Annotated in this window: 192 protein-coding genes and 4 tRNA genes (1 of these 196 cut by a window edge); 112 read left to right on the top strand and 84 right to left on the bottom strand. The window is 73.8% G+C overall.

Translation table 11 applies throughout. The annotated features are described in order from the left end of the window. From ACWHYA_RS00980 to ACWHYA_RS00965, 4 genes are all read left to right on the top strand, one after another. Positions 1-420 carry the 3' portion of an amino acid ABC transporter substrate-binding protein gene (locus tag ACWHYA_RS00980; protein ID WP_425940035.1) on the top strand. The gene continues 375 nt to the left of window position 1, outside the view, so only the last 420 of its 795 coding nucleotides appear in the window; its start codon lies beyond the left edge, outside the window; it ends in the stop codon at positions 418-420. Positions 421-427: 7 nt separating this feature from the next. Beyond that, complete coding sequence (locus tag ACWHYA_RS00975) at positions 428-1,093, top strand: amino acid ABC transporter permease (protein ID WP_425939709.1); 666 nt, start codon at positions 428-430, stop codon at positions 1,091-1,093. Further along, positions 1,080-1,901 carry an amino acid ABC transporter ATP-binding protein gene (locus ACWHYA_RS00970; protein WP_425939711.1) on the top strand — a complete coding sequence of 274 codons (822 nt, stop codon included), beginning with the start codon at positions 1,080-1,082 and terminating at the stop codon, positions 1,899-1,901. The genes ACWHYA_RS00975 and ACWHYA_RS00970 overlap by 14 nt, the downstream gene beginning before the upstream one ends. A 999-nt stretch (positions 1,902-2,900) precedes the next feature. Next, complete coding sequence (locus ACWHYA_RS00965; protein WP_425939713.1) at positions 2,901-3,647, top strand: C40 family peptidase; 747 nt, start codon at positions 2,901-2,903, stop codon at positions 3,645-3,647. A gap of 704 nt (positions 3,648-4,351) precedes the next feature. Here ACWHYA_RS00965 and ACWHYA_RS00960 read toward each other — a convergent pair. The 3 genes from ACWHYA_RS00960 to orn all read right to left on the bottom strand — a co-directional run bounded on the left by ACWHYA_RS00960 (position 4,352) and on the right by orn (position 6,287). Then, positions 4,352-5,233: a tyrosine-type recombinase/integrase gene (locus ACWHYA_RS00960; protein WP_425939715.1), complete on the bottom strand. Its 882-nt coding sequence runs from the start codon at positions 5,231-5,233 to the stop codon at positions 4,352-4,354. 293 nt (positions 5,234-5,526) lie between these two features. After that, positions 5,527-5,599, bottom strand: a tRNA-His gene (locus tag ACWHYA_RS00955). Positions 5,600-5,684: 85 nt separating this feature from the next. Next, positions 5,685-6,287 (bottom strand): oligoribonuclease, encoded by a 603-nt coding sequence (gene orn / locus ACWHYA_RS00950; RefSeq protein WP_425939717.1) that lies wholly within the window; start codon positions 6,285-6,287, stop codon positions 5,685-5,687. A 45-nt stretch (positions 6,288-6,332) separates the two neighbouring features. On the opposite strand from orn, the gene ACWHYA_RS00945 reads away from it, so the two are divergent. Next, positions 6,333-7,532 (top strand): PrsW family intramembrane metalloprotease, encoded by a 1,200-nt coding sequence (locus ACWHYA_RS00945; RefSeq protein WP_425939719.1) that lies wholly within the window; start codon positions 6,333-6,335, stop codon positions 7,530-7,532. Between the two features lie 9 nt (positions 7,533-7,541). Here the strand turns inward: ACWHYA_RS00945 and ACWHYA_RS00940 are convergent. Next, positions 7,542-7,614, bottom strand: a tRNA-Arg gene (locus tag ACWHYA_RS00940). A 51-nt stretch (positions 7,615-7,665) separates the two neighbouring features. Between ACWHYA_RS00940 and tyrA the strand changes: the two genes are divergently transcribed. The 3 genes from tyrA to ACWHYA_RS00925 all read left to right on the top strand — a co-directional run bounded on the left by tyrA (position 7,666) and on the right by ACWHYA_RS00925 (position 12,239). Continuing rightward, positions 7,666-8,802: a bifunctional chorismate mutase/prephenate dehydrogenase gene (tyrA, locus tag ACWHYA_RS00935; RefSeq protein ID WP_425939720.1), complete on the top strand. Its 1,137-nt coding sequence runs from the start codon at positions 7,666-7,668 to the stop codon at positions 8,800-8,802. Positions 8,803-8,901: 99 nt separating this feature from the next. Next, the gene (locus tag ACWHYA_RS00930) at positions 8,902-10,593 is read left to right on the top strand and encodes a dynamin family protein (RefSeq protein ID WP_448095485.1); all 1,692 of its coding nucleotides are present in this window, start codon (positions 8,902-8,904) and stop codon (positions 10,591-10,593) included. Further along, a complete protein-coding gene (locus tag ACWHYA_RS00925) occupies positions 10,590-12,239 on the top strand; it encodes a YfjP family GTPase (RefSeq protein ID WP_425939723.1) in 1,650 nt (549 codons plus the stop codon). Before ACWHYA_RS00930 ends, ACWHYA_RS00925 begins: the two co-directional genes overlap by 4 nt. A 10-nt stretch (positions 12,240-12,249) precedes the next feature. Here ACWHYA_RS00925 and ACWHYA_RS00920 read toward each other — a convergent pair whose 3' ends face one another. Then, positions 12,250-12,639, bottom strand: coding sequence for a DUF2237 family protein (locus tag ACWHYA_RS00920; protein WP_425939725.1), 390 nt, complete (start codon positions 12,637-12,639; stop codon positions 12,250-12,252). A 198-nt stretch (positions 12,640-12,837) separates the two neighbouring features. Here ACWHYA_RS00920 and ACWHYA_RS00915 point away from each other — a divergent pair, with 198 nt between their 5' ends. The 3 genes from ACWHYA_RS00915 to ACWHYA_RS00905 all read left to right on the top strand — a co-directional run bounded on the left by ACWHYA_RS00915 (position 12,838) and on the right by ACWHYA_RS00905 (position 16,229). After that, positions 12,838-13,380, top strand: a complete 543-nt coding sequence (locus ACWHYA_RS00915; protein WP_448095484.1) for a single-stranded DNA-binding protein — start codon at positions 12,838-12,840, stop codon at positions 13,378-13,380. A 66-nt stretch (positions 13,381-13,446) separates the two neighbouring features. Continuing rightward, positions 13,447-15,129 carry an energy-dependent translational throttle protein EttA gene (gene ettA, locus ACWHYA_RS00910; protein WP_425939729.1) on the top strand — a complete coding sequence of 561 codons (1,683 nt, stop codon included), beginning with the start codon at positions 13,447-13,449 and terminating at the stop codon, positions 15,127-15,129. A 131-nt stretch (positions 15,130-15,260) separates the two neighbouring features. Continuing rightward, positions 15,261-16,229: a pseudouridine synthase gene (locus ACWHYA_RS00905; protein ID WP_425940037.1), complete on the top strand. Its 969-nt coding sequence runs from the start codon at positions 15,261-15,263 to the stop codon at positions 16,227-16,229. 4 nt (positions 16,230-16,233) lie between these two features. On the opposite strand, the gene ACWHYA_RS00900 is transcribed toward ACWHYA_RS00905, so the two are convergent. Next, positions 16,234-16,443, bottom strand: a complete 210-nt coding sequence (locus tag ACWHYA_RS00900; RefSeq protein WP_425939730.1) for a hypothetical protein — start codon at positions 16,441-16,443, stop codon at positions 16,234-16,236. Between the two features lie 58 nt (positions 16,444-16,501). Here ACWHYA_RS00900 and ACWHYA_RS00895 point away from each other — a divergent pair, with 58 nt between their 5' ends. Continuing rightward, positions 16,502-17,332: a hydrolase gene (locus ACWHYA_RS00895; RefSeq protein WP_425939732.1), complete on the top strand. Its 831-nt coding sequence runs from the start codon at positions 16,502-16,504 to the stop codon at positions 17,330-17,332. Positions 17,333-17,393: 61 nt separating this feature from the next. Here ACWHYA_RS00895 and ACWHYA_RS00890 read toward each other — a convergent pair whose 3' ends face one another. The 4 genes from ACWHYA_RS00890 to ACWHYA_RS00875 all read right to left on the bottom strand — a co-directional run bounded on the left by ACWHYA_RS00890 (position 17,394) and on the right by ACWHYA_RS00875 (position 21,370). Then, on the bottom strand, positions 17,394-18,347 hold the full coding sequence (locus ACWHYA_RS00890; RefSeq protein WP_425939734.1) for an acyl-CoA thioesterase: 954 nt from the start codon (positions 18,345-18,347) through the stop codon (positions 17,394-17,396). 61 nt (positions 18,348-18,408) lie between these two features. Beyond that, a complete protein-coding gene (locus ACWHYA_RS00885) occupies positions 18,409-19,044 on the bottom strand; it encodes a LutC/YkgG family protein (RefSeq protein ID WP_425939736.1) in 636 nt (211 codons plus the stop codon). Next, entirely contained in the window at positions 19,041-20,501 is a 1,461-nt protein-coding gene (locus ACWHYA_RS00880; RefSeq protein ID WP_425940039.1) for a LutB/LldF family L-lactate oxidation iron-sulfur protein, read from the bottom strand. The genes ACWHYA_RS00885 and ACWHYA_RS00880 overlap by 4 nt, the downstream gene beginning before the upstream one ends. 113 nt (positions 20,502-20,614) lie before the next feature. Further along, positions 20,615-21,370, bottom strand: coding sequence for a (Fe-S)-binding protein (locus tag ACWHYA_RS00875; RefSeq protein ID WP_425939738.1), 756 nt, complete (start codon positions 21,368-21,370; stop codon positions 20,615-20,617). Between the two features lie 92 nt (positions 21,371-21,462). Here ACWHYA_RS00875 and ACWHYA_RS00870 point away from each other — a divergent pair, with 92 nt between their 5' ends. Genes ACWHYA_RS00870 through ACWHYA_RS00860 form a run of 3 tightly spaced genes read left to right on the top strand, consistent with a single transcriptional unit; the run spans position 21,463 to position 23,371 of the window. Next, positions 21,463-22,212, top strand: a complete 750-nt coding sequence (locus ACWHYA_RS00870) for a FadR/GntR family transcriptional regulator (protein WP_425939740.1) — start codon at positions 21,463-21,465, stop codon at positions 22,210-22,212. Next, entirely contained in the window at positions 22,209-22,715 is a 507-nt protein-coding gene (locus tag ACWHYA_RS00865) for an acyl-CoA thioesterase (protein WP_425939742.1), read from the top strand. Before ACWHYA_RS00870 ends, ACWHYA_RS00865 begins: the two co-directional genes overlap by 4 nt. After that, entirely contained in the window at positions 22,712-23,371 is a 660-nt protein-coding gene (locus ACWHYA_RS00860; protein ID WP_425939744.1) for a hypothetical protein, read from the top strand. Before ACWHYA_RS00865 ends, ACWHYA_RS00860 begins: the two co-directional genes overlap by 4 nt. A 31-nt stretch (positions 23,372-23,402) precedes the next feature. Here ACWHYA_RS00860 and ACWHYA_RS00855 read toward each other — a convergent pair whose 3' ends face one another. Then, positions 23,403-24,068 carry a helix-turn-helix domain-containing protein gene (locus ACWHYA_RS00855; protein WP_425939746.1) on the bottom strand — a complete coding sequence of 222 codons (666 nt, stop codon included), beginning with the start codon at positions 24,066-24,068 and terminating at the stop codon, positions 23,403-23,405. Between the two features lie 57 nt (positions 24,069-24,125). Between ACWHYA_RS00855 and ACWHYA_RS00850 the strand changes: the two genes are divergently transcribed. Then, complete coding sequence (locus tag ACWHYA_RS00850; RefSeq protein ID WP_425939748.1) at positions 24,126-25,415, top strand: MFS transporter; 1,290 nt, start codon at positions 24,126-24,128, stop codon at positions 25,413-25,415. 21 nt (positions 25,416-25,436) lie between these two features. Then, positions 25,437-26,780: a hemolysin family protein gene (locus ACWHYA_RS00845; protein WP_425939750.1), complete on the top strand. Its 1,344-nt coding sequence runs from the start codon at positions 25,437-25,439 to the stop codon at positions 26,778-26,780. A 22-nt stretch (positions 26,781-26,802) separates the two neighbouring features. On the opposite strand, the gene ACWHYA_RS00840 is transcribed toward ACWHYA_RS00845, so the two are convergent. The 4 genes from ACWHYA_RS00840 to ACWHYA_RS00825 form a co-directional block, all read right to left on the bottom strand. Next, entirely contained in the window at positions 26,803-28,506 is a 1,704-nt protein-coding gene (locus tag ACWHYA_RS00840) for a glycoside hydrolase family 13 protein (protein ID WP_425940041.1), read from the bottom strand. A gap of 151 nt (positions 28,507-28,657) precedes the next feature. Further along, the gene (locus ACWHYA_RS00835; RefSeq protein WP_425939751.1) at positions 28,658-29,119 is read right to left on the bottom strand and encodes a globin; all 462 of its coding nucleotides are present in this window, start codon (positions 29,117-29,119) and stop codon (positions 28,658-28,660) included. Between the two features lie 34 nt (positions 29,120-29,153). Then, positions 29,154-31,559 carry a hypothetical protein gene (locus ACWHYA_RS00830; protein WP_425939752.1) on the bottom strand — a complete coding sequence of 802 codons (2,406 nt, stop codon included), beginning with the start codon at positions 31,557-31,559 and terminating at the stop codon, positions 29,154-29,156. Between the two features lie 66 nt (positions 31,560-31,625). Continuing rightward, on the bottom strand, positions 31,626-32,519 hold the full coding sequence (locus ACWHYA_RS00825; RefSeq protein ID WP_425939754.1) for a mechanosensitive ion channel family protein: 894 nt from the start codon (positions 32,517-32,519) through the stop codon (positions 31,626-31,628). Positions 32,520-32,841: 322 nt separating this feature from the next. Here ACWHYA_RS00825 and malQ point away from each other — a divergent pair, with 322 nt between their 5' ends. Continuing rightward, positions 32,842-34,971: a 4-alpha-glucanotransferase gene (malQ, locus tag ACWHYA_RS00820; protein WP_425939756.1), complete on the top strand. Its 2,130-nt coding sequence runs from the start codon at positions 32,842-32,844 to the stop codon at positions 34,969-34,971. A gap of 104 nt (positions 34,972-35,075) precedes the next feature. Here the strand turns inward: malQ and pepN are convergent, their stop codons facing one another. After that, positions 35,076-37,646 carry an aminopeptidase N gene (gene pepN, locus ACWHYA_RS00815; RefSeq protein WP_425939758.1) on the bottom strand — a complete coding sequence of 857 codons (2,571 nt, stop codon included), beginning with the start codon at positions 37,644-37,646 and terminating at the stop codon, positions 35,076-35,078. Positions 37,647-37,765: 119 nt separating this feature from the next. Between pepN and ACWHYA_RS00810 the strand changes: the two genes are divergently transcribed. After that, the gene (locus ACWHYA_RS00810; protein WP_425939760.1) at positions 37,766-38,407 is read left to right on the top strand and encodes a mycothiol-dependent nitroreductase Rv2466c family protein; all 642 of its coding nucleotides are present in this window, start codon (positions 37,766-37,768) and stop codon (positions 38,405-38,407) included. Positions 38,408-38,473: 66 nt separating this feature from the next. Continuing rightward, a complete protein-coding gene (locus ACWHYA_RS00805; RefSeq protein ID WP_425939762.1) occupies positions 38,474-38,941 on the top strand; it encodes a ribose-5-phosphate isomerase in 468 nt (155 codons plus the stop codon). A gap of 176 nt (positions 38,942-39,117) precedes the next feature. Here ACWHYA_RS00805 and ACWHYA_RS00800 read toward each other — a convergent pair whose 3' ends face one another. The 3 genes from ACWHYA_RS00800 to ACWHYA_RS00790 all read right to left on the bottom strand — a co-directional run bounded on the left by ACWHYA_RS00800 (position 39,118) and on the right by ACWHYA_RS00790 (position 40,323). Further along, the gene (locus tag ACWHYA_RS00800) at positions 39,118-39,369 is read right to left on the bottom strand and encodes an antitoxin (RefSeq protein WP_425939764.1); all 252 of its coding nucleotides are present in this window, start codon (positions 39,367-39,369) and stop codon (positions 39,118-39,120) included. Between the two features lie 101 nt (positions 39,370-39,470). Next, a complete protein-coding gene (locus ACWHYA_RS00795; RefSeq protein ID WP_425939766.1) occupies positions 39,471-40,082 on the bottom strand; it encodes an SIMPL domain-containing protein in 612 nt (203 codons plus the stop codon). Between the two features lie 170 nt (positions 40,083-40,252). Further along, positions 40,253-40,323 (bottom strand) — tRNA-Gly (locus tag ACWHYA_RS00790). 93 nt (positions 40,324-40,416) lie between these two features. Between ACWHYA_RS00790 and ACWHYA_RS00785 the strand changes: the two genes are divergently transcribed. After that, positions 40,417-40,493, top strand: a tRNA-Pro gene (locus tag ACWHYA_RS00785). A 69-nt stretch (positions 40,494-40,562) separates the two neighbouring features. Beyond that, complete coding sequence (tig, locus tag ACWHYA_RS00780; RefSeq protein WP_425939768.1) at positions 40,563-41,984, top strand: trigger factor; 1,422 nt, start codon at positions 40,563-40,565, stop codon at positions 41,982-41,984. Positions 41,985-42,078: 94 nt separating this feature from the next. Here the strand turns inward: tig and ACWHYA_RS00775 are convergent, their stop codons facing one another. After that, on the bottom strand, positions 42,079-43,029 hold the full coding sequence (locus ACWHYA_RS00775) for a DMT family transporter (protein WP_425939770.1): 951 nt from the start codon (positions 43,027-43,029) through the stop codon (positions 42,079-42,081). Positions 43,030-43,176: 147 nt separating this feature from the next. On the opposite strand from ACWHYA_RS00775, the gene ACWHYA_RS00770 reads away from it, so the two are divergent. The 3 genes from ACWHYA_RS00770 (at position 43,177) to clpX (ending at position 45,935) form a co-directional block, all read left to right on the top strand. Then, on the top strand, positions 43,177-43,785 hold the full coding sequence (locus ACWHYA_RS00770) for an ATP-dependent Clp protease proteolytic subunit (RefSeq protein WP_425939772.1): 609 nt from the start codon (positions 43,177-43,179) through the stop codon (positions 43,783-43,785). Positions 43,786-43,815: 30 nt separating this feature from the next. Next, a complete protein-coding gene (locus tag ACWHYA_RS00765) occupies positions 43,816-44,508 on the top strand; it encodes an ATP-dependent Clp protease proteolytic subunit (RefSeq protein WP_425939774.1) in 693 nt (230 codons plus the stop codon). Between the two features lie 155 nt (positions 44,509-44,663). After that, positions 44,664-45,935, top strand: coding sequence for an ATP-dependent Clp protease ATP-binding subunit ClpX (gene clpX, locus ACWHYA_RS00760; protein ID WP_425939776.1), 1,272 nt, complete (start codon positions 44,664-44,666; stop codon positions 45,933-45,935). A gap of 2 nt (positions 45,936-45,937) precedes the next feature. Here clpX and ACWHYA_RS00755 read toward each other — a convergent pair whose 3' ends face one another. The 6 genes from ACWHYA_RS00755 to valS all read right to left on the bottom strand — a co-directional run bounded on the left by ACWHYA_RS00755 (position 45,938) and on the right by valS (position 53,223). After that, complete coding sequence (locus ACWHYA_RS00755) at positions 45,938-46,477, bottom strand: hypothetical protein (protein WP_425939778.1); 540 nt, start codon at positions 46,475-46,477, stop codon at positions 45,938-45,940. 1 nt (position 46,478) lies between these two features. Continuing rightward, positions 46,479-47,867, bottom strand: a complete 1,389-nt coding sequence (locus ACWHYA_RS00750; RefSeq protein ID WP_425939780.1) for a DUF58 domain-containing protein — start codon at positions 47,865-47,867, stop codon at positions 46,479-46,481. A 5-nt stretch (positions 47,868-47,872) separates the two neighbouring features. After that, entirely contained in the window at positions 47,873-48,850 is a 978-nt protein-coding gene (locus ACWHYA_RS00745) for an AAA family ATPase (protein WP_425940042.1), read from the bottom strand. Between the two features lie 62 nt (positions 48,851-48,912). Beyond that, entirely contained in the window at positions 48,913-49,425 is a 513-nt protein-coding gene (locus tag ACWHYA_RS00740) for a hypothetical protein (protein WP_425939782.1), read from the bottom strand. Continuing rightward, positions 49,422-50,312, bottom strand: a complete 891-nt coding sequence (locus ACWHYA_RS00735; RefSeq protein ID WP_425939784.1) for a DUF4129 domain-containing protein — start codon at positions 50,310-50,312, stop codon at positions 49,422-49,424. The genes ACWHYA_RS00740 and ACWHYA_RS00735 overlap by 4 nt, the downstream gene beginning before the upstream one ends. A 187-nt stretch (positions 50,313-50,499) precedes the next feature. Beyond that, complete coding sequence (gene valS, locus ACWHYA_RS00730) at positions 50,500-53,223, bottom strand: valine--tRNA ligase (RefSeq protein ID WP_425939785.1); 2,724 nt, start codon at positions 53,221-53,223, stop codon at positions 50,500-50,502. Positions 53,224-53,377: 154 nt separating this feature from the next. On the opposite strand from valS, the gene ACWHYA_RS00725 reads away from it, so the two are divergent. Further along, positions 53,378-55,339, top strand: a complete 1,962-nt coding sequence (locus tag ACWHYA_RS00725) for an alanine/glycine:cation symporter family protein (RefSeq protein ID WP_425939787.1) — start codon at positions 53,378-53,380, stop codon at positions 55,337-55,339. Between the two features lie 269 nt (positions 55,340-55,608). Here ACWHYA_RS00725 and ACWHYA_RS00720 read toward each other — a convergent pair whose 3' ends face one another. Together ACWHYA_RS00720 and ACWHYA_RS00715 are read right to left on the bottom strand one after the other, a co-directional pair. Then, positions 55,609-56,667 (bottom strand): hypothetical protein, encoded by a 1,059-nt coding sequence (locus ACWHYA_RS00720; protein WP_425939789.1) that lies wholly within the window; start codon positions 56,665-56,667, stop codon positions 55,609-55,611. Positions 56,668-56,924: 257 nt separating this feature from the next. After that, positions 56,925-58,295, bottom strand: coding sequence for an FAD-binding oxidoreductase (locus ACWHYA_RS00715; protein ID WP_425939791.1), 1,371 nt, complete (start codon positions 58,293-58,295; stop codon positions 56,925-56,927). A 304-nt stretch (positions 58,296-58,599) separates the two neighbouring features. Between ACWHYA_RS00715 and ileS the strand changes: the two genes are divergently transcribed. Together ileS and ACWHYA_RS00705 are read left to right on the top strand one after the other, a co-directional pair. After that, a complete protein-coding gene (gene ileS, locus ACWHYA_RS00710) occupies positions 58,600-62,067 on the top strand; it encodes an isoleucine--tRNA ligase (RefSeq protein ID WP_425939792.1) in 3,468 nt (1,155 codons plus the stop codon). Next, on the top strand, positions 62,064-63,521 hold the full coding sequence (locus ACWHYA_RS00705; RefSeq protein WP_425939794.1) for a bifunctional folylpolyglutamate synthase/dihydrofolate synthase: 1,458 nt from the start codon (positions 62,064-62,066) through the stop codon (positions 63,519-63,521). Before ileS ends, ACWHYA_RS00705 begins: the two co-directional genes overlap by 4 nt. Positions 63,522-63,608: 87 nt before the next feature. Here ACWHYA_RS00705 and ACWHYA_RS00700 read toward each other — a convergent pair whose 3' ends face one another. Together ACWHYA_RS00700 and ACWHYA_RS00695 are read right to left on the bottom strand one after the other, a co-directional pair. Beyond that, positions 63,609-64,445: a DUF305 domain-containing protein gene (locus ACWHYA_RS00700; protein WP_425939796.1), complete on the bottom strand. Its 837-nt coding sequence runs from the start codon at positions 64,443-64,445 to the stop codon at positions 63,609-63,611. Further along, positions 64,442-65,053 carry a DUF3105 domain-containing protein gene (locus ACWHYA_RS00695; RefSeq protein ID WP_425939798.1) on the bottom strand — a complete coding sequence of 204 codons (612 nt, stop codon included), beginning with the start codon at positions 65,051-65,053 and terminating at the stop codon, positions 64,442-64,444. The genes ACWHYA_RS00700 and ACWHYA_RS00695 overlap by 4 nt, the downstream gene beginning before the upstream one ends. Positions 65,054-65,212: 159 nt before the next feature. On the opposite strand from ACWHYA_RS00695, the gene ACWHYA_RS00690 reads away from it, so the two are divergent. The 14 genes from ACWHYA_RS00690 to ACWHYA_RS00625 all read left to right on the top strand — a co-directional run bounded on the left by ACWHYA_RS00690 (position 65,213) and on the right by ACWHYA_RS00625 (position 80,436). Beyond that, a complete protein-coding gene (locus ACWHYA_RS00690) occupies positions 65,213-65,632 on the top strand; it encodes a DUF4233 domain-containing protein (RefSeq protein ID WP_425939799.1) in 420 nt (139 codons plus the stop codon). A 148-nt stretch (positions 65,633-65,780) separates the two neighbouring features. Further along, complete coding sequence (locus tag ACWHYA_RS00685) at positions 65,781-66,611, top strand: undecaprenyl-diphosphate phosphatase (RefSeq protein ID WP_425939801.1); 831 nt, start codon at positions 65,781-65,783, stop codon at positions 66,609-66,611. A gap of 41 nt (positions 66,612-66,652) precedes the next feature. Next, positions 66,653-67,090 carry a nucleoside-diphosphate kinase gene (gene ndk / locus ACWHYA_RS00680; RefSeq protein ID WP_425939803.1) on the top strand — a complete coding sequence of 146 codons (438 nt, stop codon included), beginning with the start codon at positions 66,653-66,655 and terminating at the stop codon, positions 67,088-67,090. A 5-nt stretch (positions 67,091-67,095) separates the two neighbouring features. Continuing rightward, the gene (locus ACWHYA_RS00675; RefSeq protein WP_425939805.1) at positions 67,096-68,217 is read left to right on the top strand and encodes a sucrase ferredoxin; all 1,122 of its coding nucleotides are present in this window, start codon (positions 67,096-67,098) and stop codon (positions 68,215-68,217) included. Between the two features lie 34 nt (positions 68,218-68,251). Then, a complete protein-coding gene (gene mreB / locus ACWHYA_RS00670) occupies positions 68,252-69,307 on the top strand; it encodes a rod shape-determining protein (RefSeq protein ID WP_425939807.1) in 1,056 nt (351 codons plus the stop codon). An 8-nt stretch (positions 69,308-69,315) separates the two neighbouring features. Then, a complete protein-coding gene (gene mreC / locus ACWHYA_RS00665; RefSeq protein WP_425939809.1) occupies positions 69,316-70,131 on the top strand; it encodes a rod shape-determining protein MreC in 816 nt (271 codons plus the stop codon). Then, the gene (locus ACWHYA_RS00660) at positions 70,128-70,670 is read left to right on the top strand and encodes a rod shape-determining protein MreD (protein ID WP_425939810.1); all 543 of its coding nucleotides are present in this window, start codon (positions 70,128-70,130) and stop codon (positions 70,668-70,670) included. The genes mreC and ACWHYA_RS00660 overlap by 4 nt, the downstream gene beginning before the upstream one ends. Beyond that, complete coding sequence (mrdA, locus tag ACWHYA_RS00655) at positions 70,667-72,772, top strand: penicillin-binding protein 2 (RefSeq protein ID WP_425939812.1); 2,106 nt, start codon at positions 70,667-70,669, stop codon at positions 72,770-72,772. Before ACWHYA_RS00660 ends, mrdA begins: the two co-directional genes overlap by 4 nt. A gap of 84 nt (positions 72,773-72,856) precedes the next feature. Continuing rightward, on the top strand, positions 72,857-74,263 hold the full coding sequence (locus ACWHYA_RS00650; RefSeq protein WP_425939814.1) for an MBL fold metallo-hydrolase: 1,407 nt from the start codon (positions 72,857-72,859) through the stop codon (positions 74,261-74,263). A gap of 154 nt (positions 74,264-74,417) precedes the next feature. Then, on the top strand, positions 74,418-75,011 hold the full coding sequence (locus tag ACWHYA_RS00645; RefSeq protein ID WP_425939816.1) for a rhodanese-like domain-containing protein: 594 nt from the start codon (positions 74,418-74,420) through the stop codon (positions 75,009-75,011). Positions 75,012-75,042: 31 nt separating this feature from the next. Then, positions 75,043-75,930, top strand: coding sequence for a sulfite exporter TauE/SafE family protein (locus tag ACWHYA_RS00640; protein ID WP_425939818.1), 888 nt, complete (start codon positions 75,043-75,045; stop codon positions 75,928-75,930). A 24-nt stretch (positions 75,931-75,954) separates the two neighbouring features. Next, the gene (gene ppc / locus ACWHYA_RS00635; RefSeq protein WP_425939820.1) at positions 75,955-78,738 is read left to right on the top strand and encodes a phosphoenolpyruvate carboxylase; all 2,784 of its coding nucleotides are present in this window, start codon (positions 75,955-75,957) and stop codon (positions 78,736-78,738) included. A gap of 159 nt (positions 78,739-78,897) precedes the next feature. Continuing rightward, entirely contained in the window at positions 78,898-79,560 is a 663-nt protein-coding gene (locus ACWHYA_RS00630; protein WP_425939822.1) for a PepSY domain-containing protein, read from the top strand. Between the two features lie 36 nt (positions 79,561-79,596). After that, on the top strand, positions 79,597-80,436 hold the full coding sequence (locus ACWHYA_RS00625) for an Fpg/Nei family DNA glycosylase (RefSeq protein WP_425939824.1): 840 nt from the start codon (positions 79,597-79,599) through the stop codon (positions 80,434-80,436). 230 nt (positions 80,437-80,666) lie between these two features. On the opposite strand, the gene ACWHYA_RS00620 is transcribed toward ACWHYA_RS00625, so the two are convergent. Then, complete coding sequence (locus ACWHYA_RS00620) at positions 80,667-81,458, bottom strand: PIG-L deacetylase family protein (protein WP_425939826.1); 792 nt, start codon at positions 81,456-81,458, stop codon at positions 80,667-80,669. A 137-nt stretch (positions 81,459-81,595) separates the two neighbouring features. Here ACWHYA_RS00620 and rpsO point away from each other — a divergent pair, with 137 nt between their 5' ends. Continuing rightward, positions 81,596-81,865 (top strand): 30S ribosomal protein S15, encoded by a 270-nt coding sequence (gene rpsO / locus ACWHYA_RS00615; RefSeq protein ID WP_425939827.1) that lies wholly within the window; start codon positions 81,596-81,598, stop codon positions 81,863-81,865. 167 nt (positions 81,866-82,032) lie between these two features. Then, entirely contained in the window at positions 82,033-84,609 is a 2,577-nt protein-coding gene (locus ACWHYA_RS00610) for a polyribonucleotide nucleotidyltransferase (protein ID WP_425939829.1), read from the top strand. Positions 84,610-84,702: 93 nt separating this feature from the next. Here ACWHYA_RS00610 and ACWHYA_RS00605 read toward each other — a convergent pair whose 3' ends face one another. From ACWHYA_RS00605 to ACWHYA_RS00580, 6 genes are all read right to left on the bottom strand, one after another. Continuing rightward, positions 84,703-84,855 (bottom strand): hypothetical protein, encoded by a 153-nt coding sequence (locus ACWHYA_RS00605; RefSeq protein ID WP_425939831.1) that lies wholly within the window; start codon positions 84,853-84,855, stop codon positions 84,703-84,705. A 174-nt stretch (positions 84,856-85,029) separates the two neighbouring features. Next, on the bottom strand, positions 85,030-85,383 hold the full coding sequence (locus ACWHYA_RS00600) for a GntR family transcriptional regulator (protein WP_425939833.1): 354 nt from the start codon (positions 85,381-85,383) through the stop codon (positions 85,030-85,032). Between the two features lie 25 nt (positions 85,384-85,408). Beyond that, positions 85,409-86,575: a heparan-alpha-glucosaminide N-acetyltransferase domain-containing protein gene (locus tag ACWHYA_RS00595; RefSeq protein ID WP_425939835.1), complete on the bottom strand. Its 1,167-nt coding sequence runs from the start codon at positions 86,573-86,575 to the stop codon at positions 85,409-85,411. After that, positions 86,566-86,871 carry an AzlD domain-containing protein gene (locus ACWHYA_RS00590; protein WP_425939837.1) on the bottom strand — a complete coding sequence of 102 codons (306 nt, stop codon included), beginning with the start codon at positions 86,869-86,871 and terminating at the stop codon, positions 86,566-86,568. Before ACWHYA_RS00590 ends, ACWHYA_RS00595 begins: the two co-directional genes overlap by 10 nt. Beyond that, complete coding sequence (locus ACWHYA_RS00585) at positions 86,868-87,674, bottom strand: AzlC family ABC transporter permease (protein ID WP_425939839.1); 807 nt, start codon at positions 87,672-87,674, stop codon at positions 86,868-86,870. Before ACWHYA_RS00585 ends, ACWHYA_RS00590 begins: the two co-directional genes overlap by 4 nt. After that, on the bottom strand, positions 87,671-88,345 hold the full coding sequence (locus ACWHYA_RS00580) for a GNAT family N-acetyltransferase (RefSeq protein ID WP_425939841.1): 675 nt from the start codon (positions 88,343-88,345) through the stop codon (positions 87,671-87,673). Before ACWHYA_RS00580 ends, ACWHYA_RS00585 begins: the two co-directional genes overlap by 4 nt. 119 nt (positions 88,346-88,464) lie before the next feature. Between ACWHYA_RS00580 and paaA the strand changes: the two genes are divergently transcribed. From paaA to paaE, 5 genes are all read left to right on the top strand, one after another. After that, on the top strand, positions 88,465-89,502 hold the full coding sequence (paaA, locus tag ACWHYA_RS00575) for a 1,2-phenylacetyl-CoA epoxidase subunit PaaA (RefSeq protein WP_425939843.1): 1,038 nt from the start codon (positions 88,465-88,467) through the stop codon (positions 89,500-89,502). Beyond that, positions 89,499-89,783 carry a 1,2-phenylacetyl-CoA epoxidase subunit PaaB gene (gene paaB, locus ACWHYA_RS00570; protein WP_425939845.1) on the top strand — a complete coding sequence of 95 codons (285 nt, stop codon included), beginning with the start codon at positions 89,499-89,501 and terminating at the stop codon, positions 89,781-89,783. Before paaA ends, paaB begins: the two co-directional genes overlap by 4 nt. Continuing rightward, a complete protein-coding gene (gene paaC, locus ACWHYA_RS00565; RefSeq protein ID WP_425939847.1) occupies positions 89,780-90,541 on the top strand; it encodes a 1,2-phenylacetyl-CoA epoxidase subunit PaaC in 762 nt (253 codons plus the stop codon). Before paaB ends, paaC begins: the two co-directional genes overlap by 4 nt. Positions 90,542-90,558: 17 nt before the next feature. Beyond that, positions 90,559-91,086 carry a 1,2-phenylacetyl-CoA epoxidase subunit PaaD gene (gene paaD, locus ACWHYA_RS00560; RefSeq protein WP_425939849.1) on the top strand — a complete coding sequence of 176 codons (528 nt, stop codon included), beginning with the start codon at positions 90,559-90,561 and terminating at the stop codon, positions 91,084-91,086. 82 nt (positions 91,087-91,168) lie between these two features. After that, complete coding sequence (gene paaE, locus ACWHYA_RS00555; protein ID WP_425939851.1) at positions 91,169-92,290, top strand: 1,2-phenylacetyl-CoA epoxidase subunit PaaE; 1,122 nt, start codon at positions 91,169-91,171, stop codon at positions 92,288-92,290. A gap of 36 nt (positions 92,291-92,326) precedes the next feature. On the opposite strand, the gene ACWHYA_RS00550 is transcribed toward paaE, so the two are convergent. The 3 genes from ACWHYA_RS00550 to ACWHYA_RS00540 form a co-directional block, all read right to left on the bottom strand. Then, on the bottom strand, positions 92,327-93,745 hold the full coding sequence (locus tag ACWHYA_RS00550; RefSeq protein WP_425939852.1) for an NAD(P)/FAD-dependent oxidoreductase: 1,419 nt from the start codon (positions 93,743-93,745) through the stop codon (positions 92,327-92,329). 113 nt (positions 93,746-93,858) lie between these two features. Then, on the bottom strand, positions 93,859-94,491 hold the full coding sequence (locus ACWHYA_RS00545) for a Maf family protein (protein ID WP_425939854.1): 633 nt from the start codon (positions 94,489-94,491) through the stop codon (positions 93,859-93,861). Continuing rightward, on the bottom strand, positions 94,488-96,176 hold the full coding sequence (locus ACWHYA_RS00540; protein WP_425939856.1) for a DUF885 domain-containing protein: 1,689 nt from the start codon (positions 96,174-96,176) through the stop codon (positions 94,488-94,490). The genes ACWHYA_RS00545 and ACWHYA_RS00540 overlap by 4 nt, the downstream gene beginning before the upstream one ends. A 90-nt stretch (positions 96,177-96,266) precedes the next feature. Here ACWHYA_RS00540 and ACWHYA_RS00535 point away from each other — a divergent pair, with 90 nt between their 5' ends. Further along, positions 96,267-96,926: an MOSC domain-containing protein gene (locus tag ACWHYA_RS00535; protein WP_425939858.1), complete on the top strand. Its 660-nt coding sequence runs from the start codon at positions 96,267-96,269 to the stop codon at positions 96,924-96,926. 93 nt (positions 96,927-97,019) lie between these two features. Here the strand turns inward: ACWHYA_RS00535 and ACWHYA_RS00530 are convergent, their stop codons facing one another. Together ACWHYA_RS00530 and ACWHYA_RS00525 are read right to left on the bottom strand one after the other, a co-directional pair. Next, positions 97,020-97,304, bottom strand: a complete 285-nt coding sequence (locus ACWHYA_RS00530; RefSeq protein WP_425939860.1) for an acyl-CoA carboxylase epsilon subunit — start codon at positions 97,302-97,304, stop codon at positions 97,020-97,022. Further along, positions 97,301-98,929, bottom strand: a complete 1,629-nt coding sequence (locus ACWHYA_RS00525; RefSeq protein WP_425939862.1) for an acyl-CoA carboxylase subunit beta — start codon at positions 98,927-98,929, stop codon at positions 97,301-97,303. The genes ACWHYA_RS00530 and ACWHYA_RS00525 overlap by 4 nt, the downstream gene beginning before the upstream one ends. A gap of 24 nt (positions 98,930-98,953) precedes the next feature. Between ACWHYA_RS00525 and ACWHYA_RS00520 the strand changes: the two genes are divergently transcribed. The 4 genes from ACWHYA_RS00520 (at position 98,954) to ACWHYA_RS00505 (ending at position 102,455) form a co-directional block, all read left to right on the top strand. Continuing rightward, positions 98,954-99,781: a biotin--[acetyl-CoA-carboxylase] ligase gene (locus tag ACWHYA_RS00520; protein ID WP_425939864.1), complete on the top strand. Its 828-nt coding sequence runs from the start codon at positions 98,954-98,956 to the stop codon at positions 99,779-99,781. Between the two features lie 51 nt (positions 99,782-99,832). Then, the gene (locus ACWHYA_RS00515) at positions 99,833-100,627 is read left to right on the top strand and encodes an enoyl-CoA hydratase/isomerase family protein (RefSeq protein WP_425939866.1); all 795 of its coding nucleotides are present in this window, start codon (positions 99,833-99,835) and stop codon (positions 100,625-100,627) included. A 70-nt stretch (positions 100,628-100,697) separates the two neighbouring features. After that, positions 100,698-101,384 (top strand): response regulator transcription factor, encoded by a 687-nt coding sequence (locus ACWHYA_RS00510; RefSeq protein ID WP_425939868.1) that lies wholly within the window; start codon positions 100,698-100,700, stop codon positions 101,382-101,384. Positions 101,385-101,393: 9 nt separating this feature from the next. Continuing rightward, positions 101,394-102,455 (top strand): sensor histidine kinase, encoded by a 1,062-nt coding sequence (locus tag ACWHYA_RS00505; protein WP_425939870.1) that lies wholly within the window; start codon positions 101,394-101,396, stop codon positions 102,453-102,455. On the opposite strand, the gene ACWHYA_RS00500 is transcribed toward ACWHYA_RS00505, so the two are convergent. Next, on the bottom strand, positions 102,428-102,964 hold the full coding sequence (locus ACWHYA_RS00500; RefSeq protein ID WP_425939872.1) for a GtrA family protein: 537 nt from the start codon (positions 102,962-102,964) through the stop codon (positions 102,428-102,430). The genes ACWHYA_RS00505 and ACWHYA_RS00500 overlap by 28 nt on opposite strands. A 41-nt stretch (positions 102,965-103,005) precedes the next feature. Here ACWHYA_RS00500 and ACWHYA_RS00495 point away from each other — a divergent pair, with 41 nt between their 5' ends. The 4 genes from ACWHYA_RS00495 to ACWHYA_RS00480 all read left to right on the top strand — a co-directional run bounded on the left by ACWHYA_RS00495 (position 103,006) and on the right by ACWHYA_RS00480 (position 107,228). Further along, on the top strand, positions 103,006-104,238 hold the full coding sequence (locus tag ACWHYA_RS00495; protein WP_425939873.1) for a 5-(carboxyamino)imidazole ribonucleotide synthase: 1,233 nt from the start codon (positions 103,006-103,008) through the stop codon (positions 104,236-104,238). Between the two features lie 77 nt (positions 104,239-104,315). Further along, positions 104,316-104,798, top strand: coding sequence for a 5-(carboxyamino)imidazole ribonucleotide mutase (gene purE, locus ACWHYA_RS00490; RefSeq protein WP_425940044.1), 483 nt, complete (start codon positions 104,316-104,318; stop codon positions 104,796-104,798). Between the two features lie 142 nt (positions 104,799-104,940). Beyond that, positions 104,941-106,104 (top strand): acyl-CoA dehydrogenase family protein, encoded by a 1,164-nt coding sequence (locus ACWHYA_RS00485; protein WP_425939875.1) that lies wholly within the window; start codon positions 104,941-104,943, stop codon positions 106,102-106,104. A 62-nt stretch (positions 106,105-106,166) separates the two neighbouring features. Next, a complete protein-coding gene (locus ACWHYA_RS00480; RefSeq protein WP_425939877.1) occupies positions 106,167-107,228 on the top strand; it encodes a serine hydrolase domain-containing protein in 1,062 nt (353 codons plus the stop codon). Between the two features lie 22 nt (positions 107,229-107,250). On the opposite strand, the gene ACWHYA_RS00475 is transcribed toward ACWHYA_RS00480, so the two are convergent. Together ACWHYA_RS00475 and ACWHYA_RS00470 are read right to left on the bottom strand one after the other, a co-directional pair. Then, positions 107,251-109,176: a protein kinase domain-containing protein gene (locus ACWHYA_RS00475; protein ID WP_425939879.1), complete on the bottom strand. Its 1,926-nt coding sequence runs from the start codon at positions 109,174-109,176 to the stop codon at positions 107,251-107,253. Positions 109,177-109,220: 44 nt separating this feature from the next. Next, positions 109,221-110,609 (bottom strand): LCP family protein, encoded by a 1,389-nt coding sequence (locus ACWHYA_RS00470; protein WP_425939881.1) that lies wholly within the window; start codon positions 110,607-110,609, stop codon positions 109,221-109,223. A 92-nt stretch (positions 110,610-110,701) separates the two neighbouring features. Here ACWHYA_RS00470 and ACWHYA_RS00465 point away from each other — a divergent pair, with 92 nt between their 5' ends. Further along, the gene (locus ACWHYA_RS00465; protein WP_425939883.1) at positions 110,702-111,694 is read left to right on the top strand and encodes a glycosyltransferase family 2 protein; all 993 of its coding nucleotides are present in this window, start codon (positions 110,702-110,704) and stop codon (positions 111,692-111,694) included. A 3-nt stretch (positions 111,695-111,697) separates the two neighbouring features. Here the strand turns inward: ACWHYA_RS00465 and ACWHYA_RS00460 are convergent, their stop codons facing one another. Genes ACWHYA_RS00460 through ACWHYA_RS00450 form a run of 3 tightly spaced genes read right to left on the bottom strand, consistent with a single transcriptional unit; the run spans position 111,698 to position 113,930 of the window. Continuing rightward, positions 111,698-112,372, bottom strand: coding sequence for a 3-oxoacid CoA-transferase subunit B (locus ACWHYA_RS00460; protein WP_425939885.1), 675 nt, complete (start codon positions 112,370-112,372; stop codon positions 111,698-111,700). A gap of 3 nt (positions 112,373-112,375) precedes the next feature. Then, complete coding sequence (locus ACWHYA_RS00455; RefSeq protein ID WP_425939887.1) at positions 112,376-113,179, bottom strand: CoA transferase subunit A; 804 nt, start codon at positions 113,177-113,179, stop codon at positions 112,376-112,378. A gap of 22 nt (positions 113,180-113,201) precedes the next feature. After that, a complete protein-coding gene (locus ACWHYA_RS00450) occupies positions 113,202-113,930 on the bottom strand; it encodes a TIGR03089 family protein (protein ID WP_425939888.1) in 729 nt (242 codons plus the stop codon). Between the two features lie 64 nt (positions 113,931-113,994). Here ACWHYA_RS00450 and ACWHYA_RS00445 point away from each other — a divergent pair, with 64 nt between their 5' ends. Then, on the top strand, positions 113,995-114,975 hold the full coding sequence (locus ACWHYA_RS00445) for a DNA-3-methyladenine glycosylase family protein (RefSeq protein WP_425939890.1): 981 nt from the start codon (positions 113,995-113,997) through the stop codon (positions 114,973-114,975). A 70-nt stretch (positions 114,976-115,045) separates the two neighbouring features. Here ACWHYA_RS00445 and ACWHYA_RS00440 read toward each other — a convergent pair whose 3' ends face one another. Then, on the bottom strand, positions 115,046-116,185 hold the full coding sequence (locus ACWHYA_RS00440; protein ID WP_425939892.1) for a coenzyme F420-0:L-glutamate ligase: 1,140 nt from the start codon (positions 116,183-116,185) through the stop codon (positions 115,046-115,048). Next, positions 116,182-117,303 (bottom strand): 2-phospho-L-lactate transferase CofD family protein, encoded by a 1,122-nt coding sequence (locus ACWHYA_RS00435; RefSeq protein WP_425939894.1) that lies wholly within the window; start codon positions 117,301-117,303, stop codon positions 116,182-116,184. Before ACWHYA_RS00435 ends, ACWHYA_RS00440 begins: the two co-directional genes overlap by 4 nt. A 267-nt stretch (positions 117,304-117,570) precedes the next feature. Between ACWHYA_RS00435 and ACWHYA_RS00430 the strand changes: the two genes are divergently transcribed. From ACWHYA_RS00430 to ACWHYA_RS00420, 3 genes are read left to right on the top strand one after another with little or no spacing between them, the layout of a single operon-like run. Continuing rightward, a complete protein-coding gene (locus ACWHYA_RS00430) occupies positions 117,571-117,840 on the top strand; it encodes a WhiB family transcriptional regulator (protein ID WP_075958776.1) in 270 nt (89 codons plus the stop codon). Further along, a complete protein-coding gene (locus ACWHYA_RS00425) occupies positions 117,837-121,325 on the top strand; it encodes a glycosyltransferase (protein WP_448095483.1) in 3,489 nt (1,162 codons plus the stop codon). The genes ACWHYA_RS00430 and ACWHYA_RS00425 overlap by 4 nt, the downstream gene beginning before the upstream one ends. Then, complete coding sequence (locus ACWHYA_RS00420) at positions 121,322-123,316, top strand: DUF5719 family protein (RefSeq protein WP_425939898.1); 1,995 nt, start codon at positions 121,322-121,324, stop codon at positions 123,314-123,316. The genes ACWHYA_RS00425 and ACWHYA_RS00420 overlap by 4 nt, the downstream gene beginning before the upstream one ends. Before the next feature lie 157 nt (positions 123,317-123,473). Here ACWHYA_RS00420 and ACWHYA_RS00415 read toward each other — a convergent pair whose 3' ends face one another. Continuing rightward, positions 123,474-123,860 carry a metallopeptidase family protein gene (locus tag ACWHYA_RS00415; protein ID WP_425939900.1) on the bottom strand — a complete coding sequence of 129 codons (387 nt, stop codon included), beginning with the start codon at positions 123,858-123,860 and terminating at the stop codon, positions 123,474-123,476. An 81-nt stretch (positions 123,861-123,941) separates the two neighbouring features. Between ACWHYA_RS00415 and ACWHYA_RS00410 the strand changes: the two genes are divergently transcribed. The 4 genes from ACWHYA_RS00410 to ACWHYA_RS00395 are packed head-to-tail and all read left to right on the top strand — an operon-like array spanning position 123,942 to position 127,297. After that, positions 123,942-124,316 carry a DUF3499 domain-containing protein gene (locus tag ACWHYA_RS00410; RefSeq protein ID WP_425939902.1) on the top strand — a complete coding sequence of 125 codons (375 nt, stop codon included), beginning with the start codon at positions 123,942-123,944 and terminating at the stop codon, positions 124,314-124,316. Between the two features lie 43 nt (positions 124,317-124,359). Continuing rightward, entirely contained in the window at positions 124,360-125,793 is a 1,434-nt protein-coding gene (locus ACWHYA_RS00405; RefSeq protein WP_425939904.1) for a phosphomannomutase/phosphoglucomutase, read from the top strand. After that, the gene (locus ACWHYA_RS00400) at positions 125,786-126,007 is read left to right on the top strand and encodes a Trm112 family protein (protein ID WP_425939905.1); all 222 of its coding nucleotides are present in this window, start codon (positions 125,786-125,788) and stop codon (positions 126,005-126,007) included. The genes ACWHYA_RS00405 and ACWHYA_RS00400 overlap by 8 nt, the downstream gene beginning before the upstream one ends. 3 nt (positions 126,008-126,010) lie before the next feature. Continuing rightward, positions 126,011-127,297 carry an SIS domain-containing protein gene (locus ACWHYA_RS00395; RefSeq protein WP_425939907.1) on the top strand — a complete coding sequence of 429 codons (1,287 nt, stop codon included), beginning with the start codon at positions 126,011-126,013 and terminating at the stop codon, positions 127,295-127,297. A gap of 176 nt (positions 127,298-127,473) precedes the next feature. Here the strand turns inward: ACWHYA_RS00395 and ACWHYA_RS00390 are convergent, their stop codons facing one another. Continuing rightward, the gene (locus ACWHYA_RS00390) at positions 127,474-129,144 is read right to left on the bottom strand and encodes an HNH endonuclease (RefSeq protein WP_425939909.1); all 1,671 of its coding nucleotides are present in this window, start codon (positions 129,142-129,144) and stop codon (positions 127,474-127,476) included. A gap of 119 nt (positions 129,145-129,263) precedes the next feature. Here ACWHYA_RS00390 and kynA point away from each other — a divergent pair, with 119 nt between their 5' ends. The 12 genes from kynA to secA all read left to right on the top strand — a co-directional run bounded on the left by kynA (position 129,264) and on the right by secA (position 147,442). Continuing rightward, on the top strand, positions 129,264-130,196 hold the full coding sequence (kynA, locus tag ACWHYA_RS00385) for a tryptophan 2,3-dioxygenase (protein WP_425939910.1): 933 nt from the start codon (positions 129,264-129,266) through the stop codon (positions 130,194-130,196). Beyond that, positions 130,189-131,445, top strand: a complete 1,257-nt coding sequence (locus ACWHYA_RS00380) for a kynureninase (protein ID WP_425939912.1) — start codon at positions 130,189-130,191, stop codon at positions 131,443-131,445. Before kynA ends, ACWHYA_RS00380 begins: the two co-directional genes overlap by 8 nt. After that, positions 131,442-132,935: a mycothione reductase gene (locus tag ACWHYA_RS00375; RefSeq protein ID WP_425939914.1), complete on the top strand. Its 1,494-nt coding sequence runs from the start codon at positions 131,442-131,444 to the stop codon at positions 132,933-132,935. The genes ACWHYA_RS00380 and ACWHYA_RS00375 overlap by 4 nt, the downstream gene beginning before the upstream one ends. A gap of 50 nt (positions 132,936-132,985) precedes the next feature. After that, the gene (ahcY, locus tag ACWHYA_RS00370; RefSeq protein WP_425939916.1) at positions 132,986-134,464 is read left to right on the top strand and encodes an adenosylhomocysteinase; all 1,479 of its coding nucleotides are present in this window, start codon (positions 132,986-132,988) and stop codon (positions 134,462-134,464) included. A gap of 13 nt (positions 134,465-134,477) precedes the next feature. Beyond that, positions 134,478-135,155, top strand: coding sequence for an MtrAB system response regulator MtrA (gene mtrA / locus ACWHYA_RS00365; RefSeq protein ID WP_075958789.1), 678 nt, complete (start codon positions 134,478-134,480; stop codon positions 135,153-135,155). 211 nt (positions 135,156-135,366) lie between these two features. Then, positions 135,367-137,028, top strand: a complete 1,662-nt coding sequence (gene mtrB, locus ACWHYA_RS00360; protein ID WP_425939918.1) for an MtrAB system histidine kinase MtrB — start codon at positions 135,367-135,369, stop codon at positions 137,026-137,028. Further along, positions 137,025-138,788 carry an LpqB family beta-propeller domain-containing protein gene (locus ACWHYA_RS00355; protein ID WP_425939920.1) on the top strand — a complete coding sequence of 588 codons (1,764 nt, stop codon included), beginning with the start codon at positions 137,025-137,027 and terminating at the stop codon, positions 138,786-138,788. Before mtrB ends, ACWHYA_RS00355 begins: the two co-directional genes overlap by 4 nt. A gap of 68 nt (positions 138,789-138,856) precedes the next feature. Beyond that, positions 138,857-139,627 (top strand): ComF family protein, encoded by a 771-nt coding sequence (locus tag ACWHYA_RS00350; protein ID WP_425939921.1) that lies wholly within the window; start codon positions 138,857-138,859, stop codon positions 139,625-139,627. Positions 139,628-139,741: 114 nt separating this feature from the next. Next, positions 139,742-140,443, top strand: a complete 702-nt coding sequence (gene hpf, locus ACWHYA_RS00345) for a ribosome hibernation-promoting factor, HPF/YfiA family (RefSeq protein ID WP_425939923.1) — start codon at positions 139,742-139,744, stop codon at positions 140,441-140,443. 153 nt (positions 140,444-140,596) lie between these two features. Further along, positions 140,597-141,799, top strand: a complete 1,203-nt coding sequence (locus ACWHYA_RS00340) for a winged helix-turn-helix domain-containing protein (RefSeq protein WP_425939924.1) — start codon at positions 140,597-140,599, stop codon at positions 141,797-141,799. 120 nt (positions 141,800-141,919) lie between these two features. Then, a complete protein-coding gene (locus ACWHYA_RS00335; RefSeq protein ID WP_425939926.1) occupies positions 141,920-144,622 on the top strand; it encodes an ExeM/NucH family extracellular endonuclease in 2,703 nt (900 codons plus the stop codon). Between the two features lie 93 nt (positions 144,623-144,715). Beyond that, positions 144,716-147,442 (top strand): preprotein translocase subunit SecA, encoded by a 2,727-nt coding sequence (gene secA, locus ACWHYA_RS00330; RefSeq protein ID WP_425939928.1) that lies wholly within the window; start codon positions 144,716-144,718, stop codon positions 147,440-147,442. 27 nt (positions 147,443-147,469) lie between these two features. On the opposite strand, the gene ACWHYA_RS00325 is transcribed toward secA, so the two are convergent. Both ACWHYA_RS00325 and ACWHYA_RS00320 read right to left on the bottom strand, forming a co-directional pair. Further along, a complete protein-coding gene (locus ACWHYA_RS00325; RefSeq protein ID WP_425939929.1) occupies positions 147,470-148,021 on the bottom strand; it encodes an Rv3235 family protein in 552 nt (183 codons plus the stop codon). After that, positions 148,018-148,968, bottom strand: a complete 951-nt coding sequence (locus tag ACWHYA_RS00320) for a LysM peptidoglycan-binding domain-containing protein (RefSeq protein ID WP_425939931.1) — start codon at positions 148,966-148,968, stop codon at positions 148,018-148,020. The genes ACWHYA_RS00325 and ACWHYA_RS00320 overlap by 4 nt, the downstream gene beginning before the upstream one ends. Before the next feature lie 184 nt (positions 148,969-149,152). On the opposite strand from ACWHYA_RS00320, the gene ACWHYA_RS00315 reads away from it, so the two are divergent. Then, positions 149,153-149,713 (top strand): hypothetical protein, encoded by a 561-nt coding sequence (locus tag ACWHYA_RS00315; protein WP_425939933.1) that lies wholly within the window; start codon positions 149,153-149,155, stop codon positions 149,711-149,713. A gap of 13 nt (positions 149,714-149,726) precedes the next feature. On the opposite strand, the gene ACWHYA_RS00310 is transcribed toward ACWHYA_RS00315, so the two are convergent. After that, on the bottom strand, positions 149,727-149,945 hold the full coding sequence (locus tag ACWHYA_RS00310) for a helix-turn-helix domain-containing protein (RefSeq protein WP_425939935.1): 219 nt from the start codon (positions 149,943-149,945) through the stop codon (positions 149,727-149,729). Between the two features lie 145 nt (positions 149,946-150,090). On the opposite strand from ACWHYA_RS00310, the gene ACWHYA_RS00305 reads away from it, so the two are divergent. From ACWHYA_RS00305 to pruA, 4 genes are all read left to right on the top strand, one after another. Further along, positions 150,091-150,777: a hypothetical protein gene (locus ACWHYA_RS00305; RefSeq protein ID WP_425939936.1), complete on the top strand. Its 687-nt coding sequence runs from the start codon at positions 150,091-150,093 to the stop codon at positions 150,775-150,777. Then, a complete protein-coding gene (locus ACWHYA_RS00300) occupies positions 150,774-152,453 on the top strand; it encodes an AAA family ATPase (RefSeq protein WP_425939938.1) in 1,680 nt (559 codons plus the stop codon). The genes ACWHYA_RS00305 and ACWHYA_RS00300 overlap by 4 nt, the downstream gene beginning before the upstream one ends. 76 nt (positions 152,454-152,529) lie before the next feature. Then, positions 152,530-152,997, top strand: coding sequence for a DUF6912 family protein (locus tag ACWHYA_RS00295; RefSeq protein WP_425939940.1), 468 nt, complete (start codon positions 152,530-152,532; stop codon positions 152,995-152,997). A gap of 77 nt (positions 152,998-153,074) precedes the next feature. Then, positions 153,075-154,703: an L-glutamate gamma-semialdehyde dehydrogenase gene (pruA, locus tag ACWHYA_RS00290; RefSeq protein WP_425939942.1), complete on the top strand. Its 1,629-nt coding sequence runs from the start codon at positions 153,075-153,077 to the stop codon at positions 154,701-154,703. A gap of 132 nt (positions 154,704-154,835) precedes the next feature. Here pruA and ACWHYA_RS00285 read toward each other — a convergent pair whose 3' ends face one another. Then, positions 154,836-155,342 carry a DUF2505 domain-containing protein gene (locus ACWHYA_RS00285; protein WP_425939944.1) on the bottom strand — a complete coding sequence of 169 codons (507 nt, stop codon included), beginning with the start codon at positions 155,340-155,342 and terminating at the stop codon, positions 154,836-154,838. A gap of 5 nt (positions 155,343-155,347) precedes the next feature. Next, positions 155,348-155,845 carry a hypothetical protein gene (locus ACWHYA_RS00280; RefSeq protein WP_425939946.1) on the bottom strand — a complete coding sequence of 166 codons (498 nt, stop codon included), beginning with the start codon at positions 155,843-155,845 and terminating at the stop codon, positions 155,348-155,350. A 137-nt stretch (positions 155,846-155,982) separates the two neighbouring features. Between ACWHYA_RS00280 and ACWHYA_RS00275 the strand changes: the two genes are divergently transcribed. Both ACWHYA_RS00275 and ACWHYA_RS00270 read left to right on the top strand, forming a co-directional pair. Further along, positions 155,983-160,773 carry an NAD-glutamate dehydrogenase gene (locus tag ACWHYA_RS00275; RefSeq protein WP_425939948.1) on the top strand — a complete coding sequence of 1,597 codons (4,791 nt, stop codon included), beginning with the start codon at positions 155,983-155,985 and terminating at the stop codon, positions 160,771-160,773. A 132-nt stretch (positions 160,774-160,905) separates the two neighbouring features. Beyond that, on the top strand, positions 160,906-162,438 hold the full coding sequence (locus ACWHYA_RS00270; RefSeq protein WP_425939950.1) for a sensor histidine kinase: 1,533 nt from the start codon (positions 160,906-160,908) through the stop codon (positions 162,436-162,438). 178 nt (positions 162,439-162,616) lie between these two features. On the opposite strand, the gene ACWHYA_RS00265 is transcribed toward ACWHYA_RS00270, so the two are convergent. Further along, a complete protein-coding gene (locus ACWHYA_RS00265) occupies positions 162,617-162,865 on the bottom strand; it encodes a WhiB family transcriptional regulator (RefSeq protein WP_075958809.1) in 249 nt (82 codons plus the stop codon). A 308-nt stretch (positions 162,866-163,173) separates the two neighbouring features. Between ACWHYA_RS00265 and ACWHYA_RS00260 the strand changes: the two genes are divergently transcribed. After that, entirely contained in the window at positions 163,174-164,382 is a 1,209-nt protein-coding gene (locus tag ACWHYA_RS00260) for an amidohydrolase (RefSeq protein WP_425939952.1), read from the top strand. A 180-nt stretch (positions 164,383-164,562) separates the two neighbouring features. Here the strand turns inward: ACWHYA_RS00260 and ACWHYA_RS00255 are convergent, their stop codons facing one another. The 4 genes from ACWHYA_RS00255 to ACWHYA_RS00240 all read right to left on the bottom strand — a co-directional run bounded on the left by ACWHYA_RS00255 (position 164,563) and on the right by ACWHYA_RS00240 (position 169,383). Then, positions 164,563-165,381, bottom strand: a complete 819-nt coding sequence (locus tag ACWHYA_RS00255) for a (2Fe-2S)-binding protein (protein ID WP_425939953.1) — start codon at positions 165,379-165,381, stop codon at positions 164,563-164,565. Continuing rightward, positions 165,378-168,038, bottom strand: a complete 2,661-nt coding sequence (ppdK, locus tag ACWHYA_RS00250; RefSeq protein ID WP_425939955.1) for a pyruvate, phosphate dikinase — start codon at positions 168,036-168,038, stop codon at positions 165,378-165,380. Before ppdK ends, ACWHYA_RS00255 begins: the two co-directional genes overlap by 4 nt. A 77-nt stretch (positions 168,039-168,115) precedes the next feature. After that, positions 168,116-168,955 (bottom strand): pyruvate, water dikinase regulatory protein, encoded by an 840-nt coding sequence (locus ACWHYA_RS00245; protein WP_425939957.1) that lies wholly within the window; start codon positions 168,953-168,955, stop codon positions 168,116-168,118. A 122-nt stretch (positions 168,956-169,077) separates the two neighbouring features. Next, entirely contained in the window at positions 169,078-169,383 is a 306-nt protein-coding gene (locus tag ACWHYA_RS00240) for a hypothetical protein (RefSeq protein WP_425939958.1), read from the bottom strand. 60 nt (positions 169,384-169,443) lie between these two features. Here ACWHYA_RS00240 and miaA point away from each other — a divergent pair, with 60 nt between their 5' ends. Next, entirely contained in the window at positions 169,444-170,361 is a 918-nt protein-coding gene (miaA, locus tag ACWHYA_RS00235; protein ID WP_425939960.1) for a tRNA (adenosine(37)-N6)-dimethylallyltransferase MiaA, read from the top strand. 74 nt (positions 170,362-170,435) lie between these two features. Here the strand turns inward: miaA and ACWHYA_RS00230 are convergent, their stop codons facing one another. Continuing rightward, complete coding sequence (locus ACWHYA_RS00230) at positions 170,436-171,062, bottom strand: class I SAM-dependent methyltransferase (RefSeq protein WP_425939961.1); 627 nt, start codon at positions 171,060-171,062, stop codon at positions 170,436-170,438. Between the two features lie 232 nt (positions 171,063-171,294). Here ACWHYA_RS00230 and hflX point away from each other — a divergent pair, with 232 nt between their 5' ends. From hflX to ACWHYA_RS00210, 4 genes are all read left to right on the top strand, one after another. Further along, entirely contained in the window at positions 171,295-172,863 is a 1,569-nt protein-coding gene (gene hflX / locus ACWHYA_RS00225; RefSeq protein ID WP_425939963.1) for a GTPase HflX, read from the top strand. Positions 172,864-172,879: 16 nt separating this feature from the next. Then, positions 172,880-175,531 carry an MGH1-like glycoside hydrolase domain-containing protein gene (locus tag ACWHYA_RS00220; RefSeq protein WP_425939965.1) on the top strand — a complete coding sequence of 884 codons (2,652 nt, stop codon included), beginning with the start codon at positions 172,880-172,882 and terminating at the stop codon, positions 175,529-175,531. A gap of 140 nt (positions 175,532-175,671) precedes the next feature. Beyond that, positions 175,672-176,433: a response regulator gene (locus ACWHYA_RS00215; protein WP_425939967.1), complete on the top strand. Its 762-nt coding sequence runs from the start codon at positions 175,672-175,674 to the stop codon at positions 176,431-176,433. Continuing rightward, positions 176,430-177,635 carry a sensor histidine kinase gene (locus ACWHYA_RS00210; RefSeq protein ID WP_425939969.1) on the top strand — a complete coding sequence of 402 codons (1,206 nt, stop codon included), beginning with the start codon at positions 176,430-176,432 and terminating at the stop codon, positions 177,633-177,635. The genes ACWHYA_RS00215 and ACWHYA_RS00210 overlap by 4 nt, the downstream gene beginning before the upstream one ends. A 339-nt stretch (positions 177,636-177,974) precedes the next feature. Here ACWHYA_RS00210 and ACWHYA_RS00205 read toward each other — a convergent pair whose 3' ends face one another. Then, a complete protein-coding gene (locus tag ACWHYA_RS00205) occupies positions 177,975-178,796 on the bottom strand; it encodes a DUF2202 domain-containing protein (protein ID WP_431473608.1) in 822 nt (273 codons plus the stop codon). Between the two features lie 134 nt (positions 178,797-178,930). Between ACWHYA_RS00205 and fdhD the strand changes: the two genes are divergently transcribed. From fdhD to ACWHYA_RS00190, 3 genes are all read left to right on the top strand, one after another. Next, positions 178,931-179,767, top strand: coding sequence for a formate dehydrogenase accessory sulfurtransferase FdhD (gene fdhD, locus ACWHYA_RS00200; protein ID WP_425939972.1), 837 nt, complete (start codon positions 178,931-178,933; stop codon positions 179,765-179,767). Between the two features lie 201 nt (positions 179,768-179,968). Then, positions 179,969-181,636, top strand: a complete 1,668-nt coding sequence (locus tag ACWHYA_RS00195; RefSeq protein ID WP_425939974.1) for a molybdopterin-dependent oxidoreductase — start codon at positions 179,969-179,971, stop codon at positions 181,634-181,636. A 162-nt stretch (positions 181,637-181,798) separates the two neighbouring features. Then, positions 181,799-184,006 (top strand): ATP-dependent DNA helicase, encoded by a 2,208-nt coding sequence (locus ACWHYA_RS00190; protein WP_425939976.1) that lies wholly within the window; start codon positions 181,799-181,801, stop codon positions 184,004-184,006. A 77-nt stretch (positions 184,007-184,083) separates the two neighbouring features. On the opposite strand, the gene ACWHYA_RS00185 is transcribed toward ACWHYA_RS00190, so the two are convergent. Next, the gene (locus ACWHYA_RS00185; protein ID WP_425939978.1) at positions 184,084-184,470 is read right to left on the bottom strand and encodes a hypothetical protein; all 387 of its coding nucleotides are present in this window, start codon (positions 184,468-184,470) and stop codon (positions 184,084-184,086) included. 138 nt (positions 184,471-184,608) lie between these two features. Here ACWHYA_RS00185 and holA point away from each other — a divergent pair, with 138 nt between their 5' ends. Then, positions 184,609-185,589: a DNA polymerase III subunit delta gene (gene holA, locus ACWHYA_RS00180; RefSeq protein WP_425939980.1), complete on the top strand. Its 981-nt coding sequence runs from the start codon at positions 184,609-184,611 to the stop codon at positions 185,587-185,589. Next, on the top strand, positions 185,586-185,984 hold the full coding sequence (locus ACWHYA_RS00175; protein WP_425939982.1) for a DUF952 domain-containing protein: 399 nt from the start codon (positions 185,586-185,588) through the stop codon (positions 185,982-185,984). The genes holA and ACWHYA_RS00175 overlap by 4 nt, the downstream gene beginning before the upstream one ends. Positions 185,985-186,069: 85 nt before the next feature. On the opposite strand, the gene ACWHYA_RS00170 is transcribed toward ACWHYA_RS00175, so the two are convergent. Next, positions 186,070-186,615 (bottom strand): glycine cleavage system protein R, encoded by a 546-nt coding sequence (locus ACWHYA_RS00170; protein WP_425939983.1) that lies wholly within the window; start codon positions 186,613-186,615, stop codon positions 186,070-186,072. A 214-nt stretch (positions 186,616-186,829) separates the two neighbouring features. On the opposite strand from ACWHYA_RS00170, the gene rpsT reads away from it, so the two are divergent. The 5 genes from rpsT (at position 186,830) to ACWHYA_RS00145 (ending at position 194,773) form a co-directional block, all read left to right on the top strand. Beyond that, positions 186,830-187,096 (top strand): 30S ribosomal protein S20, encoded by a 267-nt coding sequence (gene rpsT / locus ACWHYA_RS00165; RefSeq protein ID WP_425939985.1) that lies wholly within the window; start codon positions 186,830-186,832, stop codon positions 187,094-187,096. A gap of 298 nt (positions 187,097-187,394) precedes the next feature. Next, complete coding sequence (leuS, locus tag ACWHYA_RS00160; RefSeq protein ID WP_425939987.1) at positions 187,395-190,310, top strand: leucine--tRNA ligase; 2,916 nt, start codon at positions 187,395-187,397, stop codon at positions 190,308-190,310. 8 nt (positions 190,311-190,318) lie between these two features. Continuing rightward, positions 190,319-191,197 (top strand): DegV family protein, encoded by an 879-nt coding sequence (locus ACWHYA_RS00155; protein ID WP_425939989.1) that lies wholly within the window; start codon positions 190,319-190,321, stop codon positions 191,195-191,197. A gap of 91 nt (positions 191,198-191,288) precedes the next feature. Continuing rightward, on the top strand, positions 191,289-192,230 hold the full coding sequence (locus ACWHYA_RS00150; protein ID WP_425939990.1) for a helix-hairpin-helix domain-containing protein: 942 nt from the start codon (positions 191,289-191,291) through the stop codon (positions 192,228-192,230). Beyond that, positions 192,227-194,773 carry a ComEC/Rec2 family competence protein gene (locus ACWHYA_RS00145; RefSeq protein WP_425939992.1) on the top strand — a complete coding sequence of 849 codons (2,547 nt, stop codon included), beginning with the start codon at positions 192,227-192,229 and terminating at the stop codon, positions 194,771-194,773. Before ACWHYA_RS00150 ends, ACWHYA_RS00145 begins: the two co-directional genes overlap by 4 nt. 20 nt (positions 194,774-194,793) lie before the next feature. Here the strand turns inward: ACWHYA_RS00145 and ACWHYA_RS00140 are convergent, their stop codons facing one another. Then, positions 194,794-195,723 (bottom strand): LysR family transcriptional regulator, encoded by a 930-nt coding sequence (locus ACWHYA_RS00140; protein WP_425939993.1) that lies wholly within the window; start codon positions 195,721-195,723, stop codon positions 194,794-194,796. Positions 195,724-196,014: 291 nt separating this feature from the next. On the opposite strand from ACWHYA_RS00140, the gene ACWHYA_RS00135 reads away from it, so the two are divergent. The 5 genes from ACWHYA_RS00135 (at position 196,015) to ACWHYA_RS00115 (ending at position 199,546) form a co-directional block, all read left to right on the top strand. Beyond that, positions 196,015-196,560 carry a hypothetical protein gene (locus tag ACWHYA_RS00135; protein ID WP_431473613.1) on the top strand — a complete coding sequence of 182 codons (546 nt, stop codon included), beginning with the start codon at positions 196,015-196,017 and terminating at the stop codon, positions 196,558-196,560. 16 nt (positions 196,561-196,576) lie between these two features. After that, positions 196,577-197,266: a universal stress protein gene (locus ACWHYA_RS00130; protein WP_425939997.1), complete on the top strand. Its 690-nt coding sequence runs from the start codon at positions 196,577-196,579 to the stop codon at positions 197,264-197,266. 187 nt (positions 197,267-197,453) lie between these two features. Further along, positions 197,454-198,449 (top strand): Sir2 family NAD-dependent protein deacetylase, encoded by a 996-nt coding sequence (locus tag ACWHYA_RS00125; RefSeq protein WP_425940050.1) that lies wholly within the window; start codon positions 197,454-197,456, stop codon positions 198,447-198,449. A gap of 47 nt (positions 198,450-198,496) precedes the next feature. Continuing rightward, on the top strand, positions 198,497-199,099 hold the full coding sequence (locus ACWHYA_RS00120; protein ID WP_425940052.1) for a PRC-barrel domain-containing protein: 603 nt from the start codon (positions 198,497-198,499) through the stop codon (positions 199,097-199,099). Between the two features lie 111 nt (positions 199,100-199,210). Then, complete coding sequence (locus ACWHYA_RS00115; protein ID WP_425940053.1) at positions 199,211-199,546, top strand: PRC-barrel domain-containing protein; 336 nt, start codon at positions 199,211-199,213, stop codon at positions 199,544-199,546. Positions 199,547-199,678: 132 nt separating this feature from the next. Here the strand turns inward: ACWHYA_RS00115 and lexA are convergent, their stop codons facing one another. Then, positions 199,679-200,434 carry a transcriptional repressor LexA gene (lexA, locus tag ACWHYA_RS00110; RefSeq protein ID WP_425940055.1) on the bottom strand — a complete coding sequence of 252 codons (756 nt, stop codon included), beginning with the start codon at positions 200,432-200,434 and terminating at the stop codon, positions 199,679-199,681. A gap of 235 nt (positions 200,435-200,669) precedes the next feature. Here lexA and ACWHYA_RS00105 point away from each other — a divergent pair, with 235 nt between their 5' ends. Next, positions 200,670-201,062 (top strand): LysM peptidoglycan-binding domain-containing protein, encoded by a 393-nt coding sequence (locus ACWHYA_RS00105; protein WP_425940057.1) that lies wholly within the window; start codon positions 200,670-200,672, stop codon positions 201,060-201,062. Positions 201,063-201,146: 84 nt separating this feature from the next. Here the strand turns inward: ACWHYA_RS00105 and ACWHYA_RS00100 are convergent, their stop codons facing one another. From ACWHYA_RS00100 to ACWHYA_RS00090, 3 genes are all read right to left on the bottom strand, one after another. After that, on the bottom strand, positions 201,147-201,722 hold the full coding sequence (locus ACWHYA_RS00100; RefSeq protein ID WP_425940059.1) for a hypothetical protein: 576 nt from the start codon (positions 201,720-201,722) through the stop codon (positions 201,147-201,149). A gap of 128 nt (positions 201,723-201,850) precedes the next feature. Further along, positions 201,851-204,403, bottom strand: coding sequence for a glycoside hydrolase family 65 protein (locus tag ACWHYA_RS00095; RefSeq protein WP_425941004.1), 2,553 nt, complete (start codon positions 204,401-204,403; stop codon positions 201,851-201,853). A 146-nt stretch (positions 204,404-204,549) separates the two neighbouring features. Next, on the bottom strand, positions 204,550-205,263 hold the full coding sequence (locus ACWHYA_RS00090) for an HAD family hydrolase (protein ID WP_425940060.1): 714 nt from the start codon (positions 205,261-205,263) through the stop codon (positions 204,550-204,552). 147 nt (positions 205,264-205,410) lie between these two features. On the opposite strand from ACWHYA_RS00090, the gene ACWHYA_RS00085 reads away from it, so the two are divergent. Both ACWHYA_RS00085 and ACWHYA_RS00080 read left to right on the top strand, forming a co-directional pair. After that, positions 205,411-207,624, top strand: a complete 2,214-nt coding sequence (locus ACWHYA_RS00085; RefSeq protein ID WP_425940062.1) for a RecQ family ATP-dependent DNA helicase — start codon at positions 205,411-205,413, stop codon at positions 207,622-207,624. Positions 207,625-207,678: 54 nt separating this feature from the next. After that, positions 207,679-209,037 carry a glycosyltransferase gene (locus tag ACWHYA_RS00080; protein WP_425940063.1) on the top strand — a complete coding sequence of 453 codons (1,359 nt, stop codon included), beginning with the start codon at positions 207,679-207,681 and terminating at the stop codon, positions 209,035-209,037. Here ACWHYA_RS00080 and ACWHYA_RS00075 read toward each other — a convergent pair. Together ACWHYA_RS00075 and ACWHYA_RS00070 are read right to left on the bottom strand one after the other, a co-directional pair. Further along, a complete protein-coding gene (locus ACWHYA_RS00075; RefSeq protein ID WP_425940064.1) occupies positions 209,021-210,511 on the bottom strand; it encodes a glycosyltransferase in 1,491 nt (496 codons plus the stop codon). The two genes, ACWHYA_RS00080 and ACWHYA_RS00075, sit on opposite strands and share 17 nt — an antisense overlap. A 104-nt stretch (positions 210,512-210,615) precedes the next feature. Then, complete coding sequence (locus tag ACWHYA_RS00070; protein ID WP_425940066.1) at positions 210,616-212,472, bottom strand: glycosyltransferase; 1,857 nt, start codon at positions 212,470-212,472, stop codon at positions 210,616-210,618. Positions 212,473-212,578: 106 nt separating this feature from the next. Here ACWHYA_RS00070 and ACWHYA_RS00065 point away from each other — a divergent pair, with 106 nt between their 5' ends. Next, positions 212,579-213,958 (top strand): glycosyl transferase, encoded by a 1,380-nt coding sequence (locus ACWHYA_RS00065; protein WP_425940067.1) that lies wholly within the window; start codon positions 212,579-212,581, stop codon positions 213,956-213,958. Then, complete coding sequence (locus ACWHYA_RS00060) at positions 213,955-214,911, top strand: hypothetical protein (protein WP_425940069.1); 957 nt, start codon at positions 213,955-213,957, stop codon at positions 214,909-214,911. The genes ACWHYA_RS00065 and ACWHYA_RS00060 overlap by 4 nt, the downstream gene beginning before the upstream one ends. A 12-nt stretch (positions 214,912-214,923) precedes the next feature. Here the strand turns inward: ACWHYA_RS00060 and ACWHYA_RS00055 are convergent, their stop codons facing one another. From ACWHYA_RS00055 to ACWHYA_RS00005, 11 genes are all read right to left on the bottom strand, one after another. Then, positions 214,924-217,530: a glycosyltransferase family 4 protein gene (locus ACWHYA_RS00055; RefSeq protein WP_425940071.1), complete on the bottom strand. Its 2,607-nt coding sequence runs from the start codon at positions 217,528-217,530 to the stop codon at positions 214,924-214,926. Positions 217,531-217,579: 49 nt separating this feature from the next. Further along, positions 217,580-218,812 (bottom strand): hypothetical protein, encoded by a 1,233-nt coding sequence (locus ACWHYA_RS00050; protein ID WP_425940073.1) that lies wholly within the window; start codon positions 218,810-218,812, stop codon positions 217,580-217,582. Positions 218,813-218,822: 10 nt separating this feature from the next. After that, complete coding sequence (locus ACWHYA_RS00045; protein ID WP_425940075.1) at positions 218,823-219,926, bottom strand: glycosyltransferase; 1,104 nt, start codon at positions 219,924-219,926, stop codon at positions 218,823-218,825. Positions 219,927-219,943: 17 nt separating this feature from the next. Further along, entirely contained in the window at positions 219,944-221,770 is a 1,827-nt protein-coding gene (locus ACWHYA_RS00040) for an ATP-binding cassette domain-containing protein (protein ID WP_448095480.1), read from the bottom strand. After that, positions 221,767-222,987 (bottom strand): glycosyltransferase family 4 protein, encoded by a 1,221-nt coding sequence (locus tag ACWHYA_RS00035; protein WP_425941006.1) that lies wholly within the window; start codon positions 222,985-222,987, stop codon positions 221,767-221,769. Before ACWHYA_RS00035 ends, ACWHYA_RS00040 begins: the two co-directional genes overlap by 4 nt. Positions 222,988-223,086: 99 nt before the next feature. Further along, positions 223,087-223,422: a hypothetical protein gene (locus ACWHYA_RS00030; RefSeq protein WP_425940080.1), complete on the bottom strand. Its 336-nt coding sequence runs from the start codon at positions 223,420-223,422 to the stop codon at positions 223,087-223,089. 46 nt (positions 223,423-223,468) lie between these two features. Next, positions 223,469-226,435 carry a cation-translocating P-type ATPase gene (locus ACWHYA_RS00025; protein ID WP_425940081.1) on the bottom strand — a complete coding sequence of 989 codons (2,967 nt, stop codon included), beginning with the start codon at positions 226,433-226,435 and terminating at the stop codon, positions 223,469-223,471. A 34-nt stretch (positions 226,436-226,469) separates the two neighbouring features. Further along, positions 226,470-227,204, bottom strand: coding sequence for a potassium channel family protein (locus ACWHYA_RS00020; RefSeq protein WP_425940084.1), 735 nt, complete (start codon positions 227,202-227,204; stop codon positions 226,470-226,472). Continuing rightward, entirely contained in the window at positions 227,194-228,525 is a 1,332-nt protein-coding gene (locus tag ACWHYA_RS00015) for a TrkH family potassium uptake protein (protein ID WP_425940086.1), read from the bottom strand. Before ACWHYA_RS00015 ends, ACWHYA_RS00020 begins: the two co-directional genes overlap by 11 nt. Positions 228,526-228,621: 96 nt before the next feature. Then, positions 228,622-229,506 carry a CPBP family intramembrane glutamic endopeptidase gene (locus tag ACWHYA_RS00010; RefSeq protein ID WP_425940088.1) on the bottom strand — a complete coding sequence of 295 codons (885 nt, stop codon included), beginning with the start codon at positions 229,504-229,506 and terminating at the stop codon, positions 228,622-228,624. Positions 229,507-229,619: 113 nt separating this feature from the next. Continuing rightward, the coding region (locus ACWHYA_RS00005; RefSeq protein WP_448095478.1) for a VOC family protein at positions 229,620-230,686 on the bottom strand (1,067 nt) is incomplete at its 5' end.

Genomic DNA, 230,686 nt, shown 5'->3' with positions numbered 1-230,686 from the left:
GTCTCCCCTGGCGTGGTCGTGACCAGCGAGGACACCGACGACATCACCAGCCTGGCCGACCTGGAAGGCATGATCGCCGCGCAGTCGCTGACCAGCAACTGGTACGAGGTCGCGGAGAGCAACGGCGCCCAGGTCGAGGCCGTGGAAGGCTGGGCCCAGGCCGTCGCTCTCCTCGAGCAGGGCCGGGTCGATGCGACCGTCAACGACAAGCTCACCTTCCTGGACTACACCAACGAGCGGCCGGACAGCCCGATCAAGATCGCGGTGGAGACCGAGGACGCCTCCCTGAACGCGTTCGCCTTCGCCCAGGGCAAGGAGGAGCTGGTCTCCGCCGTCGACGAGGCGTTGGCCGAGCTGGAGGCCGACGGCACCCTGGCCGAGCTGGGTGAGAAGTACTTCGGGCAAGACGTCTCGGGCTGAGGCGGCCATGAGCCAGGAGTGGACGCTCTTCGTCGACTCGCTGTGGCCGATCGTGCGCGGGGGTCTGCTCGGAACGATCCCGCTGGCCGTGGTGTCCTTCGTCGTCGGCCTGGTGCTCGCGCTGGGCGTGGCGCTGATGAGGATGTCCCGCAGCCGGGTGCTCTCGGGCCTGGCGCGGGCCTACATCTCGGTCATCCGTGGCACCCCGTTGCTCGTGCAGCTGTTCGTCATCTTCTACGGTCTGCCGTCTCTGGGGCTGCTCATCGACCCGTGGCCCAGCGCGGTCATCGCCTTCTCGCTCAACGTGGGCGGGTATGCCGCCGAGGTGATCAGGGCCGCCATCCTGTCTGTCCCCCGCGGGCAGTGGGAGGCGGCGTACATGGCCGGCATGTCGCACCGGCTCACCCTGCGTCGGGTCATCCTGCCGCAGGCGGCCAGGGTGTCCGTGCCGCCGCTGTCCAACACGTTCATCTCGCTGGTGAAGGACACGTCGTTGGCCTCGTTGATCCTGGTGACCGAGCTGTTCCGCGAGGCGCAGAAGGTGGCCGCCTTCAGCCAGGAGTTCATGCTGCTCTACATGCAGGCCGCGCTGGTCTACTGGGTCTTCTGCCTCGTCCTGTCGACGGGCCAGAATGCGCTGGAGAAGAGGTTGGACCGCTATGTCGCCCACTGAGACCCCTCCCCCCGGTCCCCCGCCCGGTGGTGGTGATGACGTGCTGTTGCGCGTACAAGGCCTGAGCAAGAGCTTCGGGGAGCTCTCCGTGCTGCGCTCCATCGACCTCACCGTGACCAAGGGCGAGGTCGTGGTCCTGATCGGCCCCAGCGGGTCGGGCAAGACCACGGTGCTGCGATCCCTCAACGGGCTGGAGACACCCGACGGTGGCACGCTGACCTTCGCCGGCGGTCCGACGCTGGACTTCACCCGCCCGGTGCCGAAGAAGGACCGGATGGCCCTGCGCGACCGTTCCGCCATGGTCTTCCAGCAGCACAACCTCTTTCCCCACCGCACCGTGCTGGAGAACGTCATCGAGGGACCGGTGCACGTCCAGGGCATCCCCAGGTCCGAGGCCGTCGCTGCGGCCGAGCAGCTGCTGGACCGTGTCGGGCTGCGCGACAAGCGCGACGTCTACCCCTTCCAGCTCTCCGGGGGGCAGCAGCAGCGGGTCGGCATCGTCCGCGCCCTGGCGCTGCGCCCCAGCCTGCTCCTCTTCGACGAGCCCACCTCGGCCCTTGACCCCGAGCTCGTGGGAGAGGTGCTGGCGGTGATCAAGGAGCTCGCCGACGAGGGCTGGACGATGGTCGTCGTCACCCACGAGGTCAGTTTCGCCCGTGCCGCCGCCGACGAGGTGCTCTTCATGGACGAAGGAGTCATCGTCGAACGGGCCACCCCCGAGGAGATGTTCACCCGACCGCAGCACGAACGCACCCGACGCTTCCTCGACCGCATCCTCAACCCCCTGCAGGAACCCCCCTCGCAATGACCCGCTTCCGGGATGGGCTCCGCTCACCGCGGCGAGCGTCTGGAGGCGAGCCGCACTCAGCGCCCGCACCCCCGTCTTGCTCACCCGTCATGGACAGGCAGCGTGTCCGGTGGGCCGCCCGCCCGGTGTGATCGTCGACCGCTTGACGGAGCTCGGTGGTCGCCATGAACCGCTGTCGACTGGGCTCGGGGGCTTTCGGAGGTCGACTGTGTGCGTGCGGCGCGCCCCCGTGCCGCACGAGAGGGTCTGTCGTGCCTGGCCGGGTCCTCGATCCTGGAGTTGGTGGGCGGTACCCGATGGCCCGCGGCCGCGAGTTGCGCTGCTCCTGCCGTCGGATGCACTCGACCTTCGTGACGCCACCGGGGACTTCCACAGAAGCCGGCCCGCGTGAGGGAAGCCGGCCCGCGTGAGAACCCCCGGTGCAACGGGCAGGTGGCAGGGCATGGGGGGCTTCCGGTACGGTCCTCGACCTGGCCGTGACGGGGCAGCTCGGGTGGGCAGGTGGTGATGTTTGAGCCTGGGAATCGCGTGACGTGGGTCACGCCCGATCCCGTGAGTGCCCCATCCAGGTGCTGTCGTCGCAGGTGGGGGGCCTGTAAGCAGCGCACGGGCCGGGATGACGTCCACGGGTCCGTTATCGGAACGTGACCTTAGATGCCCGGTGTGTGTACGGTGGCGACCTCTCCTCTCCCCTGGAGGAGGTACCCGGCGCGTCATGTCTAGTCCTGCCTGCGCGCGGGGACCCGAACGAGGTACCGCGCGACTGGAGCGGGGGACCCACGTGATTGGGGCCCCATGGCTCCTTGGGACTAGCCGTCCGCCCAACCCGGATGAGGGATATCCCGTCCCAGCCCGGCAGTTGAACCCGCATGCACCCTGGAGGAACATCTCGTGACGCACCGCCACTCCGCCCGGCACCGTAGGCCGGGTCCTCTCGGCTCGGCTAGTAGCGCCCTGACTCGGGCCGCTGCTGTCGCGGCCACCTCAACCGGTCTGATCGTGGGCGCGTCCGTCGCCGTCCCCGCCGACCCGTTGCGCAACGACGAGGCTGATGGACCGGCCCGCGCGCTGCAGGCGCTGCTTGACGTCAAGGAGACCGTCGCCGCCGAGCGTCCTGCAGCCGCGGCGAAGGCGCCCACCGACGCCTCAGTCGAGTTCGGCACCGCGGGGTTCACCGCGGCCACTGAGGTTGCGCGAGCGCCCGAGGCGCCCGAGACGGCTGCGGACGCGCTCGGGGAGCGGGAGTCGACCACTGCCAGCCGCTCCACTGAACGCGCCGCTGCCCCGGTCCAGCAGGACGAGGCCCCCGTGCAGGAGTCGGGTACGCCGGCCCAGCTGGACGAGGCCCCCGTGCGCCAGTCGGTCACGCCGGTCCAGCAGGCCTCTCCGGTCCAGCAGGCCGCCCCAGCCCCCGTCGGCGGAGGCGTGGTCGCCATCGCCCGCCAGTACGTCGGATACCCCTACGTCCTGGGCGGCACGCCGCCCTACAGCTTCGACTGCTCCAGCTTCACCTGGTGGGTCTTCCAGCAGGCTGGGATCGACATCCCCCGCACCGTTTCCGGTCAAAAGGCCGCGGTCACCCCGGTGTCCGACCCCCAGCCCGGTGACTTGGTGTTCACCGAGGACTTCTACCACGTGGGCATCTATGCCGGAAATGGCCTGGTTGTCGAGGCCCTCAACCCGAGTACCGACGTTACCTATGGGGCTCCCGTTTACGGCGGCATCTGGTACGGCCGGATCGGCTGACCGCGTCGGGTTTGGGTCCTGGCCCCTTGGGGTGGACACGCCGAATTCAGCAGGAGGTGGAGGAAGCGAGATGATCGCCCTCACGTCAACGAAGCGCTGCGTGGGAGTTCTGCGGTGAGGTGGTGGCCTATGCGAGGCACACGCCCGGGCCACGTCGCGCGCGATCGCGGCCGATCTGGGGATCTCCCGGGGGACCCTGGCAGTGTGGCGGCGCAACGGTCTGCCGACGAGGGTGTGGACTGCTGCCCCAGGCGAAAGACCCTCGGGTGGAGGACCCTGCAGAGGCTCTGAGCGACCACCTACGACCGGATCCACAAGCGGGTGTTGCACCCACCGCTTGCGTCTGGTCGTCGGAACCCGGTCACTCTTCAGCCGCCGTGACATGGGTTTCTCTTGCAGCACCAGGCTTAGGCGGTCGAGACGCGGATCCTCAGTCGATCGACAGTCCTCCGGCATCCACGCGGAGAATCCGAGGGGCTCTTCGGGATGCGGGCAGGCCTGCGCGATCCTGCGGCCCAGCGCGCGCATACTCAGCCCGGTGCGTCTGAGGGGATTCGAACTGGCGCCGACGGGCTGCGGACGGGTCTGTGAGGTGACGCTTTCTCAGGGTCCCAAGAGCGAGGGCCGACCCGGCAGGGTCTCCATCTGGCGGACTCACGGATAGCTTGTCTGGCCGCGGGTCGGGGTCCGCAAGCCAGCAGCCTCTATATTGCGTCCCGTGGACCATGCGGGACTGGACGCACCCGGCTCGTACGCGCATGTGCCGCTCCGCATACGACGGGGTCTGCGGCCTGGGGACCCGTGAAGGTGTCGAGGTGGCGGGCCAGGTCCGGTAGCAGCGCAGCAGGAATGGCGATGCTTCGTGCGCTGTCTGCCTTGGGTGGGGTCAGGGCCCCCGCCTGGCTGTTCCATTGTCGGCGGACGTGCAGGGTGGCCCGGTCGGGGTCCTCGAGGTGCTCGAGGTCGCGGCGTTGGAGGCCAAGCACCTCACCCATCCGTAGCGCGCACCACGCGGCCAGTGGAACCGCGATGCGCAGATGCTCCGACATGGCCTCAGTCAGCGCGCGCACCTCGTCAGGGGTCGCCACGTCGCCCTGCGCATCTTCGGGCCGGACGCGACGATGCTTGGGTACTTCCGGGAAAGAGAACGTCTGGAGGCCGCCGGCGCGTGCCTTCACGGCAGCGTTGATGCAGGACCGGAGCACGATCGCGCTGTTGGGGGCGATGCCGTTCCTGCGGGCACCCGCGTGCCGCTTGCTCGGCAGGCGGGCCAGCGCGGCCAGGTGTTCGGCCACGAGATCGGTGGTCAGGTCGATGAGCCGCACGTCTCCGAGCTGGGGGAGGACGTGGTTCTTGAGCACGGAGCGGTACGCGACGATCGTCCCCTTCGATCTGTCGGGGTTGGCCTCCAGCGTGGCTAACCACTTCTCGGACCACTCCCGCAGCGTCATGCCCTCGGCGACGGCTCGTTCGGCCTCAGCCTCGCGGGCGGCCCGGTGCTGAGCGGGCGGGACGAAGATCCCGCGTGCGGCGTCAGCCCTGGCTATGCTGAGCGCTGCCCTGGCGTCCATAAGGGTGTCGAACATGCCGAGGGGAACTGTTCGCCCCTCGTGATTCATGCGAACCCGGTAGCGGCCTCGGTAGAGCGAGATGCCCCGAGGCAGCTTCGAGGGCGCGGACATGAGTTCCTCCAGGCATGAGGGGGTTCCGTGTGGTGCTCCGGCTCGAAGCTGTGACAGCAGTGTGACAGAAATTCTGCTGTCACGCGCCTACACACACCTGCTCACACCTGCTCAACGCGAAAGACCCCGGATTCCGCGCCGTGACGCGGAATCCGGGGCCTCACCTGCGGTGATGCACATCACATCAACGCACTACGGGTGAGTGACGGGACTTGAACCCGCGGCCACCTGGACCACAACCAGGTGCTCTACCTGCTGAGCTACACCCACCAAGGGCTGTCCGGGACGCAGGGTCCGTGGACAACGCGGACCATCCTACAGCCTCGCCCGGTCTGCTCCGAACCGCGCCGCGGACTCAGGTCTGGCGCGTGTGCCGGGCCGCGATCTGCTTCAGGGTGGCGGTGTCCAGGCCGGGCGCGGGGGTGAAGACGGCCTCCCGGTAGTAGCGCAGCTCGGCGATGCTGTCCAGGATGTCTCCCAGCGCGCGGTGGCCACCGGTCTTCGGCGGGGCGGCGAAGTAGGCGCGGGGGAACCACCGGCGCGCCAGCTCCTTGATGGAGGAGACGTCCACGATCCGGTAGTGCAGGTGCGCCTCCAGCTCCGGCATGTCCCGGGCCAGGAACGCCCGGTCGGTGCTGACGGTGTTGCCGCCCAGCGGCGCCTTGCGCCCCTCGGGGACGTGCTCGCGGACGTAGGCCATCACCTGGGCCTGGGCGTCCTGCAGGGTGGTCCCGTCGGCCAGCAGGGGCAGCAGCCCCGACCGCGTGTGCATGTCCCGGACGAAGTCACCCATCTGGTCCAGGGCCTCCTGCGGCGGGCGGACCACCAGGTCCACCCCCTCGCCGAGGACGTTCAGCTCGGCGTCGGTGACCAGGCAGGCCACCTCCACGAGGGCGTCGGCCGTCATGTCCAGCCCGGTCATCTCGCAGTCGATCCACACGATCCGGTCACCAGTCACGGACCAGAGCCTAACCACCCCGTCCCCGCCGGTAGATTCGCGCCCATGCCGCACCCGCTCCCTACCCCTCCCCAGACCCCGCCCCAGGTCTCCGGCGACTGGCACGGGGTGATGACCGGTTTCCACCCGCACGGCGAGGTGCCGGGCAACGCGACCCACCGCCCGGTCCTGCGGCGCGTCCTGCTGACCGGCGTCGTCGTCACCATCTTCGGTCTGGCCGCGCTCGTCATGGGGGCGATCGTCGTGGACAGCCTGGGGCTGACCACCGCCGCGCTGGCCATGCTCACCGCGTCGCTGGCCATCGGCATCGTCGTGCCCACCTTCCTGTGGGTGGACCGGCTGGAGGGGGAGCCGGCGCGGCTGCTGTGGTTCGCCTTCCTGTGGGGCGCGCTGATCTCCACGCTGGGAGCTCTGCTGCTCAGCGCGACCGGGATGCAGTTCGTCGCCGGGCTGCACGAGGACCCCCTCGTCGTCGGGGCGGTCGTCGTGGCGCCGGTCACCGAGGAGCTGCTCAAGGGCCTGGGGGTGGGGCTGATCTTCTGGCGTGCGCGCCGCGAGTTCGACGGGGTGGTGGACGGGATCGTCTACGCCGGGCTGGTCGCCGCCGGCTTCGCCTTCGTCGAGAACATCCTCTACCTGGGGACCGCCTACGCCGAGGCCGGACCGGCCGGGCTGGTCGGGCTGTTCATCGTGCGCGGCCTGGTGAGCCCGTTCGCACACCCCATGTTCACCGTCTGCGTCGGGCTGGCCTTCGGGCTGATCGCCCACCGACGCCGGTGGTCCTCCGCCTGGGCCGTCCTCGTCGGCCTCGCGGCCGCGGTGTTCCTGCACGCCCTGTTCAACTACAGCGCGGTCGCCGCCGCCGACGCCTACCTGCTGCTCTTCGGGCTGGTGCAGGTGCCGCTGTTCGTGGCCTTCCTGCTGCTGCTGCGGTGGGCTCGTCGTCGTGAGGCCCGGCTGGTGCGGGACCACCTGACCGGCTACGGCGTCAACGGCTGGTTCACGCCCGCCGAGGTCGCGATGCTGGCCGACGGCGGCGAACGCCGACGGGCGCGCCGGTGGGCCCGGCAGGTGGGCGGGCGCCGGGCCGAACGGGCCATGACGGCCTTCCAGGACGAGAGCGGCGAGCTGGCGATGGTGCGCAAGCACCTCAACGCGGTCGGGCCGGACCCCGAGCGGCTGCGCCGTGAGCGGGTCCTGCTGGCCACGGTCGCCGAGCACCGCCGCGTGTTCGTCGGGTCCTGAGGCCCCACGCGCCCCCGGCAGGATTCGAACCTGCAACCTACGGATTAGAAGGCCGGTGCTCTGTCCATTGAGCTACGGGGGCAAGCCGCACCAGTGTAGGTGGCCCCCCGCGCCCGCCCACTAGGATCCGGGCATGAGCCAGGACCCGGTCACCGAGCCGCTCGCCGGCCTGCGCGCACAGATCGACGAGGTCGACGCCCAGCTGATCGACCTGCTGGCGCGCCGGTTGGAGCTGGTGGGTCAGGTGGGCGAGGTCAAGGGGCGCCACGGGCTGCCCATCTACGCACCGGACCGCGAACGCGCGATGATCGAGGCCAAACGGGCGATGGCGCAGGAGCGCGGCGTGCCGGCCGACCTCGTGGAGGACGTCCTGCGCCGCTGCATGCGCGCCGCCTACACCCACGAGAAGAGCATGGGCTTCACCCGTCAGCAGCCCGACCTCGGACCGGTGGTCGTGGTCGGTGGCGGAGGGCGGATGGGGGCGCTCTTCTCGCGGATGCTCACCCTGTCGGGGTACGAGGTGCGCGTGGTCGAGCGCGAGGACGCCCCTCAGCAGGTGGCCGAGACGCTGGCCGGGGCGGGCATGGTCCTCGTCTCGGTGCCGATCCACGACACCGTCGACGTCGTGCGCTCGCTGCCGCAGCTGCCCCCGGACTGCCTGCTCGTCGACCTGACCTCGACCAAGACCGAGGTGATGGCGGCCATGCTCGCCGCCCACCCGGGCCCGGTGCTGGGGCTGCACCCCATGTTCGGCCCCGACGTGGACAGCCTGGCCAAGCAGGTCGTCGCGGCCGTTCCCGGGCGGGACCCGCAGGCCTCCGCCTGGCTGCTGGACCAGATCCGCCTGTGGGGCGCACGGGTGCACGAGATCGGCGCCGAGGACCACGACGCGCTCATGGGCCTGATCCAGGCGCAGCGGCACTTCTCGACGTTCGCCTACGGCTGGCACCTGGCCCACGAGGACCACGACCTGACCGAGCTGCTGGCCCTGTCCTCCCCGATCTACCGTCTCGAGCTGGTGATGGTCGGCCGGCTCTTCGCCCAGGACGCCGACCTTTACTACGACATCATCACCGCCTCCCCGCGGTCGGTGGCGCTGCTCGAGCGTTACCACGACCGGTTCGACGAGTGCCTGGACCTGCTGCGCCGGGGGGAGCGCGAGGAGTTCGTGGCCCGCTTCGCCGAGATCGGCGCGTGGTTCGGCGGGCACGCGGAGCGCTTCCTCACCGAGTCCAGGACCCTGCTGGCGCACGCGGACTCCACCCGCTGAGGGGCTGGGGAGGAGGCGTTCCGGCAGGTTCCGGCGGTTCGCTTTGGTCGCACGCCCCGGGCGGGGGAAACTGGGCGGGTGACCGACAAGGACCCTTCCGTGCTGCTTGCTGCCGTCGAACGGCTCCGCGGCAGCGCGGACGCCCTGACCCTCCCGCTGGAGCTGGACGACGTCGGTGGTGCCCGCACGGCCCGGACCGAGCTGGTCGACCAGCTCGACGACTACGTGCTTCCGCGCCTGCGCTCCCTGGACGCGCCGCTGCTCGCGGTGGTCGGCGGCTCCACCGGGGCCGGCAAGTCCACGCTGGTCAACTCGGTCGTCGGCGAGCACGTGACGGCCACGGGGGTCATCCGCCCCACGACCCGGGCCTCGGTGCTCGTCCACCACGAGCAGGACACCCGCTGGTTCACCGACAAGCGGGTGCTGCCCGGGCTGTCCCGGGTCGCGGGGGACGGGGACGGGTCCGCCGGCACCGACGACCCCACGTCCGTGCGGCTGGTCACCTCCGGCGCCCTGCCCGCCGGTCTCGCCCTGCTCGACGCCCCGGACATCGACTCGGTGGTCAAGGCCAACCGGGAGCTGTCCAAGCAGCTGCTCTCGGCCGCCGACCTGTGGCTGTTCGTCACGACGGCCGCCCGCTACGCCGACGCGGTCCCCTGGGACCTGCTGCGCGAGGCGGCCGAGCGGGGGACCTCGGTCGCGATCGTCCTCAACCGGGTGCCCCCGGAGGCCCTGCAGACCGTGCGCCTGCACCTGGCCTCCATGCTGCGCGACCAGGGCCTGGGGCAGTCGCCGATCTTCCCGGTCGTCGAGGTCGACCTCGAGGACGGGATGATCCCCGGGAAGGACGTCGAACGTCTTCGTGGCTGGCTGCACTCGCTGGCCGGTGACGCCCGCGCCCGGTCGATGGTGATCCGCCGCACGCTCAGCGGCACCGTCGGCTCCCTCGCCGGCCGCGCCGGCACCCTCGCCGAGGCGGGGCACGCGCAGATGGCCGCCCGGGACCGGCTCGCCCAGGCGCCGCGCGCGGCCTACGCGGACGCCCTCGCCGGTGTCGAGGAGGGGGTGCAGGACGGCTCGCTGCTGCGCGGCGAGGTCCTGGCCCGGTGGCAGGAGCTGGTCGGGACCGGAGAGTTCCTGCGCTCCGTCGAGGAGGGCATCGGCCGGTTCCGCGACCGGGTGTCCTCGTGGTTCTCCGGAAAGCCGGTCTCGGCCGAGCCGCTGGGTGATGCCCTGCAGTCCGGTGCCGCCGCGCTCATCACCTCCCACGGGCAGGTGGCCGCCAGCACGGCGGCCCGGGCCTGGAAGAACGCCCCCGGGGGCGTGGAGCTGGTCGACCGCAACCCGGGGTTGTCCAAGGCCTCGCCGGACTTCCCCGAGCGGGTCGAACGGCTCATCCGCGACTGGCAGGGCGAGATCCTGGAGATGGTCCGCGAGGAGGCCGGGTCGCGCCGGTCCACCGCCCGGTTCCTGGCCTTCGGCGTCAACGGCCTGGGGGTGCTGCTGATGATCGTCGTGTTCGCCTCGACCGCGGCGATCCCCACCGGGGCAGAGGTCGCCGTCGCCGGCGGTTCGGCGGTGCTGGCCCAGCGCCTCCTCGAGGCCGTCTTCGGCGACCAGGCCGTGCGGTCGATGTCCATCAAGGCCCGCAAGGCGCTCGTCGCGCGGGTCGAGCAGCTCTTCGAGCAGGAGCGGGGCCGCTACGACGCGGTCCTGCAGGAGGTACCCGTGACCGAGGAGAGCGTGCAGGAGCTGCGGTCCGCCGCGTCCGACGTGGAGGCGGCCCGATGATCGGGCGTCGGCGCTCGAAGGAGCAGACGGAGCTGGCTCTCACCGACCGGGCCGACCTGCTCGGCTCCGCCGTCGACGTGGGCGGACACCAGCTCGACCCCACGGCGTCCGAGCAGGCCCGGGGGGTGGTCCAGCGCGTGCAGGAGCGCTGGGCGCTCAAGGGCGGGCGGACCGTCGTGGCGCTCGCGGGCGCCACCGGGTCGGGAAAGTCGAGCCTGTTCAACGCACTGGTCGGGGAGGACGTCTCGGTCATCAGCCCGCGCCGTCCGACCACCGCCGAGGCGGGAGCCGCGGTGTGGGGCGACGAGCCGGCCGGGGAGCTGCTGGACTGGCTCGGCATCCACAACCGCCACCAGGTGACGACCACCGCGGACAACGTCGGGCTCGACGGCCTCGTGCTGGTGGACCTGCCCGACTTCGACTCCCGCGAGCTGCGCCACCGCGTGGAGGCGGACCGGATCCTGGAGCGTGCCGACGTCTTCGTCTGGGTCGCCGACCCGCAGAAGTATGCCGACGCGCGGCTCCATGACGACTACCTGCGACCGTTGCGCCACCACGACACGGTGATGCTCGTGGTCCTCAACCAGGTCGACCGACTGCGGTCGGAGGAGGACGTCGAGCGGGTCCGGGAGGACCTGCGCCGGCTGGTCCGCGACGACGGGGCGGGCGACCACGACGTCTGGGGGACCTCGGCCCGGACGGGTCAGGGCGTGGAGGAGCTGCGCGCCCGTCTCGGCGAGGTCGTGGCGGCCCGCAACGCGGCCGAGGCCCGCCTGGTCGCCGACGTGCGCACGAGCGCCGAGGACGTCGGCGGAGGGGTGGCCGAGCAGACCCCGAGCTTCACCGAGGAGACCGACGCCAGGTTGCACCGGGCCCTGCGGGACGCCTCGGGCGTCCCGGTCGTGCTCGACGCGGTCGAGCGGGACTACCGGCGGCAGGCGCGGGCGCGGACCGGGTGGCCGTTCACCCGGTGGGTCTCATCGCTGCGTCCCGACCCGCTCAAGCGGCTGCGCCTGGGTGATGACACGGCCGGTCCCACCGGGATCGCCCCCTCCGACGTGCGGGCCGTCCTGGGCCGGTCCTCGCTGCCCTCACCCACGCCCGCCGCGCGGGCCAACGTCCAGCTGGCCACGCGCCAGGTCGGCGAGGACGCCGGCGCCGGGTTGCCGGTGCGGTGGGCCGACGCGGTCGTGGAGGCGGCCGGCCCCCAGCAGGACACCCTCGCGGACGCGCTGGACCAGGCCGTCGTCGGGACGCCCCTGCGGTCGCGCAACCCGGCATGGTGGAGCGTCGTCGGCGCCCTGCAGCTGGTGGCCGCCCTCGTCGCCGTGGTGGGACTGGGCTGGCTGGTGCTGCTGGCCGTCCTGGGCTTCCTGCAGATGCCGGTGGACCCGCTCGCCTTCTCCTGGGGTCCGGTGCCGATCCCCTTGGCGCTCCTCCTGGGAGGGGTGCTGGTCGGCTGGCTCCTGGCTCTGCTCGCGCGGCTGGCCGCCGGGGTCGGCGCCCGGCGTCGGCGGGCCCAGGTGGAGGAGCGGCTCGACGAGGCGATCGACGAGGTGGCCTTCCAGCACGTCAGGCGACCGGTCATGGCGGTGCTGGACCGGCACGAGAAGACCCGTCAGCTGCTGGAGCGGGCCGCCGCCTGAGGGCCGGCCCTCAGAGCAGGGCCGAGGGGTCGTCGGGCACGTCCACGGCGTGCTGGTGCAGCAGCTCCGAGGGGACCACCTGCAGCACCGACTCGTGGGTGCTGGCCAGGACGACCGGGGCGGCACGGCCCTCGCGGGCGGACTGCAGCCACCGGACGGCCACCACGCACCAGCGGTCCCCGGGGACCAGGCCGGGAAACCGCCACTCGGGCCGCGCCGTGACCAGGTCGTTGCCCAGCTCCTGCTGGTGGGCCAGGAAGTCGGCGGTCATCACCGCGCACACCCCGTGCAGGCCCACGTCCGGCGGCGTCACCTCGCAACGCCCCGACCGGGTGAACCCCGTCACCGGGTCCAGCCCGCACTCCTGCAGCGGTCCGCCGAGCACGTTGCGCAGCTCCATGGCGCGATCCTCCCACGCCGGACGGCGGCACCGGGGGGGTGTCCGGCCCGCGTCGAGGGGTGCTCGCCCCACATCCCCTGACCGCCGACCGGCCCCGTCCACAGGGAAGGCGCGTGGCCTACCCGCCCCGCCGGCACCCCCCGACGATGGAACCTCAGCCCGCCGGTCGGCGGGCCCGACACGGAGGGGAGTCGCACCATGGTGGTGGACAGCAGGATGACGCTCAGCGGGAACCTGACCCGCGACCCGCAGCGCAGGATCGGCAGCCGGACCGGTGAACCGTTCGCGGTCTCGGCGATCGCGGTCAACAGCCGACGCTTCGACCGGGAGAACAATCAGTGGGTGGTGACCGGCACGACCTACTTCGACCTGCTCTGCTGGGGGCGCACGGGCGCCAACGTGCTGGCGAGCCTGCACAAGGGGGACCCGGTCGTCGTGCACGGTCGCTTCCGGCTCAACGAGTGGACCAGCGAGAACGGCAGCGGGGTCAACGCGACCATCGACGTCGACTCGATCGGTCCGGACCTGACCTTCGGCACGGCCCCGTTCACGAGGGGCAGTGCGAGCTACGGGCTGGAGCGCGTCGAGGAGTACAACCCGGGCGAGCCGGAGGACGCCCGACCGGTGGAAGGGCGTCCGGACGCACCCGGGCACGAGGACGACGACCTCGGGGACCTGGCCGACCCGGACGGGGTCCTCGACGACGAGGCCGCCGAGGAGGTGCTGGCCCGGTCGGCGTGAGCGCGCCGGTCCCGGCGGCCCCGGAGGATTCGGAGGCCGTCGGGGCCGACGGATACCCTGAGCGGCATGGCCGAATTTATCTACACCATGACGCGTGCCCGCAAGGCGGTCGGCGACAAGCTGATCCTGGACGACGTCACGATGTCCTTCTACCCCGGCGCCAAGATCGGCGTCGTGGGCCCCAACGGCGCCGGCAAGTCGACCATCCTCAAGATCATGGCCGGGATGGACCAGCCCTCCAACGGCGAGGCCCGTCTCAGCCCCGGCTACTCGGTGGGCATCCTCCTGCAGGAGCCGCCGCTGAACGAGGAGAAGACCGTCCTCGGCAACGTCGAGGAGGGCGTGGGCGAGGTCAAGGCCAAGCTGGACCGGTACAACGCGATCTCCGAGCAGATGGCCGACCCGGACGCGGACTTCGAGGCCCTGATGGCCGAGATGGGGCAGCTCCAGGAGGAGATCGACCACGCGGACGCCTGGGACCTGGACGCCCAGCTGGAGCAGGCCATGGACGCGCTCCGCTGCCCTCCGCCGGACGCCGACGTCACCGTCCTCTCCGGCGGTGAGCGCCGTCGGGTGGCGCTGTGCAAGCTGCTCCTGAGCAAGCCCGACCTGCTGCTCCTCGACGAGCCCACCAACCACCTGGACGCCGAGTCGGTCCAGTGGCTCGAGCAGCACCTGGCCGCCTACCCCGGCGCCGTCCTGGCCGTGACGCACGACCGGTACTTCCTCGACAACGTCGCCCAGTGGATCGCCGAGGTCGACCGCGGCCGGCTCTACCCCTACGAGGGCAACTACTCCACCTACCTGGAGAAGAAGCGCGAGCGGCTGGCGATCGCGGGCAAGAAGGACGCCAAGCTGGCCAAGCGGCTGGAGAAGGAGCTGGAGTGGGTCCGCTCCAACCCCAAGGCCAAGCAGACCAAGAGCAAGGCCCGCCTGGCCCGCTACGAGGAGATGGCCTCCGAGGCCGAGAAGACCCGCAAGATGGACTTCGAGGAGATCCAGATCCCGCCGGGGCCCCGTCTCGGCAGCCAGGTCATCGAGGTCAAGGACCTGCGCAAGGGGTTCGGCGAGCGGGTCCTCATCGACGGTCTGTCGTTCACGCTGCCGCGCAACGGGATCGTGGGCGTCATCGGGCCGAACGGCGTCGGCAAGACCACCCTGTTCAAGACGATCGTCGGCCTCGAGGAGCCCGACGACGGCTCGGTCAAGGTGGGGGACACCGTCAACATCAGCTACGTCGACCAGTCCCGCGAGGGCCTGGACCCGCAGAAGTCGCTGTGGGAGGTCGTCTCCGACGGCCTGGACTTCATCCAGGTCGGCAACGTGGAGATCCCCTCGCGGGCCTACGTCAGCCAGTTCGGCTTCAAGGGCCCGGACCAGCAGAAGAAGGCGGGGGTTCTCTCCGGCGGGGAGCGCAACCGGCTCAACCTGGCCCTGACCCTCAAGCAGGGCGGCAACCTGCTGCTCCTCGACGAGCCCACCAACGACCTGGACGTCGAGACCCTCGGCTCGCTGGAGAACGCCCTGGAGGCCTTCCCCGGCTGCGCCGTGGTCATCAGCCACGACCGGTGGTTCCTCGACCGGGTCGCGACCCACATCCTGTCCTACGAGGGCACCGAGGAGGACCCCGCGGCCTGGTACTGGTTCGAGGGCAACTACGGCGCCTACGAGGAGAACAAGATCGAGCGGCTGGGGGCCGAGGCCGCCCGCCCGCACCGGGTGACCTACCGCAAGCTCACCCGCGACTGACCACCGCGGTCGAGCCGGTCGGGGAGGCACGTGCCCGCCCGACCACCACCGCACCGCCCTCGATGGCACGCCGACGCAGGCCCCAGCCCCCGCTCCCGCCCCGGGACGGGCTGGGGCCTGCGCGCGTGCGGATGCCGGTCCTGCCGGCGGACTGCTCTGCGGAGCGCCTCCGCGATGGCTCCCTGGGGCACCCCGGGGACGACTCCGCCGAGCACCCCCGCGACGGCTCCGCGGGGCACCCCCGGGACCGCTCCGTTGAGCACCCCCGCACGGTCGTGGAGTTCCTCGTCGCCGTGACGGGCGACGAGGACGGGGTATGGCGCCGCGTCCGGGCGGGGGAGGTCGTGCTGGGCGACGGCACCCGGGTCGGGCCGGGCACGCCCTACCGGCCCGGTGGCACGGCATACCTCTACCGGGACCTGCCCGAGGAGGTCGTCGTGCCCGGGGAGCTGACGGTCCTGCTGCGCGACGACCGCACCGGGCTGCTCGCCGTGGACAAGCCCCCCTTCCTGGCGACGATGCCGCGCGGCTCGCACGTGGCCCAGACGGCGGTGGTGCTGCTGCGTCGCCGCCTCGGCCTGCCGGAGCTCTCACCGGTGCACCGCCTGGACCGGCTGACGAGCGGGGTCCTGCTGCTGACGACCCGTCGGGACGTCCGCAGCGCCTACCAACGCATGGTGCAGGGAGGTGGGCTCGCCAAGACCTACGTGGCGCTGGCACCGCTGGCGGAGCACCTCGAGCTGCCGACCGTCGTGCGCAACCGGCTCGTCAAGCGCCGCGGTGAGCTCCAGGCGCAGGTCGAGCCGGGCGAGCCCAACGCCGAGACCCTCGTGGAGCTCGACGGGGTGCACGGACCCGGCACCGGCCGCTACCGGCTCACGCCGAGGACCGGCCGGACCCACCAGCTGCGCGTCCACCTCGCCGGGCTGGGCGTCCCGATCCTGGGCGACCCGCTCTACCCATCGGTCCGGGACGTGCCCGCGGACGACTTCTCCTCCCCCCTGCAGCTGCTGGCCCGGGAGGTGCGGTTCACCGACCCTGTGAGCGGGGCCGCGCGGTGCGTCACCTCCGCACGGGAGCTGCCGCTGCGGCCCGCCTGAGCTCCTAGCGGGCCGACCGGGAGGCTCGGCGCCCGCCCAGCATCCCCAGCACCGGTGACCCGGCACCCAGCAGGAAGCCGAAGTCGTACCAGTTGCCCGCCCGCTCCGGGTCGTAGACGGGGAACCGGTCCCAGGCCCCGAAGACGTGCGCGATCAGCACCACCCACGCGGTGATGCCGTTCCAGATGCCCCACAGCAGGTCCTGCCACCACATCGCCGTCGCCTCCCTGGATCTCGGCCGGGCACCCGGTCCCACGCCTAGAGTGGCACACGTGAGCGCTGCCGAGGCCTGGAGGCTGTGCGAGACCTGCGGGGTGGAGAACGACCTCGACGAGCAGACCTGCGCGATCTGCGCCGACGAGCGGCAGTACGTCCCCGCCGGCGGTCAGCGCTGGACCACCCTCGCGCGGCGTGCCGCCGAGGGGTTCCGCGTCGAGATCACCGAGGTGGAGCGCGACTGCTACGCCCTGCACGCCGTGCCGCGGGCTGACGTCGGGCAGAGCGCGACGCTGGTGCGCACCCCGCACGGCAACCTGCTGTGGGAGGTGCCCGGCTACGTCGACGAGGCCGCCGTCCGGGCGGTCGGCGACCTCGGCGGGGTGGCGGCGGTGATGGCCAGCCACCCGCACATGTACGGCTGCCAGCTGGAGTGGGCCCGCGCCTTCGGCGCGACCGTCCACGTGGCCGAGGCCGACCGGGACTGGGTGCGGCGGTGGGGCGACCACGGTGAGATCGTCACGTGGTCCGAGCCGTTCGACGTGCTCCCGGGCATCCGGGTGCTCCAGCCCGGGGGCCACTTCCCCGGCAGCAGCGTCGCCGTGTGGGCGGCGGGCGCGGAGGGCCGGGGGGTCCTGCTCTCCGGCGACACCTGCAAGGCGGTCCCGGACGCCGGGTGGGTGAGCTTCATGCGGTCCTTCCCCAACCTCCTTCCCCTGTCCGCCGCGGTCGTCACCCGGGTGGCGGACACCCTCGCGGGGCTTTCGTTCGACCGGCTCTACGACAACTTCGGGATGCAGGTGCCCGCGGACGCCAGGAGCGTGGTGGACCGGTCGGCGCAGCGGTATGCCGCGTGGGTCCGAGGCGACCACGACGACCTGACCTGATCGCCGGTGCCGTCGGCGGGATGGGCCTGGAGAACATCGTCCTGCAGGCCGCAGGCCGGGCTCACTCCTTGAGCCGGACCATGCCCTCCTGGGCGACGGTCGCCAGCAGCGTGCCGTCGGCGGCATACATGTGCCCGAGCCCCAGCCCGCGGCCGGACTGCGCCGAGGGGGAGGACTGGGTGTAGAGCATCCACCCGTCCACCCGGGCCGGGCGGTGGAACCACATCGCGTGGTCCAGGCTCGCCGGCCGCAGCCGCGGGTCTCCCCAGCCGACGCCGTGCCGGCGCAGCACGGGCTCGAGCAGGACGTAGTCCGAGGCGTAGGCCAGCACGGCCGCGTGCAGCAGCGGGTCGTCGGAGAGCTGGCGCTCCACCCGCATCCAGACAGACTGCTCACCGGGGCCGGGCTCGGCCGGGCCGAGCAGCAGCGGCTCCACGTGACGCAGGTCCAGCGCGCGGGTGCGGGCGTTGTGCCGGGCCACCGGGTGGTCGATCCGTCCCAGGATGTCCCGGTCCGAGCGCAACCCCTCGGGCCCGGGGACCTCCGGCATCGGCAGGTGGTGCTCCATGCCCCCGGCCGGCTCCTGGAAGGAGGCCGTCAGGGACAGCAGGATCCGTCCCTCCTGCAGGGCGTGCACGCGGCGGGCGGAGAAGCTGCGTCCGTCGCGCATGCGCTCCACGACGAACTGGATGGGACGCCGGTCGTCGCCGGGGCGCAGGAAGTAGGCGTGCAGGCTGTGGATGTGCCGCTCCTGCGCGGTGGCGTCCGTCCCGTCCTGGGCCGTGCCGACGGTGCGCCCCGCCGCGATCACGGCCTGCGCGAGCACCTGGCCGCCGAAGACGCGTCCGTGCGCCTGGCGCTGGCTCTGCCCCAGGAAGATGTCCCCCTCGGAGGCGCCCAGGTCCACGGCCAGCCCCTCGGATGCCGCGGCCCGGATGGTCGTCGAGCCCTCCCAGGTCAGGTCCAGGACGTCGAGCAGGGCGTCGATCGGGTCGTGCAGGGGTGCGTCGGTCACGGGCAGGAGCCTAACGGTCGCCGGGCCCGGCGGACCCGCGCCACGGGGTCGCCCGGGCCGCTCACCCCACGACGAGCACGTCCAGGTTGCGCGGGCCGTGCACGCCCTCGACCCGGTCCAGCTCGATGTCGCTCGTCGCGCTCGGCCCGCTGATCCAGGTCATCGCCCGGGTGGGGTCGAGCCGGTCGAGCGAGGCGGGCACGTCGTGGACGACCTGGTCGACGTGCACCACGCACACGTGGTGGTCGGGCACCAGCGACAGCGCCCGACGGCCCTGGTCGTCGGTGTGGTCCAGGATGATCGTGCCGGTCGTGGCGATCCCGACCCGGCAGGCCGTGATCACCGCGCCGACCGCGTCGAGCTGGTCGGCCGAGAGCTGCTCGTCCGGAAGGAGCTCGACGCCGTCGTCGGCGAGCCCGGCGACCCACGAGGCGTCCAGCCCCGAGGGCACCACGACCGAGCGCGAGCCCCGCGCGCGCAGACGCTCGGCGATCGTGCCGGCGACCTCCTCGGGGGTGCAGCGGACCACCTCCGCGCGGTAGTCCGCGACGTTCTCCACGAACAGCTCGACGGTGGCCTCCGGGCTCTCACCCACCTCCTGGATGAGCGGGACCTCGCCACGGTGCCCCACGGGGGTGCCCACGTCCGCGGTCGCGTGCCGCAGCCTGGACAGGATCTCCTCTCGCGCGGTGCTCATGCCGTCCTCCCGTCGTCGCTGCTCCGTCGGCCGTCGTCGGCCCCTCCGTCGTCCCCGTGCGTGCGGGCCCACCACTGCCGGAAGGTCTCCTTCGGCGGCGTCGGCACGTCGCGGGCCTGGGACCAGGCACCCAGCCCGGGCACGGTGCGGATGGTGCGGCCCCCGACGAGCCGGCCGCCCAGGGTGGCGGCCCGCTGGGCCGCCTCGAGCCGTCGGTGGTCGCCGAAGGTCCAGGCGGCGGCCTTCATGCCCAGCGCCTCGACCGACCGGCCGGAGGCCTCGTCGACCACCTGGGTGCGCAGGTGGACCAGCAGCGCGGGGATGTCGATCCGCACCGGGCAGGCCTCGAAGCAGGCGCCGCACAGGCTGGAGGCGAACGGCAGCGACTTGTCGACGGTGGACCCCGTCCCGCGCAGCTGCGGGTTGAGCACCGCGCCGATCGGGCCGGGGTAGACAGAGCCGTAGGCGTGCCCGCCGGCCCGTTCGTAGACGGGGCAGACGTTCAGGCAGGCCGAGCAGCGGATGCAGCGCAGCGCGTCGCGGCCCACCGGGTCCGACAGCACGTGGCTGCGGCCGTTGTCCACGAGCACCACGTGCACGTCCTGGGGCCCGTCGCCCTCGTGCACCCCCGTCCACATCGAGGTGTAGGGGTTCATCCGCTCCCCGGTGCTGGAGCGCGGCAGCAGCTGCATCATCGTGCCCAGGTCGGCGAAGGTCGGCAGCACCTTCTCCACGCCCACGACCGAGATGAGGGTCTCCGGGAGGGTGAGGCACATGCGGCCGTTGCCCTCGGACTCCACGACGACGAGGGTGCCGGTGTCGGCGATGGCGAAGTTGGCGCCGGAGACGGCCACCTTCGCGCGCAGGAACTTCTCGCGCAGGTGCAGCCGGGCCGCCTCGGCCAGCCTGGCCGGCTCGTCGCTGAGGTCGTCCGGGGCGGGGCGCCCCACCGACCCCATCTCGCGCAGGAAGATCTCACGGATCTCGGCTCGGTTGCGGTGGATGGCCGGCACGAGGATGTGGCTGGGCCGGTCGTGGCCCAGCTGCACGATGAGCTCGGCCAGGTCGGTCTCCCAGGCGCTGATGCCGGCGGCCTCGAGGGCCTCGTTCAGCTCGATCTCCTGGGTGGCCATCGACTTGACCTTGACGACCTCGTCGGTGCCGCGCTCCTTGACGAGGTCGACGACGATGCGGTTGGCCTCCTCGGCGTCCCGCGCCCAGTGCACGGTGGCGCCGCGGGCCTGCAGGTTGCCCTCCAGCTGCTCCAGGTAGTGCGGCAGGTGGTGCAGCGCCTCGTCCTTGGCCGCGGCCCCGGCCACGCGCAGCTCCTCCCACGCCTCGACCTCCCCGACCACCGCGGCACGCTTGCCGCGGATGGTGGCGGTCGCGTGGGCGAGGTTGCGCCGCTGCTGGGTGTTGGCCAGCGCGCTGCGGGCCGCCGTCTGGAAGGAGGGCATCCCCAGGAAGGTCTCGGACGTCTTCTGCAGAGGGCCGGAGCCGTCGGGGTATGCCGTGGGGCCGTCCCCGACGTCGCCCGTCGGGACCGGGCCGTGCTCGGCGTGGTCGGTGCTCATGCCGGGTCCTCCTCGGTCGAGGCCAGGATCTGGGCCAGGTGCAGGGTGCGCACCCCGGAGCGCTGACGCTGCAGGATGCCGCCGATGTGGGACAGGCAGGAGTTGTCCCCGGCCACGACGACCTCGGCCCCGGTCTCCCGGACGTGCCGGGCCTTGTCCGACCCCATCGCGATCGAGGTGTCGGCGTTCTTCACCGCGAACGTGCCGCCGAAGCCGCAGCACTCGGTGGCCGCCGGCAGGTCGACCAGGTCGATCCCGCGCACCTCGCGCAGCAGCCGCAGGGGCCGTTCGCCCACGTGCAGCATCCGCAGCGAGTGGCAGGTGGGGTGGTAGGTCACCCGGTGGGGGAAGTAGGCCCCGACGTCGGTGCGCCCCAGCACGTCCACGACGAACTCGGACAGCTCCAGCACCCGCGGCGCCAGCGTCCCGACGGCCGTGGCCAGACCGGTGTCGCCGGCGCGGCGGGCCAGCATCTCGTGCTGGTCGCGGACCGACCCGACGCACGAGCCGGAGGGGGCGACCACGTGGTCGTACCGCTCGAAGACGTCCACGAACTTGCGCACGAGCGGGACCGCCTCGTCGGCGTACCCGGTGTTGGTGAACATCTGCCCGCAGCAGGTCTGCTCGCGCGGGAAGACCACCGTGCAGCCCAGGCGCTCCAGCAGCGTGACGGTGGCCCGAGGGGCCTCGGGCCACATGGTGTCGTTGAAGCAGGTGGCGAAGATCGCCACGGTGGGGCCCTGGCTCGTCATCGAGTCTCCCAAGAATGGTCCGACCATTGGATGGGACCGAGGCTATGGCTAGACTCCCGGGTCGTCAAGGCTTCGCGCCCAGGGAGGTGACGGTGGACGGTCAGGCAGGGGTCCCGGATCCTCCCGTCGCGCCCCGTGCCTACGAGACGGTCGTCGCCTGGGTCGAGGAGCGCATCCTCGACGGACGCCTCCACGTCGGGGACCAGGTGCCCGCGGAGCGCGAGCTGTCGGCCCGGCTGGGGGTGAGCCGCAGCGTCGTGCGGGAGGCCGTGCGCAGCCTGGAGGCGCAGGGGGTGCTGACGCCGTCGGTGGGCGCCGGTCGCGCCGGCGGCACCCGGGTCAGCGCGCTGCCCTCCGGCGCGTTGACCCGGCTGCTGCGGCTGCACGTGGCGCTGGCGCACTTCCCGCTGGACGAGGTCGTCGAGGTCCGGACGGCCCTGGAGCGGCTCAGCGCCCGCCTGGCGGCCACCCACGCCACGGCCGGGGACCTGGAGCGCCTGCGCACCCACCTGGAGGAGATGCGCACCGCCACCGACCGGGAGGGGTTCAACGACGGCGACACCGCCTTCCACGTCGCGCTCGCCCGCGCCGCGGGCAACGGGCTGGCGGCCGACACGACCGAGGCCATCCGCGAGGCGCTGCGCCGACCCCTCATGGAGCTGTTCAGCCGGCTGGAGGAGAGGCCCTACGTCGACCTGGTCGCAGACCTCATGCGCGAGCACGAGGCCATCTACGACGCGGTCGCCTCCGGCGACCCGGCCGCGGCCGAGGAGCTGGTCGAGGCGCACGTGCGGACCGCGTGGCGCCGGTTGCAGGGGCCGGCGGCCACAATGGCCCCATGAGTCCCGGATCCGAGCCCGCCTCCACCGTCCCCCTGCCCGAAGTCCCGCCGGCGGCCCGGGTCTACCCCGTCCCCGTCCGGTGGTCGGACATGGACGCCTACGGTCACATCAACAACGTGCAGTACCTCCGCCTCTTCGAGGAGGCCCGGGTGCTGGCGTTCAAGGACTGGTTCGGGGCCGACCGCGACCTCATCGACGAGGGGATGCTGGTCGTCACCCAGGCCATCGACCACCTGCTGCCGATGGGCTACGCCTACGCGCCGGCCCGGGTCGCGGTCTGGTGCAGCGACGTGGGCGCCGCCTCCTTCGAGCTGGGGTATGCCGTGGGTGGCCCCGACGGGGACGACACCGTCTACGCGCGGGGCCGGGTCACGCTGGTCGCCTACGACCTGGCGGGGCAGCGTCCCCGTCGGCTCGGCGAACCGGAGCGGGCCGCGCTCGCGCAGGTCGCCGGGGACGCCCCGGTCCTGCGCGGCGACCGCCGGCGGGGGCGGCGCGCGTGAGCGCCTCCGGAGGAGAGAGCGCCGTCCTGCGCTTCGCCGACGGCGAGACCGTCGCCGACCTGGCCACCTACGCCGGGCGGGCGCTGACCCTGGACGAGGAGGGCGCGGTGCGGCTGCAGGCCCGGGGGGACGTGCTCGCCGCCTGGGTCTGCGTGCTCCCCGGACAGGGGCTGACCCGGGCGGGCACGGTCCTGGGTCTGCGCACGATGCCGCTGGCCGACGGGCACGACCTGGACGTGGCGGTGCCGCTGCGCGGGCTCACCGACCGCTTCGCCCGCCGCTCGGCCACCGGTGACGCCGGGACCGAGCTCACCGTCCCGCCGACGACCGTGTCCCCGCCGTGGACCGCACTGACCCCGCCGCGGGCGGGCTGGGAGCCGGTGGGCCGCATCCCGGTCGCCGACCTGCTGGTCGCCGCGCGGGCCGGGGTGGCCGAGGTGGCCCGGGGCACGCCCGAGGGAGCCGGCTCCGCCGCGGTGGCCGCCCTGAGGGCGCGGGTGTGGAGCCGTGAGCTGACCTCCGGCGTGCCTGCCGGTGCGGGGCTGGCCGTCCTGTCGCTGGGCTTCGCCCGGGACCGCGACGACGAGGCGACCGTGCACCGCAGCGGACCGTGGACCCGCGTCAGCGTGCCGGCCGGGCACGTCCTCTGCCGCTGAGAGCGGCGGTGGCCGGTCGACCCGGTGACCGTCATCCCTGCCCGGGGGACGGCGCAGGGGACGGGCCTGGTGCGGCCGCCGCGGACGGGGGGTCCGGTGCAGCCGACGGGGACGGGCCCGGTGCGGCCGCCGCGGGCGGGCCGCCCGACCGTCCGGGCTCGGGGTGGAGGGCGACGAACAGGGACCACGGCCGGGCGGCGGGGTCCCGCGGGCGGTCGTGGAACTCCTGGAGCAGCCCGTGCAGGCGGGCGCGGAACTCCTCCAGCTCCTCCGGCGGCAGCCGCAGGCCCAGCCGGGTGAGGTCGTGCTCGTCCTCCGGCACGGCCCGGACCTCGGCCAGGAAGGTCTCCAGGAGCGGGGAGGTGCCGACGGGGGTGCGCACGTGCCAGGAGCGGCCCGTCGCGCGGTAGGGGATCTCGCGCGCCCCGCGCCGCCCCCGGCGGACGGGGAGCGCCTCGAGGAAGCCGGTGTCGACCAGGGTGCGGACGTGGTGCAGCGCCGTCGCCGGGTTCAGGTCGAGGGCCTCGGCGATCTCCCGGTTGGACAGCGGCTCGTCCAGCGTGATCCGCAGGATCCGCAGCCGGACCGTGGACGCCAGCGCCCGCGCCTCCGCCTCGGTGGCGTCGCGGCGCGCGGCGGTCCGCCCCGGCCCGGCAGGGTCGGGTGCACGGTCCGCGGAGGAGGAGGGCGACGCCATACCGGCAGTGTCGCACGAGTGATTGACAAACCTCAATCACTGGCGCACCATCGTCCGGTGAGCACCTCCGCGGGCGTCCCGCAGCGCAGCCTGTGGCACCACCACGACTTCCGCCAGCTGTGGATGGGGGACACCGTCTCGGTGTTCGGCGCCCAGTTCGTCGGCTTCGCGATGCCTCTCATGGCGGTCCAGCTCCTGGGCGCGGACGCCTTCCAGATGGGGCTGCTCGCGGCCCTGGAGTCGCTGGCCTTCCTGCTCATCAGCCTGCCCGCCGGCGCCTGGGTGGACCGGTGGCGCAAGAAGGTCGTCCTCGTGCTGGGCGACCTGCTGCGGGCCGCGCTGCTGCTCACCCTGCCGGTCGCCTGGCTGGCCGGCGTGCTCACGATGGAGCAGCTGTACGTGGTGGCCTTCGCCGTGGGCTGCACCACCGTCTTCTTCGACGTGGCCAACCAGTCCTACCTGCCCGAGATCGTCGGGGGCGAGCAGATCGCCGAGGGCAACGGCAAGCTGCAGGCCAGCCAGCAGACCGCCGGCGTCGTCGGGCCGGCCGCGGCCGCCGCCCTCGTCCGGCTCGTCGGCTCCCCGCTGACGATCGCCGTCACCGCGGTGTGCATGGCGCTCTCCTCGCTCTTCGTCAGCCGCATCCGCCACCGGGAGGAGAGCGCCGACCCGGCCGCCCGGCGTCCGCTCGTCACCGAGGTGCGGGAGGGGATGGCCTTCGTCCTGGCCCACCCGCTGCTGCGCCGCATCGTGGCCTGCACAGGGCTGTCCAACCTCGCCTCTTCGGCCGTCTTCGGGCTCTTCGTCCTCTACGCGGTCCGCACCCTCGGACTGGCCGAGACCACCCTGGGGCTGGTGCTGTCGGTGGGCGCGGTCGGTGGCCTGCTGGGGGCGGTCAGCTCGGGACGCTTCGGCCGGCTCGTGGGGGAGGGCCGCGCGATCCCGGTGGCCGCGGTGGTCAGCGGCCTGGCCATGCTCACCACCCCCCTGGCCAGCGTCCTGCCCGCCGTGCCCACCCTCCTCGTCGGCGGCTTCCTCGTCTCATGGGCGGTCGTGGTCTACAACATCGCCCAGGTCAGCTTCCGGCAGCGGCTGTGCCCGCGGCCCCTGCTGGGGCGGATGAACGCCTCCATCCGCTTCCTCGTCTGGGGGCCGATGCCGGTCGGTGCCCTCCTCGGCGGGCTCCTGGGACGTGAGCTCGGCGTGGTGCCCACCCTCTGGATCTTCTCCGGCCTCGCCGTCCTGGCCGCCCTGCCGGTGCTGCTCTCCCCGCTCCTGGGCATGCGCACCCTCCCGCGCGAGCTCGACGCCCTCGCCGACGACGCCGCGCCGACCCTGCGCCCCTGACCCACGCCATACCCTCGGGTCATGGACACCGCCCTGCTCACCAACGTGCTGCTCGTGCTGCTCTTCGTGCTCATCGGCGGGGTGTTCGCGGCCACCGAGATGGCGATCGTGTCCCTGCGCCCCTCCCAGGTCGACGACATCGAGCGCTCGGGGGAGCGCGGTCGGCGCACCGCCCTGCTGGTGCGCGACCCCAACACCTTCCTCTCGGCCGTCCAGGTGGGCGTCACCGTGGCCGGGTTCTTCTCCTCGGCGTTCGGCGGCGCCACCATCTCACCGACGGTGTCGGTCCAGCTGCAGCGGCTGGGGCTGGCCGAGGCGCTCGCGGATCCCCTGTCCCTGGTCCTCATGACGCTGGTCATCGCCTACCTGTCGCTGGTGCTCGGCGAGCTGGTCCCCAAGCGGCTGGCGATGCAGCGCTCGGCGGGGTTCACCCGCGTGCTCGCCCCTCCGCTCGGCGTCTTCGCCACCCTCCTGCGGCCGGTGATCTGGCTGCTGTCGGTCTCGACCAACCTCGTGGTGCGGCTGCTCGGCGGGAACCCGGAGGCGACCAACGAGCAGATGTCCATCGAGGAGCTGCGCCGCGTGGTCGAGGACAACCGGGACCTGCGGCCCTACAGCCGGCAGATCCTGCGGGACGTCTTCCGGGCCGGTGAGCGCACGCTGGGGGACGTGCTGCGGCCGCGTCCCGACGTGGAGTTCCTGCGCGCCGACCGGTCGGTCGAGCAGGTGGAGGACCTGGTCCGGCTCTCCAGCCACAGCCGGTTCCCGGTGACGGGGGAGTCGGCCGACGACGTGCTCGGCTTCGTGCACATCCGCGACCTGCTCACCATCGACGACGACCGGCGCGCGGGGGTGCAGGTGGGCGACCTCGTCCGGGAGATCACCGCGCTGCCGGTCAGCAAGCCGGTGCTGGCCAGCCTGCACCTGCTGCAGGAGACCCAGCAGCACCTGGCGCTGGTCGTGGACGAGCACGGCGGGACCGAGGGGATCGTCACGGTCGAGGACCTCGTCGAGGAGCTGGTCGGGGAGATCTACGACGAGTACGACACCGAGCCCGACCCCGAGGACTCCCTCGTGCGCGCGGACGGGACCGTCCGAGTCTCCGGGGGGCTCATCGTCGAGGAGCTGGAGACCGCGCTCCACGTGCAGCTGCCGCGGGGCGGCTACGAGACCGTCGCCGGCCTCGTCCTGGCCCTGCTGGGCCGGGTGGCCGAGGTGGGGGACGAGGTCGGCACGGGCCCGCTCCTGCTGCGGGTGACGCGGATGGAGGGTATGCGGATCCGCGAGGTGGAGGTGGAGCGCACCTCCGGGGAGGAGGACGGGGGCGGACCCGGCGGGGCCGCCGCCGGGTCGGGGGACCGCTGACCGGCTCGGGAACGGGCCCGCCTCAGGCCAGCCAGACCGTCGTGTCCTGGGGGAGCCGGCCGTCCTCGAGCCGACCGCTGGCGACCAGGACCTCCAGGTCCGCCGGCAGCTCCAACAGGTCCTCACCGAGGTTGGCCACGACGGTGACCGGCCGGCCGTCCTCCCGCGCGTTGCGGAAGGCCAGCACGTCCGGTCCCCAGCCGGACTCCCAGTGCAGCCCGCCGACGCCGAGGTCGTGCTGGCGACGCAGCCGCAGGAGCGTGCGGTACAGCTCCAGCGTGGACGAGGAGACCCCCTCCTGCCGGTCCACGGCCAGCGGCCCGTAGAGGAGCGGCTGGGGGAGCCAGCTGCGCGAACCCGGGCCGAAGCCGTAGGAGGGCTCCTCGGCCACCCACGGCAGCGGGACCCGGCAACCGTCCCGGCCCAGCTCGACGCCCGCCGTGCGGTGGAAGGCAGGGTCCTGACGGAGCCGGTCCGGCAGCGCGGTGTGGTCGGGCAGGCCCAGCTCCTCGCCGTTGTAGACGTAGGCCGACCCGGGCAGGGCCATCATCAGCGTGGTCGCGGCCCGCGCCCGGCGCAGGCCGAGCACCGGGTTGGGCTGCTCGGAGGCGGTCCCGATCCCGTTGGGGCGGGGCGAACCCACCGGCAGACCCATCCTCGAGGCGTGCCGCACGACGTCGTGGTTGGACAGCACCCAGGTCGTCGGGGCACCCACCTCGTCGGCGGCGCGCAACGAGGTGTCCACGACCTCACGGACGTCCTCGGCGCGCCAGGACATCTCCAGGAACTGGAAGTTGAACGCCTGGTGCATCTCGTCGGGCCGCACGTAGCGCATGGTGCGCTCCTGGCTGGGCAACCAGGCCTCGGCGCACAGGATCCGGTCCTGGTCTGGGTCGCCGGAGGGGTTGTACTCCTCCAGCACCCGCCGCCACCCGCGGTAGATCTCGTGGACCTCCTCCTGGTCCCACATCGGGCCCAGCTCCTTGGTCCGGGGGTCGGTGGTGGCCGGCGGCTCCTCATCGAGGTCGCCGAGCATCCCGGTGCGCACGGTCCAGTCCGGCAGGCCCTCGGCCTTGACGAGGGAGTGGGCCACGTCCACCCGGAATCCGTCGACGCCCCGGTCCAGCCAGAAGCGCAGCACGTCGTGGAACTCCTCCACGACCTCGGGGTTGCGCCAGTCCAGGTCGGGCTGCTTGTCGTCGAACAGGTGCAGGTACCACTGCCCGGGCGTCCCGTCCGCCTCCTGCACCCGGGTCCACGCCAGCCCGCCGAAGACGGACTTCCAGTTGTTCGGAGGCTCGGCACCGTCCGGTCCGCCTCCCTCCCGGAAGACGTAGCGGGCCCGCTCCGGCGATCCGGGTCCGGCGACCAGCGCCTCCTGGAACCACACGTGCTCGTCGCTCGTGTGGTTCGGCACGAGGTCGACGATCACCCGCAGGCCGAGCTCGTGCGCCCGTGCCAGCAGCGCGTCGGCGTCGGCCAGGGTCCCGAACAGGGGGTCGACGTCGCGGTAGTCGGCGACGTCGTACCCGGCGTCGGCCATCGGGGAGACGTAGAAGGGGCTGAGCCAGACCGCGTCCACGCCGAGCCCGGCGAGGTGGGGCAGCCGGGAGGTGATGCCGGGCAGGTCGCCCACCCCGTCCCCGTCGGAGTCGGCGAAGCTGCGCGGGTAGACCTGGTAGATCACCGCGTGCCGCCACCAGGGGGCCGAGTGGGGGATGGGCAGGTGCGGGTCCTCCGGGCCGCCCGCCCGGGCCTGCGCGGCGCGGGGGGAGGGCGGCGGGACGGGCAGGTCGTGCGCGGGGACGTGGGGGCCGGAGGAGGAGGGCAGGTCGGCGGTCACGGGCCACCAGCGTAGGTGCTGGAGCAGGGCGCTCCTACTCCTGCGCGCTCCCGGGGGTGCCGGGCTCCTCCTCCTGGAGGGAGTTCACCATCGCCTGCGCGGCGTGGGCCATGTAGCCGCGCATCTGCTGCTCGTCGAGGGGGGAGAGGCGGTCGGTGATCGTGTCGATCGCGGCGTTCATGTGGCGCAGCCAGCGGTCCCGCTGGGCCGGCGTGACGGCGAAGTGCACGTGCCGCATCCGCAGGCGGGGGTGTCCCCGGCGCTCGGAGTAGGTGGTCGGCCCGCCCCAGTACTGCTCGAGGAACATCCGCAGCCGGTCCTCGGCCGGGCCCAGGTCCTCCTCGGGGTAGAGGTCCCGCAGCGGCGGGTCGTGCGCGACGCCACGGTAGAACTCGGCGACGAGACGACGGAAGGTGTCGTGGCCACCGACCCGGTCGTAGAAGGTCTCCTGGGGAACGAGACGGTCGGCGGGGGCGGTCTGGTGCTGCTGGCTCACCCGCCCAGTGTCTCAGGCGGGCCCGGGGGTCCCGTCATCCCGCCCTCGCGGGGGAGCGCAGCTCCACCTCGAAGCGCTCCACGTAGCCCTGGACGGCCAGCGTGACCACGTCGGTGCGCGCCAGGTCGTGCGGGTCCGACAGCAGCAGCTCGGTCACGACCGCCCTGCTCGTCCAGGAGCTCCACCACCCGTCCGGCAGCCACCAGACGGGGTGTCCGCCGTCGAGGACGCGCACCCGCCCGCGGCCGGCCGTCGTCAGCACGACGGAGGCACCCTCGGGCAGGTCCTCCAGGACCAGGCGGCCGTCCTCCAGGACCAGGCGGCCGTCCTCCAGGTCGGCGCGGTCCCAGCGCCCCAGGACCTCACCCGCCCGCACGGACGCGTCCGGCTCGCCGGACCGGTCGGCGGGGACGGACGTGGGCAGCATCGGCGCCGAGTCGAAGTCGAACTGCTCGTAGGGGACGGGCTCGTACGCGAGGACCGTGGCGGTGCTGTCCGAGGCCGCCGGTGCCAGCACGGAGACCCGGACCTCCCGCAGGGCGGACTCCGTCCGTCCGGTCCTCGGAACCCGACCCGTCAGCCTGCTCGTCGGGCCCTGGGCCCAGGACGTGGCACCCGCGGCGTCGGTGGCGGCCGGCAGGGGAGCGGGACCGAGCTCGGTGGTGACGACGCCGGCCACCTCCTGCCACGCCCGGTCGCTGCCGGCGGGCGGTGCCGGCAGGACCGCGAGGAAGACGGTCCGCGGTGACAGCGGCGTGGGCACCTGGAGCTGGTGGGGAAGGCCGTCGGCGGGGACCTGCCACGCGGCCGCGACGCGATGCCCGGCCAGGTGCTCGGGGGCGTCCGTCGGGCCGACGGGCACGGGCGTGCTGTCGACGTGCACCACCTCGGCCTCGGTGACCTGGACCTGCCACCGGCCCGGGTCGACCCCCTGGGGCGAGACCTGCAGCGTGACGTCGCGCTCCTGTCCCGCGGCGGGGCGGACCGCGTCGGGCAGGGCGAACTCACGCCGGCTCCCCGCCGCGTGCACCATCCAGCCCCCGTCCCGCAGCTCGTGGTCCTGCTCGTGCCACCGGTCACCGTCGTCGGTGACCTCGATCCCGTCCACGGCGAGACCGATGACGCCGCTCTGCCCGAGCCACGCGCCCAGGCGCGTGTCCGCGGCCACGCGCACCCGGTAGGACCGGGACGAACCGGTCCCGGAGGACCACGGTGGCCCCTGCGCAGAGCCGGCGACCCCGTTGCTGTCGTCCAGCACGAGCGCGCCCCGGGCCATCGGTGGTGGCGGGTCGGAGACCGGCTCCTGCGTGCGGGGGCGTCGGTGGGCGGTCTCGGTGTAGGTGGCGAGGACGGCCGTGCCGCGTGCCGGCAGGTCACCGGTCCACCTCAGCTCGAAGAGGTGCTCCGTGTCGTCTCCCGGGGGCGGGAGGGGGACCGGCCGCTGGACCGCCGGGTCGCCGTCCCGCCCCGCGCACCTCACGGTGGCGGTGACGCCGGAGGTGCTCAGGTGGGCCACGGGCACGGCGAGCCGGGGATCGAGCACGGGGAGGTCGCACCAGAGGACGGCGAAGACGGCGCTGCCCGACCGGGGTCGGGTGTCGATGGAGAGGGGACGGGTGGTCCGTGCGTAGTCGACCGGGGTGGACCCGATCAGGCGCAGACCCTCCAGGCTGGACGGCGGGTCGCCCTCGGCGTCGAGGACCCATCCGCGCAGGGTCAGGTCGGTGCTGCTCCACGCGCCGGACGCCACAGGTCCGGATCCGCCGCCGAGGTCGTCGGGCGCCTCGTCCCGACCGCCGAGCGACACCACCGCGCCGCCGACGCTGACCGCGGCCACGGTCGCGACGACGACGGCACGCCTGCCTCCGGGTCTGCCGCGGGTGGTGGTGCTGGCGGTCCGGGTCGGTTCCCGGATGCCGGTGTCCCCGTGGGCCAACGAGGCGACGACCGCGGCGACCACCTCGTCCGCGGGGCGTTCGTGCTGGTCCGCGACCGACCGGAGCGCAGCGCCCAGCCCGTCGGTCCTGGGTACGAGCCGGACCACACGTGCCGTGTGGGTGCGCAGCGCCCGCCCGGCGCGTCGCGGCGTCCAGCCCTCCACGAGGGTGAGCACCGCGGCCGCGCGCTGCCGCGGTGACGCGGACGTCAGGGCGTCACCGGCGTCGGTCGTGGTCCCGAGGGCATCGACGCGGTCACCCTGTCGCGGGGACCGGCGCAGGTAGACCCGGACCAGCTCGGTCGTCAGCGCCTCGGGCGGACCGAGCAGGCCCGGCGTCCGCACGGGCCCGCGCACCCGGGGCGACAGACGTCGGAAGGCCTGGACCACCAGCTGGTCGGCGGCCGCAGGGTCCCCGGTGAGCATCACCGCCCTGCGACGCAGGGACGGGGCGTGGCGGCGGACAGCCTCCTCGAGCACCGCCGTCCGGGCGTTCCCGGCCATTCCTCATCGTCCCACCCGGGGGAGAGCCCGTACAGGGGCCGCACCCGGACGACGCGCGCCGTCGGGTCAGGCCTGCGGGCCGCCCCACGGGGAGATGGTCGGACCGCGCACCCCGGCCTCGTCGAAGGCGCGCTTGGCCCGCTCGAGGATCTCCCGGGGGATGGCGAACTGTTCGCCGGGACGTGTCTTGGCGAAGATCCGCAGGGTCATCGTCCCCCCGGAGACCGACTCCACCCCGGCGACCGCCGGGGTCTCCAGCAGCCGGTCGATCCACGCCGGGTCGGCGGCGGTCTCCTCCACGACCCGGCGCAGCAGCTCGGTGACCCGGTGCGGGTCCTCGTCGTAGGCGACCGGGACGTCGATCGTGGCCACGGCCCAGCCCTGGCTCTTGTTGCCGATCCGCACGATCTCCCCGTTGCGGATGAACCAGACGACCCCGCTGGCGTCGCGCAGCCGGGTCACCCGCAGGGTGACCTCCTCCACGGTGCCCACCGCCTCCCCTGTGTCCACGACGTCGCCGACGCCGTACTGGTCCTCGATGATCATGAAGACGCCCGAGAGGAAGTCCTTGACGAGCGACTGGGCGCCGAAGCCCAGGGCGACGCCGCCGATGCCGGCCGAGGTCAGCAGGGGGGCGAGCGGGAGGCCCAGGTCGGCCATGACCGTGAGCACGGCGATCGTGGCGATGACGAACGTCGAGGCGCTGCGCAGCAGGGACCCCATCGTCAGGGCGCGCTGACGACGGCGTTCGCCGCGGTCGGCCGGGGCCGGGCCGCCGACCAGACGCTCGATGCTGCTGCGCTCGTGGTCGTCCGCCCGCGCGACGGCGGAGTCGACCAGGGAGCGGATGGCCCGGTGCACGATCCAGCGCAGCACGACCGCGGCCACGAGCACGCCGACGATCCGCAACGGCGCCCCCAGCAGCCAGGTGCCGACCTCGGCCCACCCGGGCCAGGTCACCGGTCGCCCGCCGTCGGCGCCGGGACCGGGGGTCGCCCGCCCGGGGTGGTCCGTGTGGCCGCAGTCGTCCGCATGCCCCCATTAAAGAGGTTCGGCCCGCCGGTGCCGGCGTTCTCCCCGCCGGCAGCGGGCGTTCTCCCCGCCGGCAGTGGGCGTTCTCCCCGCCGGCAGCGGCGTTTCCCCGCCCGCACCGGGGGTGCGCCCGCCGACCGTTTCGGTGCACGCCCCCCGGCCTGACAAACTGTGTCCCGCACGCCGCGCCCGGGGACCCGGGCGCCCCGAGGCGTGCGCATCACGCCGCGTTCGTCGAAAGGTCGTCCTCGTGACCGAGCTGTCCCCCCGTCTGTCCGCGCTCGCCGAGGCCTACGGCGTGGCGACCGAGTTCTGGGACTGGCAGGGACGGCACGTGCAGGTGTCCGTCGAGACCGTCACCGCCGCCCTCGGGGCGCTGGGCGTCCACGTCGACGGCGACGCCGACGTCGAGGCGGCCCTCGCCGAGGTCGAGCGCCGCCCCTGGACCCGAGTGCTGCCCCCGGTGGTCGTCGCCGTCCGGGGCCGCCGGCCCCACGTCCCGGTGCACGTGGCCCGGGGGATCCGCTTCGAGGCGCGGATCGTCCTGGAGGACGGCGGGGTCCACGAGGTCGGCGTCCTGGAGGAGACCGACCCGGCGACCCGCGAGCTCGACGGCACGACCGTCGTCCGTGCCGCCCTCGACCTGGGGGAGGACCTGCCGCTGGGCTGGCACACGGTGGAGGTCGCCGCGGGCCGCAGCGTGCGCCGGATGCCCCTCGTCGTCACCCCTGCCCGGCTGGAGCTGCCGGAGTCGCTGGCGGAGGAGGGCTCGCAGACCTGGGGCCTGATGACCCAGCTCTACGCCATGCGCTCGGACGAGTCCTGGGGGATCGGCGACCTCGCCGACCTCGGTGACGCCGGTGCGTGGGCCGCCGGACTCGGTGCGGACTTCGTCCTGGTCAACCCCCTCCACGCGGCCGAGCCGGTCCCGCCGATCGAGCCCTCGCCCTACCTGCCGACGAGCCGCCGCTTCGTCAACCCTCTCTACATCCGGGTCGAGGACGTCCCCGAGGTCGCCTACCTCTCCGCCGCCGAACGCCAGCTCGTGGAGTGGCACGCCGACGACGCCCGTCGCTACCTCGACCTGGACCTCATCGAGCGCGACGCGGTGTGGATGGCCAAGGAGGCCGCCCTGCGGATGATCTTCAAGCAGCGCCGGTCCCTGCGCCGGGCCCGGGCCTTCAACGCCTTCGTCGAGCGCGAGGGCCAGGGGCTGGTCGACTACGCCACCTGGTGCGCCCTGTCCCAGGTGCACGGCACCTGGTGGCGCAGCTGGCCCGAGGAGCTGCAGGATCCCCGCGGCGCCGCGGTGGAGGCCTTCCGCGAGAAGAACGCCGAGGAGGTGGAGTTCCACTGCTGGCTGCAGTGGATCCTCGACGACCAGCTCGCCCGGGTGCAGCGCGACCTCGTCGACACCGGGATGTCCCTCGGGCTGGTCTCCGACCTCGCCGTGGGCGTCCACCCCGACGGGGCGGACGCCTGGGGGCTGGGTGACGCCCTGGCGCGGGGCGTCACCGTCGGGGCCCCCGCCGACCAGTACAACCAGATCGGCCAGGACTGGAGCCAGCCGCCGTGGCGTCCCGACAAGCTCGCCGAGCTGGGCTACGCCCCCTACCGCGACATGGTGCGCGCGGCGCTGCGGGACAGCGGCGGGCTGCGGGTCGACCACGTCATCGGGCTGTTCCGGCTGTGGTGGATCCCGCAGGGGCGCAAGCCGTTCGAGGGCACGTACGTGAGCTACGACCACGAGGCCACGATCGGGATCCTGCTGCTCGAGGCCCACCGCGCCGGCGCCGTCGTCATCGGCGAGGACCTGGGCACGGTCCAGCCCTGGGTGCGCGACTACCTGCGCGAGCGTGGCGTCATGGGCACCTCCATCCTGTGGTTCGAGCGGGACTGGGAGGGCGACGGCGGCCTGCTCGACCCCGAGGAGTGGCGGGAGCTGTGCCTGGCCACGGTCACCACGCACGACCTGCCCCCGACCGCCGGGTACCTGGAGGGGGTGCACGTCGAGCTGCGGCACCGGCTGGGCCTGCTGGACCGGTCCCTGGAGGAGGAGCAGGCCGCCGACGCCACCTCCCGGGACGAGGTGCTCGCGGACCTGCGGCGGCGCGGGCTGCTGCGCGAGGGTGCAGGCGTGCCCGAGCAGGTCGAGGCGCTCCACGCCTTCCTGACGCGCACTCCGGCCAAGCTGGTCGGGGTGAGCGTCAGCGACCTCGCGGGGGACAAGCGCGTCATCAACCAGCCCGGCACCGACGAGGAGTACCCCAACTGGCGGGTCCCGCTCGCCGGGCCGGAGGGCCACGCGGTCAGGCTGGAGGAGCTGTTCACCTGGCGCTCGGCGCGTCGGCTGGCCCGCACGGTCGACCAGCGGCACTGAGCCCGCACGGTCGACCAGCGGCACTGGGACGAGGGTCGTCCCGACCGCACCGACGACGGAGGGCCCGCGGGGACGATCCCCGCAGGCCCTCCGGCGTTACGGCCTCAGCGGGCCGCGTCGACCGCCTGCGCCCGCAGGGCCCGCGCCACCGCGTCCCGGTTCTCGGCGACCGTGCGCCGCAGGGCGTTCGACACGTCGGGGTGGTCGCGCAGCCACTCCTCGGTCGCGTCCCGCAGCGCCGGGGTCGCCACGGCCAGGGGGTAGAACCCGGTCGCCAGCGACTCGGCGATGTGGTGGGTGCGCCCGGACCACACCGTCTCCACGACCTGGTGGTACCGGTCCACGTACGGCTCGAGCAGGGACGCGTCGTGCACCCAGCCCCAGCCCAGCGCGGTCGAGGCCAGCACCGAGTTGGACAGGCCGTCCTGCTCGACGGCGGCCACCCAGGCGGCCTCCTTGGCCTCGGCGGTCGGTACGGCCGCGCGGGCCCGGGCCGCCTTCTCCCGTCCGGTCGCGGTGTTGTCGCGCTCCTGCTCGGCGGCGATCCGGTCCTCGCCGGCGGCCCCGGCGGCCGCCAGGGAGGTGAGCAGCGTCCACCGCATGTCCTGGTCCAGGACCAGGCCGGTCAGCTCCTGCTCGCCCGACAGCAGGGCGTCGACCCGGGCGACGTCCTCCTCGGAGCGGGCCAGGGCAGCCCAGGCGGTCACGAGCTGCAGCTGGGCGTCGCTGCCGGGCTCGGCGGAGCCGGAGACCTCGCGCAGGCCGGCGGTGAGCTCGTCGAGCACGTCCTGGCGGTGGGGCTCGGCCGTGTAGGTCTTGGCGGCCGTGGTGACCTGCTGCACCAGCACCCGCAGCAGGGTCGAGCCGGTCTCCCCGGGCAGGGCCCGCAGGACCAGGCGCACGTAGTCGGTCGCCGGCATCTCGCCGTCGCGGGTCATGTCCCACGCGGCGCCCGGCACGAGGGCACGGGGGAGCGACTGCGCGAAGTCCCGGACGTGCTCCAGCGCCGTCCTCAGCGAGACCGCGTCGAGCCGGATCTTGGCGTAGGCCAGGTCGTCGTCGTTGACGAGCAGCAGCGCCGGGCGGGGTCGTCCGACGAGCTCCTCCACGGCCGTGCGCTCCCCGTCGACGTCCAGCTCGACCCGGGCGGTGCGCACGAGCTCACCCTCCACGAGCTCGTAGCAGCCGACCGCCAGGCGGTGGGGGCGCAGCGTCGGGTGCTCCTCGGGGGAGGTCTGCTCGATGACCACCGAGGTCATCGTCCCGTCCTCGTCGACCTCGACGTGGGGCGTCAGCGTGTTCACCCCGGCCGTCTCCAGCCACAGCCGGCTCCACTCCTTCAGGTCACGGCCGCTGGTGGCCTCCAGCTCGGCCAGCAGGTCGGCCAGCGTGGTGTTGCCCCACGCGTGCCGGGCGAAGTAGGCGCGCAGGCCGTCCCGGAAGGGCTCGCGCCCGACGTAGGCGACGAGCTGCTTGAGCACCGAGGCGCCCTTGGCGTAGGTGATGCCGTCGAAGTTCACCTCGACCGCGGCCAGGTCGACCATGTCGGCGGCCACCGGGTGGGTGGAGGAGAGCTGGTCCTGCTTGTACGCCCAGGCCTTCTCCGCGGTGCCGAAGGTGGTCCACGCGTCCGTCCACTCCGTCGCCTCGGCCTGGCAGGTGGTGGAGGCCCACTCGGCGAAGCTCTCGTTCAGCCACAGGTCGTCCCACCACCTCATCGTCACCAGGTCGCCGAACCACATGTGGGCCAGCTCGTGCAGGATCGTCAGCGCCCGGCGCTCGACGATGGCCTCGGTGACCCGGGACCGGAAGACGTACTGCTCGACGATGGTCACGCACCCGGCGTTCTCCATCGCGCCCATGTTGTACTCCGGCGTGAAGATCTGGTCGTACTTGCTGAACGGGTAGGGCTGGTCGAACTCCTCCTCGAAGAAGGCGAATCCCCTCTTGGTGACGTCCAGGATGTTGTCGGCGTCCAGGTGGGGCGTCAGGCTGCGCCGGCAGAACACCCCCAGGGGGACCTCCCCGGCGCGGGTGCTGACCGAGTCGCGCACGACGTCGTAGGGACCGGCGACGAGCGCGGTGATGTAGGAGGAGATGCGCGGGGTCGGGGGGAACTCCCAGCGGGCGACCTCGACGCCGTCGACGTTCGCGGCGTCCGGGGCGGGGCCGGGCTCGGGGGTCGGCTCGTTGGAGACGACCTGCCAGTGCGCCGGCGCGGTCACGGTGAAGCGGAAGGCGGCCTTGAGGTCGGGCTGCTCGAACACGGCATACATCCGGCGGCTGTCCGGCACCTCGAACTGGGTGTAGAGGTAGACCTCCCCGTCGACGGGGTCGACGAAGCGGTGCAGGCCCTCCCCGGTGTTCATGTAGCGGCCCGTCGCGTCGACGGTCAGCTCGTTCTCGGCCTGCAGGTCGGGCAGCGTCAGCCGGCCGTCGGCCCAGTGGGTCGCCGGGTCCAGCGTGCGGCCGTTGAGCACCGCCGTCTCCACCGACGCCGCGACCAGGTCGATCCAGGTCTGGGCGCCGGGCTCGGTGCAGGCGAAGCGCACCGTCGTCGTGGTCCGGAAGGTCTCCGGGCCGGCGGTGAGGTCGAGCGCCACGTCGTAGGACCCGGTCGACACGAGCAGGGACCGGGCGCTCGCCTCGTCGCGGGTCAGGTTGGTGCCGGGCATGCAGGGACCTCCTGGGGTCGTCCGTCGGGTTCCGCGGCGCTGCACCGGGCACGCGCAGGTATGCCGTGCCACCGGGGGCGGGTGCCCGCGGCGCCGCGGAGAACTGAGACGATGGTGCCATGACGACCGACGCCGTACCCAGCCGCACCAGCGCCGAGATGTTCTTCGACCCGGTCTGCCCGTGGGCGTGGATGACCTCCCGGTGGATCACGGAGGCGGCCGAGGTGCGCGACCTCGACGTCACCTGGTCGGTGATGAGCCTGTCGGTGCTCAACGAGGGCCGGGACCTGGATGCCGACTACGCCGCGATGCTCGAGCGGAGCTGGGTCCCGGTGCGGACGGTCGTCGCCGCGACCAAGGACCTGCCCGCCGACGAGGCCAACGCGCTGCGCAAGGCGATGTACGACGCCTACGGGCAGCGCATCCACCTCGACGGACGGGGCACCGACGACCTCGGGGCCGTGACGGAGGAGGTCCTCGCCGAGCTGGGCCTGGACGCCGCGCTGGCCGGGGTCGGGAGCACCGACGCCGTCGACGAGGACCTGCGGGCCAGCCACCAGCGGGCGATGGACCTCGTCGGCGACGAGGTCGGCACGCCCGTCGTCGGCGTGGAGGGGGTGGCCTTCTTCGGTCCGGTCGTCACGCCCGCACCCCGGGGCGAGGCCGCCGGCCGGCTCTGGGACGGCTGCGTCCTGGTGGCCGGCACCCCCGGCTTCTACGAGCTCAAGCGCACCCGGACCCAGGGTCCCGACTTCGGCTGACCCGCGGCACGCCCACCTCCACCCCCCACCCCTACCCCTCCCCACCCCGAGACCCGAGGAGCTCCCGTGCGAGTCCACATCGGCGGCGACCACGCCGCGTACGAGATGCAGCGCGACCTCGTCGCCTGGCTGACCGAGGAGGGCCACGAGGTCGTCGACCACGGACCGGCCGGTTACGACGAGCTCGACGACTACCCCGTCTTCGTGCTGCGCGCCGCCGAGGCGGTGGCCGCGGACCCGTCGTCCTTGGGCGTGGTGCTGGGAGGCTCCGGCAACGGTGAGCAGATGGCCGCGAACAAGGTGCGGGGGATCCGGGCCGCGCTGGCCTGGTCCCCGGAGCTGGCGGCGCTGTCGCGGAAGCACAACGACGCCCGGGTCGTCTCCGTCGGCGCCCGGATGCACTCGCTGGAGGAGGGCCGCGCGATCGTCGGGGCGTTCCTGGCGACCGCGTTCTCCGGCGAGGAGCGCCACCAGCGGCGGATCGACATGATGACCGCCTACGAGGCGGACGGGACGCTACCGCCGCTGCCCTGACCCCTGACCCCTGGCGCCCTGTCCTGTCCTGACCCGTGGTCGGCCCTGGGCCTGCCCCGCCCGACCTCTACGGGCCCCTCTTCGCCGACGACGAGGCCCCCGCACCGAAACCGGTGCGGGGGCCTTCGTGCCCGTCTGGCGGCGGGAGCGCCCTGGACGAGCGGGTCGTCGACGTCCTACTTCTTGTCCGCCTCCGACGCGGCCTCGCCGTCGGCCGCGTCGCCGCCGCCGACGGAGTCGATACCGTCACGCAGGCGCTCGCCGCCCTGGTCGATCTGCTCGCCGTACTTGCCCCCCGTGCGCTCGTCGGCGAACTCGGTGCCGCGGTCGACGCCCTGGTCGATCTTGTCGCCGTGCTGGTCGACGGCGTCGGCCACCTTGTCGTCGTGCTTGTTGTACGCGTCCTTGGCCTTGTCCATGAATCCCATGCTGTGTCCTTCCGGATCGGGACGGCCGCCGCAGCGGCCCGAGGGCCTCCACCAAAGCACACCCCGCGGGGTGGTGTCGACCCGAGAACGGGACGCCGCACTCAGCCGACCAGCTCCCAGACCACCTCGACCGCGGCCACGACCTCCAGGTCCTCCGCCTGGACCACCGGGCCGGCGGACAGGGCCGTGCGGGCCAGCTCGGCCGCCATCGGGGAGGGGCCGGAGCCCCCCGGCTCGCGCACCCGGCGGACCGCGCCGAGGGTGCGGCCGCTCAGCGCGGCGTACTGCTGGGCCCGGACCGCCGCGTCGGCGAAGGCCTGCTCCCGCGCCCGGCGCGCCAGCGCCGCGGTGTCGGCGAGCTCGTGCCGCAGCCCGTCCACGCCCAGCGCGTCGCCGACGACGTCCACGAGGCGCTGCACGAGGTCGCCGGCCAGCGAGGGGTCGTCGGTGCGCACCTGGAGCGACTGGTGGGCCGTGTGCCCCCGCTGGTGGCCCTGCTCGTGGCGCGGGTGCACGCCCAGGCCGTGCGTGCGCACCGGCAGCCCGGGCAGGGCGTCGTGGCAGGCGTGAGAGGCGCGGGTCAGGGACGTGAGCGCCTCGCCGACCGTGGCTCCGTGGGCCTGCAGCCGCAGGTCGAGCACGAGGGTGTCCGGCCGGCCGGAGGCACGCCCCGTGCCGGTCACCTCGACCCGGTCGTCGTCGGTGGCTGCCATGCGGACAATGTACGCGCGGGGCGTCGCTCTCCGCCCGTGTGCGGCACCCGGTCGTCGCGCTGTGGGGCGGGCGGTCGCCGCGCACGTCCGGCACCTCGAGGACTCGCTGCGGCCGGCGCACCGGGAACCAGCGGCGCCCCGCCCCGGCGGACCGGGACGGGGCGCGTGCGAGCGGGTGACGGGAATCGAACCCGCGTAGCCAGTTTGGAAGACTGGGGCTCTACCATTGAGCTACACCCGCGTGGCCCTGCCGGGCGGCGTCCGCGTGGACGGACGGGGTGGGCCGAGCAGATAGTCTAGCCCTCTGTCCACCGTGCCCCGTGCACCGGGACCGCGGGGTATGGCGCAGCTTGGTAGCGCGTCCGCTTTGGGAGCGGAAGGCCGCCGGTTCGAATCCGGCTACCCCGACCACCTAGCATGAGGTGAACCGTTCCGCGGTGCCCGCGCACCGCATACCCCCAACCCTCTGGAGCACCAGCAGTGAAGAGCGCTGTCGAGAACCTGTCCCCGACCCGGGTGAAGCTGACCGTCGAGGTCGCCGCCGCGGACCTCAAGCCCCGCCTTGACGCGGCGTACGCCACCATCGGGGCCCAGGTCCAGGTGCCGGGCTTCCGCAAGGGCAAGGTGCCCCAGCGGATCATCGACCAGCGCTTCGGGCGCGGCACGGTGGTCCAGGAGGCCGTCAACGAGGCGCTGCCGGAGTTCTACGGCCAGGCCCTGGCCGAGCACGACATCACCCCGCTGGGCCAGCCGGAGGTCAACCTCACCGAGCTGCCGCTGCAGGACGGGCAGGACCTGAAGTTCGAGGCCGAGGTCGACGTCGTCCCCGCCTTCGACCTGCCGGACTTCTCCGGCATCGAGGTCCAGGTGGACCCGGCGACGGTCGACGAGGAGGACGTGCAGACCCGGATGGACGCGCTGCGCGCCCGGTTCGGCACGCTCAAGCCGATCAAGCGCAAGGCCAAGACCGGTGACCACCTGACCATCGACCTGTCGGCGACGATCGAGGGCGAGGAGGTCGACTCGGTCACGGGCGTCTCCTACGAGATCGGCACCGGCACCATGCTCGAGGGCCTGGACAAGGCGCTGCGCGGCACCAAGACCGGTGACACCGTCGAGTTCACCTCGCCGCTCGCCGGTGGCGACCGTGCGGGTGAGGTGGCCGACGTGGCCGTGACCGTGACCGCGGCCAAGGAGCGCGAGCTCCCGGAGCTGGACGACGAGTTCGCCCAGCTGGCCAGCCCGCACGACACGATGGAGGAGCTGCAGGCCGACCTGCGCGCGCAGGCCGAGCAGGCCGCCCGCTTCGAGCAGGGCGTCGCGGCCCGCGACAAGGTCCTGGACCAGATGCTGTCCATGGTCGACATCGCCGTGCCGGACTCGCTGGTCGAGGCCGAGGTGCACCGTCACCTCGAGGGCGAGAACCGCCTGGACGACGACACCCACCGCGCCGAGGTCACCGAGTCCACGACCAAGGCCATGCGCACCCAGTTCCTGCTCGACAAGATGGTCGAGCGCGACGAGGTCGACGTGGACCAGGGCGAGCTCATCGAGTACATCATGATGACCGCCCAGCAGTACGGCATGAACCCCCAGCAGTTCGCCCAGCAGATCGACCAGCAGGGCCAGGTGCCCGCGATGGTGGCCGAGGTCGGCCGCCGCAAGGCGCTCGCCTCCGTGCTCGAGGCAGCGACGGTCACCGACACCGAGGGCAACGTCGTCGACCTGGACGCGATCGACCCCTCCGGGGACGACGAGGACGAGGACGAGGACGTCGACGACCTGGACGACCTCGAGGACCTGGAGGACGCCGAGGAGCAGGCGGAGGAGTCCGACGTGGAGCCCGAGGGCGACGCCGACGAGACGCCCGAGGGCGACGCCGACGAGGCTGCGAAGGCCTGACCTGCTGGACCCGCGACGAGGGCCCCCGACCGGACGGTCGGGGGCCCTCGTCGCACCCGGGCCTCGACCGGCGCGACCGGCGCGACCAGCGCGACTAGCGAGACCGGCTCGAACCGGGTGCGAGGGAGGCGTCCTCCGCCACGGTGACCGCCGGCCGCCGGCCGCGACGCTCGTGCCAGGAGAGGGCCACCACGCTGCCCAGCACCAGCACGATGCCGAACCACTGGGACGGCTCGGGACGGGTTCCGAAGACGACCACGCCGACGAGCGCAGCCGTCAGGGGAAAGGCCAGCTCGGCCAGGGTCGCCCGCGAGGCGGGGGTGCGGCCCAGCGCCTGGTAGTAGAGGACCATCGCCGCCAGGCCGGGGACCAGGGCCAGGAGCAGGAGGTCGGGGAGCGCCTCCCGCCCCACCGCCAGCGGCGTGCCGGTCGCCCCCGCGACGACGAGCAGGGTGAGCAGGCCGATCGAGAACCGCAGCGTGGTCAGGTCCAGGAAGCGCAGCTCACGGCTCGCCGCCCGGCCCAGGACGGTCCCGGCCGCCCACAGGCAGGCGGCCCCCGTCGCCAGCAGGGCCGCCCGGGCCGAGTCCGGGCGCACGGACAGCGGGTCGGGGAAGGACAGCAGCCATGCCCCTGCGAGGGCGGGCACGAGGAAGAACAGGTACCCCCGGCGCAGCCGCTCGCCGAGCAGCAGCGCGGCCAGACCGACCGCGACCAGCGGCTGCAGCTTCTGCAGCACCTGCGGGGTGATCGGGTCGCCGACCGCGAACGCCGCGGTGAACATCACGGTGGCCAGGGCCGAGCTGCCGACCCCCACCACCCCGACCGCGACCCGGGTGCGCAGGCTCGCCGCGAGCAGCCGGCGGACCGCGGGCACCAGCCACGGGAGGAGCACGAGCGTGAGCAGCAGGTGCTCCCACAGCACCACGGTCAGGGCGGGGTGCTCCCTCGCCAGGGGCCCTCGCCACAGGGCCGACAGACCCCACAGCGAGGCGGCCACGGCGACGAGCCAGGTGCGGTCGCCACGGGCCGGGGGTGCGCTCACGGAGCCACCCTGCCACGCCCGGCGGGGCCTTGTGCGCTCAGGGCGAACACGGCGGACCCGCGGGAGTGCCTGGGCGACGCCGGGCGTTAGGGTCACTGACAAGAGGACGGCCGCCCGACGGCATACCCCGACGAAGCGAGGGAACACATGACCCAGGAGACCAGCATGGCCGAGCGCCCGGCTCCCGGCCTGGACGACCAGATCTACAACCGCCTCCTCAAGGAGCGGATCATCTTCCTCGGCTCCGACGTGCGCGACGACAACGCCAACGCGATCTGCGCCCAGCTGCTGCTGCTCTCGGCCGAGGACCCCGAGACCGACATCTGGCTCTACATCAACTCCCCGGGCGGCTCGGTCACCGCCGGGATGGCGATCTACGACACGATGAAGTGGATCCCCAACGACGTGGCGACCGTGGCGATGGGCCTGGCCGCCTCGATGGGCCAGTTCCTCCTCTCGGCCGGCACGCGGGGCAAGCGCTACGCCACCCCGCACGCCCGCGTCATGATGCACCAGCCCTCCGGCGGGATCGGCGGCACCGCCTCCGACATCAAGATCCAGGCCGAGCAGATGCTGCACATCAAGAAGCAGATGGCCGAACTGATCGCCGAGCACACCGGGCAGGACGTCGACCAGATCGAGCGGGACTCCGACCGCGACCGCTGGTTCACCGCCGCCGAGGCCAAGGAGTACGGCTTCGTGGACCACGTCTACGAGCGGTCCGAGGACGCGCCGAGCGACAAGCCGCAGTCCTGACCGGTCGACGAGCACAAGGAAAGAGCTGACATGACCCAGCCCCACAGCCCCTACGCCGGCGGCGCCTGGACCGGTGCCGCGCAGCCCGGCGGCCGCGCGCCCCTGGCTCCCGGCAGCCGCTACATCCTGCCCCAGTTCGAGGAGCGCACCTCCTACGGCACCAAGCGGCAGGACCCCTACACCAAGCTCTTCGAGGACCGGATCATCTTCCTCGGGGTGCAGGTGGACGACGCCTCGGCCGACGACATCATCGCCCAGCTGATCGTGCTGGAGTCCCAGGACCCCGACCGGGACATCCTCATGTACATCAACAGCCCCGGCGGCTCGTTCACCGCGCTCACGGCGATCTACGACACGATGCAGTACATCAAGCCGGACGTGCAGACGTTCGTCGTCGGCCAGGCGGCCTCCGCCGCGGCCGTGCTGCTGGCCGCGGGTGCCAAGGGCAAGCGTTACGCCCTGCCCAACGCCCGCGTGCTGATCCACCAGCCGGCGCTGGCCGGCGGGGACTACGGACAGGCCTCCGACATCGAGATCCAGGCCAACGAGGTGCTGCGGATGCGCACCTGGCTGGAGGAGACCTGGGCCAAGCACTCCGGCAAGTCCGTGGAGCAGGTCCAGAAGGACATCGAGCGGGACAAGATCCTCACGGCCGCCGAGGCCAAGGAGTACGGCCTCGTCGACGAGGTCCTGCGCTCGCGCAAGGCGTCGCTGGAGGACTGAGACCACCCCCGGGTATGGAGCCCGTCACCCCTGCGGGGGTGACGGGCTCCGTCGTGCGCGGACCGTTGCGCTGACAGCGGACAGTCGGCAACACGCGTATGCCGTCAGCAGAATGAGGCTGTGCGACACGGGTCCGGCAAGGTAGCGTCGGGGACATGGCACGCATGGGCGAGAGCAGCGACCTGCTGAAGTGCTCTTTCTGCGGAAAGAGTCAGAAGCAGGTCAAGAAGCTGATCGCGGGCCCTGGTGTCTACATCTGCGACGAGTGCATCGACCTGTGCAACGAGATCATCGAGGAGGAGCTGGCCGAGTCCAGCGACCTGGGGCTGGGCCAGCTGCCCAAGCCGCGCGAGATCTTCGACTTCCTCGAGGAGTACGTCGTGGGGCAGGACCCCGCCAAGCGGGCCCTGGCCGTGGCGGTCTACAACCACTACAAGCGGATCCAGGCCGGCGAGGGGGCCCGCGGCGACGACTCGGTGGAGATCGCCAAGTCCAACATCCTGCTGATCGGCCCGACGGGCTGCGGCAAGACCTACCTGGCCCAGACCCTGGCCAAGATGCTCAACGTGCCGTTCGCCATCGCCGACGCGACCGCGCTCACCGAGGCGGGCTACGTCGGTGAGGACGTCGAGAACATCCTGCTCAAGCTCATCCAGGCCGCGGACTTCGACGTCAAGAAGGCCGAGACCGGGATCATCTACATCGACGAGATCGACAAGATCGCCCGCAAGAGCGAGAACCCCTCGATCACCCGCGACGTCTCCGGCGAGGGCGTGCAGCAGGCGCTGCTGAAGATCCTCGAGGGCACGGTGGCCTCGGTGCCCCCGCAGGGCGGGCGCAAGCACCCCCACCAGGAGTTCATCCAGATCGACACCGGCAACGTGCTCTTCATCGTGGGCGGGGCCTTCGCCGGGATGGAGAAGCTCATCGAGGCCCGCACCGGCAAGCAGGGGCTGGGTTTCGGCGCCGAGCTGAAGTCCGCCAAGGACGTGGGGGAGCACTTCGGGGACGTGCTGCCGGAGGACCTGATGAAGTTCGGGCTGATCCCCGAGTTCATCGGCCGTCTCCCCGTCATCACCACGGTCTCCCCGCTGGACCGCGACGCCCTGGTCAACATCCTCACCGAGCCGCGGAACGCGCTGGTCAAGCAGTACCAGAAGATGTTCGAGATCGACGGCGTCGAGCTGGAGTTCAGCGACGAGGCGCTCGACGCGATCGCCGACCAGGCGCTGCTGCGCGGCACCGGTGCACGTGGCCTGCGGGCCATCCTCGAGGAGGTGCTGCTGCCGGTGATGTTCGACGTGCCCTCCGACGAGGAGATCGCCAAGGTCGTCATCACCCGCGAGGTCGTCCTGGAGAACGTCAACCCCACGATCGTGCGGCGCGAGGTGACGCGCAAGCGTCAGCAGCGCAAGGAGAGCGCCTGAGGTCAGCCCCGCGCCGTCCGGCGCAGGTAGACCGTCAGCCCGCCCGCGACGGCGGCCAGCCCGACGATCCCCGGCAGGACCCCCAGCCCCTCGGCCTGCGGGCCGTGCACGACGAGTCCCGCCAGCCCCCACACGAGCACGGTGACGGCGCCCACGACGGCCGTGCGCACGGCATACACCCGCAGGACCGTCGACGGTAGCGGCGCCTGGCTGGGCACGGAGGCGGCGAGCGCGGAGGCGGCGTGCACGAGCAGCAGCCCCCAGGCCGCCGGCAGCAGGGCCCAGTGCCACGGACCGGCCACCCCCGCCCACCAGGACGCGACGCCGAAGACGATGAGCACCACCGGCATCAGGGTCGTCGGCTGGTAGACCACCAGCGCCCCCAGGACCAGGATGCCCGCCCAGGCCACCGGGCCGCCTCCGCCTGCCAGCGCCAGGGAGAGAGCGAAGAGGGCCGCGCCGAGCAGGGCCACCAGGCGCACCCGCAGGTGGGAGGGGTGCGCCGACCGCAGGTCGGCCCAGTGGGCGAGCAGCTCGGCCATCTCAGACCCCCACCCGTCGACCGCGGTGGGCCAGCTCGCGCAGCACGACGTCCAGGCTGCCGGGGCCCAGCCAGGGCACGACGGCCACGCCCTGGGCGCGGATCGCCCGGATCTCCCGGTCGCGTTCCAGCATGCGGATGCGCCAGGCGGTCCGGGCGAGCGGGTCCCGCTCGCCGCTGGGGACGACCGTTCCCTGCCGGGGATCCACGAGCGCGTCGACGACGACGACCGCCAGCCCGCGCGCGGCGAGGGTGGCGGCCTGGGTCAGCGCGTCGGGGGAGACGAGCGCGGAGATCATCACCACCAGCGTTCCCTCGGAGACGCCCAGGTGGACCCGACGGGGGTCGGTCTCCTCGGCTGCGGCGGGCACGACCCTGCTGAGGGTGTCCAGGATCCGCACCCCGTGCCGTCGCCCGGTGCCGGTCGGGACGGTGAGCGGGGTGCGCGCCGAGAGCACCCGCAGGCTGACCCGGTCGCCCTGCTGCAGGAAGTGCTCGGCCACCGCGGCGGCCGCGCGCACCGAGCGGTCGAGCGAGCTGGCGGTCCCGTCCGTGCCGCCGGAGGCGCCGAGGTCGTGGTGGGCGTCGACGAGCACGGCGACGTGGGTGTCCTGGTCGGCGTAGCTGGCGGTGACGTGCAGCACCCCTGTGCGGGTGGACCGTGGCCAGTGGATCCGTCGCAGCCGGTCGCCCACCTGGAAGGGACGCAGCGAGGCGAACTCGCTGCCCTCCCCGGGGCGGGTGGAGCGGTGCGCGCCCACGAGCCCGCGCGGGTGCGGGGCCGGGGCCGAGCTGTCGAAGGCGGCCGGCTGGGGCAGGACGGGCAGGGCCAGGGGGTCCAGCGACACGGGGCCCCAGCGGTAGGACCCCCAGGCGCCGACCGCGCCGACCTGGACGGGTCCGATCCGGCGGCGGCCCCAGCGGGTGGGGCGCAGGCCCAGCACGAGGCGGCGGCGTCCGGACACGGTGGGTCCGGCCGCGTCCACCACGCTGCTCACTCCCCGCCCCGCGGCGCCGGGGGGCCGCGCGCCCGGGCGACCGTGCCCGCCACCGCGGTGGGAGGCGCCCGGTCCCACGCCCAGGACGTAGGGGGTGGGAGCCAGCGCAGCGCAGAGCACCTCGGCCCCCTCGACCGGTTCCACCTCCGCCACGGCGAGCACCTGCTCCCCCTCCCGCACCTGGCCGTGGGAGAGCGTCAGGGCCCGGGCAGGGGAACGGTGGGGCCGTGCGACCAGGCTCCAGGCCAGCACGACCGCGCAGGGGGTGACCAGCACGACCAGGTCGGGGCGGCGCCACAGCAGGGCGACCGGTGCGGTGAGCACGACGACCGCCAGGCAGCGCAGCAGCGCGTGCGTGGGCGCCCAGCGGTCGCGGCGGGCGGGGGAGGCCACGGTGGTCAGCCCGGGTCGGCGGTCGAGGCGCCGGTGCGCGACCCGGGGACGGGCACCTGAGCCAGGGCGGCCTCCACGACGGCGGCTCCGCCCGTGTCGGACATCCACAGCTCGGGCTTGATGGAGATGCGGTGGTCCAGCACCGCGTGGGCGACGGCCTTGACGTCCTCGGGGGCGACGTAGTCGCGCCCGTGCACCACCGCATACGCCCGCGCGGTGAGCATCAGCGCCAGCGACCCGCGGGGGGAGGCGCCGACGAGCACCGCCCGGTGCCGCCGGGTCGCGGCGGCCAGTTCCACGCAGTAGCGCGACACGTCGTCCTCCACCGGCACGGTCTCGATCGCGGCCTGCATCGCGGCCAGCCCGTCGGCGTCGGTCACCGCCGCCAGGTGCTGGTCCTCCTGCCGACGGGCGACCCGACGACGCAGCACGTCCCACTCCTCCTGAGGGCTGGGGTAGCCGAAGGAGACGCGCATGAGGAAGCGGTCCAGCTGGGCCTCCGGGAGGGGGTAGGTGCCCTCGTACTCGACCGGGTTGGCGGTGGCCAGCACGTGGAAGGGCTGCGGCAGGGCGAAGGTCTGCCCCTCGACGGTGACCTGGTGCTCCTGCATCGCCTCGAGCAGGGCCGACTGCGTCTTCGGCGGGGTGCGGTTGATCTCGTCCGCCAGGAGCAGGCCGGTGAACAGCGGCCCGGGTCGGAAGGCGAACTCCGCGGCCCGCTGGTCGTAGACGAAGGAGCCGGTCAGGTCCGACGGCAGCAGGTCGGGGGTGAACTGGGCGCGGGTGAAGTCCAGCCCGAGCGTCTGGGCGAACGAGCGGGCCGCGAGGGTCTTGCCCAGCCCCGGGTAGTCCTCGAGGAGGACGTGGCCGCGGGCGAGCACGGCGGTGAGCACCAGCGTGAGCGCCTCCCGCTTGCCGACGACGGCCTGGCCGACGCGGTCGAGCACCTCCTGGGCCCGGCGCGACACGGTGGGGACGTCCAGGGGAGGGGAGGCGGTGGACCGTGGAGGCAGGTCCGGTGCGGCGGCGGTCGGCTGGTGGTCGGTCACAGCTTCTCGATCCCTTCGATGGCGGTCTGGACGGCACCCCGGCTGCTGCGGCGGGTCCCGGTCGGAGGGTGGGTGAGGTAGTGCCACAGCTCGGGGCCCGTCAGCGCCCGGGCCTCGTCCGGCTGCGCGGCGAGGTCGACGCCGTGCAGCGCCCGGAGGCGCTCGGCGGCCAGGTCGTGCAGCACCGCGTGGACGGTGTCGGGGCGGTCGTCCCGCTCCAGCGCGTCGCGCAGGTCGCGCCGCAGCCGCACGAGCCGGTAGTCCATCGCCGCCGGGGCGATGGCCTCCTCGCGCGGGGTGGAGGCCCACCACGCGGGCTCCACGCCGTCCCCCGTGCGCCGGAGCGCGGCCAGCAGGAGCCCGAGCACGGTGCCGGCGAGCAGCACGACAGCGAGCACCTCCGGAAGGCTGTGCGGCAGCGCGCCGACGAGGTAGAGCAGGCTTCCCACGACGAGGGTGGCGGCGAGGGCCCCGAGGAGCGTGCGGCGCAGCCGGGTCCGGTCCCTCACCGGTCGGTCCCCGTCGTGCCGGAGGCCCCGCGCGGGCCGTCCCCCCGGGCCTTGGCACCGTCGGCCTCGGCGTCGTCGGCGTCGGACGTGACACCGTCGGCCTCGCCCTCGTCCTCGCCAGCTGCGGCGGTCTCGCCCGCGGCGGGGGCCTCACGCGCGGCGGCCTCGCCCGCGGCGGCGTCCCGCGCCGCCTCGGCCGCCTCCTGCTCGGCGCGCACCCGGCGGTGGAGGTCCTCGTGGATGCGGCGGAGCGCCTCGACGGCGGACCGCCGCTGCTCCTCGGTGACCGGGTGGCGGGAGAAGCGGGCCTCCCGGTAGGCCTCGGACAGGTCCGTGATCGCCGAGGGGTCGACCTGCCACCGGCCGAGCACCCGCGCGGTCAGCTCGGCGGCGGTCTCGGAGGGGTCGGTGGCGAGGCCGGACCGGTCGACCGCGTCCTCCAGGGCGACCCAGCACGCCACGACGGCGTTGCGCGGGTCGCCCTCCGTGAGGGCGCGGTAGCGGACCTCCTCCCCGCTGGCGTCCAGCAGGGCCAGCAGTTCCTCGTCCGGCTCCTCGACGGGGTCGCGCTCGCGCCGGCCGCGGCGCAGCAGGGCGCGCAGGATCAGGAGCACGCCCGTCAGGATGACGGCGGCGTAGAGCAGCAGGGCCAGGTCGATCACGCGCTCGGCGCCCTCCGGAGGAGGAGTCTGGCTCCCCTCCTCCTCACCTGTCTGCTCGACGGGCACCGGCTCGGGCAGCTCGGGCAGCCTGATCGGGGGCGGTCCCCAGGTGCCCTGCGGCTCGGCGACGAGCGGTGAACCCTGGCCCGAGCCCCACAGCAGGAGCCCGAGGCCGACCACGGTCAGCAGCACCGCCACCACGGTCGCCGTGCTGCCCCTGCGCATCCGGTCACCCTAATCGGTGCCGCCGAAGGGCCGGCCCGCCGGCCGCAGGCCGGAGCCGGTGTGCCACACACCGTGCCCGTGCCACGGGTGGGTGGGTCGTGCCTTCCGAACGTGCCTGCCTCAGCAGCGCGCGCCGTGCCTCAGGTGGGTCGTGCCTTCGCGCGTGCCGCCTCGGACGGGCCGTGCCTCAGACGGTGCTGTCCTCGGTCACCAGGGCCACGTCGTGCACCGCCAGCTCGTCGGCCTCGGCCAGCTCCAGCTCGCCGGTGACCTTGCCGGCCGCCCGCAGGTCGCCCGTGGCGGCCCGGACCCGCTCGAGGTCGGCGGCCGGGGCGGTGAGCCTGGCGGCCGAGATCTCGGTCCGCATCTTGACCTTGGCCTCCGACTTGGCCCGGCGCAGACCGCTGAGAGCCTGCCCGACGACCCCCAGGAGACCGACGTCGCCGCCCGCGGCCCCGCCGAGCTCCTCGACCGTCGGCCAGGGCTGGACGTGCACCGAGGACCCCGCCTCGTGCCACCAGGACCAGACCTCCTCGGTCGCGAAGCACAGCACCGGCGCGAGCAGTCGCAGCTGCACCGACAGCGCCAGGCGCAGGGCCGCGCGGGCGGACAGCGTCGCGGGGGAGGGCCCACCCTCGTCCGCCGATCCGTAGGCCCGCTCCTTGACGAGCTCGAGGTAGTCGTCGCAGAAGGTCCAGAAGAAGCTCTCGGTGACGTCCAGCGCGGTCGAGTAGTCCCAGTCCTCGTAGGAGGCGGTGGCCCGCCGGACCACCTCGGCGAGGCCGGTGAGCATCGAGCGGTCCAGCGGCTCGGTGACCAGCGCGACGGCGTCGGCCGGCGTCCCGTCGGCGCCCTCGGGCAGCTCGCCGAAGGACAGGGCGAAGCGGCTGGCGTTGAGCAGCTTGATCGCCAGCCGCCGGCCGACCTTGACCTGGCCGGGGTCGTCGATGGTGTCCACGCCGGGCCGGGCTGCGGCGGCCCAGTAGCGCACCGCGTCCGTGCCGTGCTGCTCGAGCATGCCGAGCGGCGTCGTCGCGTTTCCCTTGGACTTGGACATCTTCTTGCGGTCCGGGTCCAGGATCCAGCCGTTGATCGAGGCGTCCGTCCAGGGCAGCGTGCCGTGCTCGTGGTGCGCCCGCACCACCGAGGCGAACAGCCAGGTGCGGATGATGTCGTGCCCCTGCGGCCGCATGTCGAAGGGGAAGATCTTGGTGAACAGCTCGGGGTCCGAACCGGGTCCCCGACCTCCGTTGGTCGGCCAGCCCGCCGCGATCTGGGGGGTCAGCGAGCTGGTCGCCCAGGTGTCCATGATGTCGGGGTCGCCGGTGAAGCCGCCCGGCTGGTCGCGCTGGTCGGCCGTCCAGCCCTCCGGCACGTCCGACATCGGGTCGACCGGCAGCCGGTCCTCGGACGGGACGATGACGGTCTCGTGGTCGACCTCCCCGTCCGCGTCCACGGCATACCAGACCGGGATCTGCACGCCGAAGAAGCGCTGCCGGCTGATCAGCCAGTCGCCGTTGAGGCCGCCCACCCAGTTGCGGTAGCGGTTGCGCATGAAGTCGGGGTGGAAGCGCAGCTCCTCGCCGCGCTGGAGGAGCTGGGCCCGCAGGTCGTCGCCGTTGTCGCGGCCCCCGTTGCGGATGAACCACTGCCGCGAGGTGACGATCTCCAGGGGCTTGTCGCCCTTCTCGAAGAAGTTGGCCTTGCGCTGGGTCTTCTGCGGCTCCCCGTCCAGGTCACCGCTCTCCCGGAGCGCGGCGACCACGGCCTCGCGCGCGGCGAACGTGGTCCGCCCGGCCAGGCCCTCGGCGTAGAGGGTCTCCCCGGGGCCGCCCGCGACCCACGCGGGGACCTCGGACTGCAGCCGGCCGGAGCGGGTGATGACCGAGCGCGTCGGCAGCGACAGCTCGCGCCACCACTGCACGTCGGTCATGTCGCCGAAGGTGCAGCACATGGCGATGCCGGCGCCCTTGTCCTTCTCGGCGGCCTCGTGCGCCAGCACCGGCACCTCGACCCCAAAGAGCGGCGAGGTCACCGAGGTGCCGAAGAGGTGCTGGTAGCGCTCGTCCTCCGGGTGGGCGATCAGCGCCACCACGGAGGGGATGAGCTCGGGGCGGGTGGTCTCGATGTGGACGGGTGCGCCCCCGTCCTGCGGGCCGCCGGCGGGGTGGAAGGCCACCCGGTGGTAGGCGCCGGGGTAGTCGCGGGCCTCGAGCTCGGCCTGGGCCACGGCCGTCTGGAAGGTCACGTCCCACAGGCCCGGCGCTTCGGCGGTGTAGGCCTCCCCGCGCGCCAGGTTGCGCAGGAAGGCCTGCTGGGCCACCGCACGGGAGCGGTCGTCGATGGTGCGGTACTGCACGGTCCAGTCGAGGGACAGGCCCAGCCGGCGGAAGGTGTCCTCGAACGCCTTCTCGTCGATGACCGTGAGCTCCTCGCAGAGCTCGATGAAGTTGGCCCGTCCGACCGGCACCTGGTCGGCGGCCTTCGTGCTGCGCCCGTCCCCGCCCTGCTGCGGCGGGGTGAAGTCCGGGTCGTGGGGCAGCGTCGCGTCCCCGCGGACGCCGTAGTAGTTCTGCACGCGGCGCTCGGTCGGCAGGCCGTTGTCGTCCCAGCCGATCGGGTAGAAGACGTGCTTGCCCGTCATCCGGTGGTAGCGCGCCAGGCAGTCGGCCTGGGTGTAGCCGAAGACGTGCCCGATGTGCAGGCTGCCAGAGGCGGTCGGGGGAGGGGTGTCGATCGCGAAGATCTGGCTGCGGTCCGCGGCCAGCGCGGCGTCGCGGTCGAACACGTTGGCCCCACGCTCACGCCATACCCGGACCCACGTCTCCTCCAGCCCGTCGACGGACGGACGCTCCGGCAGCTCGGCCGGGCGCGGAGGATCGGTGCGCTCAGGTGTCGTCATGGCGGCCATTGTCCCAGACGTGCGGTGGTGCTCCGGGGTCGAGAGGCCAAGGGTGGGACAACGACGGGGGGGTCTAGCGGTGTTCCGTGACGCAGGTCACGGTTTGGTCAAGATCAGTCGATGTCGTTGACCGTGACATGTCCTGACGTGGACTGTAATCCCCATGTTCGCCAACAGAGCCGTGCCCATGGCACCCGTCGAGGACCCCCAGTGGGTGACCGACATCGAGACCACGGTCGACAGCGCCTTCACCAGCGTCACCTTCTGGTCCGGTGAGATCATCTTCTTCACCCTCCCCGGCATCCCGCAGATGCCGTTCGTGGTGATGTGGCTCGTCGCCGCAGCGTTCATCATCACCATCTACCTCGGCTTCATCCAGTTCCGTGGCCTGAAGACGGCCTACGAGACCATCCGCGGCCGGTACTCCAGCGCGGACGACCCCGGTGAGATCCCGCACTACCAGGCGCTGACCTCGGCCGTCTCCGGCACCGTCGGCCTGGGCAACATCGCCGGTGTCGGCGCGGCCGTCACCCTCGGTGGTCCCGGTGCGACCTTCTGGATGATCCTGGCCGGCCTGTTCGGCATGGCGACCAAGTTCGCCGAGTGCACCCTGGGCGTGAAGTACCGCGAGATCCGTGAGGACGGCACCGTCTCCGGCGGTCCGTTCAAGTACCTGCCCGTCGCCTTCGACAAGCTGCCCAAGTTCCTGTCGGTCGGGCTGACCGGCCTGTTCGCCTTCGCCATCCTCTTCTTCGGCGTCGGCGGCGGAAACATGTTCCAGGCCAACCAGACCTACTCCCAGGCCGTGACGGTCCTCGACCCCGACGGCACCGGATGGCTGGCCTCGACGACCGGCTCGCTGGTCTTCGGCCTCATCCTGGCCGCCATCATCGGCGCCGTCATCATCGGCGGCATGAAGTCGATCGGCCGGGTGACCTCGACCCTGGTGCCCCTCATGGGTGGCATCTACATCCTGGCCTGCCTCATCGTCATCCTCACCAACCTGCCCAACGTGATCCCCGCCTTCGGCGAGATCCTCTCGGGCGCCTTCACCCCCCAGGGCGTCACCGGCGGCTTCGTCGGCGCGCTGGTCGTCGGCCTGACCCGCTCGGCCTTCTCCAACGAGGCCGGCCTGGGCTCGGCCCCGATCGCGCACTCCACGGTCAAGACCCGTCGCCCCGTCTCCGAGGGCTTCGTGGCGATGTTCGAGCCGTTCATCGACACCGTCCTCATCTGCACCATGACCGCGCTGACGATCGTCATCGCGGACACCACCTTCTACAACGACGCCCGCGAGTTCACCTTCGAGGACGGCGACCGCTACGACCCCGACTACGGACTCTCCGGCGTCGAGGTCACCTCGAGCGCCTTCGGCGAGCAGATCAGCTGGTTCCCGGCCGTGCTGGCCGTGGCGGTGGCGCTGTTCGCGATCTCCACGCTGATCACCTGGTCCTACTACGGCCAGAAGGCGTGGAACTACCTGTTCGGGGACACCCGCACCTCGACGACGATCTACCGCTTCGTGTTCCTGTTCTTCACCGTGGCCGGCACGCTGCTGACCTTCGGCCAGGTGCTGGCGTTCGCCGACAACTTCCTGTTCGTCTGCGCCTTCGTCAACCTGCTCGGCGTCTACATGCTGCTGCCGGTCATCAAGCGCGAGATGAACGAGTACCTCGCCGACCGCGAGAGCGGCCTGCTCGCCGAGCTGGGGTTGCCGGACGCAGAGAAGACCCGGCCCATCGCCGAGCTTGCCGGTGAGAACCAGATCGTCGACGCCTCCGGGCGCAACCGGGTCGCCGCCGGCGTCGCCGCCGACGACCTGCGGGCCAGCACAGGGAAGAAGATCGTCGAGGAGGGCGGCAAGGGTTGGGCCGATCCCGACGACGACGGCTTCGGCCGGGGCAGCGCCACCGAGCCCTACGGACCGATGAACCCCCATCCCAAGGACAGGGGCGCGCGTCGCAAGGGCCGGCACGAGGCCGCGCCGGACCCGGACGACAACGGCTTCGGCCGTGGCGGGGCGACCACCCCGACCGACCCGCCGCACCACCAGCCGCGCGGACGGCACGAGGCGGACGGTGGGCCCGACGTCGACCCCGACCACGACGGCAACCCGCGCACCTGACGCGAGTCACCGCGCGGGACCACCCGCACCACCGGCGAGGGGCCGGGAGCACACGCTCCCGGCCCCTCGTCGCGTCACCCGGTGCCCGGGGCCGGTGACACGCCCGGTCGCAGGGTCTCCTGCCCCTCGCCGAGACGCCCGGTGCCCGAGCCCGGCGACACGCCCGCCCGCCTCGACCTGGAGGGTGCACGTGAACCCGTGAGGTCGGTCGGCCCGGGCGTGTCCCGACCCGGCCGTCCGCGACGGGCCCCACGGGCCTCGTGCGGCGATCAGCTCCTCGCGGCGCGCCAGGGTCGGCCGGGGAAGTGGTGGCGGAACTCCAGGGGCGCCTCCACGGGAAGGTCCACGTCGAACCCGCGAGCGGCGAGCGCGTCCCGGGCTCGTCGCACCGTCGCCCACGGGGTGATGTAGACGTCCTCGGCCCGCAGGACCACCAGCCTCCACCCCTGGCCGTCGAGCCACTCCCGGCGGGCGAGGTCCCAGCCCCACTGGCGGGCGTCCTCGGCGTGCTGCCGGCCGTCGTACTCGAAGGCCAGCTGCAGCTCCGGGTAGGGGAGGTCGAGCCGGTAGCGTCCTCGACCCGTCTCGTCCAGGACCCACCGGTTCACCTGGGGCTCCGGCAGGCCGCCCAGGACGAGGAGCAACCGGCTGCGGGACTCCATGCCCGACTCCGCCCCGTCGCGGACCAGCCCCGCTCCCTCCTTGGCGGCCGCCGCGCCGCGACCGGTCGCCCGTGCGGCCGCGCCCGACAGCCGGTCCGGGGTCGTCACGCCCCGGTGCACCAAGGAGTCGCCGAGCACCACGAGGTCGACGAGGGACAGGTCTGCCGCGAGGTCGACGAAGGTCTGCTCCGGGCTCGTCAACGGGACCTGGCCGCCCGGGAGTGTGGTGGTCCGCGTGAACTCCGGACCGCGCACGTGGCACCGCAGGCCAGGCCGCCGCCGCCGTGCCTTGGAAGCTGGGACCGTGACGTGCACCTCGGCGGTGTCCGGAACGAGACCTCCCCAGAGGCGGGCGGCGGTGTGGTGGCTCGCCACTGCCTCGGGAACGACCAGCCTGGCGGCCTCCAGGAGCGTGCTCGGCGAGAGCTCGACCGAGGAGGGAGCCCGCACCGTGCCGAAGAGGCGGTGGTAGGCCGGCCCGTCGACGCGGTGACGGGTAAGCCCGTGGCGGATCCCCTCGCCGCGCAGGAACGGCCGGTCCAGGTCCGCGGGTTCGACGGACTCCGCCCGGGGGCTCGGGTGCTCGTCGGGGACGGGTCCGTGCTCGTCGGCCGGACCCTGGGCGGGGCGTGGGCGGTCGGACCTGCTCGGCTCGGACGTCCTCATGTCGTCGATCGTGCTGCGTCGCGCCGGTCGACGGCGCCCGCCGTCCACAGCCCGGTGCCCGAGGCCGGCGACACGCCCGCCCGCCTCGACCTCGAGGGTGCACGTGAACCCGTGAGGTCGGTCGGCCCGGGCGTGTCCCGACCCGGCCGCGCGACGGGCCCGGTCGCCTCCCGACCCGGCTGGTCTGCGGCGGGCCCGGTCGCCTCCCTGAGCGCCGCCCCGTGAGCGCTCCCCGGAGACCGCCCCGGGGCATCCCCTCAGGCGATCCCGCGCCCGGGGTTCATGATCCCCAGCGGGTCGAACAGCGCCTTGACCGCCCGCTGGCGCGCGACCTCCGCGGGGCCCAGCTCCTCGGCGAGCCACGGCACCTTGAGCGAGCCCACGCCGTGCTCCCCGGTCAGCGTCCCGCCCAGCTCCCACGCCGTCCGGACGAGGTCGTCGAAGGCCCGCTCGGCGGCCGCCCGGCTCGCCGGGTCCGTCCGGTCGTAGAAGAAGCACGGGTGCAGGTTGCCGTCGCCCGCGTGCCCGGCGCAGGTCGCCTCGACGCCGTGCCGCTCGCCGATCCGGTGCACCGCGGCCACCAGCTCGCCCAGTCGTCCGACGGGCACGCAGACGTCCTCGATGATCCGGTCACCGCGGCGCTTCAGCGCCGGGTTGAGCACGCGCCGTCCCTCCAGCAGCAGGTCGGCCTCGGCACGGTCCTCGGCGGCCGCCACCTCGGTGGCACCCGCCGCCGCGAGCGCGGCGGCATACGCCTGCACGTCCTCGTCGGCGTGCCCGGGCCGGTCGGACTGGACCAGCAGCAGCCCGGCGGCGTCCGTGGGCAGGCCGTAGTCGCCGTACGCCTGGACCGCGGCGATGCTGGGCCCGTCCAGAAGCTCCACCAGGCTGGGGGTGTGCCGCTGCTCCCGCAGGGCGGTGATGCCCGCCACCGTGCGTTCCAGGGTGGGGAAGACAGCCAGCACCGTCAGCGCCGGGTCGCCCAGCGGGACCAGCCGCAGCACCGCCTCGGTGACCACGCCGAGCGTCCCCTCCGACCCGACGAACACCCCGGTGAGGTCGTAGCCGGCGACCCCCTTGGCCGTCCGCCGCCCGGTGCGCAGCACCTCGCCCCCGGCCAGCACGACCTCCAGGCCGCGCACGTAGTCGGCCGTCACGCCGTACTTGACGCAGCACAGGCCACCGGCGTTGGTGGCCACGTTGCCGCCGATGCTGCACATCGAGGCGCTCGCCGGGTCCGGCGGGTAGGCCAGCCCGTGCTCGGCCGCCGCCAGCTTCAGGTCGGCGTTGACCACGCCCGGGCCGACGACGGCGATCCGCTCCACCGGGTCGACCAGCAGGTCGGTCATCGCCGCGGTCGAGAGCACGATGCCGCCGGCCAGCGCCTCCGCGGCCCCGGTCGTGGCGGTGCGCGCGCCCTGGGGGACGACCGGGACCCGGTGCTGCGCGGCATACCGCAGGGTGGTCACCACGTCGTCCCGGGAACGGGCCCGCACCACGGTGAACCGGTCGCCGGGCAGCGGGTCCGCCTGCGGGGAGGCGTCCGCGGCGAACCCGGCCGCGATCTGCGGGTCGGTCACCACGCGGTCGCCCAGGAGGTCGTGGAGGGCCTCGGGGTGGGAGGTCATGACGTCGAGCCTACGAGGCCGGTCCACCCCGCCCGAGCCGCTACCATGGAGCGCACAGGCGTCCGAGCCGTCATCAGCGGCGAGCCTCCGGCAGAACAGCCCCGGCACCCCGGCCGGGAGCCCAGTAGACCCGGACGGGTAGGCCCGTCACAGCCGTCACGGAGCGGCGCGCCACGACCCGGCAGGACCGGGCGGGTGCGCAAGCGAGGTGGTACCGCGGTGCCGACCGGCTCATCCCCGGCGGGTGTCGTCCTCGTGGTTGGACACGACCCACGACGACCCGCACCACGAGGAGCCACGACCCATGGCCTACCCGCTCACCAGCACCTCCGGAGCCGCGCTGACCAGCTCGCCGAGCTTTCCGGAGATCGAGCAGGCCGTCCTGGCCTACTGGCGCGAGCACGACACCTTCGTCCGCAGCGTCGAGCAGCGCGACGCGGGGGAGGACGGCGCCAACGAGTTCGTCTTCTACGACGGCCCGCCCTTCGCCAACGGCCTGCCCCACTACGGCCACCTGCTCACCGGCTACGTCAAGGACGTCGTCCCCCGCTACCAGACGATGCGGGGCCGCCGGGTCGAGCGCCGCTTCGGCTGGGACACCCACGGGCTGCCGGCCGAGCTGGAGGCGATGAGCCAGCTGGGCATCAAGACCAAGGACGAGATCCTCGAGCTGGGCATCGAGACGTTCAACGACAAGTGCCGCGAGTCGGTGCTGAAGTACACCCAGGACTGGCAGGACTACGTCACCCGCCAGGCCCGCTGGGTCGACTTCGACAACGACTACAAGACGCTCAACGTCGACTACATGGAGTCGGTGCTGTGGGCGTTCAAGAGCCTGCACGACAAGGGCCTGGTCTACGAGGGCTTCCGCGTGCTGCCGTACTGCTGGAACGACCAGACGCCGCTGTCCAACCACGAGCTGCGGATGGACGAGGAGGTCTACCAGGTCCGTCGGGACCCGGCCGTCACCGTGGGCCTGCGGATCCTGCCGCAGGAGGGGTATGCCGCGCCCGCGGGCCCGGGCGGTGACGCGGACGGCGCCTCCGACACCGCCTCCGCCTCCGACACCCCCGCCGCCTCCGACAGCCCCGCCGACGACGTGCTCGCCGGGGCCCTGGCCCTGGTCTGGACGACGACCCCGTGGACCCTGCCGTCCAACCTGGCGATCATGGTCGGCGAGGACATCGACTACGTCGTCGTCGAGTCGGACCTCACCGGGCGGCCGGAGCGCTACGTCCTCGCCGAGGCGAGGCTGGCGGCATACGCCCGCGAGCTGGGGGAGGAGCCGACGGTCCTGGCCCGGATGACCGGCGCCGAGCTGGCCGGGCGCTCCTACGTCCCGCCGTTCTCCTACTACCAGGGCTGGGAGAACGCCCACCGTCTCGTCACCGCGGAGTTCGTCACCACCACCGACGGCTCCGGACTGGTGCACACCGCCGGCGCCTTCGGCGAGGACGACAAGGTGGTCACCGACCGCGAGGACATCGAGGCGGTCATGCCCGTCGGCGCCGACGGGTGCTTCACCGCCCCGGTGGACGAGTACGCCGGGATGCTGGTCTTCGACGCCAACGCCCCGATCATCGACCACCTCAAGGCGGCCACCCGCAACCAGGCGCCGGGGGCCGAGCAGCACGACCGGGGAGCGGTCACCGAGGGCACCGTCCTGCTGCGCCGCGAGGCCTACGACCACTCCTACCCGCACTGCTGGCGCTGCCGCGAGCCCCTGATCTACAAGGGCGTCTCCTCCTGGTTCGTGGAGGTGACCAAGTTCAAGGACGACATGCTGCGCACCAACGAGCAGATCACCTGGGTGCCCGAGCACGTCAAGCACGGCCAGTTCGGCAAGTGGCTGGAGAACGCCCGCGACTGGTCGATCTCGCGCAACCGGTTCTGGGGCAGCCCCATCCCGGTCTGGGTCTCCGACGACCCCGCCCACCCCCGGATCGACGTCTACGGATCGCTCGCCGAGCTGGAGGCCGACTTCGGCCGGCTGCCGCGCAACCGCGAGGGCGAGGTCGACCTGCACCGGCCGTTCATCGACGAGCTGACCCGGCCCAACCCCGACGACCCGACCGGCGCCAGCACGATGCGCCGGGTCGAGGACGTGCTCGACGTGTGGTTCGACTCCGGCTCGATGTCCTACGCCCAGGTGCACCACCCGTTCGAGAACGCCGACTGGTTCGAGCACCACTTCCCGGCCGACTTCATCGTGGAGTACATCGGCCAGACTCGCGGGTGGTTCTACACCCTGCACATCCTGGCGACGGCGCTGTTCGACCGCCCCGCGTTCTCCGCCTGCATCAGCCACGGGATCGTCCTGGGCAACGACGGGCAGAAGATGTCCAAGTCGCTGAAGAACTACCCCGACGTGCGCGACGTGTTCAACCGCGACGGCGCCGACGCGATGCGCTGGTTCCTCATGTCCTCCCCGATCCTGCGCGGCGGCAACCTCGTCGTCACCGAGGACGGAATCCGCGACGGGGTGCGCCAGGTGCTCATCCCGCTGTGGAACGCGTGGTACTTCTTCGGCCTCTACGCCAACGCCGCCGGCTACGAGGCGCGGTGGTCCACGGAGTCCACCGACCCGATGGACCGCTACGTCCTGGCCAAGACCCGCGACCTGGTGGTCCAGGTCGAGGAGGCCCAGGACCGGTTCGACATCGCCGGTGCCGCCGACGCCGTCCGGACCTTCGTCGACGTATTGACCAACTGGTACATCCGCCGCTCCCGCGACCGCTTCTGGGGTACCGGCTCCGCCGGTGAGGAAGGCCTGCGCACTGCCCTGGATACGCTCTACACCGTGCTCGAGGTCCTGTGCCGCGTCGCCGCGCCGCTGCTCCCGCTCACCACCGAGGAGGTATGGCGCGGCCTCACCGGGGGTGAGTCCGTGCACCTCACCGACTGGCCGACCGCGGCGGACCTGCCCGAGGACTCCGAGCTGGTGCAGTCGATGGACACGGTCCGCGAGGTGTGCTCGGCGACCCTGTCGCTGCGCAAGGCCGAGCAGCTGCGGGTTCGCCTCCCGCTGGCCTCGCTGACCGTGGCGACCGCGCACGCCGAGGGTCTGCGCGACCTGGCCGGCATCGTGCGGGACGAGGTCAACGTGCGCGAGGTGCAGGTGCTGGACCTGGACCAGGCCTCGGCCGCGGACTTCGGCGTCGAACAGCGCCTGACCGTCAACGCCCGCGCCGCCGGTCCCCGCCTGGGTCGCGACGTGCAGACCGCCATCAAGGGGTCCAAGTCCGGCGACTGGTCGGTCGCCGAGGACGGCACGGTCACCGCGGGCGGGCTGTCGCTCGTGGAGGGTGAGTACACCCTGGAGACCGTCGTCGGCGAGGCCGTCGACGGAGGTTCGCGGGCGACGGCCATGCTGCGCGGCCACGGCGGCGGGTTCGTCGTGCTCGACACCGGGGTCACCGAGGACCTGGCCCGCGAGGGCCTGGCCCGCGACCTGGTCCGGGCGGTCCAGGGCGCCCGCAAGGACGCCGGGCTGGACATCACCGACCGGATCAGCCTCACCGTCGTCGGCGACGACGACGTCTGGGCCGCCGCGACCGAGCACCAGCGCCTCGTCATGGACGAGACCCTCGCGGTGCAGTTCGGGGCGGCGGGGGCCGGGACCCCGCTCCCGCCGCCGCCCAGGCACGGCCTCGGCGGGGGCAGCGACCCCGACGGGGGCACCCAGCCGCGGATCCGTTCGCACACGGCCTCGGCCACCCTCGACGGCGACCGGACCGTGGAGCTGCTCATCACCAAGGTGGAGGCGCGATGACCGACCAGTTCTTCGACGGCAACGAGCTGCCGCTCGACCCCGGTGCCGCCGTGCCCGAGGTTCCGGCACGACGGCGGCGTGGCGTCGAGCAGGTCGACCCCGGGCTCGCGGCGCGCTACGCGGAGGTGGTCGAGGAGATCCTGGCCCGCACTCCCGAGCACATGCCCGAGCCGACCCTGCACCGGGTCGCCCGGGTGATGGAGCTCATGGGCGACCCGCAGCGGGCCTACCCGATGATCCACCTCACCGGGACGAACGGGAAGACCTCCACGACCCGGATCGTCGAGCGCATCCTGCGGGAGATGGGTCTGCGCACAGGACGGTTCACCAGCCCGCACCTGCACGACATGCGCGAGCGGATCAGCCTGGACGGAGAGCCGATCGGGATCGAGGCCTTCCTGGAGACCTACGACGAGGTACGGCCCCTCCTGGAGATGGTCGACGCCGAGTCGATGGCCGACGAGGACCCGCGGCGGCAGGTGCGGATGACCTACTTCGAGGTCGTGGTGTGCCTGGCGTTCGTCGCCTTCGCCGACTCCCCGGTCGACGTGGCCGTCGTCGAGGTGGGTCTCGGCGGCGTCTGGGACGCGACCTCGGTGGCCGACGGCACCGTGGCGGTCGTGACCCCGATCTCGCTGGACCACACCCGTCTGCTCGGATCCTCGGTCGAGCAGATCGCCACGGAGAAGGCGGGCATCGTCAAGGCCGGCTCCATCGCCGTCGTCGGCGTCCAGGAGCCGGAGGTGATGACCATCCTCACCGACCGGGCCGAGGAGGTGGGCGCGGACCTGCGGACCGAGGGGACCAGCTTCGGCGTCCTCGCGCGCGAGGTGGGCGTCGGCGGTCAGCAGGTGTCCCTGCGCGGCCTGGCCGGTGACTACTCCGACCTGTTCCTGCCGCTCTTCGGGGCGCACCAGGCCCACAACGCCGCGATCGCGGTGGCGGCCGTCGAGGCCTTCGTCGGCGGCGGGGAGCAGCACCTGACCGACGAGGTGCTGCGGGGCGGGCTGGCCGGGGTGACGTCCCCGGGTCGCCTGGAGATCGTCCGCCGCTCACCCACGGTCGTCGTCGACGCGGCCCACAACCCGGCGGGGGCCGAGGCCCTGGCGGAGGCGCTGCGGGAGTCCTTCACCTTCACCCGCCTCGTCGGGCTGCTGGCGGTCCTGGAGGACAAGGACGCCGAGGCGATGATCCGGACCCTGGAGCCGGTCCTCGACCACGTCGTCGTCACCCGGACCTCCTCGCCGCGGGCGATCCGTCCGACCCGGCTCGGCGCCATGGTCGCCGAGTACTTCGGGGAGAACCGGGTCACCGTCGTCGAGGAGCTGCCCGAGGCGCTGGACGTGGCGGCCGGCCTGTCCGACGACGGCGGCGTGGGTGGCGCGGTGCTGGCCACCGGCTCGGTGACCACGGCCGCCGAGGTGCGCATGCTGCTGGGGGTCACCAGCACCTGAGCCGGGCCGCCGCCCCGGGCGCGGCCGGGGACGGCCCGGGCAGCCCGGGGACGGCCCGGGCCGGGCTCCCAGCCTCTCGGCTCTGCGTCAGTGGTCCTCGCCGTGGTCCGCGTCGTCGGTGGCTGCATCGCGCCCCGTCCCACCGCCGGCGGCCTCCCCCAGCCACGCGGAGACGTCCTCGCGCGGCTCGGCGTCCCGCTCCGACAGCATGTCCGTCATCAGGGCGATCTCGCCCGACTGGGCGTCGACCATGCGCTGGGCGGCGGCGCGCACGTCCTCGTCCGAGGCCAGGTCGAGGGCCGCCTGCGCCATCTCCACCCCGGCGATGTGGTGGGTGGTCATCAGCTGGAGGTAGAGCACCTCCGCCTCGCGCCCCTCGGCGGCGGTGAGCGCCTCGATCTCGCTGGGGGAGGCCATCCCCGGCATCGGGACCCCGGCGGGCAGATCTGCGGTGTCGTGACCCTCCCCGTGGTCGCGCATCCAGGCCATCCGCTCGTCGGTACGGGCGCGCGGCAGGTCCCAGTCGGCCAGCCACGACGCCATCTGCCCGCGCTCGAAGTTCTGGTTGTTGTCGATGTCCACGGCCAGTCGTCGCACGTCCTCGTCGTCGGTGCGCTGCATCACCAGCTGCGACATCTGCACGGCCTGGGCGTGGTGCTCGCTCATGTCCCGGGCGAACCCGGCGTCGGCGCTCCCCTCGCCGGGACGACCCGCGCCGAAGGCCAGCCAGCCCAGCAGCACGCCCAGGCACAGGGCGGCCACCGTCACGGCGGCCAGCGCCGGTGCTCCGAACGTGCGCCAGCGCTCGCGGGCGGCCGCGCGGCCGTCCGCGGGTGCGGGGGCGGCCACGCCTCCACCCACCGCCGCACGGCCGTCTGCGCCCGCACGCCCGCCCTGGTCGTCCGGGCCGACGGGGGTGCTCACGAGCCGGCCACCAGGTTCTCGGTGGTGCCTCCGGTGCAGGCGGCCCCGGGCTCGGGGGTCTGCGGCCCCTGCTTGTACTCGCCGATGAAGCGGGTCAGGTCCGCGCGGTCGGCCTCCTCCAGCGTCATCTGGTGCCCCCAGGCCGTCGCCACGACCGGGGCGTCCTGCTCCGGGTCGGGCGAGACGAGCATGTAGTCCTGCCCGCCCAGGTCGGTGAGCACCTCGACCTGGTCGGCCGGCAGGTCGGGGGAGTAGGTCAGCCACACCGCACCGTGCTCCAAGGAGTGCACCGCGTGCTCGGCGGGCACCGGGTCGGGGTAGACGCCGCAGTCCCACCACGCCGGGTGGTGCGGACCGCCGACCGGGGGCGACTCCTCGTACTCCACCGGCTCGTTGGTGTGGTCGGCGGCCTGGTAGTCGTAGGACTGCACCGGCAGCCGGTCTCCGACGATGGCCCAGGTCACGGCGCCGACGATGAGAGCGACCACCAGGGCCGCAGAGCCCCAGATGATCGCGCCGCGGCGACGCTCGGCCGAGGCGGTGGCCTTCTGGATCTTGGCCACCTTCGTGGCGCGGTCAGGGGAGGTGCTGCGGTCGGGTCGGGGCACGGTGGTCGCTCCTGCTCGGCGCGGGTCGGGCTGTCGGGTCGGCTGTGCGGTCGTCGGGCTGTCCGCTGTCTGGCTGTCACTCTGTCGGCTCCCAGGGTAGGTGGTCCGACTGACAACGGCCTGCACGGTGCGGTCGTCCACCTCTGGGACAATCTCCCGGTGACCTCCCCCCGACCCAGCCTGCTGCGCCCGCCCGTGCCCGGCCCGATGACCCGCCGTCTCTGCGGGGCCGCCCTCGTGGCGCAGTCGGTGTCGGTCTTCTTCGGCGCCCTGGTGGTCTGGCAGCTCGCGCGGGTCACCGGCGGGGACGCCTTCGCCGACCCGGTCGTGCTCCTCGTGGGCGGGATCGCGCTGGCCCTGCTGTGCCTGCTGGCGTCCGGCGCGCTGCGCTCCCGGGCGGGCGTCTGGCTGGGTTGGCTCTGCCAGCTGCTCACCCTGGCCAGCGCCCTCGTGCTGCCCGCGATGGCCGTCGTGGCCGTCCTCTTCGGAGGGTTGTGGTGGCTGTGCCTGACCCAGGGCCAGCGGATCGACGCCGACCGGGCCCGCTGGGCCGCCGAGGCCGAGGGTCTCGACGGATGATCCCGCCGACGAGCCCGACGAGCCCGACGAGCCCGACGAGCCCGGTTAGCCCGACGAGCCCGACGAGCCCGGTCCCCGCGCGACCGCCGCGGGCACCGCATACCCCGACGTCCCCGAGCACCCACCCCCGCACGCGCCAGGAGCACCTGTGGACCTGCTGACCGCGATCGTCCTGGGCCTGGTCCAGGGGCTGACCGAGTTCCTCCCGATCTCCTCCAGCGCGCACATCTCGATCGCCGGGCGGTTCCTGGGCGTGGACGACCCCGGAGCCGCGTTCACCGCGATCAGCCAGCTGGGCACCGAGGCGGCGGTCCTCATCTACTTCCGCCGCGACATCGCCCGGATCCTGCGGCGCTGGACGGCCTCCCTGCTGGGACGGGTGCCCCGCAACGACCCCGACGCGCTCCTGGGCTGGTGGGTCATCCTCGGCACGATCCCCATCGGCGTCCTGGGGCTGCTGTTCCAGGAGCGGATCGAGACCGACCTGCGCAGCCTGTGGATCACCGCGACCATGCTGCTCGTCTTCGCCTTCGTCATCCTGGCCGCCGAACGGGTGGGACGTCAGCGGCGCGAGCTGCACGAGCTCACCTGGCGCCACGGCCTGGCGTTCGGCTTCTGGCAGGCGCTGGCGCTCGTGCCCGGCGTCTCCCGCAGCGGCGGCACGATCGCCGGCGGGCTGTTCATGGGCTACACGCGCGAGGCCGCCGCCCGCTACTCCTTCCTGCTCGCGATCCCGGCCGTGCTCGCCTCCGGCGGCCTGCAGCTGGTCAAGGTGTTCACCGGCGACGCCGTCGGCTCCGGCACCGCCTGGGGGCCGATCGTCGTCGCCACGCTCATCGCCTTCGGCGTGGGGTATGCCGTGATCGCCTGGTTCATGCGGTACATCACCACGCACACCTTCACCCCGTTCATGGTCTACCGGATCGTGCTGGCGCTCGTGCTCTTCGCCCTCCTGGGCACGGGCGTCCTGGAGCCCTGACGGGGGCCGGGGCCGCGGCGGGCCGACGTTAGGCTGGCCCCGTGACCCAGACTCCCCAGACCGAACGCTCCCTCGTCCTCGTCAAGCCCGACGGCTACCGTCGCGGCCTCACCGGGGAGGTGCTGCGCCGGATCGAGGCCAAGGGCTACAGGCTGGCGGCGCTCGCCGTGCTGACTGCCACGCAGGAGCAGCTGGCCGCCCACTACGCCGAGCACGAGGGCAAGCCGTTCTACGAGCCGCTGCTGGAGTTCATGTCCTCGGGCCCGGTGACCGCGGTCGTCGTCGAGGGGCACGGGTGCATCGCCGGGTTCCGCTCGCTCGCCGGCGCGACCGACCCGACCGCCGCCGCGCCCGGCACGATCCGCGGGGACCTGGGACGCGACTGGGGCGTCAAGGTCCAGCAGAACATCGTGCACGGCTCGGACTCCCCGGAGTCGGCCGCCCGCGAGATCGGCATCTGGTTCCCCGAGCCGGTCTGAGCGACGTGTCCGCCCCCTCCTCCGAGTCGTCGTCCGAGACGCTGGCCGACCTCGACCTCTCCGGTGCCCGGTGCAGCGACGCAGCGCGGGAGCGGCAGGACCCGATGCTGGGCACGGCACCGCCGCAGCGACGGTTCCTGCTCGTGGAGCAGGAGGGCGGCTGGGCCTTCGAGGGGTTCCCCGCGCTGAGCCTGCAGGAGGACGTGAAGGCGGAGGTGATCCGGCGCGCGGAGGCGGCGGGGGCACGGATCATGCTCATCCGCCGTCCCGGTCGGCACAGCTCGGCGGTGTGCCTGTCGCGCGCCTGGTGCGTCGTCGACCCCTCGGCGCGCAGGGGTCACCGGGTGACCTGGGGGACGTGGGCCTACCCGGCCGAGCTGCTCGCGGCGGTCGAGCGGGTGGAGGAGCTGCACGCCGCCGCCGAGGACGCCACGGCGACCTCCACCGCCACGGTGACCTCCTCGCCCACCGCCACCGCCGCTCCCACCTCCACCACGCCTGCCACCTCCACCACGCCTGCCACCACCCCCTCGCCCGTGGAGGAGGACGACGACAAGGACACCGACGACGAGGAGCCGCTGGTGCTCGTCTGCACCCACGGCCGCAAGGACGTCTGCTGCGCGCTGCGCGGCCGCCCGGTGGCCCTCGACCTGGCGCGCCGCTGGCCCGAGCAGGTCTGGGAGTGCACGCACACCGGCGGAGACCGCTTCGCCGCCAACGTGGTGCTGCTGCCCGACGGCGCCACCTACGGCGGGCTGGACACCCCCACGGCCGCCGACGTCGTGCAGGCCCACCTGGAGGGTCGTCCGCAGACCGCCCACCTGCGCGGGGTCACCGGTCAGCCCCGCCCGGTCCAGGCGGCGCTCGTCGCCGTGCACGAGCAGCTCGGCCCGCTGCCGTGGGGCACCGTCGAGGTGGAGGGGAGCCTGCCCGTGGAGCCGGTCGGTGACGACGTCGAGGCCCACCGGGTGACGCTGCGCCTGCCCGACGGGCGCCGGGTGCAGGTCGACGTCGGCGAGCACCGCCGTCCCGCCGCCCAGCTGACCTGCCGGTCCGGGGTGGCCAAGGTGTCCCAGGTCCCCGTACCCGGCCCGGTGCGCGTCCTCGACCGCCCCGACGCCGGCTGACCGGACCGGCGGCCGCGCTGTCTACGATCCAACGGTGAGCACCGCCGCCGACCCGACGCCCCGCACGCGGCGGCGCTGGGCGCCCGGTCGCGACCTGGCGGTCGACCTGGGCACCGCCACGACGCAGGTGCACGTGCGCGGGCGCGGCGTCGTGCTGGACGAGCCCACCGTCGTGGCGGTGGACGGCACGACCGGACGGCTGGTCGCCGCCGGCGAGGACGCCCTGCGGATGCACGGACGCACCCCCCAGGGCGTGCTCACCGTGCGGCCGCTCTCCGACGGGGTCATCGCCGACGCCGAGGTCGCCGAGCAGATGCTGCGCCACTTCGTCGACCGGGCCCGCCCGGGTCGGCTGGTCCGCCCCCGGGTCGTCGTCTGCGTCCCCTCCGCCGTCACCGGGGTTGAGCGCCGGGCGCTGGAGGACGCGGCGCTGCGCTGCGGGGCCCGCTCGGTGCACGTGATCGAGGAGGTCGTCGCCGCCGCGATCGGGGCGGGGCTGCCGGTGCAGGAGGCGCGTGCCTCGATGGTCGTCGACATCGGCGGCGGCACCACCGACGTGGCCGTGCTCAGCCTCGGCGGCGTGGTCAACGCCCGCAGCGCACGGATCGGAGGGGACGAGGTCGAGGAGGCGGTCGTCCGCGGCGTCCGCCAGACCTACGACCTGCTCCTGGGTGAGCGCACCGCCACCGACGTCGTCCACCGGGTGGGCTCCGTGTGGCCGCCCGCCACCGAGCTGACCACCCGGGTGCGGGGGCGGGACCTGGGCACCGGCCTGCCCCGCACCGTGGAGCTGGGCAGCACCCAGGTGCGACGGATGATCGAACCGGTCACCGTGCAGGTCGTCGAGGTGGTCCGGCAGGTGCTCGACGTGTGCCCTCCAGAGCTCGCCGGCGACCTGCTGTCCTCCGGCGTCGTCCTCACCGGTGGTGGTGCCCTGCTGCGGGGCTGGGCCGAACGCCTCCGCCACGAGCTCGGCGTCCCCGTCCGGGTCGCCGAGGAGCCCCGGCACGCCGTCGTGCGCGGCGCCGGGGCCTGCGTCGACGACCTGGCCGTCCTGCGCCGGGTGCTGGCCAGGGCCCCCGGGGCATGAGCCGAGGTATGCGGTCCCGCCGGCGCCCCCTGTACGTCACCGCGCTCGTCGCCGCCCTGCTCACCGCCGGCGCGGTCGTCGTCGACGTGGCCCGTCCGCAGGTGCTCGACCCCGCCCGGGGCGTCGTCGCCGACGTCACCGCACCGGTGCGGCAGGCGCTGACCGGCTGGGACGAGGGCCGGGTGCGCGCGCTCACCGCCGAGCGGGACGCCCTCGCCGCCGAGGTCGCCCGGCTGCGTGAGCAGGTCCGCCGCCACGAGCAGCTGGGCGCCCTGGACGACCGGGTCGTCGACGACGGGCACCGGCTCCTGCCGGCCCGGGTCGTCGGGTTCTCCCCGGGCACCTCCCCGGTCGCCGGCCGGACCGTGACCATCGACGTCGGCGCCGACGACGGGGTGTCGCCGGACCTGACGGTCGTCGCGGCCGACGGGCTGGTGGGGCGGGTGCTGCGGGTCGCCGGCAGCTCGGCGGACGTGCTCCTGGTCGGGGACGCCGGCGTCGTCGTCGGGGTGCGCTACGGCACCGACGGTGCCCTGGGCAGCGTCGCCGCCGAGCCACCGCCCGGCCTGCCGCCCCGGGGGCAGGGCGAGCTCACGCTCACCGCGCTGGGGGACACCGTGCCCCGGGTCGGCGACGAGGTGACCACGCTGGGCAGCCCGGACGACCGGCCGTACGTCGCCGGCGTCGCGCTCGGGGTCGTCCGCGCGCCCGACCCCGACCGCGGACAGCTGGGCAGCACGGCGGTCGTGCGTCCCCACGTGGACACGGACACCCTCGACCTCGTCGCGGTCGTCCTGCCCGAGGGGGAGGGGCAGGCGCCGTGAGGAGCGCGGGCGGTGCCCGTGGCCGGTCGGGGAGCGACCGCGCCGCACCTCGCGGGCTGGTCGTGCCCGTGCGCGCGGCGCTGCTCGTGGCAGCGGCCCTGCTGTCCTCGACCTGGCCGTCCGGCGGGCCACGGCCCGACCTGGTGGTGCTCGTGGTCGTCGCCGCGGCGCTGGCCCGCGGCCCCGCCACCGGGGTCCTCGTCGGGCTCGCCGGCGGTTGGCTTGTCGACCTCGTGCCGCCCGGCGCCGCACCGGCCGGCGGCACCGCCCTCGTGCTCGCCTCCGTGGGTGCCCTCTCGGGCCTGGCCCGGCCCGCGGCCGCCCTGTCCCCGGTGGTCCCGTGGGTGCTCGCGGTGCTCGCCGCGGCCGTGCCACCGGCGGTCCGCTGGGTGGCCGCCGCGGCCGGGTGGGGCACCGTCCGGGTCGGTGACCTGCTGGCGTCCTGGGGCTGGACCGCCGTCCTGGCCCTGGGGCTGGTCCCCGCGCTGCTGGCGCTCGAGCGACGCCTGGGACCCGGGCGTGCCGGGGGGCGCCGGTGAGCACGGGGGACCGCCCGGCCGAGGGCCTCCGTCGCCACCGGCCGCTCGTCCCCGTGCCCCGGCCGCAGGTCAGCACCCCCCGGGTCCGGCGCCCGCCGACGACCGTCGGCGTCTGGGTGCTCGCCCTCGTCGTGGTCCTCCTGGGGGTGGTGCTCCTGCTGCGGCTGGCCCAGCTGCAGCTCGCCGCCCCGCAGGAGGCGGCCGAGGCCGCGGCGGTCAGCACCCGGGAGCTGCACGTCCCGGCGGTGCGCGGCCGGATCCTCGCGGCCGACGGCACCCCGCTCGTCGGCAACGCCCCGTCGACCGTCGTCACCGTGGACCCCGCCCGGCTCCTGGAGGCCGAGGACGAGGGCCGCGCGCTCGTCCTCGACGTCGCACGGGCGCTGGACCTGCCCGCCGACCAGCTGTGGGGACGCACGCGCCTGTGCGGCACCGCCGACGCCCCCCCGGTCCCGGCCTGCTTCTCCGGGTCGCCCTACCAGCCCGTGCCCCTCGCCCACGACGTCGACCCGGTTGCGGCGCTGGCGCTCCTGGAACGGCCCGAGGACTTCCCCGGCATCGACGTGCGGACCGTGCCGGTGCGCGACCACCCCGCCCCGGAGGGGATCTCGGCCGCGCACGTCCTGGGCTACCTCGGCCGCCCGACGCAGGAGGAGGTCGAGGCCTCCGACGGCGGCGTCGGGGCCGACGACCGCGTCGGCCGGGCCGGCCTGGAGGCCGCCTACGACGACGTCCTGCGCGGCACCCCGGGGCGCACCACCGTGGCCGTCGACGCCCGGGGCGTGGTCACCGGCCAGCTGGCCCGCACCGATCCGTCGCCGGGGTCCGACCTGCGCACGCACCTGGACACGGCCGTGCAGGCCGCCGCCGAGCAGGCGCTCGCGGACACGGTCGAGCAGGCCCGCGACGACGGCGCCCCCGCCCGGTCGGCGGCGGCGGTCGTCATGGATCCCCGGGACGGGGCGGTGCTGGCCGCCGCGAGCTGGCCGACCTACGACCCCTCGGTGTGGACCGGCGACCTGTCCACGGCCGACTACCAGGCGCTCGTGGACCCCGAGCAGGGCGCCCCCCTCGTCGACCGCGTGCTGGCCCGCACCTTCCCTCCGGCCTCGACGTTCAAGGCCTTCACCCTCCTCGCGGCCCTGCAGACGGGTGTCGACCCCGGGGCGCGGCACGCCTGCCCCGGGGCGGTGACCATCGCCGGGCAGCGGTTCACCAACTACGAGTCCGAGGAGTTCGGCCGCCTGACCCTGCCCGAGGTGCTCGAGGTCTCCTGCGACACGACCTTCTACCGGTGGGCCTACGAGCACTGGCAGCAGCTCGGCGGGCTCGGACCCGCGCCGGGGGGCGACGGTGAGGCCGTCGCCGACGCGGAGGACAGGTTCCTGGCCGTGGCCCGCGGGTTCGGCCTGGGCCGGCCCACCGGCGTCGACCTGCCGGGGGAGGCTCCCGGGACGCTGCCCTCCCGGGCCTGGAAGCGGGAGTACTGGGAGGCCACCCGGGAGGAGTCGTGCCGTCGCGCCGAGGACGGCTACCCGGAGGTCGCCGACCGCGAACGCCGGGAGTTCCTCGAGCAGCTGGCGGTCGAGAGCTGCGCCGACGGCTGGCAGTGGCGCCCGGGGGACGCGGTCAACCTGTCCATCGGGCAGGGTGACGTCTCGGTCACCCCCCTCCAGCTGGCGGTCGGCTACGCGGCCGTGGCCAACGGCGGCCGGCTCGTCGCCCCGCGGGTGGCCGCGTCCGTCTCCGCGACCGACGGCGAGGTGCTCCGCGAGATCGACCCCGAGCAGGTCGGCGCCGTCTCCGTCCCCGCCGAGGACCTCGCCGTGGTCCGTGCCGGGCTGGCCGGCGTGACCGTGCGCGGCACCGCAGCCCAGGCCTTCCGCGGCTGGCCGCACGAGGACCTGCCGGTGGCGGGTAAGACCGGGTCGGCCGAGGTTCTCGGGCAGACGGCCACGAGCTGGTTCGCCTCCTACGGCCCCGTCCAGGACCCCCGGTACGTCGTCGTCGTGCTCGTCGAGGAGGGCGGGCTCGGCGGTGACGCCGCAGCCCCGGCGGCCCGCCGGATCTGGGAGACCCTGCGCCTGCGCGAGGACGGGTGACGCGTCCCCCAAGTTGCAGGACGCATACCCCTGGGGGTATATTTGTGACATCGCACACCCACCCCCCTCACAAGGAGTGAACGCATGCTGCTCGAGCGCATCTACGACGAGGACCTCTCCCAGGCCAGCTACGTCATCGGCTGCCAGGCCAAGGGCGAGGCGGTCGTCGTCGACGCCCGTCGCGACATCCAGGTCTACCTCGACCTCGCCGCCAAGAACGGCATGAAGATCGTGGCGGTCACCGAGACCCACATCCACGCCGACTACCTGTCCGGCACCCGCGAGCTGGCCGCGGCCACCGGAGCCCAGATCTACGTCTCCGGCGAGGGTGGCGAGGACTGGCAGTACGGCTTCGAGGGCACCCGCCTGCACCACGGCGACACCATCACCCTCGGCAACATCACCGTCAAGGCCCTCCACACCCCCGGTCACACCCCGGAGCACCTGGTGTTCCTCGTGACCGACGGCGCCTTCACCGACCAGCCCGGCTACCTGCTCTCCGGCGACTTCGTCTTCTCCGGGGACCTCGGCCGTCCCGACCTGCTCGACGAGGCCGCCGGCGGCGTCGACACCCGGTTCGTCGGGGCCAAGCAGCTCTTCGGCTCGCTCAAGGACTCCTTCCTCACCCTGCCCGACCACGTCCAGGTCTACCCGGCGCACGGTGCCGGCTCGGCCTGCGGCAAGGCGCTGGGCGCGCTGCCGTCGACCACGGTCGGCTACGAGCGGCTCTACGCCTGGTGGGCCCCCTACCTGGCGACGGACGACGAGCAGGGATTCGTCGACGAGCTGCTCGACGGGCAGCCCGACGCCCACGCCTACTTCGGGCGGATGAAGCGGGAGAACAAGCTGGGCCCGGCCGTGATGGGCGAGCGCGCCCCGCTCGCCGAGCTGACCACCGACGCCGTCCGCGCCGGCCTCGAGGGAGACACGATCACCCTCGTGGACACCCGCCCCGTCGAGGAGGTCCACGGCGGCGCCGTGCCCGGCTCGCTGTCCATCCCGGCGCCCGACAAGGCCGCCACCTACGGCGGCTGGGCCTACGACCCGGAGAAGGACTCCCGTCCGCTCGTGCTGCTGGCCCCCGACCAGGAGACCGCCCAGGACGTCTGGGACCACCTGGTGCGGGTCGGTGTCGACGACGTGACCGGCTACGTCACCTCCCTGGACGGCCTCCCGCTCGAGAAGCCCGCGACGGTCGCCCCGGCGGACCTGGACGGTATGCCGTACGCGCTCCTGCTCGACGTGCGCAACCGGACCGAGCACAGCGAGGGCACGATCCCCGGCGCCGAGCAGCTCTCCGCCGGCCGGGTGCTCTGGCACACCGACCGGCTGCCCGGCGAGGGCCGCATCGTGACCTTCTGCCAGTCCGGCCTGCGCAACAGCGTCGCCGCCTCCGCCCTGCGCCGCGCCGGGTTCGACGTGGTCGAGCTGGAGGGCAGCTACGCCGGGTGGCTGCAGGAGCAGTCCCGCCGCGCCCCGGTGGGCGGCTGACCCGGCCCCCCTTCTGACCGCACGCCCCTCGACCCGTCCCGCCGGCCGCCGACCCGGCCGGGAGAACCCTCCCGGCCGGGTCCGGCACGTCGGGACGACGCCCAGAACACCCCGACCCGGGCGGCGCCGCTGCCGGGCCGACGGAAGGATCTTCGTGAGCACCACCCTGGACACCCCCACGACCGTCATCGACGCCGACACCCTCAAGGCGTGGATCGAGCGGCACGACGACGTCGTCGTCATCGACGTGCGCTCGGCGGCCGAGTTCGAGTCCCTGCACATCCGCGGCTCCTACAACGTCCCGCTGCCGCTGCTGGCCGAACACACCCAGGACGTCGCCCAGCGGGTCGGCCGCCGCGTCGTCCTCGTCTGCCACTCCGGCGTCCGGGCCGAGCAGGCCCGCGTGCGCCTGCACGAGGTCGGCATGGACTCCGCCCTCGTCCTCGACGGCGGTGCCCCCGCCTTCGCCGCCGCGGGCGGCGACGTCGTGCGCGGCGAGCAGCGCTGGGCCATGGACCGCCAGGTCCGCATGGTCGCCGGCACCCTGGTGACGACCGGTCTGCTCGCCGGTGAGCTGGTCTCGCCCAAGCTGCGCCTCGTCGCCGGGGCCGTGGGCGCCGGTCTGGCCTTCTCGGCCGCCAGCAACACCTGCGCGATGGGCTCGGCCCTGGCGAGGATGCCGTGGAACCGCGGCGCCCAGGACCCGCAGGCCCACGAGGCCATCGGGCAGCTGCCCACCGTCGACTGACGTCCACCCGCCCGTCCACCAGGAGGAACTCGTGTCCGCCATCCTCGCGATCACGCTGCTGCTGTCCGTCGTCATCGGCATCTCGCTCGGCCTGCTCGGCGGGGGCGGCTCGATCCTGACCGTGCCGATCCTGGCTTACGTGGCCGGGATGGAGGCCAAGGAGGCGATCGCGGCGTCGTTGTTCGTCGTCGGGGTCACCTCGGCGGTGAGCGTGGTCAGCCACGCCCGGAAGGGGCGGGTGCGGTGGCGCACGGGCCTGGTCTTCGGCGCCGCGGGGATGGCGGGCGCGTTCGCCGGCGGGGTCCTGGGCGGCTACGTCCCCGGTCAGGTCCTCATGATCGCGTTCGCGCTGATGATGCTGGCGACGGCCGTGGCGATGATCCGCGGCCGCAGCGAGCAGGCGGGCGGGCCGACGACCGGTGAGCTGCCCGTGGGCAAGGTCGTCGTCGAGGGCCTGGTCGTGGGCCTGGTCACCGGCATCGTCGGGGCCGGGGGAGGGTTCCTCGTCGTCCCGGCGCTGGCCCTGCTCGGCGGGCTGCCGATGCCGGTGGCCGTGGCCACCTCGCTGCTCGTCATCGCGATGAAGTCCTTCGCCGGGCTGGCGGGCTACCTGACCAGCGTCCAGCTCGACTGGCCGCTCGTGCTGGGGGTGACGGCCGCCGCGGTGGTCGGCTCCTTCGCCGGGGCCCGGCTCGCGGGCGTCATCCCCGAGCTGGTGCTGCGCAAGGGTTTCGGCGTCTTCGTGCTGGCCATGGCCTTCTTCATCCTGGCCCAGGAGCTGCCCTCGCCCTACGGCCTGTGGCTGGGCGCGGCGGCCGCTCTGGCCGCGCTGGCCGCCGTGGTGTGCTGGTTCGCGACCCCGTCCTGCCCCGTGCGCCGCTGGCTGGGCGAGCGGCCGGCGGCGACGGCCGGGACCTGAGGGGCCGACCGATAGGCTCGCCGCGTGACCGACGAGCCAGACCAGCCCGACCTGCACGACCCGATCAGCCCCGAGCTGCGCGCCGACGTCCGGCGGGTCTCCACCCTGCTGGGCCAGGCTCTGGTGCGCCACCACGGGCAGGAGCTGCTGGACGCCGTGGAGCAGGTCCGGCTGACCACCAAGGCCAGCAAGGAGGGTGACGCCGGCGCGGCCGAGGAGGTCCGGGCCGTCCTGGCCGACCTGCCGCCGGAGCGCGCGAGCGCCCTCGTCCGCGCGTTCGCGGCATACTTCCACCTCGCCAACGCCGCCGAGCAGGTGCACCGCGTGCGCACGCTGACCTCCCGCGCCGAGGCGGACGGCTGGCTCACCTCGGCGGTGCGCGACGTGGTCGAGGCCGGCGGTGCGGAGCTGCTGGCCAGCACCGTCGCCGAGCTGGACGTGCGGCCCGTCTTCACCGCCCACCCGACCGAGGCGTCGCGCCGCAGCGTGCTCACCAAGATCCGCCACCTGGCGGACGTGCTGGCCGTGCCGACCGAGCCGGACACCGTCGCCCGCCGCCGGCAGGACCGGGACCTGGCCGAGCTGGTCGACCTCGTCTGGCAGACCGACGAGCTGCGCCAGACCCGTCCGACCCCCATGGACGAGGCGCGCAACGCGATGTACTACCTCGACGAGGTGCTGACCGAGACGATGCCCGACCTGCTGGGGGACCTGGGCGACCTGCTGGCCGTGCACGGCGTGGCCGTCGACGTCACCCGCCCGCCGCTGCGGTTCGGCTCCTGGATCGGGGGCGACCGGGACGGCAACCCGTTCGTCACGCCGGAGGTGACCCGCGAGATCCTGCAGCTGCAGGGCCGACACGCCGTCACCGTCGCCCTGGCGCTGGTGGACGTGCTCATCTCCCAGCTGTCCTCCTCCACCGAGATCGTCGACGTGGCCCCGCAGCTGCGCGCCTCGCTCGAGGAGGACCTGCGCCACCTGCCCGGCCTTGACCCGCGGGTGCTCGAGCTGAACGCCCAGGAGCCCTACCGGCTCAAGCTCACCTGCGTGCGGGCCAAGCTGCTCAACACGGCGACCCGCCTGGACCGGTTGAGCGAGCACGAACCGGGCCGCGACTACGCCGACGGTCACGAGATCGTGGCCGACCTGCAGGTGGTGGCCGACTCCCTGCGCGAGCACGGGGGCGGGCTGGTCGCCGACGGCCGGGTCGCGCGCGCGGCCCAGACCCTCGCCGGCACCGGCCTGCACCTGGCCACCCTCGACGTGCGCGAGCACGCCGAGAAGCACCACGCCGAGCTCGGGCCGATGCTCGACGCCGTCGGCGCCGCGGGTGCGGAGGGGTATGCCGCGCTCGATCGGCCCGGGCGCACCCGTGTGCTGGCCGAGGAGCTCGGCTCCCGCCGCCCCCTGCTGACCCGCGCCGCCGCCCGTGGCCCGGTGCTGGCGATCTTCGACGAGATCCGGCACGCGGTGCAGACCTACGGCGAGGCGGTCGTGGAGACCTACATCGTCTCGATGACGCAGGGGCCCGACGACGTGCTGGCGCCCGCGGTGCTCGCCCGGGAGGCCGGGCTGGTCGACCTGCGCGGGGACGCCGCCGGTCAGGGGGCCTTCGCCCGGGTCGGCTTCGCCCCCCTCCTGGAGACGATCGACGAGCTCCGTGGCGCGGCCGAGCTGGTGGACACGCTGCTGTCCACCCCGTCCTACCGCGAGGTGGTGCGGCTGCGCGGCGACGTGCAGGAGGTCATGCTCGGCTACTCCGACTCCAACAAGCAGGCGGGTGTGCTGACCAGCCAGTGGGCGATCCACCAGGCCCAGCGCGCGCTGCGCGACGTCGCGGCCCGGCACGGGGTCCGGCTGCGGCTCTTCCACGGGCGCGGAGGGTCGGTCGGTCGCGGCGGCGGCCCCACCTACGACGCGATCCTGGCCCAGCCCAACGGGGTGCTCGAGGGCGAGATCAAGTTCACCGAGCAGGGGGAGGTCATCTCCGACAAGTACTCCCTGCCCGCGCTGGCCAAGGAGAACCTCGAGCTGTCGCTGGCGGCCGTCCTGCGCGCGTCCGCCCTGCACCGCGACCCCCGGACGACGGCCGCGGAGCGGGAGCGCTACGGAGCGGTGATGGACGTGGCCAGCGACGCCGCGTTCACCGCCTACCGCCGCCTCATCGAGGACCCCGACCTGCCGGCCTACTTCGTCGCCGCCACGCCCGTGGACCAGCTGGGCGCGCTCAACATCGGCTCGCGCCCGTCCAAGCGGCCCGACACCGGGGCCGGGCTGGAGGGGCTGCGGGCCATCCCGTGGGTCTTCGGCTGGACGCAGACGCGGCAGATCGTGCCGGGGTGGTACGGGGTCGGGTCGGGGCTCAAGGCGGCGCGGGAGGCGGGTCACGGCGAGACCCTCAGCGAGATGCTGGAGCGCTGGCACTTCTTCGCCGCTGTGCTGTCGAACGTGGAGATGACGGTCGCCAAGACCGACCTGGACATCGCGGCGCACTACGTCGAGACGCTCGTCCCTGCGGAGCTGCGGCACGTCTTCGACGACATCCGGACCGAGTTCGAGCTCACCGTCTCCGAGCTCAAGGCGCTGACGGGCGAGGAGGACCTGCTCGACGACCAGCCCGTCCTCAAGCGCACGCTGGCCGTGCGGGACAACTACCTGGACCCCATCTCCTACCTGCAGGTCGAGCTGCTGCGACGGCTGCGGGAGGACGGCGAGGACGAGGTCGCCGAGGAGGAGACCCAGCAGCTGCAGCGGGTGCTCCTGGCCACCGTCAACGGGGTGGCCGCCGGTCTGCGCAACACCGGCTGACGGGCGTGCCACCGTCGACGGGGTGGCCGCCGGAGCGCGCGACACCGGCTGAGGGAGCCACGCCGTCGACGGGAGTCCGGCCGGTGCGGCGGACGGGACCGGAGCAATGAGAGGCGTCTCATGAGAGCACGTCTCATGCCGGAGGGGCATCCTGGTGACATGAGGACCTCACGGACGACCACCCTGGCCATGACCCTCGCCCTCGGGCTGACCCTCACCGCCTGCGGCGGCGACGAGGACCCGGGAGCCACGCCCACCGCCGACGCCACCCCCAGCGCCGTGCCCGCGCCCGCGCCGGAGGACGACGAGGGGACCGACGACGACAGCACGGGCTCCGAGGACGCGAGCGGCACCGACGACGCCACCGGCACCGACGACGGCACCGCCTCAGCCTCTGGTGACGCCGGATCCTTCGACCCCACCGCATCCGGGCTCGCGGCCGTCGAGACCGCCGAGGCCGAGGCGGGCGGGACCGCGTACGCGCTGGACGACGAGGACGGTGACGGTGGCTGGGAGGTGGACGTCGCCGTCGACGGCCGCTCCGTGGAGGTGACCGTCGGTCCCGACGGCACCGTGGTGGAGACCGAGGACGACGACCTCGACGAGGAGGACCGGGCCGCGCTCGAGGCGGCCGTGGTGACCCTCGCCGAGGCCGTGGGGACGGCCGTCGCCGAGGTCGGCGGCGGGCTGGACGACGTCGAGCTGGACGACGAGGACGGCACCTGGGTCTGGGACGTCTCCCTCGACGACACCGACAACGGGAACGAGGTCGACGTGAAGGTCGGCACCACCACCGGCGAGGTCGTCTCCTCCGAGGGCTGACCTCGGGACGGTGCCCGTCCTGCGAGGATGGGGCCCATGCCCGAAGGACACACGCTGCACCGGCTCGCCGGTGCGATCGACACCGCCTTCGCCGGCACCCTCCCGCACGTCAGCAGCCCCCAGGGCCGGTTCGTCGACGGCGCGGCGCAGCTGGACGGCAGCGTGCTGGAGCGGTCCTGGGCGCACGGCAAGCTGCTCTTCGTCGACTTCGCCGAGGGGCGCACCCTCTACGTGCACCTCGGCCTCATCGGCAAGTGGTTCGTCCTGCCCGTCGCCGAGGACCACCGCGAGAGCGGACCCCCGGTCGTCGGCGAGGTGCGTCTGCGCATCGAGGACGGCCTCCACGTCGCCGACCTGCGGGGACCGATGGCCTGCGAGGTCGTCGACGAGCAGGAGGTCGACCGCCTCGTGGCCCGCCAGGGCCCGGATCCCCTCCAGCCCGACGACGGGACCGCCGCGGACACGGCATACCGGAGGATCTCCCGCTCGGGCAAGACCCTCGCCGAGCTCCTCATGGACCAGACCGTGGTGGCGGGGGTGGGGAACATCTACCGGTGCGAGGTGCTCTGGCGCCACCGGCTGCACCCGCTCCGCCCGGGGCGCTCGCTCAAACGCGCGTCGTGGCAGCTCGTCTGGGACGACCTCGTCCGGCTGATGCCCTGGGGCGTGCGGACCGGGACGATCATCACCCTCGACGACGTCCTCGAGGACACCGTCGCGGCGCTGGAGCGGGGCGAGACCCCGGTCGTGCCGCGCGAGTTCGCCGTCTACCAGCGCACCGGTATGCCGTGCCTGCGGTGCGGGTCCACCGTGCGCCACAAGGTGGTGGCCGGTCGGAACCTGTTCTGGTGCGGCAACTGCCAGCGACGCACCTGAGTGCCGGGGCTGCGGCGGACGCCGTTGCGGGAGTGCTCCGCTCGTTCGCTGTGTCCCGGCCACGTCGCCGTCCTCGGGCCACCGCAACGGCTGCATGTCCCCGTCGTCCACCCGGTGGGTCGCGTCGAGCAACGAAACTCGTCGGGATCGGGGGGCGGATCCAGGGGATGTTTCCCCTGCACTGACAGAGATTCCTCGTGTGGAAAAGGGAGCAGGTGAACCGGGCGAGCTCAGCGCTCGACGAGGTCGACGGTCCAGCGGTAACGGACGGGCCGGTCGGTCGGGGTGCCTGGGGTGTCCGGGGTGCCTGGGCTGACCGGGGTGCCTGCGCCGTCAGGGGCTCCCTCGCCGCCCTGGTCGACCGCGAGGATCTGCGTCAGCAGCTGGCGGGGCGAGGGGAAGTCGTCGGGCAGGGCCTCGTTGTAGGCCCGGTGCGCCTCCAGGGAACGGACGGCGGCCTCGAAGTGCTCGGTGACGTCCAGCTCGTGGGTGGCCTCCGCGCCGACCCAGCCGAGCCAGCGCACCCCCGCCCACGGGTCCAGCCCCTCGTGGAGCAGGTCGCGGAAGATCCAGCGGTTGCCGGCAGCGGCGACCGCGTCGAGGACCTCCAGGCCCACCACCCGGTGGTCGGCCTGGTTGAGCATGCCGCCGGCGAAGCGCTCGGCGTAGGTCTGCGTGAGAACCACGTCGGGACGCACCCGACGGATCTCGCGCGCCAGCGCCCGCCGCAGCTCCAGCCCGCCCACGAGCGTGCCGTCGGGGAAGCCCTCGAGGAAGCGCACGTCCTCCACGCCCACCTCCCGCGCCCCGTCGCGCTCCTCCTGCTCGCGGACATCGGCGGCCTCCTCCGGCGGCATGGTGTCGATGCCGGCCTCGCCGCGGGTCACGAGCAGGTAGGTGACCTCCTTGCCCGCAGCCGTCCACGCGGCGACCGCCGCGGCGGTGCCGTACTCGATGTCGTCGGGGTGGGCGACCACGACGAGCGCGGACCGCCAGTCCGTCGGGAAGGGGAGGAGCGTCATACAGCCAGCCTAGGACGATTAGGGCACCGTCGGGGCGCGCTGATAATCTGATCGATGCCGTCATGACGGCCGCGGATCCAGAGTGCCCCGGTGGACAGGCCCGGGTTGCGCCGCGCAACGACACGAAGGAGTCGCCCATGGCGAACGAGACTGCCGCCAAGCAGGAGATCATCAAGGAGTACGCCACGACCGAGGGCGACACCGGCTCGCCCGAGGTGCAGGTCGCGCTGCTGACGCACCGCATCAAGGAGCTCACCGAGCACTCGCGCGAGCACAAGCACGACCACCACTCCCGTCGTGGTCTGCTGCTGCTCGTCGGCAAGCGCAAGCGTCTGCTGCGCTACCTCGAGCAGGTCGACATCGAGCGCTACCGGTCGCTGATCAAGCGTCTCGGCCTGCGCCGCTGAACGTCGCAGGGGGAGCGGTTCCCGAAGGATCGGGGACCGCTCCTTCTGCGTAGGGCCGGGCTCTCGCTAGCCTGACCCAGGGGACGCGAGACGCGTGCCCACCAGAAGGACACAGCCGGGCACAACGACGATGCCCCGAGCTGAGGAAGAGATGCAAAGGAGGGCCCATGGAGGGTCCAGAGATCACGTTCGCCGAAGCCCAGATCGACAACGGCAGCTTCGGCACCCGCACCGTCCGGTTCGAGACCGGACGCCTGGCCAGGCAGGCCGGCGGCTCCGTCACCGCCTACCTCGACGACGACACCATGCTGCTGTCGACCACGACGGCGGGCAAGCACCCCAAGGACCACTTCGACTTCTTCCCGCTGACGGTGGACGTCGAGGAGCGCATGTATGCCGCGGGCAAGATCCCCGGCAGCTTCTTCCGGCGTGAGGGCCGGCCGTCGACCGACGCCATCCTCACCTGCCGGCTCATCGACCGACCGCTGCGCCCGACCTTCGCCAAGGGCCTGCGCAACGAGGTCCAGGTCGTCATCACCGTCCTCTCGCTCAACCCCGACCACCAGTACGACGTGCTGGCGATCAACGCGGCGAGCGCGTCGACGCAGATCTCGGGGCTGCCCTTCAGCGGCCCCATCGGTGCCACCCGCGTCTCCCTGATCGACGGTCAGTGGGTCGCCTTCCCCAACTTCTCCGACAGCGAGCGGTCGACCTTCGACATGGTCGTCGCCGGCCGGGTCGTGGGGGACGACGTCGCGATCATGATGGTCGAGGCCGAGTCCACCGACGCCACCTGGGACCTGGTGAAGAACGAGGGCAAGCAGGCCCCGACCGAGGAGGTCGTCGCCGAGGGTCTGGAGGCCTCCAAGACGTTCATCAAGGCTCTGTGCGAGGCCCAGGCCCAGCTGGCCGCCGGCTCCGCCAAGGAGGTCCAGGAGTTCCCGCGCTTCCTCGACTACGAGGACGACGCCTACGCCGCCGTGGAGGAGGCCACCTCGGCCGACCTCGCCGAGGCGCTGCAGATCTCCGGCAAGCAGGAGCGCGAGCACCGGATCGACGAGATCAAGATCGCGATGAAGGGCAAGCTGCTCGGCCTGCACTGGGACGCCGCCGGTGACTCGGACGTCACCGAGGACGCGCCCTTCGCCGGCCGGGACAAGGAACTGAACGCCGCCTACCGCGCCGTGCAGAAGAAGCTGATCCGCGAGCGCATCCTGCGCGACGAGGTCCGCATCGACGGCCGTGGACTGCGCGACATCCGCGCGCTCAGCGCCGAGGTCGAGGTCATCCCGCGGGCGCACGGCTCGGCGATCTTCGAGCGCGGCGAGACCCAGATCATGGGTGTCACCACGCTCAACATGCTCCGGATGGAGCAGCAGCTGGACACCCTCTCGCCGGTGAGCCGCAAGCGCTACATGCACAACTACAACTTCCCGCCCTACAGCACGGGTGAGACCGGCCGCGTGGGCTCGCCCAAGCGTCGCGAGATCGGGCACGGCGCGCTCGCCGAGCGTGCCCTCATGCCGGTCCTGCCGACCCGCGAGGAGTTCCCCTACGCCATCCGCCAGGTGTCCGAGGCGCTTGGCTCCAACGGTTCGACCTCGATGGGCTCGGTCTGCGCGTCCACGATGTCGCTGCTCAACGCCGGTGTGCCTCTGCGTGCCCCGGTCGCCGGCATCGCGATGGGCCTGGTCTCGGCGGAGGTCGACGGCAAGACGCAGTACGCCGCCCTCACCGACATCCTCGGTGCCGAGGACGCCTTCGGCGACATGGACTTCAAGGTCGCCGGCACCAAGGAGTTCGTCACCGCGATCCAGCTGGACACCAAGCTCGACGGCATCCCCGCCGAGGTCCTCGGGAGCGCGCTGACCCAGGCCCGCGAGGCCCGGCTGCACATCCTCGACGTGATGAACGAGGCCATCGACGTCCCCGACGAGATGAGCCCCTACGCCCCGCGCGTCATCACGGTGAAGGTGCCGGTCGACAAGATCGGCGAGGTCATCGGCCCGAAGGGCAAGATGATCAACCAGATCCAGGAGGACACCGGCGCCGACATCTCGATCGAGGACGACGGCACGGTCTACATCGGCGCGACCGACGGCCCCTCGGCCGAGGCCGCCCGCGCGGCCGTCAACGCGATCGCCAACCCGCAGATGCCCGAGGTGGGCGAGCGCTTCCTGGGGACCGTGGTCAAGACCACGACCTTCGGGGCGTTCATCTCCCTGCTCCCGGGCAAGGACGGTCTGCTGCACATCTCCGAGATCCGCAAGCTCGTCGGCGGCCGTCGCATCGACGCGGTCGAGGACGTGCTCTCGGTGGGCCAGAAGGTCCAGGTCGAGCTCAAGGAGATCGACCCGCGCGGCAAGCTGTCGCTCGCGGCCGTCGTGGCCGAGGGCTCCGAGGACGGGAGCTCGGACGGGTCGTCGTCGGACGACGCAGGCCAGGGTGCCGAGCAGTCCGAGGTGCAGACGGCGGCCGCCGCGGCCGAGGCCCCGCAGCTGCCGGGTGCCGAGACCCAGGTCCCCGTGGCGGACGCCCCGGCCGAGCAGGCCGATGACGCCGCCGGGTCGGACGACGCGAACGACGGGTCCGGCGCGAGCGACGCGAACGACGGGTCCGACGCCGATCCCGAGGGTGGCGACCGCCCCCGTCGTCAGCGTCGGCGTCGGGGCGGCCGCGGACGCGGCGGCAGCGGCACCGGTGAGGGTGGCGGCGACGCCGAGGGCGGCTCCTCCGAGGGCTGATCCTCCCCGCCCGCACGACCAAGGGCGGGCCCGGACTTCGCGTCCGGGCCCGCCCTTTCGTCGTGCGTGGGTCGTCGTGCGTGGTCGGTGCCTTCAGGCGGCCGTCCGGGCGGCGCGCGCCGGCCGGACGTCCTCGGCGACGTTCCAGCGCATCTCCATCCGCGTGCGCCCGTGGGCGTCGGTCACGGGGACCCACGACATCACGCTGGGGCGCGGCGTCCTGCGCAGTTCTCGGACCTGGGTCATGGTGTCCACCTCCTTGCCGGTCGTCGTTCCGACCTGGCCTCGTTCATCTTCTGTTCACCTACCGTACATGAAAGCGTGAACGAAAGATAGACAACGGATGTCGACCGGCGTGTTTTCGCAGGTGAGCGTCGTGCACCGCACCTGCAGAAGATGAACGTCAGATGAACGGGCCGGTCACCACCGCGAGCGCAGCAGGCCGACGGCCTCCTCGAGGCTCAGCCCGCTGCGCCGGGCCTCGGCGACGAAGGCGTCGGCGGTGCCGAGCGCGCGGCCCCCGGCGCCGCTGCCGGGAGGGGGCAGCACGACGGTGCCGTGCCGGCCGCGGGTCTGGACGTGCCCCTCCGACTCGAGCTGGCGGTAGGCCTTGGCCACCGTGTTCGTCGCCACACCCAGGTCGGACGCGAGCTGCCGCACGGTCGGGAGCCGGGCACCCGCGGCCAGCCGCCCCTCCCTCACGGAGGCGACCACCTGGTCGCAGATCTGCTGGAAGACGGGGGTCGTCGCGCCCGGGTCGACGGTCAGGCTCATCGGCCCAGCATGTCATCCTGCCTGCTCAGGGCGGCCCCACCTGGCGGGTGACCGCCGCCACCCCAGCCTCCAGCGGTCCCTTGACCCCGGACCGGACGAACAAGGACCCCACCAGCACGGCCGCGCCCGCGTGGGCGAGGAGCGCGGCATGCCCCCCGACCCCCAGGGCGCTGGCCATGACGACGACGTGGGTGGTGTAGAGCGTCAGCGTCATCGACCCGGCCCCGGCGAGCAGCCACCACGGCACCCCCGGCAGCACCCGGACGGCCAGCAGGAGCAGCCCCAGGACCAGCAGCGCGCACCCGCTCGTGTGCGCCAGGTCGGCGATGCTGCCGCTGTGCGGGGACCACACGCCCAGCCACCAGGGCGACCCGGCCGGGTGCACGCCGTACAGGCCGCGGCGCAGCTCGACGACGAGCTCGGCCCAGGGGGTCCCGGGGCGCCACCACGTCTCCTGCAGCTCGGCCCGGGGACCGGCCGAGCGCGTGACGCCGGCCGAGACGGCCAGGGCGAGCGCGGCCGTCCAGGCACCCACGAGCGCCAGCCGCGGCCCCCAGACGGCGCGGCGCAGGTCGAGCCGGCCCACCGCCATGCCGACGAAGAGGTAGGTGGCCCAGGTGAGCACCGGGTAGTACCCGGTGAGCAGCAGCTCCCGGGCCAGCTCGAGCGGCTCGGCCAGCGAGACCAGCGAGGGGACGACGGGCTGGGGCGGTCCCAGCTCCCGGCGCAGCAGCAGGCTGACGACGGGGGAGAGCAGCCCCCAGCCCACCGCCAGCGCGGCCAGACGGCCGGGGCCCCAGCCCAGCACCGGCAGGGCGCAGCAGAAGAGCACGCCGTAGAAGGTGAGGATCACGGCCAGCCCCGATCCGAGCAGGCCCAGCCACAGGCCCAGGACGGCGACCAGGAGCGCACGGACGAGCAGCCGCCGCCGGTGTCCGGTCCCGCCCGATCGGACGTCCCTGGTCAGCAGGGCGATGCTCACGCCGGCGAGCACGGCGAACAGGGCCGAGGAGCGGCCGGCGACCAGCTCGAAGAGCGGGTCCACGCCGCGGGCCGCGTCCGCGTCGCGGGCCGGGACCAGGTGGGCGGCGAACATGCCGAGCAGCGCCAGCGCGCGGGCGACGTCGACGGCGACCACCCGCCCCGACGCCCGGGCGGTCGTGGCCGTCGCGTGCTCGGGCGTCAGGCCCACAGTCGGACCAGCGCGGCGGTGAGCGCGGCGAGCGCCACGACGACGAGGAAGGGGGCCCGCAGGACCAGCAGCACCACGGCGACGCCGACGCCGGCGGCCCGGGCGTCGAGCGTGGGGACCCCGTCGGCCAGGAAGCCCTGGGTGATGATGAGCGCGCTGAGCAGGGCCACGGTCAGCAGGGGCACGACCCGGTCGATCCACGGCACCTCGAGGATCCGTTCGGGCACCAGGTAGCCGCCGAGCTTGAGCCCGTAGGCCAGCGCGCCGGCACCGAGCACGGCGATCCACAGCGTCACCGGACCCCCTCCTGCACGTGCCCGCCGTGGGGTCCACCGTGCCGGCCCGGCGTGGCGTCCCGGGTCACCGGCAGCGGCGGGCCGGGGTCGCCGTCGCGTCCGCGGCGGGCCGGCAGGCCGACGACGAGGGCGGCCGTGGCCCCCACGAGCACCTCCACGCCGGTCGGCACGAACGGGGCGCTGACCAGGGTCAGGACCATCGCCAGGACCGCCGTGGCCAGCGGCCCGGTGCGCCCGCCGGGTCCGCGGCCGACCAGCCGCGGCCAGACGAGAGCGACGAAGGCCGCGGCGGCGGCGGCGTCCAGGCCGTAGTCCCGGGGGTCGCCCATCGCCTCGCCCGCCAGCGCCCCCAGCAGGGTCGTGCTCTGCCAGACGACGAACAGGGTCACGCCGGTCGTGAAGAAGCCGACCCGGGCCTGCTCGCGCGTGTCCTGGGCAAGGGCAACCGCGGTCGACTCGTCGATCGTCAGGTGGGCGGTGAGCGGACGCAGGAGCGGGCCGGGCCGCAGGATCCGGGACAGCTCGAGCCCGTAGAACCCGTTGCGCAGGCCCAGCAGCGTGGAGGTCGCCACGGCCGCCGCCGCTCCTCCGCCGGAGCCGAGCACGCCGTACAGGGCGAACTGCGAGCCGCCGCTGAAGATGAGCAGCGAGGTCAGCACGGTCTGCCAGACGCTGAGCCCGGCGGCGACGCCCAGGGCGCCGGCGCTGACGCCGTAGAGACCGACCAGCCCCACGGCCAGCCCCTGCCGGGCGGCGGGCGTGCGCCACCAGGGGAGCGGGTATGCCGTGGGGCCGGTGCTCACAGTCCTGCCACCAGGCGCACCTCGCGGGCCGTCCGTCCGTCGTCGTCGACCACCCGGTCCCGCCAGGCGCCGTCGGGGGCGAACCCGGCGCTCTGCAGGAAGGCGCGGGTGCCCTCCGCGTCGGCCAGCACCCAGGTGATCACGGCGTCGAGGTCGTCCGAGCCGGCGCGCAGCGTGTCCACCGCGGCGTTGAGCAGGCGGGAGCCGTGCCCCGCCCGACGGGCCTCCGGGTGGACGCCGCCCTCGAGGAGCACTCCCGTGCGCCCGGTCACCAGGCCGGGCTCCTCCTCCGCCGGCCCCACGGCGACGTACCCGACGACCTGCGGGCCGGCGGTGGCGACGAGCAGGCGGTGGCGCGGTGTCGGCGGAGACTCCAGGGACCGGCGCCACACGGCCGCGAAGCGCGGCCCGGTGAGGGCGTCGAGCAGGTCGGAGGAGAGCAGGTCCCGCAGCTCGTGCTGCCAGACGAAGGCCTGGACCAGGCCCACGGCGGGGGCGTCGCTGGGGCGTGCGGTCCGCACGGCGGCGTCCGCGAGCGGACCGGGGGCAGCGGCGCCGTGGTCGTGGTCATGCCCATGTCCGTGGTCGTGGCCGTGGCCGTGGTCGTGCCCGTGCGGGTGGTCGGCGGTGGACGGGTGGTCGGGGGCGGGGTCGGGGTGGTCGGTGCTCATCGGGTCCAGTCTCCCACCCCGTCGGCACCGGCCGGCGGGACCGCCCGGTATGACATCGGATCGACGGACGACGAAACTTCTGTCACAGGGCACCGGGTGGTCTCTGGCACACTGGAGACATGTACGGCAACGACTTCGGCGAGGGCGCCGACCAGCAGACGCCGCTCAACGCCACCGAGACCGAGGACTACCAGCAGGCGCTGGCCGAGCACATGGCCTACTTCGACCGGCTGGTCGCCGACGACCAGCGGATCGAGCCGCGCGACGCGATGCCGGAGGCCTACCGCAAGACCCTGATCCGGCAGATCGCCCAGCACGCGCACTCGGAGATCATCGGCATGCAGCCGGAGGGCAACTGGATCTCCCGGGCCCCCAGCCTGCGCCGCAAGGCGATCCTCATGGCCAAGGTGCAGGACGAGGCCGGGCACGGGCTCTACCTCTACTCCGCCGCCGAGACGCTCGGCGTGGACCGGTCGGAGCTGCTCGACAAGCTGCACTCGGGGCAGCAGAAGTACTCCTCGATCTTCAACTACCCGACCCTGACGTGGGCCGACGTGGGGGCGATCGGCTGGTTGGTCGACGGCGCCGCGATCATGAACCAGGTGCCGCTGTGCCGCTGCTCCTACGGCCCCTACGCCCGGGCGATGGTGCGCGTGTGCAAGGAGGAGTCCTTCCATCAGCGCCAGGGGTTCGAGATCCTCTGGACGCTGTCGAAGGGCACCGAGGCCCAGCGGGCGATGCTGCAGGACGCGGCCGACCGCTGGTGGTGGCCCGCCCTGATGATGTTCGGCCCCCCCGACTCGGGCGAGAAGGCCACCCAGGGCCACACGGCGCAGTCGATGGCGTGGGGCATCAAGCGGTTCACCAACGACGACCTGCGCCAGCGGTTCGTCGACATGACGGTGCCGCAGGCCCACAAGCTGGGCATCGTCCTGCCCGATGCCGACCTGCGCTGGAACGAGGAGCGCGGGCACTGGGACTTCGGCGACATCGACTGGGACGAGTTCTGGCGCGTGCTCAAGGGCGACGGTCCCTGCAACGAACAGCGCATCGCCACCCGCGTGGCCGCCCACGAGGACGGCGCCTGGGTCCGCGAGGCGGCCGCCGTCCACGCCGGGAAGGTCGCCGCCCGGGCGGAGCAGGGAGCGGTGGCATGAGCTCGACCTGGCCGCTGTGGGAGGTCTTCGTCCGCGCCCGCCGGGGCCTGTCGCACGCGCACGTGGGCTCGTTGCACGCCCCCGACGCCGAGATGGCCCTGCGCAACGCCCGGGACCTCTACACCCGTCGGCAGGAGGGCGTCTCCATCTGGGTCGTGGCCTCGGAGGACATCACCGCCTCCAGCCCCGACGAGCGGGACAGCTTCTTCGACCCGGCCGCGGACAAGGTCTACCGGCACCCGACGTTCTACGACGTCCCCGAGGACGTGGAGTACCTGTGAGCGGCCTGCACACCGCCTACCTCCTCGGCCTGGGCGACGACGCGCTGATCTACGCCCAGCGGCTGGGGGAGTGGCTCACCCACGCCCCCCAGATCGAGGAGGACATGGCGCTGGGCAACGTGGGGCTGGACCTGCTCGGCCAGGCGCGGGCGCTGCTGACCCGCGCCGGCGAGGTCGAGGGCGCGGACCCGCCCCGCGACGAGGACGACCTGGCGATGCTGCGCGACGAGCGGGAGTTCCGCAACGTCCAGCTCGTCGAGCAGCCCCGGGGCGACTTCGCCTCCGAGATGGCGCGGATGCTGTGGTTCTCCAGCTACCAGTGCGAGCTCTACGCGCGGCTGGTCGACTCCGCCGACGAGACGCTGGCCGGGGTGGCCCGCAAGGCGGTCAAGGAGGTCGACTACCACCGCGACCACGCCACCCAGTGGGTGCTGCGGCTGGGCGACGGCACCGACGAGAGCCACGCCCGCATGCAGGCCGCCCTCGAGGCGGTCCAGCCCTACGTCGCCGAGCTGGGCGAGGACCACGACGCCGCCCGCTGGGCCGCGGACCAGGGGATCGGCGTCCTGCCGTCCAGCCTCGCGGAGCCGGTGACCACGGCGGTGCACGAGGTCCTCGGGCGGGCCACGCTCACCGTGCCCGACGCCCCCCGCTGGCACGCCCGCGGCGGACGGGAGGGCCTGCACTCCGAGGCCATGGGTTTCCTGCTGGCCGAGATGCAGCACATCGCGCGCAGCCACCCCGGCGCCACCTGGTGAGGGGAGGTGCCGCGGGTATGACGTCACGCACCGGCACCGGCACCGCCCGCCCGGACCTCGACGAGGTCGAACGGGCCGTCCGTGCCGTGCCCGACCCCGAGATCCCGGTCATCAGCATCGACGACCTGGGCGTCGTCCGGGAGGTCGAGCGGGTCGACACCCCGCAGGGTCCGGGGCTGCGGGTGACGATCACCCCGACCTACTCCGGGTGCCCCGCGATGCGGGTCATGGAGGAGGACGTGGTCGCCGCGGGCGCCCGCGCCGGCGTGCCGGTCGAGGTGGTCACCCGGCTCGCGCCGGCCTGGACCACCGACTGGATGAGCGAGCAGGGGCGTGAGCAGCTGCTGCGCTTCGGCATCGCCCCGCCCACCGGTCAGCGGGCCCACGGGCCGGTCCCGGTGGGGCTGTCCGTGCGACAGGTGGCCTGCCCCCGGTGCGGGTCGACCGAGACCGAGGAGCTGGCCCGGTTCGGCTCCACCGCCTGCAAGGCGCTGCGGCGGTGCCTGTCCTGCCGCGAGCCGTTCGACGAGTTCAAGACGATCTAGACGCACGCACGGAGGGTCCCCCCCGTGCCCCCGCACCGACCGACACGCCATACCCCGGTCCAGCCCCCACAAGGAGAGCCCGTTGGCCCTGATCCAGCAGCCGACCCGTCGGCGTGCCGCCTTCCACGACCTGACCGTCACCCGCGTCGACCGGCTCACCGACGACGCGGTGGCCATCAGCTTCGCCGTGCCGGAGGAGCTGCGCGAGGAGTTCGACTTCCGGCCCGGGCAGCACCTGACCGTGCGGGCCACCGTCGACGGTCAGGACGTGCGCCGGTCCTACTCCTGCTGCATCTCCCGGGCCGAGTCCCGTCGTCGGGGCGAGGTCCGGGTCGCCTCGGCCCGCGTGCCCGGCGGGGTGATGTCCACCTGGCTCAACGAGCACGTCCGGCCCGGGGACACCCTGCAGGTGATGAGCCCCCTCGGCTCGTTCGTGTGCCCCACCGACCCCGCGACCGCCCGGCACCACGTCGCCGTCGCCGCCGGCTCGGGCATCACCCCGGTGCTGTCGCTGCTGACCACGGCGCTGGAGGAGGAGCCGGACTCGCGGGCCACGCTGGTCTTCGGCAACCGGCGCACGGACTCGATCATGTTCCTCGAGGAGCTGATGGACCTGAAGAACCGCTTCCCGGGGCGGTTCACCCTCTTCACCGTGCTCTCCCGGGAGCGGCAGGACCTGGAGCTGTTCACCGGGCGGATCGACCGCGAGAAGTTCGAGGAGCTGCTGGCCACGTTCGTGCCCGAGGACGAGGTCGACGAGTGGTACCTGTGCGGTCCGTTCGGCATGGTCGAGAGCACCCGGGCCGTCCTGGCCGAGCGGGGGGTGGACCCCGAGCACGTGCACCACGAGATCTTCCACGTCGACGACAGCGGCGGCATCGCGCCGCCACCCGTCGTCGAGCCGGTCGACCCCGGTGCGCCGCCGGAGGCCGTCGTCAGCGTGACGCTGGACGGGCGCACGACCACGGTGCCCATGTCCACGCGGGCCGAGTCGATCCTCGACGCCACCCTGCGCGAGCGCCCGGACGCGCCCTTCTCCTGCACCGGCGGCGTCTGCGGCACCTGCCGCGCCAAGGTGCTCGACGGGGAGGTCCGGATGGACCGCAACTACGCCCTCGAGCCCGACGAGGTCGAGCGGGGCTACCGCCTCATGTGCCAGTCGCACCCGGTCTCGGACACCGTGACGATCGACTACGACGCCTGAGAACGGTCCCGACGTCCGGGCGGGGACGGACCCGTCTCAGGCACCCGGGAGGGAGGCGCTGCCCGCCCCCGGGACGGGCCGCCGTCCCGCCCGGGACGGTGCCCACGCGATCCGGCGGAGCGGGTCCAGCGGACGCAGCTCGGGCGGCACCCGGCCGGTGACGATCTGCTCCGCGAGCAGGTGTCCGGTGACCGGCCCCAGGGTGATGCCCCACATGCCGTGCCCGCCCGCGACGAAGACGCGCTCGGAGGTGGTCCGTCCGACGAGCGGCAGCCCGTCGGCGGTGACGGGCCGCGACCCGACCCACTCGTCCTGACGGTCGTCCAGGGGGATCCCCGCCAGCATCGGCCGGACGGAGTCGACGATGGCCCGGATCCGCCGGGGGTCCAGCGGCTCGTCGGGCCGGCGGAACTCCATCATCCCGGCCACCCGGACCCGGTCGCCCAGCGGCGTCACCGCGACCCGGGCCTCGGGCAGGTAGAGCGGACCCGCGGGCACCCGCTCGGGTTCGACGCTGAAGGAGTAGCCCCGGCCGGCCTGCACGACGTGCCGGACCCCGAACGGTGCGACGAGGTCGCCCAACCAGGCGCCCGTGGCGACGACGACGGCGTCGTAGCGGCCGGCGCCCCCGTCGTCCGTGCCCCGGCTGCCACGGTCGTCCGTGCCCCGGCTGCCACCGTCTCCCGTGCCCCGGCTGTCACCGTCGTGCCCGCCACCTGCCTGCTCACCCCTCCGGGTCCGCAGCTCGACGTGGTCGCCCCGGTCCACCAGCCCGGTCACCTCGGCCCGCGTCAGCAGGGAGCCGCCCCGGTGCCGCACGGAGTCCGCGAGGGCCGCCACGAACCGGACCGGGTCGAGGAAGCGCTGACCCCGGATGAGCACGGCGGCCTCGACCGCCTCGGACACGGCCGGCTCGCGCCGGCGGGCCTCCTGGCCGGAGATCAGCTCATGGTCGACGTGCCCGCCGGCACGGGCGATGTGCCGGAACTCGTCCAGCAGCACCTTGACGTGCCGCACGTCGGTGTAGCAGGCCATCAGCGGGTCGGCGTCCCGCACCGTGCCGTCGACGCCGTGCTCGACGAGGTGGTCGAACGCGTCCAGCGCGCGGTCGTTGAGGGGGAGCAGGGACCGCATGGCCCTCTCCCAGCGGCCCATGGTGCTGTGCCGCACGAACCCGCCGACGAACCGGAGCAGCTGCGGATCGGCCCGGGGCGGGAGGTAGACCGGTGACCCCGGGTTCACCAGGGCCCGGACGCCGTAGCGCAGCACGGCCGGCTCGGGCAGGGGGGTGGCCATCGCCGGGGTGAGCCAGCCCGCGTTGCCCCAGGAGGCACCGGCGGCGACCCCCTCGCGGTCCAGGACGGTGACCTCGACCCCGTGCGCCTGCAGGTGCCAGGCCGTCGCCAGCCCGACCATCCCGGCGCCGACGACGGCGACCCTTCGCGTGCCCGACATCCGACCTCCTCGTCGACCCTTCGTCGCCCCATCGTGGCACCCGGCCGTGACGGACCCCGAGCCGGGTCCGGAGCCGGTGCGGGGACCCGGCCGGTCGGTCGGGGAACCGGCGCTCAGCCGCGCAGCGCGTGCCAGGCCACCCCGATCTCGCCGAGCAGCTCGCGCAGCAGCGGCAGGCTCACCCCGACGACGGCGTGGTAGTCGCCCTCGATGCCGCGCACGTAGGGCCCGCCCAGCCCGTCGACGGTGAACGCCCCGGCCACGTGCAGGGGCTCGCCCGTGGCGACGTAGGCGTCGACCTCCTCGTCGTCGAGGTCGGCGAAGTGGACGACGGTGGACGCGGTCGCACCCAGGGTGGCCCCTGTCCCGCCCTCGCGGTTGTCGACGACCCAGTGGCCGGTGTGCAGCGTGCCGGACCGGCCCCGCATGCGGCGCCACCGCTCGGTGGCCGTGGGAGCGTCGGCGGGCTTGCCGTAGGTCTCCCCGTCCAGCTCGAGCACGGAGTCGCAACCCAGGACGAGGGCGTCGGGGTCCTGCTGTCCCACGACCGCCTCGCACTTGGCCCGCGCGAGGGTGAGCGCCACGTCGGCGGGCGGGAGCACGCCATACCTCTCCTGCGCCCGGGCGAGGGCGGCGTCCTCGTCCACCCCCGAGACCACCACCTCCGGTTCCACGCCCGCGCTCGCCAGGCTGGCCCGGCGCGCGGGGGAGGCGGAGGCCAGCACGAGCGGGACGGAGAGGCTCACAGCTCGCCCAGGACGGCCGCCCGCAGGGTGTCCAGCCCGACGCCGCCGATGTCGAGGGCCCGCCGGTGGAAGGCCTTGAGGTCGAAGTCCGCCCCCTCGCGGCGCCTGGCCCCGTCGCGCAGCTCCAGCCACAGCCGTTCGCCCACCTTGTAGGACGGGGCCTGCCCGGGCCAGCCCAGGTACCGGTCGAGCTCGAAGCGGACGAACCCCTCGTCCATGTTGACGTGGTTGTTGAGGAACTCCCAGGCCTTGTCGTAGGTCCACGCACCGCCGCCGACCTCCTTCGGCGCCTCGAAGCCGCAGTGCACGCCGATGTCGAGCACGACGCGGGCGGCCCGCAGGGACTGGCCGTCCAGCAGCCCCAGCCGGTCGCCCGGGTCGTCCATGTAGCCCAGGTCGGCCATCAGCCACTCGCTGTAGAGCGCCCAGCCCTCGGCGTGCCCGGACGTCCCGGAGGCGAGCCGGCGCCAGCGGTTGAGCAGCTCGGAGCGGTAGACGGTCTGCCCGATCTGCAGGTGGTGGCCCGGGACGCCCTCGTGGTAGACGGTCGTCAGCTCGCGCCAGGTGGAGAACCGGGTGACCCCCTGGGGCACCGACCACCACATCCGCCCGGGCCGGGAGAAGTCCTCCGAGGGGCCGGTGTAGTAGATCCCGCCCGTCTGGCTGGGGGCGATCATGCACTCGATCCGGCGCACGGGCCCGGGGACGTCGAAGTGGCTGCCGGCCAGGTTGGCAACCGCCTCGTCGGCCTTGACCTGCATCCACCCGCGCAGCGCCTCGGTGCCCTCGAGCTGGTATGCCGGGTCGTCGTCGAGGATCTGCACCGCCTCCTTGACGGTGGCGCCGGGGCGGATCTGCTCGGCCGTCTCCTCCATCATCCGGGTGATGCGGGCCAGCTCCTCCTGGCCCCAGACGTAGGTCTCCTCCAGGTCGATGACCGCCCCGAGGAAGCTGCGGGAGCGCAGGGAGTACAGCTCCCTTCCGCAGGCGTCGGACTCGGGAGCCTGGGGAGCCAGCTCGTCCAGGAACGTGGCCAGGGCGCCGAAGGCGGCCTTGGCCGAGCCGGCCGCCGCCGCCAGGAGGCCACGCACCTCCTCCGGCTGCTCGGCCGCCTCCTCCAGGAGGGCGTCGTAGGTGCTAGTGCCCTCCTCGGCCTGGTCCCGGCACTGCTCCGCGACCCTGACCACCTGGCGACGTGGCGCGACCTGGCCCTGCTCGGCCGACCAGGTCAGGGCGGAGGCGAACTGCTCCAGGGCCCGGGGGACGTTGTCGAGCCGCGCGGCGACGGTGCGCCAGTGCTCCTCGGTCTCCTTGCCCATGAGGTCGAAGATGTCGCGGACGTCCTGGGGCGCGGACGCGATGACGTTGAGGTCCACCGGAGCGCGACCACCCAGGACGAGGTCGAGCTCCTCGACCTCCAGGCCGAGCCGCTCGCGGAGCGCGGAGACCGTCACCCTGTCGGTGTCGTCCTGGGGCTCGAGCCGGTCGAGCTGCTCCAGGGTGGTGGTGCACAGGTCCCGCCGGGCGCGCAGCCCCTCGATCGAGAGGTCGTCGATCCGGTCGTCGGCGCCGGGCACCCCCAGGTAGGTCGCCTCCATCGGGCTGAGGGCCACCGCCGCGTCGAGGTGGGCCTCGGCCAGGCGGTCGATGTCGGTCTGTGGGCGATTCTGCGAGGTCTCGTTCACGGGGCCGACGCTACCCCCAGGGGTCGTGGGGACGGCAGGAGGTCTGCGGCGCGGACCTCGCGGCGTGCCCGGGCGCATACCGTGTCGTCCATGACTGCGCGCGTCCGCTCCACCAACGTGGCCCACCCCAAGCCGGAACCGGGAGGCAAGCCCTACGCGACCGGGATCGACAAGCGCCCCGTCCCGGCGATCGAGGTCGCGCGTCCCGGGCCGAGCTACGGCGACGGCTCGGGGGTCGTCGGGGACCACGTGGGGGACGAGCGCCACCACGGCGGCGCCCACAAGGCGGTCTACGCCTACGCCCGGGAGGAGCTGGACCACTGGGAGGGTGAGCTGGCCCGCGGGCTCTCGGACGGCACCTTCGGGGAGAACCTCACCACCGAGGGCGTCGACCTGGAGAGCCTCCTGCTCAACCAGCGGCTGCGGGTGGGCGAGGAGGTCGTGCTGGAGGTGTCGGTGGCGCGCTCGCCGTGCTCCACGTTCGCCGGGCATCTCGGTGAGCGGGGCTGGGTGCGACGGTTCACCGAGCGTGGCCGGTGCGGCGTCTACCTGCGGGTCGTCGTCCCGGGGACGGTGCGGGCCGGCGACGAGATCGAGGTGCTCGCACCGCCGGACCACGACATCGACATGCGGGTGGCGTTCGCGGCGGCGATGGGGGACGACGCGGCGGCCGTCAAGGTGCTCGCCGCGTCCTGCCTGCCGGCGATGTACCACGAGAGGCTCGCCGCCCGCGTCCGCGCGAAGGGCTGAGGAGGCGCGCCATACGGCGGGTCGGCGCGGCAGGGCGAAGGCCCGCCAGCCGTCCGCTCAGCGCGGCAGGGCGAAGGCCCGCCAGCCGTCCGCTCAGCGCGGCAGGGCCGAGGCCCGCCAGCCGTCGGGACCGACGGCCGGACGGGGTCGGGCGAAGCGGGACCGCGCGGTCCAGAGGGTCCGGCGGTGGGGGCCGTCGCCGGACCCCCCGTCGCCCGAGCCGGCAGCAGCAAGCACCACGGCCAGGGCCGCCACCTGCTCGGGGGTGGGGTTGCCGCGCTCGACCCGGATGACCCCGGTCCCGGCCGGCACGCCCTCGCCCGCGGTCGCGTCGTCCCCCGCGGTCCGGTCCTCACCCGCGGTCGGCCCGCCGCTCACAGGGGGATGTTCCCGTGCTTGCGCGGTGCCCGGTTGGACCGCTTGGAGCGCAGGTGGCGCAGCGCCCTGGCCACCTGCACCCGGGTCTGGGACGGCTCGATGACCGCGTCGACGTACCCGCGCTCGGCCGCCACGTAGGGGTTGGCCAGGGTGTCCTCGTACTCCTGGATCCGGCGCTGACGCTCGGCCTCGACGTCCCCGCCCTCGGCGGCGACCGTGGCCAGCTCGCGCCGGTAGAGGATGTTCGCGGCCCCCTGGGCCCCCATGACCGCGATCTGCGCCGTCGGCCAGGCCAGGTTGACGTCGGCCCCCAGGTGCTTGGATCCCATGACGTCGTAGGCGCCGCCGTAGGCCTTGCGCGTGATGACCGTGACGAGCGGCACCGTCGCCTCGGCGTAGGCGTAGAGCAGCTTGGCCCCGCGCCGGATGATGCCGCCGAACTCCTGGTCGGTGCCGGGCAGGAACCCGGGCACGTCGACGAAGGTGAGGATCGGCAGGTTGAACGCGTCGCACGTGCGCACGAACCGGGCGGCCTTCTCCGAGGCGTCGATGTCCAGGGTCCCGGCCAGCTGCATCGGCTGGTTGGCCACGATGCCCACCGACCGGCCCTCGACCCGGCCGAACCCGACCACGATGTTGGGCGCGAACAGCTCCTGGACCTCCAGGAAGTCGCCGTCGTCGACCACGGTCCTGATCGCGGTCTTGATGTCGTAGGGCACGTTGGGGGAGTCCGGCACGAGGGTGTCCAGGGCCTCGTCCTCGGCGTCGACCTCCTCGTCCACCTCGGCGTCGAAGGCCGGCGGGTCCTCGAGGTTGTTCTGCGGCAGGAAGCCGAGCAGCTCCTTGACGTAGTCGAGCGCGTCGTCCTCGTCGCTGGCCATGTAGTGCGCCACGCCGGAGGTCGAGTTGTGCGTGCGGGCCCCGCCCAGCTCCTCGAAGGTCACGTCCTCCCCGGTGACCGTCTTGATGACGTCCGGCCCGGTGATGAACATGTGCGAGGTCTGGTCGACCATGACGACGAAGTCGGTGATCGCCGGGGAGTAGACCGCGCCGCCCGCGCACGGACCCAGAACGAGCGAGATCTGGGGGATGACCCCGGAGGCGTCGACGTTGCGGCGGAAGATCTCGGCGTACAGGCCCAGGGCGACCACGCCCTCCTGGATGCGGGCCCCGCCGGAGTCGTTGATCCCCACGACCGGGCAGCCGATCTTCATCGCCAGGTCCATGACCTTGACGATCTTCTCGCCGAAGACCTCGCCCAGCGACCCCCCGAAGACGGTGAAGTCCTGGGAGAAGACCGCGACCGGCCGGCCGTCGATCGTCCCGTACCCGGTGATGACCCCGTCCCCGTAGGGCCGGTTCCGCTCCTGCCCGAACGCGGTCGAGCGGTGCCGCGCCAGGGCGTCCAGCTCGGTGAAGCTCCCATCGTCCAGCAGGGCCTCGACCCGCTCGCGGGCGGTCTTCTTGCCCCGGGCGTGCTGCTTCTCCACGGCCTTGGCGGATCCGGCGTGCACGGCGTCGTCGACCCGGGCGCGCAGGTCGGCGAGCCGGCCGGCGGTCGTGCGCAGGTCGGGCCCCTCGCTGCTGCTCTCGCCGGTCGGGTCGGCGCTGACGGTCTCACTCATGGGTCCGAACCTACCCTTGACCGCATGAGCGTCGTGCGATGGGCCGCACCCGAGCGGCACGAGTCGATCGGCTCCACCAACACCGAGGCCCTGGCGGCTCCACGGCCCGGCCGGGTCGTCGTCGCCGACCACCAGAGCGAGGGCCGGGGGCGGCGAGGACGGCGCTGGGACTCCCCGCCCGGGAGGGGTATGGCGATCAGCGCCGTGGTCCCGCCCGTGCCCCCCGGGTCGATGGGCTGGCTCCCCCTCGTCGCCGGCCTGGCGCTCGTGCGGGCGCTGACCGAGAGCCGGTGGCCGGTACCGGCGGCCCTCAAGTGGCCCAACGACGTGCTGGCGCTCCTGCGCGGCCCGGACGTATCGCGCACCCCGGACCCTTCCCAGCAGCCCGTCCGCACCACCGACGACGGCCGGGCGTGGGGCAAGGTCGCCGGGATCCTGACCCAGGTGGCGGACGCCCCTGCCCGCGCCGTCGTCGTCGGCACGGGCCTGAACGTCGACCACGCGTCGGACGAGCTGCCCGTCCCCACGGCCACCTCGTGGCGGCTGGCCCGCGGCGGCGCCCCGCTGCCCGAGGATGCCCGGACGGACCTGCTCGAGCACTACCTGCACCACCTGGCCGACCTGCACGGGCGGCTCGCCGAGGGGGACGTCGCGGGAGTGGGGGCCGTGCGCACGGCATACCTCGAGCACTGCCTCACGGTCGGGCGCCCGGTGCTGGTGCACCGGCCCGACGGAGGCCGCACCCGGGGGACCGCCGTGAGCGTCGATCCCGACGGAGCCCTCGTGGTCGAGGGACCGGAGGGCCGCAGCGTGCACCACGCCGGCGACGTGGAGCACGTCCGGCCGGGGTGAGCCAGCGGGTCACCCGCGGTCGGGGCGGCGCCGGACGCTACCCTGCCAGCCATGGACGCACCCACGATGCTGCAGGTCACCCGGCACGGGGAGGACGGTCACGTGGTCGAGGTGGCCCTCGACCGGCCCGCCGCGATGAACGCGATCAGCACCGACCTCTCCCGCGAGATCACCGCGACGATGACCGGGCTCGCAGCCGACGACGGCGTGCGCGCCGTGGTCGTCACCAGCACCTCCCCCCGGGCCTTCTGCGTCGGTGCCGACCTCAAGGAGCGCAACGGCTTCACGGACGCCCAGATGATGGACCACCGGCTGGTCACCCGGAAGGCCTACCGGGCCGTGCTCGACCTGCCCGTGCCGGCCGTCGCGGCGGTCGAGGGTTATGCCCTCGGGGGCGGGCTGGAGATCGCGCTCAGCTGCGACCTCGTCGTGGCCGGCGAGGAGGCGACCGTCGGCCTGCCCGAGGTCGGCGTCGGGGTGGTGCCCGGCGGCGGGGGCACCCAGCTGGTCACCCGCAGGGTGGGGTGGTCCCGGGCCGCGTCGATGATCTTCACCGGTCGACGGATGACGGCCCGGGAGGGTCACGAGCTCGGCGTCCTGGACGAGCTCGTGACCGCCGGCACCGCGCGCGACCGCGCCCTGGAGCTGGCGACGCTGATCGCCGGCAACTCCCCCGTGGCCGTGCGCAACGCCAAGCGCGCGATGCGCCTGGGCATGGGGGCCGACCTCGCCGCCGGGCTGGAGATCGAGGACGGGGCCTGGCGCGCCACGGCCTTCAGCGGCGACCGTGCGGAGGGCGTGGCCGCCTTCGCCGAGAAGCGCACCCCCCGGTGGCCGGGGCGCTGAGCCCCCGACCCAGCGCATACTGTTCTGTCCGGGTGCCCGTCGGGCGCCGGACCGACGGGAGGAGGACGACGTGAGCACCAAGGTGCTGCTGGCCGAGGACGACCCCACGATCTCGGAACCGCTGGCGCGGGCCCTGCGACGCGAGGGGTACGAGGTCACCGTCGCCGAGGACGGCCGCGCCGCCCTGACCGAGGGCTCGCGCACCGGCGTCTACGACCTGCTCGTGCTCGACCTGGGGCTGCCCCGGCTCGACGGCCTGGCCGTCTGCCGCGGGCTGCGGGACGCCGGCATCGGGATCCCCGTGCTGATGCTGACCGCCCGCACCGAGGAGATCGACACCGTCGTGGGGCTGGACGCCGGAGCCGACGACTACGTGAGCAAGCCGTTCCGGCTCGGCGAGCTGCTCGCCCGCGTCCGGGCGCTGCTGCGGCGCGGCCCGGAACCGCCGACGCGCCCCTCGCCGGGGTCGCTGCGCATCGACGTCGACGCCCGGCGGGTGTTCCTCCACGACGAGGAGGTCCGCCTGACGACCAAGGAGTTCGACCTGCTCCGCGTCCTCATGCGCGAGGAGGGCCGTGTCGTCCCCCGCGAGGTGCTCATGCGCGAGGTGTGGGACAGCTGGTACGGCTCGACCAAGACCCTGGACATGCACGTCTCGGTGCTGCGCCGCAAGATCGGCGACGACGCCCACGACCCGCGCTACATCGTCACCGTCCGCGGGGTGGGCTTCCGCTTCCAGAACGACCCCCAGGACTGAGGCCGCGCCGTGCGGGCGGTCTTCCGCGAGCTCGCCCGACGGGTCGCCCTGTCCGTGCTGGGGGTCGTCTCCGGGGTCTTGGTCGCGATCGGCTGGATCCTGGCGCAGGTCCAGAGCGCGACCGGGGGTGAGCCCGGCGGGCTGCCCTGGTGGGGCCTGCTCATCGCCACCGTGTCCGGTGCGCTCGCGGTCGTCGGCATCAGCTTCCCCCTGGCCCGCCACCAGGCCGACCACGTCGGCGAGACGGTGATCGACCCCCTGCGCCGGCTGGCCCACCGGGCCGACGAGATGGCCTCCGGAGGGTTCGCCCTGGACCCCGAGGCCCGGCCGGGCCGGTTCGTGGAGCCGGGCCCGTGGCCCCAGAGCGTCCCCGAGATCGACGCGATCGTGCGGGAGGTGGACCGCCACCACACCACCTTCGCCCGGGCACTGGTGTCCGAGCGCTCCTTCGCCGCCGACGCCTCCCACCAGCTGCGCACCCCCCTGGCCGCGCTCCTCCTGCGGCTGGAGGAGATCGCCCAGGCCGATGACGCCGCGGTCGCCAGGCACGAGGCGGACATCGCCATCAGCCAGGTCGAACGGCTGACCGGGGTGGTGGACGAGCTGCTGCGCCGCACCCGCGTGGGGCACGCCTCGGGGGGCGGGCTCTCCTCCGTGGACCAGGTGCTCGCCGGCCTGGACGCCGAGTGGACGCCGGCCCTGGAGGAGGAGGGCCGCGAGATCGTCCTCACCAGCGAGCGCGGCATGATCGTCGAGGCGAGCGCGTCCTCCCTGTCGCAGGTGCTCAACACCCTGGTCGAGAACTCGCTCCTGCACGGGGCCGGCACGGTCCACGTGCACGCCGGCCGCTCCGGACCCTCCGCGGTCTTCACCGTCGCCGACGAGGGGGCGGGCATCGCGCTGGAGATGTCCCGCTCGGTCTTCGACCGGGCGGTGACCACCGGCGGCGGCACCGGCCTGGGCCTGGCCGTCGCCCGCGAGACGGCCGAGTCGCTCGGCGGACGGCTGGAGCTCACCCGGCTGGCTCCGCCGATGTTCTCCCTCTACCTGACCCTGGCCGAGATGCCCTGAGCCGCCGCCCGGCGGGCCTCGCGCTCCTCCTCGGCGAGCTCCTCGCGGAAGACGAACGTGCGGTAGGCCCAGAACCGGAACAGCGTGCCCAGCGCGAGCCCGATGCCGTTGGCGGCCACGTTGTCGGCCAGCTGGCTGTCCAGCCCCAGCACGTAGCGGGAGATCGCCAGGCAGGCCAGCGCGATGCCCAGGCCGACGGCGTTGAAGAGGACGAACAGGACCAGCTCGCGGCCCATCGCCTCGCTGCGCCGCCGCCGGAAGGTCCACCACCGGTTGCCCATCCAGGAGAACATCGTCGCCACGCTCGTGGACAGGACCTTGCCCAGCAGCGGGGCGCCGGCCAGCGGTCCCTCCGTCAGGCCCGGCAGCCCGAACACCAGCAGGTTGTACAGCGTCGTGTCCAGCACGAACGCGACCGCGCCCACGGTGCCGAACTTGGCGACCTCGGCCACGAGGGACCGCCACGCCGCGCGCAGGCGGGCGGCCACGGAGGGTCGGGCGGAGGGCACCGCGGGAGTCTACGCAACCGAACTGGATAGGCTCGGCCTCCGTGAGCACCGCACCCACCCCGTCCCCCTCCCCGCCCCTTCGTGCCGAGGGCGGGTTCCCGGTCGTCGGCATCGTCGGCGGCGGGCAGCTGGCCCGGATGTGCCAGCCGCCCGCGGTCGGCCTGTCGCTGACGCTGTCCGTGCTGGCCGAGTCCGAGGACGCCAGCGCCGCGCTTGTCGTGCCGCACAGCCCGGTCGGGGCGCACACCGACGCCGCCGCCGTCCTGGAGTGGGCCCGGCACTGCGACGTGGTGACCTTCGACCACGAGCACGTGCCGGCCGAGGTGCTCGACGAGCTGGTCCGCGCGGGGGTGCCGGTGCACCCCTCGCCGGAGGCGCTGGTCCACGCGCAGGACAAGCTGGCCATGCGCCGTCGGCTGACCGACCTCGGCATCCCGTGCCCCGCCTGGACCTGCGCCCGCAGCGCCCAGGACGTGGAGGACTTCGCCGCCCGGGCGGGCTGGCCCGTCGTGGCCAAGACCCCGCGCGGGGGCTACGACGGCAAGGGGGTGCGGGTATGCCGCGGCGCGGCCGACCTGGACGACTGGCTCGGGCAGGTGGGCGAGCCGGGTGCGCTGGCCGACGGGATCCTCCTGGAGGAGGCCGTGGACTTCACCCGCGAGCTGGCCGTGCTCGTGGCCCGCAGCCCCTCGGGCCAGGCCGCGGCCTGGCCGGTGGTGGAGACGGTCCAGACCGACGGCATCTGCACCGAGGTGCTGGCCCCGGCCCCGGAGCTGGACGAGGAGCTGGCCAGCGCGGCCACGGAGGGCGCCCTGCGGATCGTGGGCGAGCTGGAGGTGACCGGCGTGCTGGCCGTGGAGATGTTCGAGGTGCGGGGGCCCGACGGGGCGCCGGGCTACCTGGTCAACGAGCTGGCGATGCGCCCCCACAACAGCGGCCACTGGACGATCGAGGGGGCGGTCACCAGCCAGTTCGAGCAGCACCTGCGCGCGGTCCTGGACCTGCCGCTGGGCGACCCCTCGGCCCGCTCCGGGTGGACGGTGATGGCGAACGTGCTGGGCGGCGAGCACCCCGACCTGTACCCGACCTACCGCCACCTCATGGCGCGCGACCCGGGGCTGAAGATCCACCTCTACGGCAAGGGTGTGCGTCCGGGACGCAAGCTGGGCCACGTGACGGTGTTCGGGGACGACCTCGACGCCGGCTTCCTCCCCGCCCTCCGGGAGCGTGCCCGGCACGCCGCCGACTACCTCCAAGGAGTGGTGACCGAGTGAGCACCGACGAGACCCCCGGGGTGGTCCCCACCTCCGCGCCCCCCACCCAGGCGCCCGCGCCGCTCGTCGGCCTGGTGATGGGCAGCGACAGCGACTGGCCAGTGATGGAGGCCGCCGCCTCGGTGCTCGAGGAGTTCGGCGTCCCCTACGAGGCCGACGTCGTCTCCGCGCACCGGATGCCGACGGAGATGATCGAGTACGGCCGCTCGGCCGCCGACCGCGGCCTGCGGGTGATCGTCGCCGGTGCCGGCGGTGCCGCCCACCTGCCCGGCATGCTCGCCTCGGTGACCGTGCTGCCCGTGATCGGCGTGCCCGTGCCGCTCAAGCACCTCGACGGCATGGACTCCCTGCTGTCCATCGTCCAGATGCCGGCGGGCATCCCGGTGGCCACCGTCTCCGTCGCCGGGGCCCGCAACGCCGGCCTGCTGGCGGTCCGCGTGCTCGCCGCGGGTGAGGGGGGACGGGCGGCGGCCTGGCGGGAGCAGCTGGCCCGGTTCGCCGACGACCTGCGCGACCAGGCGCACGCCAAGGGCGTGCGACTGCGGGAGCGGCACCGCTGACCGCCCCCCGGGGCGGCCGCGCCGCCCCGGGGCTGGGTCTGGCGCCGTGGGCTTCGGACCCTTCGTGCCCCAGGGCCGGGTCCGCCCTGGGCAGACCGGACCGGGCGGTCCGCCCCGCTGACCCGCGAGTAGGCTGCGGCCCATGAGCGACTTCGACCTGTTCCGGATCAACGAGGACCACGAGGCGCTGCGCGAGGCGGTGCGCGAGGTCACGGCGGCGCAGATCACCCCGCACGCCGCCTCCGTCGACGAGGAGGGCCGCTTCCCCGTCGAGGCGCTCAAGGCGCTCGTGGCGACCGACTTCCACGCTCCGCACGTCCCGGAGGAGTACGACGGGGTCGGTGCCGACGCCCTGGCCACCTGCATCGTCATCGAGGAGGTCGCCCGCGGCTGCGCCAGCTCCTCGCTCATCCCCGCGGTCAACAAGCTCGGCACGGTGCCGCTGCTCCTGGCGGCGAGCGAGGAGATCAAGCAGAAGTACCTGCCGCCGGTCGCCCGCGGCGAGGCGATGTTCTCCTACGGCCTGTCCGAGGCGGGCGCCGGGTCCGACACCGCCGGGATGACGTGCAAGGCGATCGCGACCCCCGACGGCGACCACTACGTCCTCAACGGGCAGAAGTCCTGGATCACCAACGCTGGCGAGTCGCAGTTCTACACGGTCATGGCCGTCACCGACCCCGACGGCCCCAGGGGGCGCAACGTCAGCGCGTTCGTCGTGGAGAAGGACGACGCGGGCTTCACCTTCGGCGCCCCGGAGAAGAAGATGGGGATCAAGGGCAGCCCCACGCGGGAGCTGCACTTCGACGACTGCCGCATCCCCGCCGACCGGATGGTCGGCGGGCCCGGTGAGGGCCTGAAGATCGCTCTGCGCACCCTCGACCACACCCGGGTCACGATCGGCGCCCAGGCGGTGGGCATCGCGCAGGGCGCCCTGGACGCCGCCCTGGCCTACGTCAAGGAGCGCCAGCAGTTCGGCAAGGCGGTCGCGGAGTTCCAGGGCGTGCAGTTCATGCTCGCCGACATGGGGATGAAGCTCGAGGCGGCCCGCCAGATGGTCTACGTGGCGGCGGCCAAGTCCGAGCGCGGCGACGACGACCTGACCTTCTTCGGGGCCGCGGCCAAGTGCTTCGCCTCCGACGTGGCGATGGAGGTCACCACCGACGCGGTGCAGCTCTTCGGCGGCTACGGCTACACCAGGGACTTCCCGGTCGAGCGGATGATGCGCGACGCCAAGATCACCCAGATCTACGAGGGGACCAACCAGATCCAGCGGGTCGTCATGGCGCGCCAGCTGCTCAAGGGGTAGTCCCTGCCCGCCCGTCCCGAAAACCCCTGGCCGCCCGGCGTGGGGCTCGGCAGACTGGGCCCATGAGTGCGCACCCCTGGCAGGACGTCCTGGACGAGGCGCGCCGCCTCGAGGTCGAGGACGGCCTCTCCGGGATCCTGCGGGTCTCCCGCGACGAGGAGGTGCTGCTGGAGTCCTGCCTGGGCCTCGCCGACCGGGCGGGCGGCATACCCGTGCATCCCGGCACCCGGTTCGCCACCGCCTCCCTCAGCAAGATGTTCACCGCGGTCGGGGTCCTCGACGCCGCGGGGCGGGAGGAGATGGGGGTGCACGACCGCCTGGTCGACGTCCTGCCCCCGGAGCTGCGCCCCGGCACCCTGAGCCCGGACGTCACGGTCCACCACCTGCTCTCGCACACCTCCGGCATCGCCGACTACTTCGAGGAGGACGAGGACCTGCCGGGGTACCGGGAGGACTACGGCGACATCTGGGACCGGGTCCCCAACTACCGGGTCCGCGACTACGCGGCGCTCCTGCCGCTCTTCGCGGACCTGCCCCCGGTGTGCCCGCCGGGCACCGCCTACCACTACAGCAACGCGGGCTACGTGCTGCTGGGGATCCTGCTGTCGCACGTCTCGGGGATGCCCTTCGTCGAGGCCGTGACGACGAGGGTGCTGGAGCCCGCCGGGATGACGGACAGCGGCTACCCCGCCTTCGACGAGGTCCACCCGGACGTGGCGACCGGTCACCTGCCGCCGCTGGGCCCGGGCCGCCCGTGGCGCACGAACATCTACTCCGTCCACCCCGTCGGTGGCGGCGACGGGGGAGCGGTGGTCACCGCCCGGGACGTCGAACGGTTCCTGCGCGCGGTGCAGCAGGGAGGGGTATGGCGCGGGGTCGCCCCCGCGGACCTGCTCACCCCGCGCGTGCGGGCCGGGGGAGCGTGGTCGGTCGGCTACGGCGTCGAGATCCGCGACGACGGCGTCTTCGGCAAGGACGGCGGGGACCCCGGGGTGTTCGCCGTCGCGCTCCGCCGTCCGGCGGACGGCACCACCCTGGTGGTCCTGGCCAACGTGGACGAGGAGGCGGTCCCGGGGCTTCCCGACCTGACGAGGTCGCTCGTGGGCGCGGTGCTGGGGCGCTGAGCCCGGGGCAGGACCGGCCCGCTCAGGGAGCCTCGCCCGTGGCACCCTCGCCGTCGCCGGGCTGGGCGCCCTCCTGCGGGACGTCCTGCTCGCCGCCCTCCGCGTCCGGGTCCGGGTCCGCAGGGTCCTCCTCCGGAGGGTTCTCTTGCGCAGGGTCCTCCGCCCCGTCGTCGGCAGGCTCGGGCGCCGGCTCCGTCCCCGGGTCCGGCGTGCCGGCCGGGTCGGGCAGGCCGGAGATCGTCGTCGTGCTGCGCAGCACGACGAGCGGCTCCAGCTCCGGGCGGGCGACCTGCAGGTTCTCCTGCTGCACGACGGGCACGGGTCCGCCGTAGTCGTAGGCGACGGTCGTCACCAGGTCCACCCCGCCATCGGGGCGTTCGGTGCCGACGACGTCCTGCACGTCGACCTGCTGGAGCCCCTCGGCGATCCGCTCGTCGATCGAGATGCCCGGGACGGTCACCTCCCTGGCGCCGGCGAGACCGTCCTCCTGCAGCCGCCGGTAGAACTCCCGGGCGGTCTCCTCGGCCTCGGCCACGGTCACCGGCTGGCCGGCGGTGGCCGTGGGGCGGTCGGGGGTCCCGCCCAGGCCGCCCGTGGTGGCGATCGTCCAGACGAGCCAGCCCAGGAGCAGGACGAGGGGGACGGCCACCAGCCAGGCCAGCAGACGACCCGCCCGGCTGCGGCCCCGGGTGCGGGGGCCGCCGGGACCGGCGCCGGTCGGGCCGTCACTGGTCGGGCCGGGGCCGGTCGGGCCGTCACTGGTCGGGCCGCGACCGGCTGGGCCGGGGGCGAGGTGGGAAGGACCTCGGCCCGGACCGGCGCGTCCGGCGGCGGCGGACGACGTGAACCGGCCGTCCTCCTGGCCGGGCGGGGCCGACCCGGAGGCGGGACCGCCGTGCGGCACGACCCGGGTGTCTCCACCGTGGGGGGAGTGCCGGACCTGCTCGGTCACGGCCGCCTCCTGCGCGCGGGCGGCGGCCGCGGCCGCGATCGCCGCGGCCCCGGCACCGGCCGCACCCGCTGCTCCGGCCGCGCCCGCTGCGCCGCCCGCTCCCGCGGCTCCCGGTCCTCCCGGGTGCTCGCCGCGGGCCACCGCCGAGAGGCCCTCGGCCGCCCGTGCGGCGGTCCAGCGCGTCCGCGGATCGGGGTCGAGCATGCCCGCCAGCACCGGGGTGAGCGCACCCGCCCGCTCGGGCGGGCGGGGACGGTCACGCACGATCGTGTGGAGCTGGGCCACCGGGTTGGCGGCGTCCGGATAGGGCCGGCGACCCTCGACGGCGGTGTAGAGCGTGGCGCCCAGCGCCCACACGTCCGCCGCTGCCGAGGGGTCGTCACCGGCGGCGACCTCGGGGGAGAAGTAGGCCGCCGTGCCGGAGACCATCCCGGTCCTGGTCAGCTGGTGGTCCTCCTCGGCCCGGGCGATGCCGAAGTCGGTGAGCTTGGCGTCGCGGCCGCTCGCGTCGGTGAGCAGCACGTTGCCCGGCTTGACGTCCCGGTGCACGACGCCGGCACCGTGCGCGGCCGCCAGCGCGGTGGCCACCTGGGCCCCGATCCGCGCCACCTGGCGGACCGGCAGCGTGCCGCCGTCCTCCAGCAGCGAGGCCAGCGAGGGGCCGGGGACGAGCTCCATGACGATCCACGGCGCCCCGTCGTGCTCGAAGGCGTCGTAGACCCGCACGACGTTGTCGTGGGCGAGGGCGGCGCTGGTCCGCGCCTCCCGCATGCCGCGCGACAGCAGCACCTCGGCGTCGGCCTCCCCGCCGACCCGCTTGAGGGCGACCTCGCGCCCCAGGTGCTCGTCGCGGGCGTGCCAGACGGTGCCGCCACCGCCCCGGCCGAGGGTGCCCAGGATGCGGTAGCGCCCCGCGACCACGTCGGGTCGTGCGTCCACCGGGGTCTGCCGGGTGGTCTCCAGGTCCTCGCCGTCGCCGTCGCGCTGCTCAGGCACGCCCGCTCACCTCCGTTCGTGGCCGTCCGGCCGGTTCCGCCCGGTCAGGGTTCGATGCTGACAGACTCGCCGCGCCGCAGGGCGGCGAAGAGCTCGTCGGCGCGCTGCTCGTCCCACAGGACGGCGCTGCCGACCGTCGTCTGGTAGTTGGCGTCGGCGACCGGCACGGTCACCGAGACGCCGCCGCCGGAGGCGATCTGGCGCATCGCCAGGGCCATCCGGGCCGCCTCGACGACGTTGGTGTCCTCCCCGACGGCCACCGCGTCGCCGGTGGCGCTGCCCACGTCGAAGAGCCGCACGGGGTTGAGCACGGTGGCCGGCGAGGCCATCCGCGAGACCAGGGCCGCCAGGAACTCCCGCTGGCGCTCCACCCGGCCGATGTCGCCGCGCGGGTCGCTGTAGCGCATCCGGACGTAGCCCAGGGCCTCCGGGCCGGTGAGCTCCTGGCAGCCGGCGGCCAGGTCGATGTGCGCCCTCTCGTCCTGGATCGGAGCGTCCAGGCACATCCGCACACCCCCGACCTCCTCGACCACCCCGACGAAGCCCCCGAAGCCGATCTCCAGGTAGCCGTCGAGCCGCAGGCCGGTGGCCTGCTCGACCGTGTCGACGAGCAGCTCGGCACCACCGCGGGCGTGGGCCGCGTTGAGCTTGTCCAGACCGTGGTCGCGGATGGTGACGAAGGAGTCCCGGGGCAGGCTCACGAGCGTGGGCTCACCCATCGTCGGCACGTGCAGGAGCATGACGGTGTCGGCGCGCGACCCCTCGGCCGAGCCGGTGCCGAACTCGCCGCGCTGCTCGTCGCTCAGCTGCTCGCGGCTGTCGGTGCCGACGAGCAGGTAGGTGGCCCCCGGGGAGGTGGTCGGCCGGTCCGTGTCGGGGGTGGCGTCGACGCGCACCAGACCGTTCCAGAGCAGGGCGAGCACGGCCACCATCGAGACGACGTACGCCGCGACGGCCAGGGTCAGGATGACCCCCAGACGGCGCAGGCCGTAGCGCGGTCCACGACGCCGCCGGGGAGGGCGCGGAGGGGGCGGAGGGGGCGGTCCGGCCGCCGGTCGCCCGGGTCCCCGGCCCGCAGGACCCGAGGGTGCCGCGGCCGGGAGCGGGCGCTCCCGCCCCTCCCGGCGGCCGAACTGCCGGTCGTCGTCCCGGGGGCGGGGGCGGGGGACCCAGTCGCCGTTCTCGTCGTAGTGACCGCGCGGCGGGTCCTGGCGGGGCACCGGACGGGTCCGGTCGTCCCCGACGTCGTCGTACCCCTGGTCACCCCCCTGGTTCCCGTCCTCGTAGCCCCGGTACCCGTCGTCGTGCCCCCGGTACCCGTCGTCGTAGCCCCCGTCGGTCCCGTCCCACCCGGCGCGGTCGCCGGGCCGCCGTCCGGGCCGCGGTCTGCGCGGCACGGGACGGGTCCAGTCATCCTCGGGGCGGTGGGGCACGACGACACAGACTAGGCCAGCGCCCTGTCCGAGGGCTGGGAACCCGCGCGCCCCGGCGATTCCCCGCCCGGCCCGCCGGTAGCCTCTCCGGGGTGAGCACCCCCGCCCGGCCCACCGCATACCCCCCCGTGTCCGTGATCATGCCCGTGCGCAACGAGGAGCACGACCTGGCGGACGCGGTGGCCTCGGTGCTGGCGCAGGACTACCCGGGAGGCCTCGAGATTGTCCTGGCCGTGGGGCCGAGCTCGGACCGCACCCGGGAGGTCGCCGACGGACTCGCGGAGCGCGACCCCCGGATCGTCGTCGTCGACAACCCCTCCGGACGGACTCCCGACGGCCTCAACGCGGCCGTGGCGGCCTCCCACGAGGACGTGGTCGTGCGGATGGACGGGCACGGGGAGCTCTCGCCGGGCTACGTCCGGCGGGCGGTCGAGCTGCTCGAGGAGACCGGGGCGGCCAATGTCGGCGGGGTGATGCTGGCCGAGGGGACGGGCACGCTGCAGCAGGCGGTGGCCGTGGCCATGCGCTCGCCGCTGGGGATCGGCGCGGCCCGCTTCCACGTCGGCGGCGCCGCGGGCCCGGCCGAGACCGTCTACCTGGGCGTGTTCCGGCGCGCGTGGCTCGAGCGGGTCGGCGGCTACGACCCGACGTTCGTGCGGGCCCAGGACTGGGAGCTCAACCACCGCATCCGCGAGGCGGGGGGGACGGTCTGGTTCAGCCCCGAGCTGACCGTCAGCTACCGGCCGCGGTCGACCTGGCGCGACCTGGTCCGGCAGTTCTACACCACGGGGCAGTGGCGCCGGCAGGTCGTGCGGCACCACCCCGGCAGCGTCAACCTGCGCTACCTGGCGCCGCCCACCGCGGTGGGCCTCGTCGCCGTGGGCGCGCTCGGAGGGCTGGCCTGGCGGCCGCTGTGGGCGCTGCCGCTGGGGTATGCCGCCGCCGTCACCCTCGGCGGGGCGTGGATCGCGCGAGACCAGGCCCCCGGGGTGGTCGCCCGGATGCCGGGCGTGCTGGCCGTCATGCACCTGACGTGGGGCGCCGGGTTCCTCCGCGGACCCGACGCCCCCTCGCCGGAGCGGTAGACCTCAGCCCTGGGTCGGTGGCGTCGGCTCCGGGGTGGGCTCGTCGAGCGCGACCTGCAGCTGTGGTCCGGTCTTCTCCACGACCTCCTCCACGGTGACGCCGTGGGCCACCTCGCGCAGAACCAGTCCGTCGGGCGTGACGTCGATGACGGCCAGGTCGGTGATGATCCGCTGCACGACCTTCAGCCCGGTGATCGGCAGGGAGCACTCCTGGACGATCTTGTGGGTGCCGTCCTTGGCCACGTGGTCCATGAGCACGATGACCTTCTTGGCCCCCATGACCAGGTCCATCGCGCCGCCCATGCCCTTGACCATCTTGCCGGGGATCATCCAGTTGGCGATGTCGCCGGCGGCCGAGACCTGCATGGCCCCCAGGATCGCGGCGTCGACCTTGCCGCCGCGGATCATCCCGAAGCTGGTGGCGGAGTCGAAGATCGAGGCGCCGGGGCGCAGCGTCACGGTCTCCTTCCCGGCGTTGATGAGGTCCGGGTGCTCCTCGCCCTCGTAGGGGTAGGGGCCCACGCCGAGGATGCCGTTCTCGGACTGCAGCACCAGCTCGACGTCGTCGGGCACGTAGTTGGGCACCAGGGTCGGCATGCCGATCCCGAGGTTGACGTAGTCGCCGTCCTTGAGCTCGGCGGCCGCGCGGGCCGCCATCTCCTCGCGGGACAGGGCCATGGCTCAGGCCTCCTGGGTCTGGTCGGGGGACGCGTCCGGACGGGGCCGGGTGGTCCGCTTCTCGATGTCCTTGTCGGCGGCCTGCTCGGGCGTCAGGGCCAGCACCCGCTGGACGTAGATGCCGGGCAGGTGGATCTCGTCGGGGTCCAGCTCACCGGGCTCGACGAGCTCCTCGACCTCGGCCACGGAGACCAGGGCGGCCATCGCGCACAGCGGGTTGAAGTTGCGGGCCGAGCGGTTGAAGACGAGGTTGCCGTGCCGGTCGCCCTTCGCCGCCCGGACCAGGCCGAAGTCGGCGAAGATCGAGTCCTCGAGCACGTAGTCGCGGGTCACACCGCGCACGGTGTACTCGCGCTTCTCCTTGGGCGGCGACTCCTTGACCACGGTCCCCTCCGCGTCGTAGCGCCACGGCATGCCCCCCTCCGAGACCTGGGACCCGACGCCAGTGGGCGTCCAGAACGCGGGGATCCCCGCGCCGGCGGAGCGCATCTTCTCCGCGAGGGTGCCCTGCGGGGTGAGCTCGACCTCGAGCTCGCCGGCGAGGTACTGGCGGGCGAACTCCTTGTTCTCGCCCACGTAGGAGGCGATGACCCGGCGGATGCGGTGCTCGGCCAGGAGCAGCCCCAGCCCCGCGCCGTCGATGCCCAGGTTGTTGGACACGACCTGCAGGTCGGTGGTCCCCTTGGCCAGCACCTCCCTGATGAGCACGGTCGGGATGCCGGCGAGGCCGAAGCCGCCCACGGTCACGGTCATGCCGTCGTCGAGGCCCTCCAGGGCCTCCGCGGCGGAGGAAACGACTTTGTCCATGCGGGCGAGGCTACCCGCCTGCTCAGCCCGTCAGGCTGCCGGGGCAGCGGTGCGTGACGCCCTCGGCGTCCAGCCGCTCAGCCGGGCCGCCCGCGGAGCCGCGCACCAGCACCACGGAGCCGTCGGCGGCCAGGACCTGCAGGACCTGGCGCACCGTCAGACCGGGGTCCGTGGTCGTCACCAGGGCCCGGGCGCCGCGCGGAACCTCGGTCAGGTCGTCCAGCAGCTCGGCGTAGCTGAGGCGCTCGCCGTGGTGGACCAGCGCGGTGTCCTCCTCCTCCGCCTCGTCCCAGGCGCTGAAGTCGTCCGCGAACCCGGCCAGCTCGGCCGCCTCGTCCATGACGCCGGAGCGCAGCTCCTCGCCGTAGGCCCGCGCCAGGGCCGGCAGGGCCACGGCGACGACCTCGTCGCAGTCGTCCGCGAGGGCGCTGTCGGGGTCGGTGGTGACGAGCACGTCGGCGCCCTCGTGGGCGTCCACGGTCAGCGTCGCGCCCACCGACCAGGCGGCCAGCGCCCAGTAGACGAGCCGCCAGTGGGGGCTGGGCAGGTCGACGAGGACGACCGTCCCGGGCTGGGCGTCGAAGGACTCCTGCAGGGCGTTGGCGGCCTTGGCCACCCAGGTGGCCAGCACCCGGCGGGAGATCTCGATCCGCTCGCCGGCGGCCTCGGGGGAGTCGTCGTAGAAGGTGATCGCCGGACGGGTGGCGTCGGCGCCGACGGCGTCGGCGAGCACCTGGGGAGGGAACTGCACGGGCTACACGCTAGCCGCTGGGCGCACCTTGCGCCGCCCCGCCCGGGAGGGGCACAGTGTCCCGGTGACAGCCACGGGCCTGGGTGCCGTCCCCTGCGGTGCGCCCCCGACCGGGTCGGGCGGTGCCCGCCCGGTCCGGAGGGTATGGCGTGCTGCCTGGCCGGTCGACGTCCGCGCCACCTGGGGGGTGCTGAGACGGGGCGCGGGGGACCCGGCCTGGCGAATGGTGGCCGGTGCCCTGTGGCGGGCGACCAGCACGCCCGAGGGGCCGGTGACGCTGCGGACGACGACCCGGCCGGCCGAGGCGGCGGTGCTGGGCGAGGCCTGGGGCCCGGGAGCCCGCTGGGTGCTCGAGCGGCTGCCGACGATGCTGGGCGAGGAGGACGACGGGGCCGAGAGGTTCGTGGCCCACCACGACCTCGTCGCCCGGGCCCTGCGGCTGCACCCGGGGTGGCGGGTGCCCCGGACCGGGCTGGTCCTGGAGTCGCTCGTCCCCGCGGTCATCGAGCAGAAGGTCACCGGTCAGGAGGCGTTCTCGGGCTGGCGCCGCATCGTGCAGCGCTTCGGCGAGCCCGCACCGGGGCCCGGTGGTGCGCTGGGGCTGCGGGTGCCGCCCCCGCCGGCGGTGCTCGCGCAGATCCCGAGCTGGGAGTGGCTGCGCGCGGGCGTCAGCCCGCAGCGCTCGGCCACGGTCGTGCGGGTCGCCCGGGTCGCCGGCCGGCTCGAGGAGCTTCCGGAGCTGGACCTCGTGGCGGCCCGTCGCCGCCTGGTGAGCATCCCGGGGGTGGGGGTGTGGACGGCGGCCGAGACGGCGCACCGGGCGCTCGGCGACCCCGACGCGGTGAGCTTCGGCGACTACCACGTGGCGGCCAACATCGGCTGGGCCCTGACCGGCCGTCCGGTGGACGACCAGGCGCTCGTGGAGCTGCTGCGGCCCTACGCCGGGCAGCGCTACCGGGTCCAGCGGCTGCTCGAGCTCTCCGGGGCGGTCCGGCCCCGGCGGGGTCCGAGGATGGCGCCCCGCCGGCACCTGCCCACGGGCTGAGGGAGGAGGGGTCCGTCGGTCGGGTCCAGCCCGGCGGGTCGCCCCGGCGGGGCAGGTCGGGCCCTCCTGGTCAGGTCGCCCCGGCGGGGAAGGTCGGGTCCTCCTGGTCAGGTCGCCCGTCGGCGCCGGTCGGTCCTGCGGGGGCGTCCGCCACCACGTGCCCCTTCCGGACGTGCACGTCGCTGGCCAGGTCCTCCCCGGCGAGCGCCACCTCGAGGCGGGCCGCCACCCGGCCGGCCAGCACCGGGTCGGGCGCGGACACGGCAAACCCCTGGGCGGCGGAGCCGTCGATCGTGGCACCGGCGTGCCCGACGAGCGCGACCCGCACGGCCCGGGCCCCACGGGCCTCATCCTCCTCGGGCGCGACGGAGGCGATGCCCACCTCGTCGGCCAGGGGGGTGCCCGGCCGTACCCCGAGGGCGGCGCGAACCGCCTCCCGGTGGCCCAGCGCGAACCAGTCGCCCGGACCGGTCCGCACCAGCCCGGAAGCGCCGCCGGGAGGGCCTGGCCGGCCGGTGTCCGTCCCCTCCACCAGCGCGGTCACCGCCGGTCCGCGCAGCAGCGCCGCAGGCACGCCGTCGGCCTTGCCCTTGACGAGGTCGGCCGCCGCGGCCAGCTCGTCGCCGACGGCCCGGGTCGTCACCGCCAGGGGGCGACCGTCGTGATCGGTCCCACCGCGCAGGTCGTCGACGACGGCGAGGCCGTGGGCCCCGAGCGCGAGGTCGGTCTGCCCCGCGCGCCAGGGCCGGCCGGCGGTGTCGGTGAGGAGGACGCCGAACCGGGTGCCCGGTGGCAGGTCTCGGGCCAGGGCCCGGTGCAGCGCGGCAGCCGCCGCGTCCGGGTCCGCGGGCAGCAGGAGGAGGCCACCCTCGGGGCCGGTGTTGGAGGCGTCGATCCCGGCCGCGGCCATGACCGGACCGGCCTCGGACTCCACCACCCGGGTGGTGCCGGCCGGGGTGGCGCGCTCGGCGACCACGCGCCGGCTGCGACGCAGGACCTCGCCCTCGCGGCCACGGCGGTCGTCCCTCCCGACCCGCAGCCCCGCCGTCTTGGAGACGACCTTGCTGGAGACGACCAGGACGTCGCCGTCCCGCAGTCCACCGTGGGCACGGACAGCGCCGAGCAGGTGAGCGGCGAGGTCGTCGTCCGCGCCCAGCTCGGGGATCCCGCGCAGGGGCAGGACCACCAGCCCGTCGACCGGGTCGCTCACCGCAGCTCGTCGGCCAGGTCGAGGGCGGCCCCGGCGATCCGGGCGGCCCCGGCGACGTCGCGCATCAGCAGGTCGAGGGCGCGCACCTGCACCCGTGCCGGATAGCTCGCGCCCTCGTCGGCGGTGTCCACCAGCCAGCCGTCGAGCAGGTCGGCGTACAGACCGGCCACGCCGGCGGCGCTGACCTCCACCCCGAGGGGGGCCAGGCACGCGTCGGCATGGCCGCGGACCGGGCGGCCGCCGACGAGGGGGCTGACGCCCACGACGGGGGCCCGGGTGCCGCGCAGGGCGTCCCGGACCCCGGGGACGCCCAGGATGATGCCGATGGAGACCACCGGGTTGCTCGGCGGGAGCAGCACCACGTCGGCCCCCCGGATCGCCTCCAGGACACCGGGAGCGGGGGTGGCGGCGGACAGCCCGGCGACGGTGAAGCGCTGCGCGGGGATCGCGGCCCGGTGACGCACCCACCACTCCTGGAAGTGGATGGCGCGCTCGGAGGGTCCGGCGGCACCCGCGCCGGAGGAGGCCGCACCTTCGCCGGAGGGCGCAGCCCCGTCGGAGCCAGCCTCGTCGGAAGCGGCCGCAGCCTCGCCGGAGGGGGCAGCCTCGCCGGAGCCGGCACCGTCGTCCCCGGGAGCGCCCCCGCCCGGTCCGTCGTCCCGGACCACCACGTGGGTCTCGATCGGGGTGTCGGTGACCGGCAGCAGCCGCACGCCCTGCTCGGGCAGGCCCCACCGGGCGGCCAGACGGGCGGTGACCTCCGAGAGCGTGGCCCCCCGCCGCAGCCACAGGCTGCGGGCCAGGTGGGTGCCCAGGTCCCGGTCGCCGAGGCCGAACCACTGCGGTTGGACGCCCAGCGCCGCCAGCTCGCCCATCACCTCGTGCTTGTCACCCTCCCGGCCCCAGCCCTGTTCCTCCTCGACCCCTCCTCCCAGGGTGTACAGGACGGAGTCCAGGTCGGGGCACACCCGTAGCCCGAAGAGGGTGATGTCGTCCCCCGTGTTGCCGACGACGGTGACCTCGACCTGCTCCCCGGGGGACCGCCGGGACAGCTCGTGGACCAGGCCGCGGACGAACCTGGCCCCGCCGACGCCGCCGGACAGTGCGGTGATCTGCATACTCTCCATTGTGCGGGCGGGCCGCGTCCCGTCCGCACCCGGGCGGGGTCGCCACCCCCGCCCACCTGCGACGGGACGCTCCACGACGGCACTCGGGCGGGGGCGGGGACGTCGGCAGCGGGGTGCACGCCGGGGGACTCCTAGCAGATCTGGGGTTGACTACGGCGGATGACACGCGTGTAATTCACCCATCGCGGTCTGTTCGTCCGAAGGCAGCTCGGAGGCTGGGACGCGGTGCACGTGTTGGCGAAAGGTCGAGGAGGAGCCATGCACGAGATGGAGATGCTGAGCCTGCTGAGCGGGGCCGACGAGGTCGACGAGGCCTCGTGGCAGGAGCGTGCCCTGTGCGCGCAGACCGACCCGGAGGCCTTCTTCCCGGAGAAGGGCGGGTCGACCCGCGAGGCCAAGAAGGTGTGCGTGGGCTGCGAGGTCCGCGCCGAGTGCCTGGAGTACGCCCTGGCCAACGACGAGCGCTTCGGCATCTGGGGCGGTCTGTCCGAGCGTGAGCGGCGCAAGCTCAAGAAGCGCGCCGTGTGACCGACGGGCCCCGCCCTGCTCCGCCCCGCTCCGACCCCGTGACGACCCCCGCCGGTCGGGTCCGGGTGGACGACGTCACCGTCGTCGTCCTGACCCGCCCCGACGGCCCGCTCCTGGACGGCCTCCTCGACGCCCTCGCCGCCCAGTCCCGCCGGCCCCAGCGGCTCGTCCTCACCGGGACCTCCCCCGACGACCCCCGGGTCCCTGCGGCCCGGAACCACCCACTCGTGCGCGAGCAGCGCGTCCCGTTGCTCGTCCGGCCCGTCCCCGCGGACGCCGCTGCCGGTCCTGACGCCCCCGGTGGCGCGTCGCGGGGTCCCGCGCCCGAGGGGGACCGCCCGTCGACCGCTGCGGAGCCCCCGGCGTCCGAGGTCGGCGGCGAGACCCCCCACGTGCGGACCCCGGCGTCCGACGCCGGGATTACGACGTCCGACGTGGGGACCGCGGCGTCCGACGCCGGGATTCCGACGTCCGACGTGGGGACCGCGCCGCCCGACGCGCGGGTCGCGACCCCCGAGGGGATCCCCGCACCGCATGCGCCGCCCCGGTGGCGGGCCGTCGAGGACGCCCGGGCGATCCTGCCGATGCACCCTGACCACTGGGTCTGGCTGCTGCCGGACGACAGCCTGCCCGAGCCGTCCGCACTGTCCGGCCTGGTCGCGGCCGTGCGCCGCAACAGCCGCGTGGGGATGGTGGGCCCCAAGCTGGTGCGGGCCGACGACCCCCGTCTGCTCGTCGCGGTGGGGCACCACCTCACCCCCGCCGGACGACAGGCCGACGGGCGGTCGGCCGCCCTGGTCGACCAGGGCCAGCTCGACCTGCGTCAGGACGTGCTGGGTGTGCCGCTGGTCGGTTCCCTCGTCCGCAGCGACGCCCTCGAGGGCGCCGGGGGTCTCTCTGCCGAGTTCGGGGACGACGGCGTCGACGGCCTGGACCTGGGCTGGCGGGCCCACCTGACCGGCCACCGCGTCGTCGTCGCGCCCGACGCCGTCGTCCGCACGGGAGACGAAGGGCTCGGCGTGCGCGATCCCCGCCGGACCCGGATCCGCCAGCGTCAGCTCGCCCTCGCCCGAGGGTCGGCCTGGACCTCTCCGTGGCGGGCCCTCGGCGTCCTGCTCACCAGCACCCTCGCGGCGCTCCTGCTGCTGCTCGTCAAGCGGCCGGCCGAGGCCGCCGACGAGTGGGCGGACGTGCGGGCGGTGCTGTCCCCGGCGCGCGGCATGCGGGCCCGGTGGCGGTTCCGGAGCCGACGAACGGTGCGGCCCGGGGACCTGCACGCCCTCTTCCTTCCGACCACCGCCGGCTGGCGCTCCACCCTGGACACGGTCGGGGACGCCCTGGACCCCCGGACCCGACGACCGGGACGACGGACCGGTCCGGCGGCCGGCGGCCGGGCCGTGCCCGAGACCGGGCCGGTCTCCGACGAGCTGGCCGAGCTCACGGGCGAGGACCGCCGTACCCCGTGGACCAGCTGGCCGCTCGCGCTGGCCCTGCTCGCCGTCCTGGTCGCCACGGCGTGGACCTGGCGCGAGCGTCTCGGCGACCTGCGCCCGGGTGGTGCTGGGCCGGCCGGTGGGGAGCTCGGGGCGGCGGCCGCCGGGTCGGGCGACCTGTGGCGCTCGGCCCTCGACGGGTGGCGGGGCGGGGGGCTGGGACACGACCACCCGCCGGAGCCGTGGCTGCTGCCCTGGGCCGGTCTCACCAGGGTGGTCGAGGCGGTGGCCGGGGCCGGGGGCGCGCCGAACGCCGCCGGTGTCGCCCTCGGCTGGATCCTGCTGGCATCCGCGCCGGTGGCGCTGCTCACCGCCTACGTGGCCCTGCGGCGGGTGACCCGACGGCGGTGGTTGCGGGCGGTGCTGGCCCTGGGCTGGTCGGCGGCCACCCCGCTCGTCGCCGCCGTGGGGGAGGGGCGCGTGGGTCCCGTCGTGGTGCACCTCATGGCACCGCTGCTGGCGGCCGGGTTCGCCGTCGCCGCGACCAGGGGCGGTGGCGTCCGGCGCACCGCCGCCGTCTTCGCCACCGCGCTGGCGGTGGCGCTGACCGCCCAGTGGGTCCCGGCGGTGCTCCTCCCGGCCACCGTGGCCGGGATCCTCCTGCTGGCCCTCGGCCGCGGCGTCCGGTGGCGCGGTGCTGTGCTGGCGCTGCTGCCGTGGGCCCTGCTGCTCCCCTGGGTGCCCGCGATGGCCACCGACCCGGTCCGCCTGGTGGGCGGGGCGGGGGCGACCGCGGTCCTGCCCGGTGGCACCACCGACGTGCCGGCGTGGCAGACCACCCTCCTTGCGGCGGGTGGTCCCGTCGACCCGGCGGGTCTGCAGGCGCTTCCGCTCTGGGCCGCCCTGGTCTGGTGGCTGGCGGCCCTGGCGGGGACCGCTCTGCCGGGACGGGCCGGCCGCCGTGCGGCCGTCCTCGTGGGTGGCGCCCTCCTGACCCTCCTCCTGGCCCTGACCGCCGGAAGGGCCGGGCTGGGCGTGCTGCCGGCCGGGCACGCGGAGGCGGGACTGGACGTCGGCGCGTGGCCCGGGACCATGCTCTCCCTGACCGGCGCGTCGCTGCTGCTCGCGACCGCCCTGCTCGTGGACCGGTCGTGGCGCTCGCACGGACCCCGCCGTGGCGAGCCGTTGCGTTCCGCCGTCCGCCGTCCCCGCGCGCTGGCCACGGCGGTCGCGGCGGTCCTCGTGGTGCTGGCCGCCCTCGTGCCCGCGGCCGTGGCCGTGTGGCGTCCCGCGCCCTCGGGCCTCGAGCAGGCGGCACCGGTCCTGCCCCCGGTGGCCGCGGCCCAGGCGGACGGCCCGTCGGCCCCGCGCACGCTGGTGCTCTCGCCCGCGGGCCCGGAGGTCGTCGTCGACCTGGTGGGACGCGAGATCGAACCGGCCAGGGTGCTCCGGGACCGCACCGCCGAGCTGGCCGTCGGGGTGCGACCGCCCGGACCGGTCGAGGAGGTGGCCGCGGCCGTGGTGGGCGGCGGCGGGGAGGAGACGCTCGCCCGGCTGCACGGGCTGGCGGTCGGTTACGTCCTGGTGACCGCAGACGACGACGACCCGCTGGTGACCCGGGTGGACGCGCTGCCCGGCCTGACCCGGGTGGGAGGACCGCCGGGTCAGGTGCTCTGGCGGATGGCCGACAACGTGGCCTCCCGGGTGCGTGTGCTCGACGCCACGGGTGAGCTGGTCACCAGGGTGGACAGCACCGGCCCCCACGGCACTGCCACCGACCGGGTCGAGGACCTGCCCGAGGGATCAGTCCTGGACGTGGCCGAGGGGCCGGGGTGGACGCAGGCGGCCCGGGTCTCGGTCGACGGGGCGGACGTGCCGGTCGGGGACGACGGGATCGTGGCGCTGCCGGCGGGCAGCCACGACCTGGACCTGTGGCTCGCTCGGCCCGCGCTGCCCTGGCACCTCGTCGCGCTCCTGCTGGCCGCCGTCACCGCGTTCCTGGCCCTGCCGTTCGGACGACCCGAGCCCGAGACCCCCGAGGAGGACCGATGACCACCTCCGACCTGGCACCGGACGACGACGGCAGCTCGCCGGAGGACCGTGGCACGTCGCCCGACGGAGGAGGTCCTGCGGGTGCGACCGTCGCACCGCCCCGCTCCTGGGCGGCGGGGAGGTCCCGGTGGTGGCGCACGGGGCTCGCCGCGCTCGCCCTGGCCGGGCTCGTGGGCGCGGCGACCGCCGTCGACGGCGGCACCCTCGTCGGCCCGGAGGAACGTCCGGGAACGGACGACGCCGCCATGACGTCGGCCCCGGGTGAGGTCGTGCCCGTCGGCTCGGCGGCGCTCGCCTGCCCCGGGGGTTCCGAGGCGGAGGATGCCACCGTGGAGGTCGTCGCCGCCCAGGCTCCGCAGTCGGTGTCCAGCGTCGGTACGGCGCCGGGGTCACGGCAGAGCTCGGGGTCGAGCCCGCAGGCCGTCCCTGGTGCTGCGCCCGCGCCCGAGGACGAGGACGGCCGCGAGGACGAGGACGGCCGCGAGGACGAGGACGGGCCCGAGGACGAGGAGGCTGGCGAGAACGACGAGGGTGCACGACTCGTCCTCTCCGGCGACGCTGACGACGGCCAGGCTCTGCGGCCCCCCGGACCGAGCATCCTCGACCTGCCGGGCGGCTCCGCCGCGTTCGTGGTGGGGGAGGGCGACGCCGCACCGGGTCTGGTCGGTGCCCAGCTGGCCGTGGGCACCGGTGCCGGCGTCCGCGGGGCCGCCCTGGCCCCCTGCGTCCGGGCGGCCGAGGAGCAGTGGCTCGTCGGCGGCGGCGGCGGGGCGGGGGCGACCGAGCTGCTCGTCCTGACCAACCCGGGCCCTGACCCGGTCACGGTCACCGTCCGGGTATGGGGGGTCGACGGGGAGGTGGCCACGACCGGTGCCACCGGGCTGGTCGTCCCCCCGGGGGGACGGGCCGACCACCAGCTGGCCGCCCTGGCCCCCGGGGTCGAGGCCCCTGTCGTGGCGGTCTCGGCCACCGGCGGGCCGGTGGCCGCCCACCTGAACCTCCTGGTCCGGGACGGGACGACGGACCTGGGCGCGGGGACGGTGGCGCCGGCCGGGACGGTCGCACCGGCGAAGGACATCGCGCTCCCGGCCCTGCCGTCCGCGCCCGACGGGAGCTCTCACCGCACCACCCTGCGCCTGCTCGCCCCCGGCGAGGAAGAGGCGGTCGTCGACGTCACAGCGCTGACCGAGGACGGCGCCGTGCGGCTGCCCGACCTGGTCACCCGCCTCGCCTCCGGACGCATCCTCGAGGTCGACCTCGGGGACCTGCCTGCGGGGACCACCGGGCTGCGGCTGCGGTCGGACGCACCCGTCGTGGCCGCCGTGGGTCTGGAGGTCGACCCGCAGGAGTCGGAGCCGCAGGAGGCGTCCGTCGACGACGCGGCCGCCACCGATGCCGCTGCTGACGGGTCCGCCGCCACCGACGCCCCCGACGACGAGGCCGTCGCCACGGAACCGTCTCGCGACGAGGCGGTCGTGACCGACGCCCCGGCCGACGGTGCCGCGGTCACGACAGCGCCCGGGACCGACACGGCCGGGGCCACCGCCAGTCCACCGCAAGGGTCCGTCGCCGAACCGCTCGTCCGGACGGCGGGCGAGCTGGCGTGGGTGTCGGCCACCGTGCCCACCGCGGACCCCGTCGGGACGGCGCTGCCCGACCCTGCCGCCGTGCCGGGCGGGGCGGCCCGGCTCGTGCTCAGCGCCGTGGACGCGACGACCGCCACCGTGCACTGGCTGGACCAGGACGGCGGCTCCGTCACCGAGGACGTGGAGCTCGCCAACGACACCGGACGCCTTCTGGACGTGCCCGCAGGCACGCGGGCCGTCTGGATCACGACGACCGACCCGAGGGGTGCGGCACCCGGCGCCGGGGTGGTCGCCGCCGTCCACGTCTCCGGGGCCGACGGGCGCGGTCCGTTCCTCGCGGCCGCCACCCTGCCCGCCGTCCCGTGGACCACGACGGTCACGACGGTGCGTCCGGCGGTGCCCTGAGCGCACACCCTGCACAGAAGGCCCAGGAGGTTCCGGACAGCAGAACGGCCGGTCGCAGGGCGGTCCGCTTCGAGAGGCCTGGAGCACGGAGGCCGACGAGACGGCTGGAGCAGGTTCTCGGGGTCCCGCCCGTTCGGACGGCTAGAGGTCAGTACAGCTAGAGCAGGTCCTCGGGGTCCCGCCCGTACATCCGCGCCAGCTGCTCGGCCATCACCTCGTGGACGAGCGCGGCGAGCTCGGGCTCGTCGTGGGCACGGTGGGTCACCGGCCGCCGGTAGACGACGAGCCGTGCGGCCAGGTTGCGTTCGGCGGGGAAGAGCCGGCCCAGGGGCACGCCGTCCTCCCACGGGGCGGGGTCGGAGGGAGGCACGTCCTCCACCGCCAGCTCCACCCCCAGCTCGTGACCCAGCCGCCGCTCGAGGGTCTCGGCCGCGTCGAGGACCATCTCGTCGAAGCGGGCCGCCGCCGTGGTCATGACGGGGACGCGGGGCCACGCCAGCGGCCCCCGCATGCCCCGGCCGTGCCGGTCCCGACGCCTGCTCACGCCCCGACAGTAACCCCTGGGCCGGGGGTGGTCGGGGTGCCTCCACGGGAATGTCGGCCCGGGCACCTACAGTGGGGTGTTGTGACCGTCTCCCGCCAGTGCTCCAAGACAGCGTGCGTCCGCCCGGCGTCGTCGACGCTGACGTACGTCTACGCCGAGCAGACGGCGGTGCTGGGACCGCTGGCGACCTACGCCGAGCCGCACTCCTACGACCTGTGCGAGGAGCACGCCGGTCGCCTCACCGCACCGCGCGGCTGGGACGTCGTGCGGATCGAGCTGCCCGAAGGTGAGCCGCGCCCCCCGGTGGACGACCTGGCCGCGCTCGCCGACGCGGTGCGCGAGCACCGCGGGACGGTCGTCCACGTCGACGGTCGTGGCGGCAACGACAGCGGCGGCGGGGCCACCGTGACCGAGATCGCCCGGCGCGGCCACCTGCGCATGCTGCGCGACCGCTGAGCACCCGCACCGGCCCCGGCGGGCGTCGGTACCCTTGCCTGCTGTGACCTCCGTGAGACTGGCCGACGTCGTCAAGGCCTACGACGTGCGCGGCCTGGTGCCCGAGCAGCTGGACGCGGGGGTATGCCGCGTCCTGGGCTCGGCCTTCGCCCAGGTCGTGGTGCTGCCCGAGGGTGAGCAGGGTCTCGTCGTGGGGCACGACATGCGCGCCTCCTCCCCGGAGCTCGCGCAGGCGTTCGCGGACGGGGTGGCCGCGCACGGCGTCGACGTGACGATGATCGGCCTGGCCTCCACCGACCAGCTCTACTACGCGAGCGGGTCGATGGACCGCGCGGGGGCGATGTTCACCGCGAGCCACAACCCGGCCGGTTACAACGGCATCAAGCTGTGCCGGCGGGGAGCCCGGCCCGTGGGCCAGGACTCCGGGCTCGCGGAGGTCCGCGACCTGGCGCAGTGGCTGCTCGACCGGGGCGGGCTGCACGACCTGCACACCGCCGACCGGGCCGGGACGCTCTACGCCACCGACGTGCTCGGTGACTACGCGGCATACCTGCGCTCCCTGGTGGACCTGCGCGGCGGCCGGCCCCTGACGGTCGTCGTCGACGCGGGCAACGGCATGGCGGGGCACACCGTGCCCGCGGTCCTGGACCAGGCCGACGTGCCGGTGCGGGTGGTGCCGCTGTACTTCGAGCTGGACGGCACCTTCCCCCACCACGAGGCCAACCCGCTGGTGCCGGAGAACCTGCGCGACCTGCAGGCCGCGGTATGCGAGCACGGGGCGGACCTTGGCCTGGCCTTCGACGGGGACGCCGACCGCTGCTTCGTCGTCGACGAGGCCGGGCGGGCGGTCTCGCCCAGCGCGATCACCGCGCTCGTGGCCGCCCGGGAGATCGCCAAGGAGGTCGCCCGCGGCGTCGAGGCATCCTCGGTCGCCGTCGTGCACAACGTCATCTGCTCGCGGGCCGTGCCCGAGACCGTCTCTGCGCTGGGCGCCCGGCCGGTGCGCACGCGGGTCGGGCACAGCTTCGTCAAGGCGCAGATGGCCGAGCACGAGGCGGTCTTCGGCGGCGAGCACTCGGCCCACTACTACTTCCGCGACTTCTGGTACGCCGACACCGGGATGCTCGCCGCGCTGCACGTGCTGGCGGCCCTCGGCGAGCAGGACGGGCCCCTGTCGGCGCTGGTTGCCCGCTACGAGCGGTATGCCGCGTCCGGGGAGATCAACTCGCGCGTGGCCGACGTGCCGTCCGCCGTGGGGCGGGCCCGCGACTGGGCCGCGGCCCGGGGTGCGACCGCCGACACCCTCGACGGGCTCGTGATGACGCGGGAGGAGGCCCCCCTGTGGTGGTTCTCCCTGCGGGCCAGCAACACCGAGCCGCTGCTGCGTCTCAACGTCGAGGCGGCCGACACCACGACCATGGAGCAGGTCCGGGACGCCGTCCTGGAGCTGGTACGACAGGAGGACGCAGATGGCTAGGCCGCAGTACGAACCCTGGGTGCGGGAGATCCTGCGCTGCCCCGTCGGACGGCACGAGCTCGTCGACGTCCTCGACGAGGACGGCCTGCCGGCGCTGCAGTGCGCCCAGGACTGCGACGGCCCCGGTCGTCGCCGCCGCTATCCGGTGGTCGAGGGTATCCCGGTGCTGCTCGTCGACGACGCGACCGTCGTGACGGTCGAGGACGGGGACTGACCGGTGGCCCCCCACCTGGACGAGGCGCTCCTGGACGATCCGGACGAGCTGCAGCGCAAGGATTCCCGGGCCACCCTGCGGGCGCTGGCGACGGCCGGGGCACAGGTCCGCGAGGCGCTGCACCTGGGCGCCGAGGCCGGGATCGACCGGCTGGCGGCGCAGGAGCGCCCCCGGTCGGTGCTCGTCGCGGCGATCGGTGGCTCTTCGATCGTGGCCGAGGTGCTGGAGCTGCTGGCCGAGCCGGGGTCGCCGGTCCCCGTCCAGGCCCGGCGCAACCTGCCGCTGCCCGGCTGGGTCGGTCCGATGGACCTCGTCGTCGCGGTGTCCCTGTCGGGCCGGGCGCCGGGTCCGCTGGCGGTCGCCGCCGAGGCCGCGCGCCGAGGTGCCTCGCTGCTCACGGTGGGAGCGGACGACTCGCCCCTTGCGGAGGTCACCCGGCGCGCCCGGGGGATCCACGTGGGGACCGGTCGGCAGCGCACCAGCTCCCGGACGGCCCTGTGGACCCTGCTGACCCCGGTGCTCGTGGGGGCCGACCGGCTCGGGCTGCTCGACGCCCCGGAGGGCGTGCTGCACCGGGTCGCCGACCGGCTCGACGAGCGGGCCGAGGAGCTGCGCCCCACCTCCGAGTCGTTCGTCAACCCGGCCAAGCTCCTCGCCCTGCAGCTCGCCGAGACCGTCCCCGTGGTGCTCGGCGACGGGCCGCTGGGCGGGGTCGCGGCCGCCCGCGCCTCCTCCATGCTGGCCCGCACCGCCCGGATGCCCGCCCCCTTCGGCGAGCTGCCCGACGCGGCCAGCGGGATCGTCGCCTGCTTCGACGGGCCCTACACCTCGCGGGGCGGGCCGCGGCCCGGCACCTACGACGAGCGGCGGATCCGGCTGGGCGACATCGACACCAGCTCCTGGGAGCCGCACCACTTCGACGAGCCCGAGGGTGAGCTCATGGAGCGCCGGCGCAGCCCCCAGGGCGGGCGGGACATCTTCTCCGATCCCTACCTCGACGGTCCCACGCTGCCGCCCCTGGGGCTGCTGATGCTCCGCGACGCCCCGGTCGACCCGCCCACCCGCGACTCGGTGCAGGCAGACGCCCTGACCGAGGCCGTGCTGAGCACCGCCCAGGAGGCCGGCGTGCGGGTGATGGAGGTGCGCGCCGCACAGGGCGACCCGGTCGTGCGCCTCGCCGACCACGTCGCGATGGTCGACTTCACCGCGACCTACATGGCGCTCGGGCTGGGGCTGGACCCCTCCGTCAGCCCGCACGTGGCCGACCTGCGGGACCGGACCCGTGGCTGAGCGGGCGGACGTCCGCGACCGGGTCGGCTGACGCAGCGCGCCGCCTCGTCGTGCGCCCCGGGCGTAGGCCCGGCAACCGCCCGGTCTACGCCCGGCGCACTCCCGTTGCATGACCGGCGGGTGCCCGGTGCTGCCCGACACCTCCCCGACGCGTCTCCGGTCCGTGCCCGGCAGGGTCAGGCCGGGAGGTCCATGCCCTCCTCGTCGTCGTCCAGGAAGTCTTGGTCGTGCTCGACGTCGGCTCCGTCGTGCTCGAGGTCGGCCCCGTCGTGCCCAGGGTTCCCGTCGTCGTGCCCAGGGTTCCCGTCGTCGTGCTCGAACCCTTCGAGCTCGTCCCACTCCTCGACCAGGTGCTCCGCGTCGTGGCCAGAGCGGTCCGACCACCAGGGTGGGCGCTGGCCGTGCCATCGGGCGGCCAGGTCCTCGAGCGTGTCGAGCACCGGTGGTGGTTGCGAGTGGTGGGTCTGGCCGTAGCGGGTCCGGACCCGTACCGCCCGGGTGCCGTCGGCCGCGGTCACCACCTCCGTCCGCAGGCCCTCTGCCTCCTTGTCGAGGTTGCAGGCCCGGCAGAGCCCCTGGCCGTTGGCGGCGGTGGTGGCACCGCCGTCCCTGGCCCGGGTGACGTGGTCGACGTCCTGGACGGGTGCGTGGCAGTAGGGCATCGCGCACTCCTGGTCGCGGGCGACCACGAACCTGCGCAACGGACCGGAGAAGAGGCGTCGCCGCCCGTCCGTCTCGGCGAGGGTGGAGTCGACCGGGTCGAGCAGGAGCCGACGGAGCCAGGCGGTGGCCGACGCGACGTCCACGCCGCGGGTGCTGCCCGACGCGGCGATCATCCGTGCCAGCGCAGCCGGCACCGGCCCGTAGCCGGGAGCGCGGGCCGGGTCCCCTCCCTCGTCGAACAGGGCCCGGTCCGTCATCACCAGGCCGATCTCCACGGGCATGCCCTCGCGGGAGGGATCGACGCCCGTGACGCGGCGGACCAGCTCGTCGGCCCGCAGCTGCGCGACGGTCGGGACACCGTCCTGGGCGCTGCTGCCGTCCCCGTCCGTGGAGGCACCGGCCGACCCGGCGAGCCGGGCCGACCGGGCGTGCTCCTCGAGCGACCTGTGCAGGGCGACACCCTCGACCAGCGGCAGCAGACCGCTCAGCCGAACCATCCCGTCGGCCGCGGGTCGGATCGAGACGTAGCGGTCCTCGACCGCCCTGGCATGGCGCTGCAGGAAACCGCGCTTGTCCGCCTCGTAGGCCAGCGATGCCGCTCGCCTCGACAGCCTGCCCTCCGAACAGGTGCCGAGCGTGGGTGCCAGCCGGGCGTCCACCTCCCGGGCCTGCTCCTCGGTCAGGTCCCTGGTCTCCTTCTCGACGAGCGAGGCCGCCCACTCCGAGATCCGCCCCTCGCGGAAGGCCGCCAGGGTCTGCGGCAACCGGGCGTGCAGGGCCCGGGCCATCGCGATCAGCGACCGTGACCGCTGGGGTGAGACCCTCCGGGCGAGGGACACCTCCAGGGTCACCCCCTCCCGCTCCCTGCGGCGGTGACCCAGCTCGCCCTCCGTGGCCTGCCGGTCCAGCGCCGCCTGCTCGTGCAGGTCCACCGTGATCGCCGCCTGCGCGGCGGCGCACACGTTCTTGAGCCGCTCCAGCTCGGCGAGCGTCGCCGCCCGCTCCTGCTGCGTCAACGGCTCTCCGGGCCCCGCCAGCAGGTCCGAGACCTCCCGGACCCGCACCAGGACCGCTGGTGTCGAACTGGCCAGCTCCAGCCCGTGCCTGCGCAGCACCGAGACCGGCGCCCCTCGCGGAGGACCACCATCCGTCGCGACCGGCACGTCCTCATCCCCTCCGTCCATACCCTCACCCCTCCGTCGGGTGCACCTCTCCTCCCGAGGTGCCCGTACCGGCACGCTAGGGGCGAGCACCGACAAACCCGCTGACCTGCGCAAATACGCACGTGTGCCAGACTCGATCCGTGAGCAACGCCGCCCGTGACCGCGCTGACGACCCCGTGACACGCCATACCCGCTCCGTCCGGGACCTGGAGGAGGGGATCGAGCAGGACTTCTCCAGCAACCTCTCCTACGGGGAGTACCTCGACCTGGAGCGGGTCCTGTCGGCCCAGCACCCGCGGGCGGTGCCGCCGCAGCACGACGAGCTGCTGTTCATCGTCCAGCACCAGACCTCTGAGCTGTGGCTCAAGCTCATGCTGCACGAGCTCACCTCCGCCCGGGAGCTCGTCGCCGCCGACGACCTGCAGCCGGCGCTGAAGCGGATCGCGCGGGTCAAGCACATCCAGCACACCCTCACCGAGCAGTGGTCCGTCCTGGCCACGCTCACCCCCAGCGAGTACGCCCTGTTCCGCTCCTTCCTGGCGACCGGCTCGGGCTTCCAGTCCTGGCAGTACCGCGCCGTGGAGTTCTCCCTGGGCAACAAGAACCCCTCCATGCTGCGCGTCTTCGAGCACCTGCCCGAGGTGCACGCCGAGCTGGAGGCGCTGCTGCACGCGCCGAGCCTCTACGACGAGGTGCTGCGCTGGCTCGCCCGGGCCGGTCACCCCGTCCCGCAGGAGGTGCTGGAGCGCGACGTGACCCAGCCCTACGAGGCCTCGCCGGGGGTGGTCGACCTGTTCGCCACCGTCTACGCCGACCCCGCCCGGCACTGGGTCGAGTACCACGTCGCCGAGGACCTGGTCGACGTCGAGGACAACTTCCAGGTATGGCGCTTCCGTCACCTCAAGACGGTGGAGCGCATCATCGGCTCCAAGCCCGGCACCGGTGGGTCCTCGGGCGTTCCCTTCCTGCGCCGGGCCCTGGACCTGACCTTCTTCCCCGAGCTGTACGACGTGCGCAGCCGCATCCAGGACGTGACGCCCGGCGGCTACCACGGGGGCGACGGCCATGAGTGAGTCACCGTCCCGCGAGCAGGCGCTCGCCCTCGACGCCGCGGACCCGTTGGCCGCCTTCGCCGACGAGTTCGAGCCGGCGCCCGGGGTGGTGGCCTACCTCGACGGCAACTCGCTGGGACGACCCGTCGCCGGCACCGCCGAGGAGCTGGCGCGGTTCGTCCGGCAGGACTGGGGCACCCGGCTCATCCGGTCCTGGGACGAGGGGTGGATGGGCTGGCCCGAGCGGGTCGGGGACCTGGTGGGCCGCGCCGCGCTGGGCGCGGCGCCCGGCCAGACGGTCGTGGCCGACTCCACGACCGTGCTGCTCTACAAGGTGCTGCGGGCCCTCGTGGACCACCAGCTGGCGCTCGACCCGGCCCGGGCCGAGCTGGTCCTGGACACCGACAACTTCCCGACCGACCGCTACGTCGCCGAGGGGATCGCCGCCGAGCGGGGGCTGCGGCTGGTGTGGATCGACGTCGACCCGTCGGCCGGGGTCACCCCGCAGCAGGTGGCCGACGCCGTCGGTCCCGCCACGGGGGTCGTGCTGCTCTCGCACGTGGCCTACCGGTCCGGCTGGGTCGCCGACGCGCAGGAGATCACCCGGCTCGTGCACGAGGCCGGGGCCCTGGTGCTGTGGGACACCTGCCACTCCGCCGGGTCGGTGCCGGTGCACGCCGACGAGGAGGGCTGGGACGCGGCCGTGGGCTGCGACTACAAGTACCTCAACGGCGGGCCGGGGGCGCCGGCGCACGCCTACCTGGCTGCCCGCCTGCACGACCTGCCGACCCTGAGCCAGCCCGTGCAGGGCTGGATGGGCCGGCGCGACCCCTTCCTCATGGAGCAGGGCTACGTGCCGGCCCCCGGGGTGCGCAGCCTGGTCAGCGGCACCCCGCCGGTCGTGGGCATGGTGCCCGTCGCCCGCGGTGCCGGGATGCTGGAGCGGGCCGGGATCGAGCGGGTGCGGGCCAAGTCCCTGCTGCTGACCGACCTGGTGCTGGACGTGGTGGACTCCTGGCCGGGCGAGCTCGGGGTCGTGGTCGCCAGCCCGCGGGAGCACGCCCGCCGCGGCGGGCACGTGACCCTGCGCCACCCCGCCTTCGCGGAGGTGAACCCGCGACTGTGGGCGCGCGGCGTCATACCCGACTTCCGTTCCCCCGACGGGCTGCGGCTGGGACCCGCGCCCCTGTCGACCCGGTTCGTCGAGCTGTGGGACGGTCTGGCGGCGGTCCGGGAGGAGCTCGGGGCGGCGACTACCCTGTCCGGGTGAGCGAGACCACCGGCAGCGATCCTGGACCCACCCGCTTCGACCTCGTCGTCATCGGCAGCGGGTCGGGCAACTCCCTGGTCACCCCCGACTTCGAGGACCGGCGGACCGCGGTGGTGGACCGAGGCATCTTCGGCGGCACCTGCCTCAACGTGGGCTGCATCCCCACCAAGATGTTCGTGCACACCGCGGAGGTGGCCCGCACGGTCCGCGACGCCGCCCGCTTCGGCGTCGACGCCACCCTCGACCAGGTCCGTTGGGACGACGTGCGCGACCGGATCTTCGGACGGATCGACCCGATCAGCGAGGGGGGCCGGGACTACCGGCGGGACGCCTCCCACACCGAGGCTTACCTGGGGCACGCCCGCTTCGTCGGCGACCGCGAGCTCGAGGTGCGCATCGCCCACCCGGGCGGGGCGCACGAGGTCGGCAGCGTGCACCGCATCCGGGGCGACCAGGTCGTGGTCGCGGCCGGCAGCCGGCCGCACATCCCCGCGGTGGTCGCCGGCGCGGGGGTGCCGTACCACACCTCGGACACGGTCATGCGGATGGACGAGCTGCCCGCCAGCATGGTGATCGTCGGCGGAGGCGTCATCGCCGCCGAGTTCGCCCACGTCTTCTCCGCCCTGGGGGTCGAGGTCACCGTCGTCAGCCGGGGTGAGCGGCTGCTGAGCCAGGTCGACCAGGAGATCTCCTCCGCGTTCACCGAGCTGGCCCGGGACCGCTGGCACCTGCACCTGCGCGCCGCCCCGGTGGCCGCGCGGCGGGCAGGGGCCGGCGTCGAGCTCGAGCTGGCCGACGGCACCACCGTCACGGGAGAGGCCCTGCTCGTGGCCACCGGGCGGATGCCCAACAGCGACGACATGGGGCTGGACGTCGCGGGGGTGCAGGTGCGGCCGGACGGACGGGTGCAGGTGGACCAGCACGGTCGCACGACGGCCCCGGGGATCTGGGCGCTCGGCGACGTCAGCTCGCCCTACCAGCTCAAGCACGTGGCCAACCACGAGGCCCGCGTCGTCGCCCACAACCTGGTCCACCCGCAGGACCTGTGGTCCTTCGACCACCGCTTCGTGCCGGCCGGGGTGTTCAGCAACCCCCAGGTGGCCACGGTGGGCCTCACCGAGGCGCAGGCACGGGAGCAGGGGTATGCCGTGACGTGCAAGACCCAGGCGTACGGCGACACCGCCTACGGCTGGGCGATGGAGGACACGACCAGCCTGTTCAAGCTGGTCGCCGACCGTCGCACGGGACACCTGCTCGGGGCGCACGCCATGGGCCCGCACGCCAGCAGCCTCATCCAGCCGGTCATCCAGGCCCTCAGCCTCGGCGGACCCACGGGGCCGCTGACCGCCCTCCAGCTGGCCCGCGGGCAGTACTGGATCCACCCGGCCCTGGCCGAGGTGCTCGAGAACGCGCTGCTGGGGCTGGAGGTCGCGCCCTACGAGGACGTCACGGCCGACTACGACCCGCTGGGGGAGGACGTGGACGCGTAGCGGCGCCGGGGATCAGGGACCTGTCGGTACCGACCCGTAGCATGGCCTCCATGCCGAGCACGACGACGTCCCTGCAGCACCGCGTCCGGGACCTGTCCCTGGCCCCCGCGGGCCGCCACCAGATCCGCCTGGCCGAGCACGAGATGCCGGGCCTGACCGCGCTGCGCCGCCGCTACGAGGGGCAGGCGCCCCTGGCCGGCGCCCGGATCGCCGGCTCGCTCCACATGACGGTGCAGACGGCGGTGCTCATCGAGACCCTGGTGGAGCTCGGCGCCGAGGTGCGCTGGGCCTCGTGCAACATCTTCTCCACCCAGGACGAGGCGGCCGCGGCCGTCGTCGTGGGCCGGGACGGCACCCCGGAGGACCCGCAGGGGGTCCCGGTCTTCGCCTGGAAGGGCGAGACGCTGGAGGAGTACTGGTGGTGCACCACCCAGATCATGCTCTGGCCGGACGGCCAGGGGCCCAACATGATCCTGGACGACGGCGGTGACGCGACGCTGCTCGTCCACAAGGGCAGGGAGTGGGAGGCCCGCGGGGCGGTGCCCACGGCCGAGGAGGAGGACCCCGAGGAGTGGCGGGTCATCCTCGAGACCGTGCGCGCCGGCCTGGCCGAGGACCCGCAGCGGTGGACCCGGGTGGCCGAGGGGGTCCGGGGCGTCACCGAGGAGACCACGACCGGGGTCCACCGGCTCTACCAGCTGCACGAGGCCGGCGAGCTGCTCTTCCCCGCGATCAACGTCAACGACTCGGTGACCAAGTCCAAGTTCGACAACGTCTACGGCGTCCGGCACAGCCTCGTCGACGGCATCAACCGGGCCACCGACGTCCTCATCGGCGGCAAGGTCGCGGTCGTCTGCGGCTTCGGCGACGTCGGCAAGGGCTGCGCCGAGGCGCTGCGCGGCCAGGGAGCCCGGGTGATCGTCACCGAGATCGACCCGATCTGCGCGCTGCAGGCCACGATGGAGGGCTACCAGGTGGCCCGGCTGGAGGAGGTCGTGGGCCTGGCGGACTTCGTCGTCACGGCCACCGGATGCCGCGACGTCGTCACCGCCGACCACGTGCGGTCGATGAAGGACAAGGCGGTCGTGGGCAACATCGGCCACTTCGACAACGAGATCGACATGGCCGGGGTGGCGCGGATCCCGGGGGTCCAGCGCACCGAGATCAAGCCCCAGGTGCACGAGTGGACCCTCCCGGCGGAGGAGGTCGACGGGACGGAGCGCCCGGAGCGCTCCGTCATCGTGCTGTCCGAGGGCCGCCTGCTGAACCTCGGCAACGCGACCGGGCACCCCAGCTTCGTGATGTCGACCAGCTTCGCCAACCAGGTGCTGGCGCAGCTGGAGCTCTTCGTCCGGCCCGAGGACTACCCCCTCGGTGTGCACACGCTGCCCAAGGCGCTGGACGAGGAGGTGGCCCGGTTCCACCTGGAGTCGGTGGGGGCCGACCTGACCGAGCTGACCAAGGAGCAGGCGTCCTACCTCGGGGTGGACGTCGCCGGCCCGTACAAGTCCGACCACTACCGCTACTGAGCAGGGGACCCACGTGACCGCCAGCGTTCTCGTCGTCGACGACGACCAGGCCCTCGCCGAGATGCTCGGCATCGTCCTGCGCAAGGAGGGCTACGACGTCGCCACGTGCGGCGACGGGGGCCGCGCCGTGGCGATGTTCCGCGAGCTGCGCCCCGACCTGGTCCTGCTGGACGTCATGCTGCCCACCCAGGACGGCATCGAGGTGGCCCGGCAGCTGCGGCTGGAGTCCGGGGTGCCGATCGTCATGCTCACGGCCCGCACCGACACCAAGGACGTGGTGGCGGGGCTGGAGGCGGGGGCCGACGACTACGTCGTCAAGCCGTTCAAGCCCCAGGAGCTGCTCGCCCGCATCCGGGCCCGGCTGCGGCGGGTGGACACCGGGGACGACGGCCGCCTGGTCGTGGGCGACGTCGTCATCGACGTCGCCGGCCACGAGGTGACCCGGGGCGGGGAGACCATCCCGCTGACCCCGCTGGAGTTCGACCTGCTGGCCGCGCTGGCCAGCAAGCCCACCCAGGTCTTCGACCGGGAGTCGCTGCTGGAGCAGGTGTGGGGCTACCGCCACGCCGGGGACACCCGGCTGGTCAACGTGCACGTGCAGCGCCTGCGCTCGAAGATCGAGAAGGATCCGGAGAATCCCCAGATCGTGGTGACCGTCCGTGGTGTCGGGTACAAGGCCGGACATCCCTGACCTGAGGGTCGGGCACGCCGACGCCACGACGTCGGCGGGCTCCTCGGCGCCCGGTGGGTCAGCAGGGAGCGGGGCCGGGGGCACCGGTGACCGTCCCTCCGCGGAGGGTCGCCCCGGCAGCGGTGGCGGCGGACCGGACGGCGGTGGGGGCGGACCGGACGGCGGACGCGGCGCGAACGGTGGGGACAGCGGAAGCACGCCTCCCCAGGCCTTGCGCCGGCCGGCCCGGGACCGGTCGCAGGCTGCGGACGGGCCGGCGGACCCCTGGTGGTCGGCGTGGTGGGGCCGTTCCCTGCGCGCCCGGGTCATCACGACCACCGTCCTGGTCGGTGTCTTCCTCTCCGCGCTCCTGGGCACCGTCCTGTACCAGCAGGTGGCGCAGGGGCTGGTGGCCCAGGCGGTGGCCGGTGCCGAGCGGGACGCCTCCCAGCAGGTGGCCCTGGCGCAGGAGGCCTTCGACTCCACCGACCGGCAGGACGACTCCGGGCTCACCCAGACCGCCGACGACCAGGTCCAGTCGATGGCCGGCAACAGCCCCGACGAGGGCCGGCGGGTGCTGCTGATGCCGGGGCTGGACAACTCCCGGGGCGCCGTCGTCCCCACCACCGGGGTGGGCGTCAACGCCGAGGACCTGCCGGAGGCCCTGCAGACGGCGCTCGCCGCTGACCCCACCAACCAGCAGGTGGTGGTCGTGCCGATGAACCTCGCGGGGGCCAGCGAACAGGTGACCTCGGTGGTCGTCGGCTCGCGGGTCAGCCTGCCGAGGGCGGGGGAGTACGACCTGTTCCTCGTCTACCCGCTCGTGCGCGAGCAGGAGACCCTCGACCTGCTGCGCCAGCTCTTCTACGCCGGCGGGCTGGCCCTGTCGCTGCTGGTGGCGGCCGTCGGCTGGCTGGCCACCCGGCTGGTGACCGGACCGGTCGAGGAGGCGGCCGTGGTGGCCCAGCAGCTGGCCGAGGGCCGGCTGGGCGAGCGGCTGCCGGTCCGCGGCGCGGACGAGCTGGCCCTGCTGGCCACGTCGTTCAACACCATGGCGGACTCGATCCAGCTGCAGATCCGCGAGCTGCGCTCGTTGTCCCAGCTGCAGCAGCGCTTCGTCTCCGACGTCTCCCACGAGCTGCGCACGCCGCTGACCACGATCCGGATGGCAGGCGAGATGCTGCACATGTCCCGGGACGACTTCCCCGAGCCGGTGGCCCGGTCGGCCGAGCTGCTGCAGCAGGAGCTCGACCGCTTCGAGGACCTGCTCAACGAGCTGCTCGAGATCAGTCGCTACGACTCGGGTGCGACGATCCTGGAGCGGCACGACGAGGACATGGTCGGCCTCGTCGGGGCCGCGGTCGACGGGGTGGCCACGCTCGCCGAGCGGCTGGGCACCCCGGTGCGCGTCCACGCGGCCACCGCACCGGTCCTGGTCCGCATGGACGGCCGCCGGATCGCGCGGGTGCTGCGCAACCTGCTGTCCAACGCGGTCGAGCACGGTGAGGGGCGACCGGTCGACGTCACGGTGGCCGCGACCGACCACGTGGTCACGGTGAGCGTGCGCGACCACGGGATCGGGCTCAGCGAGCAGCAGGCGGCCCACGTCTTCGACCGCTTCTGGCGGGCCGACCCCTCCCGGGACCGGACGACCGGCGGGACCGGGCTCGGGCTGGCCATCGCCCAGGAGGACGCCCGCGTGCACGGCGGCTGGCTGCAGGTGGGCAGCGAGCCGGGCCGTGGAGCCTGCTTCCGCCTCGTCCTGCCGCGGCAGGACCGCTACGTCGTGGCGGAGGCGCCTCCGCCCGTGCCCGGCCCCGGGGAGGCCGCCCTCGACGCCCGGGTGCCCACCGTCGTGCTGGCCCTCGCGGCCCGCCCGGAGGAGGAGTCGTGAGGACTGGCCGTCGTGCTGCCGCCGCGCTCGTCGCCGCGCTCGCCCTCGGCGGCTGCGCCTCGGCGCTGCCGACCGACCCGGTGCCCCAGCCGGGGCTGTCGGTGGAGGTCCAGCCCCGCCAGGACGTCCAGCGCTTCCTGCCCTCTCCGCAGCCCGGAGCCAGCCCCGCCGAGATCGTCCAGGGGTTCCTGCGGGCCAACGTCGGCTTCGCCGACGACGACGACGTGGCCCGGGAGTACCTCACCTCCACGCTCGCCGGGGAGTGGGTGCCGACGCGGGACGTCCTGGTCCTGGAGGGCGGTCCCACGATCACCGAGGAGGTGCCGGGACAGGTCACGGTCACCACCCCTGTCCGCGGCCGGATCGACGACCAGGGCAGGCTCGTGGAGCAGCCCACGACCCCGGTCAGCCGGACCTTCGAGCTGCAGCGGGTCGACGGCGAGTGGCGCATCAGCGACTTCCCGGAGGGGTTCGGGCTGTGGCTCTCGGCCGCCGACCTCGACCGCGCGTTCCGTCCCTCGACCGTCTACTACCTCAACCCGCACCTGGACCTCTTCGTCCCGGACGTGCGCTGGCTCGCGCTCGGCGACGGCCTGACCACCTCCCTGGCCCGCACGCAGCTGGCTCCGGTCCCCGCGCACCTCGAGGGCGCCGTGCGCTCCGGCGGCGGACCCGACCTGCGTCTGGCCGTGGGGGCGGTGCCGGTGGACCCCACGACGCAGATGGCCACCGTCAACCTGCAGGGCTCCGGCCTGTCCGACGACCCGGAGCGGGCCACCGACCTGCGCGCCCAGCTGGGACACGCGCTGCTCGGCCTGCGGGGGGTCAGCGCGGTCGACCTGCAGGTGGGTGGCCGCTCCCTCCTGGAGGACGGAGCCGTCAACCTCGGCAGCGACCTGGGCTACGAGGAGGTGATGCGGGACACGGACGTGGCGCTCCTGCGGATCGGTGAGGAGCTCAACCTCGTCGACCCGACCCGCTACGACCTGCGCAACGTCCCCGCGGCCAGTGCCCCCGACGTCGACCTGCCCCCGGTCGGGATGTCCTGGACGGGGGTGGCCGCCTCGGCGGACCTGCGCGAGCTGGCGGCCGTCTCCAACGACCGCTCCGAGCTGTGGCGGTGGCGGGGAGGGCAGAGCGAGGTGCACCCGGGCATCGGCGACGCCCTCACCGACCCCAGCTTCGACCCCCACGGCGACCTGTGGGTCGCCGGGACCGCCCGCGGGTCGCAGACCCCCCGGGTGTGGGTCCTGGAGGGGGCCGACGTCTCCAACCTGGCCCGTCCGGTCGACGTCCCCTGGCTGGCCGACGGAGAACGGGTGGACACCCTGCGGATCTCGCCCGAGGGGACCCGGGCCCTCCTCGTGGTGCAGGCCGAGCGCGGCTCCGCCAGGGAGCGCGTGGTCGTGTCCGGGATCGTGCGCGACTCCCAGGGGCGGGCCACCGCCCTGGCCGAGCCCTGGCTGGCCGCCCCCACCCTCGTGGAGGTCGACTCGGCCCGCTGGGGCTCCACCACGGAGATCGTCGTGGCCGCCCGGCGCAACCAGGACCAGCGGATCGGTGCCTACAGCGTGCCGCTGGGCGGGTGGCTGGACGAGCTGGGGGAGCAGGCGGGCCTGGTGGACGTGCAGGCCGTTCCCACCGGCGTCAGCTTCGTCCCGGTCGTGCGGACCGAGGACGGACGCATGCACACCCGCGAGGGCGCCTCGGGCTGGTTCGGCGCCCGCAACGGCGACGAGCTGATCATCCCCGGCACCTGACCGGGTCGGCGGACCGGGGGTGTGGACGCACGCCCCGGTCCCGTCGTGGGGCGGGACATGCTGGAGGTATGCCGTGGCGCCCCGGGCAGGACCTGCTCGACCTCCTGGAGCTCGCCGCGCCCGCGGCGTGCGGCGGCTGCGGCGAGGCGGGCACGCGGTGGTGCCCGGCCTGCGCGGACGCGCTGGCCGACGGAGGACCGCGACGGTGGACGCCGACCCCGTGCCCGCCGGGCTTTCCTCCCACGTGGACGGGCACGGCATACCGCGACCTGGCCCGCTCCGCCGTGGTGGGCTGGAAGGACGGAGGCCGGGCCGACCTCACCCCAGCCCTGGCCGTGCCGCTGCGGGCCGTGCTGGCAGCGGCGCTCGACGGCTCACCCGAGCACCTCGCGGCCCTGGGGGGCGGAGGCCCCGTCCCCGTCCTGCCGGCGCCGTCCGCGCGGGCCAGCACGCGGGCACGGGGGGAGCACCGCGTGGAGGCGCTGGCGCGGACGGCACTGCGGGGCCGACGGTCCGTGCTGCCGGTCGTCGACGGTCTCCGCCTGGGCCGGCGGGTGGCGGACCAGGCGGGGCTGGACGCCGGGCAGCGGCGGCGCAACCTGGCCGGCGCGGTGGTGGTCCGGCCCACGGCCGTGGCCCGGGTGGAAGGGGCTCCCTGCATCGTCGTCGACGACGTGGTGACGACCGGCGCGACCCTGGTCGAGTGTGCCCGGGCGCTGGTCACGGCGGGTGCCGGTCCCGTGGTCGCGGTCACCCTCGCCGCCACGCACCGGCGCCCGCCGCGGGCTCCGTCGTCGACGGTGAGGGGTCCACTGTCCGAACCGTCGGGTCGGGACTAGTGTGGGTCCATGGAAGCACTCCTCGCACGGGCAAGGGGGTGAGGCCGCTGGACTCAGGGCGCCACAGACGACGCCAGAACGCACAGCACCACCCACTTTCTGCATGGAGGACTCATGGAACTCACCGTGACCGGTCGCAAGAGAGACGTCTCCGAACGTTTCCGCCGTCACCTCGAGGAGAAGCTCGACAAGATCCCCCAGCTGGCCCCCCGCGTGCGCCGCACCGAGGTCGTCCTGACCCACGAGGCCAACCCGCGACAGGCCAAGGAGTCCGAACGCTGCGAGATCACCTGCCTCGTCAACCGGCAGGTCGTCCGCGCCGAGGCGGCGGCCGACGATGAGTACGCCGCCGTCGACCTGGCCCTGTCCAAGCTGACCGAGCGGCTGCGTCGCATGAACGACAAGCGCCGCATCAGCCACACCGGCAAGCACCGGCTCCCCTCCGTGGCCGAGGCGACCTACGGGCTGCCCACCGGCCCCCTCGCCGGGTCGACGGACGAGCGGTCGCACGCCCAGAGCACCGAGGACGCGCTCGACGAGGACCTGCAGACGCAGGGCAACAGCCCCATCGAGGTCCGCGAGAAGGTCCACCCCTCCACGCCGATGACCGTCGGGCAGGCGCTGTCCCACATGGAGCTCATCGGGCACGACTTCTTCCTCTACCACGACGTCGACTCCGACCAGCCGAGCGTGGTCTACCGCCGTCGCGGCTGGTCCTACGGCGTGCTGCGGCTCGACCTGAACGGGACCGCACCCTCCGACCACGAGGACCCCGACGAGGAGCTGGCCCCCGAGGCCGACGCCGTGGCGTCCTGACCGACACGTCCGCAGGCCGGGCCTGCAACCCTGCGGAGCCCGCCACCACCGGTGGCGGGCCCCGCACCGGGTGTCCGTCGGGTCCCGCGGCCGTCCTCGACGTCGCTCCCGGACCCGACGGGTCTGTCCGCCGGTTCTGGCACAGTGGGCGGGATGAGCCGGGTCCCCACGATCAGCCGCGAACAGGCGCGCCGCACCGCGCTGGCGGCGCAGGGCTTCGCCGACCCCCGGCCGGCACGGACGACGATGCGGCACGTGCAGCGGGTGGTCGACCGGGTGGGGCTCGTCCAGATCGACAGCGTCAACGTGCTGGTGCGCAGCCAGTACCTGCCGTTCTTCTCGCGGCTCGGGCCCTACGACCGGGGTCTGCTCGACCGGGCCCGTGACGGCGGGCCGGGGAGCCGCCCTCCCCGGCTGGTGGAGTACTGGGCGCACGAGGCCTCGCTCGTGCCGCTGCCCACGTGGCCGCTGCTGGCCTTCCGGATGGCCGAGGCGGAGGAGCGCGCCTGGAGCCGCTCGATCGCCGCGAGCCACCCCGGTCTGGTCGAGGCCGTCCTGGAGACGGTGCGGGAGCAGGGTCCGCTGACCTCGCGAGAGGTCGAGGCGCACCTGCCGCACGGCGCCGCCCGCACGGGGGAGGGCTGGGGGTGGAACTGGTCGGCCGTGAAGAAGGCCCTGGAGCTGCTGTTCTGGTCCGGACGCATCACCTCCGCCGGGCGGACCTCCTCGTTCGAGCGCCGGTACGCCGACCCGGTCGACGTGCTCGGACCGGACCTCGTGCGACGCCGCGACGAGCTGGCCGAGCAGGACCCCCAGGAGGCGTTCGCCGAGCTGCTGCACCTGTCCCTGCGGGCCCACGGGCTCGGCAGCCGGCGCTGCCTGGCCGACTACGTCCGGCTGCGGGGGCCGCGGGTGGACGCCGGGCTCGCGCTCCTGGAGGGCCGGGGCCTGGTCGAGCGGGTGCAGGTGCGCGGCTGGGACCAGGCGGTATGGCGTGACCCGTCGGCGCGCGCGCCGCGCCGCGTCCCCGGGGCCGCGTTGCTGAGCCCGTTCGACTCCCTGGTCTGGCAGCGGGAGCGCACGGAGGCGCTGTGGGGGATGCGCTACCGGCTGGAGATCTACGTGCCGGCGCACCTGCGGGTGCACGGCTACTACGTGCTGCCCTTCCTGCTCGACGAGCAGCTCGTGGGTCGGGTCGACCTCAAGGCCGACCGGGCCAGCGGACGCCTCCTCGTCCGTTCGGTCCACTGGGAGCCGGGGGTGGACCCGGTCGCCGCCGGGCGGGCCCTGGAGGAGGAGCTGACGCGGATGGCGGGCTGGCTCGACCTGACCCGGGTCGACTTTGCCCAATCGTGACCGACCGTCCTCCTCGAGGTCGTCGTTTCGACACCCGCTCGGCGCCGAACCGTCCTAGGGTCCGAGACGGTGCACCCCCCTAGCACCCAGCCCACCCCCTGAGACACGAAGGACCCTGCGATGACGCAACTCCCCCGTCGACGGCGGGCCGTGGCGGCGACCGGAGCGACGGCGCTCCTGGCCAGCCTCCTGGTTCCCGCAGCAGCCACCGCGGACGACGACCCGACGACCCTGGACGACCTCATCATCAGCGAGTACGTCGAAGGGTCGAGCTTCAACAAGGCCCTGGAGATCTACAACGGCACCTCTGCCACGATCGACCTGGCGGACTACGCCGTCCAACAGTTCAGCAACGGCAGCGTTGACGCTGGACTGACGTTTGCTCTGCAGGGCGCCCTCGCGCCCGGGGACGTGTACGTACTGGCACACAGCAGCGCAGATCCCGCGATTCTGGCTCAGGCAGATCTGACGAGCGGTGCCGGCCTGTTCAATGGCGACGACGCCCTCACCCTGGCGAGGGCGGGAGTGGTCGTCGACGCGATCGGTCAGGTCGGCGTCGACCCGGGATCCCAGTGGGGCGACGGTCTGGTGTCCACCGCCGACAACACGCTGCGCCGCAAGGCGGACGTGTGCGCCGGCGACACCAATCCTGGCGATGTCTTCGACCCCGTCCTGGAGTGGGACGGCTTCGACACGGACACCTTCGACGGGCTGGGTGCGCACACCACGTCGTGCGGCGCTGGTGGCCCGGGTGGCCCGGGTGATCCGGTCGACGTCTGCGAGGTGATCTCGACCCCGATCGGCGAGGTGCAGGGCTCCGGTGAGGCAACGCCGCTGGCCGGCCAGAACGTGACCGTCCGCGGGACGGTCGTCGGGGAGTACCTCGACGCCTTCGACGGCTTCTTCGTCCAGGACTCCGGTGATCGCGACCGGGCGACCTCTGACGGCATCTTCGTCCACGCTCCGGGTGGCGCGGACGTCGTTGTCGGAGACGTGGTGGCCCTCCACGGTACGGCGGGGGAGTTCCGGGGCCAGACCCAGCTCACCGGAGTCACCACTGAGGTGTGCTCGTCCGACGGCGAGATCCCCGACCCGGTCGAAGTGTCTCTACCGACCGACGACCATGAGGCCTACGAGAGCATGCTGGTCACCTATCCCGATGACCTCTTCATCCTCGAGTACTTCAACTACGACCGTTTCGGTGAGATGGTGCTCGGTGTCGGTGAAGCGTCCCTCCGCCAGTTCCAGCCGACTGCGGTGTTCGAGCCGGGCTCGTCGGACGCAGTCGCTCTCGCCGAGCACAACACGACGCACCGGATCACGCTCGACGACGGCCTGAACGTACAGAACCCGACGGTCCTGCGTCACCCGAACGGTGAGGCCTTCACCCTGGCGAACCGTTTCCGCGGCGGTGACGTCGTGACCGATGTGACCGGAGTGCTGGACTACCGCTTCAGCCAGTGGAGGGTGCAGCCGACGGCACCTGCCGACCACACGGTCACCAACCCCCGCCCGGACGCCCCCGAGCTCGGTGGCACCACGACGGTGGCCGCGTTCAACGTGCTCAACTACTTCACGACGCTCGGCAGCCGCGGTGCTGACACGCCCGAGGAGTTCGAGCGTCAGGAGGCCAAGATCGTGGCCGCCATCAACGAGCTCGACACCGACGTCGTCGGGCTCATCGAGATCGAGAACAACGGTGTTGCGCTCACCACCCTGGTCGAGGCCCTGAACGAGGGGGCCGGTGAGACCCGGTGGGCAGAGGTCGAGACAGGTGTCGTCGGGTCCGACGAGATCACGACAGCGTTCATCTACCAGGTCGGCGAGGTCGCGCCGGTGGGCAACTTCGCCCTGTTGCACTCGGGCGTCGACGAGCGGTTCGCGGACGAGTACAACCGCCCCGCGCTGGCGCAGACCTTCGAGGACCTGGCGACCGGTGGTTCGGTCACGGTCATCAACAACCACCTCAAGTCCAAGGGTTCCAGCTGCGAGGCCGACGGTGACCCCACCGACCCGGACGGGCAGGGCAACTGCAACGGTGTCCGCACGGCGGCCGCCGAAGCGCTCGCCGAGTGGGCCGCGGGCGACCCGACGATGACTGGTACCGAGAACGTGCTGATCATCGGCGACCTGAACTCCTACGACAAGGAGGACCCGATCGACGTGCTGCGGGAGGCCGGGTACACCGACCTGCTGCTGCAGGAGGAGGGCGAGTACGCCTACACCTACGTCTTCGACGGGATGCTCGGCTACCTCGACTACGCCCTGGCCAACGAGGCCCTGGCGGGGCATGTCGTCGACGCCACCACCTGGGCGATCAATGCCGACGAGCCGGATGTCCTCGATTACGACCTGGACTTCAAGAAGGCGCCGCAGTCAGAGTTCTTCGAGAAGAACCCCTACCGCTCGAGCGACCACGACCCGGTGATCGTCGGCCTGGACCTCACGGTCGAGGACCCCGACACGGTGGCGCCCGAGCTCGAGGTGGTCGTCGAGCCGCCGCACGTCTGGCCGCCCAACAACAAGTGGCGCAACCTCACCACCGTGGTGATGGCGACCGACGACTCCGGTCAGGAGCCCACGGTCTCCCTGGTTGGTGCCGAGGCCGACGGCGGCAAGATCAAGGTGGTGGACGACCACAAGTTCCGCGTCCAGGCGGTGCTCGGGGCGACCTACACCCTGACCTACGAGGCGACCGACGCGGCCGGCAACTCGACGACGACCAGCGTCACGGTCGAGGTGGCCAAGCCGGGCAAGGGCAATGGGCTCGACAAGGACAGGCCCGGCAAACCCGGCAAGCCGGGCAAGCCCGGAGGGCGCTGAGCCTGACCGCTGAACGGTAGGCATCTCGCACGGGGTGCAGGGGACCACGGTTCCCTGCACCCCGTCCGCTGTCCGGGCGGTTAGCCTAGGGAGGTGCCGAAACTGTTCGAGAAGATGCTGCGCGCCGGTGAGAAGACCGCGTTGCGCCGGCTGGAGACCATCGCCAAGCAGGTCAACGCGCTCGAGGAGGACTTCGAGGGACTGACCGACGCCGAGCTGCGCGAGGAGACCGACAAGTTCAAGGCGCGGCTGGCCGACGGGGAGTCCCTGGACCGGCTACTGCCCGAGGCGTTCGCCGCCGTCCGGGAGGCGTCCAAGCGCACCATCGGCAAGCGGCACTTCGACGTGCAGATCATGGGTGGGGCCGCCCTGCACCAGGGCAACGTCGCCGAGATGCGCACCGGTGAGGGCAAGACGCTGGTGGCGACTCTGCCCTGCTACCTCAACGCCCTGACCGGCAAGGGCGTGCACGTCATCACGACCAACGACTACCTGGCGCAGTACCAGTCCGAGCTGATGGGCCGCGTCCACCGTGCCCTCGGCCTGGAGACCGGCTGCATCCTGTCCTCGATGACCCCGGCGCAACGCCGGGAGCAGTACGCGATGGACATCACCTACGGCACCAACAACGAGTTCGGCTTCGACTACCTGCGCGACAACATGGCGTGGTCGCTGGCCGACCTGGTGCAGCGCGAGCACCACTACGCGATCGTCGACGAGGTCGACTCGATCCTCATCGACGAGGCGAGGACCCCGCTCATCATCTCCGGTCCGGCCGACGCCGCGACCAAGTGGTACACGGAGTTCTCCAAGCTCGTCGGCCGGCTCGAGCGGGGCGAGGCCGGTGACCAGATGCGCGGGATCGAGGCCTGGGGCGACTACGAGGTCGATGAGAAGAAGAAGACCGTCGGCGTCCTGGAGCAGGGGATCGCCAAGGTCGAGGACTACCTGGGCATCGACAACCTCTACGAGTCGGCCAACACGCCGTTGATCGGCTACCTGAACAACGCGATCAAGGCCAAGGAGCTGTTCTCGCGCGACAAGGACTACGTCGTCATGGACGGCCAGGTCATGATCGTCGACGAGCACACCGGCCGCATCCTTCCCGGCCGCCGCTACAACGAGGGGATGCACCAGGCGATCGAGGCCAAGGAGGGGGTGGACATCAAGAACGAGAACCAGACACTGGCCACGGTGACGCTGCAGAACTACTTCCGGATGTACGACAAGATCTCGGGCATGACGGGCACCGCCCAGACCGAGGCGGCCGAGCTGCACTCGATCTACAAGGTGGGGGTCCTGTCCATCCCCACCAACCGCCCGATGATCCGCAAGGACCAGCCCGACCTGGTCTACCGGACCGAGGAGGCCAAGTTCAAGGCCGTCGTCGACGACATCGTGGAGCGGCACCGCCGTGGCCAGCCGGTCCTCGTCGGCACGACCTCGGTCGCCAAGTCGGAGTACCTCTCCGAGCAGCTGCGCCGCCAGGGGGTGCGGCACGAGGTGCTGAACGCCAAGCATCACGAGCGGGAGGCCTCCATCGTCGCCGAGGCCGGGCGCAAGGCGGCGGTGACCGTGTCCACCAACATGGCCGGCCGAGGCACGGACATCATGCTGGGCGGCAACCCCGAGTTCCGGGCCGTGTCCGCGCTGTCTGCGCGGGGGCTGGACCCGCACGAGACGCCCGAGGAGTACGAGGCGGCGTGGGACAAGACCCTCGCCGAGGCCGAGGCCGCCGTCGCCAGCGAGCACGATGAGGTGACCGACCTCGGCGGCCTGTACGTGCTCGGCACCGAGCGGCACGAGTCCCGGCGGATCGACAACCAGCTGCGCGGCCGTGCGGGACGCCAGGGCGACCCCGGTGAGAGCCGGTTCTACCTGTCCCTGCAGGACGACCTCATGCGCATGTTCAACGCGGGCATGGTCGACCGCGTCATGTCCAGCACGGGGGTGTCCGACGACGTCCCCATCGAGTCCAAGCTGGTCTCCCGCTCCATCGCCAGCGCCCAGTCGCAGGTCGAGGCCCAGCACTTCGAGACCCGCAAGAACGTCCTGAAGTACGACGACGTCCTCAACCGGCAGCGCGAGGTCATCTACGCCGAGCGCCGCAGCGTGCTGGAGGGGCAGGACCTGCACGAGCAGGTGCGTCACTTCGTCAACGACGTCGTCGCCGACTACGTGCGCTCCGCGGCCGGTCTGGGTCTGGCCGACGGCATCGACCTCGAGTCCCTGTGGGAGGACCTCGGGCGGCTCTACCCGGTCCAGATCACCGTGGACGAGGTCGTCGCGGCCGCCGGCGGACGCAACGCCGTGAGCGCCGACCTGCTGGTCGAGCAGCTCACCTCGGACGCGCAGCACGCCTACGACCAGCGCGAGGACGCGGTCGGACCCGAGCTGATGCGTGATGTCGAGCGGCGGGTCCTGCTGCAGGTGCTGGACCGCAAGTGGCGCGAGCACCTCTACGAGATGGACTACCTCAAGGAGGGAATCGGTCTGCGGGCTATGGCTCAGCGCGAGCCCCTGGTGGAGTACCAGCGCGAGGGGTACCAGCTCTTCCAGGCGATGATGGAGGCGATCAAGGAGGAGGCCGTCCGCTTCCTCTTCCACGCCGAGGTCAAGCCCACCGAGCCCGTGGCACCCCGGCCGCAGGAGCAGCTGACCTTCGTCGCTCCGACCGAGGACGGGTCGGCCGAGGCCCGGCGGGTGCGTCCCGACGGCAGCCACCCCGATGGCGCGCCGGCGCAGCCGGCCGCGGCCGGGGACGCCGATCAGGGCGGGAGCAACCGCGCCCAGCGTCGTCGGGCCCAGCGCGCCCGCTGACCAGCCGGTGGGGGTGGGTGCGGCTGATCAGCCCAGTTCCCAGGCGGTGATCAGCCACCGGCCGTCGACACCGCTCATCCGCATCGCCAGCGCGCGGACCCTGCCGTCGGCCTGCACGACCGCCGCCACCTCGCAGACGCCGTCCGCCGGAAAGCTCGTCCGCAGGGTGCGGACGACCGGAGGCCGACCGGTGCGTCGGCCGCGCCGTCGCGCTAGCAGCCCCCGCCGCTGGGCCCGCTCCCGGATCTCCGGCACAACCCATCTGCTCAGCTGGTCGGGGGAGCGGCTGCCCTCGTAGGCCTCCAGCACCGCCCTGATCATCCGCCCGGCCCACTGACCCGCCTCGGGCAGGTCCGGGGTCGAGGTCGCCTGGGGACCGAAGAAGCTGTCGTCGTGCTGATGGCGCAGGTCCACGGCCAGGCAGCCCTGCACGTAGCGGGGCGCGGAGGCCGGTTCCGGAGGGCTGTCCCAGTCCTGTCCGTCCGCGGCGGGCTCGATGGACGGCGCCGGCAGTACCCGCAGCACCCTGGGCGCCTGCGTCCTGGCGGCGGCGGCGGACCGGGCGGCCGCGGCGCTCATCGACCGGCCCCTGCCGGAACGACCAGGACCTGGCCGGGGAGCAGGTGGTCCGGGTCGTCCCCGACCACCTCGCGGTTGGTGTCGTACCAGCGTGGCCACGCCTCGGCGACGTCGGCGTCGGTGGCGTGCACCCCCAGATGGCGGGCGGCGATCGACCAGAGCGAGTCGCCCCGGTGGACCACCACCTGCTCCCGGCCCGGGCCGGGAGCGGCAGCGGTGCGCGCCGGAGACGTCGTGACAAGGTCCACGCTGGCGGAGCCCGCGCCCGAGCCGCCGTTGGTCCTGGACGGCTCCGGGGTCGGGGTCCACCCCGGGACGGGCACCGCCGCCACGTCTGGCACGCCCTCCTCCGCGTCTGGTACGGCGGCCTCCGCGTCTGGTCCGGCCGCCTCCGCGTCTGCTCCGGCGGCCTCCGAATCCGCGCTGAGAGGCGGGTTCGCGGTGGAGACCGACGTCGTCGTCCTCCCTCCTCCCGACGCGTCCATGGGGTAAGGCTGCGCGGTGCCGGTCGGCTCGTGGCGCACCTGGCCCGTCGGGGGCCCGTCCGGGGTGGCCTGCGCGGCCGACGGGCCGAGGCTGATCGTGGCGGCGGCCAGCAGGACGGCCGTCACCCGGGACACCGGGCCGCCGGTGCCCGGGCTGGGACGCGCGGCCGTGGTATCCGACAGCACGTGCCCACCTCGCGGGACCGGTATGCCGCTTCCGTCCCGCTCGGGCTTCAGGGGGCCACCGAGCAGCGGGACGGTGGCCGCGGCCAGGACGACGACCGCCCAGGAGGACAGCGCGGCCGCGGTGGCCGTGGCCACGAAACCCACCGCTCCGTCCAGGGGGACCTGGCCCGGACCCGGCCACTGGTCGACCGATGCCCTGACCAGCCACCCCGTCAGCGCCGTCGTCGCCCCCGTGCCCACCGCCCCCAGGACGGCGGCCCGCCGCTGTGCGTTCATCGATCCTCCTGCATGTATCTGTTTGCGGACGTTTGCGTCTGGTTGAGAACGATAGAGGTGCACGACGAAGATCGCAATCGGTGAGCCGCCGGACCTGTGGACGACGCGTCTGCCCTCGGAGGAGGGCGACCGCTTCTGGGGACGCCACGACCGGGAAGCCGCCCCTGGCTGGCACGATGCAGCCATGCGGTGGGACGACCTGTTCGAGGACCTCGGGGCACAGCTCGAGCTGATGGAGCGTCAGGAGCTGGCGGCCGAGACGGCCGAGCACGTGCGTGCCGAGCGTGGGCGGGTGCGGCTCACCGACCGGCTCGTGGCGGGGACCGAGGAGCCGCTCCGGCTGCGGGTGCGCGGCTGCGGATGGCTCGAGGCGCGCCTGCGGGACGTGGGGACCGACTGGCTCCTGCTGGGGCAGGGAGGAGGACAGCAGCCGGGGCAGGAGCTGATCGTGCCGACGGCGGCGGTCACCGCCGTGGAGGGTCTGACGCGCCGGGCGGACGTGGGCGAGGCGGTCGGGAGCCGGCGGTTCGGGCTGCGCCACGCGCTGCGGGCGGTCAGCCGCGACCGGGCGGTCGTCCGGTTGCACGACGTCGACGGCGACCACGTGACGGGCACCCTGGACCGGGTGCTCGCCGACCACTGCGACCTGACCCGGCACGCCGACGACGAACCCCGGCGGCCGTCGGCCGCCCGCGGTGTCCTCAGCGTCCCCTACGCCGCGCTCGCCCTCGTCCGTCGGCTGTGACCCCGACCGGTCCTCACTGGTCGACGGTCCCCTGCCGGATCGCGTCGCGGGTCTGGTCGTACATCCGCTGGATGTAGGCCTCCAGCTCGGTGTTCTCCACCCGCCACACCCCGCGCCCGCCCAGCTTGATGCCGGCCAGCTCGCCCGAGCGCACCAGTGCCTTCACCTGCGACAGCGAGACGTTGAGGGTCTCGGCGACGTCGGTGAGGGTCAGGAAGCGGGGGGTGGCCACGAAGGGTCCTTTCGTCGGTCTTGACCGAGATTTTACGGTTCCCTGGCCCACCCTTGACCGCCCTGTGGACAACAATGGCTGCCGCGTCCCCGGGCTGGGTACCGTGGGACGCCGCCGCAGCACGTCGCAGAAGGGGAACCCCGTCATGCCCAAGACCACGCCGGTCGCCGATCCGGCCGAGCCTCGGCGGGTGCGCCGCCTGGAGCGTCCCGGCTGGCGCGACCTGCGTCTGGTGGTCGGGGTCCTGCTCGTCCTGCTCTCCGTGGCGGGCGGGGTCCGGCTCTTCGCCTCCCTCGACGACACCACCCCGGTGTATGCCGCCACCCGCGACCTGCTGCCCGGTCAGGCCGTGCGCGCGGACGACGTCGTCGCGGTGCCGGTGCGCATGGAGGATCACCTCGGCCGCTACGTCGACGGCTCCGCCCCGCTGCAGCCCGGCACCCACCTGCTGCGTCAGGTGCAGGCCGGGGAGCTCGTGCCCGCCGCGGCGCTGGGAACCGCCCGGCAGGCCCTCGACAAGACCGTGAGCGTGCCGGTCGACGTGGCCGCGGCCAGGACCCTGACCACGGGCACCGTCGTCGACGTCTGGGTCAGCCGACGAGACCCCGACGCCGTGGGGGAGGAGTACCTGGACCCGGAGCGGCTCCTGGCGGGGGCGGTCGTGGACCACGTGCCCGCCGCGAGCTCGGGCCTGGGTGCCGGGGTGGGCCGGACCGCGGTGCAGGTGGTCGTCCCTGCCGACCGGGTGGGGGAGCTGATCGCCGCCGTCGACCAGGGGTCGCGCACGACGCTCGTCCCGGCTCCCCGGGCCACCTCGGAGCAGGGGCGGTGACCCAGCCCCTGGTGACCGCGGTCGCCCCCCGGTGGGAGGTGGGACTGGCCGGGGCCTTGTCCCGGTCCGCGCACGTCCGGGTGGTCCGGCGCTGCGCCGACGTCGCCGAGCTGGTGGGGGTGGTCTCGGCCGGTGTGGGTCGGGTCGTGGTCGTCTCCAGCGACCTGCGGGGCCTGGACCGGCCGGTCATCGACACGCTGGCCGCGCAGGACGTCCTCGTGCTCGGCGTCCACCCTCCGGGTGACGAGGCCGCCGAGCGCCTCCTGCGACGGTGGGGCGTTCGCGTCACCGCTCCCGCGGACGCCGCGGTCGCCGAGCTGGACCGGGCCGTGGCGCAGCTGCTCAGCCCCGAGGAGGGCCGGTCCTCCGGGACACCGGCGCGTTCCAGGACTTCCGCGTCCGCCGGGAACGACGCCGCGCGCCACGACGCCGCGCGCCACGACGCCGCGCGCCACGACGCCGCGCGCCACGACGCCGCGCGCCACGACGCCGCGCGCGACGACGGTGCTGGGACGGACGCCGCCGCAGCGTCGGGTCCGGCGGCACCCGGAGCGCCGGGGCCTCCACCAGCCGGACAGCCCGCCCGTGGGACGGAGACCGTGGGGCACGACCCGCAGGACGAGAGGGACGAGACCCCCCTGCTCGGGTGGCCGCAGGGCGACGCACGTCGGGACGAGCAGGACCTGCCTCCCGGGTCCGTGGGGTCAGGCCTCCAGGGAGGGTTCGGGGACGAGAACGGGGAGGAGGACGGGCCCGGGGGCGAGGACGAGGACGCGGACAGGCCCGGGGGCGAAGACGCGGACGGGCACGAGGAGGGCGAGATCGTCGTCGTCTGGGGCCCGGTCGGCAGCAGCGGCCGGTCGACGGTGGCGGCCAACCTGGCCGCCGAGCTGGGTGACCCGTTGACCCCCGTCGTCCTCGTCGACGCGGACACCTACGGCGCCAGTCAGGCCCAGCTCCTGGCCGTCCTGGACGAGGTGCCGGGCGTGGCCGCCGCCGCTCGAGCTGCGGACCAGGGGAATCTCGACCGGGACGTGCTGGCCCGCCTCGCCCCGGAGGTACGTCCCGGGCTGCGGCTCCTGACCGGCCTTCCTCGGGCCGACCGGTGGCCCGAGCTGCGCGACGTGGCCCTCGCGGACGTCCTGGAGCAGTGCCGCCGGCTGGCGCGCTGGACGGTGGTGGACGTCGCCCCGCCGCTGGAGCAGGACGAGGAGCTCTCCTTCGACACCCTCGCACCGCGCCGCAACGGCGCCGCGCTGACCGCCCTCGAGACGGCCGACCGGGTGGTGGTCGTGGGCACCGGCGACCCCGTCGGGCTGCAGCGCCTGGTCCGGGGACTGGACGAGCTCGCCACGCGTACGGTGGCGCCGCGGTCGGTCGTGGTCACCCGCGTGCGCCCCGGCCCGGTCGGTCCCGACCCCGGTCGCCGCATCCAGGAGACCCTGGCCCGGTTCGCGGGCACCGGGCCCGTGCACCTGGTCCCGGAGGACCAGGACGCGCTCGACGCCGCCCTGCTGCACGGTCGCGTGCTCGCCGAGGTACGTCCGCGCAGCGCGGCCCGGACCGCCCTGGTCGAGCTGGCGGACACGGTGGCCGGACGCGAGCCCCAGAGCCGGCGCGAGCGTGCGTCCCTGCGCACCCGCAGCTGGCTGGGCCGGCGGCTGGCGCCCGCCTGACCGGACTCGGCGCCGCCCAGGGCCGTCTGACACGATGGGAGGGCGCGCGCCGCTGCGTGCGCGGAAGGGAGACCGCATGACCACGGTGCGCTGCTACGTTCCGCTCGACGCCGACGAGCTCGCCCGGCTCCACACCGACCGGCGCCTGTCCGGTCCGCGACCGGGGTATGCCGTCACCGGGCCGGTCCGTGAGGCGGACACCTCGGGCGACCAGGAGGAGTGGGAGTACGCCGCTCTCCAGGAGGCGGCTCGTGCGGTGCGCGACGGCGGTTCTCCCGTCGTCGTGGCGGCGGTCGACCTCACCGCCGACCAGGTGGACGCCACCGCGCCGGACGGTGCCCGGGTCCAGGTGGGCGACGTCGACCTGCCCCGGGTCGCGGCCCTGCATCTGGGCGACGACGTGGTCACCGGCGATCCGGCCGCCCTGCAGGACCAGGACGAGGAGCTCGAGCTGTCCTGGTACGACACGACCGAGATCGCCCACGTCGTCGAGCTGGCGCGGGCGTGCGCGCCGGTCCCCGACGACGCCCCTGACGCCGACTGAGGCGTCGACCAGCCCCGGGCAGCACGGCGTCGCCGACGACGCCCGACCGCCCGCCGACGAGAGCGAGGACACCCACCATGGATGCCATCATCAACGTGCCCGACCCGGTCAACGAGCCCGTCCTGACCTACGCGCCCGGAAGCCCGGAGCGCGCCGAGCTGGAGGTGGAGCTGGCCAGGATGGCCTCCACCCCCGTGGACCTGCCGCACGTCATCGGCGGCCGGGCCGTCACCGGCGAGGGCCAGGCGATCGACGTGGTGCAGCCGCACGCCCACGGTGAGGTGCTGGGGACCCTGCACGACGCCACCGAGAAGGACGCGGCCGCCGCGGTCGACGCCGCCCTGGCCGCGGCCGCCCCGTGGCGGGAGCTGGACTTCACCGACCGCGCCTCGGTGATGCTCAAGGCCGCCGACCTGCTCGCCGGACCCTGGCGGGCCCGCGTCAACGCGGCCACCATGCTGGGGCAGAGCAAGACCGCCCACCAGGCCGAGATCGACTCTGCCTGCGAGCTGGCCGACTTCCTGCGCTTCAACGTGCACTTTGCCCGTCAGCTGCTGGCCGAGCAGCCGGTCACGAGCTCGCGCGGCACCTGGAACAGGATCGACCAGCGTCCGCTCGAGGGGTTCGTCTACGCGGTGACCCCGTTCAACTTCACGGCGATCGCGGGCAACCTGCCGACCGCGCCGGCCCTCATGGGCAACACCGTGGTCTGGAAGCCGGCGACCACGCAGACGCGCGCCGCCCACGAGCTCATGGGCCTGTTCGCCGCCGCCGGGATGCCCGACGGGGTGCTCAACATGGTGACCGGTCACGGCCCGGCGGTCTCGGACGTCGTGCTGAACCACCGCGACCTCGCCGGGATCCACTTCACCGGTTCGACGGCGGTGTTCAACAGCCTCTGGAAGCAGGTGGGCGACAACCTGTCCACCTACCGCTCCTACCCGCGCGTCGTGGGGGAGACCGGGGGCAAGGACTTCGTCGTGGCCCACCCCAGCGCCGACGTCGAGGTCCTGCGGACCGCCCTCGTGCGCGGCGCGTTCGAGTACCAGGGGCAGAAGTGCTCGGCCGCCTCCCGCGCCTACATCCCCGCCTCGGTGTGGGAGCGGCTGCGGGACGACCTGGTGCAGACCACCGAGTCCCTGCCCGTCGGCGACGTGCGCGACCTGTCCAACTTCATGGGCGCCGTCATCGACGACCGTGCCTTCGCCAAGCACCGCAAGGTGCTCGAGGCGGCGCACGCCGACGACCGTGTCGAGGTCGTCGCCGGCGGCACGTGCGACGACGAGGTGGGGTACTTCGTCCGGCCCACCATCGTCGTCGTGGACGACCCGGAGCACGAGATGCTCACCACCGAGTACTTCGGACCCATCCTGTCCGTACACGTCTACCGCGACGAGGACTGGGACAGCATGCTGACCCAGATGGAGTCGGTGGCCGAGTACGCCCTCACCGGCGGAGTGATCTCCCAGGACCGGGCCGCCGTCGCGGAGGTGACCCGCCGGCTGCGCTTCGCGGCGGGCAACTTCTACATCAACGACAAGCCCACCGGCGCCGTGGTCGGCCAGCAGCCCTTCGGCGGGGCGCGCGGGTCGGGCACCAACGACAAGGCCGGCTCGGCCGCCAACCTGCAGCGCTGGATCAGCACCCGCGTGATCAAGGAGACGTTCGCGCCGCCCAGCGACCACCGCTACCCGCACATGGGCTGAGCCCTCACCCCGCGTCGGCCACCGCTACCCGCACAGGGGCTGAGCCCTCACCCCGCGTCGGCCACCGCTGCCCGCACAGGGGCTGAGCCCTCACCCCGCGTCGCCACCGCTACCCGCACAGGGGCTGAGCCCTCACCCCGCGTCGGCCGCCAGCCACTCCCGGGCGACCTGCTCCTCCAGGCGCACCACGTCGCTGATCTGGGGGGCCACCGCGGCCTCGATCCTGCGGCCGAGGAAGGGCACGTTGGCCTCCAGGTCGCCGTCGACGACGTGGTCGGTCGTCCCCTCGGCCTCGCCACGGCGCAGGTGCACGCCGCCGATGAAGTGGACCGGCAGGCCGGGCATCTCCAAGGACATCGCCCCCTCCCGCTCCCCGTCCGCGTCGGCGGCGCCCCAGCGCACGGTCTCCACGACGAGCAGCTGTGGCCCGACGAAGGGGCGGACCATGTCGGGCAGGTCACCGGTGGGCAGGTGGCGACGGGTGGTGACCACGGTCGCCTCCCCGTCCTGCTCCACCGTGACGGTCTGGTCCAGGGCTCCTGAGCGCTCGGCCCGCAGGTCCTGGTAGCCGCGGTCGCACAGCATCTCGAAGGTGCGACGGGGATCGGCGGGGTGCACGACGGTCTCGGTGATCCTCATACCGCTCAACCTAGACCCTGCAACCGACGCTGCAGCGCGTGCAGCCGGCGCAGCACCACGCCCTTGTGGGCGAGCGTGAGCCGACCGGTGCGGTCCAGGTCGGCGACCTGGTCCACCAGTTCGGCGAGCTCGGTGCACACCGAGCCCGCCCCGCCGGCCCAGGGAGCCGGCGACCCCTCGAAGGTGGGAGCCACCCGGCGGAGCGAGGCGGCCGCGGCCCGGCAGGCGGCGTGGTCGACCGGGCGGGGCGACCCTCCGATCGCCCCCACGACCGTCGGTCGGGGAGAGGGGTGCGCGGCGCCGTCGGCCAGGTCGACGAGCAGGTGGGCCAGCGCGTCCACCAGCCCGTCGCACAGACCGGTGGCCTCCGGCCAGCCCAGGTCGGCGGTGGCGGTCTGCAGGTCGTCCACGGCGAGCAGCACCGCCTCGCTCCGGCCCTCGTCCACGGGAAGAAGGTCGGGGTCGGCGGGCTGCGGCGACCGTCCGGTGGTCCGACGGGGCATGGGGGCCACTGTAGGGGCCGGGTGCCCTCCCGCGGGCGCGTCGTCCCCAGGGAGCCGCCCTCGCTGCCGGGGGTAGGGTGGCCGTGGGCGCACACCGCCGTGCGCGAAGGCTGAGCGACCAAGGAGTGCTTGAGCAGATGTCGTCCTCGGACACGCTGACCGACCGGTTCTACCACCACGCCCCCGACGCGACCGCGACGCGGTCCCCCGACCAGCTGGCCGCCGCGGCCCGGTCGGTCGCCGCACTGAGCGCGGGACGCCCGGACGGAGAGGCGGCCGTGCGCGTGTTCAACCCCTCTCCGGAGACCGACGGGTGGAGCAGCCGGCACACCTTCGTCGAGGTCGTCAACGACGACATGCCCTTCCTCGTCGACTCCGTCCTGGGGGAGATCAGTCGTCACGGGCTCGGGGTCCACCAGCTCTTCCACCCCCAGATGGTGGTCTCGGAGGAGGACGCCTCGGTCCTGGACCTCGACCTGCGGGACGCCGGGCCGGGGCAGCGGGCCGAGTCCTGGATCCTCGTCGAGGTCGACCGGGTGCCGGAGGAGGAGGAGCGCAGAGCGCTCCAGGAAGATCTGCGCAGCGTCCTGGTGGACGTGCGCAAGGCCTACGAGGACTGGGGCCACATGCGCCAGCGCGCCCGGGCGATCATCGCCGAGCTGGAGATCTCCCCGCCCCGCACGGTCGACCAGGACACCGTGCGACCGACCGTGGACTTCCTCAGCTGGCTCGACGACCACCACTTCACCTACTTGGGCTACCGCGCCTACGACCTCGTCGAGGAGGAGGACGCGGCATACCTGCGGTCCGTGCCGGGCAGCGGACTGGGGATCCTGCGGGACCGCCCAGGGGCCGAGGCGACGATGAGCCAGCTGCGGCCGGAGGCCGCCGCGACCGCCCGTGAGCCGCGGCTGCTGACGATCACCAAGGCCAACACCCGCGCCACCGTGCACCGGTCGGTGCCCCTGGACTACATCGGCATCCGGCGGTTCGACGACCAGGGGCGCGTCGTCGGTGAGCAGCGCTTCCTGGGGCTGTTCACCCAGAGCGCCTACGCCGAGTCGACCACCCGCCTGCCGATCGCCGCCCCCAAGGTCAAGCGGATCCTGGAGGCCAGCGGCTACGCGCCCGACAGCCACTCCGGCAAGGACCTGCTCGGGGTGCTCGAGGGCTACCCGCGCGACGAGCTCTTCCAGGCTCCCGAGGACTACCTGCGGGAGACCTCCGAGGACGTGCTGCGGCTGCTGGAGCGTCCCGAGGCCAAGGCCTACGTCCGCCGCGACGAGTTCGGACGCTTCGTCAGCGCGCTCGTCTACCTGCCGCGCGACCGCTACAACACGGCCAACCGGCTCAAGGTGCAGCGACTGCTGGAGAAGACCTACGGCGGGGAGATGTCCGACTACGCCACCCGTGTCGGCGACGGGCCGCTGGCCCAGCTGCACTTCATGATCCGGCTGCCCAAGGACCGTCCGGCCCCCGAGGTCGCGCCCGAGGAGCTGCAGCGTCAGCTCGTGGCGGCGACCCGGACCTGGACCGAGAGCCTCACCGACGCGGTCACCGAGAACGTCGACGACGAGAGCACCGTCGGCGACCTGGTCGCCCACTTCGCCGGCGCCTTTCCCGAGGCCTACAAGGAGGACTTCGACGGGCGGGCCGCCTACTTCGACATCGCGCGGCTCGCGGAGCTGGCGGACTCCTCGGTCTCGGTCCGTCCGCACCTGTACCGCGAGAGCGAGGACGACGCCCAGGAGCGGCGGATGAAGGTCTACCGCACCGAGGAGATGTCGCTGACCGACGTGCTGCCGGTGTTTGCCGACCTCGGGCTGGAGGTCACCATCCAGCGGCCCTACGTCCTCGACGGACCCAAGATCACGACGAGCTACGTCTACGACTTCGGTCTGCGCGCACCCTCGGAGGAGGTGTGGACCGGGCGCGGAGGACGGTCGGAGGACGAGGTCGCCGCCGCGTTCGAGGACGCGTTCACCGCGGTATGGAGCGGGGCGGCCGAGTCCGACCAGCTCAACTCCCTCGTGCTGACCGCCGGTCTCGACTGGCGCCAGGTGGTGATCCTGCGCACGCTGGTGCGCTACCTGCGCCAGGTCGGTGCGTTCAGCCTGGACTACATCGAGGAGGCCCTCGTGGCGAACCCGGTGGTCGCCGGGCTGCTCATCGACCTCTTCGCCGCCCGGTTCGACCCCGACGCCGACCTCGGGGAGGAGGAGCGGGCGTCCAGGGTCGAGGAGCTGCAGACCCGGATCGTGGAGGAGCTGGACGACGTCTCCAGCCTGGACCAGGACCGCATCCTGCGCGCCCTCGTCGCCGTCGTCGGGGCCGCGGTCCGCACCAACTTCTACCAGCGGGACGAGGACGGCCAGCCCAAGGCACGCGTCTCGGTCAAGCTGCTGCCCCGTGAGCTGCCCCTGCTTCCCGAGCCCCGGCCGGCGTTCGAGATCTGGGTCTACGCCCCCCGCGTGGAGGGTGCCCACCTGCGCTTCGGGGCCGTCGCGCGCGGCGGTCTGCGCTGGTCGGACCGTCGCGAGGACTTCCGCACCGAGGTGCTGGGGCTGGTGAAGGCGCAGATGGTCAAGAACGCCGTCATCGTGCCGACCGGGTCCAAGGGGGCGTTCTTCGCCAAGCAGCTGCCGGACCCCTCAGCGGACCGCGAGGCCTGGCTGGCCGAGGGCAAGGCCGCCTACACCACGTTCATCTCGGGCCTGCTGGACATCACCGACAACCGCGAGGGGGATGAGGTCGTGGCACCCGACCGGGTGCTGCGCTACGACCAGGACGACCCCTACCTCGTCGTGGCCGCGGACAAGGGGACCGCGACGTTCTCGGACCTGGCCAACTCCGTCGCCCGCGAGTACGGCTTCTGGCTGGACGACGCCTTCGCCTCGGGCGGCTCGGCCGGGTACGACCACAAGGAGATGGGCATCACCGCCCGCGGCGCCTGGGAGTCGGTCAAGCGGCACTTCCGCGAGCTGGGCCTGGACACCCAGACCGAGGACTTCACCGCCGTCGGGATCGGCGACATGGGCGGCGACGTGTTCGGCAACGGGATGCTGCTCTCCGAGCACATCCGGCTGGTCGCCGCCTTCGACCACCGGCACATCTTCCTGGACCCCGACCCCGACGCGGCGAGCTCCTTCGCCGAGCGCCGCCGGCTCTTCGAGCTGCCGCGGTCGAGCTGGGAGGACTACGACACCAGCCTGCTGAGCGAGGGTGGCGGGATCTACCCCCGGACGGCCAAGTCGGTCCCGGTCAGCGAGCAGGTGCGCGAGCGCCTCGGGCTGCCCGAGGGGACGTCCAGCCTGACTCCGCACGAGCTGCTCCGTGCCATCCTCGCGGCCCCGGCCGACCTGCTCTGGAACGGGGGCATCGGCACCTACGTCAAGGCCTCGACCGAGAGCCATGCCGACATCGGCGACCGGGCCAACGACGCCATCCGGGTCGACGGCCAGGACCTTCGGGTGCGGGTCGTCGGTGAGGGCGGCAACCTCGGGATGAGCCAGCTGGGCCGGATCGAGGCCGCGCTGCACGGCGTGCACATCAACACCGACGCCATCGACAACTCCGCCGGTGTCGACAGCTCCGACCACGAGGTCAACATCAAGATCGCGCTGACCCCCATGGTCGCCGACGGGTCGATGACGCTGGAGGAGCGCAACACGCTGCTGGAGTCGATGACCGAGGAGGTCGCGGCCAAGGTGCTGCGGCACAACTACGAGCAGAACGTGCTCATCGGCAACGGCCGCAGCCAGCGTGAGGTGATGGCTCCGGTCCACCAGCGGCTGATCGGCTACCTGCAGGAGACCGCCGGTCTGGACCCTGCCCTGGAGTTTCTGCCCGGGCGCAAGGAGTGGTCCCGCCGGGAGCGGGAGGGACTGGGCCTGACCAGTCCCGAGTTCTCGGTGCTCGTGGCCTACGCCAAGCTGGGCCTGAAGGACGCCCTCAACGACAGCGAGCTGCCCGACGACCCGGCGCTGACCGGGACCCTGCTGGGTTACTTCCCCGGCCCGCTTCAGGAGGTGGCCGGGGACCGGCTGCAGGCCCACCCGCTGCGCCGCCAGATCGTCGTCAACGAGATCGCCAACGCGATGGTCAACCGGGGAGGGGTCAGCTTCGCCTACCGCGCCGCCGACGAGACCGGGGCCACCCTGACCCAGATCGCCCGCGCCTTCCACGTCGTCCGCGCCGTCTTCGACATGAACGCCTTCATGGCCCAGGTCGAGGAGATGGACAACCAGGTCGACACCGACACCCAGACCGAGCTCTACCTGGAGTTCCGGCGCCTCATCGACCGTGGCGTGCGCTGGTTCCTCAACAACCGGTCGCTGAGCAGCCGGATGGAGCAGGAGATCGAGCACTTCGCCGGCCCGGTCCAGTCGCTCGTGCCGGTGATGGACGAGCTGCTGCAGGGCACCGAGCGCGACCGGTGGCAGGAGCGGGTGGACTGGGCCACCAAGCGCGGAGTCCCGCAGGAGCTCGCCCACGCCTACGCCTCGTTGCTGGACAGCTACTCGCTGCTGGACGTCACCGAGCTGGCGATGGACATGGACAGGGACGTGCGGGAGATCGCCGAGATCTACTTCGGGGTCTCCGAGGCCTTCCGCCTCGACGACCTGCTCACCCACGTCTCCAACCTGCCCCGGATCGACCGCTGGTCCTCGCTGGCCCGCGGGGCCATGCGCGACGACATCTACGGAGTCATGCGCGGGCTGTCGCGCACGGTGGCGGAACGGACGACCCCCGGGTCGGACTCCGTCGAGCGGGTCGAGGAGTGGATGGCCGAGCACCGCGACGCCCTCGTGCGCACCAGCCAGGTGCTGCGGACCGTCGGGGAGATGGACCAGCCCGACCTGGCGCCCCTGTCCGTCGCGCTGCGCACGCTGCGCGGCCTGGTCCGGCAGGGGTCGGCGACCGACTGACGAGGGACGCCCGACGGGCGCCCGCGGCTCCGGCCCACGGGCGGAGCCGGGGGTGCCCGGTGCCGGGTCGGGGCGCCCGGGCCGGCCGGGGTCCGGCGCTGGCCGGGGTCTGCGCGGCGGTAGGGTGCGCACGTGCCCACGCTGCGCGACACGCTCTCCCGCGCCTCGATGTCCGACGCCGACGTCGACTGGCTGCACCGGCTGGTCGGAGACTGGCAGATGGTGGCCGACCTGTCGTTCGCGGACCTCACGCTGTGGATCCCGGTCGAGCTGGACGACCACGACGACCCCTACCTGTCCCCGTGGTTCCTCGCGGCGCACGCGCGCCCGACCACCGGGCCGAACTTCTACCACGACGACGTGATCGGACAGCCCCCGACGGCCGAGCGGCAGCGCTGGCTCACCCAGGTGCTGACCTCCGGCCGGGCGGTGACGCCCGACGAGATGGGCTACGTGCGGGAGCAGTATGTCCCGGTCGTGCGCCGGGGGCGCACCATCGCCGTGCTCGTGCGGCATACCGACCTGCAGAACATGCGCCAGCAGGGTGGTCTGGAGGTCAACTACCTGCAGATCAGCCAGCAGCTGTTCAGCATGATCGCCGAGGGTGCCTTCCCGGTGGAGGGTGGCGCCACGGGCGTGGGTCGGGGCACGCCCCGGGTGGGGGACGGGGTGGTCCGGCTCACTGCCGACGGTCTCATCGACTACGCCAGCCCCAACGCGGTCTCGGCGCTGCGCCGGCTGGGGCACACCGACCAGGTGAACGGCGCCGACCTGTCCCGGATCGTCACCGACCGGCTGGTCGAGGGCACGCACATGGACGAGACGGTGCCGCTGGTCCTGACGGGCCGGGCACCGTGGGGGACCGAGATCGAGACCTCGGGGATCAACCTGACCCTGCGGGCGGTGCCGCTCACCCGGGGCGGCACCCGGCTGGGCGCGCTGCTGCTGCTGCGCGACGTCTCCGAGCTGCGCCGGCGGGAGCGCGAGCTGATCAGCAAGGACGCCACCATCCGCGAGATCCACCACCGGGTGAAGAACAACCTCCAGACGGTCGCCGCGCTCCTGCGCATCCAGTCCCGCAGGCTGGACGACCCCGCCGCCCGGGAGGCGCTCGCGGAGGCCGGCCGTCGGTTGTCCACCGTGGCCCTCGTGCACGACACGCTGAGCCAGGGGTTCTCCGAACAGGTGGACTTCGACGAGGTCGCCACCCGCATCCTGCGGGCCACCGTGGAGGTCGCCGCGACCCGCACGGTCGTGGCCACCGAGCTGAGGGGCACCTTCGGATCGCTGCTCGCCGAAGACGCGACCCACCTGGCGATGGTGCTGGCCGAGCTGGTGCACAACGCGGTCGAGCACGGCTTCGAGGAGCACCGCGACGCCCCGGCGGAGCAGGCCCCGGCCGAGGTCGCCCGCCCCCGGGTCGTGGTCGAGGCCCGGCGACGGGCCCAGGTGACGGGACCGGGGGAGATCGTCGAGGTCACCGTCTCGGACAACGGGGCGGGCCTGACACCCGATGAGGTCGGGCCCGGCGGCCCGGGGCTCGGGATGCAGATCGTCCAGGCCCTCATCACGGACCTGCGCGGCACGATCGCCTGGGAGAGCGCGGAGCCGCACGGGACCGTCGTCCGGTTCACTGTGCGGCTGAGGAGTGCTCCCGCGGCCTGAGGGGTCGGCGCTTGAAGGGTCGCGGTTTGAGTGGTCGGTGCTTGAAGGGCCTTGAAGGGTCGCGGCCTGAGTGGCCGGTGCTTGAGGTGTCGCGGCCTGAGTGGCCGGTGCCCGCGGCCTGGGAGTGCTAGGTCCGGGGGTTCGACCCGCAGGGGTCGGCTACGCCGGAGGGGCCGGCTCAGCCGGCGCGGCGGGCGCGGGCCTTGCGCCGCTTGAGTGCGCGGCGCTCGTCCTCGGAGAGGCCGCCCCACACGCCGGCGTCCTGGCCGGTCTCCAGGGCCCACTTCAGGCAGGTGTCGATGACCGGGCAGGTCCGGCACACGGCCTTGGCCTCCTCGATCTGCTGCAGCGCAGGACCGGTGTTGCCGATCGGGAAGAACAGCTCCGGGTCTTCGTCCAGGCAGGCTGCGCGATCGCGCCAGTCCATCAGTCGTGCTCCTTGGGTCGCCGTCGGTGCAAAGGTCTCGCCCCGGACCGGCTCGGGCCTCGCCGGTCAAGGGACGATACTGCTGCGTATCTCTTGCCTGCGAGCGCACCCGGGAGGGCCCACGTCGCGTCTGACCGTGCCAACGCCGTGGTCGAGCACAGTGTTCCCATACTCCCAGAGGTATCAGCGCCCGCACAAGGGTCTGGTCCAGGTTCGTTCCCCTGCAGGGGTGAGGCGTCCCTCACACCCAGGAGCCCGCTGCGTAGGCTGGGCAGGCCCCGTCCCGACCATGATCAGGAGTCGTGCACATGCCCCAGGACCACCCGCTCGCCATCGTGGGGGCCCGTGTCGTCCCCGTCTCCGCCGACCCCGTGGAGGACGGCGTCGTGCTGCTGCGCGAGGGCCGCATCGAGGCGGTCGGCACCCGGGAGCAGGTGCCCGTCCCCGGGGACGCCGAGGTCGTCGACGCGGCCGGCGGCTGGCTTCTGCCGGGGCTCGTCGACGCCCACGTCCACCTCGGCGTGTGGGAGGAGGGCGAGGGCTGGGCCGGGCAGGACACCAACGAGATGACCGACCCGGTCATGGCCGCAGCGCGGGCCATCGACGCGATCAACCCCCGCGAGCAGGGCTTCGACGACGCGCTCATGGGCGGGGTGACGACCGTCAACGTCAACCCCGGTTCGGGCAATCCGATCGGCGGCCAGGCGGTGGCGCTGAAGACCTACGGGCGCTACGTCGACGAGATGGTGCTGCGCAACCCCGCCGGGGTGAAGTCGGCCCTGGGGGAGAACCCCAAGCGGGTCTACGGCGAGCAGAAGAAGACGCCTTCGACGCGGCTGGGCGTCGCGCTGGTGCTGCGGACGGCCTTCGAGGCGGCCCGTTCCTACCGGGCCCGCAGGGACGCCGCGGACGGCAAGCCGGTCGACACCGACCTGGTGAGCGAGATCCTCGTGGCGGTGCTCGACCGCGAGATCCCGTGGCGCCAGCACTGCCACCGCGCCGACGACATCGCGACCGCGCTGCGCCTGGCCGACGAGTTCGGCTACGAGCTCGTGCTGGACCACGGCACCGAGTCCTACCTGCTCGCCGACGTGCTCGCCGAGCGGCAGGTGCCGGTGCTCTACGGCCCGCTCATCGTCAGCCGGTCCAAGGTCGAGGTGCGTGAGCGCTCCTTGGCCGCACCGGGGATCCTGGACCGTGCGGGGGTGCCGGTGTCGATCATCACCGACCACCCGGTCGTGCCGATCGAGTACCTCATCACCCAGGTCGCGCTCGCCGTGCGTGAGGGGATGGGCCGCCACGCGGCGCTGCGCGCGGTGACGCTCAACCCGGCGAGGGTGCTGGGCGTCGACGACCGGGTCGGCTCCCTCGACGTGGGCAAGGACGGCGACGTCGTGCTGTGGTCCGGGGATCCGCTCGACCTTCAGTCACGGGTGTTGCGCACCTGGGTCGACGGGACCGAGGTCTACTCCTGGGACGCCGAATCGGGCGCAGGGACGGTGCGTCCGCGCGGCTGACGGCCGTCACCTGGCGCCGTGGGCACCCCCGGTGGCTGTGCTGGGCCGCCACCGGGGGGACCGCGCTGTGCACCATCCGCGTCCTGGCACGCGACTCGCCGCAGCGGACACGGCACGGTGCGCGACACGCCGGGACGGACGAGCCGTCATGCCGGGGCGTCGTGCTGAGCGTCCTGCCCGTCAGTGGGCCTCGGTGACCCGCCCCGGGTGGGTGGGGGCCAGGACGCAGTCGGGGCACAGGCCGTGCTCCGGCAGGTGGTAGAAGACGCAGCACCCGGTGCGCAGGAAGGCCGCCTCGGCGGGGTCGTGCCCCGGGACCTCCGTGCCGACCCCGGCCGGCAGGTCTGACGCCGGCACCAGGGCGCCGCCGGCCCGGACGGCGGGGTCGGCCAGCAGCAGCCGGCCCAGCTCGGCGACCCGTCCGGCGACCTCCGGACGGCGGCCACCGAGCACCCGCAGGGCCCCGACGAGGCTCGACGTGCTGTTGCTGACGAGCACCCGCTCGGGCGTCCGGCCGGTCTTGGCGCACGCCTCGTGCAGATCGTGCAGGGAGGAGGCCACGACCGTCTTACCGATCCGCCGCGCCGCCTCCTCGGGAGAGGTCACGGCATACCCGTGGTCCGCGTCCCGGACCCCGAGGGGGACAGAGCCGCGGTGCACGGGGCTGGCCAGCAGGGAGGCGGAGGACAGGTCGGGCACCCAGGAGTGCAGGACCGCCGAGGCGAGGACGACCGACCACAGCCTGGAGGCCAGTCCGACCTGGACGGCGGAGACCGCCACCTTGGGGTCGAGCTCGCCCACCGGGATGCCGGCGCCGTCGGCGAGGAGGGTGCGCACCGCGTCGAAGCGGGGCTCCAGCGCCGGGCCCGACAGCACCTGTGCCCACGGGACGGCGTCGCTCCCCTGCGGGGGCGGGGCCGCGAGGGCGAAGAAGCCGCCGAGCCCGTCCAGCGTCCGGACGAGCCCGGCGGCCTGCGGCGCCGGTGGCGTCGAGGTCACGTCCTGCGGGCCAGCACCGCCCGGGCGGCGGCGAAGCGGGCGATCGGGACGCGGAACGGCGAGCAGGACACGTAGTTGAGGTTCAGCTCCTCGAACAGGTCGATCGAGGCGGGGTCACCACCGTGCTCACCGCAGACGCCGAGCTTGAGGTCGGGCTTGGTCGCACGGCCGCGCTCGGCGCCGATCTGCACCAGCCCGCCCACTCCGTCCTTGTCGATCGACTCGAACGGGTTGGACGGGATGACCTCGTCGGAGACGTAGGCCGACAGGAACCCGCCCTCGGCGTCGTCCCGGCTGATGCCGATCCCGGTCTGGGTCAGGTCGTTGGTGCCGAAGGAGAAGAAGTCGGCGTGCTCGGCGATCTGGTCGGCCACGATCGCCGCCCGCGGCAGCTCGATCATCGTGCCCACGTGCACCTCCAGCTGCTCGCCGGCAGCCTCGAGCTCGTCGGCGACCGTGCGGTCGACGATCTCGCGCTGGACCTGCAGCTCCTTGGCGTAGGCGACGAGGGGGATCATGATCTCGACCGTGGCCGTCTCGCCCTCGCGCTCCTTGACCGCCAGCGCGGCCCGGACGATCGCCCGGGTCTGCATCTCGGGGATCTCCGGGTAGAGCATCGCCAGGCGGCACCCGCGGGTGCCCAGCATCGGGTTCTGCTCGTGCAGGCGCTTGACCTGGGACAGCAGGGTCCGGGCCTCGGAGAGCTGGTCCTTGTCACCGTCGGTGAGCTCCAGACGCTGGACCAGCAGGGACTGCTCGACCAGGTCGGGGAGGAACTCGTGCAGCGGAGGGTCGAGCAGCCGGACGGTCACCGGCAGGCCCTTCATCTGCGTGAAGATCGCCTCGAAGTCCTCCTGCTGCATCGGCAGGATGGCCTCGAGGGCCTCGGCACGCTCCTCGGCGTCGTCGGCCAGGATCATCCGCCGCACGGCGGGGAGCCGGTCGGCGGCCATGAACATGTGCTCGGTGCGGCACAGGCCGATGCCCTCGGCGCCGAGCTCGCGGGCCTTGGCCGCGTCCTCGCCCGTGTCGGCGTTGGCGCGCACCCCCAGGCGGCGGATCTCGTCGGCCCAGCCGACGATCGCGCTGAAGTCCTCGTTGATCTGCGGCGGCACCAGCTCGAGCGCCTCGCCGTAGACCTCACCGGTGGATCCGTCGAGGGTGATGACGTCGCCCTCGGCGAAGACCGAGTCCCCGACCGAGAGGGTCTTCTCGGTCGTGTTGATGCGGATGCCCTGGGCGCCGGCCACGCAGGGCTTGCCCATGCCACGCGCGACCACGGCGGCGTGGGAGGTCATGCCTCCGTGGGCGGTGAGCACGCCCTGGGCCACGATCACGCCGTGGATGTCGTCGGGGGTGGTCTCGTAGCGGACCAGGACGACGGCCTCGCCGGCCCGTCCACGCTGCTCGGCGGTGTCGGCGTCGAAGACCACCGCACCGACCGCCGCGCCGGGGGAGGCGGGCAGTCCCTTGGTCACCGGCTTCTTGCCGTGGTCAGCGTCGATCGCCGGGTGGAGCAGCTGGTCCAGCTGCTCGGGTGCGATCCGCTGCAGCGCCTCCTCGCGGGTGAGCACACCCTCCCCGACCATGTCGCGGGCCACCTTCAGCGCGGCCGCGGCGGTGCGCTTGCCGTTGCGGGTCTGGAGCAGGTAGAGCGTGCCCTCCTCAACCGTGAACTCGATGTCCTGCATGTCCTTGTAGTGGCTCTCCAGGTCGTGCATCGTCTGCACGAGCTGGGCGTAGGCCTCGGGGAGCACCTGCTCCATCTCGGAGAGCTCGCGCGGGGTCCGGATGCCGGAGACCACGTCCTCGCCCTGGGCGTTGACGAGGAACTCGCCGTAGAGCTCCTTGCCGCCGGTCGAGGGGTTGCGGGTGAAGCAGACGCCGGTCGCCGAGGTCTCGCCGCGGTTGCCGAAGACCATCTGCATGACGTTGACGGCCGTGCCCAGGTCGTCCGGGATGGCGTTGGCCTTGCGGTAGACCCGGGCGCGGGGGGTGTCCCAGGAGCTGAAGACCGCGTCGATGGCGCCCCGCAGCTGTTCGCGCGGGTCGGCGGGCAGCTCGCGGCCGAGCTCGCGGCGGGAGACGTCCTTGAAGGTGGCGACGAGCTCCTTGAGGTCGTCGGTGGACAGGTCCGTGTCCTGCGCGACGCCGCGACGGGCCTTGAGCGAGGTCAGCTCGTCCTCGAACAGGTGCGGGGGCACACCCTCGACGACCTCGCCGTACATCTGGAGGAAGCGGCGGTAGGAGTCCCAGGCGAAGCGGGGGTTGTCGGCCTCGGCGCCCAGCGCCTCGACGGTCTCGTCGCTGATGCCCAGGTTGAGGATGGTGTCCATCATGCCGGGCATGGAGAAGACGGCCCCGGAGCGGACCGAGAGCAGCAGCGGCTTGTCGGCGCTGCCCAGGGTGCGGCCGGTGCGCTCCTCCAGCCGGGCCAGGGCGGCCAGGGTGTCGTCCCACAGGCTCTCCGGCCAGTCCCCGGAGTTCTCCATGGTGGCCACGCACGCGGCGGTGCTGACCGTGAAACCGTCCGGAACCGGGATGCCCAGGCGCTTCATCTCGGCCAGGTTGGCCCCCTTGCCGCCGAGCAGGGTCTTCATGCCCGCGTTCCCCTCGGACATGTCGTAGAGGTACTTGACCTGGTCGTTATCGCTCATGCTGGCGTGCTCCGCTCTGTGCGTGGTTCCGGAGCGTCCTCGCCCCGTCTACACTCGTCGACCCTAGCGTGGGCCGGTCAGCCTCCGGCAGCCGCCTCCCGCCGCTTCTGGACCACCTCGATGACCCGTCCGGCCGCCTCCTCCAGGGCCAGGCTCGTCGTGTCGATGACCGGGCAGCCCAGGCTGCGCTGGATGGCGGTCACCTCGTCCAGCTCGTCGAAGATGTGGGCCAGCTCGGTGTAACCGTCCCGCTGGACCGCCCGGCTCCCCATCGTCCGGACCCGGCGGGTGCGGATCTGGGCGAGCCGCTCGGGGTCGATGGTCAGACCGACCACCTTCCACCGCTGCACGTCGAAGAGCTGCGTAGGTGCCGGGATCCCGGGGACCAGGGGGATGTTGGCGGTCTTGTAGCCCAGGTAGCCCAGGTACATCGACAGCGGCGTCTTGCCCGAGCGGCTCACCCCTACGAGCACGATGTCGGCCTCGCGCAGGTGGTTGGACAGGTTGCCGTCGTCGTTGGCGATCGAGAACTCCATCGCCTGCACCCGCTTGAAGTAGTCCTCGCCGACCCCGACCGGACGGACGACCCGCTCGGGATCCTGGCCGGTGGCCTCGCGCAACGCCCCCACGGCCGGCTCCAGCAGGTCGGCGTGCGGCAGCGAGCGCTCGGTGCACAGCTGGGTCACGAGGTGCCGCAGCCCCTCGTCCACGACGGTGGAGAAGACGACCGTCCGGGCCCGGTCCGGATGCATCCGGGCGAACGCGTCGTGCAGGCCCTCGGCGGAGGACTGCCGCGGGTGACGGATGATCCGCACGTCGTAGCCCACGTACTGCGCGGCAGCGGCCCGGGCCACCCGCGCGGCGGTGTCGCCGGTGGAGTCGGCGATGATGTGGACCTCGATCGGGGTGTCCGGCATGGCCGACATCGTAGGGGTCCGCGGTCGGTCGGGGTCGTCACGGGACCGGGGTGCGGTCGGACAGGGGCGTCACGCCGACCGGGGTGCGGTCGGACGGGGTCGTCACGCGGACCGGGGTGCGGTCAGACGGGGTCGTTCCGCTCGCCGGGGGACGGGGCGCCGCTGGTGCCCTCGACGTCGGCGGGGAAGGCGTCGCCCTCGTCGGGGATCGAGCCGGGCTCGGAGGTCAGGGTCGCCTGCTCCTGGACCTCGGCGGGGACCGTGGCGTCCGCGAGGTGGACGGGGCCGTCGTGCTCGGCCTCGACCTGCTCGGCGGTCGTCGTCCCCGGGTCCTCGTCCCCCTGGGTGCCGCCGAAGCTGCCGCCGACGAAGGTGCCCTCGGACGCGTTGTCGGAGGGCTGGTCCGGGGTGCTCGTCTGCTCGTCCATGGAGGCCAGCCTGCCCCGGTGGCCGGGGCCCGGCAACCGGTGGCTGCCAGACTGGCGAGCATGTCCACCACCCCGTCCCCGGTCGTGGCCGTGGTCGGGGCGACCGCCACCGGCAAGTCCGACCTCGGCGTGGCCCTGGCCCTGGCGCTCGGGGGCGAGGTGGTCAACGCCGACGCCTCCCAGCTGTACCGGGGCATGGACGTGGGGACCGCCAAGCTGACCCCCGCGGACCGCCGGGGCGTGCCCCACCACCAGCTCGACGTGCTCGACGTCCGCGAGGAGGCGAGCGTCGCGGCATACCAGGCAGCTGCCCGGGCCGACCTGCGGGCGGTGCGCGCCCGCGGACGCGTCCCGGTGGTCGTCGGGGGGTCCGGGCTGTACGTGCGGGCGCTGCTGGACCGGCTCGAGATCCCCCCGACCGACCCGCGGGTGCGGGCCCGCTGGGAGGCCGAGCTCGAACGGGTGGGGCCCGAGGCGCTGCACGCCCGGCTCGCGGCGGTCGACGACGTCGCGGCGCGGGGGATCCAGCCGCGCAACGGGCGCCGGATCGTGCGCGCCCTGGAGGTCGTCGACCTCACCGGGCGGCCCTTCAGCGCCACCATGCCCACCCGCGAGCACGTGGAGCCCACGGTGGTGCTGGGGCTGCGGGCCGCGCGCGGGGTGCTGGACGACCGGATCGCCCGGCGGACGGAGGGGATGTGGCGCGCGGGCCTGCTGGAGGAGGTGCGGGCCCTGGTCGGGCAGGGGTTGCGGGAGGGGCGTACGGCCTCGCGAGCCGTCGGCTACGCCCAGGCACTGCGCGAGCTCGACGGGGAGCTGGACCGGGAGGAGGCGGTGGCCGAGACCGTCCTGGCCACCCGCAGGCTGGCCCGTCGGCAGGAGCGCTGGTTCGGGCCGGACCCGCGCATCCACTGGCTCGAGCACGACGCGCCCGACCTGGTGGAGCAGGCCCTGGCCGTGGTCCGCGGACGGGGCTGACCGGGCCTCGGGCTGGGGGGCGAGGGTCCCGGGGTGCCACGGCACCTGGGCCGGGGGCGAGGTGCCGTGTGCCGTCAGCCGCGGCGCACGCAGAGCACCCGGAAACCCTTGCTGCTGGCCTCCCGCGTCACCCGGACCGGCCCCATCCGATCGGGGAGCGTGGTCTGCAGCCAGGTCTGCAGCGAGTCGGCGCCGAGGTTCTTCTGCACCACGAGGTATGCCGTGCCCTCCGGGGCCAGGCGGGGCAGCCAGGCGGTGAGCATCCCGTGGAGCACCTCCTTGCCCACCCTGATCGGCGGGTTGGACCACAGCAGGTCGAAGCGCCGCTCGGCCGGCACCTCCTCGGGGGTCAGGACCTCGACGCGGTCGGCGACGTCGAGGGCCACGGCGTTGCGCCGGGCCAGGTCCAGGGCCCGCTCGTTCACGTCGACCGCCAGCACGTGCGCCCCCGGTGACTCCAGGGCCATCGTCAGTGCCAGCGGTCCCCAGCCGCACCCGAGGTCCAGGAACGACCCCTCCGGCGGAGGAGGAGGGACCTCGGCCAGCAGCACCCGGGTGCCCCGGTCGATGCCGTCGGGGGAGAAGATCCCGCCCGCGGTCACCACCTCCACGTCCCGGCCGGCCAGCCGGACCGGCACCCGGCGCAGCTCGCCGTCGGAGGCCGGCCTGGCGGTGAAGTAGTGGTCCTGGGGCGGGGACATGGCCGGGAAGTCTACGGGTTGACGGGCAGGACGCCGGGGCGACGGGCGCAGGCTCCGGTGCGGGGGGTCCGGTGCGGGCGGGACGCGGGTGCGGTGCGCACGGGCGCGAGGTTCCGGTGCGGACGGGGACGGGCCCCGGGCACAAATCCGGTGGTCCTCGACGTTGTCCTCTGGGAAGGTGGGGATCAGCAGCAGCTCCACCGCATACCCCGTGCCTGACCCGAAGGAGACCATGGCGCAGCCGCAGGACCACCCCACCCCCACCCGCAGCAGCGTGTTCGAGGAGGACGCCTGGGGACAGGGCACCGTCGACGTCGACGGGACGTCCGAGCACCACGACGGCCACGACGAGCAGGCCGGCCACGACGAGCGGGCCGGCCACGGCGACCGCGTCGGCCACGGCTACCGGGCGGACCACCCCGACGGTGACCAGCTGGACCGGGAGGAGCGAGCGGCGCTCCAGCGCGTGGCCGGCCTCTCGACCGAGCTCGAGGACGTCACCGAGGTCGAGTACCGCCAGCTGCGCCTGGAGCGCGTCGTCCTCGCCGGGGTCTGGGCCGACGACGGCCGGACCACCGCCGAGGACGCGGAGAACTCCATGCGCGAGCTGGCCGCCCTGGCCGAGACCGCCGGCTCGACCGTGCTCGACGGCGTGGTCCAGCGCCGGCTCAAGCCGGATCCGGCCACCTACCTGGGGTCGGGCAAGGCCAAGGAGCTGCGCGACCTGGTCGCCGAGCACGGCGCCGACACCGTCATCTGCGACGGCGAGCTGGGCCCGTCCCAGCGCCGTGCCCTCGAGGACGTCGTCAAGGTGAAGGTCATCGACCGCACTGCGCTCATCCTCGACATCTTCGCCCAGCACGCCAAGAGCCGCGAGGGACGGGCGCAGGTGGAGCTGGCGCAGCTGCAGTACCTGCTGCCACGCCTGCGCGGCTGGGGCGACTCGATGTCCCGCCAGGCCGGTGGACGGGTCGCCGGCGGTGAGGGCATCGGCTCCCGCGGGCCCGGTGAGACCAAGATCGAGCTGGACCGGCGGCGGATCAACACCCGGATCGCCAAGCTGCGCCGCGACATCACTGCGATGAAGACGGTCCGCGACACCAAGCGCAGCTCGCGCCGTGCCCACAAGGTGCCCAGCGTGGCCATCGTGGGCTACACCAACGCCGGCAAGTCCTCCCTGCTCAACCGCCTGACCGGGGCGGGCGTGCTCGTGGAGGACCAGCTCTTCGCCACGCTGGACCCCACCGTGCGGCGGGCCGAGACGGCCGACGGGCGCACCTACACCCTGTCCGACACTGTCGGGTTCGTCCGGCACCTGCCGCACCAGCTCGTCGAGGCCTTCCGCTCCACGCTCGAGGAGGCGGCGGGGGCCGACGTGCTGCTGCACGTCGTCGACGGCTCCCACCCCGACCCCGAGGGTCAGATCGCCGCGGTCCACGAGGTGCTGGCCGAGGTGGACGACGGGGCCGCGCTGCGGCTGCCCGAGATCGTCGCGGTCAACAAGGCCGACGTGGCCGACCCCGAGGTGGTCGACCGCGTCGTCCGGATGCACCCCCGGGTGGTCGTCGTGTCGGCCCGCACCGGACGCGGCGTGGAGGAGCTGCGGACGGCGCTCGAGGAGACCCTGCCGCGGCCGGAGATCCTCGTCGACGTGCTCCTGCCCTACTCGCGGGGCGACCTGGTCACCCGGCTGCACGAGGAGGGCGAGGTGCTCTCCGAGGAGCACACCGGGGAGGGCACCCGCCTGCAGGCCAAGGTCGACGAGAACCTGCACGGCCATCTCGCCGGGTTCGCCGTCTGACGCCTAGTCTGGCCCGGTGACCACCGCCGAGCACCGACGTCTGGCCGACTCCGACGACTCCCGGGCGCCCTGGCGCCGCTGGGGCCCCTACGTCTCTGGACGGCAGTGGGGGACCGTCCGGGAGGACTACTCCGCCGACGGGAACGCGTGGGCGCACTTCCCGTTCGAACACGCCCACCTGAGGGCCTATCGCTGGGGCGAGGACGGGATCGCCGGCCTGAGCGACCTCGAGGGGCACCTCAACGTCGCCGTGGCGATGTGGAACGGGCAGGACGACCGGCTCAAGGAGCGGTTGTTCGGGCTGACCAACCCGCAGGGCAACCACGGGGAGGACGTCAAGGAGTACTGGTGGCACCTCGAGGGGCTGCCCACCCACTCCTACGCCAGCACGCTCTACCGCTACCCGCAGGCGGCCTTCCCCTACGAGGAGCTGCTGCGGGTCAACGGCGAGCGCGGCGTGCAGGACCCCGAGCACGAGCTGGCCGACACGGGGGTGCTGGACGAGGACCGGTTCTTCGACGTCGTCGTCACCCACGCCAAGGCGGCCCCCGGTGACCTCGTCGTCGAGGTGACCGCGACCAACCACGGCCCTGAGGCCGCTCCGCTGCACCTGCTTCCGCAGGTGTGGTTCCGCAACACCTGGTCCTGGGGCCTGGACGACCGCCGCCCGCAGCTGTGGCGCGACGACGTCGCGGCCGGGCCGGGCGACGGTGGCGTTGTCGTGCGGGGCGAGCACCACGAGCTGGGAAGCGTCACGGTGCGGGCCGAGGGGTCGCCGCGGACCCTGTTCTGCGAGAACGACACCAACGTGGCCGCCCTGCACGGTGAGGACGCGGTCCCGGCCGGGCACACGGCATACCCCAAGGACGCGGTGGGCCGCGCGGTGGTGCACGGGCAGGCCGACGCCTGCAACCCCGAGCAGCGGGGGACGAAGATGGCGTTCTGGTGGTCCTTCGACGCGGTCGCCCCCGGGGAGAGCGTGACCGTGCGGCTGCGGCTGACCGAGGGCGAGGGTGTGACTGCCGACGCCCCGGGCGACGCGGAGGTGGTCGACCTGCGGCGGCAGGAGGCGGACGAGTTCTACGCCGCCGTGCTGCCGGAGGGCACGGACGGGGAGGACGCGCTCGTGGCGCGCCGCGCGTTCGCCGGGCTGCAGTGGTGCAAGCAGCTCTACCTCTACGACGTGACCCGGTGGCTGCAGGGCGACCCCGGCCAACCGCCGCCGCCCCCCGGGCGCGAGCGGAACAGCGACTGGCGGCACGTGAACTTCGCCGAGGTCGTCTCGATGCCCGACGAGTGGGAGTACCCCTGGTTCGCGACCTGGGACCTGGCCTTCCACTGCGTGGCCTACGCGCACGTGGACCCCTACTTCGCCAAGTGGCAGCTGCTGCTCATGTGCCGCGAGTGGTCGATGCACCCCAACGGCCAGCTGCCGGCCTACGAGTGGAACTTCTCCGACGTCAACCCGCCGGTGCACCCGTGGGCGGCGTGGCAGGTCTACTGCATCGACGGTTCGCGCGACCGGGTCTTCCTCGAGCGGGTCGTGCTCAAGATGCTGCTGAACTTCCCGTGGTGGGTCAACCGCAAGGACGCCGACGGCAGCCACGTGTTCGAGGGCGGCTTCCTGGGGCTGGACAACATCGGGCTGTTCGACCGGTCCGACCCGCTCCCCGACGGGCAGCGGCTGGAGCAGGCCGACGCCACCGCCTGGATGGGGCTGTTCTGCCTCAAGATGCTGCGGATGTCGATGGAGCTGGCCCGCGAGGACCCGGCGTGGGACGAGATCGCCACCAAGTTCCTCGTCCACTTCCTCTCCATCGCCCAGGCCATGGACGACATCGGCCGCGGTCACGCCCGCCTGTGGGACGAGGAGGACGAGTTCTTCCACGACATCCTCACCACCGACGACGGGGAGGTGAACCGGATGCCGGTGCGCTCGATGGTCGGACTGCTGCCCCTGTCGGCGGTCGCCATCGTGCCGGACTGGGTGGTCGACGAGCTCCCGGACCTCACCGACTTCTTCGACGGGTGGACCCGGCGGCGCCCCGAGCTGCAGGACGCCCTGCTGCACACCAACCACGACGGGTGCGCCCTGCGCACGCTGTCGATGGTCGACCGGCGCCAGTGGCGGGCTGTCGTGCGGCGGATGCTGGACGAGGGCGAGTTCCTCTCGCCCGGTGGGCTGCGGTCGTTGTCGGCCGCCCACCGCGACGGGGTGCAGGTGCACGTCGGCGGCTCCGACCTGGGGCTGGCCTACGTGCCCGGTGAGTCCGACTCGCGGATGTTCGGCGGCAACTCCAACTGGCGCGGCCCGGTGTGGATGCCCGTCAACGCGCTCCTGACCGACGCGCTGCGCACCTACGGGCGGGGTGCCGGGGCGGGCCGGCCGGTGGAGTACCCCACCGGCTCCGGCGAGGACGTCGCGATCGACCAGGTGGCGGCGCGGATCGAGCGCCGGCTGGTCGGGATCTTCCGTCCCGGCCCGGAGGGCCGTCGCCCCTCGACCCCGGTGCACCACCCGACCGGTCCGCTGTGGGACGCGCATCCGACCTTCAGCGAGTACTTCGACGGCGACTCCGGGGTCGGCCTCGGCGCCTCCCACCAGACCGGCTGGACCGCGCTGGTGGCCCACTTCGTCTGCGCGCCGGACGGGATCGCCAACCGCTGAGACCGGACCCCTCGTCCTGCCGCCGGCGACGCCCGCTCCGGGGGCGGGTGCGGGACACCCCCGCCGGACGCCCGCGCCGCCGACCCACGCCCGCTCCGGGGGCGGGTGCGGCATACCCCCGGAGTAGCCTGGAGCCGGAGGTGAGCGGCGTGATCCGCACCGCGCTGGTGGTCGACGACGAGCCGCAGATCCGCGCCCTGCTGTCGGCCTACCTGACCCGCGACGGGTTCGTGGTCCGGGAGGCGGGCACGGGCGCCGAGGCGCTGCGGCAGGCGGGCCTGGAACCCCTGCCCGACGTGGTGCTGCTGGACGTCGGGCTGCCGGACCTCGACGGCGTCGAGGTCCTCCGACGTCTGCGCCGCGATCGGGACCTGCCGGTGGTGATGGTCAGCGCCAGGACGGAGGAGGGCGACGTCCTCATGGGGCTGGCGGCGGGGGCCGACGACTACGTCACCAAGCCGTTCCGCCCCCGGGAGGTCGCCGCGAGGGTGTCGGCGGTGCTGCGGCGCGCCGCGCCGCCCGTTCCGTCGGCTCAGGACGCCGTCACCGATTCGGAGGTGCTCGCCTTCCCCGGGTTGCGCATCGACCGGGCCCGCAGGGAGGTGCGGCGGGACGACAGCCTGCGCCCGCTGTCGGCCCTGCAGTTCGACCTGCTGTGGGCGCTCGCCGAGCATCCGGGACGGGTGTTCACCCGCGACCAGCTGGTGCAGCGTGTGTGGGGCTACGACCACGTCGGCGACGAACGGGTCGTGGACGTGCACGTGCGCAGCCTGCGCCGGGCGCTCGACGACGACGCCGCGGCGCCCCGGGTCGTCGGGACGGTGCGGGGGGTGGGGTACAAGTTCCTGCCGGTGGCGTCACCGGTCGACGGGCAGGCTGTCCCGTCAGGCAGCGGTCCGTGAGCTGGTGGCGCTCGCTGCGGGCCCGCCTCGTCCTCTCGCACGTGCTCGTGGCGCTGGTCTCGGGCCTGGTCACCGTGGTCGTGCTGCGTCTGGTCGCCCTCCAGCGGTGGGACCGGGCGATGGGGATGGGTGCGGGCAACGGTGCGCGGCACGGTGCGGGCGGCGACGGCGCTCCCGGTGGACCGGCCGGCATGGCCGGCTTCCGGGCGGAGTTCGTCGACAGCGTGGACCGGGCCGTCCTGGTCGGCGTGCTGGTCGGCCTGGTGGTGGCGATCGTCCTCGGTGTCGTCGCGGCCCGTCGGACGGCCCGGCCGCTGGAGCAGCTGCGGACGGCGACCCGACAGCTCTCGCTCGGACGGTATGCCGTGCACGTGCCCCGTCCGGGGACGACCGAGCTGGCCGACCTCGCGGACGACGTGCGCCAGCTGGGGGAACGGCTGGAGGCGACCGAGGCCCGGCGGGCCCGGCTCATCGGCGAGGTGGCCCACGAGATGCGCACGCCGCTGACCGTCACCCGTGGGTACGCCGAGGCGATGCTCGACGGGGTGGTGCCGGCGGACGAGGACGGGCTGGGCAGGGTCGTGGAGCAGACCCGACGGCTGGAGCGGCTGGCCGAGGACCTCAGCAGCCTGTCCCGGGCCGAGGAGGGCAGGCTCGAGGTCCGGGTCGTTTACGCCGACCTCGCGGAGACGGTGGGTTCGGCGGTCGAGGCCGTGCAGGCCCGGGCGGCCGGTCAGGGCGTGCGGGTCCGGGTGGCCGGGCCGGCGTCCCTCCAGGTGCCGCACGACCCCGACCGGATCGCGCAGGTGGTGACCAACCTGCTGACGAACGCGCTGCGGGCCAGCGCGGACGGCGAGGAGGTCCGGGTCGTCGTCACCGGTCCGCGGGACGGTGACGGGACGGGTCCGCGGGACGATGCCGGGACCGGTGCCGTGGCGACCGTGGAGGTCCTCGACCAGGGTGTGGGGCTGCGACCCGGGGAGGAGGAGGCGGTCTTCGAGCGCTTCTACCGCGGGGAGCGCGGCGACGAGGGGACAGCGGGCGAGGACGGCGGCTCGGGCATCGGACTGACGATCGCCCGCGCGCTCGTCCGGGCCCACGGCGGTGAGCTCGTCGCGGCGAGCGACGGCCCGGGCAGGGGTGCCCGGTTCGTGGCCACGCTGCCCCTGGACGGCTCGCCGGCGGCCCAGCCCGAGGGTTAGGTCGCGACCCGACCGACCGCTGGCCCGCAGGAGCCGGACGGTCGACGGCTGGCCGCCCGCCCGCCCGGACAGACGGACTGCTGACCTGCCTGCCCGCACCGACCGACCGCTGAGCCGCCCGCCCGGACAGACCGACCGACGAAACGAGTGGACGGGTTGTGCGCCCGAATCGTCCCGATCTGGGGCACAACCCGTCCACTCGTTCGCTCACGCCAGGCGCCACGTGCCACGCCCGGGCGCCGCCGTCGGTGAGGCCGGGTGGGCCGACGTCCCGGACGGACAGGCCCGAACGTGCGGAGCGGGCGGCACGAGCTCTGTGCCGCCCGCTCCGACCTGCGGTCAGGCGTCGTCCGCGTCCTCGGTCGTGGTCATCGGGCAGTCGCCCGTGCCGTTCCCGTGGTGCTGACCGCCCTGGCCCTGCTGGGCGCCCGGACCGTTCATCGCCGGTCCGCGCTGCCCGCCCGGGCCCTGCTGCAGGCCGGGGCCGGCTCCACCCGGGCCCTGCTGCATGCCCTGCCGCAGGCCCTGGCCGCGGTCACCCGGCTGCATCCCTGGGCCGGGGCCGCCCTGACGGCCGCCGCCGGTGCCCGCCATGTCGGGCAGCTCGCCGGCCGCTGCGGCCTCGAAGGCCGCCAGGTGGTGCTCGGAGGCGTTGAGCAGGTGGCCCAGCACCCGGTCCACGTCCTCGTCGTCGATCTCGTCGATGGTGGACTGCAGGTGCGCGATGTCGGCGGTCTCCAGCTCGATGCCGACCTCGAAGGCAGCCTCGGGGCTGACCAGACCGCGCTCGAGCCAGTCGTCGTACATCGTCTGGATCTCGTCGTTCTCGAACTCCCCGGGGACCTCATCCTCGGGCAGCGTGCCGTCCTTGAGGGTGATGAGCTGGGCCACCGCGTCGTGGTGGCGCTGCTCGGAGACCTCGATCTGCGTGAACGGCGCCAGCCCGTCGTGGGCCTCGCCCAGCTCGTCGTAGAGGTCGCGGGCCATCCGCTCCTCCTCGAGGTTGAACTGCAGCGCGTCCAGCACCTCGGTCGCGGTCCCGCCCTCGTCGGTGCCGTCGTCGCTCTGCGCGATCGCGACACCGGTCCCCAGGGCGAGGGCCGTGCCGACACCGGTCGCCAGCAGCGTGCTCATGAACCTGGTCCTGGTCCTCGTGGTCATCGGTCGTCCCTTCTCTCGTGGTCCTACAACCGAGTCAACGCCCCCGCGATGAAGGCCTCCCGGTGCCGTCCGTGAAGATTCGATGAAGGCGGTCGTGGTTCGGGACCGGGACGGGCGCGGCATACCCTGGCCCGATGGTCAAGGTCACCCAGCGCCGCCGCGTGACCCGGCTGTCCGCGGACGGGTCGGTGCGCGAGCGGGCGGACACCCTGGCGGGGGAGGAGCCGCTCGAGGTCCGGGTCGGAGGCCGGCCCCTGTCCGTGACGATGCGCACCCCGGGCTCGGACTTCGACCTGGTCGTGGGGTTCCTGCACGGCGAGGGCGTGGTGCACGACTGGGCGGACGTCGCGCAGATCGACTACCGCTCGGGCATCGGAGCCGACGGGCAGCGGGACTACAACGTCGTCGACGTCACGCTCGCCGAGGGGGTGGCGCCGCCCGACCCCTCGCTGGAGCGGCACGTCTACACCTCCAGCTCCTGCGGGGTCTGCGGGACGTCCTCGATCGAGGCGGTGCGGCGCACCGGCGGGCACGACCTGACGGACGACCGCGCGGCACACCCCCTGGCCGAGCTGCTGGCCCTGCCGGACCGGTTGCGCGAGGAGCAGCAGGTCTTCGACCGGACCGGCGGGGTGCACGCCGCGGGCCTCTTCCTGCCGGGCCCGGAGGGGCTGGAGCCCGTCTGCGTGCGCGAGGACGTGGGACGGCACAACGCGGTCGACAAGGTGGTCGGGTGGGCCCTGCGGGAGCGGGGTATGCCGTTGCGCGGCTCGGTGCTGCAGGTGTCCGGGCGGGCCTCCTTCGAGCTGGTGCAGAAGGCTGCCCTGGCCGGTGTCCCGCTGCTGTCGGCCGTGTCGGCGCCGTCCGCGCTGGCGGTCCAGCTGGGGGAGGAGCTGGGGATGACGGTGGTCGGGTTCAACCGGGGGAGCAGCCTGAACGTGTACTGCGGGCGGGAACGCGTGCTGGCCTGACGGTGGGAGGCCGCCGTTGTGGCCGGTCGGTGAGGTCGGGATGTGTGGCCGGTCGGTGAGGTCGGGATGTGTGGCCGGTCGGTGAGGTCGAGATGTCCTGACCTTCATCGGCGTGCAGGCCGATGCCGGTCCGATGAACGCGACCTCACCTCGTTGCGGGGCCGTCGGGGTTCTCCCAGGTGGAGGCGTCAGGCTGGGTGGATGAGCATCCAGGAGCAGGACCGGGCCGTCTCCGCCGGATCGACGGCGGCAGGGGCGGGTCGTCGCGAGCCCGCCTGGCCCGCCGGCCTCGTCGGGGTGGCTGCCGGTGCGGCCACGCTCGGGGTGGCCGAGGTGGGGGCCGGGGTGGCCGTGCGGCTGCTGGGGGCGACCGGGACACCCTCTCCGCTGCTCGCGGTGGCCGGGGCGTTCGTCGACCGGACGCCAGCCTGGCTGAAGGACTGGGCGGTCGCGACGTTCGGCACGGCCGACAAGATTGCCCTCGGGGTCGGGATCGGGCTCACCCTGCTCGTCGTGACCGCCCTGGTGGGAGCGCTGGGACGCACCTCTCGTGCCCTGTCCGTGGGCCTGTTCCTCCTCGTCGGGGCGCTGGGGCTCGGAGCCGTGCTGTCCCGCCCGGACGCCATGCCCGTCGACCTGTGGCCGACCCTGGCCGGTCTGGCCGTCGGCACGGCCGTGCTGCTCGTCGGGCTGGGGCGGCTGCACGGGCGGACGGGGGCCGGGCTCCCCGGGCACGGCGACGACCCGGCCGAGGGTCCGCGGCCTGCCGGCGGAGCCACCCCCGGTCCGGTGGCCGGGCGCCGCGGAGTCCTCCTCGCGGCCGGCGGCGTGGGGGTGCTGGGGCTCCTGGGCGTCGTGGCCGGACAGGCGCTCACCCGCACGGGCAGGGTGGCCGGTGCCGCCGTCCGTGCCCTCGGCCTGCCGGTCCCGGTGCGCCGGGTGGAGGTCCCGGCGGCGGCGTCCGCGACGGTGGAGGGACAGACGCCGTTCCTCACCCCCGTCGACGACTTCTACCGGATCGACACCGCGCTGTGGGTGCCCCGGGTCGACCCGGCGACGTGGACCCTGCGGGTCACCGGACTGGTGGAGCAGGAGGTCGAGATCAACTGGGCCGAGCTGCTCGAGGAGGACCACGTCGAGGCGATCGTCACGCTCACCTGCGTGTCCAACACCGTCGGCGGGCCCCTCGTCGGCAACACCGTGTGGACCGGATGGCCCGTGCGCGAGCTGCTCGCGCGCGCCGGGGTGCGGCCGGAGGCGGACATGGTCCTCTCGCGCAGCGCCGACGGATGGACGGCCGGGACGCCGATCGAGGCGCTGACCGACGACCGCGAGTCCCTGATCGCCGTGGCCATGGACGGGCAGCCGCTGCCGGCCGAGCACGGTTTCCCGGCCAGGCTGGTGGTGCCCGGCCTCTACGGGTACGTGTCGGCGACCAAGTGGGTCACCGAGCTCAAGGTCACCCGCTTCGACGCGGACGAGGGCTACTGGACCCCGCGCGGATGGGCCGAGCGCGGACCGATCAAGACCGCCTCGCGCATCGACGTGCCCCGCAGCGAGGCCCGGGTGCGGGCCGGCGAGGTGGCGGTGGCGGGGGCGGCCTGGGCACAGCAGCGAGGCATCAGCGCCGTCGAGGTGCGGGTGGACGACGGCCCCTGGCAGCAGGCGGAGCTGGCCGCCCAGCCCAGCGACGACGCGTGGCGGCTGTGGAGCTGGACCTGGCCGGACGCCGCTCCCGGCCGGCACCAGCTGACCGTCCGCGCCACCGACGGCACCGGCGAGGTGCAGACGGACCGTCCGGCGGCGCCCGCCCCCGACGGGGCCAGCGGCTGGCACGCGGTCGAGGTGACGGTCGTCGAGGACGACTGACGCAGGGGTGGCGTCCGCGCGCCCGGGACCGGACCGCGCTGCACCTCCGGAGCTCACCGGCCAGGCGGCTGCAGCTCACCGGCCAGGCGGTTGCGGACCGCACCTGCCAGCCGCTGTGGACGGGACGGGTTCACCGTCGGCGGGACGGCATACCCTTGACCGGTGCCCGACCACCCCGACCTCGCAGAGCTCCTGCACGCCGCCGTGACCGCGGTGGGTGGCAGCGAGCGCCCCGGGCAGGTGCAGATGGCGCAGGCCGTGGCCCGGGCGGTCGAGCGTGAGGAGCACCTGCTGGTGCAGGCGGGGACAGGGACCGGCAAGTCGCTGGCCTACCTCGTGCCGGCCGTCGCCCACGCGATGGCCACCGGCAAGCCGGTCGTCGTCGCGACCGCCACCCTGGCGCTGCAGGCCCAGATCGTCGACCGCGACCTGCCCCGCGTCGCCGAGGCGCTGCGGCCCCTCCTGGGTCGCCGTCCCACCTACGCCCTGGTCAAGGGTCGGTCCAACTACGTGTGCCGGCACAAGGTCGTCGGCGGGTTCCCCGAGGACGACGAGGACGCGCTCCTGGCCGTGGGGGCGGTCGACGCCGACCGGTCGCGCCTCGGCGCCGAGGTCGTGCGGCTGCGGGAATGGGCCGAGGTCACCGAGTCCGGGGACCGCGACGAGCTGGTCCCCGGCGTCGGCCAGCGGGCCTGGCGGCAGGTGTCGGTCACCGCGCAGGAGTGTCTGGGCAGTCGCTGCCCGGTGGTCGCCGAGTGCTTCGTGGAGCAGTCGCGGGAGGTTGCGCGGGAGGTCGACGTCATCGTCACCAACCACGCGTTCATGGCCATCGACGCGTTCGAGGGGCGGTACCTGCTGCCCGACCACGACCTGCTGGTCGTCGACGAGGCGCACGAGCTGACCGACCGGATCACCTCGACGGTGACCGACGAGCTGACGACCTCGTCCGTGTCGGTGGCGGCTCGGCGCGCGGGCAAGGGGGAGGCCGCCGGCCGGCTCGCGGACACGACCGACCTGGTCGCCGACACGCTGGAGGACCTGCCCGAGGGACGGCTGACCCGCCTGCCCGAGCGTCTGGTCCAGACCCTGCAGCTCGTGCGGGACTCCGCCCGGGCCGCACTGTCCGAGATCAAGCCGGACAAGGGGGCCGAGGTCGACGGGTCCACGCAGCTGGCGCTCGCGGCCGTGGAGGAGGTGCACGACGTCGCCGAGCGGGTGCTGGAGGAGCGCGAGCTGGACGTGGTCTGGCTGAGCAAGGACCCGCGGCGGGGACCGGTCCTGCGGGTGGCGCCGATGAGCGTGGCGATGGCCGTGCGGGAGAAGATCTTCGCCGAGCGCACGGTGGTCCTCACCTCGGCCACCATCGAGCTGGGCGGCAGCTTCGACGCCGTCGCGGGCACGCTGGGGCTGCGGGGGACGGGGTCCCCGGCGTGGACCGGGCTGGACGTCGGCTCGCCGTTCGACTACCCGCAGCAGGCCATCGCCTACGTGGCCGCCCACCTGCCCGCACCCGGCCGGGACGGTGCGGCCCCTGTGGTCTTCGACGAGATCGAGGCGCTGGTGCGGGCCTCCGGGGGGCGGACCCTGGGCCTGTTCAGCTCCCGCCGGGCCGCCGAGGCCGCGGCCGAGCAGATGCGGGAACGGCTGTCCGACACCGGGATCAGGGTGCTGTGCCAGGGGGACGACCAGACCCCGACCCTGGTGCGGGAGTTCGCCGGGGACGCCAGCACCTGCCTGTTCGGGACGATGTCGCTGTGGCAGGGCGTGGACGTGCCCGGCCCGGCCTGCCAGCTGGTCATCATCGACCGCATCCCGTTCCCGCGTCCGGACGACCCCCTGTCCTCCGCCCGCTCCGAGGCCATCTCGCGCACCGGCGGCAACGGCTTCATGAGCGTGTCGGCCACGCACGCGGCCCTCCGGCTGGCGCAAGGGGCGGGCCGGCTGGTGCGCCGGGGGGAGGACCGCGGGGTGGTGGCCTTCCTCGACCCGCGGATGATGACCGCCCGCTACGCCTCGTTCCTGCAGAGGTCGCTCCCGCCGTTCTGGCCCACGACCGACCGCGACCTCGTGCTCGGCGCGCTGCGACGGCTGGACGAGACGGCCGGCGAGGTCGTCCCGGTCGCGGCGCCCACCGCCCGCGGGCTCGGCGGGGCCTCCGCCGCGGGTCCCGTCGCCGTGGACGTCCCCGTCGCCCGGTCGCCCCGGACCGCCGTCACGGGGGGCCACGCATGGTCCACCGCGCAGGACGAGGAGCTGCGCGACGGGCTGGAGGCCGGCATCACCGTCGAGGAGCTCGCCGAGCATCTGGAGCTGGCGCCCGACCTGGTGACGGCGCGGATCAACCAGCTGGGCCTGAGCCGCGCCGGCTGACCCGCGCCGGTCGACCCCGGCCGGGTGTCCGGCCGGTCGACCCGCGCCGGCTTCCCCACGCCATACCCCGACGGACTTCAGCCCATCATGAGCTCGAAGCCGAAGTAGGCGGCGAGGTTGAGGGCCACGAAGCCGACCGCGACCAGGGCGAGGATGCCGGCCGGCACCCAGCCGCGACGGTCACCGTGCCGGGCCGCCCGACGGGCGAACCAGGCGGACACCACCGCAGGGAGGAAGAAGACCAGCAGCGCGGGCACGCTGGAGACGAGGACCGCCCACGGCGGAGGCTCCACGGTGCCCCCGACGGGATGGCCGAGGAGGGAGGCCAGGCCCTCTCCGACGACGAACGCCAGGACGAAGGCGACCGGCAGCAGGAGCATGCTCAGCCACGCGTTGCGCACGTCGTGGTGGACCCGGTCCTCTCCCGCAGGACGCCGGGTGGGGGTGGTGGTGGTCGACGACATTCCGCACCTCCTTGTGCGAGGTGGGACCCGGGGACCCCGGGTCCCACCTCCATCGTCCTCCCGGCTCGTGCACGCCACAAGGCTGCGGCTGTGTGCCGTGGGACACGCCCGTCGGTGGGCCGTGGCAGGCTGGGGGCCATGAGCATCCCCACGCTGGCCCTCGTCCAGGGACCGGAGGAGATCCTCGCCGAGCGGGGGGTGGAGTCGGTCGTGGAGGCCGTGCGCGTCGCGGAGCCGCAGGCCGAGGTCGTGCGCCTCTACGCCGCCTCCTACCAGCCCGGCGAGCTGGGCGTGCACGCCAGCCCCAGCCTCTTCGGCGGCTGGACGGTCATCGTCGTCCACGACATGGACGAGGCCGACGACGCGTTGATGGAGGACCTGCTGGCCTACCTGGCCCGGCCCGCCGACGCCGTCACCCTCGTCGTGCGCCACAAGAGCGGCAACCGCGGCAAGAAGGTGCTCGACACCCTCCGGTCGGGAGGTGCCCGCGTCGTCGAGGCCAAGGCCGTGAAGTCCGAGGCCGACAAGCACGCCTTCGTCAAGCACGAGTTCCGCGTCGCCCGTCGCAAGATCCACGAGGAGGCGGTCGGTGCCCTCGTCCAGGCCGTCGGCAAGGACCTGCGCGAGCTGGCGGGCGCCTGCGCCCAGCTGGCCCGCGACGTCGAGGGTGCCGTCGAGGTCCAGGACGTGCACACCTACTACGGGGAGAAGGTCGAGACCACCGGGTTCAAGGTGGCCGAGGCGGCGCTCGCCGGCGACCAGGCCACCGCGATGGCCCTGCTGCGGCACGCGATGAACGGCGGTCTGGACCCCGTCCCGCTCGTCGCCGTCCTGGCCATGCAGCTGCGCCAGGTGGGCCGGGTCGCGGCGGCCGGGCGCGGCAGCTCCACCCAGGTCGCCCGGGACCTGGGCATCGCTCCGTGGCAGGTCGACCAGGCGCGCCGCGTCGCCCAGGGCTGGGACGGCCTCCGCCTGGGCCGGGCCGTGGAGGCCGTGGCCCGCGCCGACGTGGACGTCAAGGGCGGTCTGCGCACCGAGGCTGCTGTCAGGTCACCGGAGCACGCCGTGGAGCGAGCCGTCCTGCAGGTCTGCAGGGCGCGGCACGGGGACGAGCCGTGAGCGGCGAGGAGCCGCGTGCGGTCTGGCACCTGGCCGAGCGGTCCCACTGGGAGCAGGCCCTGGCCTCCGGGTCCTACGAGCGCTCGACCCGCGGTGCCGACCTGGACGAGGTCGGGTTCGTCCACGCGTCCTACCCCGAGCAGCTGCCCGGCGTCGTCGCCGCGCACTACGCCCGGGCCACCGAGGAGCTGGTCGTCCTGGAGATCGACGTCACCCGGCTGCCGGCCACGACTCCCGTGAAGCTCGAGCCGGCCGACCCGGCCGACCCGGACGGGGAGCGCTTCCCCCATCTCTACGGGCCGGTGCCGGTCGGCGCCGTCGCGCGGACCCGCCCCGCCCGGGTGGAGCGGGGCTGGCTCGACCTGGGCGGGTGGGAGCCGGGGCCGGGCGGGTAGAACCCCGGGGATGCACCGGGTCGAGCCCTCCCTGGTCGAGCCCTCCCTGGTCCAGCCCTCCCGGGTCCAGCCCTCGTCGAGGGGGTCAGCCCTCCGCCAGGTCCTCGGACCGGCTGAACGTCACCTCGACCTGGATCTCACCGGCGAGCCGCTCCAGGTCCGCGCGCAGGGCGTCGGTGTCGGCGCCTTCGGGGACGGTCGCCACGACCGTCGCCTCGAAGAGCTGCCCGCCCGCCATGGGGGCCTCGACGGTCCGGGTCTCCAGCTCGGCCACGTTGAGCCCGTGGTCGGCCAGGACCGAGGAGATGGAGCGCACGATCCCGGGCTGGTCGTTGCCCATGATCTCGACCAGCACCGGCGTGCCGCCTGCGTCCCCGCCCTCGGCCGGCAGGGTCCCGCCCGGCCGGACGGAGACCTCGAGCAGACCCGTCAGCGGCTCGAGCGCGGCACGCAGCTCCTCGGTGCGGTCCGCGGGCACGGAGACCACCACCACCCCGGCGAAGGTGCCGGCCAGCTCGCTGAGCCGGCTCTCCTCCCAGTTGCCGCCGTGCTGGTCGACCACGTCGGCCAGGGCACGCACGAGACCGGAACGGTCGTCGCCGACGACCGTGAGGACGAGCTGGGTACGCATACCCCGATGGTAGCGAGGCCTGGGGCCCGGCGTCGGAGTTGGGACGCGGGCCCCGGCGCTGCTAGATTGGGTGGTCGCGTGCGCGCTCGGTCGTGCGCGCACCGCAAGCAGCATCACGCGCGGTCATCCGCCAGGGCCCCCCACGCCTCACGTTCCGGACCGCGCGATGTCGCCCTCACGACATCCACCGACGACTGAAGCAGGAAGACACTTCGTGGCAAACATCAAGTCCCAGATCAAGCGCGTCAAGACGAACGCCAAGCGCACGGAGCGCAACCGGGCGCACAAGTCCGAGCTGCGCACCTGGATCCGCAGGTTCCGCGACGCCGCGGACAGCGGTGACACCTCCGCCGCCGAGGAGGCCCTGAAGAAGGCCTCCACCAAGCTGGACAAGGCCGTCTCCAAGGGCGTCATCCACGCCAACCAGGCGGCCAACAAGAAGTCGGCGATGGCTCGCCGCTTCAACCGCATCGGCGCCTGAGCCTCCGCTCCCGTGCCGACGGGCGCTCCTCCCACCGGGAGGGGCGCCCGTCGTCGTCCCGCCCGCACCGCAGCTGCGCAGGTGCGCACCGGCCGGCGACCCCGGCGAGGTATGGGGCGCGCGTGCCCCCTGCGCTACCATGAGGCCACCATGACGACCCGTTGCGTGCTCCTTCTTACGCAGCCGCGCTGACGACGCACCACCCAGCGCGGCTGACCCCTCCTGAGCGAGGGGCTTTTTTGTGCACCAGCAACGACGACCCGTGAGCACCGACGCGACCAGAGGACGACGAGGCACGATGAGCGAGCGCATCCCCCAGCACCGGTACACCGCCGAGCTGGCCGGCCGGATCGAGGCGACCTGGCAGGACCGTTGGGAGGCCGACGGCACCTTCCACTCGGCGAACCCGGCCGGTCCGTGGGCCGAGCCGGACGACCCGCGGCTGCAGACGGGCCACCGCTACATCATGGACATGTTCCCCTACCCCTCCGGGACGGGGCTGCACGTGGGCCACCCGCTGGGTTTCATCGCCACCGACGTGCACGCGCGCTACCTGCGCACCACCGGGATGAACGTGCTGCACACCATGGGCTTCGACGCCTTCGGGCTGCCCGCCGAGCAGTATGCGGTGCAGACCGGGCAGCACCCGCGCACCACCACGGAGCGCAACATGGAGGTCTACCGCGGGCAGCTGCGCCGGCTGGGGATGGGCCACGAGCAGCGCCGCAGCTTCGCCACCATCGACCCGGACTACTACCGCTGGACCCAGTGGATCTTCACCCAGATCTACCACTCCTGGTACGACCCGGAGGCTCCCGCGCGCACCGGTGACGGCACCGGACGGGCCCGACCGATCGACGACCTGGTCGAGCAGTTCGCCACCGGGCAGCGTCCGACCCCCGACGGCCGGCCGTGGGCCGACCTGTCCCGGGTCGAGCAGGCCCGGGTGATGGACGGCCACCGCCTGGCCTACCTCTCCGAGGCGCCCGTCAACTGGTGCCCGGGGCTGGGCACCGTGCTGTCCAACGAGGAGGTCACGGCCGACGGCAAGTCCGAGCGTGGCGACTTCCCGGTCTTCCGCCGCAGCCTGAGCCAGTGGAAGATGCGGATCACCGCCTACGCCGACCGCCTGGTCGACGACCTGGACCGCCTGGACTGGCCCGAGAAGGTCAAGCTCATGCAGCGCAACTGGATCGGCCGCTCCACCGGCGCCCGGGTGAGCTTCCCGGTGGCCACCACCACCGGGGACGCCGAGGGCATCGAGGTCTTCACCACCCGTCCCGACACCCTCTTCGGCGCCACCTTCATGGTGCTGGCCCCGGAGCACCCGCTGGTGGACCGCCTGGTCCCCGACGCGTGGCCGGAGGGCACCCGGGAGGCCTGGACCGCGGGGGAGGCCTCCCCCCGGGCCGCGGTGACGGCATACCAGCGTCTGTCCTCCACCCGCTCCGACATGGAGCGGCAGGCCGACACCAGGGCCAAGACGGGGGTGTTCACCGGTGCGTTCGCGACCAACCCGGTGACCGGCACCCGGATCCCGGTCTTCGTCGCCGACTACGTGCTCATGGGCTACGGCACCGGCGCGATCATGGCCGTGCCGGGGCAGGACCAGCGCGACTGGGACTTCGCCACCGCCTACGACCTGCCGATCGTGCGGACCGTGCGGCCCGCGCCCGACCACCCCGAGGACCAGGCGTTCGTCGGGGAGGGCCCGGCGATCAACTCCGCCAACGACGAGGTCAGCCTGGACGGGCTGGACGTCGCCGAGGCCAAGGACCGCATCCTCACCTGGCTGGTGGACAAGGGCCTGGGCGAGGCGACCACCACCTACCGGCTGCGCGACTGGCTGTTCAGCCGGCAGCGCTACTGGGGCGAGCCCTTCCCCGTCGTCTGGGACGAGGAGGGCGTGGCCCACACCGTGCCCGACCACCTGCTGCCGGTCGAGCTGCCCGAGGTGCCGGACTACTCCCCGCGCACCTTCGATCCGCAGGACGCGGACTCCTCCCCGGAGGCGCCGCTGGCGCGGGCGACCGACTGGGTCGAGGTCGAGCTGGACCTCGGCGACGGCCGCGGCGTGCAGCGCTACCGCCGGGAGACCAGCACCATGCCCAACTGGGCAGGCTCGTGCTGGTACTACCTGCGCTACCTGGACCCGGCCAACGACCAGGCCCCCGTCGACCCGGCCGTCGAGCGCTACTGGATCGGCCCGCGCCCCTCGCCGGTGGCCGGTGCGCCGGCCGGGGCGAGCGACCCCGGCGGCGTGGACCTCTACGTCGGCGGCGTGGAGCACGCGGTGCTGCACCTGCTCTACTCCCGCTTCTGGCACAAGGTGCTCTTCGACCTGGGCTACGTCTCCAGCGAGGAGCCGTTCCGCCGGCTGATCAACCAGGGCATGGTCGAGGCGTGGGTCTACCGGGACGAGCGCGGCTTCCCGGTGCCCGCCGCCGAGGTCGAGGAGCACCCGGACCCCGAGGGCGGGGCGCCCACGTTCACCTGGCAGGGGGAGGCGGTCACCCAGGAGTACGGGAAGATGGGCAAGTCGCTGAAGAACGTCGTCACCCCCGACGAGATGTGCGAGCAGTACGGCGCCGACACCTTCCGCGTCTACGAGATGAGCATGGGGCCCCTGGAGCAGTACCGTCCCTGGGACACCCGGGCGGTCGTGGGGTCGATGCGCTTCCTGCAGCGGCTGTGGCGCAACGTGGTCGACGAGGAGAGCGGTGAGCTGGTCGTCGTCGACGCCGACCTGGACGAGCAGACCGACAAGGCGCTGCACCGGACGATCGAGGGGGTGCGGGCCGACTACGAGGCGCTGCGCACCAACACCGCGGTCGCCAAGATGATCGAGCTGAACAACCACCTCACCAAGATGGACGCCGTGCCCCGTGCCGCCGTCGAGCCGCTGGTGCAGATGGTGGCGCCGGTCGCCCCGCACGTCGCCGAGGAGCTGTGGTCGCGGCTGGGCCACGGGACCTCGTTGGCCTACGAGCCCTTCCCCGAGGCCGACCCGGCCAAGCTGGTCGAGGACACCGTGACCTGCGTGGTGCAGGTCAGGGGCAAGGTGCGCGACCGGCTCGAGGTGGCGGCCGACATCGAGCCGGCGGCGCTGGAGGCGCTGGCGCTGGCCAGCGCCAAGGTGCAGGCCGCGACGGGTGGCGCGCCGGTGCGCAAGGTCGTCGTCCGCCCGCCCAACCTCGTCAACGTCGTCGTCTGAGCCGCCGGATGCGCGTCGCCGTCGTCACCGACACCACCGCCTGCCTGGGCCCCGACCGGGCCGAGGAGGCGGGGGTGAGCGTCGTCCCGCTCCACGTGCACGTGGGAGGCACCCGCTCGGTGCCGGCCCGGGAGATCACCCCCGGGGAGGTCGTGGACATCCTCGCCGACGGGAAGCAGCGGGCCTCCACGTCCCGTCCGTCCCCGGGGGAGCTCGCCGAGGTCTACCGACGGGTGGCTGCCGAGACCGGGTGCTCGACGATCGTCTCGGTCCACCTGTCCGCCGGGGTCAGCGGCACCGTGGAGGCCGCCGAGCTCGCCCGGGACGAGCTGGCCGGGGAGGTGACGGTCGAGGTCGTCGACTCCCGCGTGATCGGACTGGCGATGGGGTATGCCGTGCTCGCGGGCGCCCGCGCGGCCGCCGCCGGCGGCGACGCGCAGGAGGTCGCCGACGTGGTGCGGGCGCGGTCGGCCGCCAGCCGCACCTGGTTCTACGTCGACACCCTGGACCACCTGCGCCGGGGCGGCCGGATCGGTCGTGCCGCGGCCCTCGTGGGCACGGCCCTGGCGATCAAGCCGCTGCTGACCCTGCGGGACGGGGAGGTCCATCCGGCCGCGAAGGTGCGCACCCGCGCGAAGGCCCTGGCCCGGCTGGTCGAGCTGGCCGTCGAGGCGGTGGAGGGCGCCAGGGCGGAGGGACGCACGGTCGAGCTGGCCGTCCACCAGCTCGCGGCCGCGGAGGCGGCCGCCGAGCTGGCCGGGGAGCTGGCCGAGCGCACCGGCCTGACCGCCGAGATCGCCGAGCTCGACCCCGTGGTGGGGGTGCACACCGGGCCCGGGACGCTGGGTGTCGTCGTCGCTCCGGGAGAGGTCCGCTCGCCGGGCTGACCTGTCCACACCGGGGCCGTCGCGCCCCTGACGTCCACAGGAGCGCGCGCGGGCCTCGCCCCCGGCGGGTGGGGTCCCTACCGTCCATGGCATGAGCAGCTCCAGGCACGGGAGCGGGACGGCGGACCCGCTGGACGAGCTCCTCGGCGGCGGGCCGGGGACGTCCGAGCCCCCCGACGGGGTGGAGAACGGGCGACACCGACCGGGCCGGGTGCCGCTGCTGACCGTCCCGACGGCGCTCCGGTCGCTGGAGCTGGGTGTCGGTCCGGCGGCCGTCCGCGGGATGCTGGTGCTCGTCGTGGTGGCGGCGCTGGTGCTCGCGGGGCGGTGGGCGTGGACGACCCAGCGCTCGGACCCGGTGCCGCAGAACCAGGTCGAGGACCTTCGGGCGACGTCCGGGACCGACGACGGGGAGCCCGGCACCGGGACGGACGGGACGCCCGGTCCGGCGAGCGCCGGTGCGGGGACGGCCGAGGAGGGGACCGACCACGGAGCCGGCCCCACGGCCGCCGGGTCCGAGGGGGAAAGAGGGGAGGAGGAGCGACTGGTGCACGTCGTCGTGCACGTCACGGGTCAGGTGGGGGAGCCGGGCGTGGTCACCCTGCCGCAGGGGGCGCGCGTGGTCGACGCCGTCGAGGCGGCCGGCGGCCTGACCGCCGAGGCGGACCCCTCGGCGCTCAACCTGGCACGGCAGCTGGCCGACGGGGAGCAGGTGTGGGTCGGGCGCCCCGGGGAGGAACCACCTGCCGGGCTCGTGGCTCCGAGGCCGGTGTCCGCGGCCGGTGGTGGTGGTGGCGCGGGTGGTGGAGGGGCCACCACGGTCGGCGAGCCCGTCCTCGTGGTCGACCTCAACCGGGCCACCCAGGCCGAGCTGGAGGAGCTGCCCGGGGTGGGTCCGGTGACCGCCGGACGGATCCTGGCCTGGCGGGACGAGCACGGCGCCTTCACCGTGCCCGAGGAGCTGCTGGAGGTCAGCGGCATCGGCGAGCGCACCTTCGAGCAGCTGCAGCCGCACGTCACCGTGGGCGGGTGATCTCCCCGGATCCTCCGGCGGTCGACGGGGCTGCCGGGCCGGTCGGGGCTGCCGGGCCGGTCGGGGCCGTCGGGCCGGTCGGGGCCGTCGGGCCGGTCGGGGCTGCCGGTGCCGCGTCGGTCGGCGGAGCCACCCAGGACGCGGGGATCGCGCGGGAGGGACGCGTCCTCGACGGACGTCTGCTGGTTCCGGCCCTGGTCGCCTGGGCGGTGCTCTTCGGACTGCTGCCACGGCCGGTCTGGGTGCTCGTGGCGGTTGGAGCCACAGGAGCGCTGGGCGCCCTGGCCCTCGTGGGGCGCCGGGACCGGTCGCGCGGCGGCTCCCCGCGCCGGGACCGGTCGGGGGTCGGCTCCCGACCTGCGGCGTCGCCGTCGTGGGCGCCGGCGACGGCCCTGACCCTCGCTGCGGTGTCGCTGGTCTGCCTGGCCACTGCTGGCCACCTGCTCCGCGACCGGGCCGGACCGGTGACCGGGTGGGCCGAGGAGCGCGCCGTGGTCCGGGTGACGGCCACGGTGACCACCGAGCCGCGGGTCGTGGACCGGGCCGACGAGCGCGAACCGCTCGTCGTGCTCCACCTGCGGCTCCACGAGGTGACCGGTCGGGGCTCCTCCGCCCAGGTGGGCGCGCCCGTGCTGGTCCTGGCCCGCCCGGGCAGCGGCTGGGAGGACCTGACCTGGCGAAGCACCGTGCGGGCCGCTGGCCGGCTGGGACCCGCCGAGCCCGGTGAGCGGCCGGTGGCCGTGCTCGCACCGCGGGGAGGCCCCACCGTGGCGGAGGGGCCGGGGAGGATGCTGGACGCGGTCGAGCACGTGCGGGAGCGCTTCCGACGGTCGGTACAGCCCCTGCCGGCAGACGCCCGCGGTCTGGTCCCCGGGCTGGTGATCGGTGACACCTCGATGACCCCGCCGGACCTCACCGACGACATGCGCGCCACCGGTATGACCCACCTCAGCGCCGTCTCGGGATCCAACGTGGCGCTGGTCTGCGGGGCGGTCGCCGTCCTCGTGGCACGGACCGGCGTGCCCCGCCGCTGGCGCACCCCCCTGGTCTTGCTCGCGCTCGTCGCGTTCGTGCTCCTCTGCCGGCCGGAACCGTCGGTCCTGCGGGCCGGGGTGATGGGCAGCGTCGGCCTGCTGGCGCTGTCCTCGGGGCGGCGCCGCGTCAGCCTGCCCGCGCTCGGGGCCGCCGTGGTCCTGCTGCTGTGCGTGGACCCCTGGCTGGCCCGGTCGTACGGCTTCGCGCTGTCCACCCTGGCCACGCTCGGTCTGGTCCTGTGGTCCCGGCCGTGGGGAGACGCCCTCGCCGCGCCGCTGCCGGCCAGGATGCGCCTGCTCGGGGACGCGGTGGCGGTCCCGCTGGCCGCGCAGGTGGCCTGTGCCCCGGTCATCGTGCTCCTGCAGGGCAGCATCCCGGTCGTCGCGGTGCTGGCCAACCTCCTCGCGGCACCGCTGGTCGCACCGACCACCGTCCTGGGCGTCCTGGCGGCCGTCGCGTCACCGGTCTCGGTGGCCCTCGGCACCGTCGTCGCCTGGACGGCCGCCCTGCCTGCCTGGACCATCGGCCGGATCGCCCGGACGGGGGCCGACGTGCCCTACGGCACCCTCGACTGGGTCGACGGCCCCACCGGTGCGTGGCTCCTGACCCTGCTCACGGTGCTCGCCCTGGTCACCGGACCGTGGTGGCGGGACCAGCTGCGGCGCCGGCCGTGGTGGGGGTGGGCCCTGCTGACGGCCGTGGGCGCGGCGCTGTGGCCGGTCCCGGGCTGGAGCACGTGGCCACCACCGGGCTGGCTCCTCCTGGGGTGCGACGTGGGCCAGGGGGATGCCTTCCTGCTGCGCTCCGGGCCCGGCACGGCGGTCCTGGTCGACACCGGCCCCGACCCGGACCTCGTGCGGCGCTGCCTGCGCGACGCCGACGTGGACCGGGTGGAGCTGCTCGTCCTGAGCCACTTCCACGCCGACCACGTGGGCGGGGTCCCGGGCGTCGTGGACACGGTTCCCGTCGGCGCCGCCTATGTCAGCCCGGTGCGGCAACCGCCCGGGGTGGCGTCGGCCACACTGGCCGGGCTCGCTGCCGCCGGCGTCCGGTACGAGGACGGGGCCGCCGGACAGCGCCTCCGGGTCGGCGAGGTGGAGCTGGAGGTCGTCGGCCCCGGGCCCAGACCGGTCGTGGGCGGGTCGGCGGCCAACAACGGCAGCCTGGTGCTCGACGTCTCGGTCGACGGCCTGCGCGTGCTCCTGACCGGCGACCTCGAGCCGGAGGGTGCGAGGCCGCTGCGGGACCTGCTCGCGGGCCGGGACTTCGACGTGCTCAAGGTGGCCCACCACGGCTCCTCCGCGCAGGACGAACGGCTCGTCAGGGCCACCCGGGCCGAGGTCGCGGTGCTCGGGGTGGGGGCGGAGAACACCTTCGGCCACCCGGCTCCCAGCGCGCTCGACCTCCTGGACGACGCCGGCATGGTAGTGCTGCGCACCGACACCGACGGCGACCTGGCCGTCAGCCGCGAGGACGGCCGGCTCCAGGTCCACCGCCGCGACGGCTGAGCGGGGGCCGGTGCCACCGGTCAGAGGACGGGCTGCTCCACCTGGAGCGCGCGGGCGCTGGTGCACAGCGCGCTGAGCAGGGCGGCGACCGAGGGGACCCGCTTGAGGTCGGGGGTGGTGACGATCTGCACGACCCGGCGCGAGGGTGGTGAGACGGGTCGGACGACCACGTCGGGGTGGGACACCGAGTGCAGGATCAGCTGGGGCGCGAGGGCCACCCCCAGGCCGGCGGCCACGAGCCCCAGGACGGCGACGTAGTCCTCGGTCTCGAAGGTCACGTCGGGCTGGAACCCCGCCTGGTGGGACAGGGCCAGCAGGTGGCCACGACAGCGGGGGCAGCCGGCGATCCACGTCTCGGCCGCCAGGTCGGCGAGCTCGACCTCCTCCTGCCCGGCGAGGCGGTGGTCCTTGGGCAGCACGAGCATGACCGGGTCGGTGAGGACGTCGATGACCTCCAGCCCGGCGAGGTCGTCCACCCCGCGCCCGGGGTCGGTGCCCTCGTAGGAGAACGCGACCGCCAGGTCGACGTCCCCGGAGCGGATGGCGGCCAGCGACTCGGGCGGCTCGGCCTCGGTGAACTTCACGGTGATGTGCGGGTGCTCGCGCCGCAGCAGCGCCAGCGCCCGCGGGACGAGGGTCGCCGAGGAGGAGGGGAAGGCCATGAGGCGCACGACCCCGCTCTGCAGGCCGGCGATGGCGGCGACGTCGGCCTCCGCCCGCTCGAGGGCCTCCAGGATCTGGGCGGCGTGCCGGGCGAGCACCTGCCCGGCCTCGGTCAGCCGCACGACGCGTCCGCTGCGCTCGACCAGGACGGTGCCGGTGCGCTCCTCCAGCCGGCGCACCATCTGGGAGACGGCGGGCTGGGAGTATCCGAGCGCGTGCGCGGCGGCGGTGAAGGTCCCCTCCTGCGCGATGGCCCTCATGACCCGCAGCCCTGCAGCGTCCAGCATGTCCCGATCCTACCGAGCGTCGTCCTCCGCGTCCCCGGCGCGTCCCCGTCGACCCTCTCCGCGGGGTGGGTGGCTGGTAGGGGTGGGGGCCGTGTGGCGGGTGGGGGTTGGGTCCGTGTCGGCGGTGGGAGTGGGGACCGTGTGGCGGGTGGGGTGGGGTCCGTGTGGGTGGTGGGGGTGGGGACCTTGGTCCTGTCCGGGTGTGGACCTGTGCCTCTACTACGGGGGGTCGTGTTCTTGGGAGGGTGGTGTCAGCCAAGCGGAACACGATGAGAGAAGGAGCTGGCTGTCATGACTGCTCGTAGCGAGATCAGGGTCGACCCCCACCTGGATGGTCTGGTGGGTGAGAAGCACTACCTGCCCACGGCGGGTGGGTATGCGTTGGGTGTGCTGCGGATCGCGTTCGGGTTCACGTTCTTGTGGGCGTTCCTGGACAAGCTGTTCGGGCTGGGTTTTGCCACGCCGGCGGAGCGGGCGGTGGTCAACGGTGGGTCGCCGACGACGGGGTACCTCTCGGGGGTGGAGGGTCCGTTCGCGGGGGTGTTCAACGCGATGGCCGGTGGTGTGGTGTGGGACGTGCTGTTCATGGCGGGTCTGCTGGGTATCGGTGTGACGTTGATGCTGGGTGCTGGTGCCCGGGTGGGTGCGGTGGCGGGTGCGTTCATGTACCTGTTCATGTACCTGGCGGCGTTGCCGATGGTGAACAACCCGGTGCTGGATGACCACCTGAGCGGTGTGCTGGTCATGGTCGTGATCGCCACGGTCCCGGCGTCCTGGTCCTTCCTGGGTCTGGGCGAGTGGTGGGCCCGGGTCTCTCCCTCGCGCTTCCTGCGCTGAGATCGGCGGTCGGGTCGTGAGCGCCACGGTCCGGGCCCTGGGTCCGGTGCTGGTGGGCGTGGACGGGTCGGCCTCCGCCGCCTCCGCGGTCGCCTGGGCGACCGCGGAGGCCTCCGCGGAGGGGACCCGGCTCGTCCTGGTCCACGACAGCGGGGCCGGCCGGGCCGTCGGACGGGCACTGCTCGAACGGGCCCGGGACGGCGCCCGCCGGTCGGACCCGCAGGCTCGTCCCGAGCTGGTCCTGGAGGCTCCCGCGGACGAGGGTCCCTGCCCCGCCGGAACCATCGGCCGGGCGGTCGACGCCGTCGGACCGGATGCCGGGGCGACGACGGTCGTCGGGCGCCGCGGGTCCGGAGGTTTCCGGGGGATGCGGCTCGGATCGACGGCCCGCAGGCTCGTCCACGACGGCACCGGCACCCTGGTGCTCGTGCCGACCGGGTGGGAACCCACCACGGTGGACCCGCAGGCACCCGTCGTGGCGGTGGCCAGCGGGACGGAGCAGGAGGCCGAGAGGGTCGTCACGGCCGCCCGGCTGCGGGCGGAGCGCGACGAGCGCCCGCTCCTGGTGGTCCGGGCCGGCCGGTACGGGCACCCGGTCGCCGAGGTCCTCACCCACGACGCGAAGGCCGAGCTCATCGTCCTCGCCCGGGGTCCCACCGCGGCGGCGGTGGCCGAGGAGGCCACCTCCCCGGTGATGATCGTCTGAACGCCGACCGTCCGAGCACCGTCGTCCGGACGTCAGCAGTCTCCACCGCCGATGGCGGGCCCGCGGGCCCGCCATCGGCGCGTCCGCGGGCCCGCCGCGGGCCCGCCATGGGCGCGCCCGCGGCGACGCCGCCGGGCGCGAGGGACGGCGTGCACGGCATACCTCTCGCGTCGGTGATGATGGAGGTATGGAGAACGGGGCCAGGGTGCGCGCCCTCGGCCGGCCGCTTCCCGGTTCCGAGGGTCGCGCCCCGCTGATCCCCGGCCCTGTCGACACCGCGCTCACCCTGCCGCCGCGGACCCCGGTGGACGAGGAGCGCTACGCGGTGCTGCGCGACCTGGTGGCCGACGGCGACGTCGTGGTCCTGACGGGCGCCGGCATGTCCACGGCCTCGGGCATCCCCGACTACCGGGGGCCGGACGGGCGGCGGCGGGTCCAGCCGATGCAGCACGCGGAGTTCACCGGGTCCGCGGAGGCGCGGCGTCGCTACTGGGCGCGGGCGTTCAGCGGTTGGGAACGCTTCGCCGCGGCCCGTCCCAACGTCGCCCACCGGGCCGTGGCCGCCCTGGAGCAGGTGGGCGTCGTCACCGGGGTCATCACCCAGAACGTCGACGGCCTGCACCAGGAGGCCGGTGCCCGGTCCGTCCTCGAGCTGCACGGCAGCCTGGCCCGGGTGGTCTGCCTCGACTGCGACGAGCCGTACGAGCGCGACCAGGTGCACACCTGGCTGGCCCAGGCCAACCCCGGCTTCGGCGCGCTCGTCCACGACGGCGCCGAGGTCCGCCCCGACGGTGACATCGTCGTGTCCGAGGAGCTGGTCTCGCGGTTCCGGCCGCCCCGCTGCCTGGTCTGCGGGGGCGACGCCCTCAAGCCCGACGTCGTCTTCTTCGGCGGTTCGGTGGAGCGGGAGCTCGTCGACCGGGCGTACGAGATGGTCGCCGGGGCGGGCACCCTCCTCGTGCTCGGGTCCTCGCTGCGCGTCATGAGCGGCTACCGGTTCGTGCGCCGCGCCGCCCGCGAGGGCATCCCGGTGGCGGTCGTCACCCGCGGCGAGACCCGTGGCTGGGCGGAGACGACGGTGCAGGTGGACAGCCTGCTGCAGGACGTCCTGCCGCGGCTGCTGGACGACGTCGTCGAGGGACTCGACCTCCCTCGGGATGCGGACGGGCCCGAACCCTGGTGATATCGCCTCAGGGCCGGATCCCTGCCGGCCCGGGACGAGGAGGCGCGATGGACAGCAGCCAGGAGACGATCGCCATGCTCTACGACGCCGACGTGATGACCGTCGACGGCGACCGGCTCGGCGACGTCGGGCAGGTCTACCTGGACGACGAGACCGGCGCGCCGGCGTGGGTCTCGGTGCGCACCGGGTGGTTCGGTGCGCGGGAGAGTCTCGTCCCGCTCGTCGGTGCCCAGGTCGAGGGCGACACGGTCCGCGTCGCGCACACCCGCCAGGAGATCAAGGACGCGCCGACGGTCGACGCCGACGCCCACCTGGACGAGGTGGAGCAGGACCGGTTGTTCCGTCACTACGGCCTCGTGCTGGGCGACGGCACCGTCGCGCCCGAGGCGTCCACCGCAGGTCCGGACGGACCCCGGCCGGTCGGCCTCGCGGGGACCGGGTCGGGGCGGTCCGTCGGCGAGGAGCCGGTCGAGGAGGACCACGCCGACGGTGCCGAGCTCTCCCCGGAGCAGGCGGTGACCGGTGCGTCGGAGAACGTCGCCTACCCCAGCGGGCAGGACCGCCCCGAGGGGCCTCGCGGCGGTCCCACGAGCGGCCCCGGACGGCCAGGGAGGCTGCGGCGCCACGAGGGCAGGCCGCCGCGGTCCTGAGGGTGCGGGTCCCGGGGCCGCCTGCGGCTCCGCGGAGCAGGTGCTGGGTATGGTGCTGGGCACCCGTCGCGCATCCGCGCCGGCGGGTACGGCGGGTCGGAGGAGGCTGACGTGACCATCTCGCAGGAGCAGCTCGAGGCGCTGTACGACGCCGAGGTCGTGGACCAGGACGGCGAGAAGGTGGGCTCCCTCGGCCAGGTCTACGTCGACAACGGCACGGGGGAGGCGGCCTGGATCACCGTGCGCACCGGGTGGTTCGGCGGCCGGAAGATCTTCGTGCCCCTGTCGACGGCCGAGCTGGTCGACGGCCAGATCCGTGTCCCCTATCCCAGCGCCATGATCAAGGACGCTCCGGACATCGACATCAGCGGCCACCTCAGCGAGAACGACGAGCAGGACCTGTTCGACTACTACGCGCCGGAGGTGGGGGAGACCCCCGCGACCTGAGGCAGGGACCCGGCGCAGCTCGACAGGACCCGGACAGCACGACGCCGCCCCGGTCGAGGGGGCGGCGTCGTGGGTGGCGGTGGGACCCGTGCAGTGGCAGCGGCACGGTGGATGGAGGTGTCCCGCCGAGGGTCACACGCGGCGCAGCACCGCCGTGACCTTGCCCAGGACGACGGCGTGGTCGCCGTCGATCGGCTCGTAGGCCGGGTTGTGGGGCATGAGCCAGACCTTGTCCTTGCCCCGCTTGAAGGTCTTGACCGTGGCCTCGTTGTCCAGCATCGCGGCGACGATGTCGCCGTTGACCGCCGTCGGCTGACGGCGCACGACCACCCAGTCCCCGTCACAGATCGCGGCGTCGATCATCGAGTCCCCGACCACCTTGAGCAGGAACAGCTCTCCGTCGCCCACGATCTGGCGGGGCAGGGGGAAGACGTCCTCGACGGCCTCCTCGGCCAGGATCGGACCACCGGCCGCGATCCGGCCCACGACCGGGACGTAGGACGCCTCGGGACGGGAGTCACCGATGCCGGTCTCGTCGTAGGTACCGGCGAGGGGGCGCTCGCCGGCGTCGGACGCCACCGGGCCGCGAGCGTCGGCAGAACCGTCGGAAGGGGTGCGGCGGTAGCCGCTCTCGCTCCCGGGGACGACGACCTCGATCGCGCGCGGGCGGTGCGGGTCGCGCCGCAGGAAACCCTTGCGCTCGAGCATCTTCAGCTGGTGGGCGACGGAGCTGGGCGAGGTCAGGCCGACCGCCTCACCGATCTCGCGCAGGCTCGGGGGGTAGCCCCGGGCGTCGACGGAGTCCCGGATCACGTCGAGGACGCGTCGCTGCCGGTTGGTCAGCTGCGCCCCGCCGTCCCGGTCGGGCATCTCGTGGATCGTGGCCATGCGTCCTTCCGTCCCCGTCTCCCTCTGGCTGCCAGGGCCTGGCCGTCAGGCCAGGTCAGAGGGTGTGTCAGTGGTCGGTGTTTGAGTACCTGACATGCACACAGCGTACGGATCGAGCGGCCCCGGGGCAAACATGTGTTCGACCGGCGTGTCGACAAAGTCGTACGCGCGTGCTATCAATAGGACAGACGTCCTATCGAACGCATGTCGCAGGATGATCCCGAGGAGGACCACCATGAGCACTGCCACCGCCGAGCTGCACCCCCTGTCCGGGACGGTCGCACCGTGGACGGTCGCCCGCCCGGGTGGCCACCTGCGCCTGGTCTGCGCCGACGAGCGGCGCCCGGCCACGAGCCCCCTGCGGCTGACCCGTCGTGGTCGCCTGACGCTGACCGCCACGGCCGCCCTGGTGCTGGTCCTGGCCTTCGCCTCGCTGCTGAACGCCATCGGCCCGGCGGGCGCGAGCTCGGCCGTGACCGTCGAGCCGGGGATGACCCTGAGCCAGATCGCGGCCGAGCAGCTGCCGGAGGTCCCGCTGAGCCAGGCGATCGTGGACATCCAGCGGGCCAACCGGTTGAGCACCACCAGCGTGGCCGCAGGCCAGGAGCTGGTGATCCCCGGCCGCTGAGGCCGTCGGCGTGAGCTGAGGCTGCCGACGTGAGCTGGGGCTGCCGACGTGAGCCCGCCCGGCCGTTGCGCAGGACCGCGCTGGTCAGGAGCTGGAGCGGATGGCGTTCCAGACGACCGAGAGCTGCTCGGAGGGCATGAAGTAGCCGGTGAGGTGCGGGTCGAACATCAGGCCCGCGATCCCCGCCTGGACGTAGGCGTCGTCGGACTGGACGACCTCGGGCGGCGGCAGGGCGATCGCCCGCAGGTCCTCATCGGCGTCGATCATCCCGTTCTGCACCGCGAAGTGCCGGGCCCGCTCGGCGTTGGTGAAGGTCAGCAGCATCATCTGGCCGGCGATCTGGGCCGCGGCGGGCGACTCCTGCCCCTCCTCGCCCACGGCGATGAACCACCAGTGCTCCAGGCCCATCGTCTCGCGCCACAGGGCCGTCATCCCCTCGTGGTCGTCGGGCCCCTCCACCCGTGCGGCCAGCAGGTCGGTCTGCGTCTCGGCGGGGGGCAGCAGGCCCGCCCCGGGCCCGGCCTCGTCCGACGCGGGCGCCGTCGGGTCGTGGTCCAGGGGGTCCTGGTCGGTGGCGGCCGGCCGCTCGCCCTCGTAGAGCGACTCCCTGTCCTGCGGGCGCTCGTCGTCCTGGAAGGGCATCGATGTCGGGTCGCTCATACCCTCTATCGGACCACACCGGGACCGGGCGGCCCAATCAGAACGCCGCGGCCTGGGCGCTCGGACCCCCCGCAGGACGGCGCTCCGACCACCCTCCGGCGCAGGGGAACCGGGCCCGGATCACCGGGTCAGCGCGTGTCCGGACGACGCACCGGGATCGGCCCGGTCGGGTCGTCGAGCTCGTGGGACCAGCTGTGCGGCACCACGCCGGGGGAGTGCTCCAGACCCTGGTCGGTGGTCGGCCCGGGCTCCTGGCCGGTGTCCGGCTCGGGAGCGCGTCGGCTGGGTGACTCACCACCCTGGTGCGGGGCAGGCCCACCCTCGATCCGTGGTCCCTGGCCGTCCACCGGCACCTCCACCGGGGCGGTCCCGACCCGCACGGTCTCGCCGCGCACCTCGACCTCCACCGGATCGCCGACCTCGACGGAGAGGGTCAGCGCGTCCTGGGTGAGCCGCACCCGCAGGCGCGAGCCGTGCCACCGCATACGGAAGGTCAGGCCGGTCCACTCCTGGGGGAGGCGGGGGTCGAAGGTGAGCCGGCCCCGGTGGTCGCGCATGCCGCCGAACCCGCCGACGAGGGTGCTCCACACCCCGCCGGTGGAGGCCACGTGGACGCCGTCGGCGGCGTTGCGGTGCCGGTCGGCGAGGTCGACGAAGAGCGCGTCGTAGAAGTACCGCAGCGCCAGCTCGTGGTAGCCCACCTCCGCGGCGATGATCGACTGCACGACGGCCGACAGCGAGGAGTCCCCGGTCGTGATCGGGTCGTAGTAGTCGAAGTCGGCCCGCTTCTCCTCCTGGCTGAAGCGGTCGCCCAGCAGGTAGAGGGCCAGCACGACGTCGGCCTGCTTGAGCACCTGGAAGCGGTAGATGACCAGGGGGTGGTAGTGCAGGAGCAGAGGGGCGTGGTCGGCGGGGGTGCCCTCCAGGTCCCAGACCTCGCGGTCGAGGAACTGGCTGTCCTGCGGGTGGATGCCGAAGTCCTCGTCGAAGGGGATGTGCATCTGCTCGGCGACGCGGGCCCACTCGACCACCTCGACCTCCTGCAGGCCCAGCCGGGCACTCGCCCGGCGCAGCTCGTCGGGGTCGTTGCGCTCCAGGTCGCGCACCACCTCCACCGCCGCGCACAGGTTGTGGCGCGCCATCGCGTTGGTGAAGAAGTTGTCGTTGACCACGGTGTTGTACTCGTCCGGCCCGGTCACCGCGTGCAGGTGGAAGGACTTGTCCCCGTTGACCTGCCAGAAGCCCAGGTCGGCCCACAGGCGGGCGGTCTCCACGAGGAGGTCCACACCCTGGGAGACGAGGAACTGTCGGTCGCCGGTGGCCCGGGCGTACTTCATCAGGGCGTAGGCGATGTCGGCGTTGATGTGGTACTGCGCGGTTCCGGCCGCGAAGTAGGCCGAGGCCTCGTGACCGTTGATCGTGCGCCAGGGGAAGAGCGCGCCGTACTGCGCCATCTCGGCGGCCCTGCGGCGGGCGTCGTCGAGCATCCCGTGCCGGAAGCGCAGCGCGTTGCGGGCCGCCTGGGGGTGGGTGTAGGTGAGGAAGGGCAGGACGTAGCACTCGGTGTCCCAGAAGTAGTGCCCCCCGTAGCCCGAGGCCGTCAGGCCCTTGGCGGCGATGCCGTGGCCCCCGGCCCGCATGGAGGCCTGCCCGAGCTGGAAGAGGTTCCAGCGCACCGCCTGCTGCACGTCCGGCAGCCCGTCGACCTCGACGTCGGACTCGGCCCAGAACCGCTCCCACGTCCGCGCGTGCTCCTCCTGGAGCGCGGCCACGCCGCGCTCGGAGGCGCGGTCCAGCGTCCGGCCGCAGCGGTCGGCCAGCTCGCGCGCCGGCACCCCCCGGGAGGTGTGCACCGCGACGAGCTTGTTCAGCCGGACCACCGTCCCACGGCTCGCCTCGATGCGGTAGACGTGCTTGGCCAGGTCCTCCTCGACGACGGCGTCCGCACGGACCGGGTCCTCGGTCTCCAGCTGGTGCTCGACCATCGTGGCGATCGTCATCCGGGAGTTGTGGGTGCGGTAGCCCAGCAGCAGCCGCCCGTCGCGCTCCTCGTGCAGCCGGGGGTCGAGGACCCGCTCGGCGAAGCTCTCGGCCCTGCGGGGGTCGAACCCCTCGCCCATGGCCGCGGAGCGCACGTGGTACTCGTCCGACCCGTCCTGCCGGTTGAGCAGCTGGCTGGAGATGACGAGGGAGGCGTCCCCGTCGAGCATCTCGACCTCGAAGGTCATCACCGCCAGGTGGCGCTCCTCCACGCTCGTCATCCGGGTGCTGCTGATCCGCACCCGCTTGCCCGAGCTCGTGCGCCAGACGACCTCCCGCCGCAGGAGGCCCGCCCGCAGGTCGAGCACGCGCTCGTACGTCTCCAGGTCGGCGGTGGCCAGCAGCAGGGGCTCGTCGTCGACGTAGAGCTTGATGGTCTTGGGGTCGGGCACGTTGACGATCGTCTGCCCCACGCGCGCCAGCCCGTAGGCCTCCTCGGCGTGCTGGATCGGCCAGGTCTCGTGGAAGCCGTTGACGAAGGTGCCGTGGGTGTGGGTGTCGCGCCCCTCCTCGACGTTGCCGCGCAGCCCCAGGTAGCCGTTGGACACGGCGAACAGGGTCTCGCTCACCCCCAGGTCGGAGTCGTCGTAGGTGCTCTCGACCAGGCGCCAGGGGTCCACGGGACAGCGGGTGCGGTCCATCGGGTCGACGGGCTCGGGCGGGCGGTGCCAGTTGGTCGAGTCGGTCTGCACGCGGGCTCCAGGGGGTGGGACGGGGAGGGGGGAGGTATGCGGTGGGTGCGTCGGGGCTGGTGGGCGGTGGCCGTGACCGGACGGAGGGGGTGTGCTTAGACCAGGTCGGCCAGGTCGGTGACGACCTCGTCGGCACCGTGCTCGCGCAGGGTGGCGGCACCGACCCCGCGGTCGACCCCGACGACCCGGGCGAAGCCGCCCGCGGCTCCCGCGGCCACGCCCGAGACCGCGTCCTCGACGACCACGCACCGGGCGGGGTCCACGCCGAGCCGCTCGGCGGCATACCGGAAGGTGTCGGGCTCGGGCTTGCCCGCCAGGCCCTGCTCGGCGGCGACGACGCCGTCGACGACGACCTCGAAGCGGTCGGCCAGGCCGGCGGTCCTCAGCACCTCGACGGCGTTCTTGGAGGAGGAGACCACGGCCATGGCCACCTCCCGGCGGGCGAGCTCGTCGAGGAGACGGACCGAGCCGGGGTAGGGCTCGATGCCCTCCTCCTCGAGGACCTCGTTGAACAGGTCGTTCTTGCGGTTGCCCAGCCCGCAGACGGTGCGCTCGTCCGGGTCGTCGGACGGGTCGCCCTGGGGCAGCTCGATGCCGCGGGAGGCCAGGAAGGTGGCCACGCCCTCGTAGCGGGGCCGCCCGTCGACGTGGGCGAAGTAGTCGTCGTCGGTGTAGGGCTCCTGCTCCTCGGGCAGCTCGTCGAGGAAACGGGTGAACATCACCTCCCACGCCCGCATGTGGACCTCGGCGGTGGGGGTGATCACCCCGTCCAGGTCGAGGAGGGCGGCGTCGACGGTGTCCCAGTTCACCCGGCCCAGCGTAGGGGACGGACCGTGGACGGGGGTGGGATCGCCCGGCCGCGTCGTGCCCGGGCGGCGGCTCGGGACGGCCGCGGAGGGGGGAGGGGCTGTGCACGGTCGGTCGGGGCTGTCGGCCCGGGCGGCTACGGTCGGGGGATGACGACCACCCAGGCAGACGTGGACCAGACCCCGGGCCCTCCGCGGTCCCGGGAGCAGCTGCACGAGCAGGCGCACGACGCGCTGCGGCGGCTCGTCGGGCGCGACGACGCCCGGTTCCGCGACGGACAGCTCGACGCCGTGACGGCGCTGGTGGAGGACCGCGGACGGGTGCTGGTCGTGCAACGGACCGGCTGGGGCAAGTCGGCCGTCTACTTCGTGGCCACCGCGCTGCGCCGCGCCCAGGGGGCCGGCCCGACGGTGATCGTCTCGCCCCTGCTGGCCCTGATGCGTGACCAGATCGCCGCGGCGGGCCGGGCCGGGGTCCGGGCCGTGACCATGAACTCGGCCAACGCCACCGAGTGGGACGAGGTCCGCCAGGCCCTCGCGGAGGACCGGGTCGACGTCCTCCTCGTGAGCCCGGAGCGGTTGAACAACCCGCGCTTCCGCGACGAGCAGCTGCCCGACCTGGCCCGTCGCTGCGGGTTGCTCGTGGTCGACGAGGCCCACTGCATCTCCGACTGGGGCCACGACTTCCGCCCCGACTACCGCCGCATCCGGACCCTGCTGGACGCACTGCCCGAGGGGACGCCGGTGCTGGCGACGACGGCGACGGCCAACGAGCGGGTGGTCGACGACGTCGTCGAGCAGCTGGGCGTCGGCGGGTCCCAGGTGCGCACGATCCGCGGGCCGCTGGCCCGGGCGTCGCTGCGGCTGGGCGTCCTCCCGCGGCTGACGCCCGAGCAGCGGCTGGGGTGGCTGCTGGCCCACCTCGGGACCCTGCCCGGCAGCGGCATCATCTACTGCCTCACGGTGTCCGCGGCCGAGGACGTGGCCGAGGCCCTGCGCGGGGCCGGGCACGAGGTGGCGGCCTACACCGGCCGGACCGACACCGAGGAGCGCGAGCGGCTCGAGGGCGCCCTGCGGGACAACCAGGTCAAGGCGCTGGTGGCCACGAGCGCTCTGGGGATGGGCTTCGACAAGCCGGACCTGGGCTTCGTCGTCCACCTGGGCGCCCCGAGCTCGCCGGTGGCCTACTACCAGCAGGTCGGTCGTGCCGGCCGTGCCACGGAGCGCGCCGACGTGCTGCTGCTGCCCGGCTCGGAGGACCGCGACATCTGGAACTACTTCGCCACCGTCTCGATGCCGCGCCAGGACCAGGCCGACGCCGTGCTGACGGCGCTCGCCGAGGCCGGCCGACCGATGTCGACGCCGGCGCTGGAGACCGTCGTCGACGTGCGGCGCACCCGGCTGGAGCTGCTGCTGAAGGTGCTCGACGTCGAGGGGGCCGTGGCCAAGGTCCAGGGCGGGTGGACGGCCACGGGCCAGCCCTGGGTCTACGACAAGGAGCGCTACACCCGCGTCGCCGAGGCCCGCGTGCGTGAGGCCGAGCTGATGCTGGGCTACCAGCAGACCGACGGGTGCCGGATGGCGTTCCTGCAGGAGTGCCTGGACGACAGCACCGCCGAGCCGTGCGGCCGGTGCGACCGCTGCGCCGGCACCTGGTTCCCCACGGACATCCCCGCGGAGGCCGTCGGGTCCGCCAAGGACCGGCTGGGGTCGGTCGGCGTGCCCGTCGAGCCGCGGGGTCAGTGGCCGACGGGGATGCCGCGCCTGGGTGTGGACGTCAAGGGCAAGATCCGGCCCGAGGAGCAGGCCGGCGTGGGCCGCGCTCTGGCCCGGCTCTCCGACCTCGGCTGGGGACAACGGCTGCGGGCGGTCCTGGCGGCCGGGGAGTCGCGCCCCGACCCGGAGGTGCCGGACGACCCCGAGCTCGGGCCGGCTCTGACCCCGGGCCAGCCGGTCCCGGAGGACGTGACCCGGGCCGTGGTCCAGGTTCTCGCCGGGTGGGACTGGGGGCAGCGCCCCGTCGGGATCGTGGCGATGCCGTCGCGTCGTCGCCCCGCCGTGGTGGGCTCCCTCGCGGAGCAGATCAGCCAGATCGGCCGCCTGCCCCTGCTGGGCAGCCTGGACCTCGTGCACGGCGGCCCCGTGGGGGAGCCGGGCGGCAACAGCGCCTTCCGGCTGGCCAACGTCTGGGGCCGGGTGGGCGTCGGGCCGCAGCTGCGGGCAGCGCTTGCCGAGGCCCGCGGGCCGGTGCTGCTCGTCGACGACGTCGTGGACTCCCGCTGGACGCTCACGGTGGCGGCCCGCGAGCTGCGGCTCGCCGGTGCCGACGCGGTGCTGCCGCTCGTGCTGGCCCTGGAGGCGTGAGAGGTCCCACCGGGTGGGCGCCGGGGGCGCGGGCCGGCCGGTAGCCTCACGCCCGTGACCGGTCCCCACGTCCTCTACGTCGCCTGGGGCTTCCCCCCGGCCCGCAGCGGAGGGGTCTACCGGGCGCTGGCCACCGCCAACGCCTTCGCCCAGGGCGGTGCGCAGGTCACCGTCCTCACCGCCGAGCGAGAGGCCTTCGAGCGGTACACCGCCGTCGACCCGGCCCTGGAGGAGCACGTCGACCCGCGGATCGAGGTCCGCCGCCTGCCCTTCGAGTGGCCCGCCCGCGAGCCCGACCGCTCGCGCTGGCCCCTCGCGCGCAGGGCCCTGCCGCGGGTCTGGTGGCACGTGCGCAAGCGGCTCGACCGCATACCCTTCCCCGAGTCCGGCTACGGACCATGGCGGGCCACGCTGGAGTCCGCGGCCCGGGAGGTGCACGCGCAGCGCCCGGTCGACCTGGTCGTGGCCACCGTCAACCCCTACGTCGACCTCGCCGCCCCCAGGGTGCTGGCCCGCGAGCACGGGGTGCCCTACGTCGTGGACCACCGCGACGCCTGGCAGCTGGACGTCTTCTCCGGGCGTCGCACCCACCGTCGGGGGAGCCGGGTGGACCGCACCGAGAAGGCCCTCCTGCGAGGGGCCCTGGAGGTCTGGTTCGTCAACGAGCCCCTGCGGGCCTGGCACGCCGCCCACCACCCGGGGGCCGCCGGGCGGATGCACGTCGTGGCCAACGGCGTGGACGCCGCCTTCGCGCCGGGCCCGCGGCTGGACCCGCCCGCCGCGGACGCACCGCTGCGGTTCGGCTACCTGGGCACGATGTCGCGCCAGGTGCCCGTGGAGGCGTTCCGGCGGGGATGGGTGCTGGCCCGCTCCCGCTCGCCGGAGCTCGCCGGGGCCACCGCCCACGTCTACGGCTGGGCGGGGCACTACGCCGCGCCAGACCCCGACACCCCCGTTCTCACCGGTGAGGACGGCGTCGTGCTGCGCGGACCGGTGTCCCGGACCGCGGTGGCGCAGGTCTACGAGCAGCTCGACGTGGTGCTGCTGATCCTCGGCACCGGGCGCTACGTCACCAGCGGCAAGGTGTACGAGTACATGGCCAGCGCCCTGCCGGTCGTCTCCGTCCACGACCCCGGCAACGCCGCCGCCGACGTGCTGAGGGGGTACCCGCTGTGGTTCCCGGCGGCCGACCTGTCCGCGGAGGGCGTGGCGGCCGCGTTGCAGGCGGCCGCGCACGCCGCCCGCACCACCGACCGGGCGACGCGGGAGGCGGCCGCGCGGTACGGCTCCGCCTTCGCGCGGGAGGCCCAGCTGCGCCCCCGGGTGCAGGCTCTGCTGGCCGCAGCCTCGACGGCGACCGGTCGTGCTCCCGGTGCGGGCTCTGCCGGCGGGAGCCTCAGCGGCGACCGGTGAGGCGTGACGCGCGGGAGCCGGCGCGTCTGTCGACGATCTCCCGGAGGCGACGCTCCAGCGGCTCGAGCTGCCGGGTGCGCTCGAACCGGGTGGCGTGGGCCCGTGCCCGGGCCTGCTGCTCCGGGGTGACCGAACGGGCCAGCGCCACCGCGTCCACGAAGGCGTCGGCGACGTCGTCGGGGTCGAGGGACCGGGTGCGAACGAGGAGCGGGTAGTCGTCGAGGACCTCGGCGACCGCGCAGTCGGGCTCGTACAGGCCCAGGACGGGCTTGCCGGTGGACATGTACTCGAACACCTTGCCGCTGGTGACGTAGGGGGAGTCGGCCACGATCATGACCAGGACGTCGAGGGTCGCGTACGCGTTGGCGATGTCCGCCTTCTCCACCGCCCCGTGCCAGGTCACCTGCTGGGTGGCATCGGCCAGGGGCAGCAGGGTGCGGACGGCCGCACTGACGCCGAAGAAGCCCAGGTGCCCGTAGAGGTCGACCACGGCCCCCGGCAGCCGGCCGGCGTCCTTGGCGCGGCGCCACCCCTCCCACACGGCCGGGTGCGGCTGGTTGGCGGTCAGCGTTCCTACGTATCCGAGGTGGACGGGCCCGAGCCCGTCGGAGGCACCGACCTCGCCCGGGTCGTCGTCCTCGTCGTCCCCGATGACCTCGACATCCTCGACGTCCTCATCATCCTCGACGTCCTCGACGTCGGGCTCCAGGGTGCGGTAGGCCCGCTCCGCCTCCTCGGACAGGAAGACGTCCACCGTGGGGTCCGGCACGTCACCCGTCGACCCGGGCACCAGGGCGGAGACGCCGGACGCGTCGTAGCCGTTGGCCACCACCATCATCCGCCCGGCGTCCTGGGGGTACTGCTCCTGGTGCCACTCCAGGAGCGGGCGGTTGACGAAGGTGATCAGCTCGGCGTCGGCGAAGGTCCGGCGCTCCCAGGTCAGGGCCGCGTGCCCCTCGCGGAAGGCCATCTCGCCGGTGAACAGGTTGAGCGTCCAGGAGTCCCGGCTGTCGAGCACGTACGGGACCCCGGTCGTGCGGCGCAGGGCCCAGACGGCCTGGTAGGCGCTGTACGGGTTGCCGGTGGCCAGGGTGACGTCGACGGGGTGACGCCGGTGGATCTGCAGCAGCCGGGCCAGGACGCCCGGCACCCACGGGCCGTACTGGTCGCACCAGAGGGCCGTCGTGAGCCGGCGGACCACGCGCCGGTGCAGCCCGGGGTAGTTGCCCCTGAACCAGCCGTAGCGGCGCAGGTCGGTCTCCAGGTGGCTCATCGGCAGGGGCACCCGTTCCACCCGTACCCGGGGGTCCACGGCGTCCACGAGGGAGGGGTCGCCCGACCGGGTGATGCGCTCGTAGAAGTCCTCCGTGACGGTCACCACGGTCACCTCCCACCCGGTGCGTGCAAGGTGGTTCGCCAGCGCCAGCATGCGGTAGACCCCGCTGGCCCGTGAGGGCGGGAAGTAGAACGCCACGAGGACCACGTGGGGGCGGCGACCGCGGCCTGGTGGGTCCGGCACCGGCTGGCCCTGCGGGGCAGGCGGTGCCGGTGCCGGTGCGGGTGACGTCTCCTGGACGCTCATTCCTGGGCACCCGCTGCGGCCGACCCGCCGGTCGCGTCCGGCGCGTGGGCGTGCAGCCACCACCGTGCCAGGTGGGTGGCGCTGAAGGCACCGACGTGGACCACGGCCTCGGGGTGCCGGACCGCCTCCCGGTAGGCGAGCTGGGTCATCCGCCCGCCGAGGTGCACGAGGGCGTCCAACCGCTCGAGCCGGGCCAGCTCGGGCTGGCTCTGCACGCGGCGGGCGACGGACTGACCGCGCACGACACGCCATACCCGCCCGTAGACCTTCTCCTCGGAGAAGGCGGACGCCCGCCGCTGGAGCCGTTCGGCCGCGGTGAGCGCGCGGAGCCCGGGGCGGGCCGCCCGGTCGGGAAGGTGGGGAAGGACCGCGCCGGCACCACGCAGGGCTGCTCGCGGAAGCCGGTCCACGACCGTCCGCTCGGCCTGCCGCAGCAGGTTGTAGCGCTCCGGGGCCCCCGGTGACAGCACGGTCACGCCGGCGGGCAGCTGCCGGACCCGGTCCTCGAGGTCGACCGCGGTGACCCGCACCCCCAGGTCCGCGGCCCGGTCGGCGCCGTGGCGCAGCCGCTGCCACTGGCGTGGGCCCTGGAAGATGAGGAGCAGGCTCAGGTCGAGAGGGGTCGCCAGCGGCCGGGCGGGGGGCGTGCCGAGGACGTAGCGGTGCTGGAGGTCGGCCGAGCGTTCCTGGCCGTACACGGTGCGCAGCAGGTCGCGGACCGTGCGCAGGTCCTCCGGCGGGGCGTCGGTGCGCACCTGCGCGACCGCCTCCCGCACCTGCCCCGGCGTGGTCTCCGGGGGCAGGAGGACGCACGTGCCGAAGCCCTCGGGCACGACCATCGTCTCCTGCGGTCCGCCGGAGCGGGTGACGACGACGGGCAGGCCGGAGGCCGCCGCCTCGACGAGCGTCAGGCCGAAGGTCTCGTGGGCCGAGAGATGGACCAGCACGTCGTGGTCGCCGTAGTGGGCGGGGACCTCGTGCGGGGCGACCTGGCCGAGGAAGGTCACCCTGTCCGTCAACCCCTGCGCGCGCACGAGGCCCTCCAGCTCCTCGCGCAGAGGGCCGTCCCCCACGAGGGTGAGGTGCAGCCCGGGGCGACCGACCGCGCCGGCCTGCATCTCCTGGGCGAACGCCTCGAGCAGGAGGCGCACCCCCTTGCGCTCCACGAGGTTGCCCACGAAGAGCCAGCGGTCGCGCCGGCCGGTGGAGGCGGGGCGCAGGGGCAGCGCGTCGACGTCGACCGGGTTGGGCACCGCCGAGATGATGTCGGACTGCTGGGGGCACAGCCGGCGCAGCGTCGCGGCCGTCGCGTCGCTCACGGCCATCACCCGCGCCGCGCGGGCGACGGCGGCCCGGTACTGCACCGCGGCGGAGGTGTCGGCGAAGAGGCCGCGGACGTAGGTCGCGTGCTCGACGATGGTGAATCGGGTGCGGTGCGGCAGGAGGGGTGCGACCGCCGCGGCCGTCGGGCCGCCCACGTGGGCCGACACGTGGGTGGCCCGCTGGAGGAGGTCGCCGGCGTGCTCCTGCAGCGCCTCCCGGTGCAGCTCCATCGCCGTCGACCGGGGCGCGTCGGACGGGATCGGCCGGCGGACCACGCGCACGTCGGCCTCCGGGCGGGACTCGTCCACGCTCCAGCTCTGGCCCTCGCCCCGTCCCTGGTCGACCTCGGCCCCCGTGAGCTCGCTGCCGTCGACGTGCACGACCTGGATGCGGTGGTCGAGGTGCCGGCCGAGGGTCTTCACGGCGTCACGGACGAAGGTGCCCCACACGGGGTTCTGCGCCGTGGGGTACCAGGGGGTGACGACCAGGACGAGCATCTCGTCCCGGCCGGGGGGCGGTGCTGGCGGCATGGCGCCACCCTACGGTCTGGTCCAGCGCGTCCTGCGGAGCGGCGACGGAGCGCCTTGCCATACTGACCGGGTCCGCCAGGGCGGTCGAGACGGAGGGAGCTGGACGGTGGGTCCGAGTGCAGTCGCCGACGGTGGGGGCGACCGTCGTCCGCACGTGCTCTACGTGGCGTGGGGGTTCCCGCCGTCACGCAGCGGGGGCGTCTACCGGGCGCTGGCGACGGTCAACGCCTTCGCCGCCGCCGGGTTCCGGGTCACCGTGCTGACCGCCGCGCGGGAGACCTTCGAGCGGTACACCGGCGCCGACCCCTCGTTGGAGTCGCAGGTGCGGCCGGAGGTGACGGTGGTGCGGATCCCCTTCGAGTGGCCCGCGCTGGAGACCGACCTGCGTCGATGGTCGGCCCTGCGCATGTTCGCACCCGACCGCTGGCGGGAACGACAGCGGCGTCGCGACGTGAGCAGCTTCCCGGAGGTGGGTTACGGCCCCTGGCGGGCCCCGCTCGAGGAGGCAGCCCTCGCCGTGCACGCCCGTTCCCCCGTGGACCTTGCGGTGGCGAGCGCCAACCCCAGCGTCGACTTCACCGCTGCCGACGTCCTGAACCGGAGGCACGGCGTCCCCTACGTCATGGACTACCGGGACGCATGGATGCTCGACGTCTTCGACGGCGGTCTCATGCACCCCGAGGGTGGCCGTGTGGACCGGCTGGAGAAGGATCTGCTCGGCCGGGCTCGCGAGGTGTGGTTCGTCAACGAACCCATCCGCGACTGGCACGCCCGCCGCCACCCTGACGTCGCGGCACGCATGCACGTGGTCGCCAACGGCTTCGACCCGGAGTTCGCGCCGCGACCCCGGCTGGCCCCCCCGGACGGTTCGCGACCGTTGACGTTCGGCTACATCGGGACCCTCAGTCGCAAGGTGCCTCTGCACGAGTTCACCCAGGGCTGGGCCACGGCCCGGTCCACCCACCCGGACCTCGGGCTGGCGCGGGCAGAGGTCTGGGGTCACCTCGGTTACTTCTCGATCCCCAGCTCCGCCATGCTCCGGCTGGTCGAGAGCCATGCGGGGGACGGGCTGACGTACCACGGACCCGTCCCCAAGACCGAGCTCCGGGACGTCTACGACCGCTTCGACGCGCTGCTCCTGCTGCTCGGCGCGGGGAGGTACGTGACGAGCGGCAAGGTGTTCGAGTATGCCGCGACGGGACTGCCCATCGTGTCGCTCCACGACCCCGTCAACGCGGCGGCCGACGTGCTCCGGGGTTATCCGTTGTGGTTCCCGGTCACCGGCCTGTCGACGGAGGAGATCTCCGACGCCCTGGGCGCCGCGGCCGCAGCGGCTCGCCGCGCCGACGCCGGCACGCGGGAGGCGTGCGCGGCGTTCGCAGAGCAGTACCGTCGCGACCTGCAGCTCCGACCGCGCCTCCAGGCGCTGGCGGACCTTCCGGGGCGGCGGACATCAACGGGAGCACCGGTGGGGGAGCACGCATGAAGGTCGTGGTGATGGACACCGGCCGGGGCATCGACGAGCGGAAGGTCGCCCTGTGGCGGTCCCATCTAGGGCTGGGGACGACCGACGAGCTGAGCCTGGTGTCATGGTTCGCCCCCAAGGTCCACCTTCCCCTGGCCCGGACCCTCGTCTGCGGTCCGGTCCTGCGGCTCGGGCAGGAACCGACGGACTGGCCGGTCCTCCCGACCGGTGCCGGTCCGGCGACGGACCTGGTGCCGTCCTCCGCTCCTGAGGTCGGAGGTGCAGCAGGTGCGGTGGAGGGGGCCGCGGTGGAGGAGGCCGCGGGACCACCGTCCGGCGGACTGGGTGTCCCCGAGCTGGACGAGCAGCTGTCGGAACAGGAGGCCGGCCCGGTCCAGGCAGCTGCCGCCGACCAGGATCCCGACCGGGCGGAAGCGGAGGACGGGGGAGGCACGTACACGACGACCGGGCCGCGTGCGGCGACCGGGTCCCATGAAACGGGTCCGACGGAGGGCCAGGAACCGACGGCGCGCTCCAACGACCTGTCCCACCTCCCTGTCCATCATCCTCGGAGGCTCCGCCAGGCCGTTCGGTGGCGAAGCAGGAGGGCCCAGCGTCGGGCCAGTCGGTTGGTCAGCGCCCAGGTGCGCCGCGTGAAGAGGGTCACGACGCGGGGGGCGGCGCTGCCGGACGACTGGCGTAAGCTGCCCGCCCGGGCCCGCGACCTGCCGAGCACGTCCGTCCGGAAGGCGCTGAGCGAGCGCAAGGACGGCATCTCGTGGGAGTTTGCGCTGGCCGCGACGCGGTCCTCCGCGGTGGGCGAGCTGTTCCGGTCCGCCGACCTCGTCGTCCCGGTGGACGAGCGGGCGCAGAAGGCGGCCTGGCTGCTGGCGCGTCGACACCGCGGGCCGGACGTCTACGTCACCCTCCCCTCGGGCGCGCGCGCCCTGGCTGCCCGGCGCGCCCGCCACTGAGGTCGTGCGGGCTCAGCGTCCGCGCAGTTCCAGGTGCTCGGTCAGCACCTCGGAGGCCAGTCGACCGTCGTGAACCCGTTCCACGAACGCCGGCCCCGCCTCCGCGACGACCCTGGCGCCGTCCCGGTCCAGGACCAGCCCTTCCAGCACGTCGGCCAGCGTGTCCGGTGTCGCCTCGACCACTGGCAGCGACATACCGGCGGCGTCCTCTGTGACCCTCCGGACGTCGTCGAGAAGAGGTCCCAGCACCAGGACCCGCCCCGCCGCCATGACCTGGGCGGCCATCACGCCGTAGATCCCGAGTGCGAACTGGTCCAGCACGATGTCGGCGTCGCGCACGAGCGCCGGCATCTGCTCGGGCGGGACGTCCTCGATCCTCCGGTAGTCGACGAGACCCCGTGCGTCGAGCCTGCTCAGCACCTCGTCGGCGGCGGCGCTCCCCTTGAGGGCGGCCCGGCTCGGCGCGTGCAGCACGACGGGTCGCTCCCTGGTCATCGGCGGCGCACCCCCGGCCCAGGTCTCGGGATCGACGACCACCGGCAGCCACACGGATCCGGGTGCGTCCGCCAGCAGCTCGGGGGTGGTCACGAAGACCGGTCCGTGCCCCTCGGTGATGAAGGTCTCCACCTTGGCGGCGAGGGTGTCGCGCTGGGTCTGGAGGCGCGCGGTCAGCTCGTCCTCCGGATCATGGAAGGGGGACCAGGGTGTCAGCGTCGCGTGCCGACGCGGGTCGCGGATCTCCGAACCGTGCAGGATCAGTCCGACGCGGATCCCGACCGCCCGCAGGACGCGGACGTCGCCCTCGAAGGTCCTCCCGTTGCGCAGGCCGAACAGTGGTCGTCCGGACTCGAGGAGCGCGTGGGTCCACTCCTGCTGGGCGGCTCCCTGGAAGGCCTGCGACCAGCGCTGGTCGCGGGAGTAGACGTGGCTCGGCACCGTCTGGTCCCCGGGGAAGAGCAGAGGGAGGTTGCGGTCGACCACCGTGACGTGGGTGCGCAGCCCGGGGATGTTCGCCGTGAGCGCGCGGGCCCAGGCGCTGGCCTGGCCGGCCATGTTGGCCGGGCCGATCCCCACGACCGAGGGGCGGTCGTCGCGGGGTGGTGCTCCCTCGACGAGGCCGGTCAGCATGGTGGGCCTTCCAGGCTCGGCGAGCGCGTCCGGGCCGAGCAGCTCGCGGTAGAGCCCGCGGAGGTTCCGCGCCTGGTGCTCCCAGTGGTAGGGGTCCAGGAGCGCCTCGGTCTCGGCGATGTGCCGGCGCACCTCCGGAAGGCGGTCCAGCAGCGCCCGGAGCTCGGCGGCGAAGGAGACCGGGTCGTCGGCCAGGTGCACGCCGCCGACCTCGTGCTCGCGCACGAAGTCGGCCTGGGCCCGGCAGTCGCTCACGAGGACGGGCAGCCCGGCGAAGAGGTACTCGAACAGCTTGTTGGCGAGCGCCACCTCGTGGCTCCCGTAGTGCAGGAGCGGGATGATCCCGACGTCGGCCGAGGTGACGAATGCGGTCACCGCGTCCGGGGTCACCGGCTCGACCAGGTGCAGGCGGTCGCTGACGCCCAGCTCCACCGCGCGGCTGCGCAGCTGCTTGGCGGGGGCGACCCGGGTGTGGGGGACGCAGACCACGGCGAGGTGCACCCCGGGAAGCTCCGGCAGCGCGTCGACCGCCGTGAGGACGCCACGCGCCGCGGTGACGCCTCCGCTGTAGACCAGCAGTGGGACGTCCTCGGACAGTCCGCACTGGTCGCGGAGGCCGACGACGCCGTCCGGAGCCGGACTGGCACCCGGCGGGGTGTTCATCACGACGGTGGGCCGCCGGGGCAGGTCGTACCGGCGTTGGAGCTCCTCGGCCAGGGGTTCGGTCACCGTGACCAGGGCACTCGCGGCACGGACGTACTCGCGCTCGGCGTCGAGGTAGCCCAGGATCCGTCGCCGCGTCCGGCCCGGGTACTGCGAGAGCCCGGCGACGAACTCGTGGGCGTCGTAGACCCACTCGGCGGGCCGTCCGCTCGCCCGGCGCCGAGCCACCGCGCGGGTGGCCGTGCCGAGGAGATGGACGTCGTGGGCGTGGATGATCTCCCAGTCCAGCGTGTCGACGACCGGGGCGAAGGCCAGCTCGTAGTCGAAGAGCTCCGGCACCTCACGACGCCAGCTCGTCCCCACGCCGTGGTCGTCCCACCACTCCCACCACGACTCCCGGACCCGGTCCTCGCGGGACCCCAGCTTCTCGACGAGGTGGTCCGCCCCGGTGCGGACCCGGCGCTCCACCTTGCCGCTGAGCGCCCGGGACCGGTGTGTCCACCCACCGAGGTCCTTCGCCTCACCGCTGAGGAGGGTCGAGCGCAACGCCCAGGTGCGCCGGGTGCGGTGCGCCGCCGGGGGAGGCACCAGGCGCGCCTTGCGGCGCTGGGCCCTGAGCGTCTGCTGCGTGCCGCGGAACCGGAAGGCCACCGGGACGCGCACGATCCGGACGTCCCCCAGCAGGGCGTCCTCGTGGAACCCCGAGGAGGCGTGCCCGAGGACGGTCACGGCCGCGCCGCCGTCCGCGAGCGCGAGCGCCGTCTTGAGGACGCGGGTGTCGTGGCGGATGTCGTTGCCGACCATCATGAGGATCGAGGGGCCGGTCACTGAGGTCCTCCTGCGGGTCGGTGGGAACGGACGTCGGGGGTGAGGCTACTCACTGCTCGGCCCGGTCGGGGTCGGTGACCGTCAGGCGGCCGAGCACCCGTGCTGACCAGCGCCCGTCGTGGACCTCCCGGACGAACCCGGGCCCGGCGGCCGCCACGGTGCGTGCCCGGTCCCGGTCGGCCAGCAGGTCGGCGAGGACCTCGGCGAGGGTCTCGGGCGTGATCTCCACGACCGGGACCTCCAGACCGGTCGTGTCCCGGACCCGGTCCCGGACCCGGTCGCCGACGAAGCCGAGCACGACGCGCCCGGCGGCCAGGCCCTCGAGGGCCGACACGCCGTAGAGGCCCATCACCGCCTGGTCGACGAGGACGTCGGCCTCCCGCACCTCCCGACGGACCCGCTCGTGCGGCACCCCCTCCAGGCGCACGTACTCGATCTCCCCGGAGGCGTGCAGGCCCTGCAGGACCGGGTCCACGTGCTCGGACCCCTTGAGCCGACCCCTGCTGGGGATGTGGATGACCCGCGGTGCCCTCCGCTCCAGCACCGGTGCACCGCTCGCCCAGGACGCCGGGTCCACGACGGTGGGGCACCACCGGGCGTCCGGGGCGTCGTCGAGCAGGTCCGGCGTGGAGACGAAGGTCGGCCCGTCGAAGCCGGCGAACAGCTCGACCGCGCGGCGGGCGTTCCGCTCCAACCGCCGCGTCAGGGGGTCGGACGGGTCGGTGAACGGCGAGTGCGGGAACCGTTCCGCGTGCCGGCTCGGGACGCGCAGGTCCGACCCGTGGGCGATCAGGCCCACCTGCAGCCCGCCGCGACGCAGCACCGGCAGCTCCTCGGCGCAGGTCCGGCCGTAGAGGGTGCCCAGCACGGGCCGGGAGGCCTCCACCAGCACGTGCGTGTAGTGCTCCAGCAGGTGGCGCTCCTGGGTGCGCTGCCAGACGACGTCGCGGTAGGCCGGTGACGGCACGACCTGGTCGGCGGGGAAGCCCATCGGCCCCTCCACCGCCATCGACCGCGCACCGACGCCCGGCACGTGCGCCTCGACGGCCCGGGCCCAGGCGTGACCCTGACCGGCGAAGTTCACCGGCGCGACCAGGAGCCGGGTGTCCTGCTCCGGCACCGACGGGGTCCGCAGCGCCCGGGCCAGCTCGTCGACGGTGGGGGGTGCGGGTGTGGCTCCGAGCAGCACGTCGACGCGGCGCACGAGCGCCGCGGGCAAGGCCCTGCGGACCCGCCGGACCCGGTCCCGGACGGGGGTGGGCAGACGGGGCGGACGCGGCACGGCATACCTCCTAGAGCAGGTCGGCGACGGCCCCGGCGAAGGCCTGGTAGAGCGCGGGTGCCTGGGCCGCCGGCCCGCAGGAGCCCTCCCGGCGGGCGGACTCCCGGGCCATGGACAGGGTCCCGGGCTGCTGCGACCAGCCCCGCAGCACCTCGGCGACGGCGGCACCGACCTGCTCGTCGTCCCCGGTCGGCACGACCGACCCCGCCCCGGTCGTGCCGACCACGTCGGCCTGGCGGGGCAGGTCGGTGGTGACGACGGGCAGGCCGCAGGCCAGGTACTCGGCGAGCTTGCTCGGCACCGCGCGACGGAACGCGGGGGTGTCCGCCAGCAGCACGAGGCCGCACCACGCGCCGGCCGCGTCGGCCCAGGCAGGGACGGGCGGGCGTCGGCCGTGCAGCCGCACCCGACGGGCCAGGTCGGGGTCGGCGTCCAGCGCGGCCTCCATGGCCGGGCGGTCCGCGGGGGCGACGGGGCCAACGACGTCCAGGGTCCAGTCCGGTGCTCCGCGCAGCGCCGCGAACATCGCGAACAGCCCGCGGCTGGCGCGCACGTCGCCCACGTAGACCGCCCGGGGACGCGGGTCGGGCAGCGCCGGGGCGGGGAGCATCCCCGGGTAGGGGACGTTGGGCAGCAGCAGGCGGTGGCGGGCCCGGAGCGGAGGGACGTGGTCGTCGGCCACCACGGTCAGGTCGGCCCGGGCCGCGACCTCCTGGAAGGTCCGGACCAGTCCCCGGGCGAGGATCCCGGGCAGCCCGTGCATCCGCCTGGCCCAGGGCCGGTCGTGCAGGAGCGCCCCGTAGTCCTCGTGCACGTCGACCACCAGGCGGCGGCCGGTGGCCCGGACGACCGCGCCGGCGGCGACCGCCGAGTCCGGGTCGTGCGCGAGCAGCACCCGGCCCCGGGCGCGGACGGCCATCTCCCCGGCGAGGGCGGCCCGGCCGGCGGGCCCGCGACGCCGCCACGTCCGGGCGGACGACCCGGCGGGGGCGTCGACCCCGTGGCCGAGGGCGAGCACCTCGACGCGGATGCCGAGCCCGACCAGCGCCGCCACCTCGCGGTGGAGGCGCGCGTCGGCGAGGTCGTGGCCCGAGGTGACGACCGAGACGTCCACCCGCGGGCCGCCCCTCCTCAGATCTCCTCCATCGTCGAGGGGGTCTTGCCGACCTTGACGAACTCGGTGTAGGCCGTGATGCACTCCGCGGGGGAGGCGTGCATCATGATGCGGCCCTTGTGCAGCCACAGGCAGTCGGTGCACATCTCCTGGATGCTGGACAGGCCGTGGCTGACGAGGAACATCGCCCGGGCGCTGTCGCGCAGCTCGGCCATCTTGGCGTCGGCCTTCTCGCGGAACTTCGCGTCGCCCGCCGAGAGCGCCTCGTCGACCATGAGGATGTCGGGCCGCATGTGGACGGCCACGGAGAACGCCAGCCGGCTGAACATGCCGGAGGAGTAGGTGCGCAGCGGAGCGTCGATGAACTCGCCCAGCTCGGCCCAGTCGGCGATCTCGTCGGCGCGCTCCTCGACCTCGCGCCGGGACAGACCGGCCGCCAGCCCGCCCAGTCGCACGTTCTCCCGGCCCGAGAGGTTGACGTTGAAGCCCACGCCGAGCGCGAGCAGGGTGCTGGCGCGACCCCACACCTCCACCCGCCCCTCGGTGGGGGACAGGATGCCGGCGAGCGTGCGCAGCAGGGTGGACTTGCCCGCGCCGTTGGACCCGATGATGCCCATCGAGGTGCCCACCGGGACGTCGAAGGTCACCCGGCGCAGGGCCTGGATCTCCACGACGGACCGCTGACGGCGGGTGATGGCCTTCTTGAACGTCGGCACCCGCTCGAACCGGGTCCGGTAGGTGACCGAGAGGTTCTGCACGCTGGCGGCCAGGTCGGTGCGGCCGGTGTTGTCCCGGTAGGGGTAGGAGTCGGCCGCCGCGGGACCACGGGTGCGGTCCTTGGCGAGCGAGAAGGCACCACCGACGAAGGACCGGCCGGCGCTGTCGGCGGTGGGACGGCCGGGGCCGTCCCCCTCCGGGGCCCGGCCGGGCGAGGGCTGCTCAGATGCGGACAGCGAAATCACGCTCCCTCGACATGAAGTAGGCCGACCCCACCACGAACGCCCCGACCGCCCAGGCGACGGCCAGCAGCCACAGCTCCAGCCCGGGCACCTGGCCGTCCTGCAGGGCCATCCCGTACCCCCGATGAGGGCGTACAGGGGGTTGAAGGGCGCGATCGCCTGGGCCGTCGCGTGGCCCCCGATCATGTCCACGGTCCACAGCACCGGCGAGGAGTAGAGCCAGATGCGCATGAGGTAGGGCAGGAAGGCGGTCATGTCCCGGAAGTAGACCTGCAGGGCGGCGAAGAGGGCGGACAGCCCGGCGGCGAACATCGCCAGCAGCCCCAGGAAGATCGGGGCGACCAGGAAGGTCGCGGGCGTCCACGGGTTCCCGGCCATGATGTGGAAGACGAAGTAGACCGGCAGCGTGGGCAGGAAGCGCAGCAGGGCGGTCCGCACCGCCGCCAGGGGGAGCAGGAGCCTCGGGAAGGCGGTGTTGAGCACCAGGCCACCGGCGTTGACGACCGAGCCGGCCGCGTTGTTGACCGACCCCTGGAAGAAGTAGAAGACGAACAGGCCCCCGGTCAGGTGGGCGAAGTACTCCCAGCCCTGGGTGTCGTCGCGCTGGGAGATGACGGTCACCAGCAGGTAGTAGACGAGCGAGAGCAGGAGCGGGTTGAGCACCAGCCACGCCTGGCCGAAGAAGGTGTTGGTGTTGGCCCCGCGCATGTTGGCCTTGGAGGTCTCGAAGGCGAACTCGCGCCGGCGCCACAGCTCACGGAAGTAGGTCGGCAGGTGCGGCAGCCCCGTCCGGTGGGGCATGTAGCGGTGGTAGTCCGTGGCGAACCCGGGCGGTTCCGGGGTCGCGGTGGCGCCGGCGCTCCCGTCCGTCGTCTCGTGGCTCATCGCTGCCGATCCTCGTCCGTGCCGTGGTCCACCGGAGCCGCGTCGGCCCGGCGTGTCGCGTCCTGCCCGTGCCGGCGGGCAGCCAGCCGGTCGTACACCGCCAGGAGCCGGTGCGCGTCCGCCTCCCAGCTGAGGGTCCCCGAGGCGGCCAGCACGGCCCTGCGCAGCCCGGCATAGTCTGCCACGGCCTCCTCCACGGCCCGGGCCAGCGAGCGCGTGTCCCCGGGGCGGTAGAGCGTGCCCAGCCCGTGCTCCCGGACCGCCTTCGCCAGCTCGCCGACGTCGGTGGCCACCACGGGCACGCCCGCCCGGACCGCGTGGAAGAGCTTGTTGGGCAGGGCGAGGCGGTGGTTCTCCCACGCGTCGGAGTGGGTCACCAGCGCCAGCCCCGCGCGGGTGAGCAGGTCGGTGAGCTCGTCGGTGCCGACCGGCGCACGGACCGCGGCGTGCCCCGGGTCGAACCCGGCCAGCCAGGTCGCGTCGGCTGGTCCGACGAGCGTCACGGGCAGGGGAATACCGGGGTCCAGGGTCACCGCGGCGACCGTCTCCAGCTCCCGGTATGCCGCCAGCCGGCCGGGGTAGACCAGTGCGGTGGGGGCGTCGGGCGGCGTGGGTGGCGTGGCGGCCGCCGGGAAGGTGTTGCGCACGACGGTGACGTGGTTCCAGCCGTACCGCCGGCGCAGCGCGTCGGCCACGCCGTCGCCGACGGTGAGGACGGCGTCGGCCCGGTCGCCGAGGGTCTGCTCCAGCCGGCGCTCGCGGCGGTCCGCCCACGGGGTGGGGCGGTGCTCGCGGGGACGTCCGGTCCACAGCTCGTGCGCGTCGTAGACGAGGGGGACGTCGCGGGCTTCGGCGAGGGCGGAGCCGGCGGCCAGGGCGGTGAAGTCGTGCGCGTGCACCGCGTCGAACCCCCGTCGCTGCGCGTCGACGGTCGCGGCGGCGGCCCACCGTCCGAAGGCGGACCGGCGGTGCTCGGGGAGCAGGAGCCAGCGGGCCAGCCGGACGGGTGCCGGCTGCCGACGGGCCGACAGCGGGGCCGCGCCGTCGCGGCGCAGGGCCGAGGACACCCCGACCGAGCTGACGGTCACGCCCGCGGGCGGGACGAAGTCCTCGGGGACCGCCCGGCCGACGACGTGCACGGTGTGCCCGGCCGCGACGAGGGTCGTGGCCTCGCGCAGGACCCGGGTGTCGGTGGCGACCGGGGTCGCCACGAGCATCAGCACCCGCACGGCATACCCCGGGGGTTCAACGGCATACCCCGGTGGTTCATCCGTCCAGTATCGGTGGCGGTGAGCTCCCGGGTCCTACCGGCCCCGTCATCCGAAGCCCTGGCTCTGGAGCCACCACAGGAGCAGCAGCGCCTCGGCCGCCATGCCCAGGGACAGGCCCAGGAGGAACCCGGCACCCCACCGGCGCAGCCGCGGCACGAGCACCACGGCCACGGCGATCGCGACGGCCGGGAGCGGGGAGAAGTGGTCGAGGTAGGCGACCAGCTGCCAGCGCTCCAGCAGCGGCCCCAGCGCGAGCCCGAGCACCAGCTGCAGCACGAACCCGGCCGGCACGCCCAGCAGGAACCCCCAGACGAGACCACCGGTGGTGATCGTCCCCTGCGCGGTGTCGCGCCGCGTTCGCGTGGTCGGCCCCTTCGCCATGAGCGGAGCCTAGACCCGCAGGGGGTCCTCCGGCGGACGGCGCGGGCTATGCCGCCGGTGCGCCGAGGACGGGTGCGGGCCGGTGGCGGGCCCACGCGCGGTGGGCGATCTTGACGACCTCCTGGGCCCAGAGCACGACCGACGCCATCGCGAGGCAGACCAGCCACTGCAGACCGCTGAGGGGGACGGTGGTGAAGGCGTGCTGCATCACGGGCACGTGCACGACGACGACCTGGAGCGCGACGACCAGCCCGATCGCCGCCCACAACCACGGGTTGCGGAACATCCGGTGGAACGAGCTCTGCGCGGCCGAGCGCGAGCTGAGCGCGTTGAGGAGCTGGGCCAGGACGAGCGTCGTGAACCCGGCGGTCCGCGCCAGGTCGAAGGACTCCGAGCCCTCGAGCAGCCCGCCGGGCAGGAACAGGTCCATCGTCAGCAGGGTGACCGCCCCCATGAGAAAACCGGTGAAGAGGATCCGCGCCCACATCGGCCGGTCGAGGATGGGACGGTCGGGGCGGCGCGGCGGGCGGGCCATGACGTCGTCGATCTCGGGGTCGACCCCCATCGCGAGCGCCGGCACGGAGTCGGTGACCATGTTGATCCACAGGATCTGGGTCGCGAGCAGCGGAACGACGAGCGCGTCGGGGTTGGCGGTGTCGCGCAGGCCGAGGACGCCGGCGAGGACGATGCCGAAGAACACGGTGACGACCTCGCCCAGGTTCGACGACATCATGTAGCGCAGGAACTTGCCGATGTTGTCGAAGATGATCCGTCCGCGGTGGATCGCGGCGACGATCGTCGCGAAGTTGTCGTCGCCGAGGATCATCCGGCTGGCTTCCTTGGTCACCTCGGTGCCGGTGATGCCCATCGCGATCCCGATGTCGGCACTCTTGAGCGCCGGAGCGTCGTTGACGCCGTCACCGGTCATCGCCACGACGTGCCCGTCCCGCTGGAGGGCGTCCACGATCCGCAGCTTGTGGTGGGGGGCGACGCGCGCGTAGACGCTGACCTCCCGGACCAGGTCGACGAGGGCGTCGTCGTCCAGCCGCTCCAGCTCGACGCCGGCGGCAGCGCGCCCACCCTCGGCGATGATGCCCAGGTCGGCGGCGATCCGCTGCGCGGTCGCGGGATGGTCACCGGTGATCATGATGGTGCGGACGCCGGCGCGGTGGGCGGCGGCGACGGCGGCCTGGGCCTCCTCCCGCGGCGGGTCGATGATGCCGACCACGCCGGCGAGGACGAGGTCGTGCTCGACGTCGGCGTCGTGGTGGCCCGGCTCGCCGTCGTCGGCGACGCGGTAGGCGACGCCCAGCGTGCGGTAACCCTCGGCGGAGAGGGCCTCGACGACCGCCAAGTGCCTGGCGCGGGCGGCGTCGTCCAGCGGGACGACCTCGTCCCCGTGGCGCTCGGCGACGCAGCGGTCCAGGAGGACGTCGGCCGCGCCCTTGGTGAAGATGCGGTTCTCCGCGCGGTCGTCGTGGTGGGCGAGGACCGACATCATCTTGCGCTCGGAGGTGAACGGCGCCTCGGCCCGCCGCTCGTAGTGCCCGATCCGCTCGGTCACCTCCCCGAGCTTGGAGCTCGCCACGATGAAGGCGGCCTCGGTCGGGTCTCCGTGGACCACCCACTGGCCGTCCTGCTCGGAGATGGTCGCGTTGTTCGCGACGGACCCGCCGATGAGGACGAGCCGGGCCTCCACGAGGAGGTCCTCGGCGGCGGCGCCGGCGGCATCGGCGGCATCCCCATTGGTGCCGGCGTCATCGGCGGCATCGCCATTGGTGCCGGCGGCATCGGTGGCATCCCCATTGGTGCCGGCGGCATCGGCGGCATCGCCATCGGTGCCGGCGTCATCGGCGGCGACGAGGACGGCGTCGCCGACCGGCGCGTACCCGGTGCCGGAGAGCTCGACCCGGCCGGAGGCGGTGACGATGGTCCGCAGGGTCATCTCGTTGCGGGTGAGCGTCCCGGTCTTGTCGGAGCAGATCACCGACGCCGACCCGAGGGTCTCGACCGAGTGCAGGTGCTTCATGACGGCGTTGCGCCGGGCCATGGCGCGGACCCCGATCGCCAGCACGACGGAGAGGATCGCGGGCAGGCCCTCGGGGACCGCGGCCACGGCGAGGGAGACCCCGAGCAGCAGGATGGTGACCCACTCCTGCGGGGAGTCGGCGCCCTGGACGAGGGCCAGGGTCGCCATGACGACCACGGCGATGCCGATGACGAGGGCGCCCAGGGTGCGCGAGACCTTGGCGATCTCGACCTGCAGCGGGGAGGGCTGCTGCTCGGTGCGGTCGAGCAGGGCGGCGATGTGGCCCATCTCGGACTGCATGCCGGTCGCGGTGACGACGGCGCGACCCACGCCCTCGACGACGGCGGTGCCCTTGTGGACCATGTTGACCCGGTCGGCGAGGGCGACCTCGCCGGAGAGGGACGTCGCGGACTTCACGGTGGCGGCCGACTCGCCGGTGAGCGCGGCCTCCTGGACCTTCAGGCCGCTGGCCTCCAGGAGCCGGGCGTCGGCGCCGACGGCGTCGCCCTCGCTGAGCAGGAGGACGTCACCGGGCACGAGGTCCGCGGACGGCAGCTCGGTCGGCCGGCCGTCGCGGAGCACGGAGGAGCTGGCGGCCGTCATCGTCGCCAGCGCGGCGACGGCGTCCTCGGCCTTGGCCTCCTGGACGAACCCGAGGACGGCGTTGAGGACGAGGATCGCGCCGATGACGATCGCGTCGACCGGCAGACCCTGGGCACCCTCGAGCACCCAGGCGGTGATGGAGACGACGATCGCGACGAGGAGGAGGTAGACGAGCGGGTCCTGGAACTGCGCGAGGACGCGTCGCCACAGCGGCACCCTGTCCGTGGAGCGCAGCTCGTTGGGTCCGTGCTCCGCGAGCCGGATCTCGACCTCGGTGCTGCTGAGCCCCACGTCCGGGTCGACCTCGAGGAGGTCCGAGAGCTCCCTCGCACCGGTCAGGTGCGGAGGAAGGGTGCGCGCGGTCGGGCTCCCGATGGCCACGACCTCATCCTCTCAGGCGGGCGGGCGTCGGCGGTCACCGGTCCCGGGCCCTGCGCCCGTCCCGGGTCAGGGCGGTGAAGCGCTCCACATCCTCGGTGCGACCGGCCAGCACCAGGTCGTCGCCGGCGTGGATGACCGTCTCGGGCACGGCATACACGAATCCCTCGACCGCCCGCTTGACCCCGACGACCGTGATGCGGTGGCGGGTGCGCAGGGCGGAGGTGGCCAGGTCCTGGTCCCAGGTCTGCGGCGGGGCGGCGGAGCGGGCGATGGCGAACCCGTCGTCGAACTCCAGGTAGTCCTGCAGGCCGCCGGTGACCATGTGCGCCACCCGCTGACCCATGATGAGCTCGGGGTAGATGACGTGGTGGGCGCCGATGCCGGTGAGGATCTTGCCGTGCTTGCGGGTGATGGCCTTGGCGTAGATCTCCGGGACACCGGCCTCCACGAGGGTGATGACCGCCAGCACGCTCGCCTCGATGTCGGAGCCGATCGCCACGACCGCGGCGTCGACGTCGGCGATCCCCAGCTGGCGCATGGCCTCGCCGTCGGTGGCGTCGGCCTGGACGGTGTGGGTGAACTCCTCGGCGAAGCGCTGGACGCGGTCGGGGTTCTCGTCGACCGCCAGGACGTCGACGCCCTGGCGCACGAGCGACTCGGCGACCGCCGAGCCGAAGCGGCCGAGCCCGACGACGAGCACGTCGCCGTGCCGGCGGGAGGTGCGTCGCGGGGCGGCACGACGGGGGAGGGGGGTGCGGTCAGCCGACAATGGGGCGCTCCTCGGGCAGGCGGTAGTGGCGGTGGTGGGTGTTGAGGGCCAGGGCGGAGGCGACCGTGATGCTGCCGACCCGGCCGACGAACATGAGGACCATGAGGATCAGCTGGGCCGAGGCGGGCAGGTCGGCGGTGATCCCGGTGGACAGCCCGACCGTGGCGAAGGCGGAGACGACCTCGAAGGTGAGGTCGATGGCGGGCAGGTCGGTGAGGGCCATGACGGCCACGAGCGAGGTGGTGACCAGGGTCAGGGCGAGCACGACGACCGCCAGCGCCTGCCGCTGGACCGAGGTGGAGATGCGCCGCCGGCCGATGGCCACGTCCGGCTCGCCGCGGATCTCGGCCAGCACGACGTAGGCCAGCACCAGGAAGGTCGTGACCTTGATCCCCCCGGCCGTGCCCGCGCTGCCGCCCCCGATGAACATCAGCACGGTCGTGACCGTCTCGGTCTCGTCGCTGACGAGGGCGTAGTCGACGCTGTTGAAACCGGCCGTGCGGGGGAAGGCGCCGCCCGCGAGGGCGCCGAGGGCCTGGCCGCCCGGGCCCAGCTGGGCCAGCGTCCCGCCCGCCGCGGACTCGAACAGCCAGAACAGGGCGGTGCCGAGGACGAGCAGCACCAGGCTGCCGTTGACGGTCAGCCGGGTGTGCACGCTCCACCGGGAGGGGCGCCGCCACCCGCGGCGGAGCTCGCGCAGGACCGGCAGCCCGAGGCCGCCCAGCACCACGGCGACGACCAGCGGCAGGATGATCCAGCCGTCGGCCACGAACGGGATGAGGTTGTCGGTCCACAGCGCGAACCCGGCGTTGTTGAACGCCGAGCCGGCGTGGAAGACCCCGTGCCACAGCGCGGTGGGCCAGCCCAGGTCGTAGCCGGCCCGGAACCGGGCGGTCAGGACCACCGCCACGGCCGTCTCGACGACGAGCATGACCACCACGATGCGTCCGACGACCCGCCGCACGTCGCCGAGCGACCCGGCGTGCGTCTCGGCCTGGGCCACCAGCGCCCCCCGGATGCCCAGCCGCCCGCGCACGGTCAGGGCGAGCAGCGTGGCCAGCGCCATGACCCCCGCACCGCCGACGTGGATCAGGGCCAGGATCACGGCCTGGCCGAACGGGGTCCAGTAGGTCGCGGTGTCGACGGTGATCAGACCGGTGACGCACAGCGCGGACACGGTGGTGAAGGCGGCGACCATGGGGTCGGCGGGCGACCCCGGCGTCCGGGACGCCGGCAGCAGGAGCAGGACCGTCCCGACGACGGCCGCCACGGCGAACGCGGCGGTCACCAGTCGCGCGGGCCGGGCCCAGGAGGCACCCACGAACCGCCATCATCCGCCTGTCGGGACGGCGATGGCAAGCGGGTCGTCCAGGGCGGCCCGGCGACGATCCCCTAGTAGCGGCCCGGCGACGATCCCCTAGTAGACGAAGAACGGGAAGACGCTGCGGTCGTGCGCGTGCACGATGGCGAAGAAGACCACGGCGTCGAAGAGCAGGTGGATGATCACGACGTACGTCAAGGACTTGGTCCGGGTGAAGATCCACCCCTGCAGCAGCGCGAACGGGATCGTCAGCAGCGGCCCCCACGAGCGGTAGCCCAGCTCCCACAGGAACGACACGAAGATGACCGCCTGCAGCACGTTGGCCTGCCACAGCGGCAAGTGCCGGCGCAGCAGCGCGAAGCAGATGCAGATGAAGAACAGCTCGTCCCACAGGCCGACCGCGTTGACCCCGACGAAGAACCGCCCGAACTCGCTCGGGGTCTGGATCGGCGGCCAGTTCTGGTAGGCCCCGGAGTTGATGAAGTAGGACGGCAGGATCAGGTAGCCCAGCACCGGGACCGCGACGACGTAGGCCCACTGCATCCGCGTCCAGCGCCGCCCGGTGAACCACGGGAACCGGATCGCCGGCTCGCGCCGGTAGACGAGCCGGTCGACGAGCACCGGCACCAGCACCGCCGCACCCAGGACGAACCCGAGCCGGAAGAACATCGGCCAGCTGATGTCGGCCTCCACCGAGGTCGTCGACACGATGGTGATGCCGATCCCGATGAGCAGCAGGTCCCGGAAGAGGGGACGGTGGATCAGGTATGCCGCGACGAGGCTGAGCGCGAGCACGACGTGCCCCGGCCAGCCCACCATCAGGGCGAAGAGGAGGAAGGCCGAGAGGGAGACACCGGCCGCGGGCAGCAGTCCCAGCAGGGGTGCCGGACCGTCGGGTCCCGTCACGGCGGGACCGCCGCGCTCGGAGTCCTTGGTCGTCGGGCCGGCGCGGTCGGCGGGCGTCGGGTTCGGCGGGGGCACGGCGACCACCGTAGTGGTGGGCGGGGGCACCGGGCGAGGGAGCGGTGGCGCAGCGGCCCGCGGGCGCTCGGACGTCGACGGGACGCCAGGAGGCGATGGCCGGTGCCGGAGGATCACCCCTCCTCGCGGCCGACCTCCACGGCGATGTCGACCTCGTTGCCCTCCGGGTCGGCAATGGTGGTCCCGAAGGGAGCCTCGGCGTCCCGGACGACCCGGCCACCGGCCCGCAGGGCCGCGTCGATCCGGGCCTGCGCCTGGTCGTCGGGGACGAAGACGTCGACGTGGACCCGGTTGCGCTGGGCCCGCCGGGCGGTGTCGCCGGCCTCCATCGGCTGCAGGAAGAACGGTATGGCGAGCCCCCGCGGGTCCACCAGGTCGGTGACCTCCGGCCGGGGGTCCTCGACGTAGCCGAGCGCGGCGGCCCAGAACCGGCGCACCGTGGGGACGTCCACGGCGTCGATGCCCACCTGCACGAACCGCGGTCGGTCGACGTCCGCCCGCAGCCCGAGGTCCCGTGCCGCCCGTTGCACCTGCGCGGCCAGCGGGCGGTAGCCCTCGTCCATCTCCCAGCGGTCCTTGCCGGTGTCGACGGTTACGACGACCTCGCCGTCGGCGGAGGCGCGCAGGTCCACCCCGAGCGGCAGCCCTGCCTCGTCGGCGAGCCGTGCCACCGCCTCGGCCAGGTCCACGGCCGGTCCGCCGGCGGGTGCGAGGTAGCAGGCCATCGCGGAGAAGACCAGACGCCAGTCCTCGGTCCCCGGGTCCTCCCACCGGTCGGCACCCTCGACGAGCGGGAGCAGGTCGACCTCGTTGCCCTCCGCGTCAGCGACCGTGGCGTAGTAGCCGTGCTCGGCCACGGACCGGGCTCCGAGGTCCCGGACGGCGGCCAGCGCCGCCACCGCCACCGGCTGAGGGGTGACGACGTCCAGGTGCAGCCGGTTGCGCAGCGGCCGGAGCTCGTCCTGCTCCTGGAACCAGACCGACGGCAGGCGTCGGCCGGGGTCGACGAGGTCCTCCTCACCGAGGGCCTCATGTCCCAGGACCGTCTGCCAGAACGGCACGACCGCCGCGTGGTCGAGCGCATCCATCGTCAGCTGCACGTCCTGCACCGTCGTCGGGTCCGCCCGCAGCCCCAGCCGCGCGGCGGCCGCGGAGACCGTGCGGGCCCGGTCGAGCTCCT

This window comes from Ornithinimicrobium carbonis (genome assembly GCF_977012275.1).
The sequence above is the reverse complement of the archived record's forward strand: the minus strand, read 5'-3'. Positions and strand labels throughout refer to the sequence as shown.

Coding starts and splice junctions, on each gene's coding strand:
- ACWHYA_RS00975 (WP_425939709.1), top strand. CDS start 428: ATGAGCCAGGAGTGGACGCTCTTCGTCGACTCGCTGTGGCCGATCGTG.
- ACWHYA_RS00970 (WP_425939711.1), top strand. CDS start 1,080: ATGTCGCCCACTGAGACCCCTCCCCCCGGTCCCCCGCCCGGTGGTGGT.
- ACWHYA_RS00960 (WP_425939715.1), bottom strand. CDS start 5,233: ATGTTCGACACCCTTATGGACGCCAGGGCAGCGCTCAGCATAGCCAGG.
- ACWHYA_RS00945 (WP_425939719.1), top strand. CDS start 6,333: ATGCCGCACCCGCTCCCTACCCCTCCCCAGACCCCGCCCCAGGTCTCC.
- tyrA (WP_425939720.1), top strand. CDS start 7,666: ATGAGCCAGGACCCGGTCACCGAGCCGCTCGCCGGCCTGCGCGCACAG.
- ACWHYA_RS00925 (WP_425939723.1), top strand. CDS start 10,590: ATGATCGGGCGTCGGCGCTCGAAGGAGCAGACGGAGCTGGCTCTCACC.
- ACWHYA_RS00920 (WP_425939725.1), bottom strand. CDS start 12,639: ATGGAGCTGCGCAACGTGCTCGGCGGACCGCTGCAGGAGTGCGGGCTG.
- ACWHYA_RS00915 (WP_448095484.1), top strand. CDS start 12,838: ATGGTGGTGGACAGCAGGATGACGCTCAGCGGGAACCTGACCCGCGAC.
- ettA (WP_425939729.1), top strand. CDS start 13,447: ATGGCCGAATTTATCTACACCATGACGCGTGCCCGCAAGGCGGTCGGC.
- ACWHYA_RS00905 (WP_425940037.1), top strand. CDS start 15,261: ATGCCGGTCCTGCCGGCGGACTGCTCTGCGGAGCGCCTCCGCGATGGC.
- ACWHYA_RS00900 (WP_425939730.1), bottom strand. CDS start 16,443: ATGTGGTGGCAGGACCTGCTGTGGGGCATCTGGAACGGCATCACCGCG.
- ACWHYA_RS00885 (WP_425939736.1), bottom strand. CDS start 19,044: ATGAGCACCGCGCGAGAGGAGATCCTGTCCAGGCTGCGGCACGCGACC.
- ACWHYA_RS00880 (WP_425940039.1), bottom strand. CDS start 20,501: ATGCCCTCCTTCCAGACGGCGGCCCGCAGCGCGCTGGCCAACACCCAG.
- ACWHYA_RS00875 (WP_425939738.1), bottom strand. CDS start 21,370: ATGACGAGCCAGGGCCCCACCGTGGCGATCTTCGCCACCTGCTTCAAC.
- ACWHYA_RS00865 (WP_425939742.1), top strand. CDS start 22,209: ATGAGTCCCGGATCCGAGCCCGCCTCCACCGTCCCCCTGCCCGAAGTC.
- ACWHYA_RS00855 (WP_425939746.1), bottom strand. CDS start 24,068: ATGGCGTCGCCCTCCTCCTCCGCGGACCGTGCACCCGACCCTGCCGGG.
- ACWHYA_RS00845 (WP_425939750.1), top strand. CDS start 25,437: ATGGACACCGCCCTGCTCACCAACGTGCTGCTCGTGCTGCTCTTCGTG.
- ACWHYA_RS00830 (WP_425939752.1), bottom strand. CDS start 31,559: ATGGCCGGGAACGCCCGGACGGCGGTGCTCGAGGAGGCTGTCCGCCGC.
- pepN (WP_425939758.1), bottom strand. CDS start 37,646: ATGCCCGGCACCAACCTGACCCGCGACGAGGCGAGCGCCCGGTCCCTG.
- ACWHYA_RS00810 (WP_425939760.1), top strand. CDS start 37,766: ATGACGACCGACGCCGTACCCAGCCGCACCAGCGCCGAGATGTTCTTC.
- ACWHYA_RS00800 (WP_425939764.1), bottom strand. CDS start 39,369: ATGGGATTCATGGACAAGGCCAAGGACGCGTACAACAAGCACGACGAC.
- ACWHYA_RS00795 (WP_425939766.1), bottom strand. CDS start 40,082: ATGGCAGCCACCGACGACGACCGGGTCGAGGTGACCGGCACGGGGCGT.
- ACWHYA_RS00770 (WP_425939772.1), top strand. CDS start 43,177: ATGACCCAGGAGACCAGCATGGCCGAGCGCCCGGCTCCCGGCCTGGAC.
- ACWHYA_RS00765 (WP_425939774.1), top strand. CDS start 43,816: ATGACCCAGCCCCACAGCCCCTACGCCGGCGGCGCCTGGACCGGTGCC.
- clpX (WP_425939776.1), top strand. CDS start 44,664: ATGGCACGCATGGGCGAGAGCAGCGACCTGCTGAAGTGCTCTTTCTGC.
- ACWHYA_RS00755 (WP_425939778.1), bottom strand. CDS start 46,477: ATGGCCGAGCTGCTCGCCCACTGGGCCGACCTGCGGTCGGCGCACCCC.
- ACWHYA_RS00735 (WP_425939784.1), bottom strand. CDS start 50,312: ATGCGCAGGGGCAGCACGGCGACCGTGGTGGCGGTGCTGCTGACCGTG.
- valS (WP_425939785.1), bottom strand. CDS start 53,223: ATGGCCGCCATGACGACACCTGAGCGCACCGATCCTCCGCGCCCGGCC.
- ACWHYA_RS00725 (WP_425939787.1), top strand. CDS start 53,378: ATGTTCGCCAACAGAGCCGTGCCCATGGCACCCGTCGAGGACCCCCAG.
- ACWHYA_RS00720 (WP_425939789.1), bottom strand. CDS start 56,667: ATGAGGACGTCCGAGCCGAGCAGGTCCGACCGCCCACGCCCCGCCCAG.
- ACWHYA_RS00715 (WP_425939791.1), bottom strand. CDS start 58,295: ATGACCTCCCACCCCGAGGCCCTCCACGACCTCCTGGGCGACCGCGTG.
- ileS (WP_425939792.1), top strand. CDS start 58,600: ATGGCCTACCCGCTCACCAGCACCTCCGGAGCCGCGCTGACCAGCTCG.
- ACWHYA_RS00705 (WP_425939794.1), top strand. CDS start 62,064: ATGACCGACCAGTTCTTCGACGGCAACGAGCTGCCGCTCGACCCCGGT.
- mreC (WP_425939809.1), top strand. CDS start 69,316: ATGCGGTCCCGCCGGCGCCCCCTGTACGTCACCGCGCTCGTCGCCGCC.
- ACWHYA_RS00650 (WP_425939814.1), top strand. CDS start 72,857: ATGCTGCTCGAGCGCATCTACGACGAGGACCTCTCCCAGGCCAGCTAC.
- ACWHYA_RS00630 (WP_425939822.1), top strand. CDS start 78,898: ATGAGGACCTCACGGACGACCACCCTGGCCATGACCCTCGCCCTCGGG.
- ACWHYA_RS00625 (WP_425939824.1), top strand. CDS start 79,597: ATGCCCGAAGGACACACGCTGCACCGGCTCGCCGGTGCGATCGACACC.
- ACWHYA_RS00620 (WP_425939826.1), bottom strand. CDS start 81,458: ATGACGCTCCTCCCCTTCCCGACGGACTGGCGGTCCGCGCTCGTCGTG.
- rpsO (WP_425939827.1), top strand. CDS start 81,596: ATGGCGAACGAGACTGCCGCCAAGCAGGAGATCATCAAGGAGTACGCC.
- ACWHYA_RS00610 (WP_425939829.1), top strand. CDS start 82,033: ATGGAGGGTCCAGAGATCACGTTCGCCGAAGCCCAGATCGACAACGGC.
- ACWHYA_RS00605 (WP_425939831.1), bottom strand. CDS start 84,855: ATGACCCAGGTCCGAGAACTGCGCAGGACGCCGCGCCCCAGCGTGATG.
- ACWHYA_RS00600 (WP_425939833.1), bottom strand. CDS start 85,383: ATGAGCCTGACCGTCGACCCGGGCGCGACGACCCCCGTCTTCCAGCAG.
- ACWHYA_RS00580 (WP_425939841.1), bottom strand. CDS start 88,345: ATGAGCACCGACCACCCCGACCCCGCCCCCGACCACCCGTCCACCGCC.
- paaA (WP_425939843.1), top strand. CDS start 88,465: ATGTACGGCAACGACTTCGGCGAGGGCGCCGACCAGCAGACGCCGCTC.
- paaB (WP_425939845.1), top strand. CDS start 89,499: ATGAGCTCGACCTGGCCGCTGTGGGAGGTCTTCGTCCGCGCCCGCCGG.
- paaD (WP_425939849.1), top strand. CDS start 90,559: ATGACGTCACGCACCGGCACCGGCACCGCCCGCCCGGACCTCGACGAG.
- ACWHYA_RS00550 (WP_425939852.1), bottom strand. CDS start 93,745: ATGTCGGGCACGCGAAGGGTCGCCGTCGTCGGCGCCGGGATGGTCGGG.
- ACWHYA_RS00535 (WP_425939858.1), top strand. CDS start 96,267: ATGACTGCGCGCGTCCGCTCCACCAACGTGGCCCACCCCAAGCCGGAA.
- ACWHYA_RS00525 (WP_425939862.1), bottom strand. CDS start 98,929: ATGAGTGAGACCGTCAGCGCCGACCCGACCGGCGAGAGCAGCAGCGAG.
- ACWHYA_RS00520 (WP_425939864.1), top strand. CDS start 98,954: ATGAGCGTCGTGCGATGGGCCGCACCCGAGCGGCACGAGTCGATCGGC.
- ACWHYA_RS00515 (WP_425939866.1), top strand. CDS start 99,833: ATGGACGCACCCACGATGCTGCAGGTCACCCGGCACGGGGAGGACGGT.
- purE (WP_425940044.1), top strand. CDS start 104,316: ATGGGCAGCGACAGCGACTGGCCAGTGATGGAGGCCGCCGCCTCGGTG.
- ACWHYA_RS00485 (WP_425939875.1), top strand. CDS start 104,941: ATGAGCGACTTCGACCTGTTCCGGATCAACGAGGACCACGAGGCGCTG.
- ACWHYA_RS00480 (WP_425939877.1), top strand. CDS start 106,167: ATGAGTGCGCACCCCTGGCAGGACGTCCTGGACGAGGCGCGCCGCCTC.
- ACWHYA_RS00460 (WP_425939885.1), bottom strand. CDS start 112,372: ATGGCCCTGTCCCGCGAGGAGATGGCGGCCCGCGCGGCCGCCGAGCTC.
- ACWHYA_RS00455 (WP_425939887.1), bottom strand. CDS start 113,179: ATGGACAAAGTCGTTTCCTCCGCCGCGGAGGCCCTGGAGGGCCTCGAC.
- ACWHYA_RS00435 (WP_425939894.1), bottom strand. CDS start 117,303: ATGCAGATCACCGCACTGTCCGGCGGCGTCGGCGGGGCCAGGTTCGTC.
- ACWHYA_RS00430 (WP_075958776.1), top strand. CDS start 117,571: ATGCACGAGATGGAGATGCTGAGCCTGCTGAGCGGGGCCGACGAGGTC.
- ACWHYA_RS00420 (WP_425939898.1), top strand. CDS start 121,322: ATGACCACCTCCGACCTGGCACCGGACGACGACGGCAGCTCGCCGGAG.
- ACWHYA_RS00400 (WP_425939905.1), top strand. CDS start 125,786: ATGGCTAGGCCGCAGTACGAACCCTGGGTGCGGGAGATCCTGCGCTGC.
- ACWHYA_RS00390 (WP_425939909.1), bottom strand. CDS start 129,144: ATGGACGGAGGGGATGAGGACGTGCCGGTCGCGACGGATGGTGGTCCT.
- ACWHYA_RS00380 (WP_425939912.1), top strand. CDS start 130,189: ATGAGTGAGTCACCGTCCCGCGAGCAGGCGCTCGCCCTCGACGCCGCG.
- ahcY (WP_425939916.1), top strand. CDS start 132,986: ATGCCGAGCACGACGACGTCCCTGCAGCACCGCGTCCGGGACCTGTCC.
- ACWHYA_RS00350 (WP_425939921.1), top strand. CDS start 138,857: ATGCCGTGGCGCCCCGGGCAGGACCTGCTCGACCTCCTGGAGCTCGCC.
- hpf (WP_425939923.1), top strand. CDS start 139,742: ATGGAACTCACCGTGACCGGTCGCAAGAGAGACGTCTCCGAACGTTTC.
- ACWHYA_RS00340 (WP_425939924.1), top strand. CDS start 140,597: ATGAGCCGGGTCCCCACGATCAGCCGCGAACAGGCGCGCCGCACCGCG.
- ACWHYA_RS00335 (WP_425939926.1), top strand. CDS start 141,920: ATGACGCAACTCCCCCGTCGACGGCGGGCCGTGGCGGCGACCGGAGCG.
- ACWHYA_RS00325 (WP_425939929.1), bottom strand. CDS start 148,021: ATGAGCGCCGCGGCCGCCCGGTCCGCCGCCGCCGCCAGGACGCAGGCG.
- ACWHYA_RS00320 (WP_425939931.1), bottom strand. CDS start 148,968: ATGAACGCACAGCGGCGGGCCGCCGTCCTGGGGGCGGTGGGCACGGGG.
- ACWHYA_RS00315 (WP_425939933.1), top strand. CDS start 149,153: ATGCGGTGGGACGACCTGTTCGAGGACCTCGGGGCACAGCTCGAGCTG.
- ACWHYA_RS00305 (WP_425939936.1), top strand. CDS start 150,091: ATGCCCAAGACCACGCCGGTCGCCGATCCGGCCGAGCCTCGGCGGGTG.
- ACWHYA_RS00295 (WP_425939940.1), top strand. CDS start 152,530: ATGACCACGGTGCGCTGCTACGTTCCGCTCGACGCCGACGAGCTCGCC.
- pruA (WP_425939942.1), top strand. CDS start 153,075: ATGGATGCCATCATCAACGTGCCCGACCCGGTCAACGAGCCCGTCCTG.
- ACWHYA_RS00285 (WP_425939944.1), bottom strand. CDS start 155,342: ATGAGGATCACCGAGACCGTCGTGCACCCCGCCGATCCCCGTCGCACC.
- ACWHYA_RS00280 (WP_425939946.1), bottom strand. CDS start 155,845: ATGCCCCGTCGGACCACCGGACGGTCGCCGCAGCCCGCCGACCCCGAC.
- ACWHYA_RS00275 (WP_425939948.1), top strand. CDS start 155,983: ATGTCGTCCTCGGACACGCTGACCGACCGGTTCTACCACCACGCCCCC.
- ACWHYA_RS00265 (WP_075958809.1), bottom strand. CDS start 162,865: ATGGACTGGCGCGATCGCGCAGCCTGCCTGGACGAAGACCCGGAGCTG.
- ACWHYA_RS00260 (WP_425939952.1), top strand. CDS start 163,174: ATGCCCCAGGACCACCCGCTCGCCATCGTGGGGGCCCGTGTCGTCCCC.
- ppdK (WP_425939955.1), bottom strand. CDS start 168,038: ATGAGCGATAACGACCAGGTCAAGTACCTCTACGACATGTCCGAGGGG.
- ACWHYA_RS00245 (WP_425939957.1), bottom strand. CDS start 168,955: ATGCCGGACACCCCGATCGAGGTCCACATCATCGCCGACTCCACCGGC.
- ACWHYA_RS00240 (WP_425939958.1), bottom strand. CDS start 169,383: ATGGACGAGCAGACGAGCACCCCGGACCAGCCCTCCGACAACGCGTCC.
- miaA (WP_425939960.1), top strand. CDS start 169,444: ATGTCCACCACCCCGTCCCCGGTCGTGGCCGTGGTCGGGGCGACCGCC.
- ACWHYA_RS00230 (WP_425939961.1), bottom strand. CDS start 171,062: ATGTCCCCGCCCCAGGACCACTACTTCACCGCCAGGCCGGCCTCCGAC.
- hflX (WP_425939963.1), top strand. CDS start 171,295: ATGGCGCAGCCGCAGGACCACCCCACCCCCACCCGCAGCAGCGTGTTC.
- ACWHYA_RS00205 (WP_431473608.1), bottom strand. CDS start 178,796: ATGACCACGAGGACCAGGACCAGGTTCATGAGCACGCTGCTGGCGACC.
- fdhD (WP_425939972.1), top strand. CDS start 178,931: ATGGTCAAGGTCACCCAGCGCCGCCGCGTGACCCGGCTGTCCGCGGAC.
- ACWHYA_RS00195 (WP_425939974.1), top strand. CDS start 179,969: ATGAGCATCCAGGAGCAGGACCGGGCCGTCTCCGCCGGATCGACGGCG.
- ACWHYA_RS00185 (WP_425939978.1), bottom strand. CDS start 184,470: ATGTCGTCGACCACCACCACCCCCACCCGGCGTCCTGCGGGAGAGGAC.
- holA (WP_425939980.1), top strand. CDS start 184,609: ATGAGCATCCCCACGCTGGCCCTCGTCCAGGGACCGGAGGAGATCCTC.
- ACWHYA_RS00170 (WP_425939983.1), bottom strand. CDS start 186,615: ATGCGTACCCAGCTCGTCCTCACGGTCGTCGGCGACGACCGTTCCGGT.
- leuS (WP_425939987.1), top strand. CDS start 187,395: ATGAGCGAGCGCATCCCCCAGCACCGGTACACCGCCGAGCTGGCCGGC.
- ACWHYA_RS00155 (WP_425939989.1), top strand. CDS start 190,319: ATGCGCGTCGCCGTCGTCACCGACACCACCGCCTGCCTGGGCCCCGAC.
- ACWHYA_RS00150 (WP_425939990.1), top strand. CDS start 191,289: ATGAGCAGCTCCAGGCACGGGAGCGGGACGGCGGACCCGCTGGACGAG.
- ACWHYA_RS00140 (WP_425939993.1), bottom strand. CDS start 195,723: ATGCTGGACGCTGCAGGGCTGCGGGTCATGAGGGCCATCGCGCAGGAG.
- ACWHYA_RS00135 (WP_431473613.1), top strand. CDS start 196,015: ATGACTGCTCGTAGCGAGATCAGGGTCGACCCCCACCTGGATGGTCTG.
- ACWHYA_RS00125 (WP_425940050.1), top strand. CDS start 197,454: ATGGAGAACGGGGCCAGGGTGCGCGCCCTCGGCCGGCCGCTTCCCGGT.
- ACWHYA_RS00120 (WP_425940052.1), top strand. CDS start 198,497: ATGGACAGCAGCCAGGAGACGATCGCCATGCTCTACGACGCCGACGTG.
- lexA (WP_425940055.1), bottom strand. CDS start 200,434: ATGGCCACGATCCACGAGATGCCCGACCGGGACGGCGGGGCGCAGCTG.
- ACWHYA_RS00105 (WP_425940057.1), top strand. CDS start 200,670: ATGAGCACTGCCACCGCCGAGCTGCACCCCCTGTCCGGGACGGTCGCA.
- ACWHYA_RS00100 (WP_425940059.1), bottom strand. CDS start 201,722: ATGAGCGACCCGACATCGATGCCCTTCCAGGACGACGAGCGCCCGCAG.
- ACWHYA_RS00095 (WP_425941004.1), bottom strand. CDS start 204,403: ATGGACCGCACCCGCTGTCCCGTGGACCCCTGGCGCCTGGTCGAGAGC.
- ACWHYA_RS00085 (WP_425940062.1), top strand. CDS start 205,411: ATGACGACCACCCAGGCAGACGTGGACCAGACCCCGGGCCCTCCGCGG.
- ACWHYA_RS00070 (WP_425940066.1), bottom strand. CDS start 212,472: ATGCCGCCAGCACCGCCCCCCGGCCGGGACGAGATGCTCGTCCTGGTC.
- ACWHYA_RS00060 (WP_425940069.1), top strand. CDS start 213,955: ATGAAGGTCGTGGTGATGGACACCGGCCGGGGCATCGACGAGCGGAAG.
- ACWHYA_RS00040 (WP_448095480.1), bottom strand. CDS start 221,770: ATGAGCCACGAGACGACGGACGGGAGCGCCGGCGCCACCGCGACCCCG.
- ACWHYA_RS00035 (WP_425941006.1), bottom strand. CDS start 222,987: ATGCTCGTGGCGACCCCGGTCGCCACCGACACCCGGGTCCTGCGCGAG.
- ACWHYA_RS00030 (WP_425940080.1), bottom strand. CDS start 223,422: ATGGCGAAGGGGCCGACCACGCGAACGCGGCGCGACACCGCGCAGGGG.